Origin of the sequence: Methanoregula sp. (genome assembly GCF_049510175.1) — an archaeon.
GTDB lineage: Archaea > Halobacteriota > Methanomicrobia > Methanomicrobiales > Methanospirillaceae > Methanoregula.
In genome coordinates this window covers 57672-222760 of sequence record NZ_JBEKZF010000004.1, presented here as the reverse complement: position 1 = coordinate 222760, position 165089 = coordinate 57672, and the positions used below count along the sequence as shown (strand labels likewise).

157 protein-coding genes, 3 tRNA genes and 1 other RNA gene (1 of these 161 only partly in view) are annotated in these 165089 nt (G+C 53.7%); 85 read left to right on the top strand and 76 right to left on the bottom strand.

Features of this window, described 5'->3' with window-relative positions:
• Positions 1-5 precede the first annotated feature (5 nt).
• Positions 6-437 carry a type IV pilin domain-containing protein gene (locus tag ABSG49_RS07835; protein WP_424025560.1) on the bottom strand — a complete coding sequence of 144 codons (432 nt, stop codon included), beginning with the start codon at positions 435-437 and terminating at the stop codon, positions 6-8.
• A gap of 374 nt (positions 438-811) precedes the next feature.
• On the opposite strand from ABSG49_RS07835, the gene mntA reads away from it, so the two are divergent.
• The 3 genes from mntA to ABSG49_RS07820 all read left to right on the top strand — a co-directional run bounded on the left by mntA (position 812) and on the right by ABSG49_RS07820 (position 2399).
• Positions 812-1225: a type VII toxin-antitoxin system MntA family adenylyltransferase antitoxin gene (mntA, locus tag ABSG49_RS07830; RefSeq protein WP_424025559.1), complete on the top strand. Its 414-nt coding sequence runs from the start codon at positions 812-814 to the stop codon at positions 1223-1225.
• Position 1226: 1 nt separating this feature from the next.
• A complete protein-coding gene (gene hepT, locus ABSG49_RS07825; RefSeq protein WP_424025558.1) occupies positions 1227-1661 on the top strand; it encodes a type VII toxin-antitoxin system HepT family RNase toxin in 435 nt (144 codons plus the stop codon).
• Positions 1662-1736: 75 nt separating this feature from the next.
• Positions 1737-2399: a type 1 glutamine amidotransferase gene (locus ABSG49_RS07820; protein WP_424025557.1), complete on the top strand. Its 663-nt coding sequence runs from the start codon at positions 1737-1739 to the stop codon at positions 2397-2399.
• A gap of 55 nt (positions 2400-2454) precedes the next feature.
• On the opposite strand, the gene ABSG49_RS07815 is transcribed toward ABSG49_RS07820, so the two are convergent.
• The 5 genes from ABSG49_RS07815 to ABSG49_RS07795 form a co-directional block, all read right to left on the bottom strand.
• Complete coding sequence (locus ABSG49_RS07815) at positions 2455-3561, bottom strand: helix-turn-helix domain-containing protein (protein ID WP_424025556.1); 1107 nt, start codon at positions 3559-3561, stop codon at positions 2455-2457.
• Positions 3545-4531: a homoserine dehydrogenase gene (locus tag ABSG49_RS07810; RefSeq protein WP_424025555.1), complete on the bottom strand. Its 987-nt coding sequence runs from the start codon at positions 4529-4531 to the stop codon at positions 3545-3547. The genes ABSG49_RS07815 and ABSG49_RS07810 overlap by 17 nt, the downstream gene beginning before the upstream one ends.
• Positions 4528-5019, bottom strand: a complete 492-nt coding sequence (locus ABSG49_RS07805; protein WP_424025567.1) for an amino acid-binding protein — start codon at positions 5017-5019, stop codon at positions 4528-4530. The genes ABSG49_RS07810 and ABSG49_RS07805 overlap by 4 nt, the downstream gene beginning before the upstream one ends.
• 453 nt (positions 5020-5472) lie before the next feature.
• Positions 5473-6285 (bottom strand): NAD(+)/NADH kinase, encoded by an 813-nt coding sequence (locus ABSG49_RS07800; protein WP_424025554.1) that lies wholly within the window; start codon positions 6283-6285, stop codon positions 5473-5475.
• Positions 6286-6291: 6 nt separating this feature from the next.
• Positions 6292-7074: a bifunctional fructose-bisphosphatase/inositol-phosphate phosphatase gene (locus ABSG49_RS07795; RefSeq protein ID WP_424025553.1), complete on the bottom strand. Its 783-nt coding sequence runs from the start codon at positions 7072-7074 to the stop codon at positions 6292-6294.
• 93 nt (positions 7075-7167) lie between these two features.
• On the opposite strand from ABSG49_RS07795, the gene ABSG49_RS07790 reads away from it, so the two are divergent.
• Positions 7168-7545 (top strand): translation initiation factor IF-5A, encoded by a 378-nt coding sequence (locus tag ABSG49_RS07790; RefSeq protein ID WP_424025552.1) that lies wholly within the window; start codon positions 7168-7170, stop codon positions 7543-7545.
• Between the two features lie 304 nt (positions 7546-7849).
• Positions 7850-8434: a flagellin gene (locus ABSG49_RS07785; RefSeq protein ID WP_424025551.1), complete on the top strand. Its 585-nt coding sequence runs from the start codon at positions 7850-7852 to the stop codon at positions 8432-8434.
• A gap of 267 nt (positions 8435-8701) precedes the next feature.
• On the opposite strand, the gene ABSG49_RS07780 is transcribed toward ABSG49_RS07785, so the two are convergent.
• From ABSG49_RS07780 to ABSG49_RS07770, 3 genes are read right to left on the bottom strand one after another with little or no spacing between them, the layout of a single operon-like run.
• Positions 8702-9937, bottom strand: a complete 1236-nt coding sequence (locus ABSG49_RS07780) for a hypothetical protein (protein WP_424025550.1) — start codon at positions 9935-9937, stop codon at positions 8702-8704.
• A 45-nt stretch (positions 9938-9982) separates the two neighbouring features.
• Entirely contained in the window at positions 9983-11755 is a 1773-nt protein-coding gene (locus ABSG49_RS07775; RefSeq protein WP_424025549.1) for a ribosome biogenesis/translation initiation ATPase RLI, read from the bottom strand.
• Between the two features lie 20 nt (positions 11756-11775).
• Positions 11776-12423, bottom strand: coding sequence for an EMC6-like membrane protein (locus ABSG49_RS07770; protein WP_424025548.1), 648 nt, complete (start codon positions 12421-12423; stop codon positions 11776-11778).
• A 116-nt stretch (positions 12424-12539) separates the two neighbouring features.
• On the opposite strand from ABSG49_RS07770, the gene rqcH reads away from it, so the two are divergent.
• A complete protein-coding gene (gene rqcH, locus ABSG49_RS07765; protein WP_424025547.1) occupies positions 12540-14432 on the top strand; it encodes a ribosome rescue protein RqcH in 1893 nt (630 codons plus the stop codon).
• Positions 14422-15450: an mRNA surveillance protein pelota gene (locus tag ABSG49_RS07760; RefSeq protein WP_424025546.1), complete on the top strand. Its 1029-nt coding sequence runs from the start codon at positions 14422-14424 to the stop codon at positions 15448-15450. The genes rqcH and ABSG49_RS07760 overlap by 11 nt, the downstream gene beginning before the upstream one ends.
• A 3-nt stretch (positions 15451-15453) precedes the next feature.
• On the opposite strand, the gene ABSG49_RS07755 is transcribed toward ABSG49_RS07760, so the two are convergent.
• From ABSG49_RS07755 to ABSG49_RS07740, 4 genes are all read right to left on the bottom strand, one after another.
• Positions 15454-16416: a HEAT repeat domain-containing protein gene (locus ABSG49_RS07755; RefSeq protein WP_424025545.1), complete on the bottom strand. Its 963-nt coding sequence runs from the start codon at positions 16414-16416 to the stop codon at positions 15454-15456.
• A gap of 8 nt (positions 16417-16424) precedes the next feature.
• The gene (locus ABSG49_RS07750; protein ID WP_424025544.1) at positions 16425-17390 is read right to left on the bottom strand and encodes a HEAT repeat domain-containing protein; all 966 of its coding nucleotides are present in this window, start codon (positions 17388-17390) and stop codon (positions 16425-16427) included.
• A 315-nt stretch (positions 17391-17705) separates the two neighbouring features.
• A complete protein-coding gene (locus ABSG49_RS07745; protein WP_424025543.1) occupies positions 17706-18812 on the bottom strand; it encodes a hypothetical protein in 1107 nt (368 codons plus the stop codon).
• Between the two features lie 214 nt (positions 18813-19026).
• Positions 19027-19704, bottom strand: coding sequence for an FKBP-type peptidyl-prolyl cis-trans isomerase (locus tag ABSG49_RS07740; protein ID WP_424025542.1), 678 nt, complete (start codon positions 19702-19704; stop codon positions 19027-19029).
• 55 nt (positions 19705-19759) lie between these two features.
• Here ABSG49_RS07740 and cyaB point away from each other — a divergent pair, with 55 nt between their 5' ends.
• The gene (gene cyaB, locus ABSG49_RS07735) at positions 19760-20296 is read left to right on the top strand and encodes a class IV adenylate cyclase (protein ID WP_424025541.1); all 537 of its coding nucleotides are present in this window, start codon (positions 19760-19762) and stop codon (positions 20294-20296) included.
• A gap of 425 nt (positions 20297-20721) precedes the next feature.
• Here cyaB and ABSG49_RS07730 read toward each other — a convergent pair whose 3' ends face one another.
• The 4 genes from ABSG49_RS07730 to ABSG49_RS07715 all read right to left on the bottom strand — a co-directional run bounded on the left by ABSG49_RS07730 (position 20722) and on the right by ABSG49_RS07715 (position 23500).
• Entirely contained in the window at positions 20722-21363 is a 642-nt protein-coding gene (locus ABSG49_RS07730) for a metallophosphoesterase family protein (protein WP_424025540.1), read from the bottom strand.
• On the bottom strand, positions 21360-22478 hold the full coding sequence (locus tag ABSG49_RS07725) for a TIGR04013 family B12-binding domain/radical SAM domain-containing protein (protein ID WP_424025539.1): 1119 nt from the start codon (positions 22476-22478) through the stop codon (positions 21360-21362). The genes ABSG49_RS07730 and ABSG49_RS07725 overlap by 4 nt, the downstream gene beginning before the upstream one ends.
• A 55-nt stretch (positions 22479-22533) precedes the next feature.
• Entirely contained in the window at positions 22534-22992 is a 459-nt protein-coding gene (locus tag ABSG49_RS07720; RefSeq protein WP_424025538.1) for a hypothetical protein, read from the bottom strand.
• 61 nt (positions 22993-23053) lie between these two features.
• Entirely contained in the window at positions 23054-23500 is a 447-nt protein-coding gene (locus ABSG49_RS07715) for a DUF126 domain-containing protein (protein WP_424025537.1), read from the bottom strand.
• Positions 23501-23511: 11 nt separating this feature from the next.
• Here ABSG49_RS07715 and ABSG49_RS07710 point away from each other — a divergent pair, with 11 nt between their 5' ends.
• A complete protein-coding gene (locus tag ABSG49_RS07710) occupies positions 23512-24672 on the top strand; it encodes a proteasome-activating nucleotidase (RefSeq protein ID WP_424025536.1) in 1161 nt (386 codons plus the stop codon).
• A gap of 45 nt (positions 24673-24717) precedes the next feature.
• Positions 24718-25206: a DUF5804 family protein gene (locus ABSG49_RS07705; protein ID WP_424025535.1), complete on the top strand. Its 489-nt coding sequence runs from the start codon at positions 24718-24720 to the stop codon at positions 25204-25206.
• 626 nt (positions 25207-25832) lie between these two features.
• On the opposite strand, the gene ABSG49_RS07700 is transcribed toward ABSG49_RS07705, so the two are convergent.
• Together ABSG49_RS07700 and ABSG49_RS07695 are read right to left on the bottom strand one after the other, a co-directional pair.
• Positions 25833-27080 (bottom strand): BaiN/RdsA family NAD(P)/FAD-dependent oxidoreductase, encoded by a 1248-nt coding sequence (locus tag ABSG49_RS07700; protein WP_424025534.1) that lies wholly within the window; start codon positions 27078-27080, stop codon positions 25833-25835.
• Positions 27081-27345: 265 nt separating this feature from the next.
• Positions 27346-27627, bottom strand: a complete 282-nt coding sequence (locus ABSG49_RS07695; RefSeq protein ID WP_424025533.1) for a DUF1922 domain-containing protein — start codon at positions 27625-27627, stop codon at positions 27346-27348.
• A gap of 437 nt (positions 27628-28064) precedes the next feature.
• Here ABSG49_RS07695 and ABSG49_RS07690 point away from each other — a divergent pair, with 437 nt between their 5' ends.
• Positions 28065-28817: a coenzyme F420-0:L-glutamate ligase gene (locus ABSG49_RS07690; RefSeq protein ID WP_424025532.1), complete on the top strand. Its 753-nt coding sequence runs from the start codon at positions 28065-28067 to the stop codon at positions 28815-28817.
• A gap of 8 nt (positions 28818-28825) precedes the next feature.
• Here the strand turns inward: ABSG49_RS07690 and ABSG49_RS07685 are convergent, their stop codons facing one another.
• Positions 28826-28990 (bottom strand): preprotein translocase subunit Sec61beta, encoded by a 165-nt coding sequence (locus ABSG49_RS07685; RefSeq protein ID WP_424025531.1) that lies wholly within the window; start codon positions 28988-28990, stop codon positions 28826-28828.
• Positions 28991-29035: 45 nt separating this feature from the next.
• On the opposite strand from ABSG49_RS07685, the gene ABSG49_RS07680 reads away from it, so the two are divergent.
• The 6 genes from ABSG49_RS07680 (at position 29036) to ABSG49_RS07655 (ending at position 35137) form a co-directional block, all read left to right on the top strand.
• Positions 29036-30085 carry an amidohydrolase family protein gene (locus tag ABSG49_RS07680; RefSeq protein ID WP_424025530.1) on the top strand — a complete coding sequence of 350 codons (1050 nt, stop codon included), beginning with the start codon at positions 29036-29038 and terminating at the stop codon, positions 30083-30085.
• Positions 30086-30114: 29 nt separating this feature from the next.
• Complete coding sequence (locus tag ABSG49_RS07675) at positions 30115-30543, top strand: universal stress protein (RefSeq protein ID WP_424025529.1); 429 nt, start codon at positions 30115-30117, stop codon at positions 30541-30543.
• A gap of 5 nt (positions 30544-30548) precedes the next feature.
• Complete coding sequence (locus ABSG49_RS07670) at positions 30549-31397, top strand: CBS domain-containing protein (RefSeq protein WP_424025528.1); 849 nt, start codon at positions 30549-30551, stop codon at positions 31395-31397.
• 85 nt (positions 31398-31482) lie between these two features.
• Positions 31483-32124: an archaeal proteasome endopeptidase complex subunit beta gene (gene psmB / locus ABSG49_RS07665; protein WP_424025527.1), complete on the top strand. Its 642-nt coding sequence runs from the start codon at positions 31483-31485 to the stop codon at positions 32122-32124.
• A gap of 22 nt (positions 32125-32146) precedes the next feature.
• Complete coding sequence (locus tag ABSG49_RS07660) at positions 32147-34066, top strand: beta-CASP ribonuclease aCPSF1 (RefSeq protein ID WP_424025526.1); 1920 nt, start codon at positions 32147-32149, stop codon at positions 34064-34066.
• 12 nt (positions 34067-34078) lie between these two features.
• Positions 34079-35137, top strand: a complete 1059-nt coding sequence (locus ABSG49_RS07655; RefSeq protein ID WP_424025525.1) for an MFS transporter — start codon at positions 34079-34081, stop codon at positions 35135-35137.
• Between the two features lie 66 nt (positions 35138-35203).
• Here the strand turns inward: ABSG49_RS07655 and ABSG49_RS07650 are convergent, their stop codons facing one another.
• Both ABSG49_RS07650 and ABSG49_RS07645 read right to left on the bottom strand, forming a co-directional pair.
• Entirely contained in the window at positions 35204-36376 is a 1173-nt protein-coding gene (locus tag ABSG49_RS07650; protein WP_424025566.1) for a hypothetical protein, read from the bottom strand.
• The gene (locus ABSG49_RS07645; RefSeq protein ID WP_424025569.1) at positions 36333-36458 is read right to left on the bottom strand and encodes a hypothetical protein; all 126 of its coding nucleotides are present in this window, start codon (positions 36456-36458) and stop codon (positions 36333-36335) included. The genes ABSG49_RS07650 and ABSG49_RS07645 overlap by 44 nt, the downstream gene beginning before the upstream one ends.
• 617 nt (positions 36459-37075) lie before the next feature.
• On the opposite strand from ABSG49_RS07645, the gene ABSG49_RS07640 reads away from it, so the two are divergent.
• From ABSG49_RS07640 to ABSG49_RS07620, 5 genes are all read left to right on the top strand, one after another.
• A complete protein-coding gene (locus tag ABSG49_RS07640; RefSeq protein ID WP_424025524.1) occupies positions 37076-37465 on the top strand; it encodes a hypothetical protein in 390 nt (129 codons plus the stop codon).
• 32 nt (positions 37466-37497) lie between these two features.
• Positions 37498-37992, top strand: a complete 495-nt coding sequence (locus ABSG49_RS07635) for a hypothetical protein (RefSeq protein ID WP_424025523.1) — start codon at positions 37498-37500, stop codon at positions 37990-37992.
• A 5-nt stretch (positions 37993-37997) separates the two neighbouring features.
• Positions 37998-38363 (top strand): hypothetical protein, encoded by a 366-nt coding sequence (locus tag ABSG49_RS07630; RefSeq protein ID WP_424025522.1) that lies wholly within the window; start codon positions 37998-38000, stop codon positions 38361-38363.
• Between the two features lie 14 nt (positions 38364-38377).
• Complete coding sequence (locus ABSG49_RS07625) at positions 38378-38713, top strand: hypothetical protein (protein WP_424025521.1); 336 nt, start codon at positions 38378-38380, stop codon at positions 38711-38713.
• Between the two features lie 665 nt (positions 38714-39378).
• The gene (locus ABSG49_RS07620) at positions 39379-39630 is read left to right on the top strand and encodes a hypothetical protein (protein WP_424025520.1); all 252 of its coding nucleotides are present in this window, start codon (positions 39379-39381) and stop codon (positions 39628-39630) included.
• A gap of 676 nt (positions 39631-40306) precedes the next feature.
• On the opposite strand, the gene ABSG49_RS07615 is transcribed toward ABSG49_RS07620, so the two are convergent.
• Positions 40307-40582 carry a type II toxin-antitoxin system RelE family toxin gene (locus ABSG49_RS07615; protein WP_424025519.1) on the bottom strand — a complete coding sequence of 92 codons (276 nt, stop codon included), beginning with the start codon at positions 40580-40582 and terminating at the stop codon, positions 40307-40309.
• A complete protein-coding gene (locus ABSG49_RS07610) occupies positions 40579-40815 on the bottom strand; it encodes a DUF7557 family protein (RefSeq protein ID WP_424025518.1) in 237 nt (78 codons plus the stop codon). The genes ABSG49_RS07615 and ABSG49_RS07610 overlap by 4 nt, the downstream gene beginning before the upstream one ends.
• Positions 40816-41054: 239 nt before the next feature.
• Between ABSG49_RS07610 and ABSG49_RS07605 the strand changes: the two genes are divergently transcribed.
• Entirely contained in the window at positions 41055-42050 is a 996-nt protein-coding gene (locus ABSG49_RS07605; protein WP_424025517.1) for a tetratricopeptide repeat protein, read from the top strand.
• 611 nt (positions 42051-42661) lie between these two features.
• Here ABSG49_RS07605 and ABSG49_RS07600 read toward each other — a convergent pair.
• From ABSG49_RS07600 to ABSG49_RS07585, 4 genes are all read right to left on the bottom strand, one after another.
• Positions 42662-43834: a M20 family metallopeptidase gene (locus ABSG49_RS07600; RefSeq protein WP_424025516.1), complete on the bottom strand. Its 1173-nt coding sequence runs from the start codon at positions 43832-43834 to the stop codon at positions 42662-42664.
• Positions 43835-43856: 22 nt separating this feature from the next.
• Complete coding sequence (locus ABSG49_RS07595) at positions 43857-44360, bottom strand: hypothetical protein (protein WP_424025515.1); 504 nt, start codon at positions 44358-44360, stop codon at positions 43857-43859.
• Positions 44361-44759: 399 nt separating this feature from the next.
• Entirely contained in the window at positions 44760-45638 is an 879-nt protein-coding gene (moaA, locus tag ABSG49_RS07590) for a GTP 3',8-cyclase MoaA (protein ID WP_424025514.1), read from the bottom strand.
• A gap of 10 nt (positions 45639-45648) precedes the next feature.
• On the bottom strand, positions 45649-46230 hold the full coding sequence (locus tag ABSG49_RS07585; protein WP_424025513.1) for an RlmE family RNA methyltransferase: 582 nt from the start codon (positions 46228-46230) through the stop codon (positions 45649-45651).
• A 100-nt stretch (positions 46231-46330) separates the two neighbouring features.
• On the opposite strand from ABSG49_RS07585, the gene ABSG49_RS07580 reads away from it, so the two are divergent.
• The gene (locus ABSG49_RS07580; RefSeq protein ID WP_424025512.1) at positions 46331-47074 is read left to right on the top strand and encodes a DNA polymerase sliding clamp; all 744 of its coding nucleotides are present in this window, start codon (positions 46331-46333) and stop codon (positions 47072-47074) included.
• Positions 47074-48168, top strand: coding sequence for a DNA primase regulatory subunit PriL (gene priL, locus ABSG49_RS07575; protein ID WP_424025511.1), 1095 nt, complete (start codon positions 47074-47076; stop codon positions 48166-48168). The genes ABSG49_RS07580 and priL overlap by 1 nt, the downstream gene beginning before the upstream one ends.
• An 822-nt stretch (positions 48169-48990) precedes the next feature.
• On the opposite strand, the gene ABSG49_RS07570 is transcribed toward priL, so the two are convergent.
• A complete protein-coding gene (locus ABSG49_RS07570) occupies positions 48991-49149 on the bottom strand; it encodes a hypothetical protein (protein WP_424025510.1) in 159 nt (52 codons plus the stop codon).
• Positions 49150-49249: 100 nt separating this feature from the next.
• On the bottom strand, positions 49250-49426 hold the full coding sequence (locus tag ABSG49_RS07565; RefSeq protein ID WP_424025509.1) for a hypothetical protein: 177 nt from the start codon (positions 49424-49426) through the stop codon (positions 49250-49252).
• A 100-nt stretch (positions 49427-49526) separates the two neighbouring features.
• Here ABSG49_RS07565 and ABSG49_RS07560 point away from each other — a divergent pair, with 100 nt between their 5' ends.
• The 10 genes from ABSG49_RS07560 (at position 49527) to ABSG49_RS07515 (ending at position 55734) form a co-directional block, all read left to right on the top strand.
• Positions 49527-50078 (top strand): HDIG domain-containing metalloprotein, encoded by a 552-nt coding sequence (locus ABSG49_RS07560; protein ID WP_424025508.1) that lies wholly within the window; start codon positions 49527-49529, stop codon positions 50076-50078.
• Positions 50079-50126: 48 nt separating this feature from the next.
• Positions 50127-50669 (top strand): thiamine-phosphate synthase family protein, encoded by a 543-nt coding sequence (locus ABSG49_RS07555; RefSeq protein WP_424025507.1) that lies wholly within the window; start codon positions 50127-50129, stop codon positions 50667-50669.
• A 26-nt stretch (positions 50670-50695) separates the two neighbouring features.
• Entirely contained in the window at positions 50696-50887 is a 192-nt protein-coding gene (locus tag ABSG49_RS07550; protein ID WP_424025506.1) for a 30S ribosomal protein S17e, read from the top strand.
• A 7-nt stretch (positions 50888-50894) separates the two neighbouring features.
• The gene (dapA, locus tag ABSG49_RS07545; protein WP_424025505.1) at positions 50895-51866 is read left to right on the top strand and encodes a 4-hydroxy-tetrahydrodipicolinate synthase; all 972 of its coding nucleotides are present in this window, start codon (positions 50895-50897) and stop codon (positions 51864-51866) included.
• A gap of 7 nt (positions 51867-51873) precedes the next feature.
• Complete coding sequence (gene dapB, locus ABSG49_RS07540; protein ID WP_424025504.1) at positions 51874-52638, top strand: 4-hydroxy-tetrahydrodipicolinate reductase; 765 nt, start codon at positions 51874-51876, stop codon at positions 52636-52638.
• Positions 52639-53181: 543 nt separating this feature from the next.
• Positions 53182-53355 carry a ferredoxin family protein gene (locus ABSG49_RS07535; protein ID WP_424025503.1) on the top strand — a complete coding sequence of 58 codons (174 nt, stop codon included), beginning with the start codon at positions 53182-53184 and terminating at the stop codon, positions 53353-53355.
• A 5-nt stretch (positions 53356-53360) separates the two neighbouring features.
• Positions 53361-53534 (top strand): ferredoxin family protein, encoded by a 174-nt coding sequence (locus ABSG49_RS07530; protein WP_424025502.1) that lies wholly within the window; start codon positions 53361-53363, stop codon positions 53532-53534.
• Between the two features lie 260 nt (positions 53535-53794).
• The gene (gene asd / locus ABSG49_RS07525; protein WP_424025501.1) at positions 53795-54817 is read left to right on the top strand and encodes an aspartate-semialdehyde dehydrogenase; all 1023 of its coding nucleotides are present in this window, start codon (positions 53795-53797) and stop codon (positions 54815-54817) included.
• Positions 54818-54832: 15 nt separating this feature from the next.
• Positions 54833-55114 (top strand): DNA-binding protein Alba, encoded by a 282-nt coding sequence (gene albA, locus ABSG49_RS07520; RefSeq protein WP_424025500.1) that lies wholly within the window; start codon positions 54833-54835, stop codon positions 55112-55114.
• Positions 55115-55224: 110 nt separating this feature from the next.
• The gene (locus ABSG49_RS07515; RefSeq protein WP_424025499.1) at positions 55225-55734 is read left to right on the top strand and encodes a hypothetical protein; all 510 of its coding nucleotides are present in this window, start codon (positions 55225-55227) and stop codon (positions 55732-55734) included.
• 302 nt (positions 55735-56036) lie between these two features.
• Here the strand turns inward: ABSG49_RS07515 and ABSG49_RS07510 are convergent, their stop codons facing one another.
• From ABSG49_RS07510 to ABSG49_RS07495, 4 genes are all read right to left on the bottom strand, one after another.
• Complete coding sequence (locus tag ABSG49_RS07510) at positions 56037-57170, bottom strand: DUF373 family protein (RefSeq protein ID WP_424025498.1); 1134 nt, start codon at positions 57168-57170, stop codon at positions 56037-56039.
• A gap of 70 nt (positions 57171-57240) precedes the next feature.
• The gene (locus ABSG49_RS07505; RefSeq protein WP_424025497.1) at positions 57241-58101 is read right to left on the bottom strand and encodes a coiled-coil protein; all 861 of its coding nucleotides are present in this window, start codon (positions 58099-58101) and stop codon (positions 57241-57243) included.
• 506 nt (positions 58102-58607) lie between these two features.
• Entirely contained in the window at positions 58608-59777 is a 1170-nt protein-coding gene (gene ftsZ, locus ABSG49_RS07500; protein ID WP_424025496.1) for a cell division protein FtsZ, read from the bottom strand.
• 10 nt (positions 59778-59787) lie between these two features.
• Positions 59788-59967 (bottom strand): ribbon-helix-helix domain-containing protein, encoded by a 180-nt coding sequence (locus ABSG49_RS07495; RefSeq protein WP_015285751.1) that lies wholly within the window; start codon positions 59965-59967, stop codon positions 59788-59790.
• A gap of 195 nt (positions 59968-60162) precedes the next feature.
• On the opposite strand from ABSG49_RS07495, the gene ABSG49_RS07490 reads away from it, so the two are divergent.
• The 3 genes from ABSG49_RS07490 (at position 60163) to ABSG49_RS07480 (ending at position 63126) form a co-directional block, all read left to right on the top strand.
• The gene (locus tag ABSG49_RS07490) at positions 60163-61170 is read left to right on the top strand and encodes a pyridoxal phosphate-dependent aminotransferase (protein WP_424025495.1); all 1008 of its coding nucleotides are present in this window, start codon (positions 60163-60165) and stop codon (positions 61168-61170) included.
• Entirely contained in the window at positions 61158-61760 is a 603-nt protein-coding gene (locus ABSG49_RS07485) for an NTP transferase domain-containing protein (protein ID WP_424025494.1), read from the top strand. Before ABSG49_RS07490 ends, ABSG49_RS07485 begins: the two co-directional genes overlap by 13 nt.
• 127 nt (positions 61761-61887) lie before the next feature.
• On the top strand, positions 61888-63126 hold the full coding sequence (locus ABSG49_RS07480) for an ornithine cyclodeaminase, nickel-pincer nucleotide-dependent (protein ID WP_424025493.1): 1239 nt from the start codon (positions 61888-61890) through the stop codon (positions 63124-63126).
• An 11-nt stretch (positions 63127-63137) separates the two neighbouring features.
• Here ABSG49_RS07480 and ABSG49_RS07475 read toward each other — a convergent pair whose 3' ends face one another.
• On the bottom strand, positions 63138-64124 hold the full coding sequence (locus ABSG49_RS07475; protein ID WP_424025565.1) for an archaeosine biosynthesis radical SAM protein RaSEA: 987 nt from the start codon (positions 64122-64124) through the stop codon (positions 63138-63140).
• 28 nt (positions 64125-64152) lie between these two features.
• Here ABSG49_RS07475 and ABSG49_RS07470 point away from each other — a divergent pair, with 28 nt between their 5' ends.
• The 5 genes from ABSG49_RS07470 (at position 64153) to hypE (ending at position 67182) form a co-directional block, all read left to right on the top strand.
• On the top strand, positions 64153-65247 hold the full coding sequence (locus tag ABSG49_RS07470) for a hypothetical protein (RefSeq protein ID WP_424025492.1): 1095 nt from the start codon (positions 64153-64155) through the stop codon (positions 65245-65247).
• Positions 65248-65351: 104 nt separating this feature from the next.
• Positions 65352-65436 (top strand) — tRNA-Ser (locus tag ABSG49_RS07465).
• Positions 65437-65622: 186 nt separating this feature from the next.
• Positions 65623-65847, top strand: a complete 225-nt coding sequence (locus ABSG49_RS07460) for a HypC/HybG/HupF family hydrogenase formation chaperone (protein WP_424025491.1) — start codon at positions 65623-65625, stop codon at positions 65845-65847.
• Positions 65847-66185 carry a hydrogenase maturation nickel metallochaperone HypA/HybF gene (locus ABSG49_RS07455; protein ID WP_424025490.1) on the top strand — a complete coding sequence of 113 codons (339 nt, stop codon included), beginning with the start codon at positions 65847-65849 and terminating at the stop codon, positions 66183-66185. Before ABSG49_RS07460 ends, ABSG49_RS07455 begins: the two co-directional genes overlap by 1 nt.
• A 1-nt stretch (position 66186) precedes the next feature.
• Positions 66187-67182 carry a hydrogenase expression/formation protein HypE gene (gene hypE / locus ABSG49_RS07450; RefSeq protein ID WP_424025489.1) on the top strand — a complete coding sequence of 332 codons (996 nt, stop codon included), beginning with the start codon at positions 66187-66189 and terminating at the stop codon, positions 67180-67182.
• 57 nt (positions 67183-67239) lie between these two features.
• On the opposite strand, the gene ABSG49_RS07445 is transcribed toward hypE, so the two are convergent.
• The 5 genes from ABSG49_RS07445 to ABSG49_RS07425 form a co-directional block, all read right to left on the bottom strand.
• A complete protein-coding gene (locus ABSG49_RS07445; protein WP_490356190.1) occupies positions 67240-67560 on the bottom strand; it encodes an ATP-binding protein in 321 nt (106 codons plus the stop codon).
• A 93-nt stretch (positions 67561-67653) separates the two neighbouring features.
• Positions 67654-68220: a DUF447 domain-containing protein gene (locus ABSG49_RS07440; RefSeq protein WP_424025488.1), complete on the bottom strand. Its 567-nt coding sequence runs from the start codon at positions 68218-68220 to the stop codon at positions 67654-67656.
• Entirely contained in the window at positions 68208-69029 is an 822-nt protein-coding gene (locus ABSG49_RS07435; RefSeq protein ID WP_424025487.1) for a triphosphoribosyl-dephospho-CoA synthase, read from the bottom strand. The genes ABSG49_RS07440 and ABSG49_RS07435 overlap by 13 nt, the downstream gene beginning before the upstream one ends.
• Entirely contained in the window at positions 69001-70140 is a 1140-nt protein-coding gene (locus tag ABSG49_RS07430) for a methanogenesis marker 9 domain-containing protein (RefSeq protein WP_424025486.1), read from the bottom strand. The genes ABSG49_RS07435 and ABSG49_RS07430 overlap by 29 nt, the downstream gene beginning before the upstream one ends.
• A 184-nt stretch (positions 70141-70324) precedes the next feature.
• A complete protein-coding gene (locus ABSG49_RS07425) occupies positions 70325-70777 on the bottom strand; it encodes a PDDEXK family nuclease (protein WP_424025485.1) in 453 nt (150 codons plus the stop codon).
• A gap of 77 nt (positions 70778-70854) precedes the next feature.
• Between ABSG49_RS07425 and cfbA the strand changes: the two genes are divergently transcribed.
• The 5 genes from cfbA to ilvE all read left to right on the top strand — a co-directional run bounded on the left by cfbA (position 70855) and on the right by ilvE (position 76000).
• Entirely contained in the window at positions 70855-71256 is a 402-nt protein-coding gene (gene cfbA, locus ABSG49_RS07420) for a sirohydrochlorin nickelochelatase (RefSeq protein WP_424025484.1), read from the top strand.
• Complete coding sequence (cfbE, locus tag ABSG49_RS07415; protein WP_424025483.1) at positions 71177-72484, top strand: coenzyme F430 synthase; 1308 nt, start codon at positions 71177-71179, stop codon at positions 72482-72484. The genes cfbA and cfbE overlap by 80 nt, the downstream gene beginning before the upstream one ends.
• Before the next feature lie 9 nt (positions 72485-72493).
• Positions 72494-73558 carry a Ni-sirohydrochlorin a,c-diamide reductive cyclase catalytic subunit gene (gene cfbD, locus ABSG49_RS07410; protein WP_424025563.1) on the top strand — a complete coding sequence of 355 codons (1065 nt, stop codon included), beginning with the start codon at positions 72494-72496 and terminating at the stop codon, positions 73556-73558.
• Positions 73555-74931, top strand: coding sequence for a Ni-sirohydrochlorin a,c-diamide synthase (cfbB, locus tag ABSG49_RS07405; RefSeq protein WP_424025482.1), 1377 nt, complete (start codon positions 73555-73557; stop codon positions 74929-74931). The genes cfbD and cfbB overlap by 4 nt, the downstream gene beginning before the upstream one ends.
• A 196-nt stretch (positions 74932-75127) precedes the next feature.
• Positions 75128-76000: a branched-chain-amino-acid transaminase gene (gene ilvE, locus ABSG49_RS07400; protein WP_424025481.1), complete on the top strand. Its 873-nt coding sequence runs from the start codon at positions 75128-75130 to the stop codon at positions 75998-76000.
• Between the two features lie 82 nt (positions 76001-76082).
• On the opposite strand, the gene ABSG49_RS07395 is transcribed toward ilvE, so the two are convergent.
• Complete coding sequence (locus ABSG49_RS07395; RefSeq protein WP_424025480.1) at positions 76083-78920, bottom strand: response regulator; 2838 nt, start codon at positions 78918-78920, stop codon at positions 76083-76085.
• 346 nt (positions 78921-79266) lie between these two features.
• Between ABSG49_RS07395 and ABSG49_RS07390 the strand changes: the two genes are divergently transcribed.
• Positions 79267-79341 (top strand) — tRNA-Glu (locus ABSG49_RS07390).
• 151 nt (positions 79342-79492) lie between these two features.
• Here the strand turns inward: ABSG49_RS07390 and ABSG49_RS07385 are convergent.
• Both ABSG49_RS07385 and serS read right to left on the bottom strand, forming a co-directional pair.
• Complete coding sequence (locus tag ABSG49_RS07385; protein WP_424025479.1) at positions 79493-81142, bottom strand: zinc ribbon domain-containing protein; 1650 nt, start codon at positions 81140-81142, stop codon at positions 79493-79495.
• Positions 81143-81220: 78 nt separating this feature from the next.
• Positions 81221-82498 (bottom strand): serine--tRNA ligase, encoded by a 1278-nt coding sequence (serS, locus tag ABSG49_RS07380; RefSeq protein WP_424025478.1) that lies wholly within the window; start codon positions 82496-82498, stop codon positions 81221-81223.
• Positions 82499-83303: 805 nt separating this feature from the next.
• Between serS and ABSG49_RS07375 the strand changes: the two genes are divergently transcribed.
• From ABSG49_RS07375 to ABSG49_RS07365, 3 genes are read left to right on the top strand one after another with little or no spacing between them, the layout of a single operon-like run.
• Complete coding sequence (locus ABSG49_RS07375; RefSeq protein WP_424025477.1) at positions 83304-84572, top strand: NRAMP family divalent metal transporter; 1269 nt, start codon at positions 83304-83306, stop codon at positions 84570-84572.
• 19 nt (positions 84573-84591) lie between these two features.
• Positions 84592-84807: a hypothetical protein gene (locus tag ABSG49_RS07370; RefSeq protein ID WP_424025476.1), complete on the top strand. Its 216-nt coding sequence runs from the start codon at positions 84592-84594 to the stop codon at positions 84805-84807.
• Positions 84804-86090, top strand: a complete 1287-nt coding sequence (locus tag ABSG49_RS07365) for a magnesium transporter MgtE N-terminal domain-containing protein (RefSeq protein WP_424025475.1) — start codon at positions 84804-84806, stop codon at positions 86088-86090. Before ABSG49_RS07370 ends, ABSG49_RS07365 begins: the two co-directional genes overlap by 4 nt.
• 26 nt (positions 86091-86116) lie before the next feature.
• Here ABSG49_RS07365 and ABSG49_RS07360 read toward each other — a convergent pair whose 3' ends face one another.
• The gene (locus ABSG49_RS07360) at positions 86117-87079 is read right to left on the bottom strand and encodes a zinc ribbon domain-containing protein (RefSeq protein ID WP_424025562.1); all 963 of its coding nucleotides are present in this window, start codon (positions 87077-87079) and stop codon (positions 86117-86119) included.
• On the opposite strand from ABSG49_RS07360, the gene ABSG49_RS07355 reads away from it, so the two are divergent.
• From ABSG49_RS07355 to ABSG49_RS07315, 9 genes are all read left to right on the top strand, one after another.
• Positions 87036-87173 carry a hypothetical protein gene (locus ABSG49_RS07355; protein ID WP_424025568.1) on the top strand — a complete coding sequence of 46 codons (138 nt, stop codon included), beginning with the start codon at positions 87036-87038 and terminating at the stop codon, positions 87171-87173. The genes ABSG49_RS07360 and ABSG49_RS07355 overlap by 44 nt on opposite strands.
• A gap of 192 nt (positions 87174-87365) precedes the next feature.
• The gene (locus tag ABSG49_RS07350) at positions 87366-88145 is read left to right on the top strand and encodes an ATP-binding protein (protein WP_424025474.1); all 780 of its coding nucleotides are present in this window, start codon (positions 87366-87368) and stop codon (positions 88143-88145) included.
• A gap of 36 nt (positions 88146-88181) precedes the next feature.
• Positions 88182-88949, top strand: coding sequence for an ATP-binding protein (locus tag ABSG49_RS07345; protein WP_424025473.1), 768 nt, complete (start codon positions 88182-88184; stop codon positions 88947-88949).
• 810 nt (positions 88950-89759) lie between these two features.
• Positions 89760-92111: a CO dehydrogenase/acetyl-CoA synthase complex subunit alpha gene (gene cdhA / locus ABSG49_RS07340; RefSeq protein WP_424025472.1), complete on the top strand. Its 2352-nt coding sequence runs from the start codon at positions 89760-89762 to the stop codon at positions 92109-92111.
• Between the two features lie 3 nt (positions 92112-92114).
• Positions 92115-92654, top strand: coding sequence for a CO dehydrogenase/acetyl-CoA synthase complex subunit epsilon (gene cdhB, locus ABSG49_RS07335; protein WP_424025471.1), 540 nt, complete (start codon positions 92115-92117; stop codon positions 92652-92654).
• A gap of 14 nt (positions 92655-92668) precedes the next feature.
• On the top strand, positions 92669-94084 hold the full coding sequence (gene cdhC / locus ABSG49_RS07330; protein ID WP_424025470.1) for a CO dehydrogenase/CO-methylating acetyl-CoA synthase complex subunit beta: 1416 nt from the start codon (positions 92669-92671) through the stop codon (positions 94082-94084).
• Positions 94065-95312: a CO dehydrogenase/acetyl-CoA synthase subunit delta gene (gene cdhD, locus ABSG49_RS07325; protein ID WP_424025469.1), complete on the top strand. Its 1248-nt coding sequence runs from the start codon at positions 94065-94067 to the stop codon at positions 95310-95312. The genes cdhC and cdhD overlap by 20 nt, the downstream gene beginning before the upstream one ends.
• A complete protein-coding gene (gene acsC, locus ABSG49_RS07320) occupies positions 95309-96757 on the top strand; it encodes an acetyl-CoA decarbonylase/synthase complex subunit gamma (RefSeq protein ID WP_424025468.1) in 1449 nt (482 codons plus the stop codon). The genes cdhD and acsC overlap by 4 nt, the downstream gene beginning before the upstream one ends.
• A 92-nt stretch (positions 96758-96849) precedes the next feature.
• A complete protein-coding gene (locus ABSG49_RS07315) occupies positions 96850-98682 on the top strand; it encodes an ASKHA domain-containing protein (RefSeq protein WP_424025467.1) in 1833 nt (610 codons plus the stop codon).
• Position 98683: 1 nt separating this feature from the next.
• Here ABSG49_RS07315 and ABSG49_RS07310 read toward each other — a convergent pair whose 3' ends face one another.
• Positions 98684-99478, bottom strand: coding sequence for a hypothetical protein (locus ABSG49_RS07310; RefSeq protein ID WP_424025466.1), 795 nt, complete (start codon positions 99476-99478; stop codon positions 98684-98686).
• 306 nt (positions 99479-99784) lie between these two features.
• Between ABSG49_RS07310 and ABSG49_RS07305 the strand changes: the two genes are divergently transcribed.
• Positions 99785-100345, top strand: coding sequence for a class I SAM-dependent methyltransferase (locus ABSG49_RS07305; RefSeq protein WP_424025465.1), 561 nt, complete (start codon positions 99785-99787; stop codon positions 100343-100345).
• Positions 100346-100468: 123 nt separating this feature from the next.
• On the opposite strand, the gene ABSG49_RS07300 is transcribed toward ABSG49_RS07305, so the two are convergent.
• Positions 100469-101320 carry a PEGA domain-containing protein gene (locus ABSG49_RS07300; RefSeq protein WP_424025464.1) on the bottom strand — a complete coding sequence of 284 codons (852 nt, stop codon included), beginning with the start codon at positions 101318-101320 and terminating at the stop codon, positions 100469-100471.
• A gap of 182 nt (positions 101321-101502) precedes the next feature.
• On the opposite strand from ABSG49_RS07300, the gene ABSG49_RS07295 reads away from it, so the two are divergent.
• Positions 101503-102168 (top strand): VTT domain-containing protein, encoded by a 666-nt coding sequence (locus ABSG49_RS07295; protein ID WP_424025463.1) that lies wholly within the window; start codon positions 101503-101505, stop codon positions 102166-102168.
• A 365-nt stretch (positions 102169-102533) separates the two neighbouring features.
• Here the strand turns inward: ABSG49_RS07295 and ABSG49_RS07290 are convergent, their stop codons facing one another.
• From ABSG49_RS07290 to ABSG49_RS07260, 7 genes are all read right to left on the bottom strand, one after another.
• Entirely contained in the window at positions 102534-103613 is a 1080-nt protein-coding gene (locus ABSG49_RS07290; RefSeq protein ID WP_424025462.1) for a GHMP family kinase ATP-binding protein, read from the bottom strand.
• Between the two features lie 295 nt (positions 103614-103908).
• Positions 103909-104469: a ferredoxin domain-containing protein gene (locus tag ABSG49_RS07285; RefSeq protein WP_424025461.1), complete on the bottom strand. Its 561-nt coding sequence runs from the start codon at positions 104467-104469 to the stop codon at positions 103909-103911.
• Positions 104470-104643: 174 nt separating this feature from the next.
• Positions 104644-104838: a rubredoxin gene (locus ABSG49_RS07280; RefSeq protein WP_424025460.1), complete on the bottom strand. Its 195-nt coding sequence runs from the start codon at positions 104836-104838 to the stop codon at positions 104644-104646.
• A gap of 293 nt (positions 104839-105131) precedes the next feature.
• Positions 105132-105545 carry a hotdog fold thioesterase gene (locus ABSG49_RS07275; RefSeq protein ID WP_424025459.1) on the bottom strand — a complete coding sequence of 138 codons (414 nt, stop codon included), beginning with the start codon at positions 105543-105545 and terminating at the stop codon, positions 105132-105134.
• A gap of 34 nt (positions 105546-105579) precedes the next feature.
• Positions 105580-106278 (bottom strand): glycosyltransferase family 2 protein, encoded by a 699-nt coding sequence (locus ABSG49_RS07270; protein ID WP_424025458.1) that lies wholly within the window; start codon positions 106276-106278, stop codon positions 105580-105582.
• Between the two features lie 65 nt (positions 106279-106343).
• Positions 106344-107660: a protoporphyrinogen/coproporphyrinogen oxidase gene (locus ABSG49_RS07265; protein ID WP_424025457.1), complete on the bottom strand. Its 1317-nt coding sequence runs from the start codon at positions 107658-107660 to the stop codon at positions 106344-106346.
• Positions 107661-107725: 65 nt separating this feature from the next.
• Positions 107726-109252 (bottom strand): sodium:solute symporter family protein, encoded by a 1527-nt coding sequence (locus tag ABSG49_RS07260; RefSeq protein ID WP_424025456.1) that lies wholly within the window; start codon positions 109250-109252, stop codon positions 107726-107728.
• 275 nt (positions 109253-109527) lie between these two features.
• Here ABSG49_RS07260 and ABSG49_RS07255 point away from each other — a divergent pair, with 275 nt between their 5' ends.
• From ABSG49_RS07255 to ABSG49_RS07245, 3 genes are all read left to right on the top strand, one after another.
• Positions 109528-110238, top strand: a complete 711-nt coding sequence (locus ABSG49_RS07255) for an ABC transporter ATP-binding protein (protein WP_424025455.1) — start codon at positions 109528-109530, stop codon at positions 110236-110238.
• A 14-nt stretch (positions 110239-110252) separates the two neighbouring features.
• On the top strand, positions 110253-110948 hold the full coding sequence (locus ABSG49_RS07250) for an ABC transporter ATP-binding protein (protein WP_424025454.1): 696 nt from the start codon (positions 110253-110255) through the stop codon (positions 110946-110948).
• Positions 110949-111205: 257 nt separating this feature from the next.
• Positions 111206-112129, top strand: coding sequence for a hypothetical protein (locus tag ABSG49_RS07245; protein WP_424025453.1), 924 nt, complete (start codon positions 111206-111208; stop codon positions 112127-112129).
• A gap of 972 nt (positions 112130-113101) precedes the next feature.
• Here ABSG49_RS07245 and ABSG49_RS07240 read toward each other — a convergent pair.
• The 3 genes from ABSG49_RS07240 to ABSG49_RS07230 all read right to left on the bottom strand — a co-directional run bounded on the left by ABSG49_RS07240 (position 113102) and on the right by ABSG49_RS07230 (position 116375).
• Positions 113102-114085 (bottom strand): branched-chain amino acid ABC transporter permease, encoded by a 984-nt coding sequence (locus tag ABSG49_RS07240; RefSeq protein ID WP_424025452.1) that lies wholly within the window; start codon positions 114083-114085, stop codon positions 113102-113104.
• Between the two features lie 6 nt (positions 114086-114091).
• Positions 114092-114970 (bottom strand): branched-chain amino acid ABC transporter permease, encoded by an 879-nt coding sequence (locus ABSG49_RS07235; protein WP_424025451.1) that lies wholly within the window; start codon positions 114968-114970, stop codon positions 114092-114094.
• A 70-nt stretch (positions 114971-115040) separates the two neighbouring features.
• Positions 115041-116375 (bottom strand): ABC transporter substrate-binding protein, encoded by a 1335-nt coding sequence (locus ABSG49_RS07230; protein WP_424025450.1) that lies wholly within the window; start codon positions 116373-116375, stop codon positions 115041-115043.
• 426 nt (positions 116376-116801) lie between these two features.
• On the opposite strand from ABSG49_RS07230, the gene ABSG49_RS07225 reads away from it, so the two are divergent.
• A complete protein-coding gene (locus ABSG49_RS07225) occupies positions 116802-117260 on the top strand; it encodes a DUF5683 domain-containing protein (RefSeq protein ID WP_424025449.1) in 459 nt (152 codons plus the stop codon).
• A gap of 286 nt (positions 117261-117546) precedes the next feature.
• Here the strand turns inward: ABSG49_RS07225 and ABSG49_RS07220 are convergent, their stop codons facing one another.
• The 7 genes from ABSG49_RS07220 to ABSG49_RS07190 form a co-directional block, all read right to left on the bottom strand.
• Positions 117547-117834, bottom strand: coding sequence for a hypothetical protein (locus ABSG49_RS07220; RefSeq protein ID WP_424025448.1), 288 nt, complete (start codon positions 117832-117834; stop codon positions 117547-117549).
• 805 nt (positions 117835-118639) lie between these two features.
• Positions 118640-119557, bottom strand: a complete 918-nt coding sequence (locus ABSG49_RS07215; protein ID WP_424025447.1) for an ATP-binding protein — start codon at positions 119555-119557, stop codon at positions 118640-118642.
• Positions 119558-119629: 72 nt separating this feature from the next.
• Positions 119630-120220: an SOUL family heme-binding protein gene (locus tag ABSG49_RS07210; RefSeq protein ID WP_424025446.1), complete on the bottom strand. Its 591-nt coding sequence runs from the start codon at positions 120218-120220 to the stop codon at positions 119630-119632.
• A gap of 135 nt (positions 120221-120355) precedes the next feature.
• A complete protein-coding gene (locus ABSG49_RS07205) occupies positions 120356-120808 on the bottom strand; it encodes a pyridoxamine 5'-phosphate oxidase family protein (RefSeq protein WP_424025445.1) in 453 nt (150 codons plus the stop codon).
• 306 nt (positions 120809-121114) lie between these two features.
• Entirely contained in the window at positions 121115-121618 is a 504-nt protein-coding gene (ilvN, locus tag ABSG49_RS07200) for an acetolactate synthase small subunit (protein ID WP_424025444.1), read from the bottom strand.
• Positions 121615-123291: a biosynthetic-type acetolactate synthase large subunit gene (ilvB, locus tag ABSG49_RS07195; protein ID WP_424025443.1), complete on the bottom strand. Its 1677-nt coding sequence runs from the start codon at positions 123289-123291 to the stop codon at positions 121615-121617. Before ilvB ends, ilvN begins: the two co-directional genes overlap by 4 nt.
• A complete protein-coding gene (locus ABSG49_RS07190; RefSeq protein WP_424025442.1) occupies positions 123288-124778 on the bottom strand; it encodes a 2-isopropylmalate synthase in 1491 nt (496 codons plus the stop codon). The genes ilvB and ABSG49_RS07190 overlap by 4 nt, the downstream gene beginning before the upstream one ends.
• Positions 124779-124937: 159 nt before the next feature.
• Between ABSG49_RS07190 and ABSG49_RS07185 the strand changes: the two genes are divergently transcribed.
• The 4 genes from ABSG49_RS07185 to ABSG49_RS07170 all read left to right on the top strand — a co-directional run bounded on the left by ABSG49_RS07185 (position 124938) and on the right by ABSG49_RS07170 (position 131071).
• A complete protein-coding gene (locus ABSG49_RS07185) occupies positions 124938-125615 on the top strand; it encodes a DUF2115 domain-containing protein (protein ID WP_424025441.1) in 678 nt (225 codons plus the stop codon).
• A gap of 161 nt (positions 125616-125776) precedes the next feature.
• Entirely contained in the window at positions 125777-127879 is a 2103-nt protein-coding gene (gene ppk1, locus ABSG49_RS07180; RefSeq protein WP_424025440.1) for a polyphosphate kinase 1, read from the top strand.
• On the top strand, positions 127863-129479 hold the full coding sequence (locus ABSG49_RS07175) for a CHAD domain-containing protein (protein WP_424025439.1): 1617 nt from the start codon (positions 127863-127865) through the stop codon (positions 129477-129479). The genes ppk1 and ABSG49_RS07175 overlap by 17 nt, the downstream gene beginning before the upstream one ends.
• Complete coding sequence (locus ABSG49_RS07170; RefSeq protein WP_424025438.1) at positions 129476-131071, top strand: Ppx/GppA phosphatase family protein; 1596 nt, start codon at positions 129476-129478, stop codon at positions 131069-131071. Before ABSG49_RS07175 ends, ABSG49_RS07170 begins: the two co-directional genes overlap by 4 nt.
• Positions 131072-131163: 92 nt before the next feature.
• On the opposite strand, the gene ABSG49_RS07165 is transcribed toward ABSG49_RS07170, so the two are convergent.
• The 6 genes from ABSG49_RS07165 to ABSG49_RS07140 form a co-directional block, all read right to left on the bottom strand.
• The gene (locus ABSG49_RS07165; RefSeq protein ID WP_424025437.1) at positions 131164-132549 is read right to left on the bottom strand and encodes an NAD(P)(+) transhydrogenase (Re/Si-specific) subunit beta; all 1386 of its coding nucleotides are present in this window, start codon (positions 132547-132549) and stop codon (positions 131164-131166) included.
• A gap of 1 nt (position 132550) precedes the next feature.
• Positions 132551-132862, bottom strand: a complete 312-nt coding sequence (locus ABSG49_RS07160; protein WP_424025436.1) for an NAD(P) transhydrogenase subunit alpha part 2 — start codon at positions 132860-132862, stop codon at positions 132551-132553.
• Positions 132859-134001 (bottom strand): Re/Si-specific NAD(P)(+) transhydrogenase subunit alpha, encoded by a 1143-nt coding sequence (locus tag ABSG49_RS07155; protein ID WP_424025435.1) that lies wholly within the window; start codon positions 133999-134001, stop codon positions 132859-132861. The genes ABSG49_RS07160 and ABSG49_RS07155 overlap by 4 nt, the downstream gene beginning before the upstream one ends.
• A 156-nt stretch (positions 134002-134157) precedes the next feature.
• Positions 134158-135789 carry an archaeosine synthase subunit alpha gene (gene arcS, locus ABSG49_RS07150; protein ID WP_424025434.1) on the bottom strand — a complete coding sequence of 544 codons (1632 nt, stop codon included), beginning with the start codon at positions 135787-135789 and terminating at the stop codon, positions 134158-134160.
• The gene (gene tgtA, locus ABSG49_RS07145; protein WP_424025433.1) at positions 135776-137230 is read right to left on the bottom strand and encodes a tRNA guanosine(15) transglycosylase TgtA; all 1455 of its coding nucleotides are present in this window, start codon (positions 137228-137230) and stop codon (positions 135776-135778) included. The genes arcS and tgtA overlap by 14 nt, the downstream gene beginning before the upstream one ends.
• A gap of 53 nt (positions 137231-137283) precedes the next feature.
• Complete coding sequence (locus ABSG49_RS07140; RefSeq protein ID WP_424025432.1) at positions 137284-137847, bottom strand: TIGR00296 family protein; 564 nt, start codon at positions 137845-137847, stop codon at positions 137284-137286.
• A gap of 140 nt (positions 137848-137987) precedes the next feature.
• On the opposite strand from ABSG49_RS07140, the gene rnpB reads away from it, so the two are divergent.
• An RNA gene (rnpB, locus tag ABSG49_RS07135) (RNase P RNA component) lies at positions 137988-138326 on the top strand.
• Between the two features lie 163 nt (positions 138327-138489).
• On the top strand, positions 138490-139551 hold the full coding sequence (locus tag ABSG49_RS07130; RefSeq protein WP_424025431.1) for a hypothetical protein: 1062 nt from the start codon (positions 138490-138492) through the stop codon (positions 139549-139551).
• Between the two features lie 2 nt (positions 139552-139553).
• On the opposite strand, the gene ABSG49_RS07125 is transcribed toward ABSG49_RS07130, so the two are convergent.
• A complete protein-coding gene (locus ABSG49_RS07125) occupies positions 139554-141014 on the bottom strand; it encodes an aldehyde dehydrogenase family protein (protein WP_424025430.1) in 1461 nt (486 codons plus the stop codon).
• A gap of 148 nt (positions 141015-141162) precedes the next feature.
• Here ABSG49_RS07125 and ABSG49_RS07120 point away from each other — a divergent pair, with 148 nt between their 5' ends.
• Complete coding sequence (locus ABSG49_RS07120; RefSeq protein ID WP_424025429.1) at positions 141163-141678, top strand: thioredoxin family protein; 516 nt, start codon at positions 141163-141165, stop codon at positions 141676-141678.
• Positions 141679-141776: 98 nt separating this feature from the next.
• Here ABSG49_RS07120 and ABSG49_RS07115 read toward each other — a convergent pair whose 3' ends face one another.
• Complete coding sequence (locus ABSG49_RS07115; protein WP_424025428.1) at positions 141777-142994, bottom strand: NAD(P)-dependent malic enzyme; 1218 nt, start codon at positions 142992-142994, stop codon at positions 141777-141779.
• A gap of 245 nt (positions 142995-143239) precedes the next feature.
• Between ABSG49_RS07115 and ABSG49_RS07110 the strand changes: the two genes are divergently transcribed.
• The 3 genes from ABSG49_RS07110 to ABSG49_RS07100 are packed head-to-tail and all read left to right on the top strand — an operon-like array spanning position 143240 to position 145988.
• Complete coding sequence (locus ABSG49_RS07110) at positions 143240-143767, top strand: tryptophan transporter (protein WP_424025427.1); 528 nt, start codon at positions 143240-143242, stop codon at positions 143765-143767.
• Positions 143764-145191 (top strand): ABC transporter ATP-binding protein, encoded by a 1428-nt coding sequence (locus tag ABSG49_RS07105; protein ID WP_424025426.1) that lies wholly within the window; start codon positions 143764-143766, stop codon positions 145189-145191. The genes ABSG49_RS07110 and ABSG49_RS07105 overlap by 4 nt, the downstream gene beginning before the upstream one ends.
• A gap of 2 nt (positions 145192-145193) precedes the next feature.
• Positions 145194-145988, top strand: coding sequence for an energy-coupling factor transporter transmembrane component T family protein (locus ABSG49_RS07100; protein WP_424025425.1), 795 nt, complete (start codon positions 145194-145196; stop codon positions 145986-145988).
• 157 nt (positions 145989-146145) lie between these two features.
• Here ABSG49_RS07100 and ABSG49_RS07095 read toward each other — a convergent pair.
• Together ABSG49_RS07095 and ABSG49_RS07090 are read right to left on the bottom strand one after the other, a co-directional pair.
• A tRNA-Arg gene (locus ABSG49_RS07095) sits at positions 146146-146217 on the bottom strand.
• Positions 146218-146306: 89 nt separating this feature from the next.
• Complete coding sequence (locus tag ABSG49_RS07090) at positions 146307-147089, bottom strand: hypothetical protein (RefSeq protein WP_424025424.1); 783 nt, start codon at positions 147087-147089, stop codon at positions 146307-146309.
• 425 nt (positions 147090-147514) lie between these two features.
• Here ABSG49_RS07090 and ABSG49_RS07085 point away from each other — a divergent pair, with 425 nt between their 5' ends.
• From ABSG49_RS07085 to ilvD, 3 genes are all read left to right on the top strand, one after another.
• Positions 147515-148744, top strand: coding sequence for a COG1361 S-layer family protein (locus tag ABSG49_RS07085; RefSeq protein ID WP_424025423.1), 1230 nt, complete (start codon positions 147515-147517; stop codon positions 148742-148744).
• A gap of 255 nt (positions 148745-148999) precedes the next feature.
• Complete coding sequence (locus ABSG49_RS07080) at positions 149000-150325, top strand: cobyrinic acid a,c-diamide synthase CobB (RefSeq protein ID WP_424025422.1); 1326 nt, start codon at positions 149000-149002, stop codon at positions 150323-150325.
• Between the two features lie 75 nt (positions 150326-150400).
• Positions 150401-152044 (top strand): dihydroxy-acid dehydratase, encoded by a 1644-nt coding sequence (gene ilvD, locus ABSG49_RS07075; RefSeq protein ID WP_424025421.1) that lies wholly within the window; start codon positions 150401-150403, stop codon positions 152042-152044.
• 195 nt (positions 152045-152239) lie between these two features.
• Here ilvD and ABSG49_RS07070 read toward each other — a convergent pair whose 3' ends face one another.
• Together ABSG49_RS07070 and purH are read right to left on the bottom strand one after the other, a co-directional pair.
• Positions 152240-152887, bottom strand: coding sequence for a DUF4013 domain-containing protein (locus ABSG49_RS07070; protein ID WP_424025420.1), 648 nt, complete (start codon positions 152885-152887; stop codon positions 152240-152242).
• A gap of 257 nt (positions 152888-153144) precedes the next feature.
• A complete protein-coding gene (gene purH / locus ABSG49_RS07065; RefSeq protein WP_424025419.1) occupies positions 153145-154629 on the bottom strand; it encodes a bifunctional phosphoribosylaminoimidazolecarboxamide formyltransferase/IMP cyclohydrolase in 1485 nt (494 codons plus the stop codon).
• Positions 154630-154900: 271 nt separating this feature from the next.
• On the opposite strand from purH, the gene ABSG49_RS07060 reads away from it, so the two are divergent.
• The 5 genes from ABSG49_RS07060 (at position 154901) to ABSG49_RS07040 (ending at position 160587) form a co-directional block, all read left to right on the top strand.
• Entirely contained in the window at positions 154901-155443 is a 543-nt protein-coding gene (locus tag ABSG49_RS07060; RefSeq protein WP_424025418.1) for a nucleotide exchange factor GrpE, read from the top strand.
• 2 nt (positions 155444-155445) lie between these two features.
• Positions 155446-157293, top strand: a complete 1848-nt coding sequence (gene dnaK / locus ABSG49_RS07055; protein ID WP_424025417.1) for a molecular chaperone DnaK — start codon at positions 155446-155448, stop codon at positions 157291-157293.
• Between the two features lie 7 nt (positions 157294-157300).
• On the top strand, positions 157301-158428 hold the full coding sequence (gene dnaJ / locus ABSG49_RS07050; protein WP_424025416.1) for a molecular chaperone DnaJ: 1128 nt from the start codon (positions 157301-157303) through the stop codon (positions 158426-158428).
• 71 nt (positions 158429-158499) lie between these two features.
• Positions 158500-159468, top strand: coding sequence for a methyltransferase domain-containing protein (locus ABSG49_RS07045; protein ID WP_424025415.1), 969 nt, complete (start codon positions 158500-158502; stop codon positions 159466-159468).
• A 423-nt stretch (positions 159469-159891) separates the two neighbouring features.
• Positions 159892-160587, top strand: a complete 696-nt coding sequence (locus ABSG49_RS07040) for a tetratricopeptide repeat protein (RefSeq protein ID WP_424025414.1) — start codon at positions 159892-159894, stop codon at positions 160585-160587.
• Positions 160588-160664: 77 nt separating this feature from the next.
• Here the strand turns inward: ABSG49_RS07040 and ABSG49_RS07035 are convergent, their stop codons facing one another.
• Positions 160665-165089: the 3' end of a tetratricopeptide repeat protein gene (locus tag ABSG49_RS07035; RefSeq protein ID WP_424025413.1), read on the bottom strand. The gene runs 6996 nt beyond the window's last position; only the last 4425 of its 11421 coding nucleotides appear in the window; its start codon lies off the right edge, out of view; it ends in the stop codon at positions 160665-160667.

Sequence of the window (165089 nt, the reverse complement as noted above, 5' to 3'; positions counted from 1 at the left end):
TATAATCAGAGGAAGGTATCCAGTATTACCTGCTGGGTGCCGTCATTGAAATTGGCGGTTACGGTAACATGGGATTTCGCCCCATAGGCCGTTGTGTCAGTTGCCGTAATTGAATTGCCAACAGAGGTCGATAACCAACCCAGACCATTGACGGCTGTAGAGTATGTTATTGTCCCTGGTGTAGCAGCCGAATCAGTTACCGTGACGTTGGCACCAGTGAATGATGCTGCATCCTGTCCACCCTGATAGGTGACCGTAATTGTCGTAGCAGTCGGTTTCTGTGCCGTTGCCGCTATAACCTTGGTCTTGCTGATGTTTCCTGCCATACCGAACACGAACGCGGCGATAACTGCCGCGAGGATCACCGTGATTGCGACCATCAAGATCACACCAATGACCGGTGATACTGCCTCTTCATTCTTTTTGGTAAACGTCATTTTGTCAAACACCTGAATAATGCCCAAATACGGACATGACAATGTATAATCACGTTATTCTATGTGTTGGTATATAAACATTCTCATTCAAAATTGGAAGACTGTGCGAGCCGGAAGATAAAACTTCGGCTAAAAATTGGTATAAAGCACCATTACAAAAAGCACGAGCATTACCATTATGTGAATTGCCCACGACGTGGTGTCGTTAAAAAATCTTTGGCCAAAAAAGCGTGATCATAGCCCATAGTCGAAAATATGGTCCGGATCAATCGAACCTTGGTTAAAAAATTTTCAAATAAATATTAAATGAAATTGTACGGGACACTAAAAACATATATGAGCATCCGTCCATGCTTCTATAATAACGAGGTTTCATGCAGCTGTCAGTTCCGAAGAATACCATCCCCGGTATCGAACCGGCCGGACCCGTTATCGATGAACTCGCAGCACGTGATGAGGTCATTGCGATCATCCTGTTCGGTTCCGTGGCACGTGGCCAGGCCCGGGAAATTTCCGATATCGACATCTGCATCATTACCAAACAAGTCCCTGAACCGGTGAAGATGGACCTGCTCAGTTACGGATCGGAGGACATCGATGTGAGTCTCTTTTACGATCTTCCCATCACTATCAGGTTTCAGGTTCTCCGCGAAGGAAAAATCCTGTCCTGCAGGGATACCCTCGCACTTCATGCAATCATGGCCGATACCGTTCGGGAATATCTTGACATTGCACCATTTATCCGCAGGAATTGTTTCCGCACACTGGGTATCACCGGGAGTTCGTGACATGGTAAAAGAGATCAGGTACAATATTGAAAGAATCGGATCCATCTCATCAGATATCGGGCGCTATAGCGAAGATCTCAGCGAGCTTGACATTTACACAAAAGAGGATCTGTCCGACAAACGCAATTTCTATGCCGTATCCATGATCATGTTTACACTCCTTAATCGGGTGTTTGATCTGGGAAATGAAGTGTGTATTGCACACAACATGGGAATCCCTTCAACGTACCGGGAAATATTCACGCTCCTGAGGAAAAACGGGTTCATCAGTGACAATCTCTCACGGGATATGATCGGACTGGTAACATACCGGAACCTCCTGTCCCATGAGTATCATGGTATCGATGAGGAAAAACTGTTCATCCTGACCACGAAGATCGAAACCATCCGGGAATTTGTTGACCTGATGCAGAAAAGAATCAGAGCTCCGGAATAAGAGTTCCCCGGAATTTTTCTGTTCATTTTAACAAGCCCCTATCAGTTTAATACCCACTAATAAGAGAGACCGGTTATGGTTCAAAAGATCGCGATCTTCCAGCATGTCCCGAATGAACCACCCGGGTATTTTGAAACGGTCTTCCGCGAGAAAAATATCCCGTTTGAGTATATCCGGCTGTACGAGACGAATGAAGTCCCACGCCACCAAGACACCACCCACCTCATCTTTCTTGGCGGGCCGATGAGTGTCAATGATGAAAACGAATACCCCTGGCTTAAACAGGAGAAAGAACTCATCCGCAGATCAGTAAAGGCCGGGCAGAAAGTTCTCGGTATCTGCCTTGGCGCCCAGCTCATCGCATCGGCACATGGGGCAAAAGTGTACCGGTTCGTCAATGAGACCGGATGGTCCCCGATCAGCCGTATGCAAAACGCTGAGGGAATATTTTCTGCATTCCCGGACCAGTTCCACGTATTCCAGATCCACAGCGAGACGTTCGGGATTCCCTACGGGGGCCGGTTGCTTGCGTGCGGAAATAACGTCCGCAACCAGGCCTTTTCCTGCCGGAATGCATGTGGGTTGCAGTTCCACCTTGAGATGACCGGCGATATTATCCGGGACTGGTCGAAGGATCTCGGTTCTTACCAAAGAGCGAAGATCGCCCGCGATACACCACGGTATCTCGCGGAGAGCAACCGGCTCTGCCGGATGGTGGCGGAAGATTTCATCCGGTGATTTTTATTACAGGGTCACCGGTCATTTCCGAAATCTCCGGCATTGCAAAAACCACTTAAAACTCATTCCGGGCCGTGTCCAGCAACACTTCGTGGGAGAGGTTCGTCAGTGCAACCGCACCGAGTGCGCCGATCACGCCATTCCCCCCGATCAGGGTGATCCCGAACCGCTCCGCAGTCGCCTCGGCCACGGGCCGGGAAATGACCTGTTCCCGGACCATCTTCCCGTATTCGCGAAGACCTTCCGGCATACCGAGGCCCTTCCGGATCGCAATCCCCCATTCTCCCGATAGCGATTCATCCGCTACGAACTTTCGCGTTTTCTCCACCAGCGCAGTGTACCGCTCCGGCAGGACCGCGACTTCGATGAAACTCGCTGAATTCCCCGCAGTCTTTGCAAACACATCCGGGTTCAGCATCGCCACGTGGTGGCTGATCGGGATGACCCCCTTGATCCGGCTGAGGTAGTTGAGGAGGGCCAGGGCAAGGGCAAAGGTGGCGCCACCCTCACGGCTGTCGGTATCGTCAATCCCGATGGTCACCTGCATCAGGGCTTTTGTCCAGACCTTCCCCTCAACGAGGTGGTCCCGGTGCCGGGATTCGACATGGACGACCCCTTCCGCGCGGGACATCATATCGGACAGCGAATAGGCGGGTCCGCCAATACAGCGGATATCCTGGACGATGAGGCCATCTTTGATCTCAACCCCGCATACCCCGACGGCAGAATACGGGGAAAGCCCCACCGTGATTTCACAGGACCCGGTCTTTGCCGATTCCCGCAGGAGCGTCCCGTCCCGCTCCACGCGGCAGAGCATGCCCCCGGCAAGGGTATGATGGTACCCGCAGAACGCAGCACATGCCCCGCTCATGCAGTCATGATAGATCTCCACAGAGTCGCCGTCAACCGTGGTGAAGATCCGCCGGCACGTGCTCGATGGCATCGCACTGATGGCGGCATACCGTGCAGGATTCCGTCCCCGCTTCTCATTCCGGAGGAGGACACAGCCCTCGCGGACAAGACGGTTCACCCAGTCCTGTGCAGTGCTCCGCGGGATGCCGGCAGATTTCCGGATGTCCGTAACGGTGAAATGCCCGTTGTCGAGCGTGAACTGGCGCATCAGGCGCAGGTAATCCCGGCGGTGTTCAAGGACGCTGGACATGACAATCCCGGATGAACAGCAGGTCCCCGATGATCGCGCTTGCCGTCTCGATGGAGCCGGCACCCCGGCCGATCAGGGTGATCTCCTTGGCCATGTCGGTCTCAAGCGTGAGGGCATTCAGGGTACCTTCAACGACCAGCGGGTGGGTCTTTTCAATAATGCGCGGGGAGACACGGATCAGTTTTTTCCGGGGAATTGCCTCCGCGATCAGGCGGATCGTGCAGCCTTCCTCTTCCGCAAGGCGCAGGGCGTCCGCGGTGAGAAGGTCGATTCCCGTCCGGTCGACATCGGCAAGTTTCACGCCATTGCCCCAGATCGTGTTGGCAAGGATCACCAGCTTGATGGCGGCATCGATCCCCTGCACATCATAAGTCGGGTCCGCTTCGGCATATCCCATCTCCCGGGCCTCCATGAGGGCCTGTTCGTACGTGAGCCCCTCATCGGCCATCCGGGTAAGGATGAAGTTACAGGTGCCGTTCAGGACCCCGTAAATGGCGAGGATCTCGTTGCCGGCAAGCCCGTGCTCGAGCACATGCATGATCGGAATGGCACCGGCAACCGTGGCCTCGTAGCGGAAGGCCACGCCTTTTTTTAATGCCAGCGCCCGGAGTTCCTTGTAGGAGAGTGCAACAGGCCCCTTGTTCGAAGTGACGACATGCTTTTTCCGGTTAAGGGCGGTCCTGATGTAACCCGTGGCAGGCTCGCCGGAAAGTGCGTTTGTCGGGGTCACTTCAATCAGGGCATCATAATCCGCTTTTTTGATGACATCGATGGCGGTAATCCGTGAGTCCCCGCACATCCCGGTCTTTTTCTTGTTGGCGAGGACCTTCGTGATATTGATACCCTTATCTTCAATGAGGCCGCTCTTCGAATCTGCGATGCCGGTGATGGTGAGTCCAAGATCCTTTTTTGCCAGCATCGTGGCAACGCCCCTGCCGACAGAACCGAGCCCGATCAGTGCCACCTTCATGCGATCTCCTCCAGCGGCTCGATCAAAAACAGGGACTTTTGCCGGCAGACCCGGCGAAGAATGGCCAAGGCAGACTCCATATCGTCCTTGCTCACGGCCTTGATGGTGAGCCTTGAAGAGGATCGTTCGTTGACAGACGGCATGCTCATGGAGAGCTCGCAGACCTCCGCAAAACCGGTAGAATCGATCTGGTCGACCGTATCGGAGAGGTCAGTGTGCATCAGGTGCCCGATCATGATGACCGTGCGTTTGTACAGGAGGCGTTCTTCATCGACCCGCTGGATATGCACCCCCTGCTCCTGCAGGAGGACCACCAGCTTGTCCAGCCGTCCTTCCGGCAACTCGAGAACAATCTGGACATCCAGCGTATCGTTATCCGGCCCGGGTTCCCGCTGGTGGATGACCGCGATGATATTCCCACCCACATCGGAAATAGGCTTCAGGGCAGCAACCAGCTGGCCGGGCGAATCCTTCATCTCGAGTTTCATGGAGACCTGCACAGAACCACCTGACAAGTAGTGGATCGCCTTCCAAGATAAGCCTTTTATTTTGATAATTGCGGGAAGCCAACGCTGGTTCTATTCCCGGTATGCAGGTACAACCGTGAGTTAGATAGGTAAAAACTGCCCGGTAAAACTCATTGGAGAAAATATGTGACGCTCTTGGGGGCTACGGCAAACGTTGCCTCCGTCCCCACCGCTGCGGCAGCCCCCATGTAGCGATAGTTCCTCAGAAGGTTGGTGAAAAACCTCTGAAAAGTAGGAAGGAACAAAAAAAAGGGGGGTCAAGGGGATGCTCCCCTTGTGTTGTCTCCCCCTCTGGGGGAGAGTGGGGGTCACACTCATCATTGAGGAAGAAAATAACCGATTTACGGATTGGAATAGGATCTCTACAAAGTAATAAAAAAGTATCGTAACAGGGACGGAGATCATCCGCAGGCTTCACAGGTTGCGGAGCTTCTTGTCCACCTTTTCAAAGAAGTTCCGTTTCACATCAACAAACAGTGCCGGGGTTTTTGACCGGTTCACGCGAATTGTACTGGAAGTACCCAAATCAATCGTCTGCTGCCCGTCAATGACAAGATTTGCGGGTTTGGTACTCTCCAGCCGGATTTCAAGCCGGCGGTTTTCACTGATGAGGTGGGGTCGGGATGAGAGCATATAGGGGGCAAGGGGAACGAGGAGGAATCCCTGGATCCGGGGATCAACGATCGGACCCCCGGCACTCATGGCATATGCCGTGGAGCCCGTGGGGGTACTGATCAACAGGCCGTCAGCACGGAACTGCTCGGCGGTATTCCCGTCAACGACGATGGAAAACCGCAGCATCTTTGCAGGCCGGGTGGTCACGATCAGCGCCTCATTCAGCGCCACCCCGAGCGGGGTCTCATCCCGGAAAAGTGCGATCCGCATCCGCTCCTCAACCGAAAAACCGTGGGGAAGCGTGCGCACGAATTCAAGGGCTTCGGGGGGTTCAAGATCCGCGAGAAAACCGACTTCTCCCCAGTTGATACCCAGCACCGGAACCGGTTTGCCCATTCCCTGGATTGTTCGCAGGATCGTGCCATCCCCGCCAATAATGATGATCACATCTGCATCCGTGCCCGCAAGGGATACGCCGGTCTTTCCCAGAGCGGAAGCGGTATCGTGATCGAATTCCGTCGTGCAACCGGCGTGTTCCATTACTTCTCGTACCTTACCGGCAAATGCCAGCGCGTCCCGGTTATCGATGCGTGAAACGATCACTGCTTTCATACACGGTCACCTCAGGTATTCAACCACCTTATGGTGCAGGACGCCGTTCGTCGCAACAATGCACCGTCCGATAGTCACTTCGTTGGGAAAACGTATCTCCTTTCCATTCAGATCAGAGACCTTGCCACCGGATTCCGTGCAGACCAGCATACCGGCAGCTGCATCGGTCACCCGCAATGTCCCCCTCAGGTCGATAAACCCGTCAATCCTCCCGCACCCCACATAACAGAGTTCGAGGGCGGAAGCCCCCAGGAGGCGCCACCGCCGGATTTTCTGGCCAAGTTGCATGACCCGGGTGGGATCGAACTTCCTCCCGTACACGCTCATCGCACACTCGTCGAGACTGGATACATCCGAGACATGGATTGGCTTGCCGTTACACCGCGCGTAGTGTCCTTTTTCTGCCATGAACGTTTCCCCGCTTGAAAGGTTGCGGACATAGGCCTTCCGGACAATTCCTTCGGTGGCATAAGCGATCGACAGGGCATAGAAAGGAATTCCTGCAACCGCATTGAATGTTCCGTCTACCGGGTCAAGGAATATCGTACCACCGTCCCCGTCAAAGGCAACCTTGCCCGCCTCTTCGCTGATGAGAAGCGAACACAGAGGTGTTTCTTTCAGATACCGGATAACACAGTCTTCCGCAAGCTGGTCGATCAATTTTGTCGGCGTGAGGTCGGCACCCATCCGGACCGTCTTGCCCCCTTCAGCGGTCCCGACCAGATCACGGATACTCTCTTCCACCTCTTTTGCCATCTGGTTGCATGCGGGGAAAAAATCGCTTTTCATAATTTCCTGACTAACCCTCTTACTCAACGTTGTATTTATGTAATGCAACAGAGATAAATTACTAGCGCGTCTACTATAATATAGGTGTAAAAGATGAAAGAACAGACGGAAATCGGAAAGATCAAGGAAGGCAGGTATATCGTTATTGAGGAAGAGCCGTGCAGGGTGGTCGGTATTGCCACGTCAAAGCCGGGAAAACACGGGGCTGCAAAAGCCCGCATCGATGCCGTAGGGATTTTTGACGGCGTCAAGAGATCTATTGTCCAGCCGGTCTCGGCAAAAACCTATATCCCTGTCGTTGAGCGCAAGAGCGGGCAGGTGCTCTCCATTGCCGGGAACACGGCACAGCTCATGGATATGAAGGATTTCACCAACTTTGAAATACCGATTCCCGAGGACAAGAAAGGCACCATAGAAGTGGGAAAAGAGTACATGTACATCGAATCGATGGGCAAGAAGAAATTCGATTAAGCAAACCCGTCAACAATTTCCATACTATTTTTTTATTTTCAAAAAACAAGCTTTTCTATGCTTTTCTCCACTCAAGAGCAAAAAACCTGGTATGGTATCGCAGGAATCATGAGCGGCATCACGGGATTTTTATCTGTCATTTTGGACAGAACGGGATGGATCTCTCCCTCATTTGCCATAAAAATATCGCAAAGTGAGAATAAGCCTATCCGGGGATTGGAAAAGATATTTAGACAATAGAATCCTTTTATCAAACAGGAACGTTGGTATAAGCCAGTGTCCAGTATCTGACCAAGGTGAATTTATGAATTCGTTCAAATCAAATGACCAGGGATTCACCGGCCTCGAAGCAGCCATTGTGCTTATCGCATTCGTTGTCGTTGCGGCGGTGTTCTCCTATGTAGTACTGGGTGCCGGGATCCTCGCATTCCAGTTCCAGAATGCACAGGGGACCGGGCACCCCGGTGCCCAGCAGTCAAATTCGACGTTAGTGATTGTCGGTAAAGTCTACGGTACAGGTTCTGACGCCAGTGCAATTACAAACATCAACTTCACGGTTGCACTGACACCGGGCGGCACGCCGGTTGATTTCAGCAAGGTTGTTATGATCTACAGCAATGCATCCACGTTAGAGACACTGGCCCAGGCTGAGGGAAATTATCCCCAGCAACCATCAGCGGGAGGATGGGCGGTCACGAAGATCATGAACGATGTAGGTACGAACAACAAACTGCTTGAATCAGGAGAGCAGTTCCAGATATCTGCAGTTCCCGCCAAACCGATCTATGCCAACGATACGTTCACCCTTGAGATCATGCCCGGCGCCGGAACGGCGTTGGATATCACACGCCTGGCCCCTGGCAGACTTAATATCGTGAACATTCTCTGATACTCTTTTTTTGGTATTTTCGGCATTCCTTACAGGAATTTTGACAACCCGTGACGACAGTCGATACGGGCAGGGTTTGGATCCGAGGATTGTCGGCGCGGTACAGAGGTGTACAGCTGGTGCGTTACCCTCAGTTAAAAGGACACGACCCCGTGCAGTGCAACCAATCCCGGTAGATCACTACTCCATAGTCAGCGTGCAGGTTAACCGCCCAACAATGGTGTATTCACAGAAAAATGGTGCTGTGGAAAAACCTGATCTTATCCCTTACTTTGTCTCTTTCAAACTATCAGAAGATGATGCGTGTGACCACTTCTTGTTTTTCAATTCTACAGCACAATATTGTTCTATCGTATCAAGCAGCGCCGTCCTTGCCTTTTGAACCTGTAGTTTATCACCTGACGTAAAATCACTGGCGATATACCGGAGGGCGGTTGCGTAATACTGGAATTGCGGGAAGTCTTTCTCGAAATCAGTAATCCTTATCATCGCTTTCTTCTGGTCATGGTTCAGGAGATCAAAGGTAACGTCGAAGAGTTCGATGATATGTGCCGGCATGCCCGTCATTATGGCACGTTTGCGAAGATTGTGATAGGCGATCTTTTCAGTCATGATCAGAGAGAGTTTGAGCCCCAGATAAATCGGTTCAAGATCATCGGGATATTGTCTGATCAACTGGTTGACAACCCCCGCTGCCCCGGCAGCATCACGGTTTTCCAGTTTGTAATCATACATCTCGCGAAGAAAATGACTGTCCGTATAAAAACGTTTGGACCCGATGTCAAGAAGGCGTTTTCGCATCTTGGTATCGTGAGTGAATACCGCATTTTTCAACCCGACTTCAACAAACCATTTTTCGTCAGGGAACCATTCGAGACCGATAACGATCATCTGCCAGAAGATCTTCTCAAGGAACGAGGGGTCCTCAAGCTCCAGCCGCTTCAGCATATTCACCGGAGGCTGGATCCGTGCAAGATTGAGCATCAGTTCCCGGGCAAGGAGTGCCATTTTCCCCTGACCGTGGTTCTGTACCGATCCGTCATCGTTCCTGAATTCGCGGAGTGAGAGGATATAATAACAGTACGCCACGGTAGTGCCGAGTTTTGAGTCGAGCGTGGCATATTTTTTCAAAAAATCCAGTGCAGGGGCATAGTCCCCGGCCTTCACCAGCCTGAGGCCGATGACAATATTGATGCCCATTTCGGCATCTTTCTTCTTTTTGATACGGATGGCACTGGCCGTCACCCGTTTCACGTACTCGAAATCACCGATATTCGTGCTGGTATCAAGCACCTTGAAGGTGATGCTGTCAATAAATTCATCACAGGTGATATCGGGGAGGTTGGGAAACGAGTTCTCCAGTGCGGAGATGACATATCCATAAAAAACGGGGATGTTTGCATCCACTTTTACCGTATTGCGTTCGATATACCCGTAAAAATCCTTTTTCAGGACATGCAGCTTATCGTAGACAATTGCATCCGAAAGCTGCTCTCCCCGCATATAGTGAGAATTGCATATTAAAATATTAAAAACTATAAGATGAATTCAATCTTCATCCTGCGCATAATAATAGAATTCACCCATGGATTTTTGTTCCCGGTCGAGGAACGAACCGGGTTTGTTGATCCGCGGGCGCCCGCTCTGGTCACGGCGGAACGTGACATCCAGTTCCTGCAGGAACCGGTTCATACCGTCCCGCATCCGGAACGGTCCTGCAGCACTTCCCCTGACTCCGGGTTCCCCTTCAAAGACCAGAATCCGTTCGCTGATCATGTCGATCAGATAGATATCATGGTCGATCACCATGATCCCCACGTCCCGGCCTTCCGCATGGTGCTTGATCATGCGGGTTACCTTCACCCGCTGTTCGACATCGAGATGGGCGCTGGGCTCATCAAGGATATACAGGTCTGCATCGCGGGAGAGGCACCCGGCAATCGCCACGCGCTGGAGCTCCCCGCCGCTCAGGGAATCGACGGGCGACTGAAGGATGGGGTTGAGGGTCAGTGCCTCGATGATCTCGTGCTGGTACAGCGAAGAATCGAATTTTGTCGTGTTCTGCCGCAGGTACTGCTCGACACTGTCGGAGGTATCGGCCTTGATATACTGCGGTTTATAGGATATGCGCAGGGTGGTCTCGATTGTTCCGGTATCGGGGGTTTCAACGCCGGCAAGGAGTTTTGCAAAGGTGCTCTTTCCCATGCCGTTTGCCCCGACGATGCCCAGCACCTCGCCGGCCTTTACGGTCCCCCCGCCGACTTCAAGCTGGAAGGTGTCGAATTTCTTCGTCATTGCCGGAATGACAAAAAGATCTTCGCGTTCGGAGCCTTTGTCGTGCGCCCGTTTCTCGAATACCACCTGCGTGTCCCGGAACCTCACGTTCTCCTCAACAAGGAATCCCTCGAGATACTGGTTGATGCCCACCCTGACTCCCTTGGGGCGGGTGATGATGCCAAACACCGCCGGTTTGCCATACGCCACGTGGACCGTATCGGCCAGCATATCGAGAATGGCAAGGTCATGCTCGACAATGACAACGGGCCGTTCCGTGGCGAGATCGCGGATCAGTTTTGCCGCCGCAATCCGCTGGTAAATATCCAGGAACGGGGTGATCTCATCGAGGAAATAGAGATCGGCATCACGCGCAAGACAGGCAGCGATGGCGACCCGCTGGAGTTCTCCCCCGCTCAGGGTGCTGATCTCGTGGTCGAGAATGGCGTCCAGCTTCAGGACCGGGAGAATCTCGGCAAGCCGGTCCCGTTCGTCCGTTGTCTTCAGGAGGGCCCGCACGGTACCGGAAAAGAGCTTGGGAATGTAATCGATATACTGGGGTTTTGATGCGATCTTCAGCGTCTTTTTCGAGACGGTCTGGAGATAGTCGAAGAGTTCCGTGCCGGCATACAGTTTGAGGATCTCTTCCCAGGCAACTTCATTGTCAAAGTTCCCGAGGTTGGGACGAAGCTGGCCGGAGAGGATCTTGATCGCGGTACTCTTCCCGATACCATTGGCCCCGAGAATACCGGTGACCTTCCCTTCAACGGGAATGGGGAGACCGTAGAGTGCAAAACCGTTCCTGCCATACCGGTGGGTCGGGTGCTCAAGTTCTTCCGGAAGGCTGACAATATCGATCGCATCAAACGGGCATTTCTTGATGCAGATACCGCACCCGACACAGAGTTCCTCCGAGATCTGGGCCTTGCCATCAGCGCCGATTACGACCGTCTCATCCCCGGTCCTGACCCGGGGGCAGTAGAGGATGCATTCCTTGCCGCATTTCCTGGCATGACAGCGATCCTTGTGGACTATAGCAATTCTCATAGGGACCAGAACAAGGGAAGTTACGGAGCGACTGGTGTTACCGCAGGTGCAGTGACGTTGATAAACGTCACCTGCGTGGCAATCTTATACCCTGCACTGTTGCTGGCATTCAATGCAATAGAGAAGTTTCCCGCTCCGAACGTCTGCGTGGCATTTCGTTCTGTACTCCACGATACCGGAGTATTGTTACCCGTCACGTTGGTGAACGACCAGTTCCAGGAAGTCGGAGAAGTCACTGAGGTATCGTTGAACTGGACGGCGAGCGGGGCAGTACCTGAGGTGACGCTGGCGGTGTAGCTGGGGACGATGCCGGTAAAACAGGTCAGCAGGATCGTCCACGCCATGAACCAGAATGCAAAGGTCATGAACCCCTGGTAGAACCAGTCCTTGCTCCCGAGTCTTGAGGTATTCATGCCCAGGAGGATGAAGATATGTTTCTGGAGAACGATGAACGCCAGCATGAACATGAACCCCAGGAACCCGTCATTCTGTAACCCCGCTGCATTCGTTATGCCGCCGAAATAATAGGAGAGCAGCCCGGCAAGGATACCAAAGACGGATGCAACAAGGTTCCGCTTGATGCGCTCGATATGTTCAGCCTGCTTATCCGCCTTGGTCTTTGCTTTTTTTGTCTGGACTGGCTTCTCTTCCGTACTACCTTCGCTCATCCCACAACACCAGTTGTCTTACAACTCTGTCCGCAAGCCATATCTAATTTGGTTTCGCCCGTTCCCCTTGTGGTTATACGTTTATTTAGGTTCCGGCTGCTCATATCTTATCATCGATGGCATCCGAACAGGGAATGAGCGGCATCGACATCAGGGCAATGGTGTCTGAGCTAAACGGGAAGCTGCCGCTCTGGATCGACAAGGTCTACCAGTTCGACACAAGGACCCTCGCCATCCGTCTCAATGGCGAGAACAAGGCAAAATACACCCTGATCATCGAGGCCGGGAGACGGGCACACCTTGTCCGGGACCTTCCCGAGCCCCCGAAAAACCCTCCCCAGTTTGCCATGCTGCTCCGGAAATACATCTCCGGAGGAAAAGTGCTGGCCATCCGCCAGCACGGGCTCGAACGGGTCCTTATCTTTGATGTCGGCAAGGGGAACCTGATCTATCGTCTCATCATTGAGCTGTTTGATGAAGGAAATGTCATCCTTTCGGATGAAAATTACACGATCATCAAACCCCTCTGGCACCACCGGTTCAGGGACCGGGAGGTCATACCGGGAGTGATTTATGTTCTTGGCAGCAGTGATCCTACGGTTTCTGCTGAAAGCCTTGCGACATTCCTCAGGAACGATGACCGGGACCTCGTCCGGTCGCTTGCGATCGGCTGCATGCTCGGCGGGATGTATGCGGAATATATCAGTAAGGAGGCGGGTCTTGACAAGACGCTTCCGGCAGCATCAGCGGAACCCGGTAGCATTTTTAATGCACTGCAGGACCTGTTCCGGCGCGTAGAGAATGCACGAACACCGGTGATTGCAGCAAGGCACTGTGAACCGGTTGACCTGTGGGACAGCAACGGTACTACGGCGTATCCCACCTTTTCCGAGGCGCTCGAGGCCTTCTACCCGCTGACAAAGGCCGAGAAAAAATCCGCGGCCCGCCCGAAAATACCAAAGGAAGACCGCATCCGCCTCCACCAGGAAGCAGCGATAAAAAAATTCGACCGGAGCATCGCGCAGGCAGAGGAGATCGTCAACGCCATTTACGAGAACTACCAGTTCATCGCCCGGCTCATCACATCGCTCGATACGGCAAGCAGGAGACTTTCCTGGCAGGAGATTGAAAAACATCTCAAGGATGCTGCTTCCCCGGATGCAAAAAAGATCATAACGTTCTACCCGGGCGAAGCGGCCGTGGACGTGGATATCGGCAAGCTGGTGAAGATCTATGTCCACGAAGGCGTAGAGCAGAATGCCGGCCGGTACCATGACGTCATAAAAAAATTCAGGAGGAAGAAGGCCGGTGCCCTTGTCGCGATGAAGACCATTGCAGTCCGGAAAACCGCCCGGAAACGGGAATTTATTCCCCTGAAAAAACTCTGGTACCACCGCTTCCGCTGGTTTGTCACGAGCGACGGGGTTGTCGTGCTCGGAGGACGGGATGCTTCGCAGAACGAGGAGCTGGTCAAGAAATACATGGCCGGGGGCGACCTGTTCGTCCACGCGGATGTCCACGGGGCGAGCGTTGTCGTTGTCAAAGGGAAGACGGAGCGGATGGATGAAGTTGCGCAGTTCGCGGCATCCTATTCCGGCGCCTGGAGGAGCGGGCACTTTTCCGCCGACGTGTACAGTGCCCTCCCCCCGCAGGTCAGCAAGACGCCGGAGGCCGGGGAGTATATTTCCCGGGGTTCATTCATTGTCCGGGGAGAGCGCACGTATTACCGGAATGTCCCGCTTGCCGTAGGCATCGGTCTCATGCTCGAACCCCATGCCGCAGTGATTGGAGGGCCCCCTTCAGCAATCACAGGCAAGACCAAAGCCTATGTCGAGCTCAAACCCGGGCAGTTCGAACCAAATGACGTGGCAAAGAAAGTCCTGCGCATACTCAAGGGAAAAATGCCGGAAGAAGACGTGAAGGCGCTCAAAGGCATCCTGAATACCGATCAGGTGGCTGCCTTCACCCCGCCCGGCGGGTCGGATATCGTGGGGCACCATGAAGGCTGAATACGGTGAGATGCGGAACAATAACGGCGAGATAAGGCTTTTCCCGGAGAGCATCGACGACCTGTGGCACCTCCAGCACATCATTGCCCCGGGAGACCTGGTCTTTGCGACGACATTCCGGAGCGTCGATGCCGCAAGCGACAAGATACGGCCGGAGAAAGTGGAGAAGCGGCCGGTCCGGCTCGGGATCCGGGTCGACCGCCTTGAATTCTCCGAACACGGCATCCGGCTCCGGCTCACCGGGACGATCGAACATGGCGTGGATGAGGGGGCCTTTCATACGATCAACGTGGAGACCGGTTACGAGATCTCGGTCATCAAACAATGGCGGCCGGTGGATCTCGAGCGGATCGAACGGGCGGTGAAGGCATCGGTATACGGCGTGATCCACATCCTGACCATTGAGGAAGGGGAAGCGGAACTCTTTCGTCTCCGCCAGTACGGGCCCGAAAGTGTCATCACCATCATCTCCGGCAGCGGCAAAGGTGCGGAGACGGAATCGCGCCGGGGATTTTTTGACCAGATCCTCGCCGTAATCGCTGAATTGTCCGGCCCGTTCATCATCGCCGGCCCCGGTTTTATCAAGGAGGATTTTGCCAGGTACTCCCGGAACCAGAACAGTCCTCCGATCGACCGTGCAATCATCGTTGAAACCCGGCGGATCGGGCGCGGGGCGGTCCAGGAAGTGATCGGCAAGGGAGCGCTCGAGAAGCTGATCGGTGACCTCCAGCTCTCCCGGGAGGTGAAGATGATGGACGAGGTGCTGCTCAGGATTGCCCAGAACGGCGCGGTTGCCTACGGTCGCCGTGAAGTCGGGGATGCGATCGGCTATGGTGCGGCAGAACAGGTACTGATTGCCGATACGCTCCTGCGGGACCAGGAGATCATGCACCTGATTGAAAAGGCCGAGGCGATGAGGGCATCTGTTGTGGTTCTCTCGTCTGCATTCGAGCCCGGGGAGCGGCTTGTCGCCCTCGGCGGGATTGCAGGACTGCTCCGGTATAAAATGACCGGATAATTTTCACGGGGGATCTTCCGGCATGGTCTTCGTGATGTACCACGCATGAACGGCAAGGACGATATACACGGAAAGGAGCACGGCATAGGTGATGGTCTCCCCCCCAATCTTGAATAACCAGACCGTGACCGTGATATCGATCTGGAAGATCATGATCCCCCACCATTTCCCCAGATATCCATAGCCGAGACCCGGCAGCATGAAATTCAGGAAACCGGCAATGAGCGGGCTCTTGCTGGCGCGGGGACGCTGCAGGAGGGCCCGGGGCATCGCTTCCATGGGCACCCCGCATTTCTGGGAGGCAAGGACGGCCTCCCAACGGACCTGCCGGTTTTCATCACTGAGGGCCTGCAGGAGCAGCGGGCCGGCATCCCGGTCTCCGATCTCCCCGAGCGACCGGACTGCACAAATCCGGACTTCGCTGTCCTGGTCCCTGAGCAGGTTGGCGAGGGCCGGAAGCGATGGACGTCCCAGCTCCGTCAGGCAAGGCCAGTCCTGGATGCCGACATAGTACCATGCCCATTCCTCATCGCTTACGGGTTTGTACCCGATCTTGATCAGGGAATGTGCCGATCCATACCGCACATACTTGTCACGGTCGCGGAGCGATGCAAGAAGGGCGCCGGTCGCAGAAACGTCCCCGGTCTTTCCGAGGGCAATCGCAGCCTGCCAGCGGATTTCGCTGCTCTTGTCTTTAAGCATAAGGACCAGTGATGACACTGCGTGCGGATCTCCAATCTCTGTAAGGGCACTGATGATCGCCAGCTGGAGGTTCCGGTCTTTTTTATTCAGTGCTGCCAGCAGGGGTCCGGTTGCTTCAGGGCCGATTGTGCCGAGTGCACGAACCGCTGCTGTCACAAGGTCCAGGTCCCGCGAACCGAGGAGGCGGATAAGACCCGCACAATCCCTGGTTTGGATCATTTTGCCGATATCGGGTTTTTTATGCAGGATGTGATCCAGGACCATTGAGCACCTCACTGACGATCGGCCGCATCCCGGGCCCAATAATACGTATGCAGGGCAATGACTGCCGTGATCGGGTAAGCGATGAGATAGGGAAGAAACGGCCCCGTTGCGAGCTGGGCAAGCACGATGATCGTCATATAACTCATGAAGACCGGAAAGCCCCACCATTTGCCAAGATAATTGTATCCGATCCCAAGGAACAGGAAATTGAGGATCGCTGCTGCCGCAGGATTGGGCCCGGGCCTCTCACGTCTCGCAAGAATCCCCGGGAGATGGTGAGTGGCGATCCCGCTGTTCATGGCAGCCAGCACCGCCTGCCACCGGACACCGGGATTGCAGTCCGTGATGGCAGACCGGAATAATGCCGGGGAACGTGTAACTCTCATCTCCCCGAGAAGCGTCGAGATCGTAGTACGTGTCGCAGGATCAGCATCCCGGTACATGTCCGCAAGCGGGGCTGCCGCAGCGGTGCCCAGTTCACGGAGATGGTCCCAGTCCTGTAACGCGATCAGCTGGTACGCTTTTTCTGTATCCGTTTCCGGCAACCAGCCAAGCTTCCGGAGGGTGATGGCAGCACCATACCGGATATACCGGTTTTCGTCCCGCAGATGATCAACAAGAGGGGGGATTGCCCCGGCAGTGCCAATCCCGCCAAGAGCAAGGACAGCAGCCCATCGCACTTCGGTGAGCGGATCCTTTTTCAATACCAGGGCGAGCGGCTGGACTGCACGGGAGTCCCGTCTTGCCCCGAGAATTTCAACAACACCCAGCCGGACCAGTACCTGATGCGAATGGAGTGCTGCAAGGAGAGCGGGGACTGCTGCGCTGCCGGATTCGTAAAGAACCCGGGCAGCATGATGACGGACATTCACATCCGCATGTCCGAGGAGACGGATGAGTGCCGGAACATTCCCCTGCTTTTCCAGGAGTTCAAAATCCGGCAGCGGTTTTCCAGGCATCGTGATCTGCATCATAAACCGTGAAGGATGGTTTCCCTGTTGTGAGTATGACGCAATGGATAATATCAAATTTGTGGAGCGGTTTTTTAAAAAACGCATTTTTGCAGTGCTCTAATAAAAAATGAATAAAATATCATAGATCAAACTATACAACCGTATCCGGGCATCCATTCTTACATAAAGAAAAGATTCATCATAGCGTTTACGAAATCCATTGTCTTTCGTTCATGTCATCGCATTCAAGTTTTTTTAAAAGGAGTAAAAATTGACCGGAAAACAGTATTTTTTAAATTCTGTAACTATTACCGGAAAAAAAAGAGTTAACTAGACTCAACTCATTGAGATTGTTAATTCATCTGTACTTTTGGCAAGAACATTCCCGCTGGAATCCACGACCGAAACGGTCCATGTGCCGGTAGATGCACCGGGTATAGTAAAAAATGCATGGGCCTCTTGGTTGCTCACGGCAGAGTATGTTGATGAGGTTATTGTGCTGCTGCCTTGGGTAAGAATGATTTTTGAACCAAATGTCAGGTTTGTCCCGGTGATATCCATGGGAGGATTGATGTAGGTATCCAATCCGCCGGTTACGATTTTCACAGGAGACAGTGAGATTATGGTTACATTACTTGCGATAGCAGTTGTTGTCGATGTTGTCGTCGTCGTTGCAGTGGTGTCACCTTTGTAGATGGTAAACAGGTTAGTATATGAGTGGGATTGTCCATCCGGGTTGGTGACGACAACATTCCATTGCCCTGTGGCAGTTCCGGAAGGAATGACGAATGTGCAGGTGATCTTGGTTGATGAAGAAACACTTACATCAGTTGCAGTAATTGAAGGCTCTCCCGATTTTTCAAGGGTTACATTTGCTCCGGATATGAAATTCAACCCTTCGAGGTCCGTAATGGATACCGTATTTCCCGATGTCCCGATAAAGGGGTTGATATCTTTTACCACGGGGGCCGGATTACCCGGTGTCGTTGTTGTCGCAGTTGTGGTTTCTGTCGTAGTTTCTATGGTCGATGTTGCAGCCACTGTTGCAGCTGTCGTGGGAGTACCGATGGGAACTGCTGAAACAGCCATATTCCTGACTTTCTCGGTGTACACCTGTTCAATGATCGACCGGCTTACCTTTGCCGTACTGGTATCGATACGGTGGCCCCAGCTTCCGTCGCTGTTAGGATAAATATAGGCGCGCTCGTACATGTCCGTGCCGGGATTGTAGCCGATAATCAGTACTGCCGCAGCTGAACCGGATTTGGGATTTTTAATGATATCACCGGCCACGTAGAGCGCAGAGGAAGAGAGAGGCGACGTCGTAACCGCTGTTTGTCCGGAGGTAGTTGTTGAAGATGATGAATCTGAACATCCCGCAATACAGGCACAGGTGACAAGAAGTGCCAGCAATACCAGGGAAACCACTGATGACTTGTCCATAATGTTATTTCCTGCCGTACATTATTAAAAAGGGCGGTTCACTACCGGAGATGGATGGATCTGTGTCCGGATTTTTCCGGAGGCGGACGGATGGATAAGCGACCAAGAACAGGACCCCAGTCCTGAGTCTGATCCAGCAACGATGATCAAGGGGAACGGGATGTGAATACAACCCTCATCCCGGGAATAACAGGAAAAAAACGGATGGGAAAAATTATTCCTCTTTCTTTTCGGGTTTCTTGTAGGTTTCAACCAGGACAATTTCGGTAATGCCCTTGATCAGCTCAAAACTCTCGTGGATGATCCGGCCGCGCCAGAGAAGCCACCGGCGGTCATAGGTGATGCCCGGCGGGAGGGTCACGGTTGCCTTGCCCTCATCCAGTGCGATCTCCAGCTCCCGGCCGGCATACAACCGGACGAGGCCTTTCAGCTGGTCGAGTGGATCGTTTACCTTATCTTCCATCTTGTAGTGATAGGTGAGGGTCTGCCCGGCAAGGGGTGCGTTGAAATCAACGATGACCCGTGACCCGATGACATCGACAACGGTCCCTTCACCCTGTTCATCCATCTTCACCGGCATGCCGCGTACCGGCTTCTGGCTGAACTTGTTCTTCGGATAGGACTGGATCTTTTTCGGGTCGCGTTCGCCGAATGCCTTGTCGGGCTGGACGGTGACGGTTCCTTCGGTACCTGCCTTCTTGCCGACAAGTTCCTCGTCAAGACCGACGATTACGTGTTTCTGGCCGACACAGATCGTGACCGGGCCGTAAATTGCATTCTCGCTGTGAATACCTGCAGTTTTTGCTTCGGCTTCATCGGTGGTGTCAAAAACCTTCTCGCCGACGCTGCCGGAATAACTGAGCCGGATAAAATCTCCTTCTTTTATTGCCATGGTTTACCTGACTATATTAAGTCGTAATCATGACAGATAAAAGTGTGGCACACACATGCTCGAAATTGAACTCAAAGTCAGGATACCTGCTCTCGATCCGGTCCGTGAACAGCTGAAGAGAAAGAACGCACAGTTCTGCGGCAGGGTGCACGAGCATGACATCTATTATAATGCCCCCCACCGGGATTTCGCCACCACCGATGAGGCAGTGCGGGTCCGGTATACGGATGACCATGCGGTTGTGACTTACAAAGGCCCCAAGATAAAAAAATTCGGTCTCAAGGCCCGCGAAGAACTGAATTTCGCCGTGGAATCCGGGGAGGCCTTTGAGACGATGCTCGCCAGGCTCGGGTTTACCCGGACAACCGAAGTGAACAAGTGGCGGGAGAACTACCGGCTCGGCACTGCCTCGATCTCACTCGACACGGTTGACGAGCTCGGGACGTTTGCCGAGATCGAGATAATCGCCCGGGACGAGACCGACAATCCTACGGCAATGATCGAGAACATTGCAAAAGAGATTGGGGCAGATGGCGAGCCGATCCTTGACTCGTACCTGGAACTGCTACTGGCCAAACGATCGGAAAAATAATTTGGATCTTTTGAGTTACAAAATTAATTTTAACAAATAAAATCGCCCCCCCTCTTGCGCCTCCGAATGGTTCATCAGAACCATGAGGATGAGAAGAACCCATCAGAGTTCTTCGAATATAACCAGACTCGAAGAATCATTCTGATTCTTCTCGTGTCTCATCTCTGATGAGATTCGACATCCCCCGAGGGGGACGGGGCGCATCGGGATGCTGCGATATTGCCTGTCCACACTCTGAAATTGTTGGCTGATTTATGCCGGTAATACAGAGGAATCGCTACCGGGGGTGCCACAGCGGCGGGGGCGGAGCCCCCGAGAGCGCCATCATGTGAAAGAAATGATTTTCAACAATTCATTTCAGTTAATTTTCTGAAAAAGATTTTACAGTGACAGGTCTATCCCCGTCACCTTCCTGAACTGCTGTTCTATACGGTCAGCAGTTCAACCCTGATGTCCCGTGCTTCGTTCCCGAAGTGGAGCATCGCACAGTACCCGTCCATCGCCGGGCCGGGGTTGACAATTTTTACCCCGTCGACATCCATGACGCCACGCTGTTCGTGGATATGGGCACAGCAGACCAGGTCGAACGATTTCATGTGTCTCCGGATCGACTGGCTGCCCACGTGTTCGCCATTGGCCTTGTCGAGAGTCTCGTAGGGCGGGGCATGGCAGAGGAGCACGTTATGAACCGTCTTCTCCATCTTGTTCATCGCGCTGTGCAGCACGTCATCTATCTGCTTGTCGGTCAGCTCGAACGGTGTGTTGAAGGGTGTCGGGTTTGACCCGCCGACACCAACGATGGTCATCTTGCCAAGGTTGATCTGGGCACCGTGCATGCTCACGGTATCCGAGTGTTCGAGCGTCTCGAGGATCTCACGCGGGTCGCAGTTGCCGGGCACTGCAAAACACGGCACGTCGATGCGTGAGAGCACGTCATCGACCGCGTCAACGGGACCCATATTGGTGATATCGCCTGCAATAAATACCGCTTCTGGACTCAACTCCAGAAATGAATCAATTTTACCGAATTGACCATGGAGATCTGCTATCAATAGCACATCTTTCATGGTATATCATTTGAAGGGCGTCTAAAAAACCTTATCTCAGGATCGTTCCACGAACCGGTCAGTTTACCCCGTAAAGCCAGTTTCCCGCAGCATTTTTCGGTCTCCGTCAGGAGTGGCCGCGCGGTTGTTCCGGCGAGAGGTGTCCCGGGCAGAGGGATGAACCGGTGGACATGGACCTTCCCGAACCGGGCGACCCAGCGGATCATGTCAAGCGTTGCACGCTGGTCATCGTCCGTCTCGAACGGGAACCCGACGATGAAGTCGACAATGGGAGTGAGCGCGAAATCCCGGCACAATTCAACGGCCCGGACCACGTCATCCGTTCTGTGCCCGCGGCAGAGCCGTTCCAGCACAACGTCACTCCCGGACTGGGCGCCGAAGTGAAGTTTCGTGTTCGCGCAGTAGCGGTTGACCAGCCCGAGGGACTCGTCACAGACAAACTCCGGGCGGACTTCGCTCGGAAACGTGCCGAAATAGACCCGGTGCCGGCACTTCTGCAGGAGATGTTCGACCCTGTCAAAACGGGGGTGTATCCCGTCAGACCCGTAGGCGAATGCATCGGGGGTGACAAAACGCGACTGCCGGTGGCGGTCTGCATACCGGGCCACTTCGTCGATCGAGCGGTGCCGCATGCAGTGCCCGAAGATCTGCGGTGTCTGGCAGTACCCGCAGGAGAACGGGCAGCCCCGTGAGATTTCTATATACCCTTTGAACTCGGAAAAGGCCGGGTATGCATCAAGCCGTACCACCGTATCAGCTGGCCGGTAATAGTCACCGGTCATCACACCGGGGATCCTTCCATGCCCGCCCTCCCGGAGGTCTGCGAGGAGCCGCGGGAGCGTGAACTCCCCCTCGCCGACAATGACGTAATCCGCATAGTCCGCTACTTCCCGGGGACAGGCTGTCGCATGCGGGCCTCCGACAATGGTAAGACCGTCAGCCCCTGCAATTTCGTCGTGGTACCGGGAGGCACTGATCGATGTGAGGCTGTAGCAGGTCACGTCATCGGCCGGGCCATCTGTCTGGTTAAGGACAAATCCTTCCCGTTCACAGGCCGCATACAGGACGGCATAGGAATTCCGTGCCGCATGGATCAGCCGCCAGTTGACCTGCATGATACGTGATATACTAGAATTGCGGTATATAAAAAAGGGTTTTTATAGTCTGGTATCAGTGTTGCCGGTAAGGTCTGAGGGCGTCATCAACTTTGTATGTCTGGCCATTCATCTCGGATACATAAACGACGACACGGTCGGGTTTATCAGGGTTCTTGGTTCCTTCTAGAATTACCTCATCACCCTTGTTTGTACCGATTTTTGTTGTCATGATCTGTCCGTCCGAACGATAAAGCGTAACATCAATGGAGCTGACCAGCGATTGTCCTTTACCACCGTCAAACGCTACATGGATTTTCCCATCGTACTCTTTTTCCTGGACCGTCACACTTACGGCATTATTATCGGGGATCGAATCAGTCGGTGAGGTGATGAGATTATCTCCCGCCGATGCAGAACCGGAAGAGGAAACGGATGTAGCGGTACCGGACGAACTCTGGGTACCGGTACATCCAGCAAAAACAATCACTATACACAGGAGGATAATAACCGGAACCGTGATCTTATACTGCATACCAGAACCTGAGACCCGGAATTATTTCAGAGTTGCGCTCGCAGGTATCCGGAAAACCGGATCAGGCATCTTTAAGTTCCCCGTCATACTCCATCCCGCCACGGTCGCCATCCACCGTGACCGGGACAGAATCCTTCAGCCGGTTAAGGGGGACCGCGATCCGGTCGATCATGGGTATCCTGCCGATGATTGCACCGGTGGCGATGATCGCTTCGGCTTCGGTATTGACGATCGCCGCGGGAGCATGGCCGTTCCGGCTCAGGGCATACAGGACGTAGGACCCGACCGTTGACCCCTTTCCGTACGGGAACGCCAAGACCCTGCCGGCAATACAGGTCCCCTGCAGGGGGTGGCCTTTTTCCACGATAATCCCCGTTTCCGGATCTACACCGGACAGGAACGAGATCGGCACCGGGCTGACAAGGAGACTGCCGGTCCCCCGTCCCCGTGATATCCCTCTTCCACTGATATGCAAAATCACACCACATAAATGGTTGAAGATGAACATATAAGAGTGATATGGAAGAGATTGCTGTCAATACATCTGCATCTTCCGGTGAACTCAAGTATCAGATCCAGCTGAACGAACTCGAGGCTGCACTTCTCGACCTGAAAGTGAAAGCCGACGAGCTCCAGAAGGAGAACGGCCAGCTGAAACGCGAGAACAACCAGCTCAAGCGTATGCCGCTCTTCGTTGCGGTGGTGGTCGATATCCTTGAGAACGGCGAGATCTACCTCCGCCAGCAGGGCAACAACCAGGAGTATCTCACGAATGCATCTGAAGAACTCCGTCCCCTCTTAAAGCCCGGGGCCAAGGTTGCCGTCAATAATGCACTCTCGATCGTAAAAGTGATCGGCAATATCTATGATTCCCGCGTCCGTGTGATGGAACTTGAAGTGTCACCTGATATCTCTTATGCACAGATAGGCGGTCTGGCAAACGAGATCAAGGAAGTACGGGAGGCCGTGGAATATCCCCTGACCCGTCCCGAGATATTCCGCCGTATCGGTGTGGAACCCCCCAAGGGGATCCTTCTGTACGGCGCCCCGGGAACCGGGAAGACCCTGATCGCGAAGGCCGTTGCCCACGAGGCGAAAGCCACGTTTATCCGTATGTCGGGAAGCGAGCTTGTCCACAAGTTCATCGGCGAGGGCGCCGGGCTTGTCCGGGAACTGTTCCAGCTGGCCCGCGAGCGCGCTCCTGCCATCGTCTTCATCGACGAGATCGATGCCGTCGGCAGCATGCGGACGAACGACGGAACGAGCGGAAGCGCGGAAGTCCAGCGCACGCTCATGCAGCTCCTTGCCGAGATGGACGGTTTCGAGAACCGGGGGAACGTGCGGATCATGGCTGCCACCAACCGTGCAGACATGCTCGACCCCGCACTCCTGCGCCCCGGGCGGTTCGACCGCCTGATCGAGATACCGTTACCCGACCGGGACGCACGGCTCCAGATCCTGAAGATCCACTCCCGCAACATGAAACTGGGCAACGTGGATATGGACGAGATTGCACTTACCACCGAGAAAGCCACCGGAGCTGAACTCGAAGCGGTATGCCGTGAGGCTGGCATGATGGCCGTGCGTCGCGATGCTGCATTTGTCGATATGAATGACTTTACGGATGCCGTCCGCAAGGTGAAGAACGAGACCGTCACCGATAACCGCATGTATACCTGAGCCCGGGAACATGCGGCCCCCCTCCCCTTATTTCCGGAGATCTGCATGAATGTCCTCCTGATCCAGCGCGAAGGGATCGATCTCCACCATACGCTCTTTTCCTCAGAGACCAGCCGGATGGCGTTGCGGTTTTACCACCCGAAGAAGAAGTCCTGCGGGGTGTACATTTCCTGTGCAACACTCAGCAGTGCACTTTCCCTTGTCGCAGAGCTGCGCTGGTATATCCGGAGATACGTGCGCGAACCGCTGTTTGAACTGGAGACCGGGATATACTTCACCCACCCGCTGGCACAGGACGTCTATTATGAACGGACTGCCGTGCTCGGCCCGACATGGCCGTACCGCAAGCTCTACGGGTTCCGTGAAGGAAAACTGGTCAGTTCGGTCCCGATGTCCCTTGGCTCCACGATTGAAGAATACCACCAGGAATACATCGGCGCAGACAGGACCATCGAGATCTGGTGCACGGAAGACGATAGGGAAGAGGGCGAACGGATGGACGAACCGGAAGACAAGGGGGCACTCTTGGAGTAACCACCGGGTAATCGGGCTGGCATAGATCATTTTGAATCAAACATTGGAGAAATCTCATTTCACAAATATTTATGATACGAGTTGAGGCCCCTATACCTCTCTTATGGGATGACTGCCGCCGCCCCCGGCGGGGCGCAGTCGAAGATTGATATCTTCTCCAGTCAGTCCTCGCTGATGCGACGACTGCCTCCCCGCGGCGGACCAGTGACCAGATAAGAAAAATATCGGAAAACTCCCTGCTCCGCCGTGACTCGAAGTTCTCACGACCTTCTCGATTTCGTGGTTCTGATGAACCACTCAATCCCCGGAGAGGCCCTGAGCCGGGGAGCTATCATAATTTTGATCGGATCCCGAAAAACCCCATTCCCGGGTGGCTCCTCACGTTCTAGAACCTGTGGAAGGTTGCGATCGGCCGCTGTAACATTGCTAAACATGACCTCCCCTTTACCGACGTAAAACTTCCCGAAATCGGGCGAAACTCACCCTCTTTTTTGCGAATTATTACCTCCCGGGGGCCTGTACCCCCGTACCTTAAAGAACGTCTCCGACGGAGAATCATGAGGTAGGGAGAGTAAGTCCCCTGGGTCCCGGGTCCGTAAATAAGAGTTCGGAAAAAATAGGTTTCTTCAGACTAGCTGGTAATCCCCGGCATCCCGTCTCTTCCGGATCCCCATCGCCGCGCAGTGCCCGGTCGAGAACGCGGCCTGCAGGTTATACCCGCCGGTATCGCCATCGATGTCCAGCACCTCGCCGGCAAAGAAGAGGCCGGGCACGAGCTTCGACTCCATCGTCTTCGGGTCCACCTGATCGAGCGCAACGCCGCCCCGGGTCACCATCGCAAGGGAAAAATCCCCAAGCGCTGCAACAGCCAGCGGGAACTCCGTGCAGTTTGCAATCAGGGCGTTCCGCTTTTCTGCAGAGAAGTGGGCGCACTTAAGTTCCTCCGGGATCCCGGAGAGCTGCAGCAGTTTCCGGTTCAGCCGCTCCGGGAACGGGTATTTCGCAAGGATCGTGCCAACCTGCCAGCCGCTGTTCTCAGCGGCACGCTTCGCAAGCTCATCGGCAAACTCCTCGCGCCGCATCGCGCCAACAAACGAGAGCCGGATTACGTCACCGGGCCGGATCGCACGCGATGCATCGAGGATGCCCGGGCCGGAGAGCCCGAGGTGTGTGAAGAGGACATCGCCGGTATGGTCCGCGACCTTTTTCCCGTCACGCCAGACCGAGAACCGCATCCGCGTAAACGAGATGCCGGAGAGGCTTGCAAACGGGAACGGGCGGATGAGCAGCGGGGCGAGCGCCGGTGCGATCTCCGTCACCGGCTGGCCAAGCGAGGCGGCGAAGCGGTAGCCGTCACCGGTTGTCCCGCATTTTGGGTAGGATGCCCCCCCGGTCGTGATGACGAGGGTTTCTGATCGGTATTGTTTCGTGCCGGTTGTAGTTGTGAACGCTCCGTCAGTCCGGGAAACTGCCTGTACCGGTTCGCTGCACCGGATCGTCACGCCCCGGTTCCCGCACTCCGCAAGCAGGATCGCCAGCACATCCGCGGATTGCCGTGTCTGTGGGAACATTTTCCCGTTCTCATCAGTCATCATTGCAAGGCCGCGGTCGCCGAAAAAATCCACGAGATCCCTGTTGGTAAACGACATCAGGGCCGGTTTCAAAAATTTCCCGTGCCCGCCATAATGGGTGACGAACTCCCGGGTTTCACCGTCATGCGTGAGATTACACTGCCCGGAACCGGCCAGCAGGAGCTTGGCTCCGGGCTGGGAGTTCTTTTCGAGTACGAGGACCCGGCTGCCGGTGTTGGCCGCATGGATCGCACAGAAGAGACCGGCCGGCCCGGCCCCGATTATAACCACGTCACACTGCACGGTTTCGATCCCCTCACCAGTACATCAGGGCATGATCTCTTACATATATCGTTCTATTGCCGGAAGGACGCATGCCGGAAAAATATGCGCGGGTGGATCCCGCTACGGCCCGGTAATGCGCCGACAGAATCCTTTCCGTCCCATGAGGCTTGCGGGGAACGATCCATGAGGAACGTTCCCGATGCAGCCATACCCTTGGACCACGACAGAAAATGGTGAAAACGGGTTTAGGAAAACCGGAAAACGGCTGGGAAAATAGTGCTGGTCAATGCACGGAATTATGTTTTTTCGTGCGGAGGTGGGTCGTGTAGTGGTGGCGCAACTCCTCCGTTTCCTCCGGCGTGAAGTCTTTTTTCTTCGTGGCCTGGAGATGCTTTTCCATCTGCCGGACGATATGTTCAGCCTCGTGATGGTCCTCGACATCGAGATAGGTCGGAGCCTTTCCCACTTCATACGCATGCCCGCAAATAGGGCAGAGTTTCCACTTCTGGTAGCGATCCACGTATGCGAATGTCCTGCATCCCGGGCAGCGAATGATCAGGTACATGGACATGAGGTGATAGACGCGATCATGATAAAAACATATCGGAGGCTGGGAGGGCATCATCTTATCAAGGGAGTGCGAGCCGGACATATAGTGGCCAATGATTGGGGTTGAGACCCCCCCGTACCCCCTTTGCGATAAACGCCGCAGCCCCCGAAGGGGCGCCCCCGCAGCGGTTCAGGGACTGAATTCCCTGTTGAGAAAATCTCTATTCAAATAGAAGACTCACTGCCCCGCCGTGCCTCGGAGAGGCCCTGAGGCGGGGAATCCTCCAATTCATTTTTTCTTTTTTTTGGCTCTGAAATGATCCCGAAATCTCAGGTACGTTTCAATAGCAATCAAAAAATGAAAGGAACAGATCAGAATCCGGCCAGTACCGGCAATCCCGCCCGCAATCAATCCGAAACTCCTATATCGCCCGATCGTCTCATAGGATTGTGATGACAAAAGCGATCCAGGTACTGGGTGTGCGGGGGCTCCCCCTGATCCATGCCGGCGATGATGTCGCAGCGCTGATCTGCGGGCACCAGCCGGTCAAAGACGGGGACATCGTCTGCATCGCCTCCACCATTTACTCAAAATCGAAAGGCTATACCAAGTCCCTTGCGGCCATAACGCCCACGGAACGGGCCGTGCGGCTGGGGAAACTGAACGGGGAGGACCCCCGGTTTGTACAGGCCGTGCTGGACGCGTCCACGGATATCATCCTGGAGCACCCGTTCATCCTCTCTGAACTGTCCTTTGGTCATATCGGCGTCAGGGCCGGGGTGGACCAGAGCAATATCGAGGACGGCATGGTGATCTTCCTCCCGCCCGACCCGATGAAGGCAGCGGATGGCATGCGGGAGCGGATCCGGGAGATCACCGGCAATGACGTGGGCTCGATCATCACGGACACCTGCGGGAGATCCTTCCGGCGGGGGCAGACCGGCAATGCGATTGGCTGGAGCGGCATGACCGCGATCCGGGATTTCCGGGGGGATACGGACCTCTTCGGTCACGTGCTTAAGATCACGGAGGAGGCGGTCGTCGACGAGATCGCCGGGTTTGCCAATTTCGTGATGGGGGAGAGCAACAACGGCGTGCCCGCGGTCATCTTCCGGAACTGTCCGCCCTGGGCGGGGCACGACAACCTCTATTTCTCCGGGGAAGAGGACATCACGCGGCGCGTGCTGAAAAAAGAGTGGTCGTAAAAACCCGGTTAACCGGGGAATACGATATTAATGGTCAGGATGATGATACCGATTGCAGCGGCGACGACCATCACCGTGATGGGGCTGATATGGACAGCCCGACGGTCCTCGCTCTCATAATAGTTGACGAGTCCTGCTGAGGAGAGTAATCTTCCACCTTGCTTCTTTGCCATGCAAATATATTTCATTTTTCGATATATAAAGGAGAGATACGCTGTATGAAAAAAAGCCCCTCTATTGTCTCCGGACAGGTCCTGGTTGGGGAAGAGCTCGCGCTTCTTCCGGCCGATATCATCATAGAAGACGGGACGATCACCGCAATCGAGGAAAATCCCCGTGCGCCTCCTGACTGGGTCTGCCCGGCATTCTTCAATGCCCACACGCACCTTGGCGATACCGTTGCCATGGACTGCGGGACAACGGGCGACCTTGCTGCGCTCGTCACTCCGCCGGATGGCCTGAAACATCGTCTTCTCAGGGCGGCATCCCGTCAGGACCTGATCGTAGGAATGCGGGCGAGTATTACCGGGATGATTGCCCGGGGCACTGCCGGGTGTGCGGATTTCCGCGAAGGGGGAATCAGGGGTGTTACTGCCCTGCAGGAATCCTCACGCGGCCTTCCCTTCCTCACCTGTATTTTCGGGCGTGACGGGGGGGAGATGATTGCCGGCGGTCTTGGGATCAGCAGTGCCCGCGATGTTCCCGATCTTGAACGGATGGTGTCCGCGGCGCGGCGGGCCGGGAAGATGATTGCGTTCCATGCCGGGGAACGGGATGCCGGGGATGTCGATGCGGCACTTGCATTCGATCCGGATCTCATCATCCATGCGACCCATGCAACAAAAAAGCAGCTCCGCTCCTGTGCGGAGCATGAAATTCCCCTTGTGGTATGTCCCCGGTCCAACTGGACACTGGGCGTTACGTCATCTGCCCGCCATCCCCCGATCCGGGTGATGGAGGCACTGGGGTGCACGGTGTACCTGGGGACGGATAACGTGATGTTTGTCCCGCCGGACATGTTGGGGGAAATGGCATTCATGTCAACGGTTTACAAGACCGATCCCGCTGCCATTCTCCGGTCCGCCATTGGCGGATCTGCGCTCACCGGTTCACCGTTTTTCATCAGGCCGGGCGCGCGGGCGAACCTGTTTATGATAAACCCGGAAAAAACCGCACTGCATTTCAGCCGCGATCCGGTTGCCTCCATCATAAAACGGGCTTCTTCTGGCACAATTTGCACAAATGTTTTTAATTCATACATCCAATAAAACAGGCATGTTTGTTTTGGGTGATTACGGTGTTCTCTAATATCCTTGTTGCTCTCGATGGCTCCCCGGCAGGACAGCAGGCTCTTGAACGGGCTGTTGAGATGGCTCATGCGGGGAATGCCAAGCTGCATGCTGTCTATATCGTTGAAACCGGTCTGTTCTCCTCCCTCCCGACCGACAATACGGTTGAAATAATGTACAATGTCCTCCAGAAAGAAGGGGAAGCGGTTCTTGATAAGGCAAAGACTGATGCTGCCGCACACGGTATCACCCTCACAACCCACCTCAAATTCGGTCATGCCGGCAGTGAAGTCATCGCTCTTTCAGACAAGATAAAAACCGACCTGATCGTTGTCGGCTCCCATGGGAAGAGCCAGACCGACCGGCTTCTGATCGGGAGCGTCAGCACATTTGTTGTCACCCACAGCAGAGTATCGACCCTGGTGGTGAGATCATAACAGAAATGATTGTCAAAGACTACATGACATCCGACGTTGTCCATGTCGAAATCCCGGGCAACCGCGATGATGTCCTGAAGATCCTCAAGCGCACGGGAATCTCCGGGGTACCGGTCATCAAGAACAAGAAAATTGTCGGGATCATCACCCGGAAGGACCTGCTGAGTAAGCCGGAGGAGACCCAGCTCGGCCTCCTGATGACGGCAAAGCCAATCACCATCGAACCGGACATGGAGATCAGTGAGGCCGCCCGTATCCTCGTTACAAAGCATATACGGCGACTGCCGGTTGTTGAAAATAACCATCTTGTCGGTCTGCTTTCGGTTGCAGATGTCATCCATGCCCTCGCCCAGTCCAAGGTCAAGGAAGAGATCAAGGACAAGTATACCAGCAAGACGTTTGCCCTCTGGGAGGAGACCCCCCTGCCGGTAGTCGGACGGGTCATGGAGATCTCCGGTGTCGATGCGATCCCGATCCTCGATGCCGAGAACAAACTCCAGGGCATCATTTCCGAGCGCGACCTCATCCGGAGCTCAAGTATTGAGGATTCTGTCGGCGTCTCCGACTTCTCCAACGGTACGGATGATGACGAATGGACCTGGGAGAGCATCCGGGATAACCACACGATCAGTTTCGGCATCTCCCGGGTACAGCTGCCAAACCGGCCGGTGAAACTTGCCATGGTCAAGAATGTCGTGGCAGTTCCGCAGAACGCGGAAGTGAGTGAGTGCGCCCTGAAGATGCGCCGCTCCCGTGTCGACCAGTTGCCGGTGATAAACGGTGACAAGAAACTGGTCGCCATGCTCTATGACCGTGACCTGATCCGGGCCTTCTGCAACGAAGAGCCTGAATAAAAACCTTTAAATTTCCCTATATCATTTAATAATTAAAAGCGCTTTTAACAGGTTTTAGGCGTTTATTTGTTTTTGGGGTGTTAATATGCCTGAACAGTTACAGGAGTCCATGAAGGGGACAACCACCATCGGCATCGTTTTTGCCGGGGGAGTTATTCTCGCAACCGAGAAACGGGCGACCATGGGCAGCATGATCGCGAGCAAGAAAGCAAAGAAAGTGTACCAGGTCGCAGAACGGATCGGCATGACCACGGCCGGCGGTGTTGGCGATGCCCAGCAGCTCGCACGCATCCTCTCCGTGGAATGCAACCTGTACCAGATCCGCAGGTCCCGCCCGATCACGGTCGGTGCCACCGCAACGCTTCTTTCAAACTATCTCAACCAGAACCGCATTTACCCATACTATGTCCAGCTCCTCGTTGGCGGCATTGACGAGAAAGGGCCCAGCGTCTATTCCGTGGATGCAATGGGTGGTGCGACAAAGGAAGAGGAGATCGTATCAACCGGCTCCGGTTCGCCCATGGCGTACGGTGTGCTGGAAGACCGGTTCAAACCGAACATGAGCGAGGACGAGGCGATCGATATTGCGGTCAGGGGACTGAAATCCGCAATGAAGCGCGATTCCGCATCCGGTGAAGGGATCCATATTGTAGTGATCACGAAAGACAGGTATCAGGAACTTAGCGAGGATGCAGTCAAGAACTATTCTGCCAAAACCTCCGTATAACTTTTTTTAGGACGACTATTTTATGCAGATTGAAGAACGGTTGAGAGAGCTCAAAGAGAAAATTAATGAAAAAGTGCCGCATGGCATTAACGTAACGCAGGTCGAGTTTGAAGGCCCGGAGCTGGTCATCTATACCGATGACCCCAAGCGGTTCGCTGACGAGGCGGACTTAATCAAGATCCTTGCCCGCGACCTGCGCAAGCGGATCGTTGTCAGGCCGACGATCCTTGAAGACCCTGAAAAGGCCCACAACGAGATCAAGGCGGTCGTGCCGGAGACCGCCGGCATCACCGATATCTTCTTTGATGCCGACACCGGGGAAGTGCTCATCGAGGCCGAGAAACCCGGTGTCGTGATCGGCAAGAACGGCGCGACGCTGCGCGAGATCACCAAGCATATCGGCTGGACCCCCAAGGTCGTGCGGACCCCCCCGATCGAAAGCACCACGGTCAAGCAGGTCCGGCAGTACCTGCGGTCCGCGAACGAGGAGCGCAAGCAGTTCCTCCGGACGATCGGGCGGAGGATCCACCGGGACCTTCCTGGCAAGGATGATACCAACAAGGATGCGACCCGTAAGGACCAGTGGGTCCGGGTTACTACTCTCGGGTGCTGCCGCGAAGTCGGCCGGGCCGCATTCCTGCTCTCGACACCGGACAGCAAGGTGCTGATCGACTGCGGGGAAAAACCCGACAACCAGAACGGGACGCCCTACCTCTACGTCCCGGAGATCCACCCGCTTGCCGGGCTCGATGCCGTGGTCCTGACGCACGCCCACCTCGACCACTGTGCGCTGATCCCCCTCCTCTATAAGTACGGGTACGAAGGCCCGGTCTACGCGACACCCCCCACCCGGGACCTCTCCGTGATGCTCCAGCTCGATTACCTCGACGTGATCAACAAGGAGGGCCGCAAGGTGCCGTACTCCTCGAACGAGGTCAGGACCTATATCCGTCACTCCATCACGCTCAACTACGGCAGCGTGACCGATATCGCACCGGATATCAAGCTCACGTTCCACAATGCCGGCCACATCCTGGGCTCCGCGATCGCCCACTTCCACGTCGGCGACGGTATGTACAACATCGCGTTTACCGGCGATTTCAATTACAGCAAGAGCCGGCTCTTCAACCCGGCGATCAACCAGTTCCCGCGGCTCGAAGCGCTCTTCATGGAGAGCACGTACGGCGGCAGCAACGACTTCCAGCAGGCCCGGTCGGATGCCGAGGCCCGGTTGTACGAGACGATCAACACCGTCCTCCAGCGGGGCGGCAAGGTGATCATCCCCGCGTTCTCGGTCGGCCGGTCGCAGGAAGTCATGCTCGCCCTGGAAGAGGGGATGCGCCTCGACAAGATCCCGAAGGTGAAGATCTACCTTGACGGCATGATCCGCGAGGCAACTGCCATCCACACCACCTACCCGGAGTACCTGAATACCGAACTCCGGAACCTGATCTTCCGCGAAGGCATGAACCCCTTCCTTGCCGAGTGCTTCCAGCAGGTGGACAGCAACGAGCTCCGCGAGAAAGTGATGGCGGGCGATCCCTGCGTCATCATCTCCACGAGCGGTATGCTCAACGGAGGACCGGTGATGGAATACCTCCAGAACCTTGCCCAGGACGAGAAGAACGCGCTCGTCTTTGTCGGGTACCAGGCAGAAGGGACCTATGGCCGCCGGATCCAGAAGGGCTGGCGCGAAGTGCCTCTCGGCCGGAAGGGGACGATCACGATCAACCTCGAGATCGTCACGGTCGACGGCTTCTCCGGCCACTCCGACCGACGGCAGCTGATGAACTATATCGGCCAGATCCAGCCCCGCCCCGAGAAGATCTTCTGCATCCATGGTGATGAGAACAACACGATTGACCTCGCCAGCTCCATCTACAAGCGGTACCACATCGAGACCCACTCACCGATGAACCTCGAGACCTACCGGATGGTCTGAAAAGCGGTTGCGATGCGGACACGGATCACCCTTTTTCTCGGCATCTTTTCCGTGATGGCGTTGTCCAACGCCATCGTCCCCGTGCTCCCGGCATTTGCGGCCGATTCCGCCTGGTCGGGTGCGGTATACTCGGCGTACTTTCTCGGCGCATTCTTAAGCACGCTGCCGGCCGGCATACTCTCGGACCGGTACGGCCGCATACGGATGATGCGGATCGGTCTTGCCGTTACTGTTGTCAGCGGGCTGCTGCTCTCCATTACAACGACTGCGGTGCCGGCCCTGGCAGTCCGGCTCATGGAAGGCATTGGCGCAGGGTTGTTCGTTGCGCCGGCGATGTCGCTCGTCAATACCGGGCCGGACCATGAGCGGCAGAGCGGGTATCTCATGGCCCTGCTCAACGGGGGCCTCGTCCTTGGCCTGATCGGTGCCGGCCTGCTCGCAGCCGCATTCCACGAACCCGTGGCCGGGATCTTCCTGTTCACTGTCCTCTCCATCATCCCCGCGGTGTTCAGCTTTCTCATTCAGGAACCGCAGGCCCCTGCTGCTGTCGCCGGGGGGGGCGTCCCTGCATTCCTCTCGCTCGTGCGGGAACACCGGGGGATCTGGTATTCATCCCTTGTCCTGGTCGGGATCACCGGCGTTGTCACCTCCCTCTACCCGAAATTTTCCGGGGCCGCCCCGGATCTCCTCGGGCTCTGGATTGCCGGCATGAGCGTGGCGACGATCGTCGCGGTGCTCATTATCTCGCGGTTCCGTTTTGACGAGATCCTGGCAATCCAAATCTCGGCCATCCTGATGGTGGCCGGCGTCATGGTCTCCTACTTCTCGCCAGCAGGCTTCCTCGTGCTCGGCTTCCTCGCGGGGATCGTCATGATCGCCCAGATGGCGTTCCTCTCCCGTGTCAGGGAACAGCAGGGCACCGCCATGGGGCTGTTCACAACCACCAGTTACCTGGGGATGGCGGTGCTGCCGTTTATTGCCGGGATTATTGCGGACGGGGCCGGGTTCTTTGTTGCGTTCTGCGTGACGGCGTTGGCTGCGGTGACGGTTGTGGTTACGGTGAGGAAGTAATGCGGCACGACCCGTGCTGTTGATTCCTATTAAAAAAGTGATATTAGAGCGGCTAGTCTGAGCCAGTCATTGATAAGTAAACTGATCGGCTGGTGAAGTTGCGGATGTGCCGCCAGGTGTGACAACAGTGACGTCAATGGTAGTTCCGGGTGGATATTGCGGGCTTCCCGCAGCTATAACTGTAGAACTGAGTACTCTAAATCCATATTGCGACGGTTCAGAGCCAAAGTATACATTGGTGACTCCGGTAAAGCCGGTTCCGCGGATTAACACTCCAATACTTTGCCGGCCGGATGAGGGTGAGATGGAGGTAACGGTTGGTCTTGAATAGGTCTGTGAGCCGCAATTGCCGGTAGTAGTTGAACCAGATGGGCAAAAAGTAATACACTTGCCATTCTCGCAATCTTGTCCCGCTCCACAGACAACCCCACATGATCCACAATTTTTCAAAGAATTCTGGGTATTGGCACAGGTTCCACCGCAGTTAGTCATACCGGACGAGCAACCGCAAGTACCTCCAGAGCAACTTTGTAGGCCTGGACATACATTATTGCACGATCCACAATTGCTGGAATCGCTCTGGGTATTGGTACAGGTTCCACCGCAGTTGGTCTGGCCCGAAGAACATACAGTACTAGACCCAGCTGAAGTGGGTGAAGCCAAAGTGGGTGCAGCTCCCGGGATCCAACATTGCGCATTATTGCATTGAGACCCGGCCGGGCAGATCCGTCCGCAACCTCCACAGTTATTGTTGTCGGATGTGTCATCGACACATTGTCCGTTACACTCAATCTGGCCCTGAGGACATTCCAGAGTGTTAATATCCTCCATGCCCACACAAACCGAATTGGTACATTTGGAGTAGGCCTGGCAGACATTTCCGCAACTACCGCAGTTCATGTTGTCAGATGTCAGATCGGCGCAGTTCCTGTCAGAACACTCAGTTTGTCCCGGAGGACATACCGTACTCGTATTCAGACATTTCGAATTCCTGCATATGGATCCGGTCGGGCAGGCATTTCCACAACTACCGCAGTTATTGATATCTGATGTGAGATCAGGGCAACCTCCATTACAGAGTGTTTGTCCACCCTTGCAACCGCATTGTCCGTTGACGCATGGTTGTCCAGAATGGCAGGTATTGCCGCAGGCTCCACAATTCCCTATGTCTACGGAGAGATCGCTGCATTGACCGTTACACGAGGTTAACCCTTGCCGGCACGTTCCTCCCGGGGTCAAAGGAGAAACCGTTGTAGGTAATGTTATGGAGGAAGTGGCGAGATCTGATGAGGATTTCAATTTTGTCGATGTTGAACTGCATCCCGCAATCAAGACAACCGCTATGATCAGGATTGCAAGAACCACGCGTTTGGACAGCATTAGCCCCAGTATATATCCCACAGATTATTTAGGTTTCTATTTGATTTACTGACTGCCCGGACTACGGGCAGATTCTAAAGAATTGATAAAATTGGTTCTGTTGCATCTTGGTGTTTTGTTGCGTTTGAGGGAAATTTATATACTCTACATTGAAGTGTTCCGGCGGTATCGTCCCCATTAAGTCCCGTTAACGCAATAGCGCCGTGTGGCTGATCATGCGTGCAATATTGCGTACATCCCATTTTTGAGGATGGGGGGTATCAGGCATACCCCCCCACCAATTATTTTTCCGGAGGGGGTAACCCCCCTTCCGATTTTTTTCGGGCCCGATCAGACCCCCCCTCCCAATCAGGGCCGGGATGCTGGTGCACGACAGAGAATTTACAATGAGCGGGAGCCGGGCGGACAAATTCCGCAACTGGTTTAATAACGATAGGAAGATCCAGAAACTCGGATACAAGACCCCAATGCAGATTATGAAGGAAAAACAATTTGTTAAAAAAAATTTAATAAAGCATATCAACTTGTTTAAACATTAGTACAGTTGAGATAAATATAATGAACCGTAATTATCTGGATTTTGAAGTTAAAAAAGAAATATGGAATAGTTATTTGTTAACCGATGGTGTTACTATAACTCTAAAAGTTGTCCTTATCAATATTTTAATGGAAGGCTTGGATCAACTTGGAAACCCCAAATTCGGTTTTCAGATGAATAATGTAATTGGTGTAAGATTGCCAGCAGAGTGGACACAATTACCGAAAGAAGATGATATCCCAATTGAAAAAAGTCTCGATGACTGGAATGAATACAAAACAAGTAATGGATATCTATTGAAATTTAAACCAGTTATATCTCAAATTACAAGAACCGGCACCTGTGATCCGATGGGAAATCCAATTTACGTAATTCAAACAACACCAATGGTTAAGTTTAGTAAAATTTAATTAATATCATCATAATATACGTGGTACTAACGATGTTTGTTCTCGTTCAAAATTCTTCTATCAGCGCTTTATCCGGCTCTCCAAAAAGTGTTCGTATAAATAGTAACAGTGATGGATTTATTGGATATAATTCTGTCATCAACCCAATTGTATATGAAAAATCAATAAATGTTGAATCGCAGATAAGAACTTTTTTTAATAATTTAAATACAAAAATGTGTATTATTGATGAAGAAGAAATTATTGGTTATTTATTGACTCTTTCTAAAGATATCGATGAATTAATAGAACCTTTTTTGTTTACTAATAAAATTGTTAGAGATACCTTTCAAGGCAAAATCAAAATTTTTGTTAAAAAATATGATGATCCAGAAACCAATGATCATTTTATTTCAATTGATATAAGACAGAATTCCTATCCAGAAAATTTTATTGAACAAATATGGAAAGTTCGAGACATCTTTTCAGAACATTTCCAAAATAACGACTGGATTTTAATTTCTACTGATTTTCATCCATTGTCTTGATTATTATGGTTTACCAATGGTATGATTATTTAATATTTGCAAGAAATTTACGTACCAACCCTGCCTTTATTGAATGTACCTGTGATAAAGAAACACTTAATCGATGTATTGTAAGTAGGGCATATTACGCAGCATTCCATTATGCAAAAGATTGCGCTGAAAAAAAGCAGGGATTTAAATTTAGAACCGATGGAATCCACGATGCCGTAAGAAATTGGTATTGGTCTCACAACAAAAAAGCTGCTTTTAATGATTTGCGTGATTTGAGTAAACTGAGAAATCATTGTGATTACGATGATGTTGTTCCAGATTTAGACAATTTAATTGTAGGGAGCTTAAAAACAGCCGAAAGGATTCATCACGAAACATAATTTGGAGGTAATAAATGTCACAAAAGCAGAAGGGAATAGAATTTGAATCTGAGAATGATCCAAATTTTAAAGTACAGCATATCGACGGGATTGTAGGTAACTTAAATGCAACCGGTGGACGAATGGCATTCTATATTGACATTCCCCAAGTAGAGACAAACATCAAAGAAGGACAAGCGATGCCCGAACTTACAGTTAATACAGTTAAAAGAATTTTTTTAATCGATATTAGGATGAGCACTGAAAACTACAAATCTATCGCGGAATGGATGAAGAATAATGTTGATGCATATGAAAAATTGGTTCAATCCGGTGCTAAACCGGCAGATACTTTGACATCCTATCAATAATTTTTTTCCCTTTTGCATTGGACACGATGTCATTTTACACCACCGTATGGGAGATACCCCCCCTTGGGATGGCGGAGAGTTGCCGAAGATAACCTCTCGGTTTTCCGGATCACCATCCAGACCCGGGACCTTAGGGGACATTCACTCCCCACTTTATGGTTCTCCGTCGGAGACTTTCTTTGGCAAACATGGGTGCTGCCTCCCGGGAGGTCATAATTCGCAAAAATGAGACATTAATTCCCCTGTTTTCGCTCATTTTTACGTCGGAGAAAGGGAGGTCGTATTTAGCGGTGTTCCAGCAGGCGATCACGGTCCGGATCGACCAATAGTGGGTCAAAACGAAAAGAACCCCTGTTTTGGGTGTCGGGTTCACGTCGGAGAGGCGGGATTCTACGTCGAAGAAATCTGAAGATTTCTTCTCCTCCTCCAGGTCTGATAACCTGTCGGACGTCGGAGAAAATATTCATTCACGGTGAGGATATATGCCCGACCCCCTGTTTGTGAAAAACCTCCGGTGGATCGCATCAAACAGGGGCGTGTCGGATCTCAAACGGGGCTCAATTTGGGCTTTGTTTGGGTTTTACCGGGAAACGGAGGCCGTAGCGTGCCCGGATTTGAGTTTGTCAATTCCGGGAAAATAGTGGTTTTGGAGGGTAGTTTCAGGGATGAGTTTCGGGAATTTTGGGGAAGATGCGTTGGGATTGGGAGCTGGAATATTTTTTTTATATGGATCGGAAAAAAATTTTTTGCTTTGTGAAAGAATTTTACCAGCTTGGGAAAAATTTCCGGATAAATTTTGCATTGCGAAAAAAATTTTGAAAAATTTTTCTCGAAAAAATTCCTACGAAAATCAAATTCTTTCAAATAAAAAAAATTCGGCAGAGGCTTCAACCTTTCGCAGAAGTCCGCGTTCGTAACACTCATCAAATCGTGCGAGGTAATTCACCTTCAAGTGTGATCGATTATTTCACGAACGACCGGTAAAAAGGTTCGCCAGATCCTTTCATTGATGTAATTTTTTCCCGGATAAGGACCAGGACATGGGCTTCCGCAGAAAGTGCACGCGAGATTTGTTCACGTTCCATGAACAAAATGTTTGCGGATCGTGAACGAACCGGTATCATTCATAGGCCGCGGACCTGCCTCTATTAGTGGGGGTCTGGCCTGGGAGTCCAAACCGCACCTGCTCACAAGATCTGTTTAACTTTTTACAGCCAGACCCTGCTTGAAAATTTTTGAACAAGGGTCGATTGAAAATTTTCGATCGCGAAAACGATCGCGATAAAAAAATTTTGACCGCGATCAATCCGGAAATCCGGAGGTCGCTCACGTCTGGCAGACCTTTATTTCTCATGGAGATTTTTCACGCCCGCAACCGCGATCACGATCGCATTTGAAAAATTTCAAACGCAATCATTGGGTCGATTGAAAATTTTTGATTGCGATCATGATCGCGATCGTAAAAAGTTAAACATGTTTGAATCGGAAAAAGTTAAACAAATATTCTATTAATCCTTTGAAAAAAAAGTAATACATTCATCAGCCATAATGGGAAATTTCGTCATTCCATCAATGCAGAGAGAAAGGTCCTCTTCAGAAATCCCGGTATGCCTGTTTCCGGTGATCGATTTCAAGGACATGGATGATCAGGACATCATTATGGATTGACAGCAGGGCACGGACATCCCTTCTGACCCTCAGAGAATACACCGGATGGTTTGGATTTGATGCCTTCATTTTTTTGATGAACTGATACGGGTCTTCCTTGATAGTGTGGATCGCGCTGACAACCTTCCGGGCAATCTCTGGCGGTAATCTTTCCAGATCCCGGTCTGCACGATTGGTATATTTCACCCGGTACGGGCTCATTTAACTCCGTATTTCTTCCTGATATCCTCTTCCGGAATCAGATTTCCTTTTTTGATGTCATCGAGGCCTTCTTCCAGACCTTTGATAGCATCCGCACTGAGCGGCTCATCGTCAACGGCGAGATTCACCAGGCGTTCGATGACATCGTTGTACGATTCCTTCGGATTCCGCTTCAGGTTATTCAGCTGGGTTTTGAGATCTTCCCGGATGTAAATTGAGCTCGCTGCCTGCATAGTAATACCTATAGGTTACTATAGGTATTAAATCAGCTATTAGCCCGATGGCACCAGTGTAACATACATGCAGGATCTTAAAATTTTTACAAAAAATTCCGGGCCGGTTCAAACAATTTTCTGGACTTACCTGGACCGGTCCCGGAAATTTTCCAGAATTCCCCCAAGCCAATCTGAATATTTTTTTAAAAATAATCAATACATTCATCAGCGATGAGGGGAAATTTCGTCATGAGAATATGCGGTCACACATACTGATTCTGGTTCTTCTTATAGCATTCCTGTTCATTCCCGTAATCGTCTGTGCCGAAGATGCTACCGAATGGACTGTCCGGGGACTGGCGGCCCTTGATGCAAAGAACTATCCGGATGCACTCACGTATTTCAATAACGCCCTGGCACTTGACAATAATTATGCCTCCGCGCTGTCGGGAAAGGCAGTCGCACTCAATGGCCTCGGGGATTACACCAATGCCCTGGACGCGGCAAACCAGTCCCTTGCGATACGGTCCCAAGACCCGAATGGCCTCAACGCAAAGGCTCTTGCGCTCTATCAACTCCAGAGATATGACGAGGCGGTTGTTGCGTACGATAACCTGTTTGTCGTCCAGGTCAACAACATGGACGCCTACTGCAAACAGGGCTATGCATACCAGATGATAAACAAGTCAGAAAGCGCGGTGGTATCGTATAAACAATGTACTCTGCTTGATCCCCTGAATATCGAAGCCTGGAACAACCTTGGTCTTACGTATATGGCGCTCGGAAACTATGATAACGCGCTGTCAGCCTTTGATTCAGCGACCAGTGTAACGGTCAATAATGCCACCACCTGGAACAACAAGGGAAAAGCACTTGTTGCGCTGGGAAGGACCACCGATGCCCTGCAATGCTTCAACAAGGCGATCGCGATCGATCCGGATTTCACGGATGCCCTGAACAACCGGGACAGCGTGAGGGGAAAACTTCAGGTTTTCACCTACCTTGGTGATACAATAACGCCAACACCCACCATCAGCCGGATCGGGACTTTTTACACTACCGCAACGCCGGTTCCCCAGGAGACTACGGTCATGACTGCTGCTCCAACCGGTGAGATAACACAGGAAATACCTTCAACGACAGTAACGGTAGCAAAGAAGACGACGTACTCCCCGTTATCGCCACTTACTCCACTGGGTGCGGTGGCAGTAATTGCCGGTCTGATGGCGATTGTGAGAAGGGCAAGGAAATAATTTTTTTTAGAGGATTCGTTTTTTTGGATCGGTATTCTTCGTAAGCGATGAGCGGGACCCACTCTCTCTCCCAAGGGTGAGGCAACGCAGGGGGAGCATCCCCTTGACCCGCTACCATTTTTTCCACCCTTTTTTCAGATCCTTTTTCGCCAACCTTCTGAGTGGATATCGCATCGTGGGGGATGCCCGCATCTGCAGAAAGCGATGAGGGGGCGAGAAGGTGCGAAGCACCTTCGCTGTGCCCGAGCGGCGGGGAATTAATCGTCGCATCAGCGAAGAGAGCCTGATGGCTCTCTTCTCGTGTTCCTTCGTCACACAGCGAGGATTGACTGGAGATTGTCGAGAGTCATCAGACTTGAGACAGGAGAAGACCTGCGGTCTTCGAAGAATTCAACAGAGTTCTTCGACTGCGATAGTGTGAGAGTCGAAGAACCTGAAGGTTCTTCTCCCGCTTCACCTCACGTTCCGTGAGGTTCATCGCCCCCACGAGCGATTACGATAAAAAACGATGACCGGAGCCATTCTTTTCTTTACTCTCGTGCTGCCAGGAAATTCAGGAGTCGCGGTTCTGCGTCATGAGGATCCGGTAATGAGGACGTTAACCCTTCCGGTTACCGCCGGGCATATCGCCGCATCACACCACTATAGACCATCACTGCCTTCTCCAGCGAGTCAATGGAAGTCCGCTCGTTCACGGCATGCAGGCTCGAGATCTCCCCCGGGCCGTACTCGATCACGTGAAAGCCGCACTTCCGGAGGTGACGGGCATCGCTTGCCGCCCACTGGACGATGGGAAAGACCGTCCCGCCATATACCCGTTCCACTTCAGCACAGGTGATCGTGACCAGTGGGGACCGGGGGTCCTCGACCGAAGGGGTGAAGGATTCATCAGTTGTCACGGCCGCTGTTCCGGCATGTGCCGATATTCCGGCAAGGAGATCGGCGATGGAACACCCCCACGGGATTCGCATCTCGAGATCGAGCTCGCAGTGCTGGGCCACGACATTTGACTTCTCCCCGCCACGGATTACGCCCGGGTTGAAGGTCAGTTTTTTCAGTACATTGCTGATCCCGGTAATTCCGAATTCCTGCTCCAGTACCCCCGATGACTGCGCGATGATCTCCTGGAGGTGAATATCCACCGGATAATCCTTGTCGTGAAGGGTTTTTATGTAGGCGAGGAATGACATCGCTTCCATGATCGCGCTCACCCCCACCGCGGGATAGAGCGAACCGTGGGCAGGGACACCGGCGAATTCCAGGGAGACCCGGCAGAGCCCTTTCTGCCCGATGCTGGGATGGCGGACAGGAGTGGGTTCGGCAATGATGCAGTCGCACGGAAGGATCCTGTTCCTGGAGAGGAGGTAGCGGATCCCATTCTCCCCGCCGGTCTCTTCATCGCAGACAAAAACAAGCGTTGCCGGGATCTCCTCATTATTGTCTGCAAGCGTTTTGCAGGCAGAAAGGATCGCGGCGCACCCCCCCTTCATGTCCGTTGAGCCTCTTCCCCAGACATAGCCATCTTCGATCGTACCGGAAAATGGCGGTTTTGCCCAGCCATCGGCAAGTGCAGGAACGACATCGACGTGGCCGCAGAGCATCATGTGAGTGCCTGCCGGTTGCGCGACAAGGTTCTCAAGACCCTGCCCGTTCCCGCAGACCAGCGAACGTACACCTATACCGGCGAGGAAGTCCTGTATGTATTCGATGACCCCATCTGTCCTGCCCGGAGGATTTTCGCTCTTTATTCTGACGAGATCTGAACAGATCCGGCTGACATGCATGGTAAAGACTCAGTACCTGGGATCAGTGTTGTGCGCAATAGGAGGAGAACAGGGTGCCAAGGGAAGCGTCCTCATAGATGCTTTTTAAGAATTCCGGCTCGAAGAACTCGTCGATGATGGCGAAGAAGAAGCCCGCAGGGACCGGCTTCTTGCTGTCCGGGTCCGGAACAATCCGGAAACTGCGGTAACTGGCCGGGTCTTCCGTATCGTAGATCATCTGCCAGAGCGAGGGGAGTGCGGCAAATTTTGCCGGCAGGTTCTCACGGAGCCAGTTGATGAAGCCGGGGAATTTTGCCCGGTCGCCTTTCTTCTCCTCGTCAATCCGCCAGCGCATGTACTCGGCGCCGATGATATTTTTCGGTGATCCGTAATTGTAGGCATAGATCCCCGCAGTATAATCGATATGGGCGAGGGAATCGATGAGATAAAAATAGAGGACCCTGTTAAATCCTCCCGTATCCTGGAGCATCAGGGACTTGCCGTAGAGATAATCGAGGACCGTGAGGAATTCATTATCATCCTGCATATCCACAGGTTCGTGCAGGCACCGTAAATAAATTCGCGTCGCGGATTGGGCAAAAGCAAGAATGTACTTTATCGAAAACGGTTTCATGTACTATGATGCCCCCCTCTTGCGCCTCCGAATGGTTCATCAGAACCATGAGGATGAGAAGAACTCGCAAGAGTTCTTCGAATACCACCAGACTCGAAGAATCATTCGGATTCTTCTCGTGTCTCATCTCTGATGAGATTCGACATCCCCCGTTGAGGGACGGGGCGCAGTGCGATGCCTCAGATTAGGTTACAGGTAATTCATCGTCATCATATTGGGTGGATGCCCCAGCGGCGGGGGCGAAGCCCCCGAGAGCGTCAGAATTTCCTGAATGATTTCTCCAGAGCACAGGAAGAAAAAAATTTGTGGGGATTACCGGTAAAACGGCACGCGATCCGCCACGGCTTTCCGGAAGAGGTCTTCGAGCTCTTCCCCGTGTTTTCCCCGGATATCGATATGGTTATCGGTTCGCATCAGGCAGGGCTTGAGTTTGCCGTCCGATGTGACCCTGAGCCGGTTGCAGAATGCACAGAACTCGGTGTTGTGGACCGGGCGGACCACTTCCACCTCGGCCCCATCGAGACAGTATTTCTTCCGGTGGTGCATCCTCCGGGTCACGATCTGTTTTGACCGCATGGCCAGCGCCCGTTCAATCCCGTTTAAGTCCCCGTGGTGTTCGCAGTGGTTGAAGTCCATCAGCTCGATCAGCTGGAGTATGAGGTTCCGGTTTCCCCGTACATAGGCAAGGAAATCGTCGACCTCATGGTCGTTGATCCCCTCGAGTACGACCATGTTGATCTTTACCGGGGTCAGGCCGGCCTCCTGCGCAGCGGTGATCCCGTCCAGGACTTCAGCGAGCTGGTCAAGTCCGGTGATTTTCTTATAGCTCTCTGGGTCCAGGCTGTCGAGACTGACGTTCACGCGTTTAAGACCGGCCTTTTTCAGCTCGTGTGCAAGGCCGGCAAGGAGCGTTCCGTTGGTGGTCAGCGAGGACTCCATGCCGGCTGGTACGGACCGGATGATCTCGAGAAGGTCCGGGCGGAGGAGCGGCTCGCCCCCGGTAAATTTCACGCTGCGGATACCGAAACCAGCTGCCACCCGGAGGATCTCTGCAATATCACCTGCAGAAAGCTGTTCTTTGGATGATTTCTCACCCTCACGGTGGCAGTAGATACAGGACAGGTTACATTGTTTTGTAAGGCTGATGCGGATATTGGTTACCGGCCGGTTGAACGAATCCTTGAGAACCATGGGGTGATGCTCATCCATTGAAATTTTTTGCAACGATATAGAGTTCCGTGCTGCCCTTGCGGGTGGACCTGGTGATGCAGGTTTTCACGGAATAAAAGTGTTTTTTTGTCATGGCATAGAGCTCGGGAAAGTCGGTGCCCTGGAAGGATTTTACCGCGAAATTGCCCCCCAGTTTCAACACTTTGCAGGCAAACGACAACGCCTGCTCATTCAGTTCGATGATCCGTGCCTGATCGTAACTCTTGTGCCCGGACAATTTCGGGGCCGCATCGCAGAGCACGACACTGGCAACGTCGATCAGCGATTTGACCTGCTCAAGGACTTCGGGGTCGTTGAGATCGCCTTCGATCGTCTCTACCCCTTCAAGTCCTGCGATGGGGTTGAGGTCGATGCCGACAACGCGGGCGTCCGTGAGCGTCCGCTCCACCTGGAGCCAGCTTCCCGGTGCCGCTCCGAGATCCACGATATTATCGTCAGGGCGGATAATCGCAAATTTCTTCTGGATCTCGAGGAGCTTGTAGGCTGCCCGTGAGCGGTATCCTTCCTGTTTTGCCCGTATGTATGTCTTGTCATATCCCCATTGTGAACCCATGGTGTGAATCGTTCCTCTCAAAAATCCTTAAGTTAAAACCCAAAACGCTATAATTAACGTATGACGATATACTGTATTAGAGTTTGTTAAGGGGTAACCGATGTTAAAAGCAACTATTGATGCAGACATGTTCAGGGAAGCGATTGAAGCGATCTCGGCTCTCATCCCTGAGTGCCGCCTGCATACGGACGAGAGCGGGCTCTCCACGCGTGCCGTTGACACGGCGAACGTGGCGATGATCTCCCTCACGCTCAAAAAAGAAGCGTTCGATTCGTATAAGGCAACGAAGAGCCAGTTGGGCATCGATCTCATGAAGATGAAGAACATCTTCGGCATGGCCGGAAAAGGCGATCTGATCAGCATAGAGATGGCCGATAATGCCCAGAAAATGTCGATCTCGGTCCACGGCTACCATTACTCGATCACGCTTCTCGATACGAACACGATAAGGAAGGACCCGAACCCGCCGACCATCAGCCTGCCGGGGAAGATCGTGATCAAAGGCCAGGACCTCAACGATGCCATGAAGGCAGCCGCCGTGATCTCGGACAAGATCGCCCTCGGGATCAACCCCAAGGACCAGACCTTCTACCTTGTGGCCGAAGGGGATACCGACCATATCCGCCGCGAATTCTCAAAAGACGAGCTCGTATCGCTCACCCCTGCTGAGGCCCGCTCGCTCTTCTCCCTTGACTATCTCAAAGACATGGGCAAGGTCATGAGCCGGGCTGCCGAAGTTGAGATCTTCCTTGGCATTGACCACCCGGTCAGGTTCTCGTTCGATATCTCGGGTGGCAACGGGCATGTCGAGTACCTCCTCGCACCCCGTATCGAGGCTGACTGATGGAGTATTCCCCATCGGCAAAGGAACTTTCCCATTTTCCCTTTTTAAAAAAAGCCCAGGATCATGTCAAGGGCCGTTTTGCTTCGGTGGATTCCCTCCTTAAGGATAAGAAAGGCGAAGCGCTGATCGAACGCGCCCTTGTCCGTGTCCAGGGAGCGATCACCCCGAAAAAAACGTTTGCACCCGTGGTAACCGGCACACCGGAAGAGGAGATCGCCGGGTATGCCCTCGCCCGGATCATCGTATCCTGCGTCAACGACCGGCAGCTCATCGAACGTTTGACCCGGTATGAGGCGGAGCGGGCGTATTATTTCCTTGTCAAGGAAGAGGACTGGAACCAGAACTACCTGCAGGAGGACGGGGAATACTCCCGGCTCTGTGTCGCGCTTGCCGGGGAACTGGGCATACGGATCACGCAGGACCGGATGCCGCTTGTCGATTACGTGGAGCTGGTATCGCCCCTCCACGAGGACCGGTTCCATCTCGTCAACCGACGGCTGGAGGATGGTTTTGTTGCGATTAAAAAAGATGAGCGGTACGAGCTGGTACGGGAACGGATACGGCTCCTGCTCCGGCGGGATCTTCCGCACAAAGTGCCTGCAGCCCTCTGCGAACAACTCTCACCCCGCGTTGCACAGTTGAAAAAGGTATACCAGGAGCAGATGCTCCAGCAGTTCGGTACGATCGAGGAGAGCGCCTTCCCTCCCTGCATGCAGGCGCTCGTCACGGCACTGACGGCAGGCACCAACCTGAGCCATGCAGGTCGTTTCTCCCTCACAACGTTTCTCCACACGATCGGCATGGACGTCAGCGGCATTGCAGCTCTCTATGCCCGTTCACCGGATTTTGATCCCGAGAAGACCATGTACCAGGTAGAACATATTACGGGCCGCGGGGGATCCGGCACCGAATACACGACACCTGCCTGCGCTGCCATGCGGACGACCGGGCTCTGTGTCCACCGTGACCCGCTCTGCGAAAAGATCGGCCACCCGCTGAGTTACTATAAGGTGAAAAAGAGGGACAGGATGGGGAAAGGCCCGAAGAAAGGGGAAGAAAAAGGAGCGGAAGTACCGACTCCGTCGTCTACGTGACCTTTTCATTCACGAGGTATCCAAAGATCCACTGTTTTTAGAAGTTTGCTCATGAAATCCATGACAAGACACTATTCGACCGATCAACTTTTTCGACCAGTATTCTTTTGGTTTGTTGAAATTCAACGCCCAGAACGCAAACAGAACGCGTCTGGAGCTTTTGTATTTTTCACGGGACCGAAAATGAGAGGTTTTACCAGTCATTTGTCTTTACAGCTAGATTCGAATCCTTGTAATATCATACGGTCAATGGGTTACGTTCTCTATTAAAATTAGAACCCGGAAAAGCAGGACGGGAAGATCCGATGAAGGACTTTTTGTTCCTAAGATCAACCTTGGTAGGACCTTCCTTGATTGACTACATATACAAATGACAATATAAGCATTGGTACCCTCACCATGAGAAACGCCAACAGAACGCAGATATGGCCTTCGTTTTATGTAAAATAAGAAAGATATATCCTGTTCGTGAGGGAAACGTTTTGTAGGCTGGGATTCATAGAGCATATCATGGTGGGAAAATCATGGTAAAAAAATCTAAGTCATCAGTTAAAGGAGTATCTAAAGCATCAGGAGAAGAAGAGACTTTAGCATCCGAAACAGAAGTGTATATACCAATATCCAAAGGTGGGATAATTGATTTTTACTATTTATGTTGCGGACTAGGAATCCTGCTGATGATTATTATGATCATTTTTATCCCTCTCCATTATGTATACCATACTCTATAATTTCAGAGAAGTATGATAGGGTTATCCTAATCTTCCTCCACCTTTTCTTGCCATAGAATGCGGGTATGGGGTTCAATTTGAAGAATTTTTTTCACCTGAACGACAGATGCCGAACCTCATCCTTCCGTATCTGTCCACAGTCCGGGCAGATCCAGGCAACCGGAACAAACTTCCCATTATCCCGTTTGTAGAGCCGTTGCATCGTGTGTGCGCGATCAGAGTGCTTGCAGAGCTTGTGCCTGATGTCCATGAAAGATGTATACAACTTTGGAAGAGAAAGAGATAATCGTATAAAGGAACGAGGAGATTTTTCCATTGCTCAAAAATGAGAATAATAACAAGATTACCTATCACGTTATTTTTTCGTTCACGAGGTATCCAGCCCCGGACAGGAAGAGGATGAAGACGATGATTGCCGTCAGGTAGGCAAATGCCGACGGGATCGCCATCGGCAGAACGGCCAGCAGTACGATCAGGATAATAAAGGCAATCACGCCGATGACCACATCAAGGAGTCGTGCGTCCATTCATAATCTTTTCGATATAGGAGGATATAGGTTTATCCGACAGTGTATCCCTGCGGTTTTTAAGATAACACCTATAATCACGTAAAGCGACATCCCTTTCATGGACCGGCCGGCATCAATTTCCCTTCTTAGGACCTATGTCCACGATGAACACCTTGTCCGGCACTGCCGTGCAACCGGCGCGATCATGAAAGCGATGGCGGGGCACCTGAGCGCAGATACGGGACGCTGGGAACGGATCGGGATCCTCCACGATATCGATTTCGAGCAGGTGCAGGGGGACATGCAGCGGCATGGCGTAGCGGGAGCAGAAATCCTGAAGGATCACGGAATTGATCCGGAAGATGCGGAGATCATCCGTCGCCATAATCATCTCCTTCATCATGATACGTACTCGAGCCCGGTGGAACTTGCGCTCCAGGCAGCAGACAGCGCCTCCGGGCTCATCATCGCCTGCGCTCTGGTGAAGGGAGGCAGGCTTTCTGATGTAACAGTAAAAACCCTCCTGAAAAAAGCCAAAGAGAAGTCGTTTGCCGCCGGCTGCGATCGGGACAGGATTGCGCTCATCCAGCCGGTCATCGGCGTACCGGAATTTTATGTGGTCGCGCTTTCCGGGCTTATGGAGATCCGATCCGAACTTGGGCTGTCCTGACCACTTTTAAGGGCATCTTAATATCGCTCTCCCCCAACTGGTACTGTAATGGATCCGGTTCAGGAACGCAGCGATGTGCTGGGACATCTGGAAAAAGCGGTTGCCCTGCTCGTGCAGTCGATGAACCTGCAGCTCATTCCTCCGGACGGGGCGCAGATTGGCTTTGCCATACGGGGTGCACGGGACAAGAGCGGTATTGCGGCGGTCAATGGCAGGATTTCCAGTACGGGCGGGAAAGTACATGCCGGAGGTCCCTGTTCGTTTGGCTCCGATGAACACGTCGCCCGGGTTCTCCTGACCGTGATGAAATTTGATCCCCTCAGGAGGAGTGGCGCCCTGCTCCGGTTCTCCGACCGGGCCCTCCAGGTGCTGGATGAGGACCTGTTTCTTGAGTGCTCATCCTTCGATGCGGCAAAAGCCCCGCAGGGTATCAGCACCATGGACTGGGGGATTGCATCCTGCTGCAGGAGGGGAGTCCCCGACGTGATTTACTCCCGCGGGAGCAGGGGCGCAGGCGCCGTGCTCATCCTTCTCGGAGAGAACCCGGTCGACGTTGCAAACAATATTATTATCTGCTCAAACCGCATTTAAAATATAGAATTCTTGAGGAATCTCACATGGGAATCAAGCCGTCATACATCAAATCAATGGGAACCGAACTCCTGGCAAAACAGCGGGAGAACTTCTCGGGCAGTTTCGATGAGAACAAGGTGCAACTCTCAAGCTCCGCCGTCATTGAGAGCAAGCGCGTCCGGAACCGCATCGCCGGATACATTACAAGAAAAATAAATACCAAAAGACACTCATAACCTATTTATGTTCGAAGGTGTCCTTCCGGCAATCATAACCCCTTTTAAAAGGAACCCTGCGATGGGCCTGGATATTCCGGGTCTCGAACGCAACATCGGTTTCCTTCTTTCCCGCGGTATCCACGGGATTGTGCCCTGCGGTTCGACTGGCGAGTCTGCGACTCTCACGTTCGAGGAACATGAGAAGGTCATGGAAGTCACGGTCGACAAGATCAATGGAAAGATCCCCGTACTTGCCGGTACGGGATCCAACAACACTGCTGAGGCAGTGCGCCTGACGAAGGCGGCGAAGGACATCGGTGCGGACGGCGTGCTCGTCATCAGTCCGTACTACAACAAGCCGAACAGATCAGGTCTTATCAAGCACTTCACGAAACTCGCGGATCTCGATATCCCGGTCGTCATGTACAATGTCCCGGGACGGACCGGCCAGAACCTGGAGCCCGATCTCGTGGCGGAACTTGCGCAGCATCCCAATATCGTGGGCATCAAGGAAGCGAGCGGCAATATCAGCCAGATGTCGCGGATCCTCGAGGAGACGCAGGACGAGGACTTTGTCCTCATCTCCGGCGACGATAACATCACCCTCCCCATACTCGCATTGGGCGGGGCCGGTGTTATTTCCGTTGCGGCAAACATCGACCCGGCCCGGATGGTTGCGCTGTACGAGGCGATGAAGCATGGGGATTACCAGAAAGCACTGGTTCTGCACTACGCGATGTCGCCACTCTTCCGCTCCATGTTCATCGATACCAACCCGATCCCGGTCAAGAAAGGAGTGGAACTCATCGGCCTTGCGGGCGGACCGGTGCGCCTCCCGCTCGATGAACTGGATGCGAAAAAGACTGAACAGCTGAAAAAGGTTCTTGCCACCATCCCTTCGAAGGGTGCGTCCAAGGTAACGCTGGCAGTGAAGAAACCCGTAAAGGCAGCGGCCCGCAGCAAGGCGAAACCAGCACCGGCACGGCGCACGCGGTGAGAAGGCCATGGTAAAGGTAGTTGTATGCGGCGCATCCGGCCGGATGGGACAGACCATCGGCCGCATGGTCAACGAGTCAAAGGATCTTGAGCTGGTCGGCGGGATCGATCTCAAGCCCAACTCGTTTTTCGGTGTCGGGATCGTGGAGACAAAAAATGCCGAGGAACTCCTGAAAAGTACAAAGGTCGATGTACTGATCGATTTCACGGTTGCCAGTGCTGCCGTTGAGAACGTGAAGATGGCAGCCCGCAATAACGTGGCGCTTGTTGTCGGCACTACCGGCTTTACACCGGAACAGCGGGGGGTGATGGAGAAGGCCATCCATGGGCATGTGCCGGCGGTCATCTCAAGCAACTTCTCGGTCGGTGTGAATATCTTCTGGCAACTGATCAGGGAATCCGCAAAGCTCCTGAAGGATTATGATATCGAGGTGATCGAGGCGCACCACCGGAACAAGAAGGATGCACCGAGCGGCACCGCAAAAACAATCCTTCAGATCATTGATGAGGAAGCCGGCGCACGGAAGAAACAGTACGGGCGCGAGGGCATGACCGAACGGCAGAACGAGATCGGCGTGCACGTGATCCGCGGCGGGGATATTGTCGGTGAACATACGGTTATGTTCTCGAAGAATTTCGAGACGATCGAACTCTCGCACCGGGCCTATGACCGGTCGGTCTTTGCAAGCGGTGCCCTCCATGCAGCCCGCTGGGTTGTCGGGAAAAAGCCCGGCATCTATGGCATGAGCGATGTGCTTGGTCTGAAGAAGTAATTTTTTCGAGTTAATTTTTTCATGGGGAATTTTTCCCCTTTCAGATCTTGACATATATCGTGGAACTTGCCGGGTCATGGTCGAAGACCCTGATACGTTCTCTCCACTTCCTGCGTTGTGATGGATTTAGACTTTAATCGTGGTCGAAGACCCTGCGGGTCTTCTCCACCCCCCACGTCCTGATGGATGGGGGTTGTACTCGAAGACCTTGATAAGTTTTATCCACTCCTTATATCGTGATGGATTTAGACTTTGATCGTGGTCGAAGACCCTGCGGGTCTTCTCCACTCCCCACGTCCTGATGGATGGGGGTCGTACTCGAAGACCTTGATAAGTTTTATCCACTCCTTATATCGTGATGGATTTAGACTTTGATCGTGGTCGAAGACCCTGCGGGTCTTCTCCACTCCCCCCATCCTGATGGATGGGGGTCGTACTCGAAGACCTTCAGCCTTCCCGATGACGCGCAACCGGATGGCCCCGTGTCATAATAGAAACCCTTTTTTTGTCGGTAAAAGATACATATACGATGGAGTGAACGAGTTGGTAGCAGTTGTTAACAACGACAAGTGTACCGGATGTGAAACCTGCGTGAGCGAGTGTCCCTCATCGGCAATTGCTCTAGAGAATGAGAAGGCAAAAGTCGACAAGGACATGTGCGTTGACTGCCAGACCTGTGTCGATGTCTGCCCATCAGAAGCTATAACCGTGGAGTGAACGAGTTGGTAGCAGTCGTTGACAACGATAAGTGTACCGGATGTGAAACCTGCGTGAGCGAATGTCCCGCATCGGCAATTGCCATGGAGAATGAGAAGGCAAAAGTCGACAAGGACATGTGCGTTGACTGCCAGACCTGTGTCGATGTCTGCCCGTCCGAAGCCATCCATATGGAATAAGCCGGTAATTACCGGATCTGTTTTTTATGGTTCAGAGGGATCCTCTATCTCACGTGATTATCTAAAACGTCCCGCAAGAATCTGGTTCTTTTTTATTTCGGTACGTGCACATGCTGTTTCACGGCCGGCCCTGCACCCTCCAGGCACTACCAGTTAAAATAATTATAAAAAACAATGTTTTTATCATCCTAAGTGAAATGGGATTTTACAACCCGCCATCATTCTGAAACGGGGAAAACGAACAAACAGGACCTGTCACCATGATCAATGTTGGAGTGCTCGGTGCTACGGGCGCGGTTGGTCAGCGATTTGTTGAACTTCTAGCGGATCATCCCTGGTTCAAACTTACAACGCTTGCCGCTTCCGAACGCAGTGCGGGAAAGCCCTATGGAAAGATCGTAAAATGGCGTCTTGATACGCCGTTCCCGGAGAATATCGGCAGGATCAAGGTCGTCCCGACATCGCCAAAAGCGATGAAGAACGTCGACCTTGTCTTCTCCGCTCTCCCGGCAGAGATTGCGACTGCGGTCGAGACCGAATTTGCTGACGCTGGTATTGCGGTCTGCAGCAATGCAAGCTCCCACCGTATGGAACCGACGATACCGCTTATTGTACCGGAAGTCAACCCGGATCACCTGGGCCTCATCGATGTCCAGCGGGACGCCGGCCGGGACGGGTTTATCGTTACCAATCCCAACTGCTCTACTATTGTGATGGTGACCGCCCTTGCGCCCCTGAGGCAGTTTAAATTCTCCGATATCCGGGTAGCGACCATGCAGGCAATTTCCGGGGCGGGATTTGAAGGGGTTGCCGCGATGGCGATCTATGACAATGTGATTCCCTACATCGGCAAGGAAGAAGAGAAGATGGAGACGGAGACGCTCAAGATCATGGGAACCCTGAAAGGCAACAAAGTGGCAAACGCACCCTTCAAAGTCAGCGCAAGTTGCCACCGTGTGCCGGTCATCGACGGGCATACCATGGCGGTCTGGGCGGATATCAAAGAGCCCGTAGAAAAACTCAAAAAAGCATACCTCAACTACAAACCCCCGATCAAGGGTCTCCCGACACAACCGGCCGAGTCTGTCCACTTCTTTGATGAGGAGGAGCCGGACCGACCCCAGCCCCGGCTCGACCGTATGCGGGGCAAGGGAATGACGGTCTCGGTCGGGCGGCTCCGTGAGGGCATCCGGTTCGTGGCAATGGGCCACAACACAATCCGGGGCGCTGCCGGTGCGAGTGTACTGAACGCAGAACTGATCACGAAAAAGAAGTATCTCTAGAGCGGGGTGGGATCTATGCAGCAGCTGAAAGAGAACACAGTATTCGTCGGAAACAAGCCGGTCATGAACTACGTACTTGCCGTGGTCACCCAGTTTAACAATGGCGCAGACGAGGTGGCAATCAAGGCACGGGGGAAGGCGATTTCCCGTGCCGTTGATACAGCCGAGATTGCCTTGAACCGCTTCCTTGATGGAGTCACCAAAAAAGAGATCGTGACCTCAACGGAAATTATCGATACGGATTCAGGCAAGACAAATGTCTCTTCGATCGAGATTATTCTTGCCAATAACAAATAATTTTTCCTTACTTTTTTGCTCGTTTTTTCCCGAAACGGGGAAAATCCGCCCACGTAATCGTATGAAATTACCCAAAACATTTTAAGGAGACTTCACGAATTTATTATTCCATGCAAGCCCGTGCTGTCGCGCTGTTGTTTGTGATACTCATATGCATCGTGGCACCCGTTTTTGCAGCCGAAGAGGATCGGTATGGGTATCTCAAAGTATCGGATATTGATATCCAGCTCGATAACGGGACTGCGCATATACATGTCAATTATACGGTGGACGACAGTACGCGGTTCATCTTCTTTTTATTCGGAAAACAGGATCTCAAGAATAAACTGCTGAAGATCCTCAATTATGATGATGCACAGATGAAGCAAATCAATCTCTCGAGTGCGGAATTTATTGTTGATCAGGCTTCGTATTCCTATGGCGATGGTATCTACTGGTATCCGGCACATAATTTCAATGTTGTCATCCCAAATCTTACCGTCAGATCTCCCCAGGTAACCAAAAATTTCAGCATGGTACGAGAGTTCCCCGGTGGAATCGGGTATTTTGGCCCTGATGCATCACCTCTCGTGCAGGATGATAGTGCTGAACTCCCACCTGCTGATAATTCTCCCAAGTAACAATCCTTTGTCCCATAACCCAATCATGTTATTTTGCCTGTCTTTTCTCGCGTATCCTCGGTACCTGGTTCAGTATTATGAATAAAGACCATTCCGCTCTGCCGAAGTGCTCACTCTCATGGGGTTTGGTTCAGGAACGATGCGATTGAACGTGAATGGCTGATTTGATCCAGCTTCTACGGCTGATCCTGAATACCGTTTGTTGCGATTGATTTCTGTCGATATATTCTCCATATTATGATCGCTGAATCAAGGTACGACGGAATAACAAGGATCTCAGGAACCGGGTAGAAAAGAAGAGGTCACATAACCTCAATGATTTCCTGTTTCTGCTGCTCGGCAATCTTCTTGTTGACGGAATACTGGATTACCACGCCGGCAACTGCGGAAACGATGCCGCCAATCGTGGACCAGAGTATATATTTTGATACGGTATCGGCTGAAAGGGGGAAATCCTGCGCTCCCTGGAACGAGATGATATAGATACTTGCCGCATAGAGGAGGAGACCGATGGCTGTAACAAAAAACGGGAAGACAATGACCTTACCCAGGTTCTCCTTCTCGTTCTGGTATACATCGATAATGACGCCTACGGAAAGGACAAGACCGGCAAAGATGAGCCACTCGAATGCACCGTAGATGAATGACATCAGGTACGTGATGATCCCCAGGCTGCTATCCGTTGAATAATATTTCAGGATGTTGATGAAGCCAACGGTAAACCCGATTATAATCAGGAGGATAGTGGTTGTATACGTGACAAACGAGAACCTCCCGCGTGACAACGACAACCTGAGGGCATCCGTAATCCCGTGGACGAGTTCATCAAATCCGAATCCCTTGTAGAGCAGGTAACACCCAATTACGCCCACGACGACAATTGTCGCGGCACCCGGTGCACCGAGCAGGTAGGCACTGGCATACAGCAGCATGGCAAGGCCGATCGGGATAAACACCATGCGGGAGATCTTCGGGTCGTCAAATAATTTCTTCAGGATATAATATGTGCCCTCAAGATTGGGCATCTGGTTGACGATGACCCGTCTGATGCTGGAGACGGGGATCTTGGACTGGATGATCGGGATAACGTATTCGTCCTCTGCCCCATCCGTAACGAGAATACAGTTCGTTACCTTGGTCTCCTCCATCACTTTCTCGAGCGAGGTGGCAATCCGGCGGTCACCCTCGATCATGTGCAGATGGTTCCCGGCAACGACTGCGATAGCGGTCTCTTCACCTTTTGCAATCAGTTCATCATAGATCTTAACTGCTGAAAAAATCGCATTGACGTCAGAGTCCTCTGGATCAGCGAGTGCCAGTGTGTTTGCCGCCTTCAGACATGCCGCACGGCCGATGCACGGGCTTTCGATTTTTGCCTTCCAGCCTATGTCATCGTCACGGTCGACACTCAGGACCAATGTCCGTCCCTGTGTCATTATATTTATAAAAACGCCGTAAATCTATTAAATTATTGCTGACGCGTAACAAAAAGAGATAAAATAAGAATCAGATGAGTTTTGAGCGCTGGAGGAGCAGGATATCGTCGGTGGTGAGTTTTTCGCCAGCCCGGAAATTCTTGAACAGGCTTTCTGCTTCTTTCCTGACGGCTTTTTGTTCTTTTGTGACCTTGACCTTCTTGGTCTTCTTGCGGAGGCCGGAGATTACCTTGTCATAATCACGGAGTTCTTTCTGGCACGCGATGAAGAACTTGTGCTCTGCATCCGCTGCTTCCTGTGCCTCCACAAAACTCTTGTGTGCTGCATCCGCTGCTTCACGGGACTTGTCGGCTTTGCGGTAGGACTCAACCATAAGATCGTGGTGCTTTTGTGCAAGTTCGGCAACTTCGGTCACTTTCGCGTGGAGATCTGATGCCTGTTTCCGAAACTCGCGGGCTTCATTGACTTTGGTGCGCATCTCCTTGTTCTGCTCAAGTTCGGCTTCCTGCTCACGCACCTGACCCTTCATCTGCTTGATCTTCTCGATCAGCTCGCGTTCCTTGTCCGTTGTGAAGACTTCGGTCTGCTGCCGGTACTCCATGTACTCGATCTGTTTCTGGAGTTCCTTGACCCCGCGGTTCTTCTGTGTGCCGTGCTCTTTCTTGAACGATTCAATGTCTTCAAAAAGGACATTGGCCTTGTCGTTCATCTCGTTGCGCTGGGCCTTGATGTCAAGGACTTCCTGGTTGGATTTGTCCCGGAGATCTTTGTTCTTCTGCGCCTCTTCGACGAACTCGCGGGTCTGGTTGTTTAAGGTGTTGCGCTCGCGGGCGAACTTGCTGGCATTGGCATTCAGTTCATTGCGGCGGTTTTTGTGTTCTTCAGACTCGGCAAGGGTTTTTTTCCGTTTTTCCATCAGGTCATTCAACATGCGTTACCAACTCCTCATCAGATTCTCCTTTCACGGGAGGCGCACACTCTTTCGTTTGAGGTTTCCGTGATCACAAGAGCCGCATTGTTCCGGCTTTCTGATTCACCCTTATTACAACACTGCATACGGGATGCAGGATGAAAAACACCAGAAAAGATACTCAGCGCAGAATTCAGATAAGACTCCGGATCGAAGTCTTTGTTCAACACTCTGTTCATGATGTTCAACTCCCGATACCGGGGCGGGACCGTCCACAGGATCTCACCCCCATCCTCCCAGCGAAGGATTGTTCGAATGTACTATATTTTAAAGGAGCGGAGAATTATTAAGTGTTTCGCCGTTTACAGGCAGGAAACCGGCACGGATCCTGGGATGCGCGATCTGTAAGGAAATGGTTACAAAAAGGGTGTTGGTCGTTGGATTAAACCAACAGTACCTGAAATACCTGGCTGGAATTTTTGGTTTTTACAAATTTTCGGGTTTATCGATGTGCGTGGTGTGATTACTTAACCGACCCATTCGAGGACGCCGCCGCCACTTGGCTGGTCCCTGCTGCTGGTTCTCTTGGCCACGGGCATCTCAACCGCCTTGGGGTTGGAACGCTTATTCTCGATGTCCGAGATCATGGTCTTGTAGGACTGACGGGTTCCGAGGATCTGCGCGCTCTTGACGCCGGTCATGATGGCGAGCACACGGATCTTGCCTTCCATATCGCTGCGGACGCGGGCGCCCCAGATCACATCTGCATGGGGGTCGAGTTCGTACGTGAGCGAGGTTGCGACTTCCTCTGCATCCTGCAGGGTAAGGTCAGTGCCGCCCGTAATGTGGATCAGACTGCCGGTTGCACCGCGGTAGTCGATGTCGAGCATCGGGTTGCTTAAGCATTCGCGGACAACGCTCTCTGCCTTGTTCTGCTGCTTGCTTTCTCCGACAAGCATGACTGCGACGCCGCCCTTGGACATGATGGCGCGGACATCTGCATAGTCGATGTTGATGAGCGACGGCTCAGTGATCGTTTCGGAAATCCCCTTGACGGTCTCACCGATGAGCTGGTCCATGACGGAGAATGCCTGGCCGAGCGGGAGGTTCGGGACGAAGTTCTTCAACCGGTTGTTGTCGAGTACAATCACGGAGTCTGCTGCGGATGCGAGTGCCTCAAGACCCTCTTCTGCACGGATAAGGCGGGCTTTCTCGACCTGGAACGGGTAGCTGACCATTCCGACAACGATTGCACCCTGTTCCTTGGCAATCTGTGCTACAACGGGCGCTGAACCCGTACCGGTACCTCCTCCCATACCTGCTGTGATGAAGACGAGATCCGCAGATTCAAGGATCGCTTCAAGTGTGGGGCGAGCCATCTCGGCTGCACGTTTACCGACATCCGGGTAACCTCCGGCACCAAGGCCTTTGGTTAAGGACTTGCCGATAAGGACGCGCTTGTCTGCCTGGATCATGTCCAGGTGCTGCTTGTCCGTGTTGATCGCGATTGTCTCTGCACCGGAAACGCCCATGTGGTGGATACGGTTCACGGTGTTGTTTCCCGCGCCACCGCATCCGATGATGACGATTCTCGGCTGTCCGACAAAGTCATCATCTGCTGCGCTGGTACTGCCGGGCTTGTTCATCTCTTTTTCAAGTTCGGCATTTTTTAGTGCGTCGTTAATAATACTTTGCATGTCTACCCTCTCAAACCTTGAATGAAACCTGGTCACTTTCCTTCAGGACACGGCTGGCGCGTTTTTCAACAAGTTCACGAACCGCCGCCCTTACCGCTTCTGATACGTTGGGGTATTCCCCCGAATCTACCATCTGCTGGAGCAGATTGATCTGCTGTTCAGGCAACCGGAGCGTGATCCTTTGCATCATTGTATCTCTCATTTCTGACATATGTCTGGCTTCTGTCGCTCATATGTCAGACAAAGAGAATCCTTGTGTCTGACTTAACCAGATGAATCAAAGTAAAACACATAGGTATAAAAACTTTCTTCTTTGTGATTGGCAACTGCTTCACAACGCATTTATGACAGATTATCCAATTATTTTAGAAAATGAGCAGGATTTATGGCTGTTGACTTTCCGGAACGGGTTGTTCATGGAGGAACCGGAAAGCGACAGCAGGAAAAAACGCACAAAAAAGTGCTGGATTTCAGCGCGAGTGTGAATCCGTATCCTCCTCAATTCATATGGGAGATGGATTCTGACCGTCTTGGATATTATCCGGACGATACGTATACTGAACTCAAGGAACGGATAGGCAGTATCTTCCATCGTCCTCCTGAGGAAATTTGCGTAGGAAATGGATCAAGTGAGCTGATACGGGTTTTCTGTTCAGTGGTTTTCCGGGATTCCTCCCGCGACAGAATGTTCTATCAGGAGTCCCCGACGTTCGGCGAATATGCGTTATCCGCCAGTCTCGCAGGAGCGGTTTGTACAGACAAGCCGTCCGACGCGGGTGTCTCTTTTCTCTGCAATCCCAATAATCCGACAGGCCATTTAACCCAAAAGGAAGATGTCCTTAAACGGCTTCATTCAGTCAAAATGTTTGGAGGGCTGCTCTTTTGCGATGAGGCATTTATTGAATTGTCTGATCCAGGTGAGAGTGTTACGGATGTACGTGACCCTAATCTTTTTGTGTTGCGTTCACTCACCAAATGTTTCTCTGTACCGGGGATCAGGTTCGGTTACGGTTTTGGCGATCCGGCGCTCATAAAAAAAATTGAGACTGCCCGGTCTCCCTGGAGCGTGAATGCCTATGCAGAGGCGTATGCCATGGAAGCGTTCCTGCATATGGATGAGCTTGCGGCATCACGATCCGCCATTAAAAAGGAACGGACCTGGCTTTTTTCAGAAATCCAGTCCCTTGGTATGCGCTGTTACCCGTCACAGGTAAATTACATTCTTGCGGATTGTGGCAGGGAGGTATCTGCTCTCTGCGAACTGCTTGCCGTGCAGGGGATCCTTGTCCGTGACTGTGCGTCGTTTGGTCTGTCGTCATGCATCCGCATCGCGGTCAGGACCCGGGAAGAGAACAGAATACTCATCGAGGCACTTACTGCATGCGTGCACTGATCATGGCTGGCGGCGCAGGAAGCCGGATCAATCTCGGAGAAAAACCGCTTATCCTTATCTGTGGGCAGCCGATGATTGCGTATATTATCGGGGCTTTTCAGAAGGCAGGATGCGAACCGGTGGTTGCAGTATCCCCACAGACCCCCATGACCCTGAACTGGTGCCGTGCCCGGGGAATTGCTTTCTGTAAAGCAGAGGGGAAAGGTTTTGTGGAAGATATGGTGCATGCAATTCGTTTTCTTGAGGAAGAAAATCCAATTTTCATCTCTGTTTCTGATATCCCGTGTATTACCGCCGGGATTGTCAGATCCATTTCTGAGTTCTACGATACTGATGGAAAAGATGCCCTGTCCACATGGGTCCCGGCAAGCACGGTAAAAACCTGCCGCGGAGGCATGCCATACCGCGAACGGATTAATGGCATCGAGGCATGTCCTGCCGGTATAAACATCCTCCGCGGTGATCGTATTGACGAGGTCCAGGATGAACAGGCCCTTCTCCTGAATGAACCCCGCCTCGCCATTAATGTAAATACCCGGGCAGACCTTGCGGAAGCGGAATCGTTATTGCGGCTCGAAAGTACGGCATAAATCCCGATTCAGGATAGCACGCAACCTTGGTTCTTCTCAATTTACGGCAATCAACTCAAAATACGGATAATCCTGCCATATTTTTCAGGAATGCATATTAAGGATTATCACCCAAGATCCATACAGTATGGTGGAGTCACAGGAAATCGAGCTGCAGGGTCATATCATTGATTCCGGCATCATGACGCAGCTCTTCGACAGGATTATGGATATGGGCGGCAACTTTGAGATCCTTGCCTTTGACATAGGCAAGGAAAAGACCGACCCGAGTTATGCCCGTCTCCGCATCGCTGCATCCAGTAAGGATAATCTGCGATCCATATTGTCAGAACTTCACCGTCTCGGCGCCCGCCCGGTTGAAGTGAAAGACGTCCATCTCGTGGCTTCAGAATCCGATCGTGTCGTACCTAAGGGATTCTATACGACAAGCAACCACCCGACCAACGTGAAATACGGCGGCGAATGGATTCCCGTTGAACCCATTGAGATGGATTTTCTCATTGTCGTGGATTCAAAAAAGAAGCGTGCAGTATCCGTGGCGCTGGGAAAAATCCGGAAAGGGGATCTCGTGGTTGTCGGGGAGCAGGGTGTGAGCGTGCAATATCCCGAACGCCCCCGGGAGCAGAGTGCCTTTGAATTCATGCACGGGACGGTCTCCTCTGAACGCCCCAGCGAAACCCTTATCGCAAAGATTGCAAAAGAGATCCTCGATATCCGGAAAAAAGGAGGCAGGATTGCAATCGTAGGGGGCCCTGCAATAATTCATACGGGCGCTGACAAAGCACTGGCCGGTATGATCCATGACGGGTACATCAATGTCCTTTTTGCAGGTAATGCCCTTGCAACCCATGATATTGAATACAACCTCTACGGGACATCGCTTGGCATGGATATCTCAACCGGTAACCCCGTTATGGGTGGACATAAGCATCATCTCTATGCAATCAGCGAGATTATGCGTGCCGGATCAATAAAAAAGGCGGTAGACAGCGGCGTGATCAAGAGTGGGATCATGTACGAATGCGTGAAGAAGAATGTCCCGTTTGTCCTGGCAGGTTCCATCCGGGATGACGGACCGCTTCCTGATGTAATCACCGATGTCATGGATGCTCAGGACGCGATGCGAAAGCATATCGACGGGTGCAGCATGGTTCTGATGATTGCAACACTCCTTCACTCCATTGCTGTCGGGAACTGCCTGCCCTCCAATGTCAAGACGGTCTGTGTGGATATCAACCCCGCCCATTTAACGAAACTGATGGACCGGGGAACTACTCAAGCGATCGGTATTGTTTCCGATGCCGGAACATTCCTTCCCCTGCTTGCACGGCAGCTCGAAATCCAGAGCGGCCATGCGAAAAAATAAGTTCTCGGTTATTATCTCGTCAGCGGCATGCAGTAGGGTTTTTCCCGGGCAAGAACATATTCCCATTCTCCCTTGCAACTGCATTCTGTTTCCAGCAACGCCCCGATAAGATCGCGATCGCCATTGAGTGAATAATCGCGAATACCCTTGACGATCTCGTAGTCACAACTCCCGCAGTTATGCGGTCCCCGTTTCTGGCCGCCACCCAGCGGGTCGCACATAATATGGACCCGTGCATTTTTCAGGAGGGTGAGGATACTCCAGAGATACGGGGGACGGTATGCACCCCGCTTCCAGTAGTACTCCAGCTCAGTGTTCCGCTGGACCGTGCACGGGTTCATAGAGATCAACTCAGCATAAGGGGCCACATCCTGCAGGGAAGCCTTCATATCTGCAACTGCTTCACCTTCCGTCAGGAAAAGTGGCTTGAAAAGAAGGTATGCCTTCACCCCGGCTCCTGCCGCGTGCGCCGTTCGTGTAGCATTCCGGAAATCCACAAAGCTGAACCCCTTGTTTATGCATTTTTCCCGGATTGCATCATTGCTCGTCTCAAGACCGATTGCACAGTAAAGGGGTGTTTTCCAGCTCCCGTCATCAATACCTTCGATGAATGTTCTGAATATGTCTTCCTGCACGAACTCCGGGCGGGTTTCCGCAATCACCATCTTACCCCGGAATGCGGCTGCCACATCGGAAAGAAACGCCCGTGGCACTTCGTCCGGGTCAAAAAAACTCCCGGAGGTAAATATTTTTACCATGCGGTATTCATCGGGTTTGTATTCCTGCTGTACCCAGGCAAGCTGGGCCCTGAGATGGGCAAGAAGTGCAACGCAGCTTTGTTCACCATAGCGCTCGTGCCGGTAACTGCACATCCGGCATTTTGACCAGGTACAGCCGGCACTTTTGAAAATGACGGTTAAGCAGTCCAGCAATTCGTTGCCATAACGCTCTTTTCCCCGCCAGTTTGCAAGCGGTTTTTCAGGTATTTCAGAAATCATTAACATCCTATTAGTTGATCTGATATAGATGAAAAAGATCGTCCTGCTGCTGATAGGACTTCTCTTTCTGTCGGGTTGGGTATCGGCCTACCAGGTCAATATTGACGCACCTGATTCACTTGCGGTCGGCAAACCTCTGGTTGTGACCGGCACAACAACATTTGGTGTCGGGACTCCCATCGATGTTGTATTGTATTACCAACTGACAACAACGACTGAAATCAAACGGAAGATCGTATACGTCCAATCAGACAAGTCATTCAAGGCAGTCTTTGATACGACAGGCCTGAAGCCCGGGACGTACAAAGTTGAGGTTCCTGCAAACGGCCTTGGCGATTCGATCTCGATGAAACTTGTTACCTTGTTTGACCGGACTGAAGAAATTTCCCTCTCATCACCGCTCAACCAGGGTTTTACCGGCAAGATCTATGTGTCAGGGCAGATCAAAGGTGATGAAAATTCCGGTGTCCAGATCGAAGTAATCGATCCAGACGGTCTTGTTGTCTTCGGACCTCAGTATGTAAATATTGACAATGCTGCACATTTTGCCGCTGTAGTACCGATCACCGATCCAGGGGACTATGAGGTCAGTTTTACCGATGTAAAAGGATACATCGGTTCACGGACCATTTCATCGCAGGGCCAGGCTACGGTCGCCTCGACGGTTACGCCATCAGAAACCTTGACAACAAACCCGGCCGTGATCTCCGCCCATACACAGTCGTCCCGGGATACGCCGGCATATTTTATTGTAAAAACCGGCACAGGACCGGTCACCCTGTATACTTCGAAATCCCTTGACTGGGTGATCGAATACATTGACGATAAGGGAGCTCTTCACATGGATAATGACCAGGGTGCGATGAACGCGGAGAGAGCAGAATTCCAGGGAAATGGAAAAATTGTGTACGTCAAAGTCTATCCCTATAAGTATTCGGTGGCCAGTGACGTGTTTCTTTACGGTGAGAATGTCAACTCGATTGTTGTAAGCCAAACTGTGCCAGCCCCCTTTGCAGCAACCGAATCACAGACAGCGACAACGCAAGAGTCACCGGTTGTTCCGGTTATAGGCATTGTGGCAGTGGGAATGGCCCTTGTACTGGCCCATAAAAAAATGGATTGATCTTGTATTCATTTATCGAACAGTACCTTATTTTTAGATTATATTCCGGTGCAATCCGATAAAAGAAGCCTTTTTTATATCCCAAAACCAACATATGGAGCACTGCCGGGGTAGTCTAGTCCGGGAAGGCGGTAGCCTTGAAAGCTACTGGTGCCCTGCACCTCAAGAGTTCAAATCTCTTCCCCGGCGTAATCTCTGTTTTTGTTTCTGTTTTTAATGGAGTGGGAAAACGATTGGAAAAAATGCGATCCGCTTTCTGGATATCCAAAAATTTTGCAACCTCCGCGGTCTTGATAAGCACGGCGATATCTGTATCATTGTTTTTATGTGGTTGAAACACCCACATTAACTGTCAGATACCAGAGAGGATTATCGATGTGTGTTGCAGTCCCTGCAGAAGTCATTGAAATAAGAGAGGGAAATATCGGTCTCGTGGATTATGGCGAACTCAGACAGGAGGTCAGGCTCGACCTCGTAGATGTGAAGGTCGGTGAGTTTGTTCTCGTCCATGTCGGGTTTGCCATCCAGCGCCTCTCCCGTGAAGAGGGCCTTGAGACCCGCGAGATTTTCAAGCAGGTCTATGCGGCGCTGGAGAACTGATGCACGAGTATTCCATCGCGTATGACCTGTATGCTACCGCACGTACGGCAGCGCATGAACACAAGGCGACGAAAGTAAAAAAGATCAGCGTCGAAGTGGGGAGGATGGCGATGGTAAACCCGGAGCAGGTCGTGTTCCTCTTCGACACAATCAAGGAAGATGATCCCCTTTTCCGGCAGGCAGTGCTGGAATGTCATGAAGTCTCTCCCCAGACAACATGCCCGTGTGGATATGCCGGCGATGAGATCTATATATGCCCGAAGTGCGGGGCATTGCCGGAACTGGTGAGAGGCAGGGAAATTGTCGTAACTAATGTCGAGATTGAGGTGGAAGACTGACATGAAAGTCAACATGATGCACGGTGCCGGAGGCGAAGTGATGGGCGAATTGCTCCAGACACTGACGAAATTCCGGCACAATAACGCCGGAGGGATCGGGCTTGAGGCAATGGATGACGGTGCGGTCATCCCTTTCTGTGGCGAAAACCTTGTGTTTACCACGGATTCGCACGTTGTCCGCCCGATCTTCTTCCCGGGCGGGGACATCGGCCGGATCTCGGTGTGCGGCACGGTGAATGATCTCGCCATGATGGGGGGTCGCCCAATCGCCCTTTCCTGCGGGATGATCATCGAAGAGGGATTCGAGATCGATGACCTTGCTAAAATCGTCTCATCCATGGACGAGGCGCTTGGCGAGTCAGGGGCAAACCTTGTCACAGGTGATACCAAGGTCATGGAACGGGGTGCTCTCGACGGTATTGCCATCAACACCGCTGGTATCGGCATTGCAAAGAAAGTGGTCCGTGACAACGGGCTTGTTCCCGGCGATGTGATCATTGTTTCGGGAACACTGGGTGATCACGGACTTGCGATCATGGCCCACCGGGAAGGTTTCGATCTTGGGGAACAGATCCTTTCGGATGTCGCCCCGCTCTCGCGGATGATGGAAAAGGTCCTTGACGCCGGCACCATCCATGCTATGAAAGACCCGACCCGCGGCGGGTTTGCAAGCGCAATCAATGAGATGGCAAAAAAGAGTGGCGTCTGTGTGCGTATCCGGGAAGAGAATATTCCCATCCGGAAAAGTGTAAAAAGCGCTGCTGCAATGCTCGGCATCGACCCTCTCGAGGTGGCAAACGAGGGGAAAGTCGTCATGGGAGTCCCGGCATCAGATGCTGAAGAGATCCTTGAAGCCCTCCAGTCCCATAAGTATGGCAAGGATGCGACAATCGTCGGCACTGTTACAAAAGGAGCTCATGTGATCATGGAGACAACAATTGGTGGAGAACGTTTCATTGAACCCCCGATGGGAGACCCGGTTCCCCGCGTGTGCTGATCCCCCTATGAATCAGGAATAGTACTTTTTTTAGTTGCGGATAAAAAAACAAAAAATTCAGGATGGAGATCCTGATTGTATGGGATCATTTGCCCCGGGATCGGCAAGAGAATGGAAATGTTCCCATGAGAGACGTATAACAAACCGTGCTCCTTTGTCAAAGGTTCCCGTTTCCTTAATGGTGAGATTCATTATTGCCAGTATTTTGCGTGAATGGAAAAGGCCAAAGCCCGTATTCTTATAATTTTCCTGCCGGAAAATCTGCTCACTCTCCTTATCTGGGATTCCCAATCCGTCATCTTCGAAAACAATATCGAGACTATCGGCTTTTTCAATGGTCCTTATAGAGAGTTCCGTGATATGCTCCCGATAGCAGATGGAATTTTTATCAGGTTAGAGAAAACTTTCACGAGCAGAGGGTCGGCTTAGATTTCAAAGGGAGGGATAATTGTAAAATGAGTGAAAATGAGATTATTCTGCTTTTTCTGCAATAAATCCCATCAATAGGTCAAGCGCTGCCATCTCCCGTTTACCCCCGCATTTCCGGACAATCCCGGCATGGTAATTGATCAACTCTTTTAATTTCGGGTCACGTTTCCTCATATACCGTGTGGCATGAACGGTGGCATCAACAATACTGCTGAATCCACGGTTGACCGGATGGATGACTACCTCTTCAATAAGTTCTTTCCGGAGCGTGAGCGTGACGATGACAGTTTCCGTTGTTGTACGGTCGATGGTGGCAGTAAATGCAGCCCAGGCGTCCGCACCGGCCAGACGCTGTACGGTCACACTGCCGACGGGCTCTTCGATGAACATCTCCTTTGGCAGATCCTCAAAGGCCGTCTTCACGTACATGATCGGGTCATGGATGAAGTTTGCAACGAGCCATCCGTCTTTCCGGATATTTTCTACGGTATGGCTTCCGGAAAAAAGGACCATAGTGGCTTTTCCTTCCCGAAGATGGATTCCCATCGGTGCCGCGTTGAATGATGTGGTCGCAATCACTTCGTTGATCCCGCCTTTCAGAAGTCCCATGACCATCCTTCCCCGAGCGCGATAAAGATCGAAGCAATGACGATGTCCGCTATTGATCCGGGATTTATGTTCCGTCCGATACATTCGGCATCGAGATCCTCGATAGATCTCCTGCCATCAAGGACGTCCTGGGCAGCCATCATTGTTTCCTGTGCAACCGCCTGCCCATGCTTTTTTATGATGAATGTGTCTGGTTCTGTTGCAAGAAGCGTCAGGAACATCCGGACAATGGATTCTCGGCCCGGTCCGATCTCTTTGAGGAGATCGGCCCCTCTCCGGGTCAGAGAGAAACCGGTCACCCATTCGCGGGCAACCATGTCATTTGCTGCGGAGTGCTGCATAACGTCCAGCAGGGTCATATCGCGCTCGCGGATGAGGGTTAAAGCATGCGGGTCATTGACATCGATCTCGTCCGTTGCATTGATACTCACGGACGTCATAGCGAATGCCTTGTAAAACGCGACGGCATCTGACACATCTGTCTTTGCGATCGCAGCCATTGCACCGGAAATATCCTTTCCGTACACCAGCGGGACGAGCAGGATAAATGCACCGAAGTGCGTATTTCCCCCTTTATGGCAGTTGGTGTCGCGGACCGCGTGCTTGATGATCTCCCCGATCCGTCCTTTACCCTGATCCGCCTCTTCAAGTGCGGAGCGGGCAAAGATGGTGGAAGCAAGGAAATGTTCCAGCCGCGTCTCGGGATAGTCATGGCAACGGTCCACGTTTCCCGGCTTGGGGAAGGCGCAGACTTCCAGCATCATGGCGAGTTGCGCCCGTTCAACTGCGTTTATCCGTAGACACGTCATGGAATACACGGCCCATTATTGTATCAGAGAGGTCGCGTTTCAGACGCATATATTCTTTGTTTGATAGCCCCACCTGCTTGAGGGTCATGTTCCGGAACATGCAGGGTGAGGATGTCTTGCAGCACCAGGCGAGGCTGCCAAAACAGGTCTGCTTCCCGTCATCAAGGGGGGTCCCTTTCACCCCCTCCATTTTCATCCGGATGTAATCCTCGCGGGGCAGGTTGATCCGCGCCAGGGTCGGAATGAGCGGGCATTCCTTTACCGGCATGCAACAGAACGTAAGCGAACGGATGTCGCCCCCGCGGCAGAGCTGCTTGGGGGCGTTGTACCATCCATCCTCGTCGGCATACCGTGTTATCGCCGCATCGAGCCCTGCAAGCGTCCGGGAATCAGACTGTCGTGCGAGCGAGATGATGTCGGCCCCGTGGGAGAGCATGTCTTTCATGCGCTCAAAAGTATTGATCGAATTGTTAGCTATCAACATCAGCGGGCAGCTGTTCCGGATCTGCCGGAGTTTTGCGGTGCCAAAGTCCATGAGATCCACATGAAGGATGTCGGCACCCGCCCCCCAGAGTTTTTTTGCCAGTGCCCTGTCGTCATTTGCCACCCCGGCCCGTATCTTTACCGAGACAGTAACACCTTCATTTTTCAGTTCCCTGACAACGGTAAGGAGTTTCTCCGTATTTTTCAGGTAGTATTCACCGCAACCCGCGGCTATCATTTCCGGCTGGCGGCAATGGGCATCAATCTCGTAGACAATGGCACTTCCAAGTGCCTGTGCAATGACACGGAACGCTTCCGGCGAACTCCCGCGGAGATTGACTCCGAGTACGACGTCGCTCTTCTCCATCTTTGCGTTCTGGGCCTGCAGCTCGGTTACCGGGTCATCACAGATGAATTCCCTGCGGTCACCGGAAGATGCAACAGATTGGGCGGCGTCCATAGTCGGCCGGTCAATAGAATAGCCCCCGATGAACGCAAGGCCGATGTGTTCCGCCCGCTCCAGCACATAGTCCGCATCGACAATACCGGCCATCGATGCGATCGCCACTGGTGTCCTGACAACGCGGTCGTTGATGAGCAGCCCGAAGCGATCAAATGCATCCATCATAGATTCATATTCATTGACAATGCACAAACAAATTCCTTTGGGTTCGTTCCGGCTCATGTACACGATTAAATCATCTGGTGAGCCCTGCGAACCACAAGATTATATTAAAGACTGGCATGTGCCGTGACGGGAGAAAGACCAAAATGCGAAGCGTATGGTCTTCGAATGGAGGATGTCAGAACACTCAAAGTTTCTCAAGGAGATACCCATCCTTTGAACGCGAGAGGGCGATACCCTCCCGGGCGTCATCGATGGTAATCCCCTTGTTCGCCCGGAAATGCTCCACAACCGTTGCCCACGGGATGAGAAATGCCATGCTTGCCTTTCCCGGACCCTGCCGGAATTCTACTGCAAGAAATCCGATCCGTCCGGTCTTTGCGAGAAAATCCGATATCGCATCAACCTGGTGTAATTTGTTTTTATCTGCATGGAAATGTTGTGAAAAATAAATCTTTTTATCGATAATCGATTTACATTCGATCGAAAGGTAGTACGAGGGATTGAGCGAATCTACGAGTACGTCAACATACTGGCTCGTGAATTTATATTGCTTGAGCCGGTAGGCAAACCCCTGTATATGGTGGGTTTTAAAATAACGGTTTAAGCAGTGAACAATCTCCCGCTCAAAATCACTCATCTTTTACTGATGTGATGCTATCGGAAAAAAACCATTTGGTAAGAATTTTTAACCTGCCCAGTAATACTATTTGTTATATGAGTAAGAAGGGAATGTTACTCGTAGGGCACGGGAGCACGATGCCCTACAATCAGCAACTCGTAGAGAAGACTGCGGCCCTCATCCAGGCACACAATACAGGTTTTATTGTCAAATGCGGTTTTATGAATATGAATAAGCCAACGATCAAGGAATCGATGAACGCGTTCCGGCATGAACCGATCGACGCACTCGTTGTTGTTCCCCTGTTCCTTGCAAAAGGTGTCCATATCGAAAAAGACATTCCCGGAGAGATCGGGCTGACGGAAGGCACAAAGAAAGGGAACTTCGTGCTCAACGGTAAGACGATACCGCTGGTGTATGCAGAACCAATCGGCAGCGATCCCCTGCTTGCTGATCTCATGGTCAAGAACGCGACAAAGGCGCTCTCCACGCTCTGACTTTTTTATGCATATCCTGGTGCTGGATACAATCCATGGGGGGAAAATGATCAGTGAAGCGTTTTTATCCCGTGGTGACCAGGTAGATCTCGTTGACGTGTACAGAGGAGAAAGCGCAGTCGATGTCAACACTGCCCTTTCTCGCAAATATGATCTGATCGTCGCGCCTGTGCATCTCGATCCCGATCACCCGCTCCTGGAACATGCGCGGGCTCCGGTAATCACCCACCATGAGGCGGTACGGCAGCTGCTCGGAGAGGATCTTCCTGATCCCATGGTGGAAATCACGGGTTTTCGGGGCAAGACGACCACTGCGCATGCGCTTGCCTCGCTTATGCCAGGCAAAGGGATTCTTCATACATCTATGGGCACATTCCGTTTCCCGGAAAAGAACTGGATCTCGCGGTCCAGCATCACGCCCGGCTCCGTGCTCGCAGCAGTGAGACGTGCGCGGGAGATCCACGGCTGGCTGATCGTTGAGGAATCCCTTGGGGTCACAGGAGCCGGAACGCTCGCCATAATCACTTCTGATGAGGATTATTTCTTTGCAGCCGGAAAGAAGTGTGCCATCAAAGCCAAGGTCAGTTCGGCAATGCACTGCCGGCACCTGCTCCTTGCAGATCATATCCAGGCTGATTACCAGGACGGAATCGTGCATATCGAAGATGTTGCATCCTGCAAAGGCACGGAGTGTACTATGAACCTTGATGGCAAATCCTTCAGGATCACCAACCCACTCCTTGCTCTGCCGGCATATCATGACTCCCTGATGCTTGCGGCAACCGCTGCCGTAATGCTGGGGATTGACCCGTCTACCCTTGCATCGTTTGCTGCACTCACCGGCCGGATGTCGGTGAGTTACAAGGAAGATGTGCTTGTGGTTGACAATGCGAACAGCGGCACGAACTTTATTACAACCATTGACGCTGCGAGATATGCGCGAAGCACGTCGGGGCACCAGGATATTACTCTTGTCATCGGCCAGCAGGAAGGTGATGGAGCGGTCTGTGAAGGGTTCGCGCATGACCAGATTCTTGCAGCGGTCGAGACCATCCATCCTGTTCATCTGATCTGGGTTGGCAGGTTTCCCGATCCCGGCACGGAAGAATACAGGAGCCTTGGACCGCGGGTAACCGCCCATGTACCCACTCTTGAAGCAGGATATGCCATTGCCAAGCAGAAGACGGAACGGGGATCGATTGTCCTTGCCGTTAAAATATGGAGATAAATGATCAGTATGAAATACATGCATCCCCGCCCGAGTTCGATTGTCGCTTCCCTGTATACCGCACGCGATCTTAATGTCGATGTCGCAATCCTGCATGGCCCTTCTGGCTGCTCGTTCAAGCATGCCCGGCTGCTGGAAGAAGACGGGATGCGTGTCCTCACCACATCTCTTGCCGACAACGAGTTCATTTTCGGGGGCCAGAAACCCCTCGAAGACGTGTTGCGGTATGCCGAGGACCACTTCCACCCCCACCGCATGGCAGTCGTAGGCACGTGTGTTGCGATGATCATTGGTGAAGATCTCCAGTCCGCAATTGCAGGATCAGGAGTAACAACGCCGACGATAGCGGTGGACATTCACGCGGGTTACGTGGAGAATATTGCCGGTGTGATCTCAACGCTCGAAGCTGCGGAAGAGGCCGGCTGGATCACGAAGGAGGAACTGGCCCGTCAGCGGTACATGATGCAGAAGGCAAACGAAGTCGAACGCAAACGGGGTGCGGCTTCGCAGCCCTATATCGAAGCTTCCCGCGGGGATCTCAAACATCTGGCCGCACAGAAGTTGCTCCGGCTCGCTCGCACCGGGGCGAAAGGGATCGCGATCCTGAATGCAAAGAAAGAGACCGCGTACATGTTTACCGATGCGCTGATCGCGCTCCATGATGTCTGCCCGTCTGCAGATATCACGTATATCGCCAATCTTGAACAGCGCGGCCTGCCCAAGAGCAGGGGGGATGCCGAGCGGATTGCAGCACAACTGGAGGAGCGTGGCGTGAAGGCAGAACTGATCGGGGCACTGGATGAATACGGAGCAAACGGCGATACGCTTGGGAAACGGATACAGGAGATCGCACCCTCATTTGCGCTTATTGCCGGCGTCCCCCATGCGATCCCACCCGAGTATACCAACGGCATCGAGTGCTTTTCCATCACAAACGGCCCACGGCAGGTCGCTCCGCTCCGCGATATCGGGCACAAGCATGTGATGGTCGAGATCGACCTGCACCCGAAAACACTTGGTGTCAGGGAAATCGTTGAGAGCGAATTCGGGGCAGTGCTCCGGAGCCTTGCATGAAGGCAGTCCTGATCACCGGTGATCGATCGGGCAGTGGCAAGACCAGCATCACGCTCGCCCTTGCAGCTCTTCTCTCGAAAAAGAACTGTGTCCAGACATTCAAGGTCGGGATGGACTATATCGACCCCTCCTATCTGTCCGCTGTATCGCACCGGCCCTGCCGGAATCTCGACAGTTTCACGCTTGGCCATGACCAGATAGAGGACATTTTCCGGTTCGGGTGCCGGGGTGCTGACGTTGCCCTCGTCGAAGGTGTGCGTGGACTCTATGAAGGAGCAGAAGCTCTGAGCGATACCGGGAGTACAGCGGCAATTGCAAAGGAACTCGATCTGCCCGTGGTGCTCGTAGTCTCGGCGCAGAGCATCACCCGGAGCGCGGCCGCTCTTGTCAAAGGATTCCAGGCATTCGACCCGTCCGTCCGTATTGCCGGGGTCATCCTCAACAACATCAAAGGAGGTTCCCATAAGGCCAAGGCACTTGCGGCGATTGAGCATTACTGCAACGTGCCGGTCATCGGGGCCATTCCACGGATGGACGAGATGCAGCTTGCGATGCGGCATCTCGGCCTGGTACCGTACCGCGAAGGTTCCGGGCGGGGGGATTTTGATGCCCGCATTGAGACAATTACGGCGATGATCGGGCAGTACGTGGACCTTGACCGGTTCACATCCCTGATGAGGGATGTATCGTTTGCCGAGAACACACCCACTCTTTTTGATCATCTCACGCCACCTGACCTGAAGATCGGTGTCGCAATGGACGAAGCGTTCAATTTCTATTATGCCGACCTGTTTGATATTCTTAAAACCTGCGGGACGGAGACCGTACCCTTCAGTCCCATTCACGACCGGCTTCCGGAAGCAGATGGGTACATTATCGGAGGCGGGTACCCGGAGATCTTCACCCGTGAACTTGAAGCCAATGACCGGATGCGTGATGCAGTCCGCGAGACCTCCCGCAATGGCATACCGATATATGCCGAATGCGGCGGGTTGATGTATCTCACAGAACGCATGATATTAAAGAAAGGCTGGCAGGGCCGTGAGGAGGAGCAGGTTTCCGATATGTGCGGAGTATTTGAGGGCGAGACGCGGATGCCTGCCAGGCGGGTGGTCAGTTACGTGGAAGGTACGAGCAGCCTTGATTCACCGATGGGAAGTGCACAATTCCGCGGGCACGAGTTCCATTATTCTGAAGTCGTACTGAAAAACGATGCCCGATTCTCCTATACGCTCTCCCGTGGCATCGGTATCCGGGACAATCTGGATGGGGCTGTCATAGGCAATACACTCGGGAGTTACACGCACCTGCACCCGGTGGCAAGCGCAGGAATGTTCCGGCATTTTATTGACCTGTGCCGGAAGAGGACGTAGCCGGAATCCTGCAACAATATCAGGACCTTTTTCTTTTTCGGGATACTTTTCCGGCATACGAACTTCGCACACTCTCTCTTCGCGTTTCAGTCATTGCAATGTGAGATAACCCAAACGCGCGTATATCAACATTCGTACACTTTTTCTTTGAACAAAAGAAAAAACTACAAAACCTAGAGCCTCCCATACACTTTTCATGATCATTTACCTTGATGGAAAATACCTCCCCGATGACCAGGCACGGATCTCGGTCTTTGACCACGGGCTCCTGTATGGTGACGGGGTGTTCGAGGGAATTCGCGCCTATAACGGAAAAATTTTCCGGCTGAAGGAACATATCGATCGACTCTATGACTCGGCAAAGACGATCGATATCAAGCCGACCATCTCAAAGGAGGAGATGACCGAGGCGATCTGCGAAACGCTGCGCAGGAACAATCTGAAGGATGCCTACATCCGCCCGATCATTACCCGGGGTGTCGGGGATCTCGGGCTCGACCCGAGGAAGTGCCTGAAGTCATCAGCGCTCGTCATTGCCGTGTCATGGGGCGCGATGTATGGCGACCTGTACGAGAAAGGTCTCAAGGCCATCACGGTCTCGGTCCGCCGCAATCCTGCAGAATGCCTGCCCCCCAATGTCAAGAGCCTCAATTACCTCAATAACATCCTGGCTAAGATCGAGGCGAACTACAAGGGCGGCGACGAAGCGATCTTCTTCGATACCAACGGGTATATCTCGGAAGGTTCAGGTGACAACCTCTACATCGTCAAGAATGGCGAGATCATCACGCCGCCCACGCTCAACAACCTCCGGGGTGTCACCCGGCTGGTCGTGCTCGAGATCGCAAAATCTCTCGGTATCACGGTAAAAGAGCAGAATCTCGGGTACTTCGACCTGTATACAGCTGATGAGCTGATCTGTTCCGGCACCGCGGCGGAAGTTGCCCCCATCACCTGGGTCGACGGGCGGACGATCGGTTCAGGGAAACCAGGGCCGGTATTCCGGCAGCTGGCATCTGCATACAAGGCAGTAACGGAAAAAGAGGGTTATCCGATCGATAAAAAATAATTTTTTGTTTCGGCCGGTATTCAACTCGGTCTACGTACTTTCTCCTGATTATGTATTCAGGCTCTAGTGGCTTTTTTCCATATTATTCAATGCGCAGGATCTCCGGGTAGAACATCATGAGCAACTGGTCGAGATGGATAAAAGCTTTTTTATGATCGATATAGATCCTGAATGCCTCCCCGCTTCGCGTCCTGAAACTGATATAACCGGCAAACAGCAGGGGTTTTTTCATCTCGATAGCAACAATGTCCTTCCTCCAGATCTCATACACTCTCTCTTTGGTGAGTTCCTCGATGGATCGCGGGCGTGTATCAACAGTTGTGCCAAAGAGCTCGTCCATGATAAAAGTGCTGAACTGAACCCCGTCCGATCGGGTAACATCGAGATCTTTATTGAGGATGATGAATACGCGCTGATCTGTCGCATACACCCCATATCCTCCCGTCGAAGACCCGATTGCCCCTGCAATAGCACCGGCAACACCGTCCCTTGGGATTTTTACCGTGATGCTGGAGATGCCTCCAATATAGGTCTCTTCCTCATAGATCCCCATGATGGTCTTGATACTAGGCTGTTCGCTGACGAGAATGGACTGGATTGATCCGATGATTGTTCCCTTGGGATCGAAAATACCCGTGCCTTTCTCCCACAGGAGCACCGGCTTGTCGCGGATGGTCAAATTTTCAAGACTTCCGATAAATGTGTCACCTTCCCGTGTAATGGCCGGAGGTTGGCCGGGAATCGGGCTATCCGGGGGCATGATGATGTAATCGATCAGCATGGGCTTGCGTGTACCATAGAAAGGTAATGCATATTCATAGTCGCCTTTACCCACCATTTCCTTCGCCCCGATGCCGGTAAGATTGCTGATTGCATCGTTCCAGGCAATGACTTTTCCGGAAAGATCGATGGCAAAGATCGGGTAAGGGACTTTCTTTATAGAATTTGAAAGTTCGTTCCATTTGCCGGCTATACTCTTTGGGGACGGGAAGGACGAAGGGACGGCAGGCAGCGGGGGGAACCGGGGAAAATTGCTGTTAATCGTCCGGGATATGTCCTGCAGGGGGTCGTCGAGCTGGAGTTTCCCTACGAGTTCAAGGGTGCGGATTTCATCCAGCCATTCGAGGTCCTCAGAATCGATCTCGGCCGTCGTGGCACGGAAGAGGTCCGGATAAAAAAGTTTCAGCAACTGCTCGAGATGACTGAATGCCTTCTTGTGATCAATATAGATCCGGAATAAACCTCCGGATTTTGTCCTGATGATCAAAAACCCTGAAAACAACCGGGGTGTCTTCATCTCGATGGTGGCGATATCTTTTCTCCAGACTTCGAACACCTTTTTCGCGTCCAGTTCCTGGATGGACCGCGGGCGCATGTCCACACTCGTGCCGAAGAGCTCATTCATGAGGAATTCTCCAAATTGCATCCCTTCGGATCGGGAGGCGTCGAGATTCGGGTTGTGGATCACCAACAACCGCTGGTCCGTGGCATAGACCCCGTACCCCCCGGTCGCTGTTCCGATAACACCGGAGAGTGCTCCGGAGAAGCCTTCCCCGGCCACTTTGAGGATAATACTGGAGATACCTCCGATATAATGTTCAGTATCTTTGTCACTTTCAGATTCGGCGGGTTGTTGACTGACTATGAGTGACTGGATGGCAGCAATCGTAGTCCCGGAGGCATCGTGGATAATGGTACCCTTGCTCCAGATCTTCATGGGTCTGCCACGGATCGTAACGCTTTCCACATCTCCGCTGATCGTATCCCCCTCCTGCGTGATGGCAGGAAATCCCTTGATGTCGACACCTGAGGAGTTGAGGATGTAATCGATCAGCATTGGCCGTGGCTCCCCGTAGATAGGGAGGGCGTACGCATGGTTTCCCTCGCCAAGGATAGTCTTCGCCTCCACACCGGTCAGTTCAGCCATTGCATGGTTCCATGCAATGACTTTGCCGGACAGGTCGATAGCAAAGATTGGATACTGGACCATCTCAATAGAATCCCCAAGGTTGCCCAGATCTGCCGGCGTAACAACTCCGGAGGCTGTTGCCGTACTCACTGAGGTCTGGATGGAGTCGTATTCCGTGTTGATCGAACCTTTGGGAAGGATGTCGCTGATCCGTACAACGAATGAGAGGTCCCTTCCCTGTGCAAGGTATTCGATGACATTTCCTTTTTCATCAAAAAACGCCCGGTACCCCCACTGGTACAGGTGTGGTTTGCCTGCATGGTCCAAGACATGGTGTTCAATATATGCACCGGAATTCTGGGGTGTCAGGCCTTCGAGATGCTTTTTAATCTCTCCCAGTTCCTCGGCCGGGATTGTTGCGAGGAAATTCGTTGACGGGATCTCATTTAGTGCCTTATTGGCAAACTGAGCGTAAGCATCGTTTGCGAGCGTGGCTAATCCATCTGGTGTAAAACAGCAGAGAATATCCTGCTGCTTCTCAACAAGCGAGCGGTAACGGGCATCAGGTTCCAAGGCTGGCGGGATATATGCACCGGGATGATTCCGGCGACGGGAAGTAACAGAAGTGCGGATAAATTCTTTGACTCTGGGGAGTTCGCGAATGATCTCCACGCCTTTCTGGACATAATAGTTTCCCCCGTTGTTCAACGTCTCGATAGCGATCTGTGCGAGATGTCGGCCGGTGAACATAATGAATAAAACCGGGTCATTCTGGAACCGTATCTCTTTTAAGAGCGTGATCCCGTCGATCTCCGGTATTGAATAGTCAGCAATGATTGCATCGAACTGATACTGGTTGACGAGATGGAGAGCGTCAGATCCGTTCGTGCAGGTAAAGATGGAGAAATCACCTTCACGTTCAAAAAATTGTTTCAGTACATCCAATACTGCGGGATCATCATCAACGCAGAGAAGTGAAATGAGTTGCATATCCGATGATACTATGTTCATTCTCTGTTCCCCCGTCCCATGTTATGTCCGATTACACAATACTGCAATATCTGTTTAAATAACCTGTGCACACAGATTTTAATTTTTGTATAAAGTAAGATTATCCCGTCGGATGATCATTCATTCCCGATACTATTTATGGGTTGCCAAAATGAGTGAGTATAAAAATAAAAAAGTCAAAAATGATATTTTTTCAAGGATTTTCGTTTGAATTATTGGTTTTTAAAAATATCTCGACGAACAAATAATCTCTTCGAATATATTTGTCATGTCGCTATCCCGACAGGCGATTGCTCTTCCTCCATAATCTATTTATGACGTAACGTGAAAGTAAATAGGGCAGCGTGCTGCTATAGTGTAGACCGGCCAATCATGCGGGCCTTTCACGCCCGCGACAGGGGTTCGAATCCCCTTAGCAGCATCTTGTTTTCAGGTTAGAAATCCTAAGGATACCTATTTCACTATCCCCAATTACCTGAGTGATGTGGCGATATTGCGCCAAGCACGTTTGCATGAAAAGTCATGCTGACTTTACTGCTCACTGTTTTCAATCAGGATCTGCCTAAATAAAATCAGGATGGTGTTGTTACAGTCGCATTGACGGTCGTGTTTGACGACACCGTAGCGTTCTCCACCGGGATTGGTACTTTTGTCGGAGTAGGTGTCGGCGTAGGGGTTGGAGCGGGTTTCAGGTCTGCCTGTATTTCAACAATTCCTTTGGGTGTACCCGTCGATTTCTCCGTGACCTTCTCACCATTCTTGTACACCTCTACGGTCAGCTTATCAGATGAGCCATCCACTTTCTGGATAGTTGCGACAACGATGCCCTCACTTGTCGCAACCGGGATGTACTTCTCCCCGCTGCCGCTGACGTCTGACTCAGCACCTGGTGTACCAACGGACCCGGTAAACTGGTTGTCATACAGTACATGCACCCAGACACCCTGAGGTGGGACGATGAGCTGCGGCGGGGTAACTGGAGCAGGGGTTGTTTCAGGGATGGCTGTCGTTACCGGGGCCTCGGTTTGAACCGTTGTTGGTGCAATAGTTGCAGCAGCTGTTACCTCCGGGGTCGGTGTGGGCGTCGGTGTTACGGCGGCACCTCCCAGCGGATTTGCAAAGATAAATACCGCGGCGATAATCGCGAGGATGACTATGGCAAGTACACCTATGATGAGCAATTTCGGCGCCCGTGAAACCGCAGGCGGTACCGGATAATGCGGCGGAGGTGAGGGGGGTTCTGCAGGTGCCGTCTCACCAGTTGCCGGAGAAGCGCTGGGAGTGATCACCGGCCATTTTACTGCCGGGATTGCCCCGGATTCGGATGCCTGCGGTGCAGGGATAGTATCCATTCCGGCTGCCGGCTGCGCGTGCTGCTTTGGTATAATGGGTGCCGGTACCGTGCGGGGAACGGAGTCCTCAATGAGCGGTTCGATTGAATGGATCACGTCTTCAATCGGCCGCTCTTTTTTATCGGCTCCTGCCCCGAATACCGGTGACATTGGCATATGCACCTGCGGGACAGAGGATGCCGGTGTTTCTGCCGGCAATGCAAGCTGCGCGTTGATATCTGATTCTTTGATAACCGGTGTGCCGCATTTATTGCAGAACGCCGATTCGGGAGGTACACGACTCCCGCAGCGATTGCAGAACGACCCGGTGGGAAGGGTTGTTGTCTCGACAGGTTTTGGCATGGACGGTGCCGTTTCGACAATCTTCTTCATGGGACCCGGCCGGGCAATCTCGATCTTCTTTTTCGGTGAAGGGACCACCGGGATATTGGATACGTCCATCCTCACAGGAGCAGGTCCAGCATTTGTCGTGATAGCGGGCTGTTCTGAATGGGTGGGCACATCCGGCATGATCGGATGCTGGACTGCAGACGAAATATGCTGCCGGAGGATCTTTGCCCATTCGTCGCATTCACGTTTCCGCTCACCTCCTCCGCTGGTCTTGGAGAACGTGAGGATCATCTGCCGGGTGGCTCCGGTGTTGGTGATGATGGAAAGGGTTAGGGTTGGGTCACGGATCGCATTCTCGCCAATTTCGATATCACGGAGCGTTGCGAGAAGGATTTCCTGAGGGGCGATGAGATGTTTCTTGCTGTCGATGAGTATGAGACGTCGTGTCGTAAGCACCGCTTCAAACGAGACTGACTTGACCTTGATATTCTGTGCATTGAAGACAATTGTTTCGTCACTGTAAAGATCAGGATATGCCATGCAACCACGTTCCTGAATATATCTTCGTTATCTGAATAAAATAAGTATTTGTAGGAATCTCTCTTTTTCGCATGCCAGTTAGAGATATTCGCGCCCGTTCATGTACGGTCGGATCACTTCCGGTACGATGACCGAACCGTCTTCCTGCTGGTAATTCTCCAGTATTGCACGGAGGACCCGGGATGTTGCGATCGCTGTAGAGTTGAGCGTGTGAACGTGCTGTTTTGATTCGAAATCGCTCTTGTCGCGCACCTTGATATTGAGACGGACTGCCTGGTAGGCCGTGCAGTTCGAGCAGGAGACTACCTCTTTGTACGCATCCTCGCGCGGCATCCACGCTTCAATGTCGTATTTTTTTGCTGCCACCGTACCGATATCGCCAGTACAGATGTTCACGATGCGGTAGGGGAGGCCGAGGCCCTGGAAGAGCTCCTCCGCATTAAGAAGGAGTTCCTCGTGAATCCGCCATGAGTCCTCCGGCTTACAGTATACGAACTGTTCGACCTTGGTAAACTGGTGGACGCGGAAGAGCCCTTTGGTGTCAATGCCGTGTGCTCCGATCTCGCGGCGAAAGCAGGGTGAAATGCCGGCAAGCCGGAGCGGGAGATCTTTCTCCTCGAAAATCTCGTCCTGGTGCATGGCGGCAATCGGGTGTTCGCTCGTCGCGATCAGGTACGCGTCATCGCCATCGATCTTGTACATTACCTTCTCAAAATCATCAAGGTCTGTCACTCCTTCGTAGGAAGTCCGGTTGATCATGTACGGGGGAATGACCGGTGTGAAACCTTTCTGTACGAGAAGGTCGATTGCGTAGCGCTGGAGCGCCATGTCGAGGAGGACGAGGTTTCCCTTGAGGAAATAGAATCCCGCGCCCGATGTTTTTGTTGCCCTCTCAAAGTCCGCCCACCCCTTTTCGACAGCGAGCTGGCCGTGATTTTTAATCTCGAAGTCAAAGGTTTTGGGCGTCCCGACCTTTTTGATCTCCACGTTCCCGGTGTCGTCTTTGCCGACCGGTACACTCGCGTGCAGGATGTTGGGCAGGCGCATCAGGATTGACCTGACAGAATTTCTTATCTCTTCCTGCTCGGCGTCACAATCCCTGATATTCTGGGGAAGGGCCGCAGCTTCTGCCATCAGGGGCTTCGCATCCTTCCCGGCTTTTTTTACTGCGTTGATGTCCCGGGCGATGGTGTTGCGGCGCTGGCGGAGCTGGTCGGTCTCCACCTTCAGTTCGCGGGAACGGGCATCCTTAAGAAGCAGGTCATCGACCCATGCGATCTTTTCCAGATCATTACGTTTCCTGAGATCTGCTTTCACCACTTCCGGGCTTGCCCGTACGAACCTGATATCAAGCATTCCTGATTCTCCACTCCTGCTTTTAGTTACCAGTACATAGGTCTCCCGATCATTTATCGCCTTCCCCTTTTTTCGGCTATCCCTTTATTATGTCCCGTATGCAACACAGGACGTGGACATTCATGGCAGATTTTACCTATATCTGTAAGAACCTCCGAGGTTCTGCTCCTGCCAAAGGAAATGAGTCCGTGGTCCCGACCTGTGCTCGCAATCTCGAAACCGGATCATTCTGTACTGCCGACTCAGCTGACGGTGCCGTGGCAGGAAAGGCACGGTGCCCTTCAGCGGATTATCTCAAGATCCTGCCGATCAGGAAAAAAAGTGGTGATTTTCTTGGTTGTTTCAGACTTTTGATGGAAAACTGTTTCCAAGTAAACAGGGTTGAATTTGCTTATTAATGCGGATCCCCATGATATTCCAAGCATTTGTTCCCAGTATGATCGTAATACGGACGGGCTCATGGTCACCCACACCATCGGACGGATCACTGGGATAACGGCACGGTGATTATCCCGATAGGTGGCTCAATGAACCAAGAAAGACTTCCTATTTGATCTCTCCACCGCCCCATTTAATGCTCACAAAATGAATATTTTTTGCTTTTAAATCAATATTTTTCATTTTTATTGATTTTACGCAAGAATTCAGCGCAGAACGCCAAAACGGGCACGCAGGTACGAAATTATTATAAACGACCGGTGTGTATCCATAAGCAGGTAGTCACAACCTGCGCCCGTTTATGCCGGTGGGTATCAGGGAATGGGGGCTGAAGAGAACAATATGTAACGGGAAAGCAGGTGGCAGCATGGATCTTGGATCGAGCATTTTTTACAAATACCAGCGTTTCATCAAAACTCTCAAGATCTACCTTCTGCTTGCCGGACCGGGCCTCATTGTCATGATCGCTGACAACGATGCCGGTGGAATCACCACGTACGCCGTAACCGGTGCAAAATTCGGGTTCAATCTCATCTGGTTCCTCATCCTACTCGGGCCCGTTGCCTATTTTGTACAGGAGATGACGGTACGGTTAGGTGCGGTCACCAAGCACGGGCACGCAGAAGCGATCTTCAACGCGTTCGGCTCGTTCTGGGGCTGGTTCTCGCTTCTTGACCTGACGCTCGTCAACTGGCTGACGATGGTCACCGAGTTTATCGGAATGACAGCAGCTCTGAGTATCTTTGGTGTACCCCCGGGTATAACTGTCATTGTCGTTATTCTCATGATGATTGGGATCGTCATGTCCGGCAGGTACTGGACGTGGGAGAAGATCACTATGGCCTTCTGTCTCCTCAATCTGATCTACATCCCCGCGGCGATCCTTCTTCACCCGTCAGTCGGGGATGTCCTACGGGCCGGCATCATCCCCAACTTCCCGGGAGGGTTCAACGGCGAACTCTTCTTCTTCCTGATGGCTAATATCGGGACAACTATCGCGCCCTGGATGATCTTCTTCCAGCAGAGCGCCGTCGTCGACAAGAACATGAAAGAGAAGGACATCCCCTGGGGGAAATTTGACACGGTTGTCGGCGCCGTCTTCACTGTTATCGTCGCAGTCTTCATTATTGTGGTGACCGGGACCCTTCTCTATGGCATGAATATCGATAGCGCTGCCCAAGCCGCCCGTGTCATCATGGGAACTCACCCATGGGTAGGAACGGCCGTTGCTATCGGCCTCTTCGATGCCGGGTTCTTGGGAGCGATCTGTATCGCGCTGACGAGCTCGTGGGCATTCGGGGAGGTCTTCGGGTGGGCGCACTCGCTGAACTACAAGGTAAAAGAGGCCTTCTGGTTTTACGTATTCTACTTCTTAGGCCTGGTCACTGCCGGGGCGGTCGTCCTCATTCCGGGTGCCCCGCTCGTGCTGATAACCCTCTTCGTGCAGGTGATCGCGGTTACGCTCCTGCCGGCTGCACTGGTGTTTTTGATCATCCTCCTGAATAACGAAGAGATCATGGGGAAATACAAAAATACCCTCTTTGATAATATAGCGAACATAACAATCGTTGTGTGCATCATCGTCGTGTCTTCATTGTACGGTATCAGTACACTATTCCCGAACCTGTTTGGGTGAGGAGAAAGGAGGTACAGGAATGATAACCATTGAAAGCGTATTCGGGGAACGGATTGGAAGTATCATCAGTGAATCGACGGGAAAGATCCGTAGTATTAACCAAAAATATGCAACACCTACGATCAAATTATCGGGCGGGGCAAAATTTGCCCTCCTCTTCCTCAGGCTCTACCTCATCTTCCTTGTAAGCCTGCTCGTGTATAAGTTCTGGACAATAATTCATGGGGTTGCATGATGGCACAGGACAACGCAAACAATATCGCGATGGCGGGGGATCTTGAGATCCTTCTCTCCGACATCCTCAATGTCCCCATCCTCCGTTCCGGGAAGAAGATAGGATCCCTGAACGATCTGGTGATTGTGGAGACTGCGAAGATCCCTGAAGTGCGGTTCCTGTACGTTACCCGGTCGTTTGGCAACCCGAGCCTCCTCATACCGTGGGAGTATGTCCACACCCTCACCGGGCGGGGGATCGAGGTCACTATCAGCGATACGAAACCCTACGAGGCGGAACCGGCCGAGGATGTTATCCTCCTCCGCGACTACGTCCTCGACAAGAAGGTCATCGATCTCGAAGAGAACGATGTCGAGATCGTGTACGACATCAGGCTCGTCCTCAGGAACAAGAAACTCTATGTCACGGATGCCGATACCGGAAAGGCCGCCCGCCTCCGGAGGCTCGGGCTTGGATTTCTCGCAAAAGTCCTCTATTCCTCTGCTGACCCCGAGGCAGAGCAGATGATCCCCTGGACATGCATCCAGGCGCTCCCGACGAACATCGACCGGTTCAAGGGCAACGTCAAGCTGAATATCTTAAAAGAGAACCTTTCCGAGATCCATCCTGTCGATCTCGCGGACATTCTCGAGGAGATGGACCACGAACAGCGGGTGATGGTCTTCTCAAGCCTCGATCACGAGCATGCGTCAGATACGCTCGAAGAGATTGAGCCCAAGGTTCAGCGCGAGATCATCTCCTCGCTCTCGACAGAGAAAGTCGTCCAGCTCATCAACGAAATGACCCCGGGGCAGGCAGCCGATATTCTTTCGGTTCTGCCGTCGGCCGAAGCCCATGTCATCCTCGATGCCATGAACGCCGAGAGTGCACGGAAAGTCCAGGCCATCATAAACCGGCAGGAAGAGAAGGTCATCCATTATACCACCCAGAAGATCCTGAAGTTTCTTCCTGACACAACGGTCGAATATGTCCAGAACGATTACCCGCGCCATGCCCGGGACAAAGACGTCATTATGTACATCTATGTCGTCGATGAGAAAGAACAGTTGCTCGGTGTTATCGACTTAAAAGATCTCCTGAAAGCCGATGACAAGGCATGCCTCCGGGACGTTATGCTCGAGAACGTGATCAGCCTTTCAACCACAAGCACACTCAAGGAAGCGGCGCAGGAATTCGGGCGGTATGGATTCCGTGCCCTGCCGGTTATCGATGGTGAGAACCGGCTTGTCGGCGTTATCCCTTACCGTGACGTAATGAACCTGACCCACCATTTTATTGAATGAGATGGAGGCAGGATTAAAAGACCCGATCAGCTCAGTTTTTTATACTCAAACGTTTGGTCGATGACCGTATATTCATCGCCGGTGTAGTAGTGCACGATGACCTCAACGCGGTCTACTTTTTCCGTTCCCTGGAGTTCCACCCCGCTACCGATCTGAACCGGCTTGAATGTCCCGGTGAGGACCTGGCCGTCGGAACGGGTGAGCCGTACAAAGACATTCTGCACTCCCATCTGGCCCTTGCCCCCCATGTACGTGACCGAGACCATTTTGGAGAGCGGGTCACGTTCAACCTGGAAATAGACAAGGAATTTATCGGGTGGTATCTGTGTCGGGCCGGGAACAAGGGATACGATTTCAGCATTTGTCACCGGAATAGCCGTTTGCTCCACAACCTGAATCGCTGTTGTTTCCGAAGGGACCGGGGTCGTTGTCTCTGCGGTGACGGCTGATAATGAGGCATCCCCTCCGGAAGATATGGGTACGGGGATGTGCAGAACTCCGGTAAACATGAGAGCAGCAGCGGCCACCAGTATCACGATAACTCCCATGACTGCGAGCTTTTTCCTGCCCGATCTGGAAGGTAGGGACTTGTTTTTGTCCGATGATGGAGGAATGAACTGGTCCGATATCAGATCCGGTGTAAGTATCTTTTTAGCTGATGCCATTTCCGGAACCCCGGAATCATCTGCGTTATTGGGAATGTCCGGTTCCGGAATCATCATCAAGGGATCAGGTTTTTTTTCCTGTTCATTCTCTTCAGCAGTTTTTGGTTTTTTTGCCCGTGATACTTTTAACTTCCGGGTTGGTGTGAGGATCTTCCCGGGATCTTCGGGTTTATCTGGAGGATTATCCTTTGAATTCCCCACCACCGTCCCGCAGGAAGAACAAAATCGTGAACCCGGTGTAAGCAGGGTGCCGCAGAGGGAACAGGTTGGAGGAGGCCCGATGCGCGCGCCACAGGATTCGCAGAATGCGGTGTCAGCAGACACCGGGCTGTTACACCGCGGGCACGATACGGTCTTCTTCTTCTTTGAACCCGGTAGTTTCATAACCTACGCATTTCCCTGCTCCCGGTTCTGGTAAGCACAGTACGGTATTACACCAAACAATTAAAAATTCCCTGTATTCCTGCCAAAGTTCCTCAGGAAGAAACTGGCTTGGGTCCATGACATCCTGCACGGGTCATATAACCCCCTTTCATGGCAACAAGGAGTGTCTGCGAAGCAATACTCTATTTGTGCGGAAAACGGTACTCCTTTGAAAAGGGGAATCGTAATGAAGATCGCAGTCTGTGGAAAAGGGGGGGTAGGCAAGACGTTCATTGCCGGAAGCCTGGCCTGGCATTTTGCCTCATCCGGCCACCCGGTTATTGCCATCGACGCGGACTCATCCCCCAACCTCGCACTGAACCTCGGGCTCTCTGCCGACGAGGCGTCCCATATCGTTCCCGTTGCGGAGAACGAAGAGCTGATCCGCATGAAGACCGGCACGGATTTTTCCGGGGTATTCCGCCTCTCGTTCACGGTTGATGATATTATCAGCAGGTATGGCGTACCGACACCGTCAGGTGCAAACCTGCTTGTCATGGGGACGGTAAAGGCGATGGGTGCGGGCTGTACATGTCCCGCCCATTCGGTGATCAAGGCCCTCATGCGCCATCTTGTTGTCGAGCGGGACGAAATCGTCATTCTTGATATGGAGGCAGGGATCGAGCATCTTGGCAGAGGGACTGCAGAACATGTCGACATCCTCCTTGCCGTTGCGGATGCAAACCTGAAATCACTGGAGATTGCATCCGCGATCTGTCGGCTCGCACAGGAATCGGACATCAGCACCATCGGCCTTGTCGCCAACCGGATCGCGAGCGCACAGCAGGATGCAGTATTCCGGTCATATGCCGCAGGCCACAACCTCCCGGTCCTAGGCCAGATCCCGTTCGACCAGCGGGTCGCCGATACCGGTATGACGGGAGAACCTCTCGATACATCTGCATCGGATGCCCTGAATGCCATCAGGGAGCTTGCGGAACGCCTGGAGAAAGCTCATGCCGGATGATACAGGTTCACACCCACACAGGCGAGGAAAGATCGTATGAAGACGTTTGTGACGATGGGAAGGGGAGGCACCGGCAAGACCACATTTGTTGCGCTCATGGCAAAATACCTCATCGACAAGGGGATGACACCGCTGCTCCTTGTCGATGCGGACCCGGACCAGAACCTTGCGGAGATGGTGGGTGTCGATCTCGAGGTCTTGGGGAAAAAGACGATCGCCGAGCTGTTGTCGGAAACGTTCATCACGCAGGGTGGTACGACTGTAGGCATCCCACCCTCCCGCAGGATCGAGAACCGCATCTGGCAGGAAGGTCTCTTTGAAGGAGACCAGTTCGATCTTTTGTCGGTCGGTACCAAGTGGGTGGAAGGGTGCTACTGCCTGCCGGATGCGGCATTGAAAAACGCACTCTCTGCTATAACCCGGCAGTACCGCTATATCCTCATCGACTCACCCGGTGGCCTCGAACACCTGAACCGGAAGATCGCAAGCGATGTCGACACCATCTTCGATATCATGGGGCCGTCCCGTAAATCCTTTGCCCACGTGAAGCGGGCACACCGGGTGATCCGGGAAGTCGGGATCCGGTTCAACCGGTTCTGCATCGTCGGGGGGTACGGATTTGCCGCAGATCCGGATCCCGGCGCAATTTCTGCAACCGGCCTGCCCTATCTCGGGAAAATTGCACTGGATGAGGATGTAGCCCGGAGGGTATTGCAGGGAAAATCCCTGCTCGACACGCCTTCTGATTCTCCTGCGTACCGGTCCGTGGCGGGGATCGTGGGGAAGGTGCTGAGCGAAGAATAACTTCCATGGGAAAAAACCCGCCTACATTACCGAATTTTTTTCAAAAAAATTTCTTGAAATTCATTATATGAAATTTTTCCGGAGATTATTTGCGATACCCCCTTGCTCCGCAGAATCGACCGTCGCATCAGCGAGGGTCGATTGGAGAAGCCATCAGGCTTCGATTTGGAGTCGGCGCGACGCAGTCGAAGATTGATATCTTCTCCACCCAGTCCTCGCTGATGCGACGATTGGTTCTCGTCGGGTCGCGCCTGAGCAAGTGACTTGATCGAGCCGGAGTACAGGTATTTCCGTAGCGCAAAACCCGGTGAGGCGTTTGCGCGTCAGGCATCGCAACTCCTCACGGATTTCTGAGACGGTCCGCATGTCAGACCGATGAGGTCCGGCCCTGGCCGAAAAATTTCTGTGAGGGGGAGTACCCCTCAGCAAAAAGACCGGCATCTCACAGACTTACGGTTACGATGAACGCCGCCGTCCCCGGCGGGGCGCCCCCGCGGCGGATCAGTGACTAAAATAAAAAATGAAAAAAATTTATTGCCCCGCCGTGCCTCGGAGAGGCCCTGAGGCGGGGAAGGCTCAAAGTTTTTCAGGGTCCGATTTTCCGGCAATGTTCGATAATTCGGGGCAAGAAAATACAGCCACCAGAAAGTGCTCGTCAACGCCCCCACATACTTCAATATCGTGAGTCGATATCATGAGGGCCATCAGGCCCGAATAAGGAGAAGGACGCACAGGTTTTCCGTGTCTTCTTCGATAACCTTATTTTACCCATCCCTCAATGTATAGTTGAATCTATGGGGTGGAACCGCGGTGAGCAGGAAGAGTGTAAACTTCAGCATAAAGGAAATCAATTCTGATCTTGCACAGTTCCGGGATCTCAACATCACCATCGGCGCGATCACGGAGGAGAAGTGGGAGGAAACAATGGGTCCCACACCGTATCCTTCGCTTACCACCCTCCGCTCATGGGACCAGCGTCTCCTGAACCGTTACAAGCCCTTTTATCTGCCGTTTTGCGACCTCTGCTGCCTCTGCACGTACGGAAAATGCGACCTCACCGGCACGAAACGCGGCGCCTGCGGGATCTCGATGCCCGCCCAGCAGTCCCGGACTGTCCTTATCGCTGCCTGTATCGGGGCAGCAACCCACATCAGCCACTCGCGTGACCTTCTCAACTATGTGATCGAGACCTACGGCCGTGACTGCCCGATCAATGTCGGCGGGACCGGTGTCGAGGTTGAGGCGCCGATCGTCCGGCTCGTCTGCGGACTCAAACCCGAGACGCTGGGAGATCTCGAACCGGTGCTGGACTATTGTGAGAACCAGGTGACCCAGCTCCTCGCAGTCACCCATACCGGTCAGGAAGGCAACAATCTCGATTTTGAGTCCAAGGTGTTCCATGCCGGCATGATCGACCATGTTGGCATGGAAGTGGCCGACATTGCCCAGATATCCGCTCTCGGCTTTCCCAAAGCTGATCCGGAATCTGCACTCGCCGATCTCGGCCTTGGCACTGTTGACACCACAAAACCTGTCATCCTGGTCATTGGTCATAATGTTCCCCCTGCAACGGCAATAATCGATTACCTGAAAGGGAACGGCCTTTTCTCCGAGATTGAAGTGACCGGCATCTGCTGCACCGCGCTGGATATTACCCGGTATTCACCACGGGCGAAGATCATCGGCCCCATCTCATGGCAGCTCAGGTACATACGCAGCGGCGTACCCGATGTCATCGTCATCGACGAACAGTGTGTCCGTACCGACACTCTTACGGAAGCAACCCGGATCAAAGCCCCCCTCATTGCGACCAGCGAGAAGAACTGTCTCGGCCTGCCCGATATGACAAACGAGACGGTGGAAGCGATCGTCACGGGGTTTGTCAGCGGGAACATCCCGGGAGCTCTTATTCTCGATCCGGAGAAAGTGGGAGAGGTCGCGGTCAGGGTTGCCCAGGCTGTCGCCCCAAAGCGGAAGAAGCATGGTGTCCTGCCGACAAAGCACCAGCTTGCCGAGTGGGCGAAAAAATGCACACAGTGCATGCTCTGCCGGCGTGCATGCCCCAACGACCTCCCCATAGCGCAGGCAATCAAAATGGCAGCCTCAGGAAATCTCTCGGGCCTCGATGAACTCTACGATGACTGCCTTGGCTGCGGGAGATGTGAATCTGCATGCAAACAGAAGATCCCTGTGCACAGTCTCATCGTTGCTGCCGCGGATAAGAAGACAAGGGAGGAGACGTACTGCCTGCGGACCGGGCGGGGTGCCATCCAGGATGTCGAGATCCGCAAGGTCGGCGGCCCCATCGTGCTCGGGGAGATCCCCGGTGTCGTCGCTTTTGTCGGCTGCGCGAATTACCCGAAAGGCTCGCGCGAAGTAGCAGAGATGTGCATGGAGTTTGCAAAACGGAGGTATATCGTCTGCACCTCCGGATGCTCCGCGATGTCGGCGGGCATGTACCGCGACGAGGAAGGCAAGACTGCCTACGAGCGCTATTCCGGTGCGTTTGAAGCCGGCGGTATCGTGAACGTGGGCTCGTGCGTGGCGAACTCCCATATCGCCGGCGCGGCGATCAAGATCGCGAGCATCTTTGCAAAGCGTCCGCTCAGGGGTAATTACGAAGAGATCGCTGACTACGTGTACAACCGTGTCGGTGCTGTCGGTGTGGCATGGGGTGCCATGTCGCAGAAGGCCGCGGCGATCGCTGCCGGGTTCTGGCGCCTTGGCATACCGGTCGTGGTCGGTCCCCATGGCACGAAATACCGCCGGATGCTGCTCGGGCGTGCCGACAGGGATGCTGACTGGTTTGTGTATGATGCCCGGACCGGCGAAAAAGTATACGGCGGGCCGGTGCCTGAACATCTCTTCTTCGCAGCGGAGACCAAGGATGAGGCGATGGTCATGGTGGCAAAACTGACCATGCGCCCGAATGATACGAGCAAGGGCAGAGCAATCAAGCTGGCCAACTACATCGACCTCCACAAGCGGCTGGTAGGTGGTATCCCTCCGGATGTCTACCGGCTCGTAAGAGTACATGCAGACATCCCCCTCACTATGAAAAATGAGATCCTTGTCCACCTGACCGAACATGACTGGAAAGAATCGGCAATACCGGATCCGACCCTCCTGCCCCGCATGGTCCATCAGAAGAAGGTGGGCTAAACCATGCCGATGAACGAGTCCTGGCAGACTGCCGAGATCCCCGGGCCCAAGAAGGCTTCCCTCATTATGAAGCCGGACATCGCCGATGCCCTGATCAGCCGGGCAAAACGTCCGATCATGATCGTCGGCCATGGGATTATCGAATACGAAGTTGAGGGAAAACAACTGATTGACTGCCTCATCGCCCTTGCAAAGAAGGCAAAGATTCCGGTCGTTGTATCGGCAAGTACAAACAAGGAGTTCCTTGCCCGTAAATTCGAACCTGCCGCCATCCTGTCGGCAGTCGATATCAGCAACCGGCTGACCGATCCGGAATGGAAGGGACTTGACGGTAAAGAGTCTTACGACCTCGCTATCTTTGTCGGCCTCCCCTATTCCATGGAATGGACGATCCTTTCCGGGCTCAAGCATTTTGCTCCCGGTGTCAAGACCATGACTCTCGACTGTGTATATCACCCCAACGCGAGCTGGTCGTTCCCGAACAGTACGATAAAAGACTGGGCTGCCAACCTCAAGGGCATTGTCGAAAACCTCGAAGACTAAACGCGGAGCATACCATGTTTGAGAAGATCCCGGTGGAAGTCGGCCTCGTCCATGAAGGGGAGCGTGTCCGGAAAAACGACATGCAGGTGGAGCTGGGCGGCCCGCACATCCCGGAAAAGTTCGAGATTGTCAGGGTCAGACCGCTCGACCAGATCGAGGATGGTGCCATCCGCATCACCGGTCCTGACCTCAGCGAGATGGCGGAGGGGAAGGCCTACCCAATCGGGATTGTCGTGGAGATTGCCGGCTCACGGGTCGAGACGGATCTCGAAGGTGTGGTTGAGCGGCGGATCCACGAGTACTGCAATTACATCGAGGGCTTCATGCACCTCAACCAGCGGTACGATATCTGGATCCGTCTCTCGAAAAAGGCGTACAAGAAGGGGCTCACGTCGCTGCGGTTCATCGGGGAAGTGATGCACGAGCTCTTTAAAAATGAACTCCCCATTATCGAAAAAGTCCAGATCACGTTTATTACGGAACCCGGAACGATCAAGCCTTTGTATGCAGAAGCGCTCCGCACCTACGAGGCCCGCGATGCCCGGGCTCGCGGACTTTCGGACGAAGACGTAGACACTTTCTACGGCTGCGCTTTATGCCAGTCGTTTGCTCCCACCCATGTCTGTGTCATTACTCCCCAGCGGTACGCGAACTGCGGCGCCATCAGCTGGTTTGACGGCCGGGCTGCTGCGGGCATCGACCCCAAGGGACCAATCTATGCCATTGAAAAAGGTACGTGCCTTGATGCGGAAAAAGGTGAATACACCGGTGTGAACGAGAGCGCCAAGAAGAGATCCATGGGTGAAGTAAGCCGGGTATACCTGTACTCTGCCTTTGGGTATCCCCACACCTCATGCGGGTGTTTCGAGGGCATTGCTTTTTACATTCCGGAGGTCGAAGGTTTTGGCATCGTCCTTCGCGGATTCCGGGACGTCACGGTTAACGGTCTCCCTTTCTCCACTATGGCCGATTCCACTTCCGGCGGCCGACAGATTGATGGGTTTCACGGCATCTCCCTCGAGTACATGCGGTCGAAGAAATTCATGGATGCCGATGGTGGCTACAACCGTGTCGTCTGGATGCCGCATGAGACCAGGGAACGCCTGAAACAGTACATCCCGGAATCCGTATACAGTGCGATTGCAACTGAACAGGAAGTAAAAACGATCCCGGAACTGAAAGCGTTCCTCGCCGCGCATGACCACCCGGTCATCCGACGGTGGGAAGCTGATCCGGTGCCCGGGCATGATGCGGTGACCGGCAATGGCCGGCAGGTCCCGGTCTTTGCCGGCGGTGACATTCCTATCACCAGCGGAGGGTTCCGGATTATTCTCAAGAACGCACGGATCACTGCGGAGAAAGTGATCATCCAGCCGGTGAAACCGGCCCCGCAGCCGGGAGGTGAGCACCGTGGCGCGCAAAAGCCCTGAAAACAGACCCGGACTCGATGCCGAGCAGCTCTTCGCCCTTGCCCCCCAGCTCCGCGAACTGCTCAAAGGTGTCCACCAGATCGAGCTTGAGCAGTTCTCCATGGAGATTGGTGACCTGGAACTCTTTATCCCGACTTCCAGTATTGCACCGGCTGTCCCGCACCCGGCTGCACCACTCACACAGGCGCCGGTAAGACCCGCCAGCCTGATCCGCGAGTCGTATACACCAGCGGGTTTTATTTTTCCCGGAACGATCCGAGAGGTCCGGCTGGGGGCGACCAAATCAGAAGGAGGAAGCAGGTCCACATCCCTCACCATCGGCGGTGCGACCACTCCCGCCTATTTTGATCTCAGGCACCCGCCCCGTCACCCGCCGGTCATATCACTTGATGTATTCGACATGCCCATTACGCTGCCGAAGGTATTGCGGGAGAACGTGGCTGAGGTCATGGAGGACCCTGCCGAATGGGCGCGGATGAACGTGAAAAAGTTCGGTGCGGACATGGTCGCCATTCACCTGATGAGCACAGACCCCCTGTTACGCGATGCCACACCGGCCGCTGCGGTGAAGACGGTCGAGGACGTGCTCCAGGCCGTGGACGTGCCGCTAATCATCGGGGGCTGCGGCGACCCGAAGAAGGATGCCGAGGTCTTCTCTGCCGTCGCAGAGATGGCCGATGGAGAACGACTCCTCATCAACTCGGTCACCCTCGACATGGCGGAATCCAAAACTCTCGAACGCGTGGCAATCGCTGCACGGGACCACGGGCATGTCCTGCTCGCCTTTACCGGCCTTGACCTGAACAATGCGAAGGAACTCAACCGCCGCCTGTATGAGTACATCCCCCCAGAGCAGATCGTCATGGACCTGACGACCGTAGCGCTTGGGTATGGTCTTGAGTATTCCTTCACGATCCACGAGCGGGCACGGTACGCGGCACTGATGGGTGATACCGAGCTCGCCCATCCCACGATCTCCGCTGCCACGAACGCGTGGGCTGCCCGGGAAGCCTGGATGAAGATAGCTCCTGAATACGGCCCACGGGAGCTCCGCGGACCGGTCTGGGAGACCATCAATGCGCTTACGCTCCTTCTCACAGGAGTAGATCTCTTCATGATGATGCACCCTGCTGCTGTGCTGACCCTCAGGGAAATCATCTCCCGGCTTGGGAAGAGCGGCGCAGCACATCCAGAGCAGATAGCCGACTGGGTGGGGGTGCGGTTATGAGTCCCGACGTGGCTCCAGCCCCGGCTAAGAAGAGGAAGAGTATCAAGGAGATCAGCCCGATTGATGTGTATAAGTTCCTGCCCAGGACCAACTGCGGGGAATGCAGGGAAGCCAACTGCATGGCATTTGCCACCCGGCTTGTCAACGGCGAACTGCTGCTTGCGGATTGCCCCCCGTTGCACACCACCGAGTACCAGGCATCCTACGACGAGCTTTCCCATTTCCTCGCTCCCCCTGTGCGTACCGTGACGATCGGTACCGGCAACCACGCGATAAACATTGGCGGGAAATACGTGCTGCAGCGACACGATTTTACGTACCACAACCCGACACCTATTGCTGTCGATGTCCATGACCTCATGCCGGAAACTGAGCTGCTTGACCGGATCCGGCACATCGAACAGTTCTCGTACAATTATATCGGCAGGACGCTTACGCTGAACGCGATAGCCGTCCGTTCGGTCTCCGGTGATCCCACAACATTCGGGAATGCTGTCAGGACAATTACCCGGGCAAGCCGCTATCCCCTGATCCTGTGTACATTGGATCCGGTAGTCATGGCAGCAGGTCTTGCCGAGGCAAAAGAGCATCATCCCCTTATGTATGCGGCAACTGAGGCAAACTGGAAGGAAATGGCCGATCTTGCACTCTCCTACAAGGTTCCGCTCGCAATCTTTGCCCCGAATGATCTCGCACTGTTGCGTTCGCTCACAAAGACCCTCATTGCCAGTGGGATCAAGGATCTTGTTCTCGACCCGGGCACGTTTGCCGATGAAGGCCTCCCCGAAACGATAGCGAATTTTACCAGCATACGGGCTGCAGCCTGCAAACAGTTCGATGATCTGTTCGGTTTCCCCCTTCTCGGAGTTCCGCTCACGGTCTGGGCCGGCGGGGAGCTTTCCGAAGACGTGCTCAAGTGGCGGGAGGCACTCACCGCATCCATGCTTCTCTCACGGTACGCGGATCTCCTGATCATGCACAGTCTCGATGGCTGGGTTCTCCTGCCGCAGCTGATCTGGCGCTTCAACCTCTATACCGATCCCCGTAAGCCGGTCTCAGTTGAAGCAGGTGTCAGGACCTTCGGCAGGCCGGACACCCGATCCCCGGTCCTGATAACGACCAACTATGCCCTCACCTATTTCACCGTTGAGTCCGATATCAAGACCGCCAATCTCGACTGTTACCTCATCGTTGTCGACACCGGTGGCCTGAGTGTTGAAAGTGCTGTTGCCGGGCGGTATTTTACTGCCGATGCCATTGCTGCTGCCCTGGAATCCAATGCCGTTACCGGTCTCGTAAATCATACAACGCTGATCATCCCGGGGCTTGCAGCCCGGCTGAGTGGCGAGACTGAGGAAGCCACCGGCTGGAAGATCCTTGTCGGGCCCAAGGACTCGTCGGGCATTTCCCAGTTCCTCCGGGAACGCTGGCCGCCGGAAACCTGATTTAAATAGTTCCGGCTGCCACCTCTTCTGTACAGTGATTATGACCAGAATACCGGTAGAAAGCATTCCGGCAGTTTCAGGAACGGAGTAATATGGCGGATACGTTCACGGTAGTTTTCCATCCCCTGGAGAAAGAGGTATCTGTCTTGCCAGGATCCACGGTCCTTGCCGCAATACGGTCTGCGGGAATACAGGTCGAGAGCATCTGCGGTGGGAAAGGTGAGTGCAGCAAGTGCAAGGTAATACTCGTGCAGGGCGACTGCGATGCCGGAAGACCCGGGGCGATCAAGGGGCTGACCGGGGAGGAAATTTCCCGGAAGTACTGCCGTGCCTGCCAGACGCATATCCTCGGCCACTGCGAGTTTACCATTCCGGTCGAGAGCCGTATCGACTCCCCGAAGATCCTCAAAAATCACTACGAACAAGTCCATGAACTCACCCCTTCCGTGACCAAACACCTGCTTGTCACGAATCACCAGCACACCCATCCCGTCGGTCCCCGCTCGCTGAAACTTGAGGGCTACAAAGGCACACGACCCCAGATGACCCCCGACCAGCTCCACCAGCTGACAACAGCCCGTGAAGACCTGACGGTAACCATCACGCGATCGGACGGGTATCCGGAGGTGATGAAGATTGAGGCCGGTGACACACGGGCACACAATTTCGGTGTTGCGCTCGATCTCGGCACCACCACGGTCGTTGGCGTCCTCATCGACCTGTGCAGCGGAAAAGTCTGTGCGGAAGGATCCGTGCTGAACCGGCAGATCACGTATGGCGAGGAACTGCTGACCAGGATAGCCGTGGCCAAAAAAACCGGGGGGAAGGAGAAACTCCAGGCCGCAGCAGTGGAAAGCATCAATGCGGTGATCGGTCAGCTCACCGCTGCGGCTGGCGTGGATGCTCTCGAAATCGATGATGTCTGTCTTGCCGGAAATACGGTCATGGCGTATCTCCTTCTCGCACATGATCCGGCCATCCTTGAGGTAGCCAACATCGATATCCCCCGCACTCCTCAGGTGGTAAAGGCCCAGGTTCTCGGTATTGCCGTATGTCCTCCCGCCCGTGTTTTCTGCCTCCCGAACGTAAGCCGGTTTGTCGGGGGAGATGCGGTGGGGGATATCGTTACGGCCGGCATGAATGCCTCCAACGAACTCTCACTGGTCATCGATCTCGGCACGAATGGCGAGGTGATTCTTGGGGATTCTGACTGGCTGGCCTCGGTCTCCTGTGCCTCCGGGCCGGCATTTGAGGGGGCCGGTATCTCTTCCGGTATGAGGGCGATGAAGGGGGCGATCGATCACGTGGCAATCGACGTTGTCAGCGGGGAGGTCTCGTGGACCACGATCGGCAACGAGCGGCCCCGGGGTATCTGCGGGTCCGGCATTATTGATGCTGCCGCGGCAATGGTCGCTGCTGGCATCCTCGATTTTACCGGCAAGCTCGTGGAGGGCAGATCTAAGGTGCGGGAGGGGACCGGCGGACTCGAATTTGTTCTTGTCCCCAAGGAAAAGACCGCAACCGGGCAGGATATTGTCATCACGCGCGATGACATGGCCTACCTCATGGATTCGAAAGCCGCCACCTGTGCGTCGATCGGGGTTCTCTTAAAAAAATACCGTGTGGGGATAGCTGATATACACCACGTGTTCCTTGCCGGTGCGTTTGGGGCGTACGCGGATACGAAAAAGATCATCGCGTTCGGTATCATCCCGGACTTTTACCGTGCAGAGTTCCACATGATCGGGAATGGATCCCTCTCCGGGGCCTGTGCAGCACTTGTTTCAGGGAAGAAGCGGCGGGAAGCAACCGAAGTCGCGAAAAAAATGGTGTACATCGACTTACTGGTAGATGCCGATTTCATCGAAGAATATGCCGCTGCAGTCTATATACCCGGCAAACCCGATTATTTCCCGCAGCACTGATCTATTCAAAGAGCCAGCCGAGATCCTGCAATTCCTCGATGTGGGAGATCTGGCTGCTGATATCGGTCTTTTCCGGGATCTCGATCTTTGCCACGATCTTATTGGATCCCCCAAAGGTGTCCAGCGTTGCGCCGAGAGCCACGAGGTCGCGGAGGATCTCCTCCTGCATCTTTTTGCGATCCCCGTCTCCCAGTTCCGCGATGAGCTGGAACTCAGGATGTTTCAGGACCGCGGTCTTGTTGATCGTGATACCACTCTGGCTCTCGATTACTGCATCGAACGCTTCCCGGCGCATCCGCTGGTTTTCCATGTGGGAGTACACTCTGTACCCGGTCTTGATCGAAGTCGCGATCTCATCGATTTTCGCAACGATCTCATCCACCATCACGTCCAGCTCGTCCTGTGCATGCGTGATGGCGAACAGGTGGAAATCATCCGTATAGATCCACTGGATCTCCGTGGTATTGGCTTTTTTATAGATCCGTTCGGAAATATACCAGTCCCCGCGACGGATAGTGATCCCGAAGAACTTCAGATCGGCAGAACGGTCCGCGATCACCGGGACGATATGGAGATCATCGATTAAGGACGTCTCTTTGTCACGGTATTCATTGACAACCAGTTCAAAAAAACGTGTCTTGGGGTGGGGCGGTTTTAAGATAACGCTGTCGAAGACCTTCCACTTGTATTCCATGACCTGCTGAATCTCGATCTCGTCACCGACATCGACGAGATACGAATGGTCTATATGGTTTTTGTCGACCTTCTGGTATTCGTGGTAGACCACATCAGTCATGTCTCTCCCTCGTGGACGGGTATTGTGGGCAACAGAATCCCTGCAACAAGAATATCCCAGAACAATCCTTTTTTTATCTTACTATATGTTTTAATATGCAGTTATAAGAGTGCTTTGGTTATCGCTTCTCCTGATACATCCTGCGTATAACCTGTCGACGATTTTTGCGGTGCTGGAACCTTTATGTAGCCGGCACAGCGTATGATCCGGTCAGGCAGTGGATGGATGAGTGCTGATTGTTCCCGTGATCTCTGGGATGCGGATTATACGAGGAAAGGACGCCTTTTTGGGGGTACCCCACACCCGTTGCCCATCCTTCCAGCGGGTGCCCGGGTGCTGGAACTCGGGTGCGGGAATGGCAAGTCGCTCTCTGCAATGGTGCACCGCGACTGGGTTGTAACAGCGATTGATTTATCAGCGCGGGCAACGCACCTGGCCCGGACGATTGCCCTGCAGGGATCCGGAGCGGATGTCGCCGTTGCCGATGCACGGGCGATCCCATTCCATAACCGGTCGTTCGATACGGTTGTTGCCTGCCATATACTGGGACATATGGATACTGACGGTCGTGACAGGATCGCCCGGGAAATCATCCGGGTGGTAAGACCCAGGGGCCACATCTGGTTTTGGGATTTTTCCACGCGTGATTTCCGGTTCAGCAGCGGCAGGGAAACAGAGGCTGCAACTTTTATACGGGGAAACGGGATCCTGACGCATTATTTTACGGAAACGGAAGTTATGGGGATTTTCCCGGGTTTCGCCCCCTTATCCCTGCGTCATAACGACTGGTCTCTGAAGGTCCGGGGAAAGTATCACCTTCGGTCCGAGATTTCGGCGATATTCCAGAAGGACGTCGTCTCGCAGTAATATTTCGAAATGTTTTATTGCATCCTCACCCACGTCACCTCACAGGAAATTGAAAAATGAGAACAAAATTCATACTCATGTGCATTGCCAGCATCGTGGCCAAAAAGGAAAATTTGGTGTTTTTTATTTCTGACGGGATGACCACATGAGGATACAACCGGCAAGTGCCGTCCCTGCCAGGATGCTGCCGAACCCGGGCAAGGAAGGGTAAACAATCGTGGGCGGAACATACGCGAGAAACACCGATACCTGCAGGGTCTTCCCCGCAGTCACGGTGACCATCTTCGTAACGGGTGCATAATTGTCTTTCTGGAACCGGAGGGTGTGAGTCCCTGCCGCGATATCGGAAAATGTGGAAGGGGCATTGCCGACGTAGGTCCCGTCAATCCAGACTTCTGCTCCGATGGGTGAGGCCGAGACATTAATTGCCCCGGTGGTTGCAGCTGCCGCAGCAGAGGCGGCCTTTGTGGGGTCAATCACCGTATGAGTGAGGGAGGGGAGAGAGTCAACATTGCTGAATGACCGGGCATAACCGTCCGGGAAGGTCACGGTCACTTCTGACGGGGAGAAATCTGCGGTTATTACACTGCTAACCGCTGAATTTTTCAGGGCAGTCTCCGCTTTTTTGAAGTCCAAGGTGGCGGTCTGGTACTCTGTTCCTGTTGTGACGTCGTTTGCAGAGGCGAAATTTTTCATGAGCAGCGTGGCACTCGATCGATCCATTGAGATGAGTTCCGTGGACCCGGTGCTGCCGGCAAGCCCGTTTTTCAGCTGGTCCTCGAGGACAGACTGCGGGATGGCGTTCTCCAGCAGCCCTTCAAGGGTAAAACCGAAGACGGCAGTTGCGTCCCCGTTCTTATTGATGGTGATATCCAGGGAGTTTGCCGTGAATGCGTGAACCGGGACGGCGATCAACAGTGCGGTACAGAAAAACAGGATGATGCAGCGGGAAATTTGCGGGTTAATCTCTGCCATAATCGGTGTATCGTTCCGTGAAGTTTTCCAGGACTCAAGATCGAGCGGGATATGATCGTACTGGTTCTGGTGAACTATGGTTTGTCCGGCAAACCGTTAAGTATTTGCGTCTCCCATGACGGGAGTGACTGACAAAAGCGCCGCACCTTAATATAGGGCAGATGTACATATCTCCGGAAGGTATGATAGACGCGTTCATCTCTCTTTTTCTCAACCTTGACCAGAACCTGCCGTCTGTCGTTAATGAGTACGGGATATGGACGTATGTCATCCTTTTTATCATCATTTTCCTTGAAACCGGTCTCGTCATCGCCCCGTTCCTTCCCGGCGACAGCCTGCTCTTTGTTTCCGGGGCTGCAGCAGCGGGTGGTATTCTCGATGTCCAGCTGCTGCTCATTGCGATCATTGCCGGGGCGGTGCTTGGCGACACGGTTAATTACTGGATTGGCAACCGCATCGGGCTCCATGTTTTCCTCGAACGGTTCCCGAACCTCGTGAAAAAGGAACATATCGACCGTACGTACGGGTTCTATGAAAAATACGGGGGTGCTACGATCTTTGTTGCCCGGTTCGTCCCGATGGTGAGGACGTTCGCACCGTTCCTTGCCGGGATCGGGTCAATGCACTACCGCCGGTTCCTCTTCTACAACATGCTCGGCGCGAGCGCATGGGCACTCGCTATCGTCCTTGGGGGTTATTACCTTGGTACGTTTGCAGTTGTCAGGGAAAACATGAGCCTTCTTCTGATCGGTGTCCTTGCCCTGACGGTGGGGACGGTCATCTTTATTGTTGCCAGTGTCATTTCGGCACACTACAAAAAACCGGTGGAAGATAAGGAACGCGAGTAACCCGGACTTCCGGTTATACTCTCTGCTGCTGGTTTCATTATTCACGGGGTTTTTCAATAACACACAGAAATGGGACGTGCTAACCCGGGTGAGCCGTGGCAAACCGGAGTGCATCAATGGTTTAAACGAGCGCAACGGAGGCCAGTATCCCCTGATCGATAGGGAAGGGTATGTCTGGGTACAATATTCAGTGAAATGGATAAAGATGGTGCCGGGCATGCGTCCGGCACCGCCAAGGAACATGAACGCCAATCCGACAGAGAATGAGAGAATTGCGATGAGACCGTTATACCTGATGAAAAAATTTTCTGAACGTTCTATCCATTTACCATCAACCTCCGCCGTTAAAACGATAATGAAAAAAGTTACGGGGCCCTGGTAATGACCAGCCCCCGGTTATCCGCCCTGGTCGCTATGGCGATGGTTAGCCCGAGCGGATCAAGCATTTTTTTCATCGCCGTTTTATCGAGTGCGGTGACAACTGCGATCGACGGGCCGACCGAGCTCATGCCCACGAATTCCAGTTTTCTCTCGCGCAGCAGGTTCATGTAATGGTAGATACCGTAACTGTGGTGCTCTACCTCCGCACGCTTCGATCCCCGGAACTCGATCTCCCAGATGACGTCTCCTACCTTCTTGAGGTCGTCGCGTTCAAGGGCAGGTACGAGATCCATAAGGAACATGTAGGCCTTGAGCTCGCGGTCCCGGTAATCGAGGGTCCGGGCCTTGTTCATCAGGAGATCGAATTCCTGTGTGCCTGCCGAGGAGATGTCCGTGGGCGGTATGATGATGTAGACATTCCTGCCCTCAGCAAACGGGTGGTGGTAGACGAGCGAGAGCTCGTCGCCCATAAGTGCCATTCCCCCGTGGATGCTGACGGCCGGCCCGACACCGGTCTCGAATCCGAACGCGATGTTCCCGTCAGCTATCTCCTCGACATAATTATGTCCGATCAGGTGGCGGAGCTGGGTGCTCGTGAGCGGTGATCCAATCGCCTCGTTCAGTGCCGTGGCGACCGCGATCATCACGGTGCTTGTCGAGCCAAGGCCCACGTGCTTGTGTTCATGGTCGGTCACCGTAACGGAGAAACCCCCTTTGTATCCCGTGACTTTTTTAAAGACCTCGACAAAGTTCTTGACGATCGGCGCCCGGTTATAATTGATCGAAGTGCCTTTGGCAGTGCAGCGGACCTCTGCAGAGCAATAGCACTGGATCGCAAACCCGATGCCACCCCCGCCCGGATGATCCGGGGCAAACCGGTTCATGTCGAGCACGGTCAAGTGGATCCGTGCCGGGGCTTTTACGAGAACTGAACCTTTGACCGGCTTGAGCGGATACTTCTTCTTCTCAAGTCCCAGCGTCTTGAGTATTTTTCCCGGGGCAAAAGTTCTGAACTCGTATTCCACAAGGTCCAGGTCGCCACCGCGTATCTTCATAATCGCCATAGGTATCAATTCCTGTTTGGAGCGATCGGAGTTTAAGGTTTCTTATGCAGGATAAAAAAAATGTTCAATTTTCTTCCGTTGCACACCGGAACGTATGCGAGCACTGCTGACAAGCTCAAGCAGGCAAGGAGATTTGGCAGGGCTCCCGGGCTGAAAACCGAGCTGGCCTGCACCCATAGGATCCAAGGCCACGCGGACCCTATGACTGAACTCAAAGCCGCTGCTGTTCCTGTCATCCCCAAACCCGGTTCGGGTTACACCGAGGTTTCCTTGCGCTTCCGGAAGCATCAGGTTTTTACTTCGAGCTTGGGCGGTCGAAAAAGATATTTTTCCCGGTTGCAGAGAGCGGGATCGCGTACACGACCGTGCAATCTTTCGGCACCAGTCCCATGTCCCGTGCTGCGACACCCCCGGAATACATGATCCGGTTGTCAACGTTATGGATCTGGGCAGTCTTGACCGCGGAACCGATGGCGATCCCGAGGTCTGTCATCCGTACCACGCAGTTCGGGCTGTCAAACGAGGTATCATTGTGCTTCTTCTTTTTCCCGGCTTTTTCAAATGCGGCACAGGAAGGATACCCGCAGCCGCCGCAGTTGATGCCCCCGACGGTAGCTCCCCGCGAGCCGATGAGGATGCAGGCATCAGCGGCGGCAATGTTCTTCGCATCCCGTAGAAAGAACCCGATATTTCTCTCGACTCCCAGTTTTTCCAGCCGGGCTGCAAATGCCTTCAGATCTTTTTTCCGGAGTATCGTTGTCTCGATAGTATCAGTTCCCTTTCCCTTGGGCGCGGTTCGCGCGGCAAGCGCCATCAGGTCGGCCACAACAAGCACAGCGTTTGTTTCACGTGACATACGTGAATATGGGGGGATCGGGAGAATAAAACTGGCGATGGAGAGAAACCTGGAGAAACGAGCATGAATCTATACGTTCGCACCAGGATGATGAAAATCGTGGAGTTATCTCACCCACACGCATACGGTATGAAATGGTTAAAAGAAAGAGTAAAACGATCTGGCCCGGGCATTTTAATCATCGAGCTGTTTGAATACACCTTTCTTGCTTTTGAGGACGCCACACTCCGGGCAGCGCCACGTGTCTGGCAGATCCTCGAATGGGACACCCGGTGGGATTCCCCCTTTCTTGTCCCCATTGGCGGGATCGTAGGTATAGTGGCATTCAAGACATACCCAGCGGGAGTGTTTTACCATCTGTTGTGTCATCGGGGTACCTCGTCATTTCATTTTTATCCATCTACATTGTCATACATGAAATCTCTCGTGGGGACTGTACTGGCGGAGTCTCCTATCCTGAAGTACTCTTAAACCTGACTACTTGTCTAATTTTTCCTCCATGAAGATTGGATAGCCCTCAGTCATCACCAACTTCTGATCAACAGAAACATCGAAAAACCGGGACAAATGAAACGGACACGATCCCCTCTGTCAATTTGTGTTGTGTCTTTTGTCGAATATACGAGATTTCCTGTAAAACCGTGGAAACAGGGGGGTTCCGATCAAGAGACCCGGAATGCGACACCGGTAAATTCTGCCACGGGGCGGTCGCCTTCATGGACCATTACACGGTACGTGTCGCAGATCCCGTTGCCCTCAACGCGCTCGGCAATAGCAACAAGCGTGCCCTTCGCCGGTGCGATATACATGATACTGACCGATACGGCGACCCGGTGGATCCCGCAGCAGTTCGCGGCAATACCGAAGGCCTGGTCGGCAAGCGCGAAGATTGCCCCGCCATGGGCAACTCCTGAGGGGTTCATCTTTCCCGGACAGTCCATGGTAACACGCGAGTACCCGTCATGGGCTTCGAGGATCTCCATGCCGAGCAGCCGGGCAAACTCGCTCCGGTTGAATTCCCGGATGCGTTCTTCGATTGCCTTATCCGCTGGTTGGTGAGAGGTTTCGCTGGTCATGGGGAAAAAGGCCGGAACGTGATCGGTACAGCATTCATTTGTATTTTTTCTGGGTATAGGAGTATTTGTCCGTCTCGCCGCCGTCAGCAACGATATACACCCACTCGTACAGGGACTGCATGGTGCCGAACTGCTTGTAGCGCCGCATCGAAAACCCGACCTTCAGTTTTCTGTCGAACTTTATCGTCCCGAGGTCTTTCATCCGCATCGCGATCTCGAGGTCGTCCCCGGCGTCAATGCAGCGGTACATGCCGGCCCGGATGAAAGCCTCCTTACGGAATGCGGTATTGCACCCGAGCGTGTAGTAAAAGGTCTGACTGTAGTAGCCGATCCGGGAGAACGTGTTGGCGAGAAGGAGCGAGAAGCGGTTGCGGAGCCCTTCCTCGATCGGGTACACGGGGCCATAGAGCTGGACTACTTCGGTGTCGGCAAAGTTCGTACCAATCCGCTTGATCCAGGTGGGCGGGAGGATGCAGTCCGCGTCAGTGGTGGCGATGATGTCCCCTTTTGCCTCTTTCACCCCATCGTTCCGGGCACCTCCGACTTTTTTGCTGGTCTGGGTGAAGACTATGTCCGCATATTTTTTCGCAATCTCGCAGGTTGCGTCTTTTGATCCCCCGTCGACTACAATAATTTCGTAATCGTTTCGGGGAACGGTCTGGTGGCAGAGCGAGACCAGGCACTGTGCGATATTTTCTTCCTCGTTGAAGGTCGGGATGATTACCGATATCATCTGGATGCAGGACTCCTCTCTCATTTTTGGGTTTATCTGATAATAAGCGTGATGCACAAACCAGTTCAGGCTGGTTTGTCATGTGCCACAAAATCGAAGACGGACCGGAGGACCCCGTCCATGTTCAGGTACTCAAACTGGGCAAACCGGCCGACTAGCGGGATGCCGATTCCCGCGCAGTAGTCCCGGATCGTGGCGATATTCTGCTGGTATGCAAGATCATACACGACGTACGCGAACGGCTGGCGTTCCACGGAAGAGAAGACAACTTTGTCCGGGGTGCAGACCTGCATGGATGCGAGCATGTCCGTCACTTCCCTGAGGATCTCGTCATCAGGGAGACGGCCGACTTCGTCGCCCGGCTGGTAGGTGATCTCGGCAAGGATGGAACTGCACCCTTCCGGAGCGGCATGCTGGCTGAAGTTGGACGGAAAGGAGACGCGGTTAGTTCTGCCGAGGGTTTTGTCCGGGATGTACATCCAGGAGATTGCGGGCAGCGTTCCCCTGATGCCGATATTGACACAGATAAGGGAGTTGTACGTGAGCGCACGGCAGGCATCTTTGACCGATGCCGGGACGCGATCGAGACAGGGCAGCAGGTGCTGGACCGGTATCGTACAGATCACCCGGTCGGCTTCAAGGGTTTCCGTGCCATTGCTGATACGCCACCTGTTTCCGGCCTTTTTTACGGATGTGACCCGGAAGCCGGTGCGGACGCACTTCTCCACTGGTTGTGCAATGGCCCGGACAAGTGCCTCAATCCCGCCGTCAAGCGGGTAGGAGAAGACTGCCTGGTGCGTGTAGCCCTCGGTCTCGATCCCGATTGCCGATCTGACGATATCCTCAACCGGCGGGCGCGGGATACGGCCGTCCACCCAGTGGAGCGACATCTTCTCTGTGGGATATTTCCAGATCTTCTCGTTGTAGGGCACCATGTAGCATTCGGCAATGCCCGGGCCGAAGGTATAGTAAATCCACTCCCTGAAGTTCTCCGGCCTTTTTATGTCCCCTTTCTCGACTGCGATCAGGTTCCTGATGAACCCGTTGATGCATGCGAACCGGTCTTCCATCGGGAGGTCGTACATCCCGTTCTCGAACGGGTATTTGACGTGCCGGCCCTTGTAGAAGATCTTCGTGTTCCGGTTGTTCCGCTGCTCGTTTGCCGCAATCATCCGGCGCATGAACGCAAGAACTTCAGCATCCCGGGAGAAGATGATGTGGGACCCGCCAATATCGAACGTAAACCCGTGCGTTGTTTTCGACCGGCAGAGACCGCCGTACTCCGGCTCCGCTTCAAGGACCATGACCTGTTCTCCTTTCTCGTGCAGGAGCCGGGCGAGTGTCAGGCCTGCGAGGCCGCCGCCAAGGATTGCCGTCGTCACTGCACATACGTTAGCGTGCAGGATTTATATGGTTCACCGTGACGGTGTGAAAAAGAGGGGAAATTTTATTGTTTTGAAATGTACCAGCCGGTCTGTGTTTCGTCAAGGACTTTGTCTGTTGTCTTTTTCGTAAGAAGGCTGACAACGACCATCGCGATGATGGCGATGATAAACGAGTAGGCCGAGAAGTGGAGCGGGATCGTCCCGAAATCAATCCCGAACGCCGTTGCCTTGACATAGTTGAGCATACCGAACGTGAGGGAAGTGACGAGCCCGAGTGCCATCGCCGCAAGCGCCCCTTCTCGGGTGGCCCCCCGCCAGTACAATCCGGAAAGGAGCGGGACCGCGAAAGTCGAGAGCATGACGCCGATACCCATCCAGATCAGGATCGCAAGCATCTCCGGTGGGTTGATGGCAAGCAGCATGGTGAAGAGAGCCGAGAGGACCACGACAATCTTGGAGAGGAGGAGCACGGTCTTGTCATCCGCATCCGGTTTGAGGACTTTCTTGTAGATATCCCATGAGCACATCGCGCCGATCGTGAGCATCAGCCGGTCCGTGGTGGACATGACGGCTGCGAGGACGATCACCGCGAAGACCGCCCAGAGCGCCATGATCGGCATCGAATTCTGGATACCATACAGGATCACGAAGTCTCCGGCATTTGGCACGTTCGGGAGGGTGAAGACGCCCTCCTTGACCATAACTGCACCAGCGAAACCGGTGAACTTCAGCAGGAACATAACCGCACCGTAGATCAGGAACGCGACCAGCGGGGCCCACTTTAAGTACTTGACGTCCTTGATCGCCAGCACGTTATTGATGACATGCGGTGCGCAGGCAAGGCCGACCATCAGGAGAATGGCGAAAGAGATCACGTACGGGATCCCAAAAGTCCCGGAAGGCATCCATGGCATGACAAGGTTCGGGTTCACGCCCGCAAGATAGGTGTTCACATGATCGAATCCACCGGCATAGAAGATGATCACCGGGGCCATGATCAGGACACCGACGATGAGGATGATGGACTGGATAAGGGATGCCCACGCCACCGCGTACAACCCGCCGATCGCGGTGTAGACCGTAGTGATGAGCGTGGCGATGACCAGCGCGAGCCAGAGCGGGATGGCAAAGAGCCACATGAGGACGATCGCAATTGCCGAGTACTGGCCGACAAGGTAGATGAACGAGACGATGATGCCGGCCACCGCGGAGAGGGTCCGGAGAGCGACCGGGCTCTCGTACCGGTGGGCAAGGTAATCCTGCACCGTAATGTAACCGGCAGTCTTTGCCACGTTGTGGAGTTTCACGCCAAAGAAGATAATGCAGAACCCGATGGAGAGCGGGACGAATATCTGCTCCCAGATCGTGGGCCAGCCGGCCTTGAAGCCGAGTCCCGAGACCCCGAGAAGGGACATCCCCGAGGCGACCGTACCGATCATCAGCAGGATGAAGACCCAGAAACCGAGCTGGCGCCCGGCCACGAGATAATCCTCGGTATTCTTGATCTTCTTCGAGGCCCATGCCCCGATACCGAGCATGACAAGGAAATAGATAACAATGACGCCGATGGTGATGAGATCCGCAGCCATCAGTCATGCCCCCGGAAGGTCAGTCCCCAGTAAAGCAGCGCTACGATGACGACGAGTACAACCCCGCCGACGGCAATAATGGTAATATCAGGCAATCCAAACATGTGATCCAAATATTTTGTGGTATGCTAACATATAACACGTTCGAAATGTGATGAAGAACGGACCGGTGATCCGTTGCCGAAATATGTTTAATACTCCGCTTGCGAACTTAGAACACAGCGGATAAAAACGGTTTCTATGGGGGTTATAAAAGCACGCTCAGTCTCTCGGCAGTGACCAAACAGATCGGCGGCCTTACTGCAGTGAATACGGTAGACCTGAAGATAGGAAACGGCGAGATTGTCGGTCTTGTGGGGCCGAACGGTGCCGGGAAGACCACACTCTTAAATATTATCTCCGGTATCATCCCCCCGACTACCGGGACGGTCTCGTTCTGCGGCGAGGACATCACCGGTATGAAACCGGACCGGATCTGCCGGAAAGGGATTGCAAAGACTTTCCAGATCGCCGAATCTTTTCCCAACCTGACTGCCAAGGAGTGCGTGATGATCGGTGTCCTCTTCGGGAATGACACGGCGCCTGGTATGAAAGAGGCACAGTCTTTTGCGCTTTCGATCCTCGCAGAAGTCAACTTCCCGCCCGAGAAAGCCGAAACCCTCAACCGGAACCTCAATGTCGTCGAGCTCAAGCGCCTGCAGCTCGCCCGGGCACTTGCGTCAGGCCCTAAACTCCTCCTGCTTGACGAACTGACTACCGGTCTCAATCCGAAGGAGAGCAACGAGGCCGTGGAGCTGATCCGGAAGATCCGGGACCGGGGAATCTCCATCCTTATCATCGAGCACGTCATGAGCGTCATCATGGGGGTTTCCGACCGTATCGTCGTGCTCGATCACGGCGAGAAGATTGCCGAAGGCCGACCATACGAAGTCGTGAATAACCAGCGGGTCATCGATACCTATCTCGGTGACTTCAACGCGTTTTAGGGGAGGGAAAAAATATGCTCACGGTGACCGGCCTCAACGTCTTTCACGGGAACCTGCAGGTCGTCTGGGACATGAGCCTCCGGGTGGAGAAGGGCGAACTTGTGACCCTGATCGGGCCGAATGGTGCCGGTAAGACGACAACGGTCGAGACTATCATCGGGCTCAACCGGAACGCCTCGGGTTCGATTGTCTTCGATGGAGAAGATATTCTCGGCCGGCATCCCTACGATCTCTTCAGGAAAGGGCTTGCGCTCGTCCCGGAGAAACGCGAGATTTTCCCGAAGATGCCGGTCAGCGAGAATCTTCGTCTCGGTGGAATCGGCCCAAACGAAACCGGGAAAACCCTTGCACATATCTACCAGCTCTTCCCGATCCTGCGGGAGCGCGAACACCAGCAGGCCGGGACGCTGAGTGGCGGCGAACAGCAGATGCTCGCGATCGGCCGGGCGCTTATGTCCAGGCCCCGGCTCCTCATCCTTGACGAACCCTCGACCGGGCTCTCGCCCATTCTCGTCGGGCAGGTCTTCAGATCCCTCGAGCAGCTGGGGCGGGAAGGGATGACCATCCTCTTGCTTGAGCAGAATGTCCGGCACGCGCTCGATATATGCGACCGCGGGTATGTGCTCGAGAATGGGAGAATCGTCAAAGAGGGGAAGGCAAAGGAGCTCATGCGCGACCCGCACATACAGAAGGCGTACTTAGGGTTCTGAAACGAGGCGGTCTCACGGGAACTGTTACGATTCTACCAGATTTTTTTTACCGGTCATTTCTTCCGGGACATGTCCGGAGTTTTTTTAATAACACACTGTCGACCGCGAATAAATAAAAAATGGCTCAGTTGAAATCCGGACTTTTTCATAGAATCCCGCAGAGCCAAAGTGTAATCGATTGATTTAGATAGAAAATATAATAATAGAATATTACAATGCGGGTATCGGGACTCCTATTTCTTGCCATCCTCCTTGTAGTGATAATTATTGTCCCGATAGCAAGTGCTGATGACGCGAATGTAACTCCCAACACAGCCCCGTTTATAACGATTGACCCGATAGGGAACCACACAATTGGCGATGTGTTCTTTATCAACGGGACTACGAATTTGCCGGTTTCTGAAAATCTTGCAGTATTTGTACAACCTTTCCATTCTATAATGATGCAGAAAGGTAGAAGAGAGCCGGGTATTGTTATTTACAAGGTTCCGATAGTCTCCGGGAGGAATACAACGAATTATTGGTCAGTTAATGTTACTGACGGTTATTGGAAACCTGACGAATATGTCGCTGAAATTACAGCAATAAATATAGTACCCGAAGTTTCCGCATTCCAACATTTTACAATGGTTCCAGACACTACCCCTTTTATCACGATCGATCCCATCGGTAATCATACTGTTAGTGATGTATTTTTTGTTAATGGCACGACAAATTTGCCGGTTGGGGGCAATCTTTCTGTGGTAATTGAGGATGGTTATGAACCTGGTGGAGGAGGACCTAATTTTTATCGCACTATTCCGATCCAATCGGGAGAAAATGGAATGAATTTCTGGTCCTGTAATATTACACCAACTCTTTGGTCGCCGGGTCATCGCGTCCAAGGCTGGTTTACCTTCACAGCTGCAAATTTCCCGCCTGGTAATTATGGTGTGGAAGTCACCTGGGAATATAATGTAACCCGGTATCAGAATTTAACAATTTTTCCTGCAAAATCAAAAGAACCTTCAACGCCATTATCGACTCAGATTCCATCGCCGACATCAACCATCTCAGCGTCCTTAAACCAGACTACTGAAATTCCGATTCCGCCATCCCCTGCCCCATTTTCTCCGGCAGTACCGATAATGGCTGTGGCTGTTGTTGGAATTCTCAGGGCGATTTGCATAAAAAAAGGGTAATGGAACATTGGTTTAACTTTTTCCGATTCAAACATGTTTAACTTTTTACGATCGCGATCATGATCGCGATCAAAAATTTTCAATCGACCCAATGATCGCGTTTAAAATTTTTCAAACGCGATCGTTATCGCGGTTGCGAGTGTGAAAAATCTCCAGAGGAAATAAAGGTCTGCCAGACGTGAGCACCTTCCGGATTTATGGAATGATCGTGATCAAAATTTTTTCATCGCGATCATTTTTGCGTTTAAAATTTTTCAAACGCGATCGTTTTCGCGATCGAAAATTTTCAATCGACCCTTGCTCAAAAATTTTTCAGCAGGGTCTGGCTGTAAAAAGTTAAACAGATCTTGTGAGCAGGTGCGGTTCAGACCCCGGGCCAGACCCCCCACTGATAAAGGCATAACCCCCAGGTTCCTATCTGTAATCTGATCGACACCTGCCACTCTCCGACGAAGACAATTTCGGCTCACTCATTTTCTCCGACGTCCGACAGGTCATCAGACTTGGAGGAGGAGAAGAGTCCAAAGGACTCTTCGACGGTCATACCCGCCTTCCTGAAAACAGGGGTTCTTTTCGTTTTAACCCACTAATGGTCGATCCGGATCGGGATCGCCTTCTGGAACACTGCTAAATATGACCTCCCTTTCTCCGACGTAAAAATGAGTAAAAACGGGGGAATTAGTGCCTCATTTTTGCGAATTACTGCCTCCCAGGGGGCATCACCCTCTTTTTCGGAAGGAAGTCTCTGACGGAGAATCATAAAGTGGGGAATGTATGTCCCTCAGTGTCTCGGATCTGGAGGGTGATTTGGCAGGGGTAGTGATAAAGTTAAAGACCGTGAAGAAATCTTTCCAAAAGAAAATTTCAGAAAATTTTCCGGAAAAATTTTTGAAAAAATTTCATGGAGATTTAAAAAAACAAAAATCTTTCCATAAACAAAAAATGATAAAAAAGATCACTAGCGAAAAAATCTCACACCCTGTCCCCGCCCACACCTTTCTTCCTCCGGCCCTCCCGCCATGTCCGGATCCTCTCCGGCAGGTTCACGAGCCCTTTGGGCAGGAAGATGATCGTGAGGATAAGGATGAGGCCGACGATGACATACCGCCCGAAGGTGAGTCCTGTTGTTTTCAGCCCTTCCCAGATGACCGTGAGGACAATCGTACCGATGACCGGTCCTGCAAGCGTGCCGAGGCCGCCAAGGATTACATAGGTAATCGGCCAGAACGAGTTGTCGACGCCATACAGTTCCGGGGTCAGATAACCGATATGGTGGATCTGCAGCGCCCCTGCGATGCCGGCGAGGAAAGCGCTCAGGGCAAACGCGAGGAGCCGGTAACGGACGGGATCGACCCCGGCAGTCCGGGCTTCCAGCTCGTTCTCCCGTATCGCGAGGAACGCAAGACCGATCCGGGACTTCATAATATACCAGATCGCGATCAGGGAAGCGATCGTGATGGCGAGAACCGCGTAGTATTCAATGAGCTGGTAACCGGGGATGGCCGGACTTATGAGCCGGGGCGAGGCGATCCCGTCCCAGCCACCGGTGACCGGCGCAAGCACGCTGACCGTTAAGGTCTGGACGATGATGGCAAACCCGAACGTGACCATCGCGAGGAACCACTCCTTGAGCCGGACACAGGTGAGCCCGATGAGGATACCGATGAACGCAGCGACTGCGGCCCCGAGAAAGATGGTAATAAACGGGGAGATCCCGCTGTGTACCGCAATCAGGGTCGAGGCATACGCGCCGATGCCGAAGAATGCAGCGTGGCCGAGGGATCCCTGCCCGGAGAATGCGAGCAGGTTCCATGCCGATGCAAAGATGATGAAGATAAGCATCAGCACGAGAAGATTCAGGAGAAACATGCTGTCCGAGAGGAAAGGTAAGGCCGCGGCGATGGCGAGCGTGGCAACGAGCCCGTATTTTGTCAGATCATCCTCCCTGAAATTCACGATCCTTTACTCTCCCTTCTCGCCGAACAAACCGGTTGGCCGTATCACGAGCACGACAATCAGAATAATGAACGAGACCGCGTCCTTCCATATCCCGCCGAGAAGGAACGCCGCACCGTTCTCGGCAATGCCCATCAGGAGCCCTCCGATGATTGCGCCCGGAATGCTGCCGAGCCCTCCGATGATGATGATGGCAAAGGCCTTCACTGCCGGGATCGAGCCCATGTACGGGTTGAAGACCTGCCCGCTCACCACCCAGAGCGTCCCTGCCGCAGCCGCGAGTGCGCACCCGAGGCCAAAACTGATGATGTCGATCCGCTCGACATCAATTCCGACGAGCATCGCCCCTTTCCGGTTCTGGCTTGTCGCCCGCATTTCCATGCCGGTCCTCGTCTTCCTGAGAAAGAGGTAGAGGGCGACCAGGATCATCGCAGTAAAAACTATGATGATGATGTAGTCGAGCGGGATACTGAGCGGGCCGACCGGGACCTCGATGCCGCCATAAGGGCTCCTGACGCTCTGCCAGGCATCGCCCCATATCATCGCGGCACCGTTCTGGAAGATATAGATGAGCCCGATTGAAAGGAAGATCTCGTTGAGTTTGCCGGTGCCGAGGATCGGCCGGAAACAGAGCCGTTCGACAACCGCCCCTATGCCGATGAGCACGAGCATGGACAACAGGATAATAACATAGGGATTGATCCCGGTCAGGAAAAAGATCGTCGCGGTAATATACGCACCGATCATCAGGAATTCCCCGTGCGCGAAGTTGACGATCTTCATGACCCCGAAGATGAGGTTCAGGCCGGTGGCGAGCAGGATATAGATACAGCCGGCATACAGCCCCCAGAACATGATCTGAAGAAAGATCCCAAGGTTATCCATCGCGTTCCGGTCCCCATCCCGCTATGCAATAAAATCAGACGGCTTCTAATAAAAAAGGATGTTCAAGGATTTACGCGCTGCCGGCTGTGTACCAGGATGGCAGGACAAAGTCCGTTGTCTTGAGGTTGTCCGGCCAGACGATCGAAGGTCGTGGCTCACCGAGGGTCTGGTTGAACGCGAGCTGCTCCATCCAGAGGTCGAATCCCGACTCACGGAAGTCCGGTGAGAACGAGATGGTCTGGTTCTTCATCGCCTCGATAACCTGGGGCATATTCAGGTTGACAAGCGCCTGTTTCACCGCGGCCTTGTCCGTGGTCCCGGCATTGCCAATTGCCTTTGCCGCGATGAAAACTCCATCATAGGTAGAAGCACCCATCATGTCCGGGTAGGTTCCGAACTTGGCGAAGTATGCCTGCTTGAACGCGGCCTGATCGTCAGTGACGGGTCCCGTAGGAGCAGTATAGGGTGAGAAACGGCTTTCGATGATCGATCCTTCACCATACTGGCCGAGATCTTTGTAGAACTGGGCATTGTCATTGTTCTCAGGTGAGAGGAAGATGGTGTTGAGGCCGATATCCCTGCGTGCCTGCGTAATTGCCGGGGCGCCTTCATTCGGGAACGCACCGAGATACAGGGCATCAGGATTTGCTGCCTTGATCGCGGTCAGCTGGGTCCGGAAATCGCTATCCCCCATCGTGTAACTCTGCTGGGAGACAAGGACAATATTGAGCTGGTTTTTCGTGATGGTGTCGTTCACTGCAGTCTGGATCCCTTTCCCGAAGGCCGTGTTCTGGTAAAGCAGGGCAAGCCGGAACGGGCGATCATTTGAAGCGTTGAGTTTTTTATTAACGGCAGGACGGATAACCTGGTCGATGAACGTCGTGGTGTAATGTCCGTAGGTATCGGTTGTCGGGCAGTGATGGAAAATGTAACTGGTATCGATACCATCCGTCCGGTGGGTGATAATTGGGCTTGACGCTCCAGTTACGATGAACGGGATCTTGTTGTCGGCAATGGTCTGCTCGTACGCAGAAGTGACCGCGCTTGAGTATCCGCCGACAAGAATGTCTACTTTGTCATCGGTGATGAGCTTGGTCGCGGCCTTCTGGCCACCCGTCGCGGTGGACTCATCGTCACCCACAACGAGATTGAGCTGGGCTTTCGAACCGTCTTTGAGGGTCACGCCGCCATTGGCGTTGATCTTATCGGCTGCGACCTGTGCCGACTGCCACATGCTGGTGCCGACATTGCTCGCCGGACCCGTCAGCGATGCGATGACCCCGACCTTGATGACGCCTTGCGACACCGATGTTGTCTGCTGCTGCGTAGATGCCTGCTGGGTACAGCCGGCAATAAGTGCGGCCATGATGAGCAGGACCGCGATAAAGAGAACCGGGTATTTCATTTCAGACCCCCTATGCTATGATATAGCATGGCAAGATCATTATCGATAGTTGACTAAAAAAGAATATCGCTTATTATTTTATGAGAACTATCGCCCGGGGACTGCCGGCGTTTTTTTCAGAATGATATTAGTATCGTATTGGCGAACGTTCTTAACGACCGGATATTTCGAACAGAGAAATGCATCCCCTTCTGCCCGGGGAATTCCCGGAATACCGCGAACATTTTTTCCTGCAAACGGGTAACGATCGTTCATGTTCCACGAGACTGCGGTATCAGGACTGTCGCTTTCTCTCTATGACAAGACATTATTAACGTGCCGGTTAAATCAGCTTTTAAGAGTACCTGCATGTCCAAATGTTGTCCGCACTGTGGTAAGGAATCAAACGAGGAGTCTCCGCGGTTCTGCAGCGGATGCGGTGCCCGGATGGACGGGAGCATTCCGGCCGGGTACTTGGGATATGCGGTCGAGCACCGGGGATATTATACAGGCCCGCCCCGGCCTCATAAGAGCATGATGGTAGCAGGGTTCTGCTCCTCCTTTCTTCCGGGCCTCGGGCAGGTCTATAATGGCGAGACCGCAAAAGGGTTTGTCCTCTTTCTTCTCACCCTTGCGGGACTGTTCATCTTCCTCATCCCCGGCCTCATCGTGTGGCTCTATGCAATGTACGATGCGTATTCCGTTGCGGGAAAGATGAACTCCGGCGAGGTCCCCTCCCGTGAGACCCGGACGGTTCACATGGTTCTGTTTATTGTGTTTGCCCTGATCGTGATTGTTGCGATTTTAATCATGATTATGATGGCAATGTCGAGCCTGATGTCCCAGGTTGGCACGCTTGACACCGGAAATTACCATAAACTGTTTGAGTCCAACGGGTTGTTCTGATCGGCCCGACTGTCAGAATATGCTTTTATCGATGTACGGCATCCCCAGAATTCCCCCTCAATAAAAAAATGTATAACTGCTAAAATCTTTCGCACTCAAAGCATTATGAGGCATAATACACCCAGAGCAAAAACGGCAACGGGCCCGTGGCCCGGGCAAGGTCCGTGATCTTCTGCCCACTGAAAATCCCGTGAATCCGGGTGCACCACGCGATATGCATATACACTATTCTCCCGTCCTATAACCGGGAGAGGGATAATTCCCCCTGCAGGTTTTTGGTAAACTGTTACGTTTTACCGGACAACAGTGCCTGCAACCGGCTGATCAGGTCAGCAATAACATCTTCCTTTGACTGCTGTTGTGTCTGTCCTGAAGACTGGCCGCCGGAAGGCTGTGCCGCCGGGTTCGGTCCTCCCTGCGCACCCTCCGGCCGATCGGCCGGTGCTGTTGCATTGCCATAGGTCTGGTTTCCAAAGGCCCGGTGCGTCATGTTCCCATTCAGGCCGGGGCCACCCATCATGCCAGGAGCGGTCATATTGCCTAATGTCTGGTTACCGAATTCCGGGGGGGTCATGTTCCCGCCACCCATTCCCGAAGCTCCGTTACCCGGGCCCATCATTGCACCGGAACTCTGGTTCCGCAAATCCGGGGGAGTTATGTTTCCGCTTCCCCGTGATTCACCGGGGCTGCCAAAGCTGGTCATATTTCCAAATTGACCGGATGGTGGTAGTGGCATTGTTGAGTTCCCGGTTCCCTGTGGGTTTCCAGGCCCGCCAGAGAATGGCGCTCCTCCCGAACCTCCGGAAGCTGGGGCGCCTGCAGTTATATTCCTGTCATTATGTCCGTTACCAGGTCCGCCGGGGCTCATGGTGTTTCCCGTTCCTCCGGTTGGTGCTTGTGGCATTACGTTCATGATCCCTGTGGCGGACCCGTGGCCAAAACCTCCCGGGCCCTGGCTGGTCCCGGTGCCGGATTCCTGCGCAAGTGCAACCGGTACGAGTACCACGGCTGCACACCACAGGACCGCCAAAATCACGAAAGGACTCCTGAGTATTTTCATAGTGCATCTTCTCCTTTTTGGCAACTGTTGATGGTCAGTTGACCTGTGCCTATCCTCCCCACTGTACCGTATAAATTGAAGTCATGCACCAGGGCAAATATACCTACCAGGAACATGGATCATTAAACCTGAGAGTTAATATTATGCAATTGGCTGCCCGTATCGGTTGATAAAATCCGGGTCCGTTTATGGGATGCCTGATTCACAGCCCGGTCCGTACCAGAAAACCGGACCTGAGTGGGAGAACGGTGTGGAATCTGAAGAGTGATGTAAAAACATATTCCCGGAAAAATGAGCAGCAGCGGGGAGCAACGTCCGGTTACACAACCTTCCCCTCAATCGTCACCGTCTTCTCCTCAACCGGGACCGTGACCCCGGCCCTCACGAGCGCCCGGTCCACGACGTATCGTACCCCGCTGCAGCACGGCACTTCCATGTGGAGGACTATGATCGAACGAATTGTATGTTGAGTGAGGATCTCTGCGAGTTTTTCGATATACCCGTCAATGTCCGAATCGAGTTTCGGGCAGAAGATGATCAGGATCCTCCCCTTCAGGAATTCCGCATGGAACCCTGGATACGCGAACGGGACGCAGTCCGCGGAGATGAGGAGATCCGCATTGTCGAAGTACGGGGCGGCCGGGTTCAGGAGTGCAAGCTGGACCGGCCACTGCCGGAGCTCAGATGACGTTTTCCCGCCAACCGGTTGCCGGGGGCCGGCACGGTTTCCGTTCCGTGGAATACTTCGGGCAGCTGAGCCGGGACAGCCATCGAAAGGATGCGGGGCGTGGGGTTCCGGATGGCAGACACCCTCCCCGGTTCTGCCCGCCATGGGGTGTACCATACCAGCGGATGCGGATGCATTCCTGCGCTCCGGTGCCGTATGATCCGGGATGAGGATATCGTTCTCGATCAGGTACTCAATTGCCTGGTTATAAAACGCAGTCTGGCCATGGGCTGCGAGGTGTTCAAGATGTGCCTTGATGACGGATGCTCCCTGCTTTGCGATATTCTTCATCACAATCTCCTCGTCATACGGTACTGCCACTCGTTCGACAACAGAGATCGCCCCCTCGGGGCAGGTGCCAATGCAGGCGCCGAGTCCGTCGCAGAAGAGGTCGCTGACGAGCCGGGCCTTCCCATCGATCAACTGGAGCGCCCCTTCCGGGCAGTCCGGGATGCACTGGCCGCAGCCCGTGCATTTCTTCTCATCGATGCTGATGATCTTCCGCTTCATGGCAGATCTCCCGCGAGGGATATGATCCGATCAGGGTATCAATCTTCCGGAACCCGAATCGAACGAGGTACATTAACGTTGTACTTCTATCCCCACTTCATTCCTTCGCAGGAACCCCGGGGTCCAGGGAGGATTGTACCTCATCAGAAACGGTTCGCCAACCGTGGTAACCCCGGCAGTTTTCAGACCTTCCTTCAATCGCGATTCTGCAGCATTTACATCGTCCTGAGATGCATATCCACTAAAGCGGATAACCGCAATCTCCCGGCCGGGCAGCGTCTCGATCCGCACCCGGCTGTCAAGGGGATCCGGGATCTCCTCCCTCGGTTTTCCCGCAGGCATCACAAATGACATCGATGATGCATTGGAAAGAACCGGTGCAGTCATCGCGATTGTTTGTGACGTTATTACCGGAGCGGTCATCGATATGGTGTTGTGAGCTTTATTGCTGCCGGAGATGTAGGCAAAAAGAAGGTTGAACCCGGAATCGTTATCTGAGTTGTCAACGGTCGCAAGCACCAGAAGAGGGTACTGCCGGAACTCGATCTCTCCAGCCTTTCCTCTGAGAATGTAGGGAATAGTGTCGGTGGAAGGCAGGGTAAACAGCAGGGCCAGCGCCAGAATAATTACGATGCAAGAACCCACCAGAACCGAAGTGCGCATATCCCCTTATAGGATGATGCAGGTAAAAAAAACAATCGGCATCCTGACAGTTTTTTTATGAAAATATTGAAGATCGCCCTCTCTTATCTCACAATGGAAATGCATACCTTTGAAACCCGAAAAAAAGGGCGAGGCTTAACCGTTTTTTAGTGCCACGATATCCTTAACCCCGACCAGTTTCCAGACGACCGAACGCTCCTCGCGAACAATTGCATCCACCAGGTCATCCGGGCTGTGACCAAGAGCAGTGAGGACATGGGAAGAAAGCCGGTTTTTTGTGATCATTGCGGCAAACTGTGTCCGGACCTTCTTTTTCAATTCCTGATCCAGAACCTCTTCAAGCCTGCCCTGAAGACTCACAAAAGTAAACATAGAAAGGTCGGGAGCATAATCCTCAATTTCGACAGAGACGTTTGGATTTGCATTAAAATACTCCAGTTTCCTGCCGTATTTCGTGGAGAGAAAGTAGAGGTACTTTCCATCGAAAACATACATAAACGGCGCAATATAAGGATGACCTTTCCCCTCAAAAGCGATACGGGAAATATACTGGCGTTTGATCAATGCATCGTACTCTGCCTTCACCATCTTGGGGATTTTTGCCGGATCTACCATAACACAATACCTCTCGTTAAGTATTTTTTGTAAGGTATACATGAAGCAATTGATCATTCAGAGAAATCTCCTGGTTTTCACTTCGTACCGGTACCTGATGGAAGCACTTGAGATCTTGTCAATAATACGACCAGCTTCCGTTAATCTGATTTTGGGCTGTCGTTACGATATGTGCGTTTCCGCGCGTATTGCAGGGCGATATGGTACCTATGTAAAGACACGCGGGAATCGGCTTTCAGAAGTAATGGATCCGGAAAAAAGAGAGGTATCTCGTGCCAGCTACTTCCCGCTCGTCACCGTCTTTGACCCACGGAGGATTCCAACCGTTCCGGTCCGGACAAATTCCTTGATCCCGTACTGGCGCAGGAGTTTCTCCAGTGCATCGATCTTGTCCTTATCCCCGATTACCTGCAGGATCAGGGTCTTTGTACCGACATCGACAATCTGGGCCCGGAAGATGGAGGCAATCTGCATGATCTCTGCACGGGAAGTCCCCAGTTCTGCCGTCACTTTGATCAGGGCAAGCTCCCGCTCCACCCGCTCGCTGTCTGTCAGATCAGAGACCTTGATCACATCGATGAGCTTGTTGAGCTGTTTCATTACCTGTTCGATCTTTTCATCGTCACCGATGACAACGATGGTAATCCGGCTCATGTCCGGCTCCTCGCAGGGCCCGACCGCAAGGCTCTCGATATTGAACCCGCGGCGGGAGAAGAGGCCGGTGACCCGCGAGAGCACACCGGCCCTGTTCTCGACAAGGATGGATAACGTATGCGGCTTCATGATCGGGGATGACCTCCTATCATCTCGTTGATTGCAGCACCGGCCGGGACCATCGGGAAGACGTTTTCTTCGCGCTCGATCCGGAAGTCCATCACAAACGGCCCGTCACAGTTCAGGGAAGCCTGCAATGCCGTGAGCACGTCGTCTGGAGATTCGACCCGCATTCCTTCGATACCATAGGCATTGGCGATCTTCACAAAGTCGACCGGCGGGAGCTCGGTAAACGAATACCGGTGGTCGTAGAAGAGCTCCTGCCACTGACGGACCATGCCAAGATACATGTTGTTCAGGATAACGACCTTGACCGGAATTTTGTTCGCGACAATGGTGCCGAACTCCTGGATGTTCATCTGGATACTGCCATCGCCGGCAATATCGAAGACCGGAACATCCGGCCGGGCAAAATGCGCACCCATTGCGGCAGGAAGCCCATACCCCATGGTGCCAAGACCACCGGAGGTGATCCAGGTGCGCGGGTTGTGGAAGCAGAAGTGCTGCGCAGTCCACATCTGGTTCTGCCCGACCTCGGAGACGATCACGGCCTTGTCTTTCACCAGATCGCTTAAAGTCCTGATGATATACTGCGGGTGCAGCGCACCGTTCGCAGGGCATTTGAGCGGGTGAAACTGTTTCCAGTGCTGGATCTTCTTCCACCAGGCATCATGCACGCCATTCTTTTTAATGGATGTGAGCATATCCTGTAAAACCGCTTTCACATCCCCGACAATCGGGACATCGACCCGTTTGTTCTTGCCGATCTCCGCGGGATCGATATCGATGTGGACCACCTTCGCGTGCGGCGCAAAGGTATCGATCTTGCCGGTGACCCGGTCATCGAACCGTGCCCCGATGGCGATGAGGAGATCGCATTCAGTCACGGCAAAGTTCGCATACTCGGTGCCATGCATGCCGAGCATGCCAAGATTGAGTGGGTGATCGCCGGGAATGCAGCCGATACCCATCAGTGTTGTGGTGACCGGAATTCCCATCCGGGTTGCGAGCGCAATCAGCTCTGTTGAAGCATTTGACGAGATGATGCCGCCACCGGCGTAGATAAGCGGCCGCTCCGCTTCAACGATCAGGGCAACAACCTTGTCGATCTGACGGGAATGGCCTTTATAGGTGGGGTTGTATCCCCGGAGCACGACTTTGTCGGCACGCGGAACATCCTTTGCCATCCCGGTCTGGGTATCCTTGGGGAGATCGATGAGTACAGGTCCCGGCCGGCCGGTCCCGGCAACGTAGAATGCTTCCTGAACAACCCTGCTGATCTCGTCGGTCTTCTTGACCAGGTAATTATGCTTGGTGACTGGCATCGTGATACCGGTGATGTCTGATTCCTGGAAGGCATCATTCCCGAGCATGTAGGTGGGGACCTGCCCGGTGATCGCGACCACCGGTACGGAGTCCATATAAGCCGTCGCAATCCCGGTGACAAGGTTGCATGCACCGGGACCGGAGGTGGCTAGGCATACTCCTACACGGCCGCTCGCTCGCGCAAAACCGTCCGCGGCATGCGCTGCTGCCTGTTCGTGCCGCACGAGAATGTGCCGCAATGACGAGTCATAGAGTTCATCATAGACCGGCAGGATCTGCCCGCCAGGGTAGCCGAAAATTATCTCGACCCCCTCGCGCTGGAGTGATTCAACGAGGATTTTTGCCCCGGTTTTCATGTTCTGTCCCTCAATAGTCTGTTCATGCCGGCGATCATCGCCTCGACACTTGCCATGATGATGTCGGTGCGGGCGCCGCGTGAAGTAATTATCTTCCCGTCTTTACTTAATCTTACTGTCACTTCGACAAGGGCATCGGTGCCGCCCTGGATTGCATCGACATGGTACTCCTCGAGCCGGATATCCGCGACATCCCCCACGCATTTGCGCAGGACTTCCATCGCCGCATCGACCGGGCCGTCACCAGTGGCAGCCCCGGTCATCTCCACGCCGTTCACGACCAGCGTCACGGAGGCGGTCGGGATCATGTGGCTGCCGGAGGTGGCGGTGAACTGGCGCATCCTGATGACCGGCTTGCACTCGATCGCAAGCACGGCATCGGCCACGGCCATCAGGTCGGCATCCGTCACGCGCTTGCCCGCATCGCCGAGCTGCTTGACCCGCTTTACGATCTCTTTTACCTGTTTTTCGTCGGCCTTGTAGTTCATCTCGTGCAGGGCCGCCTCGACTGAGGCAGTACCGGAATGCTTGCCGAGCACGATCCGGCGCTTGCGGCCTACCTGTTCAGGTTTTACCGATTCATAGGTAGACGGTTCGCGGATCACGCCGTGGGCATGGATGCCGCTCTCATGCGTGAAGGCCATCTCGCCCACGATTGCCTTGTTCACTGCAAGCGGGACGCCCGTGTGTCGGGAGACAAGGCTCGAGAGCGGGTAGATCAGCTCCTTCCGGATCCGTGTGTGGTACCCATAGAGCACTTCGAGCGCCATTACCACTTCCTCAAGCGGCGTATTGCCTGCCCGCTCGCCAAGACCATTGACCGTCACGTGGGCGCAGGAGGCGCCGGCCTTTAAGGCCGCCATCGTGTTAGTCACCGCAAAGCCGAGGTCGTCGTGGCAGTGGATCGACAGCGGGGCAATTTTTGCCAGCGGCGGGATGAACTCTGCAACCTTTTCCGGTGTCAACAGTCCTACCGTATCGCAGAAGCAGAGCCGGTCTGCCCCATGTTCGACCCCCGCTGAAAAGATCGAGCGGAGGAATACCTGATCGGCCCGGGACGCGTCCTCACCCGAGAGCTCGACAATGAGTCCCCGGTTCTTCGCGTACTCCACGGCATCCATCGCCATCGCGACGACCTCGTCGCGGGTCTTGCGCATCTTCTTGGCAATATGCAGGTCGCTGACCGGGACGACAAGGTGGATAGAGTCCGCATTACATTCAGCGGCATAATCGATGTCTCCATGAAGGGCCCGGACGAATGTGCAGATCTCGGCAGAAAGACCGGCCTCCGCAATCCGCTGGATTGCTTCACGCTCTCCATCGGATGCAGCCGCTGAACCGGCCTCGATGACATCGACACCAATGTCCGAGAGCCTTGAGGCAATTTCAAGTTTCTGGTCCGGGTTTAACGAGACACCCGGAGTCTGTTCTCCGTCCCGTAATGTGGTATCTAAAAAGCGCAGGTTTTTAACAAATAAAACATTCACTCATGGCAAATCACCATAGATAACGGTGGGAATGGAGAATATAAAAAGATTCGGGCTATTTGTGCCCCTTGGCCCAGATGTGATCCGACCGGAGAAATTATATTTTATTGGTTCACATTATCCGGTTGGATCATCCGGAACTGCCATTGGGACGTTAGTATGCCGTCTTTCGAAAAAACCGACTCTTCCTCAACCACTGCCAGCTGCGATGCAATTGCCCGGCAGTGCCGGGATTTGAAAGAGGTGAATTCCCGGGGGGAGCTTGGGGAGCGCATCGCGAGCATCGTCCTTGCGCATTCCCCGTCCGATATCGAACGGATGAAGCGAAACTTTGTGACGAAGGTCCAGGACCTCACGCCGGAATACCGTGACCGGCTGACCCGGAAGATCACCGAGCACCTGCTCGGGACATACCAGCGTATACGTCTCGATGACCAGCAGGGTAAGTTCAAAACCCTGGACCAACCGGTTATCGATGAGCAGAAGAAGTACTGGGATATGGTGGCCGGCCAGTGCCGGGAAGAGGAAGCGGGCGATGCACCGGGGACCCGTTTCCTGAAATATCTCCTTGCCGGCTACTGCATGCTCGTGCTGAACGAGCCCGGCCACCCGGTTGGCACACCCTTCCCGGGCGGAGATACGGTCGAATTCACGGACGGATGCTATTATTGCCCGGTGCGGGAGAAAGCAAACGATGTGGATAACGCCCTTTGCCCCTTCTGCCCGGCCCGGCAGACCCCCGAGATCGGGTATCTCCGGCCCCCGACCAACCCGAGCGAGCACAGGAAGCGGGAGTTCATCGAGCACTGCCATCGGTTCCACAACTTCAACGGTTGAAAACCGAAGAATATTTTTTTTACCGATGCTGCATAAGAATGCTATATTCGTACAGACGTTAGGAATCAGGCAAGAATATATTTTATCGGAGATCCATCTCTACTGGTAGATACGTCGGGATACTGCTGGCCTGGCCGGATTTTCTTACGGGAAACGAAAGAATGGATACACCGAAATTGCTTATTGATAACCCGTCGCGGTATATCAACCGCGAACTGAGCTGGATCCGGTTCAACCGTCACGTGCTGGACGAGGCCCTCGACATGAGCCATCCCCTCCTCGAGCGGGTGAAGTTCCTTGCGATCTTTGCAAATAATCTCGACGAATTTTTCATGATCCGGGTCTCCGGTCTCCAGCGCCAGTTATCCAAAGGGGTGCTCAAGGCCCCGCCAGATGGCATGACCCCTGCACAGCAGCTCGACGCGATCCGGCAGCAGCTCCTCCCTGAACTGCAGGCACAGGACGACTGCTGGCATAAGGAGCTGCTCCCGCGGCTCGCGGAAGCGGGGATTGTTCTCCATAAATACAGTGACATGAGCGGCCCGCAGAAAACGGCGATGCACCGGTTCTTTGTTGACGAGGTCTTCCCGGTCCTTACCCCGCTTGCATTTGACAGTTCACACCCGTTTCCCTTCATCTCCAACCTCTCCCTCAACCTTGCGATCATCGTGAGGGACCAGAACCGGAAGGAGTTCTTCGCCCGCGTCAAGGTCCCGACCAACCTCTTCTCCCGGCTGGTCCGGGTGCCCGAACCGGACGGCAGCACGCGCAGTGGCGACAGCATTGTGCACCTTGTATACCTGGAGGAGATCATTGCGGCCCATCTCGATATGCTCTTCCCCGGCCTCGAGACGATCGCCTCGTTTCCCTTCCGGATTACAAGGGATGCGGACCTTGAAATTGAAGTCGATGAAGCCTCGGACCTTCTCACCACGGTTGAGGAGATCATGGAGCAGCGGGCCCGGGGAAAACCTGTGCGCATCGAAGTCGACTGTTCAATGCACGATGGCATCTGTCATATGCTCGAGTCCAAGCTTGGTGTCACGGAATCAATGCTCTACCGCGTCGGTCACCCGGTAGGCATGGCCGACTTCATGGAGCTGATGTCCCTGGACCGCCCCGAGCTGAAGGATGCACCGTTCCTCCCCTCGATTCCCGCGGACCTTGCCGACGACCGGGATGTCTTTGCCGCAATCCGGCACCACGACATTCTGCTCTACCAGCCCTACGACAGCTTCACGCCCGTTGTGAACTTTATACGCCAGGCCGCCCACGACCCGGATGTGCTCGCGATCAAGATCACCCTTTACCGCGTGGGCTCCAACTCTCCGATAGTCAATGCCCTCATGGAAGCCCGCGAGAATGGGAAAGCCGTGGCCGCCCTGATCGAGCTGAAGGCCCGGTTTGATGAGGAGAATAACATCGGCTGGGCACGTGCGCTCGAACACGAGGGCGTCCATGTCGTGTATGGCGTTGTCGGACTGAAAGTGCACGCGAAGCTCTGCATGGTGGTCCGGCGCGAGAAAGACGGGATACGGCGCTACATGCACCTCGGGACTGGCAATTACAACGCGACCACGAGCCGTATCTATACCGATTTCGGGCTTCTCACCTGTGACCGGGAGATTGGCGAGGATATCGCAAACCTCTTCAATTTCCTGACCGGCTATGCCCGGATCGAGCACTATATCAAACTGCTCGTTGCCCCCGTCACTCTGCGAAAAGTACTAATCGAAAAGATCGACCGGGAGATTGCCCGCCAGCAGGATCACGGGGACGGGCATCTCATCTTCAAGATGAATGCCCTGGTCGATCCAGCCTGCATTGCGGCGCTCTATAAGGCTTCACAGGCAGGTGTGAAGGTTGACCTGCAGGTCCGGGGCATCTGCTGCCTCCGGCCCGGTTTACCCGGCATCAGCGACAATATCCGGGTCACGGCGATTGTTGGCCGGTTCCTTGAACACGCGAGGATCTATTACTTCCGTAATGGAGGAGACGAGGAGGTCTACCTCGGGAGTGCCGACATCATGCCCCGGAACCTCGACCGGCGCGTGGAGATACTCTTCCCGGTTGAGAACCCGGCACTGCGAAAGGCAATCATCGATACGATCCTCCCTGTTCAGCTCGGTGATAACGTCAAGTCCCGCTTGATGCAGCCCGACGGGACGTATATACGTATCGTCCCCGGCCCGTCTGAAGAATCCCTGAATGCACAGTCATGGTTCGTCGAGCACCGGGGCGTCTGGTATGATAAATTCTCATAAGGATGCGTCACCGGATACCGGTCTCTGCTGGTTCGGGATGCGGGGGCTCGCCCCTCTTCTCGAGGCTTTCGAAAAGGAGATCGATGGTGTCAAAGCGGCTGAGGACATCGAGTATATCCACCGCATGCGGGTCGCGTCCCGCCGCCTCCGGGCCGCCCTTCCCCTGTTCCGGACCTGCTTCCCCCAGAAGCAGTACACCCGCTGGATGCAGGAAATTGCGGGCATCACCCGTGCGCTTGGGGAAGCCCGGGATGCGGATGTGCAGATTGCATTCCTGGTTAAGTACCGGAAGAAGAGCACTGCTGCATGGAGCACTCGGAACCGTACCGGGCCTGACGGCTCAAACCCGCTGCAACCGGCGATCGCGTATCTCCTGCAGGAACTCCGGAAGAAACGACAGCAGCTCCAGGCCCGCGTCCTCTCAGCCCTTTCTGATCTCGAAAAGAGCGGGGTCGTTGGCGAGATGCATACCACGTTTGCCTCAAGGATCGCTGCAAGCCGGCGAACGCCCGTGCAGTCCCTTGCCTATGGCTTACCGACGGTTGCTGCCCTCCGTATCGAGTCGCGCCTTTCTGTCATGCGTTCATTCGAACCGTGGATCCCCCACCCGGATGCGGTGGCAGAACACCACGCGATGAGGATCGCAGCCAAGAAACTCCGGTACACCATGGAAGTGTACGGGCCCATGTACCGCCTCGACCTGAGAAAACCCCATGCCCGGGTGAAAAAAGTCCAGGAGATCCTGGGGGACCTTCATGACTGCGATGTCTGGATTGACCATGTCACGCGGCTGCTGCTCCGGGAGCGGAGCCGTATGAGATCTCAGAATGGGGAGAAGCGCCCGGATACTGCGACACTTGCAAGCCTCCGGCTCTTCCTGCAGGACCGGGAGCGGGAACGGGTCCTGCTGCACCGCCACTTCATGCGGTACTGGCAGTCCCTCCTCCGGATAAAAATATGGGACGAGCTCCGGCAGACTCTTGACAGCGGGAGAAAGAAGCGGTTCATTCCGGCCCGGATACATCGGGAACAGGATACCCACATGGCATGCGAAGCCCTTGCGGCGACCTATCCCGACGGGCTCTTACACCACCGCACCGTGACCCGGCTCGCACTCATGCTCTTCGACAGCCTGCAACCCCTGCACCAAATGTCCCGGCACGATCGTTTCCTGCTCGAATGTGCAGGTATGCTCCATGATATCGGATGGCTTGACGGTGCAAAGCGGCACAATGCCCGTTCTTCCCGTCGTATTTTTTCCGATGAGACGCTATCTTTTGACCTCGCAGACCGCAGCATGATCGGCCTTGTTGCCCGTGCCCACCGCGGGCAGGTACGGATCGAGTCCCATCCCCTCTTCCCGCTGCTGGCTCCCGAGTACCGGAAAAAGACACTCCAGCTCGCCGCGATCCTCCGCATCGTGGACGGCCTGGATTTCCTCCACAAGGGGTCCGTGCAGGAAATCCACTGCGTAATCGGGAACCGGGAAGTCGTGTGCGATGTCATATCTCCGGTCGATGTCACTCAGGAGAAGGAGCGGGCACGATCCAAGTCCGGCCTCTTTGTCCGTATGTTTGAAAGGGGACTGGTGATCCGGTGAAGACTCCCAATCACGGCCCTGAGGGGCGCGTCGTCACATTCATCGATATGGGGACAAACTCGATTCGGGTACTGGTAGTACGGCTCAACCCCAATCACTCCTACACGATCCTGACCCGTCAGAAACAGCAGGTGCGGCTGGGTGAGGGTGAATTCGAAGACGAGGTGATCACGCCGCAGGCCATGGAGCGTGCGGTCATGGTAACAAAAAAATTCGCGGAACTGGCACGGACTTTCCATTCCGAGGAATTTGTTGCCGTAGCTACCTCCGCCACGCGGGAAGCATCGAACCAGAACGAGCTCCTCCATCAGATCCGGCAGGAGGCACAGCTGGACATCCGCGTTATCTCCGGCCGTGAAGAAGCCCGCCTGATATACTTAGGAGTTGTCAGCGGCACCCATATCGGGAACAGGAAGGTTTTTTTCATCGATATTGGCGGAGGCAGCACCGAGATCGCGGTCGGCGTTGCCCGGGACTATCATTACCTCGACAGTTTCAGACTTGGGGCAATCCGTCTCTCGAACCTGTACTTCGATCCCGATAGCAAAGGCCCGGTCACTCCAGAGCAATACAAAAAGATCCAGCAGCATATCAAGGACGCCATTATTCGTTCCGTCGAGAAGGTAAAGGGATTCAAACCCGACTGTGCCATCGGGAGCTCCGGCACGGTCATGAACCTTGCCGAGATCGCGGAGAAAACCCTCCACGTGTCAGCGAAGTCTTCCGGCACTGCTTCCGGCCAGATCTTGTCCTACAAGGACTTAAAAAAAGTAATCGAAATGATCTGTCCGCTCCCGCTGGAACAACGGCGGAAAGTGCCGGGCATGAACCCAGAGCGTGCCGACATCATCATTGCGGGTGCAGCGATCCTTGACATGTTTATGAAGGAACTGGGCCTCAGCGAGATCACCATCACCGGACGCGGCCTGCAGGACGGGCTCCTTGTTGATTATCTCTCACGGATGGACAACTTCCCCCTGCTCGGCGAACTCTCGCCCCGGCAGCGGAGCGTGCTGCAACTGGGGCGGTCGTGCGGAATCAACGAGGTCCATGCCCGTACTGTAACAAGTCTTGTGCTTGAAATGTTCGATTCGGCAAAATCTCAGAAACTCCATGACTTTTCCGATGCCGAGCGGGAGCTTCTCGAATATGCCACGTTTCTCCACGATATCGGCTCGTTCATCTCGTACACCAACCACCATGCCCACTCGTATTACATCATCCGGAATTCCGAGCTCCTTGGGTTTAATGAAAAGGAAGTGAGTTTCATGGCCACGCTTGCCCGGTTCCACCGCAAGAAGAGCCCCAAGAAAAAGGATCTCGAGATCACGGATCTCGATACAAGGGAACAGAATGCCCTGCGACTGCTATCGAGTTTCATCCGGCTGGGCGAGAGCCTTGACCGGAGCCATGCAGCCCTCGTCCAGCATGTCCGCTTCTCTTCTGTTGACAAAGACACTGCCCGTCTCGAGATCATCACCCGTGGCGACTGCCAGCTGGAGATGTGGGGTATCGAGAGCGAGAAAAAATCATTCGAGAAGGCGTTTGGCAGGAAGCTGGTTTTTGAGGTCATCGATTCACGGATAACCTGAAAAATCATCCCCCGTTCGGGATCCTCCTATTTTGAAAGTCCCTCAAAAAGTTGGTGAAAAATGCCAGAAAAGCGGGCAAACGCCTGTGGATCTTAGAGCTTCTTGAGGGCCTGCACGACTTTCCCGACAGATTCCTGCGCGTCGCCATAGAGCATCTGCGTGTTGTCCCGGTAGAACAGATCGTTTTCGATCCCGGAGAAACCTTTCCCCTGCCCGCGCTTGAGAACAATGACGTTCTTTGCCCGGTCGACGTCGAGAATTGGCATGCCGAAGAGCGGGCTGCCCTGCCGGTGCGCCGCTGGGTTGACGGTGTCGTTGGCGCCGATGACGAGGACGACATCGGTGCTTGGGAACTCCGGGTTTATCTCATCCCTGTCAAAGAGGTGATCATAGGCGACCCCGGCCTCAGCGAGCAGGACGTTCATGTGGCCGGGCATCCGACCGGCGACCGGGTGGATTGCAAATTTTACCTGGACGTTTTTACTCTCGAGGAGATCGGTCAGCTCCTTGACCTTCTGCTGGGCCTGGGCGACCGCCATGCCGTAGCCGGGAGCAATGATTACCTTATTCGCGTACGCGAGCATGACTGCGACGTCGTCGGACCCGATCGATTTTATGCTGCCCTGGATCTGTACCCCTTTCTCTTCCGTAGCGCCGAACGCACCGAAGAAGACGTTCGAGAGCGAGCGGTTCATCGCCCGCGCCATATTAAGCGTGAGCAGCGAACCGGCGGCGCCGACAATGATACCGGCGACGACCATCGCATAGTTGGGGGTCGCAAACGAGAACCCGTCGAGTGCGACGGCAAGTCCGGTGAAAGCGTTGTACATCGAGATCACAACGGGCATATCGGCCCCGCCGATCGGGAGCGTCATGAGGAGCCCGAACCCGAGCGAGAGGACGAAGAACAGCGGGAGATACATGGTAATGGAGAGCGGAATCCAAGCCGGCTGGAGGATAACGAGCACACCGGATACGATGGCGAGGGCCAAGACTGCCATATTGACGATCTGCTGGCCCGGGAAGGTGATCGGCCGCGGCCGCATCCAGCCCTGGAGCTTCAGAAACGCAATGATGCTTCCCGTGAACGAGACAGCCCCGATGAGGCCGCCAACAAGTGCGAGGGAACCGGTAACCGTGGTGGTTGTGCCAAGAAGCGCAACCGTCGAGATCCCGGCTGCTGCGCCGCCACCCATACCGTTATAGAGCGCTATCATCTGGGGCATGTCGGTCATCGCAACGCGCTTTGCTGCTATATAACCGAAGCCTCCGCCAATGACAATCGCAATGGTGATCAGGGCAAAGTTGGTGAGGTTCGGGGTAAGGAACGTGACGAGCGTCGCGATCAGCATCGCAGCGCCGGCCCAGACGATCCCGCTCCGTGCAGTGAGCGGGTGGCTCATCCGCTGCATACAGAGAATGAAGAAGAAGATCGTCACGATGTAGATTGGATCGATCAGCCACGAGAGTTCGACCATCTTACACCTCCTTTCCGGGCTTCTTTCCGCTGCGGTCGAACATCTGGAGAATCCGCTCCGTGACAACGTAGCCGCCGGTCACATTCGCCGCTCCAAGGATGACTGCAATAAAGCCGATAACCTGTTCAAGAGGTGTCGTTGCGAGACCGAGCGCGACCATCGCGCCGACAAGCACGATCCCGTGGATGAAGTTCGAGCCGCTCATCAGCGGCGTGTGGAGGATGGCGGGGACCCGGCTGATGACGACGTAGCCGGTGAACGCAGCCAGCATCGCAATGTAGACCGCTGTCCAGAGGGTTGTTACGTCACTCATCGCTTCCCTCCGCTCATAAGCTCGCGCGTAGGCCCGTGACGCACTTCGCCAGCATGGACCAGAAGACTCGCGACCAGAATCTCATCGGTAAATTCTGTGACAAGCTTTCCGTCCTTGTCAACGAGAAGTGCCAGGAACGACTGGAGGTTCTTCGCGTACATCTGACTCGTGTGGAACGGCACCCGGGCCGGGAGGTTCTGGGGCCCTATGATCAGGACGCCGTGTTCCCGGATGGTCTTGCCTGACTGGGTCAGTTCACAGTTGCCTCCAGATTCAGCAGCCATATCAATGACGACGGCACCTGGCCTCATCGTTGCGACCGTTTCCTTTGTAATAAGGACAGGAGCTTTCCGGCCGGGAATGGCAGCCGTCGTGATGACGATGTCGGCCCGTGCAACAGCGGCGGAGACCATCTGCTGCTCCTTCGCCTTCTCCTCAGGCGTGAGTTCTCTCGCGTAGCCACCCTGACCTTCGGCATTGATCTCAAGCTCGAGGAACTTGGCGCCGAGGCTCCGGACCTGCTCTCCGGCGGCGCGCCGGACATCGTAAGCCTCGACGATGGCGCCGAGCCGCTTTGCCGTAGCGATCGCCATCAGACCGGCAACACCGGCTCCCAGAATGAGCACAGTTGCCGGGCGTATCGTACCCGCGGCAGTTGTGAGCATCGGGAGAAACTTCGGGCAGTTATCAGCACCCAAGATGGCCGCCACGTAACCGCCGGCCGTTGCCTGGGAACTGAGCGCATCCATGCTCTGGGCGCGGGTGATCCGCGGAACGAACTCAAGGGCAAAAGCGGTGACCTTCCGGTCGCGCATCCGGGCGATCGCTTCAAGGTTGTTCGCAGGGTTCATGAACCCGATGACAATCGTGCCCTCGGAAAGCTGATCGACATCGGCGACGGTCGGGGGCTGGACCCGCAGCACGATCCGGGCGCCGTCCAGCAGCTCAGTCCGGCTGGATGCAATCTTCGCACCGGCGGCGATGAAGAGATCGTCAGAGTAGTACGCACTCGACCCCGCATCGTGTTCGATCCGGACCTCGTAGCCAGACTTCGTCATCTTCTGGACGATTTCCGGCACGGACGCCACGCGCTGCTCCCCCGGGGCCTGTTCTTTCGGAACGGCGATTACGACCGTCATACGATCGCTCCCTTCGAACCGGCCATGAATATCGCCTTTAAATCCTGTGCACTGACGGGGGTGCTCACAATTCCCACCGCGTTTGTTGGTGCTTTTTCGCTACGGAACAAGCTTTTCACTCCATGGATGGTCTGCAATGTATCGTATAAATTGGACCTATAGCTTCTTTATTTTACGCACCCGGACGGCAACACCGCGGCGCGAGCGGAGCATCTCCCCCGCTGAGAGTGCGGCCCTGCCGGTCGCGATCGCACGCGCACCCGCGACAAGAACTTCGTCGCCGTCACGGATCGAAGGATCTGCTCCGGTCACGCCAGGGACAAGCACATCGCCTTCCGGCACGAAGTCGTCAATGGTGATGCGATAACATTCCGGGAGAAGTGCCCAGCCATCGAAGGTGGGGCGGATGAGGCCGGTACCGGTGTCGAGCGAGAAGAGCTGGACATTGCCTTTGCTCCAGAACAACTCGGGGAACCGACCCCTGGGGGTGATGCCTTTTGTCTCAATGTCGGCACCGAACTGGTAGGAGAGCATCCCGTGCAGCCGGTCGTCCTTGATCCTGCGCTCGCCGGCAAGGCTCGCGTCCAGTGCATTCAGGGCTGCCGTGCCTACCGGGTTCTCCGTGCAGGAATATTCGAGCGTTATGCCACAGAGTGCCGCGGCCTGGCGGGCAACTGTGAGCGCCCCTCCTTCAAGATGCGTGATGATCCGCCGGTACCGGTGGCGCGAGAAGTACCGCGCAAGGATACCGGAGATGACCGCACATTCCTCCGCATCCCAGTACCCGGTCACCGGGACGTCGTAATGGGCTGCAGGGTAGACACACTCGAGTTCGCGCGGGACAAGGGCGAGCGGGGAGGTGACGATCAGCTCGTGAGCGCGTCCCCCGACTGCCTGCTGGAACCGGCGATGGCTCTGGGAGAGCGAATAGGGTTTCTTCGCCGAACAGGGAAGGAGGACGGCGACATCGCACCGGGGCGGGACATACCGGGTGAGGAGCCGGTCGGCGAACCGCTGCACCTCGACGCGCTGCAGGGACTCGCCGGAGTTTGCCCGCAGGATCCCGCTCCGGGCCACGGGCTGGGCCGATTCCATGAACGCATAGTGGCGGTCGAGGTGGCGCAGGATCATGACCTGCGGTGCGTCCATGCGGCAACGGGACTCGACCAGTTCCCGGAGCTGCGACAGGTGGATGAACCGGGTAACCAGAGCGATCTCCTGCCGGAGCGCTTCGCGGTTATGCTCCTTCAGGTTGCCAGATTTACAGCCGGGACAGGTGCATATGCCGGCTTGCATCGCATCAGCCGGGAAATCCCCTTCGGGCGTGCAGAACAGACCCTGGGCAGATTTGAGGTCAACGGCCGTGTAATCGAAGAGCTCGAACCCGGAATAGCAGAGGATCGCGACCGTTGAAGGAAGTGCTGAAGCCGGGGCATACCATGCGGTGTCGGCCGGGATCTTTTCCTTGAGCCCGACTAGCCAGTCAACGTAGTTCCGGGGGTTGGCAAACGCGGTATGCCAGTTCGCGACCATGACGCAATCGCCGCTCTCCGAGGTATTCCCCCGCTGCGGGTGGATGATGACCGGGCCGCCCGGGATCACCGGTGGGAAATCCTGTACCAGCGCCGCAGGTGCTGACAGGGGGATATTGATGGACGGTGCATTGGCAAGGGCAGGGAACAGGGCATCGGGCTCGGTTGCCGCGGGAAGTTTCACGGTCGCTGTCCCGGTCTCTAGTATCCCGGTACGGGCCAGCCCGTCCCGTTTCCGGATGTCAAACCGCGTCATCAGCCGTCTCCATATCCCCGAGTTCCTGCCGGATGAACCCGGCCCATACCGGGCTGCACGACAGAACGATCCTGCTCCCGGGATGACTGTCGGCAAGGGCACGGATGCCCCGACATCCCTGCCGTACCATTGCATCATCCCATTCCGGGAGCTCGCACGGGCCGATGGGGAAGGTCTCCCTCAGCTCGGCCGGGTATGGACCAAACGGCGGCCTGAAAAAGAGCGTATCGTCATATCCTTCCGTACTTTTGCCATCGATCACGACAAGCACACTCTTCCCGAGCCTGAGCCTGGCGAGCTGCTGCTGGTACCGCAGGACCTCGGTGCGCCGGCAGCTCTCGTCGCCCCGGTAGAAAAACCGGCGTTTCGATACCCGGTCGTGCTCCGCAAGCACGGGGGCGTAGCCGAGGAGCGCCCTGTACCCGGAGAGGAGTTGCGGGTGGCCCCGGCACCGCTCGTCCACCAGTTCCCAGAGCGTACCATCGACGATTGCCTGCCGGATCCGTGAGATCTCGGCGAGCGTGACATACAGGTTATGGAGCGCGAGCAGGCGTTCGCGATCCGGTGCTGACCGCAGTTCCTCGGCCGTATTTGATCTGCAGACACTGCAGGCGCAGGGGAGATCGGCGAGTTCCTCGATCCGGTAACTGCCATGTGCAGTGAGATACCGCCCGTCCTTTGCGTAGAGCGCATAGGCAGCCGAGTCGAACAGGTCGCAGCCCATCGCCGTTGCGAGGGCGAACATGGAGGGATGCCCGGCGCCGAACAGGTGAACGCAGGCTGAGGGGGATATCGTCCGCTTCGCGGCCATGACGACCTTCACGAGGTCGCGGTACCGGTAGGACTCCATGAGGGGGACGACAGCCCCGATGGCACAGAACGAAAAACCAAGTTCAGTCACTTTCAATCCCGAGAACTCGCGGAGATCTTCAAAAATCCCGCCCTGCACCGGTCCCGCGATCGGTGCATCGCTGCCGAAGACCTCTTTTGCCTCGGTGAGACGCTGGAGTGTGACGGCGAGTTCGCGTTCCGTGGTCTCGCGATCCGCCGCGGGAGATGTGGGGATATCGAGCGGCACCCAGATGTCGCTGCCGATATCCCGCTGGAACGAGAGCGTCTCCGTGTTGGTGATAGCGACCTGCCCATACACCGAGAGCTGGAACGAACCGGAGTCGGTCATAATCACCCCGTCAAAATCCAGAACCTTGTGGAGCCCTTCTTCAAGGGCGCGTGCACGGAACTGATTACTCTGCGAGAAGATGTAGGCATTGGTGATGAGCGCCTCGACACCCATCTGTTGCATCTCTTTCGGCGTGACAAGCTGGAGGTGGGGGTTGATGACTGGCAGGAGGGCTGGTGTTTTTATTGTCTTTTTCCCGACCGTCAGCTTCCCGCAGCGTCCCGCACAGTCGCTGTACAGACTTTCAAATGCAATTGCCATTCCGCACCGTGATGTCGCTGTCTATAAGCTCTCTTCAGGTTAAACGGTTCCCCTCATCTTTTTTCCGAAAAGATCTGGCCCTCGAATGTAAGAATCTCGATGGTATTATAGGTCCAGCACCGGTGGGGAAGGCCGGCCTTCATACAGGTATGGTCGAGGAACGTCTTGGCATCCCAGCCATACTCCGTCGCCACCTGAGGGAGGAGCAGCCCGCTCGTCCCCATGCCCCGCACGATGAGCCCGTGTTTTCCCACCAGCACCTGATCGGGACGTTTCGAGGGGTCACCTTCCAGCGGTACGGGCACGGTAAGGATGGTGACCTCGACTGTGATCTGATCCAGTTCATCCTTCCTGACCGGAGGGAAGCGGGGGTCCTCGAGCGCTGCTGCTGCTGCGGCATGTTCGATCGCGTCCCCCAGCGGCATCACGGGATACGGGAGCCCAATGCACCCGCGGAGCTCCCCGTTTTCACTTATCGTGACGAAAACACCACGCTTCTCATTGAATACGGGAGTGAGTTTCAGTGCGGGTTTGGGTTTTTTTGCTACAACATATTCGATGGCGCCGCGTGCGGAGCGGATCGCCATGTGACCCTCATCTGGTGTAAGCAATTCCATGGCTGTTCCCGTGACTGTCTATAGTGCATCTTGGATAACAATCTATCGAATCGGACTGGTCATCCTGCTGCGGTGTCCGGTTACCGGTAAAAGATGCCACTGTCGCTGTGCTTATCTTCTCCACCATCCCATAGGTATTCGAGAGGGAGAGAGCGGCCGACGGTGACTTCAGTGTCGCTGAGGAAAGTCCCCCCACCCACCGGTCACGCAGCCGTACGCAAGTACGGGTGGCGAGAGTCACGGCAATGGCACAGAAACGACACGGCCTGCCAACAGTTATGAAGCGGTTGAGCCCATATGGCGAGAAGCATGGTTATCCGTGCGAGTAACCCGCTGAGCGTTCACAGGCAGGATACGGTGAAACGGCGAACCCCTGCGGGTGCAAGTCAGAACAGGACACATGGATCGTCCGGTATCCGTCCGGGTATGACGCAGAGCTGAATGCCGCTAAAACAGAAGGAGGCTTACTCCTCCCACTCATTCTTTTCCGGTTTCTTTCATGAAACGAGCATTCGTTCCAATATTCTTGGATTTCTGTGTATCCGCATTTACTTAATATACGCAATAATTCGCGGTTGTTGCACTGAGGATACAGTTATTTGAAGATCCCCGCAGAATCTGGTACATAATTCTGGAGGTTCCATGCAGCAGCCCATCCGTTCATCCATATCAACAAGGGGAATAGTGATCCTTTCCGCATGCCTCGTACTTTCTGTGATCACCGTCCCGTGCCTCGCCATCACCCTGACACCAGGTGCCTCTCAAACGGGGTCTGCCACAATAGCCAACGGCGATCCCGTGTACATTCAGGGTATAGCAACCGGCCAGCCGGTCAACGGTCTCCAGGTATGGCTTATCGGTTACAACACCGTGAAAATCAGCAATGTGGCAGTCAATTCGGATAATACCTACTCGTACGAACTGAAGCCCGCCGATACGATGAATCTCGCCTCAGGCCAGTACCTCGTACTCGTCCAACACCCGATGATGAACGGGCAGTTCGATATTGTCTATTCCCCTTCCACCGGGCAGGTCATCAACCGCCAGCTGGGAATCAGCGGATCGGCCATATTCCAGCTGACCAGTGGCGGTAGCCTCCAGAGCACTGACGCCGCGTCCGCGCTCATGAGGGCGATCAACAGCCAGAATGTCGATGATACCTTTGCCACAGCCTCGTTTTACGTAAGCCCGCCGGATGCATTCATCCACCCAATCGGAGACCATGCAGTCGGTGAGAAATTCACCATTTCGGGTTCCACCAACCTTGCAGTGGGTGACAACCTTCAGGTTGATGTTTATTCCTCATCCTTTGTACCGACTTCGAAGAACCAGGCCGTCGGGTTCTCCGGCGCAAGTGGCGTGGTTCAGGTGATGCCGGGCGACAATGGCCGCAACCAGTGGTCGTTCGCGATTGATGCCAGTACATTCACACCGGATGAGTACATGGTGAGGGTCTCGGGTATCACGCAGGACGTCGCCGGATCAACGACATTCAATATCGTCAAAAAACTTCCGTCAACTACACCGACCCCATCGGCATCGGAGGTAACGACCATGGTGACCACACCCGCGTCCACGACTGCAACCCCGGTCCACCCCACGGAAGTACCGCCCACGAAAAAGTCATCGCTTCCCCTCTGGTGCGGAACCGGGGCACTTCTCTCTGCAATCGCGCTCATCAAACTGAAAAAAGTGGACGGCTGATCCTACCAGCCGAGGAACAGGGTCTTGGTCCGGGAATAACTGTCAAGGGCGTGGAGACCGTTCTCCCTGCCGATGCCGCTCTCGTTCATCCCCCCGAAGGGGACTTCCGGTGGAACGGTGAGGTGGCGGTTTACCCAGACAATACCGGCGTGAACCTCATCGAATGCCCGCTTGGCGGTGTGCAGATTGGTTGTCCAGACCGACGCCCCAAGCCCGTACCGCGTACGATTTGCCTCGCGGATTGCTGTATCGAGGTCGGGGACGGTCATCACCGGCAGGACCGGCCCAAACACCTCTTCGCTCATGAGCCTGTTCTCCGGCATCACATCTGCAACCAGTGTCGGCCGGTAGAATAATCCACGGTCGTACGGCGTTTCGTTCAGCACGCCTCCTCCGGTGAGGATGGTCCCCGCATCTGCATCACGGGTCGCGTCCACGATCTGCACTATGCGTTCGCGCTGGACGGGACTGTTCAGGGGACCCATATCCACACCGGCTTCGAGACCATTGCCGATCTTCAATCCTTCAATACGCTGTTTCAGTTTCTGCATGAATGTATCTGCAATGGCATCGTGGACAAACAGCCTTTTCACCGCGGTGCAGGTCTGCCCCGCATTATAGAACCTGCCCCGGAGCGCCCCGTCGACTGCCTTATCAATGTCTGCATCGTCCATCACGATCATCGGGTCCGATCCCCCGAGTTCGAGCGTCAATTCCTTGAGCTGACTCGTAGCCAGCTCGCGTATCCTCAGCCCGGTCGTACAACTTCCGGTGAAGGAGATCTTCTGGATCCCCGGGTGTTTCACCAGCGCTTCACCGACGATCTCTCCCTGGCCTGTAACGATATTGAGGACACCGGGGGGGAGTCCCGATGCCTCGAGGATTTGTGCAAGCCGGAGGTTGGTCAGCGGGGTTGTCGATGCCGGTTTGAGGACCATCGTGTTACCCGCGAGCAGCGCCGGCCCGACCTTCCACCCCATAATGAGTACCGGCATATTCCATGGAATGATCACCCCGCAGATGCCGAGCGGCTCACGGACAACGAGCGCATCGCCGGAGGTACCGAGGCGGACCATCTCACCCTGCTGCGACGCGGATATCCCGGCATAGAACTCGAGTATATTGGCATATCCCCGTACCTCGTCAATGGCTTCCCGAAGGGGTTTTCCCTGTTCAAGGGTCAGGAGCCGAGCAAGCTCCTTATGCTGCTCCCGCACCTTCTCAGCTGCATGGAACAGGATGATCCCCCGCTCACGCACGGTCTTCTTCTTCCAGCCGGCAGATGCAGCACCGGCTGCATCGACGGCCCGGGAAACATCATCGGTGGACCCGGCGGGAACACGATCGACCTGTTCGCCGGTTGCAGGATTCTTCACGTTGATCCAAGAGTCATCCAACGATCCAACATCGGTGCCCCCGATCCTCATCAGCATGTTGAGCCACTCATCCTCGTACCTCTCCATCTGCACGCTGCCTGGTATTGATGGGCAACGCGCCCTAATCTTTGACAGTTCAATCCCGGTTTACTATTCGGCCAGGCCCTACAAAATCTCTTCCATCGTAGTAAATTATATCATTGCATGATCTCATCTCAGCATAAGAGGAGACGAGATGGCAGATAAAAAAAAGGATGATGTGAAAAAACCGGATGCCTCACCGGCCGGTTCATCGACACCGATATCCCCGCTGCCGGCACCACAACCCGTAACCCAGCCGGCACATCCGGTTTCTGTTCCTGACCAGGATGCTCTTATCGAGATTGACGACAGTACCTGGGAACGATCCGTTGAGAGAGCAGGTAAACCGGTTGCGGTCATGTTTTATTCTCCAACCTGCATTTTCTGCCACCAGATAGAACCGTATTTCCGGAACTATGCACAGGAATACCACGACACGGTCATTTTTGTCCGGCTGAATGTCATGACCAGCCAGTGGACTGCCGAACGGTATGGCGTGAGAAGCACGCCGACGTTCAAGTTCTTCTGCAGCGGGAAACCGGTCCAGGAGATGGTAGGTGCGGTGTATCCAACGCTCCTGAAAAAGATGATGGATGAAGTCCTCACCCACGGAAAGGAATGCGCAAAGAATTCCACGCTGATCGATTATGAGATCACCGGGTACGGCTGAGCGGTAGATAATCTGTATTAAACCGGAGATCGGGTTTTTTCAACCATTCATCCTATCGGCACTGTTCCTGTGAGGAGGAAGGGTAATTTTTCTGATGGTTAATTATGGGGGCGGCTGCACCCGCACCGGACCGCTGCCTGTGCCACAGCTTCTGCAACGGCTTTCGTAACGCTTTTGTCAAGGATATTGGGAAGGATCCGTTCACGGTGGGGCTTTGGAACGCAGCCGGCTATTGCATGAGCGGCTGCAATCTTCATCTCATCCGTAATTCTCGTGGCACGGGTATCCAGTGCTCCCCGGAATATGCCGGGGAATGCCAGCACGTTGTTGATCTGGTTGGGAAAATCGCTTCGGCCCGTGCCGACAACCGCAGCGCCGGCATGCTTCGCTGCGTCCGGCCAGATCTCCGGTACCGGGTTCGCCATGGCAAAGACGATGGCATCCCGGTTCATTGAGCGGACCATCTCTTCTGTAATAATACCGGGGGCCGATACACCGATAAGAACGTCAGCGCCCTGTATCGCATCGGCAAGGCTCCCGGCCAGTGCAGGTTTGTTGGTCTCTTCTGCAATGATGAATTTGTACTTGTTTTTGTACAGCCCTTCCCTGCCCCGGAAGATCGTTCCCTGGGTATCACAGACGATGATCTCATTGACCCTCGTACAGACATCCGGGTTGTACCCGATGCATTTCAGCATCCGGGTGATGGCATAGCCGGCTGCCCCTGCCCCGCAGATGACGATATTGAGGTCGCTGTACTTTCTTCCTGTCACTTTGCAGGAATTCAGGAGGGCGGCAAGGACGACAACAGCAGTCCCGTGCTGGTCATCGTGCATGACCGGGATCCCGATATCCTGCAGGGCATCCTCCACCTCAAAACATTTCGGTGCCGCGATATCCTCGAGGTTTATGCCGCCGAAGACCGGCGCAATGTTCCGCACCTTGTCGACAAAATCTGTTTCATAGCTCTCGAAACAGATGGGGAAGGCATCGACCCCGGCAAATTTCTTGAACAGGATGGCCTTCCCTTCCATGACCGGTATGGCCGCATAACCTCCAATGTTGCCGAGCCCGAGCACAGCGGAACCATCCGTGACGATGGCGATGGTGTTGGCTTTCAGCGTATATTCATAGGCAAGGTTCTTGTCCTTGACTATCTCCCGGCTGACTTCAGCAACGCCCGGGGTATAAGCGATCGAGAGATCATGTTTTGTTTTTAAGGGAACCTTGGACCGGATGCCGAGTTTTCCCTTGTGCTTGGCATGCATGGCAAGCGATTCCTGGTAGATCTCATTGCTTTCTGCTGAAAATGGCATCCGTTAATCTCCCTGTACGGTTGAGGGAGTGTGGAGGCAATGAAGTTAGTGGTCGGAACCAGGCAGACTGCAGCTGCAACCTGATGTGCCATATTTCATGATTGCATATCGCATCATTACGTCTTTAGAGTTAATTTTAATACACAAATGAACAAATGTATACATCAAGGTATACAATAGTCATCAAACGGTACGTCAATTACCGCTTTCTATCCCTGTACCTGAACATTATGGTTGTGAATATTATGAAGTCAAAAGATATCGCTATTGTCGGAATCCTGCTTGCCATCGGTGCCATCCTTCGCTATTTCTTAGCGATGCTTCACACGCCCCTTACGCCGAACATGCTCATCGCGTTCTACTGTCTTGGGATCATCCTGATCCGGCCCAAGCTTATCGAAGCCCTAGGTATCGGCCTTGTTGCCGGTGTCCTCTCGATGCTGATCTCCAGCTCGATGTTCCCGCCGGCAAACATCATCAGCGAGCCTATCGGTGCCCTTGTCTGTTTTGTACTCTACGCTGCACTTCGCGAGCGGACCAAATTCGCCCCGACAGTAACCACATTTGTCGCAACACTGGCAAGCGGATTTACCTTTGCCGCGATCGCGATCATCGCCATCGGTGCAACCTACCTGGCCAAGTACAATGGCAACCTGATGGCCTTCGTTGTGGTCTTTGTCCCGATTGTAGTCATAACGGCAGTGTTTAATGCAATCGTTGTCCAGTTCCTCTACATCCCTTCCAGCAGGGTGCTTCTTAGAGGACCGGAATGATCGAGCTCACAAACGTCAGTTATACCTATCCCCACACGGTGCAGCCGGCCCTGCACCGTGTCTCTCTCTCTCTTGAAAAAGGCCGATGTGTCATGATTTCCGGGCCCTCGGGAGCCGGAAAGACATCGTTATGCCTTGCAGCGTCCGGGATCCTTCACCACGAGTATGGCGGGAAGAAAGAAGGGGCCGTGATCGTGGACAACAGGAACGTAGCGGAGTACAGAACACTCTCGGACCTTGCGCAGAACGTAGGAATTGTCTTCGACGATGCCGAAGCCCAGATGATCTTTACCACGGTTGAAGAAGAACTTTTATCAGCGCTAGAACACCGCGGGCTTTCTGCCGCAGTTATTGAAGAGCGTCTTGACAGGATCATTAAAACAACCTACCTTGACGACATCCGGGATCGTTCGCCACACACCCTTTCCGGCGGCCAGAAGCAGCGGGTCGCCCTTGCAGCTACACTGGCTCTGGGCAACGAGAACCTCATTCTTGATGAGCCGACATCCGAACTTGACGAGCACTCAACACAACGGATTGCGGAGATTCTTGCAGAACTCAAAAGCCAGGGAAAGACCATCCTCTTAGTGGAGCATAAGTACCGCCATTTCCGGGACATGGTCGACACGCTTGTCATCCTGGAGAACGGTGCCGTTACTGCGTCCGGCAGCCCGGACGAGGTTCTGAAAGATGAACGGATCCGGGGCATGATCTTTCCCGATTTTTCAACAATCCGGAAGATCGTGCAAAAAGCGCCAGGGAAAGAGCCGATCATTTCCGTGCAAAACCTCTCCCATTCTTATGGTGGTGTTCCCGCACTGTCCGGGATCAACCTTACAATCCACCGGGGTGAATTTGTTGCTATCGTTGGTGAGAATGGTTCAGGAAAGACTACGCTTGTCAAGCACTTCAACCGGCTCCTTTCCCCGACAAACGGCGATGTGATCATTACAGGGAAAAACACGAAGGAGTGCAGTATTGCCGAGCTAGCCCATAATGTCGGGCTTGTCTTTCAGAACCCGGATCACATGTTCTTTGCCGATACCGTGCGGGAAGAGATCGCGTACGGAGTGAACAATCTCGGTATCGGGAACAGTGATGCGGTCATCGATGCGGCGCTCCGGGATGCAGGTCTTTCTGAGTCAGCTGCCTTGTATCCAAGGTGGCTTTCACGCGGGGAGCGACAGCGGCTTGCTATTGCCTGTGTTGTTGCCATGCAGCCCAGTATCATCGTGCTTGATGAGCCAACAACAGGACTGGATGGTTACGAGGCACGCCTTGTCATAGAGATGCTGAAAAACCTACAGGAAAAGGGACATACGATCATCTTTATCACGCACAACCGGGAGATTGCACAACACTGCGCCGACCGCGTCATCATGATGGAGAACGGACGTATTATTGCTGACACGGAAGGTGCATAACGATGGCAGAGATCCTCCAGTACGTCCACAAGGATGCTTTCCTGCACCGGCTCCATCCCTATACGAAGATCCTGTTCATTATCCTCGTCTCCGTTATGGCCATCATTGCCACCGACATCCCCTTCCTCATCCTCATGGTGATCGCGCTGCTTGCATTCGCGGCATGTGGCAAGCTACTCTTTGAATCGCTCAACCAGCTCAAGTTAATCCTCGTCATGAGCGTCATCTTCATCCTCATCACCATCATCACGATGCCCAATGGGGAGACACTCGCATATATTATCCCTCAGGGTGTTCCGGTCATCGGTGGTTTGATCCCGGTTACTACTGGTGGCCTCATGATTGGCGTAGTTCTTACACTCCGGTTTATGATCCTCATCTTTGCCTTCCAGCTCTTCCTGATCTCAACGCAACCAAGGGATATTGTCCATGCAATGGAGAAAATCCGGCTCCCCATTGATTATATCCTGATGTTTATCATTGCACTCCGGTTTATCCCGACCCTCCAGATCGAGGGCCAGCGCATTCACGAGGCACAACTGGCGCGTGGTTTCAACCCGGGAACCGGGTTCCTGGGAAAGATCCGGAGCGTTTCTCCTATCGTCATTCCATTGGTATCCAATGCATTGCTCCGCTCCAATGTCCTCGGGCTCACCATCGATATGCGGGGATACCGGATCGGAAAGAGGACGCATGTCCGCGAGCGGGTTTTTGAAAAGCGTGATTACGCGGTTATGTCCGTGCTGGCTATCGCCGGGTGCGGATTTGTCGCGCTTATCATCGCCAGAATGGTATAACCGGCCGAAACCCATTCCTTTTTTACGAGATAATCTTCAGACCTAAATTGACGTCACCGGATTGTTAAAAGCGTTAAAATGTACGCATCGACCGGAACTTCAGATAAGACTCGTGGAAAAAGCAATTCGAGAAGAGTGTGATATTTGAAAAGTAAAACGCCCCGGCCGGGACTTGAACCCGGGTCAAAAGCTCCGCAGGCTTCTAGGATGTCCACTACCCCACCGGGACGCGATGTGTGCCTGCCTTATTTAAATTGCTCTTATCGCTTAAATATCTCACCGTAAAAAATTATAGTATCATCAGGTTGAAAATAAGAGTTATTCTTGGACAACATTCTCGGGTGCCCATGTCGCAGTCGTAGTTGCGGTTACCAGGGCGACTGCTGTGTTGGCACGAGGTGTTCCTTCCCAGTACGTGCAGGCATCAAACGTCATATTATCGGGATCATCAAAATTTCCCTGTGGCTTTACCCAGAAGTTAACGGTTGCAGTAATCTTGTTACCTTTCAGCTCGATTAACATGTCATCATTATTTAATACTTTTAATGTCCGGGTCAGATATGTCGTATAATCAGGACCGAAACCGTCCTGAAGATATATCTTTCCTGATGTTTTGTTACGGACCGTAATCTCAAAATACGATTGGGGGTCATAGGTAGAGTATTGGTAGGTCACATCCTCCTTTGACCCATATTGCGAGGTTGCGGCTTTATTTACGGTAATATTTGTCGGTATAACGGTGTAGTTGATATACATCGGGGGATTTTTCAGATTGAACGTGAATGCGGTTCCATTGTAAAGAAATGTCTGTGTCTTGTTATATATCCGGCAACTCTTATCCTCCGGAAGTGGTGTCGTGGTAGTAAAAGTATGATATCCGGGGGTTTGTGTCTGACTGACAACAACATTCTGTGTATTGACATATTGTGTCACTTCTGTAACGTATGATGAGGTCGACGTCGTTCCCGGGGTTGTCCCCTTTGGGTTATAGGTATGTGTGGCACTTGTTGACGTGTCTTTCGGGGGTGCAACACAACCGGATATGACGATCATGGCAATGATCGCGACAGCACAAACCAAATATCCTTTTTTTCCTTTCATTGATCACAGTACAGTAATTCATAGTAATTAATTATTTCAAACAAATCTTGTGACCAGCATTAAAGTACATGTGATATGCAGAGATCAGCCCGCCAATTGCATTATCCATGGTAACCCGTCATGATTTCACCGGTGTCAACCCAGATAAAATGTTACCCCGTTCTGGAAGAAGATTATTGAGGAGAAGCCCCGAGTATCCGTAAGTGGTCATTATTGAACAATCACTAAAATTTATATAATCCCTTATCATTGTTTATGGAAACAGATTAAAATTCCAACAGCCTCAGACACATCCGCATGTCTGGCATTTCATAAGCGAACAAACTTTAATGAACAGTTGATAAAGGGAGAAATGACTGATGGTAACGATCGGAAGGTTAATGGGCATATTATTGATTCTCTGCGGATTCCTGATCTTCCCTGTAATGGCTGGAGAACAATATATGGCGGGAAGTCCGGAACTTTCGGCATATATATCCGGAACCAACGAATTCAGTCCGGGAACGGAGCTCCAGTTACCTGTTGTGATTGAGAATACCGGAGTGAATGATGTTAAACTTGTCCAGTCGGGAATTGTTAACCGGGATGATCTGCCCAATACTGCGAAATTCCTCACGGTAACCCTTGCGCCCGGTAATGCTCCAGTCGTTATTAAATCTGACCCACAGATGGTGGGTGACCTGAAAGGTTCAACAACTGTCACTGCAAGCTTCACGGTCAAGATTCCCGCCGATGCTCCCGGTGGGACATACACCCTCCCTCTGGTGCTGAATTATACCTACCTGAGTACTGCCGACCAGTATGCCGATACCCTCGAGTACAGATACCAGATGGAAAATATCACGCTCAACATCCCCATCACCGTCAAATCGGACGTTTCAATCGACGTACTGTCCGCTGAACCGGAACATCTGAACGCGGGCACGGAAGGTTACCTGGATATGCTGATCAAGAATACCGGTTCGGAAGACGGAACCAAAGCCGTTGTAAAGATCCTGCAGAACGGCAACAGTCCCATTGTACCCTCGGACAGCAGCGTCTATATCGGCGATTTCGCATCCGGAAGCACGGTTTCATGCCGGTACAAGGTCTCGGTATCGGGCGATGCGGAAAAAGAGACCTATCCCGTGGATATCGTGGTCGTATACCAGAACAGAGACGGAGATTTTGTCACTTCACGCAGTGACACCGTCGGTATACCGGTCGGGGGAAAGGCCGACTTCACCATCATATCTGCTCCGGCAGAGATGAACCCGGGGAATAAAAAGCCGGTCGCGGTTGAATACAAAAACACCGGGGACACGACCGTATACAGCGCCCAGGCAAGAATCAGTGCCGTTGACCCGTTTACCAGTAACGATGATATTGCATATATCGGTGACCTGAAACCCAATGAGTCCAGGATCGTCACCTACGTCCTGAGCGTGGATCGCAGTGCAACGATCAAGCAGTATGGTCTCGATTCCGAAATCCGGTACCGGGATGCACTGGATAATACCTACATATCCGACCCGATGAAAGTGCAGGTGAATGTCATCTCACCGATGGGAATAACCACGATTGTATCAAATCCTATTTACCTGTCCATACTTGCCGCAGCCATCATCGGTATTGCCTATCTCGTGTTCCACCACAGAAGAAAAAATAAGGGGTAGCCAGCCCGTCATGCGGCCCTGGTTCTCCAGCCATAAGATCCCTCATTTTTGGTTATCCGTCACAAAGTCAGAATTTATTACCATCGGCGGCTTATCAGCCTATACAGACAAAAAGAGCGTTCCATCACGTCATTTTATCATGATTCAGCGGGTGAGCGCCGGTTTAAGACCGCGGACAGGCCTAGTCAGCCTTTATCCGTCCCATAATGAGAGAGCACCATGATTACCCGGGTTTTTTCCAAAAGGCCGTCCGATATGACCATCCCACGCATCATTATCGCCGGGACCCACAGCGGTTGCGGGAAGACCACGGTTGCCAGCGGGATCATGGGTGCGCTCGTGAAGAGTGGCTATGTTGTTCAGCCGTTCAAGGTAGGTCCGGATTTCATCGATCCTACGCATCACACACGGATATGCGGCAGAGTTTCCCGCAACATCGATCCCTTCATGATGGGCGATAAAGGGTGTATTTCGACATTCATCAATGCATCGGAGGACGCAGACATCGCCATTATTGAAGGGGTCATGGGCATGTATGACGGGATCGACGGGACGGACCTGTCAAGTACTGCCCACGTCGCCCGGATCCTGCAGGCCCCGGTCATCCTTGTGGTGGATGCAAAAGGGATGTCCCGGAGCATCCATGCCCTCATCAAAGGCTTTGTGGACTACGATCCCACGATCACGATTGCCGGGGTGATCGTGAACCGGACCGGAAGCCCGCGCCACCGGAACATGATGGAAAGTTCCCTTGCGGTTCCCTCGTTCGGGTGGATTCCCCGGAGCGATGAGATTGCCATGAAGAGCCGGCATCTCGGCCTTGTCATGGCACACGAATCCGATTCCCACTCGGGGATGGGATCTCTTATCGCAGAGCATTGTGACCTTGATGCAATTGTTTCCGCTGCACGGAATGCGCCCTTCCTCCCAACCCGGTACGAGTTTCCGGAGCAGACTCCTGTCAGGACAAGGATCGGTATCGCGAACGATAATGCCTTTTGTTTCTATTATCAGGACAACCTGGACCGCCTCATGGGAAATGGTGCAGAGCTGGTCTTTTTCAGTCCTCTTCAGGACCGGCTGCCACCCGTTGATGCGCTGTACCTCGGGGGAGGATATCCCGAACTGTTCCTTCCCCAGCTCGAATCCGCTGCCTGCACTCAGGAGATCAGGAAAGCTGCGGATGGGGGACTGCCGGTCTTTGGAGAATGCGGCGGGTTGATGTACCTGACCCGGGAAATCACGGGGGAGAGCACGTATCGTATGACGGGAATTCTGCCGGCAGTTGCGGAGATGACGGGACGGATCCAGGCACTGGGGTACGTGAAAGGAACGGTTGTTGGTACGGAGTCGTTCCTTACACCGGGCCAGGTCATGACCGGTCACGAGTTCCATTATTCCCGGCTCATTCCGGACAACGATGCCCGGTTCATCCTCAACCTGTCACGAGGGAAGGGGATTGCGGAAGGACAAGACGGCCTGGCTGCATCGAACGCACTGGGGCTTTACACGCACTCCTATTTTAACCCGGCATTTGCCCGTGATTTTGTGGATGCAGCGATCTCGTTCTCCCGCACCTGATTTTTCCCGTTTTCGTATCCAAGAGATAAAATTATAGGACAACGAACCTATCAGCAGAGGCAGGTCCGAATATCCATGCGCAGCGATGATGTGAAAGCAGGTTACCAGCGGGCACCCAACCGGTCCCTCCTTCGATCCCTGGGGGTTACGGATCACGACATGGGGCTTCCGTTTATCGGAATCGCGAATGCATACAATACGATTGTTCCCGGCCATATTCATCTCCGGCAGCTGGCTGAAAAAGTGCGTGAAGGTATCGCCGCTGCCGGCGGAGTACCGTTCGAATTTGGTGTGATCGGCATCTGTGACGGCATCGCGATGGGGCATGAGGGGATGAGGTATTCCCTTCCATCGCGGGAAAATATCGCAGATTCGGTCGAACTGATGGTCCAGGCCCACCGGTTCGATGGACTTGTCTGCATCGGTACCTGCGACAAGATTGTCCCGGGCATGCTGATGGCTGCAGTGCGGTGCAACATTCCCACCGCTGTTCTTACGGGAGGGGCAATGCTCTCCGGTTACCAGGATGGGAAAGACCTCTCCCTCATCGACATTTTTGAAGGCGTCGGGAAAGTTGCCGCCGGCCAGATGAGTGAACCGGCCCTGTGCGAGCTGGAAGGATGTGCCATGCCCGGCTGCGGCAGCTGCCAGGGACTGTATACGGCCAACACCATGGCCTGCATGACCGAAGCGCTGGGGATGTCCCTTCCGGGCTGTGCAGCAATTCCTGCAGTGGATGCGGCAAAACTGCGTATTGCAAAGGAGACCGGTGAAGCAGTTCTTGGACTTATCAGAAATAATACTCTTCCCCGTGATATCATCACTAAAAAAAGCCTGCACAATGCGATACGGGTTGACATGGCCCTGGGCGGGTCCACGAACACGGTCCTTCACCTCATGGCTGTAGCAGCAGAAGCGGAAATCCCTCTCAGTCTTCAGGATTTCAATACTCTTGCGGATGCAATTCCTCATATATGCAACATGCAGCCTTCTGGTCCCCATTCAATGCAGACGCTCTATCGTGCCGGCGGCATTCCCGCGGTCCTTAAGCAACTGGAGAAGTATCTCGAATCATCACCCACGATATCAGGAAAAGATATCCGCGAAATAGCGCACCAGGCGCGGGTAAAAGATCCGGCCATCATAAAAGGTGTCGAAGACCCGGTGAGCTCAGCCGGCGGGCTTAAAATTCTCTTTGGATCTCTTGCACCCGATGGTGCTGTCGTCAAATGCGCCGCAGTCCCGCGGGATATGTGGAAGCATACGGGACCGGCCCGTGTTTATGATGGCGAGCAGGAGGCGATGAAGGCAATCCTGTCCCGTGAGATCAAAGAAGGCGATGTTATCATCCTCCGGTACGAAGGACCCCGGGGAGCCCCGGGTATGCCGGAGATGCTCTCACCGACATCCGCCCTTATGGGTTTTGGGTATACACGGGTCGTTCTCATTACGGATGGCAGGTTTTCCGGTGGGACGCGCGGTCCCTGTATCGGTCACGTGGCACCTGAGGCGGCTGTCGGCGGCCCGATTGCTCTTGTCCAGGATAACGATCGTATCGAAATTGACCTCTTCGAGAAAAGAATTGATCTCAAGGTGGATGCCGGCATACTGGAACAGCGGAAGAAACAGTGGACCGCTCCCCATAAGGAGTTATCCGGCGTTTTGGCACGATATGCTAAAACCGTTGAACAGGCAAACCTCGGTGCAGTGCAGAAATAATGCGCCGGACAATTAGGACAATTGAAAGTACTTTTTTTACCCTGGCCTGTCGCGGGCAATCATTTCTCTTTTTTATGAAACGATGGGATCAGTAAAAAAATCAGATCAGTCATTCTGGTTTTTTGATCATAGTGTTAAACATGAATACCGGGGATTTATCAAGACCGGCAGGTGATAGAAAAAGTGTTGGGGGGATTATGTTGCACCGGCGCTGTCGTAGAGAAGTGTCAGGTAGCGTGATGCAAATAGAGTCAGGAATGGCAAAACGACGAGGAGAATGAGGATTCCAACGTAGGGGATAATCATACAGATAACTTCGATTACTCCCCATATGACTGCCAGGATTATCAGTGCTATAATGTAGGAAACCCAGCCAATTTTGCCGATATGGGCAAGTATCGCGCTGAAGTTAAATGCCTCACCAAAACTCCCCGTCCTTGCGAAACGGACATAGGCTGTGGCTTCAAACAGACCAATGATAATCGCAACGACAACGAGTACCAGGAAGATCAGACCCGCACCTGCCATCCCTGCCAATAGAGCAGTGGGATTTCCGGACGCTGCACCAGCGATAATACTTCCCATTGCAAAGACTTCAAGGATGATGATGGGGATTGCATAAATGAGAGCCACAATGAAGAGCTTGATACCATCAATGAATAAACCTCCCCAGTCTTCGAGTTCGGGAGAGGGATTTGCTCCTTTCAGGATACGTACTACATATCCAAGGATCAATGGGAAAATAATCGTGCTGATAATGAGAAGCACCCACTTTACCCACTTTCCAACAAGACCCTCCTGTGCATAAGCCAAAGAGTCGCTAACATTTTTTCCAAAATCCATTTCATTCACCCAAGTAATTGCTCTGAATCATCCATGACATATTCCAGCCACAAACGATTTAAATATGATATGACTACTTCGCAGAATATAAATATTTCTGAAATTTGGGCGTCAAATGAAAAAAATCTGCATATAAATGAAGATTTAATAAGATGAATGCTACTTGACCGCTATTTTCAAAAAACCGGTTATTATCCAAGATAAGTAAAACAGCATGAGGAATTGAGAGTTTTTGGGTAAAGCAGAAATAAAAAAAATCAGTGCCTGAAGTACCGGACTCCCGTAAAAACCATCGCCATGTGATGGCGGTTCGCTGCTTCGATCACTTCCTTGTCCCGTATGGATCCCCCGGGTTGTACAAGTGCAGTGGCACCTGCTTCAGCCGCAACTTCCAGGGTATCCGGGAATGGCAGGAACGCATCGGATGCCACTGCTGATCCCTTCAGGGAGGCACATGCTTTTTCAATCGCGATTTTTGCAGAATCCACCCGGCTCATCTGGCCGGCGCCGATGCCCAGCGTCCGCCGCTGATCGGCAAAGATGATGGTATTGCTTTTGGTGTGTTTGCAGACTTTCCATGCGAGCTGGAGTGCTTTCATTTCGTCTGCAGAAGGATCACGATCGGTGATCACTTCCCAGTGCTCCTGATAGGCTGGTGTCCGCTGGACAAGAATTCCCCCGTCGATTGTCCTGAGTTCATCGTTGTCGCATTTTGGAGGGAGTGCAAGGACACGCATCGTCTCCTTCTTTTTCATGACGGCAAGGGCATCACCGGAAAAGCGGGGAGCAACGATCACTTCGACAAAAGTCCTGCAGATCTCTTCTGCGAGCGTTTTTGTCACCTCACGGTTTACCGAGACGACTGAGCCGTACGCAGAGGCCGGATCGACTTCCCTGGCAGTGACATAGGCATCAAGGATATCGGAACCAACTGCAACCCCGCAGGGGTTGTTATGCTTGACGATGACCGCCACTGCATCATCGAACTCGCGAAGGAGTGCCACACCCGCATTGACATCGAGATAATTGTTGTATGACATCTGTTTTCCCTGAATGGGTTCGGTGCCGGCGAGGCCCTGCGTTCCGTACACGGCTGCCTGCTGGTGCGGGTTCTCCCCATAACGGAGCGATCTCCCGTGAGTATACTGCAAGGATAACGTGGCCGGGAAGGGCGAAGCGAGCGTGTAGAGATAATTGCTGATTGCCGCATCGTAAGCAGCCGTGCGGGCGAACGCTTTTTTTGCCAGAACGAGGCGCTGGCTTTCGGAAATATCACCGGCTTTTATTGAGGAAATAATGCCGGGATAATCCAGGGGATCGACAACGACGGCAACATTCCTGTAATTTTTTGCTGCAGCACGGATCATTGCAGGGCCGCCGATATCAATGAATTCGACCAGTTTATCGAGATCCATATCGTTCCGGGACATGGCTTCGAACGGGTAGAGGTTTACCACAAGCAGGTCGATATGGTTGATCCCGTGTTTTGCCATAACGGCATCATCGATCTGCTGCCGCCCGAGAAGACCTCCGTGCACCTTGGGATGCAGGGTCTTGACACGGCCATCCATCATCTCGGGAAACCCGGTATAACTCGATACTTCGGTGAACTTGATGTTGGCCCCTGCAAGGACTTTGCCCGTTCCCCCCGAACTCATGATACTGAACGTGTGTGCGGTCAGCTCCTGTGCAAGTTCGATGATACCGGTCTTGTCCCAGACCGAAAGCAGTGCCCACTTCATAGTCTTATGTATGATGAAGAGGAAAGAAAAAGGTATGCGGATAGGGAGCTATTGCCAGTTCTATTGATTTTTCCTGTCTTAAAGACGGGTCCCGACATTTCCGGATCCCGTTCAAAAAAACGATAAATCATTGCCGAATATCAATTCATAAAATTAATCGTGCCCCGTTTTGGAAAACAGTCACAATTTGGGGATTCCCCCAGATGAAAGATGTAAAATTTTATATAGAACCACAATGCAATAGATACTGGAACATCGAATGGGATGTACTATGGACGACGCAGAAAATGGACCAGAGCAGCCCGGGAAGAACGGACCGGACATTTCCGAAAAGACTCAAACGGAACCATTGACCAGCAGTGTGGAACCTGATTTGCAAAAGAAAGCATATGCTGATCTGAACGATCGGTTCCTCCGGCTGGCTGCGGATTTTGAAAATTACAGGAAGCGCAGCGAACGCGAACGGGACTTACTCGTTACTCTGGCAAATGAACGGTTTGCCGTTGACCTTCTCGAAGTCCTTGACAACCTGGACCGGGCACTCAAAGCCGATGATGCACATCTCCGTGAAGGTATTGCACACATCCAGCAGTTGCTCAACGTCCAGTTGCAGCGCAACGGTGTTCATCCCATTGATTCGCTCAAAAAACCCTTCAACCCATCAGAACACGAGGCTGTCGCACATGTACCGTCTGATGAAACTGCCGGTACTATCATTGACGAAGTCTCACGCGGGTATCGTATGCTTGACAAAGTAATCAGGTACGCAAAAGTAGCCGTGTCCAAAGGAAATCAGAAAGATCAGGAGGCATAAAAATGGCAAAAGAGAAGGTTCTGGGAATCGATCTGGGAACGACCTTTTCCTGTATGTCGATTATGGAGGCCGGGAAACCCATCGTCATCCCGAACGCCGAAGGCGGGCGGACGACTGCATCCATTGTGGCATTTACCAAGGACGGGGAACGTCTCGTGGGGAGTCTTGCCAAGCGGCAGGCAGTGACCAATCCCCAGCGCACGATCCAGTCCATCAAGCGGAAGATGGGGACAAGCGAGAAAGTCAATATCGACGGCAAAGGCTACACACCGCAGGAAATTTCCGCAATGATCCTGCAGAAGCTCAAGATCGATGCCGAAGCCTATCTTGGCGAGAAGATCACCAAGGCCGTCATCACGGTCCCCGCGTATTTCAACGATGCCCAGCGACAGGCAACCAAGGATGCCGGCCAGATCGCCGGTCTTGAAGTGATGAGGATCATCAACGAACCGACTGCCAGTGCGCTTGCTTATGGGATCGACAAGGAACACGACGCGACCGTCCTTGTCTACGATCTCGGGGGCGGCACATTTGATGTATCGATCCTGACGTTCGGTGACGGCGTGTTTGAAGTGAAATCCACAGCCGGGAACAACCATCTCGGCGGCGACGATTTCGACAAGCTGGTAACGGATTATCTCGTTGAGGAGTTCAGGAAGAAGGAGGGTATCGACCTGCGAAACGATCCCTATGCCATGCAGCGCCTGCGGGATGCTTCGGAGAACGCGAAGATCGAGTTGTCCCAGCGGCAGACCACGAACATCAATCTCCCGTACATTACCACGGATTCCAGCGGCCCCAAGTTCCTCAATACCGACCTGACCCGCTCCAAACTTGAGCAACTCATTGGCGACCTCGTAGAATCCACGGTCGGCCCGGTAAAACAATCACTCAGCGATGCAAAGCTGGAGCCCAAGGACATCGATCATGTCCTGCTCGTCGGTGGTTCAACCCGTGTCCCGCTCGTTCAGGACACGGTCCGGAAACTCCTCGGGAAAGAGCCGGACAAGGGGATCAACCCGGATGAATGTGTCGCGCTCGGCGCCGGTATCCAGGGAGCTGTCCTGACCGGTGAGACAAAGGATATCGTGCTGCTGGATGTCACCCCGCTTACCCTGGGTATCGAGACCCTTGGCGGTATTGCCACCAAGCTCATCGAACGGAACACGACCATCCCGACACGGAAGAGCCAGATCTTCTCCACTGCCGCTGACGGCCAGACCAGCGTCGAGATCCATGTTGTCCAGGGCGAGCGGGCACTTGCCAAGGACAACTTCACCCTTGGCAAGTTCCAGCTGACCGGTATCCCTCCGGCCCCCCGGGGCATACCCCAGATCGAGGTCACCTTCGATATCGACTCGAACGGCATCATCCATGTATCGGCAAAAGACCTCGGGTCCGGCAACCAGCAGGCGATCTCCATCAAGGGCGACCGGAAACTCTCAGAAGAGGATATCAGGAAGATGATGGATGCTGCCAAGCAGTTCGAGGCGGACGACAAGAAGAAACGCGACGAGATCGAGCTGCGCAACCAGGCGGATACCGCCATCTTCACCGCCGAGAAGATGCTCAAGGAGAGCGGCGACAAAGTCGAGGCAGCAGACAAGACCAAAATTGAAGAGGGCATTACCGCAGTAAAGAAAGTCCTGCCGGAAGACAACCTCGACGAGATCAAAAAGGCCATGGAATCCCTGACCGAAGCGGTATATGCGGCAACAACCAAGATCTACCAGAAGATGCAGGCAGAACAGGCTGCTCAGCACCAGCCGGGTGCCGGTCCTTTCCCTGAACAGGACAAGAAAACCGATGACAATGTCGTCAATGCTGATTATAAAGTAAAAGAAGAGTGAGCAAGCAATGAGTGCGGGAGATTATTACGACACCTTAGGTGTTCCCCGGAATGCCGACGGGAAGGAGATCAAGAAAGCCTACCGCAATCTCGCACGGAAATACCATCCTGACATCTGCAAGGAACCCGGCGCAGAAGACAAGTTCAAGCAGATCAATGAGGCCTACAGCGTCCTTTCCGACGAGCAGAAGAGGGCACAGTATGACAACATGGGCCACGAGACATTCACGAATGCCTCAAAGGGCTCCTATACCGGCGGGGGAGGGTTCGGCAACAGCGGGTTCTCCTCCGATTTCTCCGGTTTTGGCGACATCTTCGATTTCTTCGGCGGGGGGGGCCAGCGGAGATCCGGGCCCCAGCCCGGTGCCGACCTGCTGATGCGCATCCAGATACGGCTTGAAGATGCAGTCTCCGGTATTGACCGGGAAATTGAGGTGATGCATTCGGAGCCCTGCACGGCCTGCGGCGGCTCCGGCAGTGAGACGAAAAAGCTGAATGTCTGTCCGCGGTGCGGTGGCAGCGGACAGATCCGGCAGGCAACCAACTCACCGTTCGGGCAGTTCGTCCGGATGTCCACCTGCACCCAGTGCGGGGGCAAAGGGAAGATCCCGGAGAAGATGTGCAGGGAATGCCATGGTTCGGGCCACACCCGTGTCAAGCGGAAGATCTCCGTGCATATACCGGCCGGTATCGATAACGGGATGCGGCTGCGCATGGAAGGCTACGGGGAGGCCGGGGACTACGGGGCCGCGAACGGCGACCTGTTCCTGGAAGTGTACGTCCAGCCCCATGACCGGTTCGTCCGGTCCGGTGACAACCTTGAGACGTCAGTTGATATCAGTCCTGCGCAGGCCGTGCTCGGGACGCAGATCGAGATCGTGACCATCGACAAGCGTCATATCGATCTCCGGATCCCTGCCGGGGTCCAGTCCAATACCGCGCTCAAGATTGCCGGGGAAGGGGTCAAGCGTCGGGGAAAACCCGGTGACCTTCTCGTCCGTGTCAGGATCGTCACGCCAAAATCCATCAACAGCGAGCAGAAGGAACTGTACCAGAAACTGATCGAACTGGAAGGAAAGAGCAGCGGGAACAGCAGTTTCTTCTCCGGGTTCATGGGCAAAAAGAGATCCAGATAGTGAACCAGAATACCCTTTTTTCACTCCTTTCTGGCACACCTATTTGAGTGCCCGGGTCGCATGTGATCAGGATGAAACTGATCTTTGAGCTCTCCGGGGAAAATCCCACCCTCCCGTTTGCGGAGCTCGAATGTATCGGTACGGTGACCGATCAACGACTGCAGGTCGCGGTCGCTGACTGTCCTGACCCGAAAGCAGCGCTCCGTCTTGCCATGACGCAGGTCGTGCTCGAGTACCTCGGTGAATGCGAACCCGGCCTTTCCGCATTCCGGGAACTGCTCAGGAAGCTTGCACTCGAAACAACACGGCCCTTTGCCGGGAGGGCAAAGAAAGTCCATGGGGGTTGCCATGAGCGCAACCCGCAGTCTCAGCGTGAATTCGAGCGGCTCATCGGCACCATGATCTCCGGGCCGGTCTCTCTGAAAACACCGGAGCTCGAGTACCGGGCCATCCTCTCGGAAGACCGGTGCTATTTTGGCAGAGTCCTGTTCCCGATCAACCGGGCAGCCTATGATTCCCGGAACCCCGGCAGACGTGATTTCTTCCACCCGGGCGTCATGATGCCCAGAATGGCACGGGCCCTGGTCAATATCGCATGCAACAGTCCGGGGGATATCGTGCTTGACCCTTTCTGCGGGACCGGGGGAATCCTTATCGAGGCCGAACTGCTTGGTATGCACACGATCGGCAGTGATTTTGATGCGTTTATGATCCGGGGGAGCCGCAGGAATGCAAAAAATACTGCATTCCTTCTGGGTGATGCAACATCCCTTCCGTTCGGAGACAATACGGTCGACAGCGTTGTCACCGATTTTCCCTACGGCCAGTCGGTCTGTATCCGGAAGAGTGATACCATGGACCGGTTGTACGGCGATGCCCTCGATGAGATCCGCCGCGTACTCCGGCCCGGTCATCGTGCTGTTGTCGTTACCCACCGGGACATTTCCAGTATTGCTGCACATCACATGACCATCCTGCAGCAGCACAGCCAGCGCGTGCATAAGAGCCTCACCCGCAGGGTGCTGGTGCTGACGCAGTGATCTTTTACCTCATGCGGATAGTGAAGAATCGGCTCTAAAGAAATCCCTTTTTTACTTATATATTCGGTAAACACCTCAGACAACTATGAGTGTGATCCCCTCATCATATCGAAGAACTACGGTTCTTCTCAAGCCTGCTCTTCCCTTCGGGAACAGCAGTCTCCCCGGAGGGGGAGGCAACGCAAGGGGAGCATCCCCTTGACCCCCCCGTTTTCCTCACGGTTTCATCTTTTCGAAAGTCTGGTTGTTCTTTGTTTTTCGCTGACCTTCTGAGTGGATATCCCCTTACAGGGGATGCCCCAGCGGCGGGGACGGAGGCATTTTATGCCGTAGTCCTCAAGCGCGTCAGCATGAATGGTCAATGATTTTATCAGAACCAAAGAATCCTTTATTCTTTATCGATGTCAGATATACTGAGCTGATATGACCACAAGATACCCGAGCCGCCTGATAATAGTCATCGGTATCGCTCTTCTCGTCCTCTGCACCCCGGTCCTGGCATATTCCAGCGATGCGACCGGATGGTACGGGCAGGGAAATGCATTCCTCGCATCGGGGAATTATACTGAAGCCGTCGCAGCATATGATCGTGCCATTTCCCTTGAACCGTCATACTTCGAGGCCTGGGACGCCAAGGCGGACGCACTCAACCGTAACGGCCGGTTCTCCGATGCACTGGACGCATCTGCCCGGGCTCTGGCAATCAATCCCGACTACGCCCATGGCTGGATCAACCGCGGCCAGATCCTGTACAATATCGGGTATGTCTACGAAGACCAGAAGAAGGACCTGACCACGGCAAATGAATACTATAACCAGCAGCTGCTCGCGTTCGAAAAGGCGATCGAGCTCGATCCCGGCAATGCCGATGCCTGGTTCAACAAAGGATATGCCCTTGCCGGCCTGAAGAGGTACGATGAGGCAATCGCGGCGTTTGACAAGGTCCAGGAACTCAATCCCGATTACCCGAAAATTGCCCAGAACAAACAGATCGCACAACAGCTCAAAGACACATCGACACCCGATTATGTGAAATACGTCCCGGTACTGGCCGGTATTGCCGTGGTTATCATCGGTATTGTTGTCTGGTTTGTATTCCTGCGGGAAAAGAAAGAATAGCGATTCACTTCTTTTTTACGGATCACGACCGTTGCGGCTGACAGGTTTTTGAAAGAATCAAAAAAAGCGTGGTAATTCTACCGTGCCTTGTCGTAACAGATCTTTGCTTCTTCGTGTTTTCCTATCTTGTCCAGGGTATCCCCGATATCATTCCAGATCTCCTTGCGCCCGGGCTCGATCTCCAGCCCCCGTTTAAAGGCCGCGAGCGCGTCCTGGTACCTGCCCATCTCCAGGAGTGCCCGGCCTTTGTGAATCCAGGCGTCAACGAATTCCGGCTGGATATTGATCATTGCATTGAATGCATCCACCGCTTCTTCATTCCGCCCCAGTGCGATAAGGGCACTTCCCCTGGTGAAATACGTGATAGAGAACGTGGGGTCGATCAACAGCGCACGGTCATAGGATTCGATGGCAGCTTCATATTTTTGCTGGGATGACAGGACCATGCCATGCCGGGTCCATGCCATTGCGTTCTCCGGGTCCAGGACCAATCCCTGGTTGTATGCGGTTTCTGCCTCGGGATACTTCCCCAGATCGTAGAACGCGTTCCCTTTGCCAATCCAGGCCTCGGTAAGTTTCGGGTCCTGGTCAAGGGCCTTGTCGAATGCCTCGATGGCATCCCGGTACATCCCGAGTTCGGCAAGGGAGATTCCCTTGTGGGCAAATACTTCGGAACGGTGGTCGATCTCCAGTGCACGGTCGTAGGACTTGATCGCCTCGCGGTATTGTTCGAGCGCTGCATACGCCAGTCCTTTCTGGTCATGAAGGGACGACACCATGGGCATGACCTCCAGCGCGTGGTCAAAAGCGGTGATAGCGGCATCAAAACTGCCCTGCTCGGAAAGTGCCCGGCCTTTCCAGAAAAAGGCCTGCCAGCAGGAAGGATTGATATCGATAGCGCGGTCGAACGCAGTGGTTGCGGCAGTCGGGTTCCCAAGGGATACGAGCGCCCGGCCTTTCTCGTAAAAGGCACGGGCATTCCCGGGATTGAGCGTCAGGGCCTGGTCGAAGGATGCGATGGCCTCCTTGTACTTTCCAAGGTGCATCAGGGATCTTCCACGTTCGTAGATCGCATCGGCATAATCCGTCTGGACCCCGAGTGCAGCGTTGAATGCGGTTACTGCATCATCGAAACGCTCAATGCGGGCCAGGGCAACGCCCTTGTTATAATACGCATCAGCATACCGGCTGTTGTTTGCAAGAGCCAGATCGAATGACAGGATTGCTTCTGCGTACTGCGTCCGCTCGAGAAGGGCGAGGCCCTTGTAATAGCAGGCTTCAGCATAGTCCGGCTGGATCGAGAGCGCCTGGTCGAATGCTCCGATCGCTTCCTCATTGCGGTTCACGCGGATAAGGGCGATACCCCGGAAAAGGTATGCAGCAGCATAGGACGGGTTGAGGGAAAGGGCGTGATCGTAATCCTGGATTGCCAGGTCATACTGGTTAAGACCAGCCCTTGAAATTCCACGGTACAGCCGGGCTTCCCGGTAATCTTCCCGCAGGGTGAGTGCCCGGTCATAGGCACTGACTGCCTCGTTGTTCATGGAAAGCATGGCAAGCGCCCGGCCTTTCTGGTAGAATGCTTCCGCACAGTCCGGATGCTGCACGAGTGCGGATTCGAGATTTTTGATGGCTTCGTGATATTTCCCAAGCCGCAGGAATGATACCCCCAGATAGTAACTGGCACGGGCGTCTTTTGGATCAATGCCGAGCGCCTTGTGGAAGAAGCTGATGGCATCCTGGTCCCTGCCAAGAGATGAGATGGCGATACCCTTTCCGGTCCAGATATAGGCGAAATTGGGGCGGATCTTCAGGGCAAGATCAAAGGCATGGATTGCCTCATCGTACTGAGAGAGTTTGACGAGTGCAATGCCCTTTTGGTACAGGGCTTCCACCAGTTTCGGCTGGATGGAGAGTGCATTATCAAATGCAATAACGGCCTCCTTGTACATCCCCCGGTGGAAGAGGGCCCTTCCCCGGTCGTAAGAGGCAGCTACATAATCCGGCTGTATCTCAAGAGCCTTGTTGAATGCCTCAATTGCCTCCTCGAACCGGGAGACTGCAAAAATGGCACTTCCCTTGAGATACCAGGCTTCGGCATTGGTCGGATCGATCTCGAGCGCCCTGCCATATGCCTCGACGGCATCGTTGTGCCTGCCCAGCTCTGCCAGCGCCTTGCCGCGGTGAAGCCACGCATCGATGGATTCCGGGAAGATCCTTGTGACCTGGTCAAAGGCTTCAATGGCATCCTGGTACCTTCCGGTCTCAGAGAGCGAAAGTCCCTTCTGGTAAAAGGCCTGCCAGTTACCGTTATCAAGATCGATATTTTTACTGAAAGCGATGATGGCCTCGTCATGCCGGCCCAGGTTCGCGAGGGCAAATCCCTTGTCGTAATATACGCCGGCATAGTTCTTGTCAAGGTTGAGCACTTTGTCGAATGTCTTCACGGCTTCACGGTACATGCCGAGTGCTGAAAGGGCCCGGCCCTTGTCATACAACGCTTCCGCATATGCGGGATCGATCTCCAGTGCCCGGTCAAACACTTTGATGGCATCCTCATATTTTCCCAGTTTCGCAAGAGCAACGCCCTTGAAATGGAGAGAGGGCACGTGCAGCGGCTGGATGGCCAGCGCCTGGTTGTATGCGTCAATTGACTCTTTTGGCGTGCCAAGACTGTCGAATGAGCGAGCTTTCATGAACAGGGCATCGAAATAGTCCGGTTTGATGCGGATTGCCTGGTTGAATGCAGGAATGGCCTCTTCATGGCGTTCGAGGCGGGCAAGCGCTTCTCCCTGTTCGTACCAGGCTTTCGCATCATCCGGGGCCAGGGTGAGGAGGCGGTGGAATGACTCGACGGCTTCTGTATACCTGCCGAGCGCGACATAGGACGCAGCATGATAATACGATGCATCATGGTTTCCCGGGTCTGACTGGAGTGTCCTGTCAAAAGCATCGATGGCCTCAGTGTACCGTTTTAAATCATACAAGGCCAGCCCTTTCTCATACCATGCCGTTGCGTGCTGTGGTGAAATTTCGAGGACCTTGTCAAAAGACCGGATTGCATTGTCATACGAGCCGAGCAGATAGGATGCGCGGCCCCGCAGGAGGTATGCATCCGCATCGTCCGGACGCAGGTCCAGTACATGGTCAAATGCAGGAATGGCGTCGTCCGCCTTCCCCAGCCTGGCAAGGGAGATTCCTTTATAGTACCAGGTATCGGGGTCTGCCGGGTTCAGGGCAATCGCCGCATCGAACGCCGTAACAGCCTCTTCAAACCGGTCAAGGTGGTACAGCGCCAATCCTTTGTGGTAGAGAGCCTGGATGTCGGATGCATTGATCGAAAGGGTCGCGTCAAATGCCATGAGCGCCTCCTTGTGCTGGGAGAGCCGTTCCAGGGCAAGCCCTTTATCGTAAAATGCACTGGTGAAGTGTGGATCGATCGCGGTGGTATTTTCGAATGCCTGGATCGCGTCACGGTCACGACCGAGGTGTGCCAGTGCGACCCCTTTGTCGTACCACGCATTGGTATATTTCCTGTTGATGTCGATTGCGCGATCATAGGATGCGACCGCCTCTTCATACCTCCCCAGTTCAGACAATGCGATCGCCCGGTCGTACCAGCCATTTGCATTCTGGGGTTCCAGCTCAAGGGCGCGGGACAAGGCATCGATTGCCGGTTCAAACTGCCCGAGAGAGAGGAGTGAACTTCCTTTTCTCAGCCACGCCCCGGCACAGGCTTCATCGGAAGCAAGTACATGATCAAAACAGGAGATCGCTTCCTGGTACCTGGTCAGATCGATAAGTGACCGTCCTTTCAGGTACCAGGCGGTCGCATTTTCGGGTATAAGGGCAATCGCGCGGTCAAAGGATTCCAGGGATTCCTCAAACCTGCCAAGATCGAAGAGTGTGCTTCCTCTGAGGGTCCAGACATCGGCATTATTGTTTTCATAACTCAATGCGTTGTCAATTGACCGGAGTGCCTCCTCAAAACGTGACAACCGGGCAAGTGAACGCCCTTTTTGGTACAATACAGGGGCGTTGTCCGGACTGAGTTCCAGCATCTTGTCATATATCTTGAGAGCATGGTCATCTCTTCCCATCCCGGCATAGGAAAGGCCGGTCTGGTATACTGCGTCGATAAGGGATGCATCATGCGTGAGTGCCTGCTTATAGGAGCGTAGCGCTTTTTCATATTTCCCGAGGGCCTGCAGTGCCAGACCTTTATGATAATGGGCCTGTGCATATTCAGGTGCGTATTCGATCGTGTCATCAAACGATTTGATGGCATCGGGATATTTTCCGAGCCGGGAAAGGGCCAGGCCCCGGTGATGTGCTGCTTCGTATAACGTGGAATCCAGCTCTAATGCGTGGCTGAAGGACCTGACGGCCTCGTCATCGTTACCCAGTCCGGACAACGCCAGGCCCCTGCCGTATGCGGCCTGCGCAGATTTTGGATCGAGTTCGAGTGCCTTGTCAAACGCGCCTACTGCCTGGGAATTATC

Excerpts from the sequence above, each read along its gene's own strand:
- ABSG49_RS07835 (WP_424025560.1), bottom strand. The coding sequence starts at position 437 with ATGACGTTTACCAAAAAGAATGAAGAGGCAGTATCACCGGTCATTGGT.
- mntA (WP_424025559.1), top strand. The coding sequence starts at position 812 with ATGCAGCTGTCAGTTCCGAAGAATACCATCCCCGGTATCGAACCGGCC.
- hepT (WP_424025558.1), top strand. The coding sequence starts at position 1,227 with ATGGTAAAAGAGATCAGGTACAATATTGAAAGAATCGGATCCATCTCA.
- ABSG49_RS07820 (WP_424025557.1), top strand. The coding sequence starts at position 1,737 with ATGGTTCAAAAGATCGCGATCTTCCAGCATGTCCCGAATGAACCACCC.
- ABSG49_RS07815 (WP_424025556.1), bottom strand. The coding sequence starts at position 3,561 with ATGTCCAGCGTCCTTGAACACCGCCGGGATTACCTGCGCCTGATGCGC.
- ABSG49_RS07810 (WP_424025555.1), bottom strand. The coding sequence starts at position 4,531 with ATGAAGGTGGCACTGATCGGGCTCGGTTCTGTCGGCAGGGGCGTTGCC.
- ABSG49_RS07805 (WP_424025567.1), bottom strand. The coding sequence starts at position 5,019 with ATGAAACTCGAGATGAAGGATTCGCCCGGCCAGCTGGTTGCTGCCCTG.
- ABSG49_RS07800 (WP_424025554.1), bottom strand. The coding sequence starts at position 6,285 with ATGAAAGCAGTGATCGTTTCACGCATCGATAACCGGGACGCGCTGGCA.
- ABSG49_RS07795 (WP_424025553.1), bottom strand. The coding sequence starts at position 7,074 with ATGAAAAGCGATTTTTTCCCCGCATGCAACCAGATGGCAAAAGAGGTG.
- ABSG49_RS07790 (WP_424025552.1), top strand. The coding sequence starts at position 7,168 with ATGAAAGAACAGACGGAAATCGGAAAGATCAAGGAAGGCAGGTATATC.
- ABSG49_RS07785 (WP_424025551.1), top strand. The coding sequence starts at position 7,850 with ATGAATTCGTTCAAATCAAATGACCAGGGATTCACCGGCCTCGAAGCA.
- ABSG49_RS07780 (WP_424025550.1), bottom strand. The coding sequence starts at position 9,937 with ATGCGGGGAGAGCAGCTTTCGGATGCAATTGTCTACGATAAGCTGCAT.
- ABSG49_RS07775 (WP_424025549.1), bottom strand. The coding sequence starts at position 11,755 with ATGAGAATTGCTATAGTCCACAAGGATCGCTGTCATGCCAGGAAATGC.
- ABSG49_RS07770 (WP_424025548.1), bottom strand. The coding sequence starts at position 12,423 with ATGAGCGAAGGTAGTACGGAAGAGAAGCCAGTCCAGACAAAAAAAGCA.
- rqcH (WP_424025547.1), top strand. The coding sequence starts at position 12,540 with ATGGCATCCGAACAGGGAATGAGCGGCATCGACATCAGGGCAATGGTG.
- ABSG49_RS07760 (WP_424025546.1), top strand. The coding sequence starts at position 14,422 with ATGAAGGCTGAATACGGTGAGATGCGGAACAATAACGGCGAGATAAGG.
- ABSG49_RS07755 (WP_424025545.1), bottom strand. The coding sequence starts at position 16,416 with ATGGTCCTGGATCACATCCTGCATAAAAAACCCGATATCGGCAAAATG.
- ABSG49_RS07750 (WP_424025544.1), bottom strand. The coding sequence starts at position 17,390 with ATGATGCAGATCACGATGCCTGGAAAACCGCTGCCGGATTTTGAACTC.
- ABSG49_RS07745 (WP_424025543.1), bottom strand. The coding sequence starts at position 18,812 with ATGGACAAGTCATCAGTGGTTTCCCTGGTATTGCTGGCACTTCTTGTC.
- ABSG49_RS07740 (WP_424025542.1), bottom strand. The coding sequence starts at position 19,704 with ATGGCAATAAAAGAAGGAGATTTTATCCGGCTCAGTTATTCCGGCAGC.
- cyaB (WP_424025541.1), top strand. The coding sequence starts at position 19,760 with ATGCTCGAAATTGAACTCAAAGTCAGGATACCTGCTCTCGATCCGGTC.
- ABSG49_RS07730 (WP_424025540.1), bottom strand. The coding sequence starts at position 21,363 with ATGAAAGATGTGCTATTGATAGCAGATCTCCATGGTCAATTCGGTAAA.
- ABSG49_RS07725 (WP_424025539.1), bottom strand. The coding sequence starts at position 22,478 with ATGCAGGTCAACTGGCGGCTGATCCATGCGGCACGGAATTCCTATGCC.
- ABSG49_RS07720 (WP_424025538.1), bottom strand. The coding sequence starts at position 22,992 with ATGCAGTATAAGATCACGGTTCCGGTTATTATCCTCCTGTGTATAGTG.
- ABSG49_RS07715 (WP_424025537.1), bottom strand. The coding sequence starts at position 23,500 with ATGTTCATCTTCAACCATTTATGTGGTGTGATTTTGCATATCAGTGGA.
- ABSG49_RS07710 (WP_424025536.1), top strand. The coding sequence starts at position 23,512 with ATGGAAGAGATTGCTGTCAATACATCTGCATCTTCCGGTGAACTCAAG.
- ABSG49_RS07705 (WP_424025535.1), top strand. The coding sequence starts at position 24,718 with ATGAATGTCCTCCTGATCCAGCGCGAAGGGATCGATCTCCACCATACG.
- ABSG49_RS07695 (WP_424025533.1), bottom strand. The coding sequence starts at position 27,627 with ATGTACCTGATCATTCGCTGCCCGGGATGCAGGACATTCGCATACGTG.
- ABSG49_RS07690 (WP_424025532.1), top strand. The coding sequence starts at position 28,065 with ATGACAAAAGCGATCCAGGTACTGGGTGTGCGGGGGCTCCCCCTGATC.
- ABSG49_RS07685 (WP_424025531.1), bottom strand. The coding sequence starts at position 28,990 with ATGGCAAAGAAGCAAGGTGGAAGATTACTCTCCTCAGCAGGACTCGTC.
- ABSG49_RS07680 (WP_424025530.1), top strand. The coding sequence starts at position 29,036 with ATGAAAAAAAGCCCCTCTATTGTCTCCGGACAGGTCCTGGTTGGGGAA.
- ABSG49_RS07670 (WP_424025528.1), top strand. The coding sequence starts at position 30,549 with ATGATTGTCAAAGACTACATGACATCCGACGTTGTCCATGTCGAAATC.
- psmB (WP_424025527.1), top strand. The coding sequence starts at position 31,483 with ATGCCTGAACAGTTACAGGAGTCCATGAAGGGGACAACCACCATCGGC.
- ABSG49_RS07660 (WP_424025526.1), top strand. The coding sequence starts at position 32,147 with ATGCAGATTGAAGAACGGTTGAGAGAGCTCAAAGAGAAAATTAATGAA.
- ABSG49_RS07655 (WP_424025525.1), top strand. The coding sequence starts at position 34,079 with ATGCGGACACGGATCACCCTTTTTCTCGGCATCTTTTCCGTGATGGCG.
- ABSG49_RS07645 (WP_424025569.1), bottom strand. The coding sequence starts at position 36,458 with ATGCAGTTCAACATCGACAAAATTGAAATCCTCATCAGATCTCGCCAC.
- ABSG49_RS07640 (WP_424025524.1), top strand. The coding sequence starts at position 37,076 with ATGAACCGTAATTATCTGGATTTTGAAGTTAAAAAAGAAATATGGAAT.
- ABSG49_RS07635 (WP_424025523.1), top strand. The coding sequence starts at position 37,498 with ATGTTTGTTCTCGTTCAAAATTCTTCTATCAGCGCTTTATCCGGCTCT.
- ABSG49_RS07630 (WP_424025522.1), top strand. The coding sequence starts at position 37,998 with ATGGTTTACCAATGGTATGATTATTTAATATTTGCAAGAAATTTACGT.
- ABSG49_RS07625 (WP_424025521.1), top strand. The coding sequence starts at position 38,378 with ATGTCACAAAAGCAGAAGGGAATAGAATTTGAATCTGAGAATGATCCA.
- ABSG49_RS07620 (WP_424025520.1), top strand. The coding sequence starts at position 39,379 with ATGAGTTTCGGGAATTTTGGGGAAGATGCGTTGGGATTGGGAGCTGGA.
- ABSG49_RS07615 (WP_424025519.1), bottom strand. The coding sequence starts at position 40,582 with ATGAGCCCGTACCGGGTGAAATATACCAATCGTGCAGACCGGGATCTG.
- ABSG49_RS07610 (WP_424025518.1), bottom strand. The coding sequence starts at position 40,815 with ATGCAGGCAGCGAGCTCAATTTACATCCGGGAAGATCTCAAAACCCAG.
- ABSG49_RS07605 (WP_424025517.1), top strand. The coding sequence starts at position 41,055 with ATGCGGTCACACATACTGATTCTGGTTCTTCTTATAGCATTCCTGTTC.
- ABSG49_RS07600 (WP_424025516.1), bottom strand. The coding sequence starts at position 43,834 with ATGCATGTCAGCCGGATCTGTTCAGATCTCGTCAGAATAAAGAGCGAA.
- ABSG49_RS07595 (WP_424025515.1), bottom strand. The coding sequence starts at position 44,360 with ATGCAGGATGATAATGAATTCCTCACGGTCCTCGATTATCTCTACGGC.
- moaA (WP_424025514.1), bottom strand. The coding sequence starts at position 45,638 with ATGGTTCTCAAGGATTCGTTCAACCGGCCGGTAACCAATATCCGCATC.
- ABSG49_RS07585 (WP_424025513.1), bottom strand. The coding sequence starts at position 46,230 with ATGGGTTCACAATGGGGATATGACAAGACATACATACGGGCAAAACAG.
- ABSG49_RS07580 (WP_424025512.1), top strand. The coding sequence starts at position 46,331 with ATGTTAAAAGCAACTATTGATGCAGACATGTTCAGGGAAGCGATTGAA.
- priL (WP_424025511.1), top strand. The coding sequence starts at position 47,074 with ATGGAGTATTCCCCATCGGCAAAGGAACTTTCCCATTTTCCCTTTTTA.
- ABSG49_RS07570 (WP_424025510.1), bottom strand. The coding sequence starts at position 49,149 with ATGGACATCAGGCACAAGCTCTGCAAGCACTCTGATCGCGCACACACG.
- ABSG49_RS07565 (WP_424025509.1), bottom strand. The coding sequence starts at position 49,426 with ATGGACGCACGACTCCTTGATGTGGTCATCGGCGTGATTGCCTTTATT.
- ABSG49_RS07560 (WP_424025508.1), top strand. The coding sequence starts at position 49,527 with ATGGACCGGCCGGCATCAATTTCCCTTCTTAGGACCTATGTCCACGAT.
- ABSG49_RS07555 (WP_424025507.1), top strand. The coding sequence starts at position 50,127 with ATGGATCCGGTTCAGGAACGCAGCGATGTGCTGGGACATCTGGAAAAA.
- ABSG49_RS07550 (WP_424025506.1), top strand. The coding sequence starts at position 50,696 with ATGGGAATCAAGCCGTCATACATCAAATCAATGGGAACCGAACTCCTG.
- dapA (WP_424025505.1), top strand. The coding sequence starts at position 50,895 with ATGTTCGAAGGTGTCCTTCCGGCAATCATAACCCCTTTTAAAAGGAAC.
- dapB (WP_424025504.1), top strand. The coding sequence starts at position 51,874 with ATGGTAAAGGTAGTTGTATGCGGCGCATCCGGCCGGATGGGACAGACC.
- asd (WP_424025501.1), top strand. The coding sequence starts at position 53,795 with ATGATCAATGTTGGAGTGCTCGGTGCTACGGGCGCGGTTGGTCAGCGA.
- albA (WP_424025500.1), top strand. The coding sequence starts at position 54,833 with ATGCAGCAGCTGAAAGAGAACACAGTATTCGTCGGAAACAAGCCGGTC.
- ABSG49_RS07515 (WP_424025499.1), top strand. The coding sequence starts at position 55,225 with ATGCAAGCCCGTGCTGTCGCGCTGTTGTTTGTGATACTCATATGCATC.
- ABSG49_RS07510 (WP_424025498.1), bottom strand. The coding sequence starts at position 57,170 with ATGACACAGGGACGGACATTGGTCCTGAGTGTCGACCGTGACGATGAC.
- ABSG49_RS07505 (WP_424025497.1), bottom strand. The coding sequence starts at position 58,101 with ATGTTGAATGACCTGATGGAAAAACGGAAAAAAACCCTTGCCGAGTCT.
- ftsZ (WP_424025496.1), bottom strand. The coding sequence starts at position 59,777 with ATGCAAAGTATTATTAACGACGCACTAAAAAATGCCGAACTTGAAAAA.
- ABSG49_RS07495 (WP_015285751.1), bottom strand. The coding sequence starts at position 59,967 with ATGATGCAAAGGATCACGCTCCGGTTGCCTGAACAGCAGATCAATCTG.
- ABSG49_RS07490 (WP_424025495.1), top strand. The coding sequence starts at position 60,163 with ATGGCTGTTGACTTTCCGGAACGGGTTGTTCATGGAGGAACCGGAAAG.
- ABSG49_RS07485 (WP_424025494.1), top strand. The coding sequence starts at position 61,158 with ATGCGTGCACTGATCATGGCTGGCGGCGCAGGAAGCCGGATCAATCTC.
- ABSG49_RS07480 (WP_424025493.1), top strand. The coding sequence starts at position 61,888 with ATGGTGGAGTCACAGGAAATCGAGCTGCAGGGTCATATCATTGATTCC.
- ABSG49_RS07475 (WP_424025565.1), bottom strand. The coding sequence starts at position 64,124 with ATGATTTCTGAAATACCTGAAAAACCGCTTGCAAACTGGCGGGGAAAA.
- ABSG49_RS07470 (WP_424025492.1), top strand. The coding sequence starts at position 64,153 with ATGAAAAAGATCGTCCTGCTGCTGATAGGACTTCTCTTTCTGTCGGGT.
- ABSG49_RS07460 (WP_424025491.1), top strand. The coding sequence starts at position 65,623 with ATGTGTGTTGCAGTCCCTGCAGAAGTCATTGAAATAAGAGAGGGAAAT.
- ABSG49_RS07455 (WP_424025490.1), top strand. The coding sequence starts at position 65,847 with ATGCACGAGTATTCCATCGCGTATGACCTGTATGCTACCGCACGTACG.
- hypE (WP_424025489.1), top strand. The coding sequence starts at position 66,187 with ATGAAAGTCAACATGATGCACGGTGCCGGAGGCGAAGTGATGGGCGAA.
- ABSG49_RS07440 (WP_424025488.1), bottom strand. The coding sequence starts at position 68,220 with ATGGGACTTCTGAAAGGCGGGATCAACGAAGTGATTGCGACCACATCA.
- ABSG49_RS07435 (WP_424025487.1), bottom strand. The coding sequence starts at position 69,029 with ATGACGTGTCTACGGATAAACGCAGTTGAACGGGCGCAACTCGCCATG.
- ABSG49_RS07430 (WP_424025486.1), bottom strand. The coding sequence starts at position 70,140 with ATGATGGATGCATTTGATCGCTTCGGGCTGCTCATCAACGACCGCGTT.
- ABSG49_RS07425 (WP_424025485.1), bottom strand. The coding sequence starts at position 70,777 with ATGAGTGATTTTGAGCGGGAGATTGTTCACTGCTTAAACCGTTATTTT.
- cfbA (WP_424025484.1), top strand. The coding sequence starts at position 70,855 with ATGAGTAAGAAGGGAATGTTACTCGTAGGGCACGGGAGCACGATGCCC.
- cfbE (WP_424025483.1), top strand. The coding sequence starts at position 71,177 with ATGCAGAACCAATCGGCAGCGATCCCCTGCTTGCTGATCTCATGGTCA.
- cfbD (WP_424025563.1), top strand. The coding sequence starts at position 72,494 with ATGAAATACATGCATCCCCGCCCGAGTTCGATTGTCGCTTCCCTGTAT.
- cfbB (WP_424025482.1), top strand. The coding sequence starts at position 73,555 with ATGAAGGCAGTCCTGATCACCGGTGATCGATCGGGCAGTGGCAAGACC.
- ilvE (WP_424025481.1), top strand. The coding sequence starts at position 75,128 with ATGATCATTTACCTTGATGGAAAATACCTCCCCGATGACCAGGCACGG.
- ABSG49_RS07395 (WP_424025480.1), bottom strand. The coding sequence starts at position 78,920 with ATGAACATAGTATCATCGGATATGCAACTCATTTCACTTCTCTGCGTT.
- ABSG49_RS07385 (WP_424025479.1), bottom strand. The coding sequence starts at position 81,142 with ATGGCATATCCTGATCTTTACAGTGACGAAACAATTGTCTTCAATGCA.
- serS (WP_424025478.1), bottom strand. The coding sequence starts at position 82,498 with ATGCTTGATATCAGGTTCGTACGGGCAAGCCCGGAAGTGGTGAAAGCA.
- ABSG49_RS07375 (WP_424025477.1), top strand. The coding sequence starts at position 83,304 with ATGGATCTTGGATCGAGCATTTTTTACAAATACCAGCGTTTCATCAAA.
- ABSG49_RS07370 (WP_424025476.1), top strand. The coding sequence starts at position 84,592 with ATGATAACCATTGAAAGCGTATTCGGGGAACGGATTGGAAGTATCATC.
- ABSG49_RS07365 (WP_424025475.1), top strand. The coding sequence starts at position 84,804 with ATGATGGCACAGGACAACGCAAACAATATCGCGATGGCGGGGGATCTT.
- ABSG49_RS07355 (WP_424025568.1), top strand. The coding sequence starts at position 87,036 with ATGCGCGCGCCACAGGATTCGCAGAATGCGGTGTCAGCAGACACCGGG.
- ABSG49_RS07350 (WP_424025474.1), top strand. The coding sequence starts at position 87,366 with ATGAAGATCGCAGTCTGTGGAAAAGGGGGGGTAGGCAAGACGTTCATT.
- ABSG49_RS07345 (WP_424025473.1), top strand. The coding sequence starts at position 88,182 with ATGAAGACGTTTGTGACGATGGGAAGGGGAGGCACCGGCAAGACCACA.
- cdhB (WP_424025471.1), top strand. The coding sequence starts at position 92,115 with ATGCCGATGAACGAGTCCTGGCAGACTGCCGAGATCCCCGGGCCCAAG.
- cdhC (WP_424025470.1), top strand. The coding sequence starts at position 92,669 with ATGTTTGAGAAGATCCCGGTGGAAGTCGGCCTCGTCCATGAAGGGGAG.
- acsC (WP_424025468.1), top strand. The coding sequence starts at position 95,309 with ATGAGTCCCGACGTGGCTCCAGCCCCGGCTAAGAAGAGGAAGAGTATC.
- ABSG49_RS07315 (WP_424025467.1), top strand. The coding sequence starts at position 96,850 with ATGGCGGATACGTTCACGGTAGTTTTCCATCCCCTGGAGAAAGAGGTA.
- ABSG49_RS07310 (WP_424025466.1), bottom strand. The coding sequence starts at position 99,478 with ATGACTGATGTGGTCTACCACGAATACCAGAAGGTCGACAAAAACCAT.
- ABSG49_RS07300 (WP_424025464.1), bottom strand. The coding sequence starts at position 101,320 with ATGGCAGAGATTAACCCGCAAATTTCCCGCTGCATCATCCTGTTTTTC.
- ABSG49_RS07295 (WP_424025463.1), top strand. The coding sequence starts at position 101,503 with ATGATAGACGCGTTCATCTCTCTTTTTCTCAACCTTGACCAGAACCTG.
- ABSG49_RS07290 (WP_424025462.1), bottom strand. The coding sequence starts at position 103,613 with ATGGCGATTATGAAGATACGCGGTGGCGACCTGGACCTTGTGGAATAC.
- ABSG49_RS07285 (WP_424025461.1), bottom strand. The coding sequence starts at position 104,469 with ATGTCACGTGAAACAAACGCTGTGCTTGTTGTGGCCGACCTGATGGCG.
- ABSG49_RS07280 (WP_424025460.1), bottom strand. The coding sequence starts at position 104,838 with ATGACACAACAGATGGTAAAACACTCCCGCTGGGTATGTCTTGAATGC.
- ABSG49_RS07275 (WP_424025459.1), bottom strand. The coding sequence starts at position 105,545 with ATGACCAGCGAAACCTCTCACCAACCAGCGGATAAGGCAATCGAAGAA.
- ABSG49_RS07270 (WP_424025458.1), bottom strand. The coding sequence starts at position 106,278 with ATGATATCGGTAATCATCCCGACCTTCAACGAGGAAGAAAATATCGCA.
- ABSG49_RS07260 (WP_424025456.1), bottom strand. The coding sequence starts at position 109,252 with ATGGCTGCGGATCTCATCACCATCGGCGTCATTGTTATCTATTTCCTT.
- ABSG49_RS07250 (WP_424025454.1), top strand. The coding sequence starts at position 110,253 with ATGCTCACGGTGACCGGCCTCAACGTCTTTCACGGGAACCTGCAGGTC.
- ABSG49_RS07235 (WP_424025451.1), bottom strand. The coding sequence starts at position 114,970 with ATGGATAACCTTGGGATCTTTCTTCAGATCATGTTCTGGGGGCTGTAT.
- ABSG49_RS07230 (WP_424025450.1), bottom strand. The coding sequence starts at position 116,375 with ATGAAATACCCGGTTCTCTTTATCGCGGTCCTGCTCATCATGGCCGCA.
- ABSG49_RS07225 (WP_424025449.1), top strand. The coding sequence starts at position 116,802 with ATGGACGGGAGCATTCCGGCCGGGTACTTGGGATATGCGGTCGAGCAC.
- ABSG49_RS07220 (WP_424025448.1), bottom strand. The coding sequence starts at position 117,834 with ATGACCCCCCCGGAATTCGGTAACCAGACATTAGGCAATATGACCGCT.
- ABSG49_RS07215 (WP_424025447.1), bottom strand. The coding sequence starts at position 119,557 with ATGAAGCGGAAGATCATCAGCATCGATGAGAAGAAATGCACGGGCTGC.
- ABSG49_RS07210 (WP_424025446.1), bottom strand. The coding sequence starts at position 120,220 with ATGCGCACTTCGGTTCTGGTGGGTTCTTGCATCGTAATTATTCTGGCG.
- ABSG49_RS07205 (WP_424025445.1), bottom strand. The coding sequence starts at position 120,808 with ATGGTGAAGGCAGAGTACGATGCATTGATCAAACGCCAGTATATTTCC.
- ilvN (WP_424025444.1), bottom strand. The coding sequence starts at position 121,618 with ATGAAGCCGCATACGTTATCCATCCTTGTCGAGAACAGGGCCGGTGTG.
- ilvB (WP_424025443.1), bottom strand. The coding sequence starts at position 123,291 with ATGAAAACCGGGGCAAAAATCCTCGTTGAATCACTCCAGCGCGAGGGG.
- ABSG49_RS07185 (WP_424025441.1), top strand. The coding sequence starts at position 124,938 with ATGCCGTCTTTCGAAAAAACCGACTCTTCCTCAACCACTGCCAGCTGC.
- ppk1 (WP_424025440.1), top strand. The coding sequence starts at position 125,777 with ATGGATACACCGAAATTGCTTATTGATAACCCGTCGCGGTATATCAAC.
- ABSG49_RS07175 (WP_424025439.1), top strand. The coding sequence starts at position 127,863 with ATGATAAATTCTCATAAGGATGCGTCACCGGATACCGGTCTCTGCTGG.
- ABSG49_RS07165 (WP_424025437.1), bottom strand. The coding sequence starts at position 132,549 with ATGGTCGAACTCTCGTGGCTGATCGATCCAATCTACATCGTGACGATC.
- ABSG49_RS07160 (WP_424025436.1), bottom strand. The coding sequence starts at position 132,862 with ATGAGTGACGTAACAACCCTCTGGACAGCGGTCTACATTGCGATGCTG.
- ABSG49_RS07155 (WP_424025435.1), bottom strand. The coding sequence starts at position 134,001 with ATGACGGTCGTAATCGCCGTTCCGAAAGAACAGGCCCCGGGGGAGCAG.
- arcS (WP_424025434.1), bottom strand. The coding sequence starts at position 135,789 with ATGACGCGGTTTGACATCCGGAAACGGGACGGGCTGGCCCGTACCGGG.
- tgtA (WP_424025433.1), bottom strand. The coding sequence starts at position 137,230 with ATGGCAATTGCATTTGAAAGTCTGTACAGCGACTGTGCGGGACGCTGC.
- ABSG49_RS07140 (WP_424025432.1), bottom strand. The coding sequence starts at position 137,847 with ATGGAATTGCTTACACCAGATGAGGGTCACATGGCGATCCGCTCCGCA.
- ABSG49_RS07130 (WP_424025431.1), top strand. The coding sequence starts at position 138,490 with ATGCAGCAGCCCATCCGTTCATCCATATCAACAAGGGGAATAGTGATC.
- ABSG49_RS07125 (WP_424025430.1), bottom strand. The coding sequence starts at position 141,014 with ATGGAGAGGTACGAGGATGAGTGGCTCAACATGCTGATGAGGATCGGG.
- ABSG49_RS07120 (WP_424025429.1), top strand. The coding sequence starts at position 141,163 with ATGGCAGATAAAAAAAAGGATGATGTGAAAAAACCGGATGCCTCACCG.
- ABSG49_RS07115 (WP_424025428.1), bottom strand. The coding sequence starts at position 142,994 with ATGCCATTTTCAGCAGAAAGCAATGAGATCTACCAGGAATCGCTTGCC.
- ABSG49_RS07110 (WP_424025427.1), top strand. The coding sequence starts at position 143,240 with ATGAAGTCAAAAGATATCGCTATTGTCGGAATCCTGCTTGCCATCGGT.
- ABSG49_RS07105 (WP_424025426.1), top strand. The coding sequence starts at position 143,764 with ATGATCGAGCTCACAAACGTCAGTTATACCTATCCCCACACGGTGCAG.
- ABSG49_RS07100 (WP_424025425.1), top strand. The coding sequence starts at position 145,194 with ATGGCAGAGATCCTCCAGTACGTCCACAAGGATGCTTTCCTGCACCGG.
- ABSG49_RS07090 (WP_424025424.1), bottom strand. The coding sequence starts at position 147,089 with ATGAAAGGAAAAAAAGGATATTTGGTTTGTGCTGTCGCGATCATTGCC.
- ABSG49_RS07085 (WP_424025423.1), top strand. The coding sequence starts at position 147,515 with ATGGCTGGAGAACAATATATGGCGGGAAGTCCGGAACTTTCGGCATAT.
- ABSG49_RS07080 (WP_424025422.1), top strand. The coding sequence starts at position 149,000 with ATGACCATCCCACGCATCATTATCGCCGGGACCCACAGCGGTTGCGGG.
- ilvD (WP_424025421.1), top strand. The coding sequence starts at position 150,401 with ATGCGCAGCGATGATGTGAAAGCAGGTTACCAGCGGGCACCCAACCGG.
- ABSG49_RS07070 (WP_424025420.1), bottom strand. The coding sequence starts at position 152,887 with ATGGATTTTGGAAAAAATGTTAGCGACTCTTTGGCTTATGCACAGGAG.
- purH (WP_424025419.1), bottom strand. The coding sequence starts at position 154,629 with ATGAAGTGGGCACTGCTTTCGGTCTGGGACAAGACCGGTATCATCGAA.
- ABSG49_RS07060 (WP_424025418.1), top strand. The coding sequence starts at position 154,901 with ATGGACGACGCAGAAAATGGACCAGAGCAGCCCGGGAAGAACGGACCG.
- dnaK (WP_424025417.1), top strand. The coding sequence starts at position 155,446 with ATGGCAAAAGAGAAGGTTCTGGGAATCGATCTGGGAACGACCTTTTCC.
- dnaJ (WP_424025416.1), top strand. The coding sequence starts at position 157,301 with ATGAGTGCGGGAGATTATTACGACACCTTAGGTGTTCCCCGGAATGCC.
- ABSG49_RS07045 (WP_424025415.1), top strand. The coding sequence starts at position 158,500 with ATGAAACTGATCTTTGAGCTCTCCGGGGAAAATCCCACCCTCCCGTTT.
- ABSG49_RS07040 (WP_424025414.1), top strand. The coding sequence starts at position 159,892 with ATGACCACAAGATACCCGAGCCGCCTGATAATAGTCATCGGTATCGCT.